The organism is Thalassobaculum sp. OXR-137, from assembly GCF_034377285.1.
GTDB lineage: Bacteria > Pseudomonadota > Alphaproteobacteria > Thalassobaculales > Thalassobaculaceae > Thalassobaculum.
This window is the reverse complement of record NZ_CP139715.1, coordinates 5,002,501-5,229,657: the sequence shown is the minus strand read 5'-3', so window position 1 is coordinate 5,229,657 and position 227,157 is coordinate 5,002,501. Positions and strand designations below refer to the sequence as shown.

The following is a 227,157-nucleotide window of genomic DNA, read 5'->3' as shown; positions in this document are numbered from 1 at the left end:
AGGTGATGGCGTCGGACAGCGCCGCGATGGAGGCGTCGATGATGTTCGGGCTGACGCCGACCGTGCGCCAGGTGATACCGGTCTCGTCTTCGCTTTCGATCATTACCCGGGTGGTGGCGTCGGTGCCGTCGCCGTCGCGGGCCGGCGGCAGGATGCGCACCTTGTAGTCGATCAGCCGCATGGTTTGGATCGCGGGAAACTTGGGCGTCAGTGCCTTGCGGATGGCGGTGTCCAGCGCGTTGACCGGCCCGTTGCCGACCGCGACCTCGTGATGGGCGGTGCCGCCGACGGTCAGCGTGGCCGTCGCCTCGGACTCGATCACCAGATCGCCGCGGGCGTTGAACCGGCGCTCGTCCATGACGCGCCAGCGCTCGATGGTGAAGAACTCCGGCACGCCCTCGATCAGCCGGCGGGCCAGCAGCTCGAAGCTGGCTTCCGCGCTGTCGTAGGAATAGCCGAGGAACTCCTTCTCCTTCACCTCGTCGACCAGCCGCTGCACCTTCGGGTGCTTGGGATCGACCTCGACGCCGATTTCGGCGAAGCGGGCCAGGATGTTGGAGCGTCCGGCCTGGTCGGACACCAGGATGTGACGCTGGTTGCCGACGGTGGACGGCTCCACGTGCTCGTAGGTCTTCGGGTCCTTCTGGACGGCCGAGACGTGCAGCCCGCCCTTATGGGCGAAGGCGGCGGCGCCGACATAGGCGCGGTGCGGGTCGCTCGCCCGGTTCAGGCGCTCGTCCAGCAGCCGGGAGACCGCCGTCAGGTGCTTCAGCTTGCCGGTGCCCACATTGGTCGTCATCCCCATTTTCACCACGAGGTTCGGGATGATCGCCATCATGTCGGCATTGCCGCAGCGCTCGCCCAGGCCGTTGATCGTGCCCTGGACCTGCCGCGCGCCGGCGCGCACCGCGGCCAGCGAGTTGGCGACCGCGTTGCCGGTGTCGTTGTGGCAGTGGATGCCGAGATGGGTGCCGGGGACCCGCTCGGCGACCTTGGCGACGATCTCCTCGATCTCGTGGGGCAGCGTCCCGCCGTTGGTGTCGCACAGGACGACCCAGCGCGCGCCCGCCGTATAGGCCGCCTCGGCGCAGTCCAGCGCGTAGTCGGGATTGGCCTTGAAGCCGTCGAAGAAATGCTCGCAGTCGAACATCGCCTCGCGGCCGACGGCGACGGCCCGGGCAATGCTGTCGCGGACCATGGCCACGTTCTCGTCGCGCTCGATCTCCAGCGCCACGTCCACATGGAAGTCCCAGGTCTTGCCGACCAGGCAGACGGCCGGCACGCGGGCGTCGAGAATGCCGGCGAGACCGGGATCGTTGTCGGCGCTGCGGCCCGGGCGGCGGGTCATGCCGAAGGCGACGATCCGCGCGTTGTCCATCTTCGGCGGCTCGGCGAAGAACCGGTCGTCGGTCGGGTTGGCGCCCGGCCAGCCGCCTTCGATGTAGTCGATCCCAAGCTGATCCAGCGCGCGGGCGATCGCCGCCTTGTCGGCGACGGTGAAGTCGACGCCGCGGGTCTGCTGTCCGTCGCGCAGGGTGGTGTCGAACAGATAGACGCGGTCGGCGTCCGATGTGTCGATCGTGCTGTCGCTGGCCATGGCGCCTCTCCCCGCCCGCTCCGAGAGGGATCGTCAGGGAGGCGGGCGAATCGGTAATGGGAGAGGGTCTCTAGCAGCGCGGACGCCGGGCGGCAAGCGGCTGACTACCCCCGTAGGACAGGGAATTCCTCGCCGCGCAGCGGGTCTCCGTGGTTCAGCCGCACATCGGGGAAGGGTGGCGAGACCTCGCCCCTGCGCTTCACATAGACCACGTCGTCGCCGCAGAACCGGGCCGCGAAAGCACGCCGCCTGTTGCCGCCGGTGCCGGGATTGCCCGGCGCGCCATGCACCGTCAGGAACGAGAAGGCGATGGCGTCGCCCGGCTCCATGTCCCAGCCCAGGATCGTATGCTCGCCGCGCTCCAGTTCGATATCGGGCAGCGGCTCCAGCCCGTCGTCGCTGCGCTCGTAGGCTTCGCCCTTGAACTTGGTCGGCAGGAACCTCTTGCCCCAGCCGTGGGAGCCGGCGACGAACTCGACGCAGACCTCCCGCGGCACCGGATCCAGGGGAATCCACAGGGAGCAGGTCTGGGTGCCCTCGATGCAGTAGTAGGGCTGGTCGTGGTGCCAGGGGGTGCGTTCCTCGGTCCCCGGCTCTTTCACCAGCACGTGCTCATGGAACAGTACGACCTTCTGCGAGCCCATGAGCTGCCCGGCGAGATCCGCTGCCGGCGACTGCTCCAGGAAGCGCTGATACTCCGGGATCCGCTGCCAATTGCAGTAGTCGCCGAAGAAATACCCCGGCTTGCCTTCTGGTGTGTATTCCTTGGCGTAGAGCCCGGGCTCGCGCATGTTGCGGTCGATGCCCTCGCGCAGTGCGGCGACCCAGTCCTTGTCGAACACGCCGGAGAGCTTCACGGCTCCGTCGCGGCGAAACATCTCGACGGTGGTATCGGCAAGCGCGCTGGTCGTCATGGCGTCGTCTCCCGGGGGGTCCTTGGCATTCCTGTCCGTTAGCGTGCGAACTCGGCCGGCTTTCGTCAATCCGAACACTTGCCCCGGCGTGTGACAGAGCCCACATCGCGCCGCGTTGACGTCACATTATCTCTCTACCGTAGGCAACCGCTGGACGGTCACGGCGTTGGGAATGCATATGCCCAGCGCGTCTGGTAGGGTGGGACCGGGCTTCGGAGGGTATGAATTTGTTGCGTTGGCTGCTCGGAATCTTCGTTTTCTTCCTGATCGTCGCCATCGGCGGCGTGGGCGCCGTGCTGTACGCATTCCACCATTTCGGCCGGGGTCTGCCCGACTACGAGTATCTGGCGGATTACGAGCCGCCGGTGGTGACCCGGGTCCATGCGGGCGACGGCCGGCTGCTGGAGGAGTATGCGCGCAACAAGCGCATCTTCGTCGCCATAGAGGCGATCCCCAAGCGCGTGGTGAAGGCGTTCCTTTCCGCCGAAGACAAGAATTTCTACAACCACCCGGGCATCGATTTCGTCAGCCTCGCCTCCGCGGTGGTGCTGAACGTGAAGAACTACGGCACCGGCCGCCGCCCGGTGGGCGCATCGACGATCACCCAGCAGGTCGCCAAGAACTTCCTGCTGACCAACGAGGTGTCGATCGACCGCAAGGCCAAGGAAGCCATTCTGTCCTTCCGCATCGAGCGGGTCCTGAGCAAGGACCGGATCCTCGAGCTGTATCTGAACGAGATCTATCTCGGCTTCGGCTCCTACGGTGTGGCCGCGGCGGCCCTGAACTATTTCGACAAGCCGCTGGCCGAGCTGACCATCGGCGAGGCGGCCTATCTGGCGGCGCTGCCGAAGGCGCCGAACAACTATCATCCGACCCGCCGGCACGAGGCGGCCGTCGCCCGCCGCAACTGGGTGATCGGACAGATGGTGGAGAACGGCTTCATCACGCAGGCCGAAGCCCAGGCGGCGACGCAGGAGCCGCTGACCGTCTCGACCGCTTCCACCGGGGACGCGACCTCCGCCGACTACTTCGCCGAGGAGGTCCGCCGAGACCTGATCCAGCGCTACGGCGACGACGGCCTGTACGAAGGCGGCCTGTCGGTCCGCACGACTCTCGACCCGAAGATGCAGCGCATGGCTGACAAGGCCTTGCGTGAAGGCCTGATCGACTACGATCAGCGCCACGGCTGGCGCGGTCCGGTCGCGAAGATCGAGATCGTGCCCGGCTGGGGCGATGCGCTCGCCAAGGTCGAGCGGCCGGCCGGCCTGGGCGACTGGCGCCTGGGCGCGGTGGTCAAGGCGGATGCCAAGACGGCGACCATCGGCTTCCCCGACGGATCGCTCGCCACGCTTCCCTATGACGAGATGAAGTGGGCGCGGCAGTGGATGGAGGATCAGCGCTACGGGGGCACGCCGAAATCTGTGACCGACGTGCTCAGTTTGGGCGATGTCGTCCCGGTGGAGACCGTCGAGAAGGACGCCAAGGGCGAGGCCTATGGCGAAGCGACCGTCGCCCTGCGCCAGATCCCGGATGTCGGCGGCGGCCTGGTCGCCATGGACCCGCATACCGGCCGGGTGCTCGCCATGTCCGGCGGATTCAGCATGGAGATGAGCGAGTTCAACCGGGCGACCCAGGCGTGGCGCCAGCCGGGCTCCTCCTTCAAGCCCTTCGTCTATCTGGCCGCCCTCGACAGCGGCTATACGCCGGCGACGCAGATTCTCGACGCGCCCTTCGTGCTCGACCAGGGGCCGGGGCTGCCGAAATGGAAGCCGTCCAATTATTCCAACGAGTTCTACGGACCGACCCCGATGCGCGTCGGCATCGAGAAGTCGCGGAACCTGATGACCGTCCGTCTTGCCCAGACGATCGGCATGGACAAGGTCGTGAACTACGCCAAGCTGTTCGGCGTGGTCGACAAGATGCAGCCGCACCTGTCCTTCTCGCTCGGAGCGGCGGAGACGACGCTGCTGCGCATGACCACCGCCTATTCCATGCTGGTCAACGGCGGCAAGCGGGTCACTCCGTCGCTGTTCGACCGGGTGGTGGACCGTCACGGCAAGACCATCTACCGGCACGACGACCGGCCCTGCGACGGGTGCGCTGCGGCGTCCTGGAACGGCGGCCCGCCGCCGCAGATCCCCGACACGCGCGAGCAGATCGTCGATCCGGCTTCGGCCTACCAGATGGTGTCGATGCTGGAAGGCGTGGTTCTGCGCGGGACCGGGCGCCGCATCGCCGAGCTCGGCAAGACCCTGGGCGGCAAGACCGGCACGACCAACGAAAACATGGACACCTGGTTCGTCGGCTTCTCGCCGGACCTCGCCGTCGGCGTCTATGTCGGCTTCGACCAGCCGCGCACCCTGGGTCGTCATGATACCGGGTCCAGCGTTGCCGCCCCGATCTTCAAGTCCTTCATGGCCGACGCCCTGGATGGGGTGGTAACGCCGGACTTCCGCATTCCGCCGGGCGTCCGCATGGTCTGGGTCGATCTGGAGAGCGGTCAGCGGGCCAATCCCGGCGCGTCCGGCGCGGTCCTGGAGGCCTTCAAACCCGGCACGGAACCGACCGGCGAAAGCATGGTGATCGGCGGCGGCATGGGCCCCGCATCCTCCGACACGGAGCCGGCTTCGGCACCCGCCGCCGCGGCGCCTGTTGCGACCAGCGGATCCGGGCTCTATTAAGCGTCTGACTTGTCCCGATACCCATCGTCCCCGATATGGCGGACGTCACCTGAACGGAGGGCGCAATGCGCGCCGAGACCACCCAGACCCTCGATGAGATCAAGCAGTCGATCGAACTGCTGAGGAGGCATCTTTGACTGGGATGTCGCACTGACACGACTGTCCGAGCTCGATGCCCTGACCCAGGACCAGAGCCTGTGGGACGATCCTGAACGGGCCCAGAAGCTTATGCAGGAACGCACCCGGCTCGAGAAGCAGATCGAGGACGTGAAGGCGCTCGACCAGACGGTCGAGGACGCGGTCATGATGATCGAACTCGGCGAGGCCGAGGGCGATTCCGACACGGTCGCCGAGGCCGAGAAGGAACTCGAGGCGGTCCGCGTCAAAGCCGAGAAGATGCAGATCGAGAGCATGCTGTCCGGCGAGGCCGACGGGCTCGACTGCTATCTGGAAGTCCATGCCGGCGCCGGCGGTACCGAGGCCCAGGACTGGGCCGAGATGCTGCTGCGCATGTACACCCGCTGGTCCGAACGCCAGGGCTACAAGGTGGAATGGCTGGAGGAGAGTGCCGGCGAAGAAGCCGGTCTCAAGTCGGCGACCATCAAGATCTCCGGCCACAACGCCTATGGCTGGCTGAAGACCGAGAGCGGCGTGCACCGGCTGGTCCGCATCTCTCCCTACGACAGCCAGGCCCGGCGCCATACCAGCTTCTCCAGCGCCTGGGTCTATCCGGTGGTCGACGATTCGATCGACATCGTGATCGAGGACAAGGACCTGAAGGTCGATACCTACCGCGCGTCGGGTGCCGGCGGTCAGCACGTCAACCGGACGGACTCGGCCATCCGCATCACCCACATCCCGTCGGGAATCGTGGTGCAGTGTCAGAACGACCGCTCGCAGCACCGCAACCGGGCCACGGCCATGGACATGTTGCGCGCGCGCCTCTACGAGGCCGAGCTGCAGCGCCGCGAGGAAGAGGCGAACGCGACCGAGGCGTCCAAGTCGGATATCGGCTGGGGCCACCAGATCCGGTCCTACGTCCTGCAGCCGTACCAGATGGTGAAGGACCTGCGCACGGGCCACGAGAGTGGCAATCCGTCCGCGGTGCTGGACGGCGACATCGACGCCTTCCTGGAAGCCTCGCTCGCCGGCAAGGTGGGCATGAACCGCGACGGGGGCGACGCCGCCGCGGGCTGATCCGTCCCCGTTCGGGGATGATCCCGGGCCGGCCCTTCGACACGCCCCGGCTTGAGGCCGGGGCTGCTCAGGGCGAGGTCAAAGTTCTAATCTGATCCATTTTCGACCTCGCCCTGAGCAGCCCCCGGGCCGGACCCGGGGGCGTGTCGAAGGGCCGGGCCCGGGTCCTCTACGCCTGGAACCCGCTCATATCCGGCGCCTTGCCGGCGCCGAGAACCGTCTCCAGGGCCATTGAGATCGACAGCAGCCGGGCGTCCTCGCCCTGCGGGCACATCAGCTGTAATCCGACGGGCAGGGCTGCGCCGAACTGGTGGATCGGCAGGGACGCAGAGCACAGGCGGAAGATGTTTGCCGGCTGGGTATTGCGGGACGACAGGCTGCCCCTCGCCGCTTCCTCCGGATGCTTCAGGTTCTCCACCGGCATCGGTACGAACGGGCAGGTCGGCGAGATCCAGCCGTCGAGCCCGGCGAAGCGGGCGTCGGCGATCCGCTCCAGCTCCAGGCGCCGGTACTGCGCCGCCAGATGCTCCACCGCGGAGACCTTCAGCCCATGGGCCGCCCGGTCGGCGGTGACCGGGTCCATGTTCGGGCGGGCCTTCTCGAACGCCTCCGGCGTCAGCCGCGCGATCAGTTCCGGCGGGACGATTGCCGGGAAAAGGCGGGCGCGCTCCGCGGCTTCCGGGATCTCGATATCGACGATCTCCACGCCAGCCGCGCTGAGGGCGACGATGGCCGCTTCGACGGTGGCCGCCACCTGGTCGTCCAGATCCTCGAAGAAGAAATTGGTCGGCCGGCCGAGACGCAGACCCTCCAGCCGGGCCGGCATCGGCACCTCCGATCCGGTCACGACCGCGTGGATGAGCGCCGCATCGCCGGCGTTCCGGGTCAGCGGGCCGATGGAATCCAGGCTCGGACTGAGCGGGAACACGCCATCGGTCGGCCACAGGCCCACCGTGGTCTTATGGCCGAACAATCCGGTGAAGCAGGCGGGGATGCGCACCGAACCGCCGGTGTCCGTGCCGAGCGCGAAGCCGCAGAGCCCCGCCGCCGTCGCCACGGCGGAGCCGCTGGACGAGCCGCCAGGGATACGGTGGGTGTTGGCGTCCCACGGGTTCCAGGGCGTTCCCCGGGCCTCGTTGACGCCGGTGGCGCCCAGGGCGAACTCCACGGTCTTGGTCTTGCCGATGGGGATGCATCCGGCCGCCTTCAGCCGGTGCATGATCGTGCCCTCCGGCCCGGTCAGGTGCTCGCTCTTCATCTGCGAGCCGTTGGTCGTCGGCAGTCCCTCCAGGGCGATGATGTCCTTCACCCCGATCGGCACCCCCATGAGCGGGCCGAGATCGATCCCCGAGGCGAGCAGCGCGTCGATCGCCTTGGCCGCCTTCAGCGCCCGGTCGCCGTCGACCACCTGGAACGCGTCCAGCTTTGGGTACGCCTCGATACGCGCCAAGCAGGCTTTGACGGCGGCCACCGCGGTCACCCTGCCTTCTCGCAGATCCTGAGCATAGGCAGCGATGCCGTGTTCGAAATAATCCTTCAGGGTTTTCGCCATCGATTTCCTCCCGCGTGATGAATAACGGTGGCACGGCGCCGTGACGCGATCAAACCCACTTCTGCGCGCCGGGCCGGCCGGTCCCCTCTTTACCGATTACGTTTTCGGCGGGGCGTAGAGGTCGATGGTCGCGGCGTTGTCCGCGTCGCTCAGCCCGTGCTTGACCAGCAGCTTGTGGATCTCGGCGGCGAGGCCGGTCAGGGGCAGGGAGGTTCCGAGCTGGCGGGCGGTGTCCATGACCGTGTTGAGGTCCTTCACCATGATCGCTACCCGGCCCTGGACGTCCCGGTCACGGGCGGCCATGCGGGGCAGGAACTGCTGCAGGACCGGCGAGTCGGCCCGTCCGCCGGCCAGCGCTTCGGGCAGCTTGGCAGGGTCGATGCCGGCATCTTCGGCGAACTGGCAGCACTCGGCCATCAGGGCGAGGCCGGTGCCGACGATCATCTGGTTGATCAGTTTGGTCGACTGTCCGGTGCCGTTCGCACCCATCAGCGTGAAGCGGCCCGCCAGATGGGCGACCACCTCCCTCACCCGCTCGAAATCCGCCGCCTCGCCGCCGGCCATCACCGTCAGCGTGCCGTTCGTCGCCCCGGGCACGCCGCCGGAGACGGGGGCGTCGATCCACCCCATGCCGGTCTGCGCGCGCAGCCGGGCGGCGAACTCCTTCGCCATGTCGGGCCGCATGGAGGAGAAGTCGACCAGAACCTTGCCGGCGCTCCCGGCTTCGGCGATGCCGTCGGCGCCGAAGACCACCGCCTCGACCGCGTCCGTGTCGGTCAGGCAGGTAAAGACGATCTCGCTGGCTTCCGCGACAGCGCGGGGCGAGGTGGCCGACTGGGCGCCGGCATCGACCAGCGGGGCGAGCTTGTCCCGGGAGCGGTTCCAGACATGGAGCGGAAACCCGGCGGCCAGGAGCCGTTGCGCCATGGGGCCGCCCATCAGGCCGAGTCCTACATATCCCAGCGGGGTGCTTGTGCTGCTCACGATAGGTCTGTCCTCCCTGGACCGTTGTGTAGGGACGCCGACCGCGGTCCGACGGACGTCGTCTTTGCCGCCCGTTCCGGCGGATCGGCCTATTTGGGAACGAACGCGTTGCGCGAACAACCCCGCCTGTGGATGATCGGACGGGTGGAGGCGGAAGTTGTGTCACTCTGCCTCTGTTGTCCCAGCCTGGAGAGACCGTTATACCCACCGATATGTGGCCGAAGGCCATCCACGTGTCCCATTTTCCTCGCTTTCCAAGGGAATTCGATGATTAGCCACCACGCCGCCTTGATCTACGCCATGATTGTCGGCGCCGCTGCCGATGGCTCGCTCGCGGACAGCGAGCTCGAGACGATCCGTGGGATCGTTCAGCACCTGCCGATCTTCGCCGATTTCGAGCGGGGCAATCTGCCCCAGGTCGCCGCTGCCGCCACCGACATGCTCTCCGAGAGCGACGGTATCGAGACCGCGATCGGCCAGATCAAGGCCAACCTGCCGGAACGTCTGTGCCCGACCGCCTACGCCCTGGCCTGCGACGTCGTCGCCGCCGACGGCGAGGCCACCCAGGAAGAGCTGCGGTACCTGGAGATGCTGCGCCACGACCTGAACGTCGACCGGCTGACGGCCGCCGCCATCGAACGGGGCGCCGGCGCCCGTTACGCCCGCCTCTGAGCCGAGAGGGGCGACGTCGTGACTGAGCCCCATTCTCCGTCTCCGGAGACGCCGATGCCGACGGCCCTGGAGGGCTGGCGGATCGGTCTCGTCGGTCTGGGCCTGATGGGGGAACCCATGGCCCGGCGCCTGGCATCCGCCGGCGCGGCGCTGTCCCTGTGGAACCGCTCCATCGAGAAGGCAGAAGCCCTGGCCGGCGAGTTCGACAGGGTCACCGCCCAGCCGTCGCCCCGCCATGTGGCCGAGGCCTCGGACGTGGTCATCGTCATGGTGGCCGACGCCGAGGCGGTGCGCGACGTGGTGTTCGACCCGATCGACGACAGCTGGGGCGTGCTGCACGGCCTGGCCGAGGACGGGGTGCTGGTCGACATGGGCACGACCGGTCTGCCGGCCACCCGAGACTATGCCGGCCGGCTGCGCATGACCGGCGGCAACTGGGTCGATGCGCCGGTGTCCGGCGGCACGACCGCTGCCGCTGACGGCAGCCTGACCATCATGGTCGGTGCCAGCGACGCCGATTTCGCCCGGATCGAACCCATGCTGAGGGTCCTCGGCAGGCGAATCACCCATGTGGGCGCCGTCGGGTCGGGGCAGGTGGTGAAGACGGCCAATCAGATGATCGTCGGCATGACGATCGGGGCCGTGGCGGAGGCCATGGCGCTCGCCAGGCGCGCCGGCGTTGAGCCGGGGATCCTGCGCGAGGCCATCATGGGCGGATTCGCCCAGAGCCGGATCCTGGAGCTCCATGGCGCGCGTATGGCGACCGGCGATTTCCAGGCCAGGGCCAAGGCGACCATCCAGCGCAAGGACATGCGGGCGGCCGTCGCCCTGGCGGAGGAATCGGGCATCGACCTGCCGGGTCTCATGACCAACGCGTCCCTGTGGGAAGACATGGTCGAGGGCGGGTTCGGAGATCTCGATCATTCCGCCCTGATCCTGGCCATCGACCCGCCCGAGGAGGACTAGGGCAAGCCTCGATCGGATGTTTCGATCCGATCGCGGATTTGCTCCGCCCCCGAATCAGGTCCAGGGGCGTCCGGGATGACGGTTATTGGGAGAGGCTTTACAGGACCTCGCCCGGCGCGGATCCGCCTAGAGGACGGCGGTTCAGGCGGGCTTCTGCCATTCCATGATGTGAAAGAACGGGACGCGGCTGTTGCGGTCGGCCCAATCGGGCTCTCCGCCGGTCGGCGCCGGCTCGTCGAAATGCCGCAGCGCCAGTCCGTTGGACAGCAGGGCGGTCATGTAGCGGCAGAGCGGCCTGTGCCAGTTCCTGATCCGGATGCCGCGCCAGGCCGCCCAGTCGGCGCGCTCCTCCAGGTACCGGTCGAAGCAGAACCGGCGGCTGCCGTCCTGAAGCGTCTGCCACGCGCCGCCGACCTGGGCGGTTGCGAAACCGTTGAGGTTGGCGATGAGCAGGGTGCCGCCGGGCCACAATACCCGCACCATCTCCGAGATCGCCCGGTCCATGTCGGGAATGTCGATCAGGCTCAGATAGCTGACGGCGAGGTCGAAGCCGGCATCGGGCACCGGCAGGTCTTCCGCCACCGCCTGCCGATAATCCCCCTCGGGATCTAGGGCGCGGGCCCGCTCGAGCAGCCGGAGCGTCGGGTCGATCCCGACGGTGGCGATTCCAAGGTCACGCAGGACACGGCAGAAACGGCCCTCGCCGCAGCCGATATCGATCGCCGTCTGCGGGGCGAGACGCCGGACTCGCTCGATCATCGGCGCGTCGAGGACGAACCTGCGCGACAGGTCACCCGCGTCGCCCTGTTCGGCGATCCACGCTTCCGCGGACTCGGTCCAGCCGTCTGACATCGCACGCTCCCGGTGGTTGGGTCCCGGGTGGATAGCCGACGCGCCGACCTTCTCCAAGCCCCGGCTTCCGGCTTGCGCCTGCCACGCCGACGGCCTAAGTCGGCGAGATCGGGCGGGCGGTTCCGCCGCCGGGACGGACCCGGGACTGAGCCCGGACCTGGGTAAGGAGTAGGGTGACATGACCACCAGCGTCGACGCCGTCGTTTTCGATATCGGCAACGTGCTGATCCACTGGGATCCGCGGCTGCTCTACCGCAAGATCTTCACCCGGGTCGACATGACCGCGGATGAGCGCAAGGTCGACTGGTTCCTCGCCACGGTCTGCACCCAGGACTGGAACATCGAGCAGGACCGCGGTCGCTCCATCGCCGATGCGGAGGCCGAGGCGATCGGCCGGCATCCGGACTATGCGCCGCAGATCCGGGCGTTCTACGGCCGCTTTCAGGAGATGATCCCGGACGCGATTCCCGAGAGCGTGGCCGCGCTGCGCCGGGTGAAGGCTGCGGGGATGCCGGTGCACGGGCTGACCAACTTCGGTCGTGAGACCTTCCCCCAGACCGCTCGCCGCTTCGATTTCCTGCGCAGTTTCGACACGGTCGTGGTGTCCGGTGACGAGGGAGTCATCAAGCCCGATCCCGCGATCTTCCGCATCCTCATCGAGCGGACCGGCATCGACCCGGCGCGCACCGCCTTCATCGACGACAGTGCGCCCAATATCCAGAGCGCCCGGGACCTGGGGTTCGTGACGCACCACTTCACCGATCCGAAGCGCTTCTCCGCCTGGTGGACCGAAACCGGCTTGCCGTCGGCGTGATCCCGCCGGTCAGTCGACCGGCAGCGCGCGTCTCAGCGTCTCTTCTATCGAGGTGAGGAAGACCGACTGGAACGGCCCGTCCATGCGCAGATGCAGCACGGGCGTTGCGTGGTGGGGCAGGTCGGGCGCGATGAAGACATTGGCGAACAGCAGCATGTTCACCGGTGCCCCGTTGCCTTCGGCGAGCGGCAGGATCAGCCGCCGGATGGTGACGATGCGATCGGTCCCATAGTCGAAGACGGCTTCGCTCAGGATCGGTCGGCGCTGATCGATCGCAGCGGTGTACAGGTCGTTCAGGAAATCCCGGTACCGGTCGTGCCGCGCCTCGTCGAGGTATCGGCCCTGGTAGTTCTCGCCGAACATCGTCTGCATGTAAGACCCCACCAGCCGATACCGGTATCGGCGCGGCGGACCCTCGACGTCGACCAGACCGATATGCTGGAGCAGTTCCGGGATGTCGATGGGATCGATATCGGCGCGGGAGGGGAGGGCGCGATCACCCCGTCTGACGGCCCAGTAGGACAGCAGCGGGTCGATGATCGGATCTGCGGGGCCGCACGCCATCGAACTGGACGGGGGCGGGAAGCCGGGGGTGGTTTGAACGACTGCCGACATCGCTTTTCCCTCCGATGGGCGAAGGATATCGGAACGGCTGAAGGGCTGCCAGGAGTATCGAATTGGAATTAGGAGAATTACGTTTAAATCTGAAAGTAAAATTACGTATCAACTTTAAGGAGGGGTGATGTTTATCACGTTTTGCTTCGAAGATGCTTGAGGTGTTGATGTGCAGTGCAAAAAAGAAACGGGCCGGGGATCGCTCCCCGGCCCGTCGTGTTTGGCTATAGCGGCTGGCTTAGAAGCCCATGCCGCCCATGTCCGGGCCGCCAGCCGGCGCGGCCGACTTCGGCTCCGGGCGATCGGCGACCATGGCCTCGGTGGTGATCAGCAGGCCGGCGACCGACGCGGCGTTCTGCAGCGAGCTGCGGACAACCTTGGTCGGGTCGATGATGCCGGCCTTCACCAGGTCGGTGAAGCTGCCGCTCTGTGCATCGAAGCCCCAGCTGCTGTCCTTGGACTCCAGCAGCTTGCCGACGATGACCGAACCGTCGTGACCGGCGTTGGACGCGATCTGACGGGCCGGGGCCTCCAGGGCGCGGCGGATGATGTTCACACCCATGCGCTGGTCGTCGTTGGAGAACTTGACCTTCTCCAGCGCCTTGATGGCGTAGACGAGAGCGGCACCGCCGCCCGGCAGGATGCCTTCCTCGACCGCGGCGCGGGTCGCGTGCATCGCGTCGTCGACGCGATCCTTGCGCTCCTTCACCTCGATCTCGGTCGCACCGCCGACGCGGATCACGGCCACACCGCCGGCGAGCTTCGCCAGACGCTCCTGCAGCTTCTCGCGGTCGTAGTCGGAGGTGGTGTCCTCGACCTGAGCGCGGATCTGCGAGCAACGGCCCTCGATGTCCTTCTTCTTGCCGGCACCGTCGACGATGGTGGTCTCGTCCTTGGTGATGGCAACACGCTTGGCGGTGCCGAGCATGTCGAGGGTGACGCTGTCGAGGTTGATGCCGAGATCCTCGGACACGACGGTACCGCCGGTCAGGATCGCGATGTCCTCGAGCATGGCCTTACGGCGATCGCCGAAGCCCGGGGCCTTGACGGCCGCGACCTTCAGGCCGCCACGCAGCTTGTTGACCACGAGGGTGGCCAGGGCCTCGCCCTCGACGTCCTCGGCGATGATCAGCAGCGGCTTGCCCGACTGCACGACCTGCTCCAGGACCGGCAGCATGGCCTGCAGGTTGGACAGCTTCTTCTCGTGCAGCAGGATGTAGGGGTTATCCAGCTCGCAGATCATCTTGTCGGCGTTGGTCACGAAGTACGGCGACAGGTAGCCGCGGTCGAACTGCATGCCCTCGACGACGTCGAGCTCGGTGTGGAGCGACTTGGCCTCCTCGACGGTGATGACACCCTCGTTGCCGACCTTCTCCATGGCCTTGGCGATCATCTCGCCGATCTCGCGCTCGCCATTGGCGGAGATGGTGCCGACCTGGGCGACCTCGCCGGAGGTGGTGATCTTCTTCGAGCGCTTCTCGATGTCGGCGACGACGGCCTCGACGGCGCTGTCGATGCCGCGCTTCAGATCCATCGGGTTCATGCCGGCGGCAACGGCCTTCGCGCCCTCACGGACGATCGACTGCGCCAGCACGGTCGCGGTGGTGGTGCCGTCGCCGGCCACGTCGTTGGCCTTCGAAGCGACTTCGCGCACCATCTGCGCGCCCATGTTCTCGAACTTGTCGGACAGCTCGATTTCCTTGGCGACGGTCACGCCGTCCTTGGAAATGCGCGGAGCGCCGAACGACTTCTCCAGAACCACGTTGCGACCCTTCGGGCCCAGCGTGACCTTCACGGCGTCGGCCAGAATGTCCACGCCCTTCAACATCTTGTTGCGGGCGTCGATGCCGAACTTAACGTCCTTGGCAGCCATGGTGATACTCTCCTTGGATAGGTTTAGCCCTTGATACAAGCGGCTTCTTTCGAAGGCCCCTCGCTGAATGAGACAGCTTGTTAGGCGGCCTTCTTAGACGACTTCGCGGAGCCCTCGAGGACACCCATGATGTCGCTTTCCTTCATGATCAGCAGATCGTCACCGTCGATCTTCACCTCGGTGCCCGACCACTTGCCGAACAGGACGCGGTCACCCGGCTTCACATCGAGCGGGACAACCTTGCCGGCCTCGTCGCGGGCACCCGGACCCACGGCAAGGACTTCGCCCTCCATCGGCTTTTCCTTCGCCGTGTCGGGGATGATGATGCCGCCGGCGGTCTTCTGATCGGCGTCGATACGACGAACCACCACGCGGTCGTGGAGCGGCCGAAATTTCATGACCCTTCCTCCAATTTACACTCTGTTGAGACGTGCAGTTTGAGCAATGTCCCCGGGGAGATTCTAAGGTGTTAGCAGTCTGCCCCGGTGAGTGCTAGCGATGTAAGGAAGCGCGGGATTTCTGTCAAGATCGCTCGTCGGCAGACATTTCCAGATTGTGGGTTCTGCCGGCCCGGCCTGACTGGAATCAGCTATACGGCATATGAGGATGGGAGGAGGGCGGGTCAACGGGCCCGCAAAAATGCGCGCCCGATCAATCGCCTGGCCAATCGCGTTAGCGACCGAACGGGCCGGCCAGTGCTATGTCGGGAAACCCGTTCCCGATATCCATGAAATGCCGGACGACGGTGCGCTGCTCCAGGAGATAATGCTCGTCGCGGGTCTTCAGGTCGTCGAGCCTGATATAGTCGACCTGATAATAGAGCAGCCTCGCCTTGCCCTCGTCGTCGCGCATCGGCAGGCCGAAGGACTGCGACGCCCGTCCCTTGCCGTCGCCCGTCCTCACCGATTGCAGCACCAACTGCCCGCAGGGCTGTGTGGCGACGAGGGACATCATCGCCTGGGTGATCGGCCGCTCGTCGGGCGTGCGGAAGTCGAGATAGTTCATGCCGGTGATCTCGCGGCCGTAATGCTCGATCACCGTGGTTCCGGCCAGCCTGATCAGAAAATGGTCGGGGGCGACGATCTCGAAGATCATGAAGGTATCGAGGATACCGACCAACGCGGCCGGATCGAAGTCTCGGCGGTGCGGGATAAAGTCGGTACGGGGAAGGGAAAGCCAATAGTCGGCGAACTGTCGAGCCCGAGGCTTAAGTGGCGCGGTGGCAAGCGGAAAATTGGCCATGCATCCTAGTATGTCCAATTTGGGTCAAATGTCACCGTTATGTTCGTGGCCGAGGCGGGTTGCACCAGCGAGTACATGAACTTCGTGGGGCCGGTATAGCCGCATTGGCCGATCTCCGCGCCGGCGCGTTTGCGGAAGCGGACGTCCAGGCGGAAATGCCGGACGGCGATATCGATTTCGGCGTCGCGATAGGCTTCGACAACTTCCTGCGGCAGGTCGATCGACCGCGGCGGCGAATAGATGCCTTCGATGCAGAGCTCGTTGACGATGCAGGCGGCGAGGCCGGGGCCGTCGCCGGAAGCGATCCCGGGGCAGGTGCCGGTATCGGCGACGGCATCGGACGGCTGGCAGCAGACTCCGATGTTGGCTGCTAAAATACTGAAGTAAAAGATAATTCCTCTTGTCGGCGCGGCCGTTCTACCAGCAGAATTTTCAGCGTCAACTGCGTTCATGCGGAGGTTAGGCGCGATGCTGAATTCCGGAACCCGTCCGAGCGTCAACGACTTGTATCGATATCGGCTGACCACGGCGGAAATCCTCTATCGTCTTCCCGATTACCCCAAGCTTCTCCAAAGCTATCTGTGGCAGGAGATGGATATCACCCCCGATTTCCCCCGGCTGACTAAATTCCTGGATTATTGGGAACGGAATATCGAGGGTCGCCTGCATACCGTCCGGATTACGAACGCCGAACTGGTCAGACCGCAGGAGATCGCCTACGCCGCTCACGAGTTCGGGTATCACTGAGGCTCAGGGCAGCCGCTGACAAGGGATTGAAGGGCCGCTTAGGGCCCTTCGGTCTTTCAGGCTCACTCAGGCGCGAGCGTGACCTTCAAGCCGTCCAGGCTCTCGTCGAACAGGATCTGGCAGGACAGCCGAGAGTTCTCCTGAACCTCGAAGGCGAGATCGAGCATGTCGTTCTCTTCCTCGCCCCGTGGCTCCAGCCTGTCCCACCACTCGGGCGCGACATAGACATGGCACGTGGCGCAGGCGCAGGCGCCGCCGCACTCCGCGGTGATCGGCAGACCGGCCTCGCGGATGATCTCCATCACCCGCCAGCCCTTGGTCGCCTCGACCGCGTGCTCGCCGCCGTCGCGATCCGTCACAATGATTTTCATCGGGGTCCCCTCGACTTGCATGGCATTCGGACTTTTTCCGAGGTTTAGGGGAACGTTCGGGTTCGGTCCAGGGCTTTACGCGTCAGATCGGAAGTGCCAGGCGGTCGCCGATGAGGGTCAGCGCCGCTCCGTGCGGGTCGGTCCAGGCGACCGGCTTTCCGTTAACCGCCTGCATGAACATCCCGTTCGGCGGGGAGGCCGTGGCCTGCTCGGCGATCCAGGGCAGGACGCGGGTGGCCTCGTTGCAGATCCAGACGTCGCAGGCTGCCCGGATACGGTCGCAGACCTGCCGCCTCTGCTCCCCGTCGTCGATATAGGCCAGCACCGAGCTGTGGATCAGCACGCGGGTGGCTCCCGCGGGGGCGCCGTCGAACACGTCGTCCAACGGGTCGAGCAGGCTGCGCTTGCGGATCGCCACCGGGGCCTGCCGGGCGATCGCCAGGGCCTTGCCGAGCCGGTCGGCCCGGTCGGTCTGCTCCGGCCACACGAGGGTCTGCAGCCAAGCCACCTGTTCCGGATCGGTGGCGTCGAGCGGGTTGAGGTCGAGACCGCCGCGCCACGCGATGGTCGGGTAGTGGGACGGGACCAACGCCGCCGGCTCGACCGCGCAGGGGAAGACCGGCACGTTGTCGCCTGCTCCCTCGGGCATCAGGTGGACACCGCCGTAGTCGTAGCCGTATCGGTCCGGATAGAGGCAGAGACCGGCCGACGTCCCGATCTCGAACAAGGCGATCGGTTGCGGCAGACGGGCGAGAACCGGCATCAGCAGGGCGCAGCGGCCCGGCTCGTTGGTCTGGGTCGAGTGGGACAGCATGACCGCGCGGATCGCCTCGCCCTGGCTCCGGATTGCCGCGGTCAAGGCGGCGCCGTCGGCCGGCACACCGCAGACATGGCGGACCGCGGCGAGCAGCAGGTTCGGCTGCTGCTTCGGCGCCGGCAGCGTTGCGAGGAAGGCGAGGGTCTCCGGCGTCTCGGCCACCGCCAGGCCGAGCGCGACATAGATCGGCGACCGCCCGCGCACCTGCTCCTCGACAAAGTCCCGATAGCGTTTGGCGATCGCGGCCGTGTCGTCCATCGGGTGGCTTATCTGGCCATGGGCGCGAGGGTGACGTGCATGCCGTCCAACTCGTCGCGCATCAGGATCTGGCAGGAGAGGCGGGAGGTGTCGCGGACGTCGAATGCCTCGTCCAGCTTTTCCTCTTCCTCCTCGCTGCGCGGCGGCAGCCGGTCGAGCCACTCCGCGTCCACATACACATGGCATGTGGCGCAGGAGCATGCGCCGCCGCATTCAGCGAGGATCGGCAGTCCCCAGTCCCGGATGACCTCCATCACGCGCCACCCCGCCAGCGCTTCCAGCTCATGACGCTCGCCGTCGGGGGTGGTCACGTTGAGGATCATGCGACGCCGAGCTTGTTCTGCAGGTCGGTGGAGGAGGTCGTGTACTGGAATCGGATCTTGCGGTCCGGATAGACGATGCGGACGGCCGCCTGGCTCATCAGTGCCGCCTCGTGGAAGCCCGAGAGGATCAGCTTCAGCTTGCCGGGATAGGTGTTGATGTCGCCGATGGCGAAGATGCCGGGGGTGGAGGTTTCGAACCGCTCGGTGTCCACCGGGATCAGGTTCTGCTCCAGGTTCAGGCCGAACTCGGCGACGGGGCCGAGCTTCATGGTCAGGCCGTAGAACGGCAGCAGCATGTCGCAGGGCACCGACCACTCGCCGCGGTCCTTGTCCTTGAACACCACGTCGGTGAGCTGGCCGTTCTCGCCCTGAAGGCCGGAGATCTGGGCGATCTCCAGGGTCATTTTCTTCTCGGCCACGAGGGCGCGCATCTTGTTGACGCTGTCGGGCGCGGCCCGGAACTCGTCGCGCCGGTGGACCAGGGTGACGGACTCGGCCAGCGGCTGCAGGTTCAGGACCCAGTCCAGCGCGCTGTCGCCGCCGCCGGCGATGACCAGCTTCCTGTCGCGGAACTGCTCCATCTTGCGCACCGCGTAGAACACGCTGGTGCCCTCATAGGCGTCGATGCCCGGGATCGGCGGCTTCTTCGGCACGAACGATCCGCCGCCGGCGGCGATGACGATGACCTTGCTGTCGATCACCGTGCCGGTGTCGGTGGTCAGCCGCCAGGTGCCGTCCTCCAGCTTCTCCAGCTTCTCGGCCATCTGGCTGAGGTGGAAGACAGGACTGAACGGAGCGATCTGCTCCATCAGCCGGTCGGTCAGTTCCTGGCCGGTGCAGACCGGAACGGCCGGGATGTCGTAGATCGGCTTCTCCGGATACAGCTCGGCGCATTGCCCGCCCGGCCTGTCCAGAATGTCGATCAGGTGGCATTTCAGGTCGAGCAGCCCGAGCTCGAAGACCGCGAACAGGCCGCAGGGTCCGGCGCCGATGATGGTCACATCGGTCTGATGCGGGCCCGCACCCTCGGCGGTGGCGATGGAAGCGGCGGTGGCGGCGTCTGGGGACATGGGGCAGCTCGGGGCTCGAAGTGTGAGGTAACCGCGCCGAACATAGGCACCCGGCCGGTCCGGGCCAAGCACTCGATTGTCTTGGTATTGTTCGTATGCGAATGAAAATGACAAGAGATACTTGCTCGGGCTGCGGGACAAAGGGGGCAAACGGCATCGTGCCCCCGGGACGGATGTCCGCGGAGGCACGAGGATCGAGGATTTCGGAAGGGAGGATCAGAACCGGCCTTTGGGCACCGTTTGGATGAAAGGCGGAATGCCTGCCGGCTCCTGAGGGATCATCGGAATCACGGGGCGCACCGTCAGTTCCTTGTTCTTCGGCAGACTTCCTGAAGGAGCGAGGACGACGGCGCTTTCGGCGGTCCTGTCGCTCGCCGCCATGCGCAGACGCATCTCCTCCTGTTGAAGGTCCAGGTTCCTCATCTGGATCAGCTCCTGGTGTCTCTGGGCGTTGGAAAGCGCAGTGGACAGATACTCCTGGCAGGTTGCCGCGGCGCTCGATTGCGACGGAACCTGCTCCTCGAGAACCTGCAAGCAGCGGTCGATGGTGTCGTAGGATACCAGGGTCTGGAACACGATATCGCGAACTGCCGTCGAGATCGCGACCGCCGTATCCTTGTCGACATTGCTGTTGCCCGATTGGGCGGTCGTCCCGAACGTGCTTTCGGCTTCGGCAGTGGATTTGACGGCGAGGTCTAGCGACCGCTCGAGCTTGGAGATCAGCGACCGCTTCTCCTCCAACTTGTCCCGCGCATTGTTCCGTCGCTCGCGCTCCTGATCGACCTTGCTCTGCGCTTCTGCGAGGCGACGCTGCTCGGCCGACCCGGCGCCCTCTGCGGCCGCGGCGTCGCGGGCGGCGTCCCGCTCCTCCTCGGCCTTCGTGGCTTCCTCCTCCTGAAGCCGGACCTTCTCCTCGAGTTCCGACTCTTCCTCCCGGAGCCGCTCGGTCGTGTCCTGAAGCTCCTGGACGAGATTGAGTTTCTGGCTTGCCTCGGCGCTGGCCGCCGCCTTTCCGCCCTGCTGGGCGACCGTGGGCAGCGCGTAGCCGGTGAGCTGTTCGACTGCCAGGAGAGCCATCATCGTGTTCTGGGCCTGGAGATGCGCCCGCTGGAGGGCGAGCCCGGACATGGCTCCGTTATTGTAGGCCTCGCAGAGCCTGTACATGGAATCCCGCAGCATCTGGATGGTCTGCGTGCGCAGGCCGATGGACGATCCGGTTTCGTTGAAGGCGGCCGAGAGGGCCGCGGAGACCTGCTGCGGCGTCGACAGGCCGCCGCCGATCGCTGCCGAATAGACGGAGAACGCGTCGGGGCTCGGCTCGGCGCAGTACACAGGCTTATGACCGTCACGCTGGCCGACCGTAATAGCGCGCTGCTTGGCATCGATGAGGAGAACCTTCTCGCCCCCGATCTCGGGGCCGCGATAGATGGAATTCGCGTTGGCGCAACCGGCAAGGACTACCGCCAGACTTGCGATTTTCACTAGTGTTCGTGCTGTACTCATGGCCCGCTCCCATTAGACGTTCAGTTGTAGGCAGCCGAATGCTTAGCGGGTTCTGAAACAGGGCGATTACCCCATTTGGGGGATCCAGGCGAAGATTGCGGCACGCGCCCGGGCACCGCAGAGTGCGGCGCTTGGCCGCTTTGCCGGAAATTGACCGGGCCGGGGCGCTGGTCCATATCCCGATGCCATGAGCGACACGACGTACATGCCGTCCTCGGGGACGGGTTCGAGCAAGGCCGGACGCGCCCGTCCTGCGGTGGCGGCCTGGCTGTTCACCTCCGCCTTCATGGTGGCGGCGATGATTGTGATCGGCGGCATCACCCGGCTCACCGAGAGCGGCCTCTCCATGGTCGAGTGGCGTCCGCTGGTTGGCTGGATCCCGCCCTTGGGCGATGCCGAATGGCAGCGCGTGTTCGAGATGTACAAGGCGACGCCGGAATACAAGGCGGTCAACTTCTGGATGACGATCGATGACTTCAAGACGATCTTCTTCTGGGAGTACGTCCACCGGGTCTGGGGACGGCTGATCGGTCTCGTCTTCGCTCTTCCGTTCCTGTTCTTCCTGCTGACCGGCAGGATCGAGCGGTCGCTGGCGCCGCGGCTGGTGCTGCTGTTCGTGCTGGGCGGCATCCAGGGCGCCATCGGCTGGTGGATGGTGACGTCGGGTCTAGTGGACGAGGCGCGGGTCAGCCCCTACCGCCTGTCCGTCCATCTCTCCATGGCCTTCCTGATCCTCGGCCTGCTGCTCTGGACCGCGCTGGGTCTCGTCCAGAAGCCCTCGGGCGGTACCCGCAGCCAGCGGATCGGCGCCGGGCATGTGCTGGCCGCGGTGTCCATCACCGTGGTGCTGGGCGCCTTCGTCGCCGGGACGGATGCGGGCTATGCCTACAACACCTTTCCGCTGATGGACGGCCGCTTCGTGCCGGCGGAGTACTGGGACGCGGATCTGGGCTGGCGGTCGCTGATCGAGCATGTGCCTGCGGTGCAGTTCCACCACCGCTGGGTGGCGGTGCTTACGGCGCTCTTGACCGTGGTCTTCGTGCTGCGCAACCGGCCGCGCACCGAGGACACGGCGCAGCTTGCCCTGACCCTGCTAGGTGGGATGGTGCTGGTGCAGGTCGGGCTTGGCATCTCGGCCCTGCTGGCGGTTGTCCCGGTCTGGCTTGGCGCCCTGCATCAGGCCGGAGCCGTGGTGCTGTTCAGCCTCGCGGTGTGGACGCGCTTCGCCTTGCGCACGCCCTGATTCACGGCTCCACTACCGCCTCCCGGCTTGCGGGGGCGACTTGGGGCTGCGCATGAAGATCACCCGACGCGACTTCGACCTGGCGGTCGACCAGACCGGCCTGAGCGCCGAGCAGGGCAGTGACCTGTGGCGGCACATGGAAGCCTCGCGGCAGGGAGCCCCCTTCACCGCCGTCAATGTCCTGTTCTACGCCGGCGCCTTGATCGTCATCGCGGCGATGACCCTCTATGTCGGCCAGAGCTGGGAGACGTTCTCCGGCCTGTCGATCGCCGTGATCGGCTTCCTCTACGGTGCGGTGTTCCTGATCGCCGGCGACCTGCTGACCCGGCGGGCAGGCATGACGGTGCCCGGCGGTCTGTGCGTCACCGTCGCGCTGGCGATGGTGCCGATGATCGTCTACGGCGCCCAGGTGGAAGCCGGTCTCTGGCCGGATGCCGAGCCGGGCGAGTACGGCGATTTCACGCGCTACATCCAAGGCGGCTGGTTCGTGATGGAGGTCGCCACGCTGGCGGCCGGCGCGGTGCTGCTGCGGCTGTACCGCTTCCCCTTCCTGGTGTTCGTGATCGGCATGGTGCTGTGGTTCATGTCGATGGACATCGCGCCGCTGCTGGTCGAGGAGCGGTCGGACTATTTCGAGATCCGCCGCGCGGTGTCGATGGTCTTTGGCATTCCGGTCCTGCTCGTCGCCTACTGGGCCGATCTGTCGTTCCGCAAGGACTATGCGTTCTGGCTCTACCTGTTCGGCATGCTGGCGTTCTGGGGCGGCCTGTCGCTGTCGGAGGCCGAGACCGAGCTGGCGCGGCTGCTGTACTGCCTGCTCAATGTCGGGCTTATCGCGCTGTCGGTGTTCCTGCGCCGCCGGGTGTTCATGGTCTTCGGCGTGATCGGGGTGATGGGCTATCTGGGCTATCTCGCCTTCCGGCTGTTCGAGGACTCGGCCTGGTTCCCCTTCGCGCTCAGCGGGATCGGCATCCTGGTTCTGCTGGCAGGATATGCGGCGCTGAAGAACCGGGAGCGGCTGACGGGCCAGGTCGAGGCGGCGATCCCCCCGGGCCTGCGCCGTCTGCGTCCCGACCGCGCCTGATCAGTCGGCCTTGAGAAACTCCGTCGTCTCCGCGACCGCTTCCGCGAGGCCGCAGCGCTTCACCGGGACGTCCGGCGGGAAGGCGCCGAGCAGGCGGCTCGGCATGCTCGGGTCGAGCAGCACGAAGACCCCCTTGTCCCCCGCCCGGCGGATCAGCCGGCCGAAGGCCTGCTTCAGTCGCAGGCGGGTCAGCATGTCGGTATAGGCGTTGCCGCCGAAGGCCGAGCGGCGGGCGCGGTAGAGAATGTCCGGGCGCGGCCAGGGCACCCGGTCGAACACGATCAGCTTCAGGCTGTCCCCCGGCACGTCGACCCCGTCGCGCACCGCGTCGGTGCCGAGCAGGCAGCTCTCCGGCTCGGCCCGGAAGATGTCGATCAGGGTGGCGAGGTTCATGCCGTCCACATGCTGGGCGTAGAGCGGCAGCCCGGCCTGGTCCATGGCGGGGGCGATGCGGTGATGCACCTGGCGCAGCCGGCTGATGGCGGTGAACAGGCCCAGCGCCCCGCCGCCCGATGCCTGGAACAGGGTGCGGTAGGCGGCGGCCACCTGGTCGAAATCGTCCTTGCGGACGTCGCCGACGATGAAGACCCGGGTCCGGTTCGGATAGTCGAAGGGCGAAGCGACGGCGGTGCGGATCGCCGGCTTCGGCAGGTGTAGCGAGCCGGTGCGGGCCTCCGCCGCGTGCCAGTCCAGATCGTCGTTGCCGGTCCCGTCGCGCAGGGTGGCCGAGGTCACTACCAGACCGTGGGCGGTCTTCGCCACGGTTTCGGTGAAGGGGCGGGTCGGGTCGATCCAGTGGCGGTGCAGGCCGATATCGATGTCGCGGCCTTCGATCCGTTCCACCGCCATCCAGTCGACGAACTCCGCCGGGGTCTCTGCCTCCAGGCTGGACAGCATGGAGCGCCAGCCCTCAACCATGGACTCGCCGCGCCGGGACAGGGAGCGGGCGGCCGCCTCGATCCGCAGGCGGGTCGCCGTCTCCAGCTCCTCGGCCTGTTCGTCCAGCATGGCGAGCAGATCCTTGCGCAGGGCCAGCATCGGCTCCACCAGCCGGCGCAGCGCCTGCTCCAGCACGCGGGCGGCGGCGGCCAAACCCTCCACCGGCGGGCGGGTCTCGCATTCCAGCCCGTAGGGTGAGCGCGGGTCGGCCGATCGGGCATAGACCTGCTGGCGGACCATGACGAGGAAGGTCTCGGTCGGCCCCTTCGGCTGGGCGTCGGAGATCCGGTTCATCCAGCCGTCGCCGGGCAGGGCGCGGGCGGCCTCCTCGATCTCGTCCATCGCCTCCAGGGCGGTCGCCCGGTCGGCGATCAGTTCCTCCACCCGGCGGCGCAGGCCGCGCGCCCGGCCGCCGCGCCGCGTCTCGGCGCCCAGCAGCCAGCGGCGCAGCTCCACCGCCTCCAGGGCCGACAGGTTGGCCGAGAAGGCACTGTCGGCGGCGTCGAAGACGTGATGGCCCTCGTCGAAGACGTAGCGGGTCGGCACATGGGCGTCGTCGACCCCGCCCAATGCTGCCTGGATCATCACCAGCGCGTGGTTGGCGATGACGATCCGCGCGCGGCGGGCCCGGCGCACCGAGCGCTCGATGAAGCACTTGTTGTAATGCGGGCAGGCGGAATAGACGCATTCGCCCCGCCGGTCGGCGAGGCCGAGCGTACGGCCGCGGCCCAGAATGTCGGACAGCCAGGCGGGGAAGTCGCCGCCCTGCAGGTCGCCGTCCCGCGTCGCCCGCGCCCAGCGCGCCATCAGCCCGAGGGCGGTGGCGTATTGCGGCTGCAGGGTGAGGGTGCGGATCGCTTCTTCCAGGTTCAGCAGGCAGAGGTAGTTCTCGCGCCCCTTGCGCACGACCACCTTCAGCGCCTTGCCGACCGGGTCCGGGTAGAGCCGGTCGAGTTCGCCGTCGATCTGGTGCTGCAAGTTGCGGGTATAGGTGGAGATCCAGACCGCCCCCTCGTTCTTCTCCGCCCAGACCGAGGCGGGGGCGAGATAGCCCATGGTCTTGCCCACGCCGGTCCCGGCCTCGGCCAGGACGACCGTTGGCTCGTCCTCGCGCTCGCGCGGCCGGAAGGCGGCGGAGGTGGCGGCGGCATAGTCGGCCTGGGACGGGCGCGGCTCTGCCTTGTCGCCGAGCATGGAGGACAGGCGGACCCGGGCCTCGCTCTCGCCGACCGGCTCGTGGCCGGCGGGCGGCTGCGGGGCGTGTTCCGACCATTCCTGAAGTTCCCGCCAGACTTCCATCGTGGCCGGGCGGATGGGGCCCGGCGGTCCCGGATCGGGCTCGTCCAGGGCCAGGAGGATGAGTCGGCCCCAGCCCCAGCCTCCGTCATGCATCGCCTTGGCGATCGGCCGCGCCCAGCGGTCGCGCTGGCCCAGGGCCTGGCGCTCGGGGATTTCCGCCAGAAGGGCGTCCGCCGCGGCGAGCAGGGTGTCGGGCGCGTCGTCCAGCGTATGGGGGATCGGCAGGTCCATCGCCTCCGCCAGGCCGCGCGGCGTCGGCAGGCAGAACTGGGCCGGCCGCACGAAGGCGAAGAGCTCCAGCACATCCAGGGCGGCCATCTGCTCCACACCCAGCCGCCTGGCGATGGAGCGGGCGTGACAGACCACCGGCGGCGTCTCATGGGCCCGCAGGGCCGCCTGGGACGGTGTCGGATGTCCGATGGTGCCGTCGGGCAGCCGCCACGCCGTTCCCACGGGGGAAGCGTGCAGGGCGTGCATCTGGCTGATCTCGCGGGCGACGGGGGAACGCATGGGTTTCGTCTAGCAGGCTGCCGGAATGTTTGAAAGCGAGCGTCGGCGACGGGTAGATTTGCCGTCTCACACTGGCAGGACGGAACGGCGATGGCTGATAGGGAGGGCCGAGAGGCGGCCTTGCGCGCGCTGGAGGATCGGCTCGTGCAGTTCGCGCTGGTGCGCGCCGATGTCGAGACGATCGTGGCGGCGGCCAGTGAAGTGCTGACCGGTCTCGGCGTGGCCCTCGATGAGATCCGAGTCGGCGCCCGTACCCTGCACCCGGAGATCGATGCGATCGCGGTGACCTGGAAGGCCGACGAGGCGCTGAACAGCAGCGTCTTCCGTCACGCCGACGACGCCCGCGAGACGTGGCTGAAGAGCCCGCTCTATTACATGCTGCGTCGTGGCGAGCAGCGGATGCATCGGCCCCTGGCGCTGCCCGAGTGTCCGATGGATTTTGCCGTGTTCGAGGAGCTGCGGGACGAGGGCTTCACCGACTACCTCGCCCATCTGGTTCCCATCGGCACGCCGGGGCCGGAGCGCTCCGAAGGCTTCATCATCCGCTGGCTGTCGCGGGATCCGGCCGGATTCGCCGCGGCGGATCTGGCTCTACTGGATCGGCTCGTCTCGCGGATCGTGGCGGCGTGCGAGCCGGGGCGGGAACGGGCGATCGCCCGGGATCTCCTGGGCGCGTATCTCGGCCCGCGCTCCGGTGCCGCCGTGCTCAGCGGCGCTGTCCAGCCGGGCCATACCGAGTCGCTGGAGGCGGTGATCCTGGTCGCCGACCTGTCCGGCTTCACCGCGGCGAGCGACACCATGCCCGGCGCCCGATTGGTCGAGTTCCTCGACCGGCATTTCGACGCCATGATCCCGCCCATCGAGGCGGAAGGCGGCGAGATCCTTGCGTTTCTCGGGGACGGATATCTGGCGGCTTTCGACGCGGCGGGCAATCCAGCGGAGGCCTGTATCCGAGGTGCGGCAGCAGCCCGGGCGATCCAGGCGGGAATCGGCGCCTTCCGCGAGGAGGAGCCCGCGGCCCTGCCGGTCGATATCGCGCTGCATATGGGCACCGTGCGCTACGGCAATGTCGGGGCCGGCGGGCGCCAAGCGTTCACCGTGATCGGTCCGGCGGTCAACTTGGCCAGCCGGATCGAGGCGCTGTGCCGGCCCCTGAACTGCCCGATCCTGGCCTCGGCCGACGTGGCGGCGCACCTGCCGGCCGATGACATCCGCGAGATGGGCCTCCATCCGGTTCGGGGCATGACGATCGAGATCCCGTTGTTTTCCTTGAAATAGAGCAGAAGTCCGCTAATTATCCGGTCATGGACGATATAGACCGGAAAATTGTTGGACTTGTGCAGGTCTTCGGCCGGGCGACCAATGCAGAGATCGCCGGCGCCTGCGGCCTGTCCGTGTCGGCGGCGAACGACCGGCTCAAGCGGCTGCAGGAGCGCGGCGTGATCACCGGCTGGTCGGCCCGTGTCGATCCCGATGCGGTCGATCTCGGCCTGCTCGCCTTCATCTTCGTGGAAATCGAGCGCACAGAGCATAACGAGCGGTTCCTGGCCGCCGCCGCCCTGATGCCCGAGGTGCTGGAGCTGCACCACGTGACCGGCGAGTGGTCCTATCTGCTGAAGGTGCGGGCGCGGGACACCAAGGCGCTGGAGACGCTGATCACCGGCCGGCTCAAGGCCCTGCCCGGGGTCGCCCGCAGCCGCACCCATATCGCCTTGTCGTCAGCCAAGGAGAACGGGGCTCTTCCGATCGCGGAGCCGGAGGATGACTGACTGGGGGGTGGGGCCTTTCTCCCAGGGTTTCCTGTTCGGGCTCGCCCTGGCGATGCCGGTCGGCGCGATCGGCCTGCTCTGCATCCGCCGGTCCCTGGACCACGGGTTCGCCACCGGGTTCGCCACCGGCATGGGGGCAGCGGTCGCCGATGCGACCTATGGCGCGGTGGCGGCTTTCGGGCTGACGGCGGTCTCCGATTTCCTGCTGACCTGGCAGACGGTGCTGGCGCTGGCCGGCGGGGCGGCCCTCGTCTGGCTGGGCGTCCAGTCCTGGCGCAGCCGGGCGGCCGGACCCGCCCGCACCGCGCCGGTCGGCCCGCATCCGATGATGGCCTTCGTGCAGACGGTGGGCCTGACCCTCGCCAACCCGCAGACGATCCTGACCTTCGTCGCCCTGTTCGCCGGGCTCGGCGTGGTGCTGGGGGACGACGCGGGCTGGAGGCCGGCCCTGCTGCTGATCCTCGGCGTGTTTCTCGGCTCCGGGATCTGGTGGTTGATCCTGGCCGGCGCCGTCGACGGGTTCCTGCGGCGGCGCCTGAGCGAGGGGGCGATCGGCTGGATCAACCGCGGGGCCGGGGCGCTGATTATCGGCTTCGGCCTGCTGGCCATCGCCCGCGGACTGTCCCTGATCTAGCCGACATCTCAGTTCAGCCGGAAGACGACCGGGACCAGGGTCTCGCCGGCGACCGGCTGGCCGCCGCGCCGCGCCGGGCGGAAGACCCAGGTGGCGACGGTCTGATGGGCGGCGGTGTCGAGCACGCCGTGGCCGCTGCTTTCGGCGACGGCGATGCGCACCGGGTGGCCGGAACGATCGACCGCCACCCGCAGCACGACCCGCCCCTCCCAGCCGCGCTGGCGGGCCCGGAAAGGATAGTCGGGGGCCGGATTGCCGGCCGAGCCGACGGAGAACTCGGCCGGGCTGCTGCCGCCAGCCTCATCGTCTCGCAGTCCGCTCAATGCCGCCACGCTGGTCGGCGTGCTCGCCGGTCCGGCGCCTCGGGCGGGGGAGGCGGTCTCGGTGGATGCCGCAGCGGGTTTCGCGGCGCCCTCGCGTGACGCCACGGCGGCGGGAGGCGCGGCAGGGGGTGCCGCCGAGGGTGACGCAGGGCGGGCGACGGGACGCGGCGGCTCTGCGATCCGGGCCGGCACCGGCTCCGGCGTCTCGACCCGCTCGACAGCGGCCGCCTCGGGCCGCACTTCGGCGACCTGGACCGGCGCCGGGGCGGGTGCCGCCGGCATCGCCTTGGCCGGTAGGGGCGCCGGTACCGGGCGGGCGGGGCTGTCCGTTGCGGCCGGTGCGCTGAACGGCAGGGGGGCGGCGACCGCGGGAGCGGCGGCCTCGGCGACGGGCATGGTGACGGCCGGCGGTCCCGCGCGGTCGGCCGGCTGCGGTGCCGGACCGCCGGCGATGGCGGACCCCGGCGCGGCCGTCCGGTTCGGCTGGGTGAGGGTGACCATCACCACCTCGAACGGTTCCGGCGCCGTCGTCTGCGGACCGCCCCACCAGCCGATGGCGGCTGCCAGGGCAACGCCGTGCACCGCGACCGACGCGGCGACCGCCAGGGCCACCAGGAGGGGCCGGCCGGCCGGTTGCGGCGGCGCGGGACCGAGGATGCGGTCAGCGGCGGCCGGCATTCCGATCCTCCGACCCGTTCACTTGCACCGACCAGGGCACGATAAGGGCATTGTCGCCCTCGCCGATGCGCCGGGCCTCGACCTCGAAGGCCGCGGCGATGGTCGCCGCATCGAGGGCGCGAGCCGGCGGGCCCTCGGCGACCACCATTCCCTCGTGCAGCACATAGACCCGATGGCAGAACCGCGCGGCCAGGGTGAGGTCGTGCAGCACCACCAGGGTGCCGCGCCCATCCTGCGCCAGCCGGTCGAGCAGGATCATGGCTTCCAACTGGTGGCGCGGGTCCAGGCCCGTCACCGGCTCGTCCAGCAGCAGCAGGGTCGGCTCGCCCGCCAGCACCCGGGCCAGCATCACCCGCATCCGCTCTCCGCCGGACAGGGTCGTCACCGCGCGCTCGGCCAGATGGCTGGTGTCAGTCACGGCGAGGGCCTCGTCGACCGCCGTTCGGTCGGCCTCCGATATCCGGGACACCGGGGAGAGAAACGGCGTGCGCCCCAGCATGACGGTTTCGCGGGCCGAGATCGGCCACTCGCTGCGGGCGCTCTGGGGCAGATAGCCGAGGGTGCGGGCGGTGATCCTCCGGTCGAGCCCAACCATCGGCGCGTCGTCCAGGGTGACCGTGCCGCCGGTCGGCTCGGCAAGGCGGGCGAGGATCCGCAGCAGCGTGCTTTTGCCCGATCCGTTGGGACCGAGCAGACCGACAACCTCGCCCGGACGGACGTGGAGGCTGACCCGGTCGAGCAGCGCGCGGTTGCCGACATCCAGGCTGACGTCGCAGGCGCGGAGTCCGGTCGCCGAGGCGGTTGGGGAGGGATCGAGGGCGTTTCTCATGCGAGGCGGTCCGATCGCGATGGCGCATATCGCCACCGCTCGGGCCTCGGCCCTACCGTCGGAACACCCCGCCCGCCGGATGGTGACGCGTCGCGGTCGGTCTCCTGGCTCACGGCTCGGACGCGAACCCCCGTCCTTCCCGGCGCAAGTCCGGTGGCTATTCGGGGGTCGCTCGCCGTTTACAGTTGCGGGGGCAGCGCCGGTCTCTCACCGGCTTCCCTGATCGGATCTCCTGTCGGAGAGCGATCACCACGACGGCCGCAGTCTCCGGTCTCGGGGCCGGAGATGCAAGGAATTTCGCCGGAAATCGGCGGATATCCGGCCGTCAGTGGAGCATGGGGGAGGATTCCGGATGGGTGGCGATCCCCTCCAGCAACCGGATGTCGGGTGCCGACTTGCGGCGCACGGGCACCGTCATGTCGACCCCGGTCAGCGCCCGGCCGATGGTCGCGATGTCGTCATACGCCCGCAGCGCCGCCGATAGCGGGAGCCAGGACTGAACCACCGCCATCGCCTCCTCGCGCCGGCCGCGCTGGGACAGGGCGACCGCTTCCAGGATGTCGCGCTCGCCGTCCCCCAGGGTCGGGCACCGCAGGCAGCCCACGTCGCGCACCGTCGTCGCCTCGCGCAGGGTGACCATCAGCAGCCGGTCCACCGCGTCGCTCACGTCCTCCGCCTCGATCGTCGCGAAGCCGCAGCGCAGCAGGTCGCGCGGGTCGAGCCGGGCCTTCACCGACTGCACCCAGTGCCGGATCGCCCAGACGATCAGGGCCTCTCCGGTGGTCAGTCGGCAGATCGGAGTGCGCGACCCGGCGGTACTGCGCCGGGCGGGTCTGAGTTCTGAGGGTTGGGCCATTGCCGAAATCCCTTGTTGCGACTGGTTCTCATTTGTAGATACTGAAATTGAGAATGAGTTGCAACAAGAAGGCGCGCCTCATGTCGATTTCCCTGATCCTCAGCCTGACGACCCTCTCCCTGCTGTTGGCGACCGCCGGGTGCGGCATTGCCATCGCGGTTCTGGAGCGAAAATCGGCCGTGCCGCCGGTCGTGGAGCAGGTCTTCATGGGGCTGGCCGCAGCAGGGTCCACGGCGCTGGTCTCCTGTGTCGTTCTGCTGCACCCGGTGACCGGCGGTACGCCCGTGGCCCGCTTCGCCCTGCCATCGGTCACCAGCATCGCCATGGCCTCGGAGGTGGAGGCGGGCGACCTGCCTGCATGCGTTCCCTTGGAAGAGGGAGCCGCCTATGATCCCGGCCAAGCCCGGTTCGAAGGGCGCGGCGCAGAGGGAGATAGCGGCCATGAAGTTTCTGTATTTCGATCACCCGGACCTCGGTGACTGGCGGCTGGGCGTTCTGTCCGGCGACGGGGTGGTCGACGTCACCGATGCCGTCGCGCATCTGCCCCACCTGGACAACCGGGGCCTGATCAACGCGGTGATCGCGACCTACGAGGAGACCCGCGGCAAGATCGAGGCGGCCGTTTCCGCCGGCAAGCCGGTGGCCCTGGACGCCGTCACCATCCGGCCGCCGCTCCCGCTGCCGCGGCAGATCGACTGCATGGCCGTGAACTACATGGAAGACGGCACCCTGACCGAGAAGCCGCTGATCAACGGCTTCCACAAATCGCCCAGCGCGATCATCGGCACCGGCGGCACCATGGTCCTGCCGGACGTCCCGGCCGACGTCTTCGAGGGCGAGGCGGAGTTGGCGCTGGTGATCGGCAAGCGCTGCTCCAACGTCTCGGCCGACGAGGCGATGGACTATGTGTTCGGTTACATGAACTTCATCGACGGGTCGGCCCGCAACCTGCCGCCGGCCGGCAATCAGTTCTTCCAGGTGAAGTCGCGCGAGACCTTCGCGCCGATCGGCCCGTACCTGGTCACCAAGGACGAGGTGGTGGATCCGAACGACCTGGACGTCCGCCTGAGCGTCAACGGCGATGTCCGCCAGTCGTTCAACACCTCCGACATGGCGCACAAGATCCCGCGCTGCATCGAGTGGCTGAGCGCCATGCACACGCTGGAGCCGGGCGACATCGTCGCCACCGGGACCAACCACCGGGGCCTTAGCCCGTTCATGGACGGCGACCGGATCGAGCTGGAAGTGGCCGGGATGGGCGTGCTGAAAGTGTCGGTCAGCGATCCCCTGAAGCGTACCTGGGGGCGGGACAGCCGCCTGCAGCACAAGGAGAAGGGACTGTCCGGTCCCTATACACCGCAGCTCACCGGCAAATACGCGAAGTAGTTCGCACCTGCGATGCGCCGGTCCGGGCGGGAACCGTCCGGACCGGGCCGCGTTGTAAACAGCACCGATGGGTCTGTTTCCTCCGTCACCGTGGACGGGGTTTTCTTTCGCCCAATCCCTAAGCCTGTCGCACTGCAGCATACGCGTGGTGGCACTTTGCTGTGGACCGGATATGCTCGACACCGACGTCCGTTTGCCACCTGGAGGAGTCCGAATTGGAGATCCTGGCCGGCGACTATCACCGTCTTGGCGCCCATGTCGAAGACGGGGGCGTGAACTTCGCTGTCTTTTCCGAGAACGCCGCCCGCGTCGAACTTTGTCTGTTTGACGCCGAGGGCAATGAGGTCGAGAAGGTCGACCTGCCGGAGCGCAGCGGGCCGATCTGGCACGGCTTCGTGCCGGGGCTGGAAGCCGGATGCCGCTACGGCTACCGGGTCCATGGCGGATACGCGCCGGACCGGGGTCAGCGCTTCAACCCGAACAAGCTCCTGCTCGACCCCTATGCGCGGGCACTGGACGGCGCCTTCGTGCAGAGCGATGCCCTCTACGGCTTCGACGTGCGGGCGGCGGACGAGGACCTGTCCTTCGACGGCCGCGACAGCGCGCCCTTCGTGCTGAAATGCGTGGTGCTGGCCCCGTCGGGGACCGTCGATACCGGTCCGCGCCTGCGTACCCCATGGGCCGACAGCATCATCTACGAAGCCCATGTGAAGGGGCTGACCAAGCAGTTCGAGGCGGTGGACGAGCCGCTGCGCGGCACCTACGACGCGCTCGGTCATCCCAAGGTCATCGAACACCTGAAGACCTTGGGTGTGACCGCGGTCGAGCTGCTGCCGATCCAGGGCATCCTCGACGAGGGGTTCCTGGCCGACAAGGGGCTGGTGAATTACTGGGGCTACAGCCCGATCTCCTATTTCGTGCCGGATTCCCGCTATGCCGGGCCGTCCGGTCCGGAAGGGTTCCGCGATGCGGTGCGCCGTCTGCATGATGCCGGGATCGAGGTGCTGATGGACGTGGTCTACAACCACACCGGCGAGGCCGACCAGCGCGGCCCGACCGTGTCGTTCCGCGGCCTCGACAACGCCGCCTATTACCGCCTCCAGCGCGGCCGGCCGCGGTACTACGCCGACGACACCGGCTGCGGCCATACCCTCAACACCTCGCACCCCTTCGTCACCCGTCTGGTGCTCGACAGCCTGCGCTACTGGGTGGAGGAGATGGGGGTGGACGGGTTCCGCTTCGACCTCGCCACCGTGCTGGGCCGCGAGGAGAAGGGCTTCGAGGCGAGCGCCGGCCTGCTCGACGCGATGATTCAGGACCCGATCCTCTCCGGCGTGAAGCTGATCGCTGAGCCGTGGGATATCGGCCCGGGCGGCTACCGTCTCGGTGGCTTCCCGTTCCCCTTCGCGGAATGGAACGACCGCTACCGCGACGAGGTGCGGAAATTCTGGCGCGGCGACGAGCACGGTGCCCACGGGCTGGCCGCCCGGCTGCTGGGCTCGGCGGAGATGTTCGACGAGGGCGGGCGCCCGGCCTGGAGCTCGCTGAACCTGATCACCGCCCATGACGGCTTCACCCTGGCCGACGTCACCGCCTACAACGAGAAGCACAACGAGGCCAACGGCGAGGACAACCGCGACGGCCACGAGGGCAATTACAGCGACAATTGCGGGGCCGAAGGGCCGACAGAGGACCCGCAGATCCTGGCGCGCCGCGACCGCCGCCGCCGGAACATCCTGACCACGCTGTTCGTGTCCCAGGGCACGCCGATGCTGCTGGCCGGCGACGAGATCGCCAACAGCCAGGGCGGCAACAACAACGCCTACTGCCAGGACAACGAGATCGGCTGGATCGATTGGGCGAATGCCGATCGGGACCTGCTCGCCTTCGTCCAGCGGCTGACGGCATTGCGGAAATCCCATCCCGCCCTACGTCAGGGACGGTTCCTGCACGGCCGCGTCCGCGCCGAGGACGGCCAGCCCGACGTGATCTGGCGGTCGTTCGAGGGCGGCGGGGTCAACTGGCGCGATCCCGGCCTTGGGATCTTCTGCCTGCGGGTCCGGGGCTCGGCAGAAGCGGCCGATCCGTCGCTGATCGACGATGACGTGTTTCTCGCCTTCAATACGGCGAACCGGGATCGCCCGATTACGATGCCGGAGTCCCCGCAGGGGCGGTCGTGGATCCGCTGCCTCGACACATCGGCGCCGACCGAGGACGAACGGCCGGTGCGCGATGAGGAATCGGTCAGCGCGGAAAGCGTTGTCATCTTTGCCCTGAACCGAGACGGGACGACCGAATGACAGACACCGCCCTGGACGCTCTCGCCGCCCATGCCGGTATCTTCGACCGCTACCGCGATCTTGCCGCCGTCGAGCATGTCGCCTCCCCGGACACCAAGCGGGCGCTGCTCGCGGCGATGGGCCTGGATGCCGAGCGTCCGGTCGACACGCTGCGGCGGCTGGAGGCGGAGGCCGAGGTGCGGTCGCTTCCGGCTGCCGTCGTGGTCCGGGCGGGAGAACCGGCGGACCTACAGGTCCAGGGCTGGGACGTCGAATGGCGGCTGGCGCCCGATCCTCGTACGGAGGAGCGGCTGCGAGGCGGCCGCTCGGAGGAGGGCGTCATCGCGCTGCCGGCGCTGCCTGTCGGCCTGCATGTCGTCATCGTTCAGGAGCGCCCGACCCTGGTGGTGGCCGCTCCGGAAGCGGCGCCCGACCTGTCGACCTGGGGGCTTACCGCGCCCCGCTGGGGCGTGACGACGGCGCTGTACGGCCTGCGCTCCGAGGAGAACCTGGGGATCGGGACCTACCGGGATCTCGGGAAGGCGGCCGAGGCGCTCGGACGTCAGGGCGCCGATTTCCTCGGCATCAATCCGGTCCATGCGCTGGGTGCCGCATCCGGGACGATCAGCCCGTATTCGCCGACCCACAGAGGCTTCCTCAACACCACGCATATCGCCCCCCGGGGGGATGCGGAGAACGGCCAGACCCTGCGTGCCACGCCGCAGGTCGACTATCCCGGCGGCCGCCTGGCCCTGGACCGTCTGCTGCGCCAGGAGCATAGGCGGATGGACGCGGTGGAGGCGGAGGATTTCCGTGCCTTCCGCCAGCGTTCCGGATCGGCGCTTCAGGATTTCGCCACCTTCGAGGCCCTGTCCCTTGTCCATGGCGCCGATTGGCGCGTCTGGCCGGAGGCGCTGAAACATCCGACCGCCTCAGCCGTCCTGCGCTTCGCCGCCGAGAATGCGCAGGAGGTCGAGTATCACGCCTATCTGCAGTGGCTTGCGGACAGCCAGCTCGGCGATGCTCAGCGGACGGCCCGCTCGTCCGGCATGGCGCTCGGCCTGTACGTGGATCTCGCCATCGGCGTGCGCCCGGACGGGGCCGAGGTCTGGGGCGAGCCGAATTCCTTCGCCCGCGGCGTGTCGCTGGGCACCCCGCCGGATCAGTTCAATGCCAAGGGTCAGGTCTGGGGCCTGGCGCCCATGTCGCCCCTGGGACTGCGGAACGACCTGTTCCGCCCCTTCGTCGACACCATGCGCGCCGTCGTCGGCCATGCGGGGCTCGCCCGGATCGACCATGTGCTGGGCTTCATGCGCTGCTTCTGGGTGCCGGAGGACGGCACGCCGGGAGCCTATGTGCGCTATCCGACGGACCTGCTCCTGGCCATGACCAAGGTCGAGGCGTTCCACGCCAACTGCATCATGATCGGCGAGGATCTGGGCGTCCTGCCGGAAGGGCTGCGGGATCGGCTGGCCGAGTCGCATCTCTACGGCTGCTCAGTGGCCCAGTTCGAACGCGATCCGGACGGCGACCTCACTGACCCTTCGGATTACCGGGCCGGCACGCTGGCGAGTTTCTCCACCCACGACACCCCGACGGTCCGCGGGTTCTGGAAGGGATGGGAGATCGAGCGTCAGCAGAGCTTCGGCCAGTTGGACGATGCGATGGCTGCAGCCGCCCGGCAGCGCCGGGACTGGGACCGCCGCCGGCTCCACTGGCTGGTCGACGAGGCGTCCGACGAGCCGCCGGAGGACCTGGACGCGGGACGGATCGCGCGCATCCACGCCACGCTGGCGGAGGGGGCGTCGGACCTTATCGCTGTGCAGCTCGACGACGTGTTCGCCAGGGTCGAGCAGCCTAATTTTCCCGGGACGGTCGACGAATACCCGAACTGGCGCCTAAAATGCCCCGTTGGTGTCGGTGATCTGAACGACATCTCCGCGCTGGAACCCGTGCGGCGCTCGGTGGAAAATCGCCGGACGCGCGATAGATAAAAACACGGGCGGGGAAACGCAGCACAGCGTAGCGGGTACGGAATTCGTCGGTGAAGCGGCGGGGATCCGGATATTGCGGGTGATAGCAAAGGGATACTTCATATGCATGGATTGCAGGCCCTGGCTCGGGCGCGGACGGCGTCCGGGGATCTGGAAAGCGCCATCCACGACCACCTGCTCTATTCGATCGGCAAGACCACCGCGGCGGCGTCCCTGTCGGACTGGCGGCTGGCCCTGTCGCGCGCGGTGCGGGACCTTGTGGTCGACCCCTGGTTCGAGACCACGCGCCGCGTCTACGCCGAGGACCGAAAGCGGGTCTACTACCTCTCCATGGAGTTCCTGATCGGCCGTCTGCTCGAGGACGCCGTCCTGAATCTCGGGATCGAGGACCATGCCCGCCGGGCGATGTACCGGTTCGGCGTGAACTACGACGAGGTGGTCGACGACGAGCCGGACGCCGCGCTCGGCAATGGCGGCCTCGGCCGGCTGGCCGCCTGCTTCCTCGACAGCATGTCGACCGTCGGCGTCGCCGCCTACGGCTACGGCATCCGATACGAGCACGGGCTGTTCAAGCAGCGGTTCCGCGACGGGTGGCAGATCGAGCAGCCGGAGGAATGGCTGACCCAGGCCCACCCCTGGGAGTTCCAGCGCTCCGAGAGCGTCTATCCGATCGGCTTCGGCGGCGAGGTCCGCCAGAAGGAGGATGGACGCAAGGTTTGGGAGCCGGCCGAGACGGTCCTGGCGGCGGCCTACGACACCCCGGTCCCGGGCTGGCGCGGCCGCTGGGTGAACACCCTGCGCCTGTGGTCGGCCCAGGCGACCCAGGTCTACGATCTAGAGCCGTTTTCCCGCGGCGACTACCTGGCAGCGGCCGCCCCCGCGGTGCTGGCCGAGACCATCAGCCGGGTCCTGTATCCGGACGACAGCACGCCCCAGGGCAAGGAACTGCGCCTGAAGCAGGAGTTCTTCTTCACCGCCGCGTCCCTGCGCGACCTGGTGCGTCGCTTCCTGGCCCATCACAAGGACATCCGGAAACTGCCGGAGAAGGTCGCGGTGCAGCTCAACGACACCCACCCGGCCATCGCCGGCCCGGAGCTTGTCCGCATCCTGATCGACGAGCACGGCCTGGACTTCGACGAGGCCTTCCTGGTGGCCCGCGGCTGCCTGCACTATACCAACCACACGCTGATGCCCGAGGCGCTGGAGCGCTGGCCGGTCGACCTGATGCAGCGGGTCCTGCCGCGCCACATGCAGCTCATCGAGCGCATCGACGAGGCGCATGCCAACGCCACCCAGGCGGCCAACAAGCCGCGCCCCGACAGCGTCAAGATCGTCGAGGGCGGCAGCGTGCGGATGGGCGATCTGGCCTTCATCTCCGCGCGCAAGGTGAACGGCGTGTCGGCGCTGCATACCGACCTGATGAAGCGCACGGTGTTCCGCGACCTGCACCAGCTTCACCCCGACCGGATCGTGAACCAGACCAACGGCGTCACGCCGCGCCGCTGGCTCGCCGGCTGCAACCCGGCGCTGGCCGGTCTGCTGACCGAAGCGGTCGGCCATGGCTGGGAGACCGACCTGGAGCAGCTCAAGGTCATCGCGCCGCTGGCCGACGATGCGGGCTTCCGTGCCCGGTTCACCAAGGCGAAGCAGACCAACAAGGAGCTGCTGACCAAGTTCCTGAAGACCAAACTGGATATCACCGTCGATCCGACGGCGATGTTCGACATCCAGATCAAGCGCATCCACGAGTACAAGCGCCAGCTCATGAACATTCTCGAGGCGGCGGCCGCGTGGAACGAGATGAAGCGGAACCCGTCCGCCCCGTTCGCCCCGCGCGTCCGGATCTTCGGCGGCAAGGCCGCGCCGGGCTACGCCATGGCGAAGCTGATCATCAAGCTGATCAACGATATCGGCCGCACCGTGAATTCCGACGAGGAGACCAGGGACCGGCTCGCGATCGTTTACCCGCCGAACTACAACGTCTCCATGGCCGAGGTGCTGATCCCCGCCGCCGATCTCAGCGAGCAGATCTCCACCGCCGGGATGGAGGCGTCGGGGACGGGGAACATGAAGTTCGCCATGAACGGCGCGCTGACCATCGGCACGCTGGACGGCGCCAATGTCGAGATCCGCGAGCGGGTCGGCGACGAGAACATCTTCATCTTCGGCAAGACCGCCGACGAGGTGACCGCCGCCCGCGAGGACGGCTACAACCCCTCCGACGCCATCGCCGCGTCTCCCCGCCTCGCCGAGGTGGTGGACCAGATCGCCTCTGGCCTGTTCTCGCCCGAGGATCCCGATCGGTACCGCGCGCTGGTGGACAATCTGCGCGGCCACGACTGGTTCATGGTCTGCGCCGATTTCGATGCCTATTACGCGGCGCAGCGCGAGGTCGATGCGGCCTGGGCCGACAAGAACGCCTGGGCCAGAAGCGCCGTCCTCAATACCGCCCCAATGGGGTGGTTCTCTTCCGACCGCACAATCCGTGGTTACGCGAAGGATGTCTGGGAGGTGGACGCGCGGGTATAGCGCCCGCGGCGTCGACCGTCCGCCCGCTCCCGACCTCGGGAGCGGGGACATCGACCTGACAACAACCGGCAAAGCGGAGATCCATGACCGACGAGACACAGCTCATCGATCCGACGACCGCCGCCGATATCGCCCGGGGTATCTTCCCGGATCCGTTCTCGGTACTTGGCATTCATCCGCAGGGCGACGGCGTCGTCGTGCGGGCCTACATTCCCGGCGCCGAGCGCGTCGAGCTGATCCCCGGAAAATCCGGCAAACCGGTGGCGGAGCTGTCGCCGGCCAAGGCCGACGGGGTCTTCGCCGCCAGACTGGGCGCCGATCCCGGCGCCTATCGGCTGCGCGCCCATCGTGGGCAGGATACCTGGGACGTCGTCGATCCCTATGCGTTCGGTCCGGTCATCGGCGAGCAGGACGAGTACTACCTCTCCGAAGGCAGCCACCTGCGCCTGTGGCAGGTTCTCGGCGCCCATCCGATCACCCATGAGGGGGTGGAGGGTGTCCATTTCGCCGTCTGGGCGCCCAATGCCATGCGGGTGTCCGTCGTCGGCGAGTTCAATGCCTGGGACGGCCGCCGCCACGTGATGCGCCGCCGCGGCGCCACCGGCGTATGGGAGATCTTCCTGCCCGGCCTCGAAGCCGGCATGCAGTACAAATACGAGATCCGCGGGCCCGGGGGCATGCTGCTGCCGCTGAAGGCCGATCCGATCGGCTTCGGCTCCCAGCATCCGCCGGAAACCTCCTCCATCGTGCGCGACCTGCGCGGCTATGGCTGGCCGGACGACGCCTGGATGGCGTCGCGGGCCGAGCGCAATCGGATCGACGCACCGATCTCCATCTACGAGGTCCATCTCGGATCGTGGAAACGGCGCTGGGAAGAGGACGGCCGCATGCTGTCCTACAAGGAGCTCGCCGAGGAACTGGTGCCCTATGTGGCGGAAATGGGCTTCACCCATATCGAGGTCATGCCGATCTCGGAGTTCCCGTTCGACGGGTCCTGGGGCTATCAGCCGGTCGGGCTGTTCGCCCCGTCGATCCGTTTCGGCCGGCCGGAGGAGTTCCGCGATTTCGTGGCGGCCTGCCACGCGCACGGCCTCGGGCTGATCCTCGACTGGGTGCCGGGGCATTTCCCGAGCGATCCGCACGGCCTCGGCCAGTTCGACGGCACCGCGCTCTACGAACACGCCGACCCGCGCGAGGGATTCCACAAGGACTGGAACACCCTGATCTACAATTACGGCCGCCGCGAGGTGTCGAACTTCCTCATCGCCAACGCCCTGTACTGGCTGGAGGCACACCATGCCGACGGGCTGCGGGTCGATGCCGTCGCGTCGATGCTGTACCGCGATTACAGCCGGTCCGACGGCGAGTGGGTGCCGAACGTCCATGGCGGCCGTGAGAACCTGGAAGCCATCGCCCTGCTGAAGCGGATGAACGAGGTTGTCTACGGCGCCGACAGTTCGGTCATGACCATCGCCGAGGAATCGACGGCCTGGCCGGGCGTCACCCGGCCGACCAGCGAGGACGGACTCGGCTTCGGCTTCAAGTGGAACATGGGGTGGATGAACGACACCCTGGAATACATGAAGGAGGATCCGCTCCACCGGCGCTACCACCATTCCAAGATGACATTCGGCCTGCACTACGCGTTCACCGAAAACTTCATCCTGCCGCTGAGCCACGACGAGGTTGTGCACGGCAAGGGCTCGCTGCTGGGTCGGATGCCGGGCGACCGCTGGCAGAGCTTCGCCAACCTGCGGACCTACTACGCCTTCATGTGGACCCATCCGGGCAAAAAGCTGCTGTTCATGGGCGGCGAGCTGGCCCAGGCGAAGGAATGGAACCACGATTCCGAGCTGGACTGGGCGGCCCTGGACTCCGCCGATCATGCGGGCGTGAAGGCGCTGGTGCGCGACTTGAACCGGCTGTACCGGTCGCTGCCGGCATTGCACCGCCGCGACACGCGCGAGGACGGTTTCGGCTGGATCAACGGCGGGGCGGAGGCGGAATCCGTGATCGCCTGGGCCCGTTACGGGGAAGAGGGCGACGCCCCGGTGGCGGCGGCCTTCAATTTCACCCCGGTCCCGCGGCCGGGTTGGCGCTTCGGGGTGCCGGCCGACGGCACCTGGACCCTGCGGCTCAACACCGATGCCACCGCCTATGGCGGCAGCGGGGCGCCGATGCGCGAGACGCTCGAGAGCGAGACCATCCCCTGGGACGGATTCGCCCAATCGATCGTGGTCGATCTGCCGCCGCTCGCCGGCGTCGTGCTGGAGCATACGGGGTAGGATCAGGTCAGCGGTAGAACTGCATCACGCCGATGATGTGGCTCGCCCGCGGCCCCTGCGCGCCGAGCGGCAGAAGCAGCCGGCTGTAGGACCGGGTGTCGCCCAGAGAGGTCATGGCGTCCGTATGGGTGACCAGCACGGGACGCCGGTCCTGCGCGCACCGCCGATGCTCGTACAGGGTCTCGTCCAGGCTGGATCCGGCCATGAGCTGGGTGATCGTCTTGCCCTTGAGCCGGATGGCATAGCGGTTGGCGATCGTCTCTCCGACAAGGCGGAAGCGGAAGTCGCGTTCCTCCACGTCGAGCAGCACGATGTATTCCAGAAGTGCCGGGATATCCAACGGCTCGACATCGGCCCGTTCGGGGCAGATGCGGCCGCGGCACCACTTCTGCCAGGCACGAAACAGCGTCAGCGCCTTCGGATGGTCGGCCAGTTTGCCGACCGCGCTTTCAGGCTCGAGCACCTGCAGGCGTTCCTGGCGAAACCGCCCTACCAGATCTGATAACGGCTGGGACATCAGGCTTCCGTGGTCGGGGGCCAGCGTGAGCGGGGGCAAGGCGTCGTCTCCGGCAGATGGCGGACGCGTCCCTGAGTTCATACGGAACGGATCGGCGCTAAAGGCGAGCCGGCTTTTACTCGTCAAAGTATGAAGGTTATCATAATTTTCGCCAGCGCCTATTTCGGCGGCAGTCAGGCGATGTCCTTCAGGCGATATCCTTGACGTCGTCGGTCTCGGCAAGCGAGGCGTCGTTCGACAGGGCCTCCTCAAGGTCGCGAACCCGCGACCAGAGTGCCGACTTCGTCTCGATCGGCAAGCTTTCCAGGGCCTGTTGGCACAGGATCAGGCTGAGGTTGTCGTTGTTCTCGATGGCGCTGGCGAGATCCGTATAGGCGGTACTCTTCCGCCCCAGCACCTCGGCGATGGCCTTCAAGACGACGTTTTTTCTAGACATTCCTGGGCCCCCGCCCGGCGCCGAAAGCAGCGTTTCCGACTCTAGGTGATTCGAGATCCGGCCGTCCACAGGGTTGGCCGCCGTGTGAGATAGCTCACAGAATCCGTTTTCGGCAGTTGCCAACTGACGCCTGCATCCTAGCTCGTGTTTTAATAAAAATCGGTCATAGTGGTCTTTCTACCAGGAACGGACGGACCGGCATGAAAATCTTCCGGCTACCAGATCAGCCGCTTGCGGCGGGCGTGGCTGAACGACGGGAAGAGCGCCTCGGTTCGAAATCGAGCGTGCGTGTGGAGAACGCCGACCGCGACCTCAGCCCGCTGGCGGCGTCGCTGCTGGAGTACTGGCGGGCGGCCAGGCCGGAGACGGGCGTTCCCGACCGCACGGCCTTCGACCCCGCCCGGCTGGTGAAATGGCTCGGCTATCTCAGCGTCTACGAGCGGGTGGCGGAGCGGAACGACTTCCGGAACCGGCTGGAAGGGACCTATGTCGGCAACCTGACCGGCGAGAACTGGACCGATCGCTGGGCCTCCGAGGTGGACGCGCGGTTCGGGTCCACCTTTCTTCCCGACCTTCGGGAGGTCTGCGAGCTGGGCCAGCCGACCGTTCACCTGATCAAGATTTTCCAGAAGGACTACAGCATCGCGGAACGGCTTCTACTGCCTGTTTCGACGGTCAAGGGTGGGGCGATCGATCAGGTATTCGTCGCGATCTTCGCCAATGGGGTTCGGCCCGGCCGCAAAACCTGACCGGCCCTTCTCAGGCTTCGGCCTCGATCCCCGCCGCGCGCAAGCCGTCTCGCATCGGTCCGAGATGGGCCGCGTACCTTTTCCAGGATCCGACCGCCTGGGCGTGGATCGGACGGCGCACCTGCTCCACGCTGGCCGTGCGGACAATCCGCCGGGTATTGGCGAAATCCAGGCAGCGGTCGTCCCAAGGCAGACCGCAATAGTTCAGCAGCGCGCGGGCCACCGTCTCCGGGTCCTCCACCAGCCGCTCATAGGACAGGTCGAACAGGCGGTCCGGCCAGTGGGCCGACCAGTGGGCCATGAACCGGTCGTAGATCGCGTAGAGCGCCGCCACGTCCGTCTGGTCGTAGGCATAGTGCAGGCCCCAGCCGACGAAGTTGTGCCTGTAGATCGAGAAGCAGGTGTCCAGCGGATTGCGCCGGCAATGCACGATCCGTGCGCCCGGCAGTGCCCGCCAGATCGCCGGGACCATCTGGAAGTTGCCGGGGGTCTTGTTGACGGTCACCGGGCGGCCGCTCGGCTCCAGGGAGGTGATGTAGCCGTCGCCGACCCCCTGCCAGCCGGCCCTGTCCAGAAACGGCGCGCCGTCCGGAAACCCGCCGGTCGCGCCGCCGCGTTCGAACCCGCGCAGCATTTCCAGGCGGAGGTTCTGGATTTCTCCCGCGCCGTGGACCATCGGGTGGCTGGCCAGGATCTGCTCGACCAGGGTGGTCCCGGAACGCGGCAGTCCGACCACGAAGATCTGACCCGCGCCCGGGCCGTCGATAGGGCGAGGGTCTGCACCCTCGATCGAGTCGAATGCCGTCCGGATCCGCTCGAAATACCGCTGATCGGCTGCCGACGAATAGGAGATCTGGCTGCGCACCAGAGCATTCGCCCGGGCGAGGTGGTCGAAGGCCGCTTCCGTTCTGTCGAGGTCCTCGTAAACCTTGAACAGGGCGAAATGCGCATCCGCCCGCCGCCGGGGAGCAAGGTTGGACGCGTCTGCCAGGCGCCGCACCTCGCGGACATCCGCATCCTCGGCGGCATGCCGGGTGATGCGGGCGAGGCTGTATCTTGCGGCGGTATTGGCCGGAGTCTGCACGATCGCCTGCCGGAAGGCCCGGCGCGCCGGGTCGGTCCGGCCGGCCTCCAGCAGCCGGGTGCCCAGGCGCAGGCTCGCGGCCGAACTCGGGGCAAGCAGGCAGGCGCGCCGGCAGGCATCGACCGCTTCCTCCACCCGGTAGCGGTCGATCAGGACGTCGGAAAGGGCGAGCAGAGGGGCTGCGGTCGGCTCCAGGGTGATGGCGCGGCGCAGGGCGTCCTCCGCCCGCTCCAGGCGGCCCAGGTTGCGCATGCCCTGCGCAAAGGTCAGGAGGTCCCGCGGTGAGCGGCCCAGACGATGCGCCTCCTCGTAGGCCGTCTCGCTGGCGATCAGCCGGTCCGCATCGAACAGAAGCGAGGCACGGGCGAAAGCGATGTCCGTGCGTTCCGGGCTGGCGGCGTGAGCCTTGTCCAGCTGGGTCAACGCCTGGGGAACGGCTCCCAGCGCGGCCAGCACCATGCCTGAGCCGAACAGCGCCTCGGCATCGGTGGGTGCTTGTTTGAGAAGGGTTTCGTAGGCCGCCAACGCCGGTTTAAGGCGTCCGGCCCCGTGGTGCTCTCGGGCGATACGCAAAGCATCCGCGAACGCAGAGGCGTCAACCATGGGTCGTTCGCGCGCGGAGGCCGTCGTCCGGAAGCCGGGTCGGCGATGCTGGAAGTAACAGGATCTAGCTCTCTGGCCGTGGACAGCCATCGCGATGGCTGATTGTTACAGATTGAGATGGCCCGGCCAGGGCGCGGACGGAAGAGGTCCGCCCGCGTGTTTCAGGAATGTTTGTCGTTCCGTCCGAGAGCGAAATCGGCTGGCTGGGCGGGGCGGCGGTCGGCCCACCGCCCCGGCGTCCAGCGGACCCGCATCAGTCGGCCATGCAGTCGTGGAGGGTCTGGGCGATGCCGCGGATCAGATCCGGATAGAGGGCGGGCCCTTCCGCCAGGGCGCTGCCCAGCGGGTCGAGTGTGGCGATCTTGGCGTCGCTGCCCTCGACGATCACCTCGGCGATGGACGGGTCGAACTGCGGCTCGATGAAGACGCAGGCGAAGCCTTCCTCTTCGATCTCCTCGCGCAGTTCGGCGATCCGCTTGGCACCCGGCTTGATCTCCGGATTGACCACGATCGCCTCGCCCTTGGTGAGCCCGTAGCGTGCGTTGAAGTGGCCGAGCGCGTCGTGGAACGTGAGGAACGGTTTGACCGAGACCGGCGCCAAGATCGCGGTGACCTCGTCCCCCAGCTTCGTCAGCTGGGCGGTCATCCGGGCGGCATTGGCGGCAAAGGCATCGCCATGCTCCGGCATCGCGTCGCTGAGCGTCGCGGCGATCGCGGCGAGCATGGCCTCGGCATTCTTCGGATCCAGCCAGACATGCGGATCGTGCGTTCCGTGGTGGTGATGCCCGTGCTCTTCTGCTTCCTTGTGGCCGTCCTTGTCGTGGTCGTGGTCCTTGTGAGCAGCGTCCTTGTGATCGTCGTCCTTGTGCTCTGCGTCCTTATGGTCGGCGTCATGCCCGTGGTCGTGATCGTGACCTTCGGGAAACCCGCGCTGGGTGATGCCCGGGGCGTTCATCAGCGTCTCGACCGTTGCTTTGGCGGCCAGGGTCTCCAGCGGATGCTCCAGGGCGGTCTCGAGATCCGGGCCGATCCAGAACACGACCCGCGCATCCTCCAGCTTGCGGGCGTCGGACGGCTTCAGGGTGAAGGTATGCGGCGATGTCGTCCCCGGGATCAGCAGGGTGGGGGTGCCGACACCTTCCATCACGCCGGCGACCAGGGAATGCAGCGGCTTGATGGTGGCGACGACCGACGTCTCGGCCAGGGCGGGACCGGTCAGGCCGGTCAGGAGGGCGGCAAGGATCGGGGCGGCGGTGAGGGGGTTCCGCATCGGACTCTCCGGCATTGGTGTCTTTAAATGTTATATTATAACGTTGCGGTCAGTCGTAACCGCTGTCATATCTCCGCGCAAGAGGGAAGAAAGAGGTTCACCCATGGCCACTGCCGAGATATTGCCGGATCCGGCGCGCGCGCCGGATGACGTGCTGGTCCGCCTGTCCGGGGTGGGCGTGCAGCGGGCCGGGCGCTGGCTGACCCGCAACGTCGATCTCGACGTGCGCCCGGGCGAGATCGTTACGCTGATCGGCCCCAACGGCTCCGGCAAGACGACGACCGCCAAGGTGGCGGCGGGGGTGATCCGGGCCGACGAAGGCCGGGCGGAGAGCCGCCGCGACTTGCGGGTCGGCTATGTGCCGCAGAAAATCCAGATCGACTGGACCCTGCCGATCACCGTGCGGCGGCTGATGACGCTGACCTCCCGCCATTCCCCTGCGCAGATCTCCCAGGCGCTGGAGGCGGTCGGCATTCCCCATCTGGCCGAGGCGGAGGTGCAGTCCCTGTCCGGCGGCGAATTCCAGCGCGCCCTGCTGGCCCGCGCCATGGTGCGCCGCCCCAACCTGCTGATCCTGGACGAGCCGGTGCAGGGGGTGGATTTCACCGGCGAGGTCACGCTGTACGGCCTGATCAAGCGGATCCGCGACGAGACCGGCTGCGGCATCCTGCTGATCTCCCACGACCTGCATGTGGTGATGGCGCAGACCGACACCGTGGTTTGCCTCAACGGCCATGTCTGCTGCCGCGGGACCCCGCAGACGGTGGCGGAGAACCCGGAATACCTGCGCCTGTTCGGCGGAAGGGCCGCGGGCGCGCTGGCGGTCTACCGGCACCAGCACGACCATACCCATCTGCCGGACGGCCGGATCCGCAATGCCGACGGTTCGATCACCGACGGCCATGCCCATGACCATGACGGGCACGACCACGGGCATTCCCATTCCCATTCCGGCGGGCAGCACGGCCATCCCCATGCTTGACGACTTCTTCGTACGCGCCCTGCTGGCCGGGATCGGGGTGGCGCTGACGGCCGGGCCGCTCGGCTGCTTCGTGGTGTGGCGGCGTATGGCCTATTTCGGCGACACCATGGCCCATGCCGGCCTGCTCGGGGTGGCGCTCTCCCTGGTGTTGCAGATCGCGCCGGTATTCGGCGTCTTCGCGGTGGCGGCGACGATCGCCGGTCTCCTGCTGCTGCTCGACCGGCGGCGTGCCTTGTCGACCGACGCGCTGCTCGGTCTGCTGTCCCACGGGACCCTGGCGGTAGGCCTGGTCCTGGTCGCGCTGATGACCTGGGTACGGATCGACCTGACGGCCCTGCTGTTCGGTGACGTTCTGGCGGTCGGCGTGACGGATGTGGCGCTGATCTGGGCGGGCGGTGCGGTCGTGCTGGCCGGGCTGTTCTGGTTCTGGCGGCCCCTGCTCGCCGATACGGTGCACCCTGACCTGGCGGCGGCCGAGGGCATGCGGCCGGAGCGGGCCCGGGCGGTGCTGATGCTGCTGATGGCGCTGGTGATTGCCGTCGCGATGAAGGTGGTCGGCGTGTTGCTGATCACCTCGCTCCTGATCATCCCGGCCGCCGCCGCCCGCCGTCTGGCGGCTACGCCGGAAGCGATGGCGGTTCTGGCGGCGCTGACCGGGGCGCTGGCGGTGGCGCTCGGCCTGTTCGCCTCGCTGCAATGGGACACGCCCTCCGGCCCGTCGATCGTGGTGGCGGCGATCCTGCTGTTCTGCGCGGGCCTGGCACTACCGGCACTACGGGTGGGGCGGTAGGGCCTCGGCCGTCACGACACGAAACACCCTTCCAGCCGGCCGGTATCGGCTTCGCTGTTGTCGTCGAAGAAGCCCTCGCGGGTGGCCTCGCCCCGGGCAGAGGTGAAGCGGGCGCGGATGACGCCCTCGGCGATCTCGTCGGTGGAGACGACGGTCGGCGCGAAGCCCGCGGTGTCGTCCAGGTCGATGGTGAAGCCGAAGGTGTCGCCCGGCGCGAAGCGGCTGAACCGGAGCGTGAGCAGCGTGTCGCCGTCGGTCACCTCGCTGCGGTTGGCGATGACCGCCGTCCCGGTCGCTTCCTCGAACGGTTGATAGACGCTGAGCCCGGCGCCGCGCTCGGTGACGTCGAAGATCACCCGCCCGCGCGACGGGCCGAGATCGATCTCAACCTCGGTGACCGACCATCCGGGATCGCTGGTGTTGGTGAGGGTGAACCGGTCGGCCGGCGCGCCTTCGCTGAAGGTCGCCACCAGACGCGGGCCGCAGGCATCGGCATGGGCGACAGCGGGCGCAAACATCAGACAGAGACTGAAGAACAGGCGCATCAGATCCTCGCAAGCCGACACGGTGTTAGGGAGATGGATCGATGCCAAACCGTTGCAACCCGAAACCGGGTTGCGGTAGTGCCGATCGTTCCGGGACCGGCACTACCGTGTTTCTCAGGCGCCCAGCGCCTTGACCATCACTTCCGAGAACCGGCGGGTGAAGGCCTTCGGATCGCTGACCGGCTCGCCTTCCAGGATACGGGCCTGTTCGAACAGCAGGAAGGCGGCGTCGTCGATGCCGTCCGTCTTGCCGTCCTTGACTAGCTTGGCCAGGCCCTTGATCAGCGCGTGGTCGGCGTTGATCTCCAGCACCCGCGGGGCGGCATGGTCGAGCTGCTTATGCTGGCGCAGCATCCGCTCCAGGTTCATGTCCATGTCGGTCTCGTCGGCGACGAGGCAGACCGGGCTTTCCGACAGACGGTCGGTGGTCCGCACGTCCTTCACGGTCGATCCGAGCGCCAGCTTCACCGAGGCGATCAGATTGTCGACCGACCCGCTGTCCTTCGGCTCGTCGTCCTTCTTGTCGGCGCTCTCGTCCTTGTCGGTCTCGCCGGACTTGATGGAGGCGAGATCGGCGCCGCCGCGGGTGATGGACTTCAGCGGCTTGCCCTTCACCCCGTCGAACATGGTCTGGACCCAGAACTCGTCGATCGGGTCGGTGAGGAACAGGACCTCCACGCCCTTCTTCAGGAAGCCCTCCAACTGCGGCGAGGCCTTGGCGGCGGCCTCGTCCTCGGCGGCGATGTAGTAGATCGCCTCCTGGCCTTCCTTCATGCGCTCGATATAGCCGTCCAGGCTCGCCAGCTCGTCGCCGGCGGTCGACTTGAACCGCACCAGGTCGAGCAGTGCCTCCTTGTGCTCGCCGCCATCGGCGTAGAGGCCCTCCTTCAGCACCGCGCCGAAGTTGCGCCAGAACTCGGCATAGGCCTCCGGCTCCTTCTTCGCCTTCTTGGCCAGGTCGCCCAGCACGCGCTTGGTCAGTGCCTTCGAGATCGTGGTGACCACCGGGTTGTGCTGCAGCATCTCGCGGCTGACGTTCAGCGGCAGGTCCTCGCAATCGACCACGCCCTTCAGGAACCGCAGCCAGGAGGGGACCAGGCCCTCGATCTCATCGGTGATGAAGACCCGCTTCACGTAGAGCTTCACGTGATGGCGCCGCTCCGGGTGGAACAGGTCGAACGGGCGCTGCGACGGCACGAACAGCAGGCCGTGATACTCGATGCGGCCTTCGGCCTTCCAGTGGACGGTCATCCACGGGTCGTCGAAGGCGTGGCCGACGTGGTGGTAGAATTCCTTGTAGTCCTCGTCGGAGATCTCGCTCTTCGACCGGGTCCACAGGGCCGAGGCCTGGTTCAGCGTGTCCTCGTCCTCGCCCTCCACGAATACGACGGGGAAGGGGATGTGGTCGGAATAGGTGCGGACGATGGTCTGAATCCGCTGCTTCTCCAGGAACTCCTTGGCGTCCTTCTTGAGATGCAGGGTAATGACCGTGCCGCGGGTGGCCTTCTCGGCCGGCGCGACCGTGTATTCGCCGAGCCCGTCGGAGGTCCACAGCCAGCCCGTGCTCTCGCCGGCCTTGCGGGTCAGGACCTCGACCTTGTCCGCAACCATGAAGGCGGAATAGAAGCCGACGCCGAACTGGCCGATCAGGCTGGTGTCCTTCTTGGCATCGCCGCTCATCTCGTCGACGAAGGCCGAGGTGCCGGAGCGGGCGATGGTGCCGAGATTGTCGTGCAGCTCGGCTTCGGTCATGCCCACCCCGTTATCGGAGAGGGTCAGCGTCTTCGCCTTGTCGTCGGCGGAGATGCGGATCTTGAAGGCGCTGTCGTCGGCGGTCAGATCCGGATTGGAGATCGCCAGGAATCGCAGCTTGTCGCAGGCGTCGGCGGCGTTCGAGATCAGCTCTCTCAGGAACACCTCACGTTCGCTGTAAAGCGCGTTCGCGACGATGTGCAGAAGTTTCGAGACTTCGGCTTGGAAAGATCTTGTTTCGGCAGCCATGGCAGTTGGTCCGTTGTTGCTATTGTCGACTGTCAGGACGGGTCGGAGATATGGCCGACGAGTGACGTCTGCAAGTCCTTCTCTCCGCCGCCGTCCATATGTGTTATGCCGAGAACCGGATTGAATGGAGCCGGTCGCAGATCTCCCCCATGGTTCTCGCATCGCATGCCGCGTCGGTCCTGGCCGTCCTCGGCCCGACCAACACCGGCAAGACCCACCTTGCGATCGAGCGGATGCTCGGTCACCGCAACGGCGTGATCGGATTTCCGCTGCGGCTGCTGGCGCGCGAGAACTACGACAAGATCGTCGCCCGCAAGGGATATCGCGCGGTTGCGCTGGTCACGGGCGAGGAGAAGATCATCCCGCCCGATGCCAAGTACTTCGTCTGCACCGTCGAGTCGATGCCGCTGGACAAATCTTTCGACTTTCTGGCGGTCGACGAGGTCCAGCTTGCCGGCGATCCGGAGCGCGGTCACGTCTTCACCGACCGCCTGCTGCACGCCCGCGGCCTCGACGAGACCATGTTCCTCGGCTCGGAGACGATCCGCCCGCTGCTGCGCCGGCTGGTGCCGGAGGCCCGGTTCGAGACCCGGCCGCGCCTGTCGGAGTTGAGCTATTCCGGCCTGTGCAAGATGACCCGCCTGCCGCGCCGCAGCGCGGTGGTCGCGTTCTCCGCCGCCGATGTCTACGCCATCGCCGAGGTCGTGCGGCGCCAGCGCGGCGGCGTGGCGGTGGTAATGGGGGCGCTCAGTCCGCGCACCCGCAACGCCCAGGTGCAGATGTATCAGGAGGGCGAGGTCGACTATCTGGTGGCCACCGACGCGATCGGCATGGGCCTGAACATGGATATCGACCATGTGTTCTTCGCCTCCGACCGCAAGTTCGACGGCCGCTTCCCGCGCCGCCTGAGGGCCGCGGAGCTGGCGCAGATCGCCGGCCGCGCCGGCCGCCACATGAACGACGGCACCTTCGGGGTGACCGGCAACTGCCCGCCGCTGGACGACGAGGCGGTGATGGCGATCGAGACCCATACCTTCGACGCGCTGAAACAGCTTTCCTGGCGCAACACCCGGCTCGACTTTGCGACCATGCGCGACCTGAAGCGCTCGCTGGAGGTCTGGCCGGAGCACGATTTCCTGTCGCGCAAGCGCGACGGCGAGGATCAGGAGGCACTGGAGACCCTCTCCCGGATGGAGGAGGTGGCCAAGCGCGCCAACGGTCCGGTCCGCATCCGGCTGCTGTGGGACGTGTGCCAGATCCCGGACTTTCAGAAACACCTTACGGAAAGTCATGCGCGTCTCCTCGCACAGGTGTATCTTTACCTGACCGACGCTGAGGAGAAGCTGCCAAGCGACTGGGTCGACGGCCAGATGAGCCGCTTCGACAGGACCGAGGGCGATATCGATACCCTGATGGGACGTATCGCGCATATTCGCACTTGGACCTACATTACACACCGAGGGGACTGGATTGACGACGCCGGTCACTGGCAGTCTAGGGCGCGCGCGATCGAGGACCGATTATCGGACGCGTTGCATCAGCAGCTCACTCTAAGGTTCGTCGATCGGCGGTCGGCGACCCTGTCGCGGAAGCTGAAGGGTGGTAAGGAGGATATATTGGCGGGCGTATCCGGCGACGGGACGGTAACGGTCGAGGGGCATCGTGTCGGGCATTTGGAAGGGTTCTCCTTCCAGCCCGACGCCGCGAATACCGAAGAAGAGAAACAGGTGATGACGGCGGCGCGGCGCGTCCTTCCGGACGAGATCGCACGTCGTGTGTCCCGTCTGGAAAGCGACCTCGACGAGGTGTTCCGCCTGGATGGTCATGGCGTGTTCTACTGGCGGGGCAACCCGGTGGCCGATCTGGTCGCCGGCGACGTGCCCTGGCGGCCGGACGTGCGCGTGCGCGAGAGCGACATGCTCGAACCGCCGCAGCGCGACCGGGTGCAGAAGCGCCTGAAGACCTGGCTGGACGTGCATCTCGAGGCGGTGATCCCGCAGTTGCTGCAGCTTGCCCGCTCGGACCTGTCCGGCGGCGCGCGCGGCATCGTGTTCCAGGTCCTCGAGGGACTGGGCAACGCGCCGGCCGAAGGGCTGCGTGCGATGGTCAAGGAACTCGACGAGCAGGGCCGCAAGGATCTGGCCCGGGTCGGGATCCGGCTCGGCACCGAGAACCTGTACATCCCCCAGCTCCTGAAGCCGAAGCCGGTCGCCATGCGCGGCCTGCTCTGGTCGGTGTTCCACGGCCGTTTCCCCGAAGAGGGGCTGCCGCCGGAGGGCCGGGTGCAGGTGGTACGCCGGCCGGAGACGCCGACGGAATACGACATCGCCCTGGGTTACCAGCGGCTCGGCGGCCGGGCGATCCGCATCGACATGGTCGAGCGCATCGCCGCGCTGATCCGTCAGGCGGCCCGCAACGGCCCGTTCGCGATCAATCCGGACATGCTGTCGCTGGCCGGTGTCGATCACGAGACCTTTGCCGCCATCCTGAACGACCTCGGCTACCGCAAGGTGGGCGAGCGTCCGGCCGACCAGCCCGCCGCCGCCCAGCCGGCGCAGGCCGGCGACGACGCTGGGGCGGCGCCGACGACGGAGGACGCTGCGGCTCCGGCGGATGCGGCCGCGGTTGAGCCGACCCCGGGCGAGGCTTCCGAGGAAGCGCCGGCTGAGGACACGCCGGCCGAGGACACGGTCAGCCCGGCCGAGGCGGCCGATGCGTCCGTGCCGGAAAGCGTCGGCGCGCCGTCACCCGAGGAGGCGCCCGCGGACACCGCTGCGAGCGACGTGCCGGAGGCGGACAGCTTGGCGTCGGCCGAAGCACAGCCCGACGCTCCGGCGGAGACCGCCGAGACGACCCCGGCGACCGACGATGCCCCGGCCGAAGCCGCAATCGACCCGGCTGGCGAAGAGGCCAAACCGGATGACGGCGAGACGGCCCCGACGGGAGAGGCCGAGCCGGTGGTCATGGTGCCGCTGTTCGCGCGCCGCCGCAGCGAGGAAGGGCGCCGTCCGCGTCCCAACCGCAACAAGCAGCGACAGGGCGGCAACCGGCCGAACGCGGCCGAGGGCGCGCCCGCCGGCGAGGCCCGGGCCGACGGCAGACCGGCCCAGGATCGCCAGGGTCAGGAGCGGCAGGGTCAAGATCGCCAGGGTCAGGACAGGCAGGGCAAGCGGTCCGACAACCGCCCGTCCCAGGGCAAGCCGCAGCATGGCAAGTCGAGCCAGGCTCGACAGGGCGAGGGCGACGGCCAGCGCGGCGACCGTCGCCGGGGTGGCGGCGGCAAGGGTCCGAACCGGCGCGACGGCGATCGTCGTGGGCGGGACGACCGGCCCCGGGTGCATACCGCCGAGCCGGAACGCCGCGGCGAGATCGATCCGGATTCGCCCTTCGCGGCCCTGGCCGGCCTGCGCGACGCGCTGCGCAAGAAGGACGGATGAGCGGAGGCGGCGTCCCCGCCCCCGACGGTGCCGACAGCCAGCGTCTGGACAAATGGCTCTGGTGCGCGCGGTTTTTCAAATCGCGCGCCCTGGCCAATGCCCTGTTGGCTGCCAACCGGCTGCGGATGGACGGAACCGTCGTCGCCAAGGCCCATCAGAAGGTGAAGGTCGGCGCCGTGCTGACCTTTCCCCAGGGACCGCATGTGCGGGTCGTCAAGGTTCTGTCCCTGGCCACCCGGCGCGGCCCGGCGCCCGAAGCCCGACTGCTGTACGAGGACCTGGCGCCCATTCCTGAGCGCAGTTCCGAAGCCAAGTCGGTCGATCTCGACGAGCCCACCGCGCCGAGCCGTGACAAGGGTGCGGGCCGGCCGACCAAGCGCGACCGGCGGGCCATCGACCGGATGTTGGACGACAGCGGTCTCGACGGGTAAGGCGCGATCGGGTCGGATCCACTCGATCTGAACCGTGAATCGCCGTCTAACCTATTCAAGATAGAGCAAATTCACACGGCCAGATGTTTCCATCTGGTTGTGATTTGCTCTAGCCTCCCCGCCAGCACGCGCAAGGGAGGGTCAGGATGTCCACGAAATCAACGCCTATCGATGTCGAGCGGGCCCGGCACGAGACCCGGGGCTGCGCGGGGATCGTCCACCTGAACCACGCCGGTTCCTCGCTGATGCCGATCCCGGTCGCCGACGCGCTGATCGGCTGGCAGCGCGAGGAGGAGTTCCGCGGCGGCTACGAGACCGCCGACCGGCACCAGGACAAGCTGGAGAACTTCTACGACGCCACCGCCCGGCTGCTGAACTGCAGCCGCGACGAGGTCGCCTTCGTGGAGAACGCCACCCGGGCCTGGGACATGGCGTTTTATGCGCTGGATCTGGGCAAGGGCGACCGCATCTTGACGACGGAGTCCGAATACGGCTCGAACATGATCGCCTATCTGCACAGGGCCAAGCATACCGGCTGCGAGGTGGCGATCGTGCCGAACGACAACCACGGCCAGATCGACGTGGCCGCCCTGGACCGCATGGTGGACGACCGGGTGAAGCTGATCTCGATCAGCCATGTGCCCACCGGTGGCGGCCTGGTCAATCCGGCGGCCGAGGTCGGCAGGGTGGCCGGCAAGCACGGCGTGCCCTATCTGCTGGATGCCTGCCAGTCGGCCGGACAGATCCCCTTGGATGTGGCCGAGATCGGCTGCGATTTTCTGTCGGCAACCGGGCGGAAGTACCTGCGCGGCCCACGCGGCACCGGGTTTCTCTACGTGCGCGGCGACTGGATCGAGCGTCTGGATCCGCCGCTGTTGGACCAGCACGCGGCCGAACTGGTCAACGAGCGGGAATACGTGGTCCGCGCCGACGCCCGGCGGTTCGAGAACTGGGAGTGCCATTTCGCCGGCAAGGCGGCCCTGGGCGTGGCCATCGACTACGCGCTGGGTTGGGGGCTGGAGGCGATCCGCGACCGGGTCCAGCCGCTAGCCCAGCAGCTCCGCGACCGTCTATCCGGCCTCGACGGCGTGGAGGTACTGGACGAGGGTGCCGAGAAATGCGGCATCGTCACCTTCCGCAAGCGCGGCGAGGAGGCGGACGCCATCAAGCGCCGCCTCAAGGACCACGGCATCAACGTCAGCGTCTCCGGCGACAGCGGCGCGCGGGTGGGATACGACCGCCGCGGGATCGCCACGGCGGTTCGGGCCAGCGTCCATTACATCACGCTGGAGCGGGAGATCGACGCCCTGGTGCGCGTGGTGGGCGAGGGCGCCTGACCGCCGTCAGGCGGCCTGGGACGCGCCGCGCTTCCGTTCCGCCTTGCGGAAGGTGATGGTCAACGACCGGGCGCCCCCAGCGGCGTTGCCGACCTGAACCGTCGCGCCGGCGCCGGCGGCCAGCGAGTTCACCAGGGACAGCCGCAGGGCGGCCGGGGTCGAGGAGGGGAAGTCCTCCGGCCCGGCACCGTCGTCCAATTCGGGCGGCACGTCTCCCAGGGTCCAGGGTAGATCGCTGACGACCGTCAGGCTGGCGTGGTCGATCGTCTCGGCAACCGAAACGTCGATCCGCGTGGCGGTCGGACTGGTGCCAAGCGCCACCTGCAGCGCGTGCAGGACGATCTGCTTCAAGGAGCGTTCCGAGGTCACCACGGCCGCGTCGGCGTTGCTGGGAACGGTCATGTGGATGACGGTTCCGCAGCGTTCCGCGTGGAAATGGGTCAGCCGTACCGCCTGATCCACCGCGCCTGCCAGGTCGACGCCCGCCGGGTCCAGGTCGCGGGAGTCCGGATCGGCTTCGTGCGCGCTCAGGTCCAGAATGGTCTGCAGGGTGGTCAGCAGATCTTCGCCACTGTCGCGGATGCCGCTGGCATAGTCGCGGTAGCGGTGGCTGCCGAGCGGGCCGAGGGCTTCGGTCGTCATCACCTCGGCGAAGCCGATCACATGGTTCAGCGGCGTGCGCAGGTCGTGGCTCATTCCGGCCAGAACCTGGAATTTGCTGCGGTGGCCGCGGACCGCTTCCTCGCGCTGGGCGCGCGCGGTGTCCAGGGCCATGTCGAGCCGGGTCACCGTCTCCTGCACATTGGCGAGCAGGATGCCGGCTTCGTCGTCGTAGCGCGTCGGCAGCGACGGGATCTTGCGCTCATTCAGGTAGGCGCGCAGGGCGGTGGCCGCACGGGTGATCGGCGCGAGCAGAAGGTAGAGCATCGCCATGGTGGCGACGGTTCCCAGCACGGTGGCGATCAGTAGGGCGATCAGAACGCCCATCGTGTCGGAGAGGGCGATGTCGGCGGAGAGCAGGATGTAAGTAACCGCACCAATCATGGGGATATGAACCCCGATGAAACTGACCACCAGAATCTTCACAAGATAGTTGCGCGGCAGAGGAAGCCGGCTCATCCAGTCATAGAATTTCATTTCGATTGTCGCTTCGTTTACCAGGGTAGGGCTCTAATTCTGGTCGTAGACCGGTTCAACCAAGTCAATATCTTTCGCTGACGTATGCGCGAGTCGATCAGGGTCGCCAGGGATTTCAACGACCTGTGCGGGTGCCCGTGGGGCGCACCGATTATTTGTCCCGGCCTTTTGAATGGATTACGCGGCCAACCGCGGATCGGATCAGTTCCGCAGCACGACGCAAAGGTTGTTCGCCGGCATCGTGTGCACGGCGGCCAGCTTCAGGCCGCACGCCGCCGCCAAGGGCAGGACCTCGCGTTCCAGGTCCCGGATGCCCCAGTCCGGGTCCTGACGCCGCAGGTCGGCGTCGAACGCGGTGTTGCCGGGGCTCATGGACCGGCCGTCGCGATGGAACGGTCCGTAGAGAACCAGCGGCGCGCCCGGTCTCAGCCAGCGCGCCGCGCCCGCCAGGAGGCCGCGAGCCACGGCCCAGGGCGCGATGTGGATCACGTTGACGCTCACCATGCCGTCGAACGGCGCGCAGTCCGCCACCGGCCATTCCTCGGCCGAGAGCGAGGCGTCGAGTGCGCGGGGTGCCAGCGGGCGCGGGCCGTCGGCGGGCAGGAAGGCGCTCCAGGCCTCGATACTCGCCCGCCGCTCCGGGGTGTTTTCGGTCGGCAGCCAACGCACCGGATGCAGGTCGCGCGCGAAGGCGGCGGCATGGTGTCCGGTGCCCGATCCGACCTCGAGCACCGTCCCCGTCGCGGGAAGTTCCTGGCGCAGCACGTCGAACAGCGGCCTGGCGTTGCGGCGGGCGGCGGGGGCGTCCATCGCCCCGGCGGGCGCCTCGACAGCCATCAGGGCATCGAACCCGGCAGGGGCGGTGGAGGGAGAGGGGGCTGACGTATCCATGATAGCGACCTATGTACTCACGGTCCGGCGCCACTGGCTGCCGGCGCCGGGAAAGATGACCCGCACAGACTCCAGGAACCGGAACGGAACTCGACCATGCTAGCGCGCCTGAAGGCCTTCATGAACAGTATCGACGCCGGAGGCACGCCCTCCGCCGCGCCGAAAGATGCCCTGGCCACCGCCGTGGCGGTTCTTCTGGCCCGGGCGGCAACGCTGGACGGCAGCTTCGAGGCCGAGGAGCGCGCTGTGGTGGCGGAGCATCTGTGCAATCGGTTCAACGTGTCGCGGGACGAGATCGACCGCACCCTGGACGAGGCCGCCACCTCCGCCGATCAGATGGTCGACCTCTACGGCCTGACCCGGACCGTGAAGGACCGGCTGGACGAGGAAGGGCGCATCGAGCTGATGGAAGCGCTGTGGGAGGTGGTCTACGCCGACGGCGAGCTGCATGACTACGAAAGCCAGCTGATGCGGCGGCTTTCGGGCCTGCTGTACATTACCGACCGCGAAAGCGGAGAGGCGCGAAAACGGGCTCTTGCGAAGCTCGGTCTTGAAGTCGGTTGACCGGCTACGCTAAAGAGCGACGTCAACCGCGCGCCGGAGACCCGCATGACCTACATCGTCAACGAGAAGTGCATTAAGTGTAAGTACACTGACTGTGTCGAGGTCTGCCCCGTAGACTGCTTCTACGAGGGCGAGAACATGCTGGTCATCCATCCGGATGAATGCATCGACTGCGGCGTCTGCGAGCCCGAGTGTCCGCCCGAGGCGATCCTGCCCGATACCGAGCCGGCCGCGGAGAAGTGGCTCGCGCTCAATGCGGAGTACGCCGAGATCTGGCCGAACATCACGCGCAAGGTCGATCCGATGCCGGATGCCGACAAGCTTCAGGACGAGGCGGGCAAATACGACAAGTATTTCTCGGCCAATCCCGGCGACGGAAGCTGATCGATCGCAGCTTCCACGGCGACTTTCTGCCGCGACATTAAGATTCCGGTCACAAATATCTGATCTAATGACTCAGTCGGCTGGGCTGCCGCCCTGCGCTCGCATTCCTGCGTGTAAGCTACCATTCGCCGCGATTTTGTGATAAGGTTCACAACATCGCGCTGGTCAAAAGCCGACGAGGATCAGTGCACCCCCGCAAAACGTGGGACCATCGACGAAACGACCAAATGTTTCGGCCGTCTCTCGTGTTGATAGCGTGGTTCTCGGCTTATGGGGACGTCGGTCCTTCGGACCGACGGTGGTTAGTTTTCTTTGTGTGGTGGGAGCGTTTTGGTGGTCGAAGAGGGCGGAATGGCAGAGGACGTGGAAAAATCACCCATGACAAAAAAGAACGAGTTCAACACTGGTGACTTTGTCGTGTACCCGACGCACGGTGTGGGCCTGATCAAGGGGACTGAGACCCAGACCATCGCCGGGACTGAGCTGGAACTTCTGGTGATCGACTTCGAGCAGGATCGGATGACCCTGCGCATTCCGCTCACCAAAGCCAAGACCAGCGGCCTGCGGCGCCTGAGCAGCCGCAAGCAGATGGATGCCGCGATCGCCAAGCTGAAGGGCCGCGCCCGCGTCCGTCGCACCATGTGGAGCCGTCGCGCCCAGGAATACGAGGCGAAGATCAATTCCGGCGATCCGGTGTCGATCGCCGAAGTGGTTCGCGACCTGCGCCGGTCGAGCAATCAGGCCGAGCAGTCCTACAGCGAACGCCAGATGTACCAGGCGGCCATCGACCGGCTCGCCCGGGAATTCGCGAAGATCGAGAAGATCGACGAGGAAGCGGCGATCGACCGTCTCGAGAAGCTGATGGACGCTGCCTGATCGACCTGATTCGGCGCGAATCGGCCAATTTTGTGCAACGGGCGGCCTTTGGGTCGCCCGTTCTCATGTCCGGGTGAGACCTATAGTATGCGAATGGTGCCGGCGCCCACTCTGCGAGCGATATCCGGCACTTAGCTAGAATATCGAGAATCGGATGCGGCGACTCGGCGGGACCGCTTGCGGGCGGTGCGTTGACGCGCGACTCGGAAGTGGTATTGGGGTGGGATGACTCGTTCACCCGAGCGCGAGGCCCCCCCGGCCGTGACACCGACCTGCCTGAACGCTTCCGATCGCCATGTCGACCTGTCCGGCGCACGCCGCATCTGGGCGGTGGGAGCGGTTTTCGGCGAGGCCGACCTTCTCAGCGACCTGCACGACCAGATCGGTGCCCGCTTCGCACCGGGCGACCGGATCGTGTATCTGGGCAACGTGCTCGGCGGCGGCGACGTCCGCGCCACGCTGCGCGAGCTCATGCGGTTCCGCGCGCTCGTGATGGCCCAGCCGCCCCTGTACCTGCCGGACGACATCGTCTGCCTGCGCGGCGCCCAGGAGGAGATGTGGCACAAGCTGCTGCAGATCCACTTCGCGCCGAAGCCGGCCGAGCTGCTGACCTGGATGCTGGAGCGCGGCGTCGGCGCAGCGCTGGCGGCCTATGGCGGCGATGCCGACCAGGGCTTCGCCGCGGCCGAGGAGGGCATGGTGGCGCTGACCCGCTGGACCAGCCGGCTCAAGGCGGGTGTGCATGCCTCTCCCGGCCATCAGCAGTGGTTCAGCCAGATCCGCCGGTTCGCCTGCACCGGGTCCGACGGCGTGCTGTTCGTGAATACCGGCATCGATCCGTCGCGCACGCTGAACGACCAGCGCGACGCCTTCTGGTGGGCGTCGAAGGGGTTCGAGCGTGCCGATACCGCAGGGTTCGAGGGCTTCCGCAAGCTGGTCCGGGGCTACGACCCCGAGGGCGGCGGACCCAAGGAAACCGAGCGGACGCTCTGCATCGATAGCGGCTGCGGCCGCGGCGGGGCGCTGAGTGCTGCCTGTCTGGCGACCGACGGCCGACTGCTGGATTGGGTCGACGCCGTTCCCAGTGAGACGGTCGTCCCCCTGCGCGCCGCCCGATAGGACCGGCCAGGCGCTTCTGCCGGCCGGCTGCGGCCCCATCTCCATCACGTTTGGTTGAACCGACGGCGATCCTTGTGCGCCGCAACAATATTTTCGTGTCAATCGGGTCCGGGATATGATCCGATTTATTTGGAAATGCGTACGTAAGGCTAAAAAGAACCGCAGCACGGGTGTCAGACACCAGCGGATGCCAACCACACAGGGGGCGGCAATGGCCTATATCGACGACCCGGAGACCCAGCGCGCCAACATCGCCTTCATCAAGGCCTCGATGAAGGAACCGCTGCTCGAGCGCGACCATGAATTCGACCTGGCGCGCCGCTGGCGCGAGGAGGGGGACGAGCGGGCGCTGCACGAGCTTGTGCGCTCCTACACCCGTTTGGTGGTGTCCACCGCCAGCAAGTTCCGCAATTACGGCCTGCCCATGGGCGACCTCGTCCAGGAAGGCAATGTCGGCCTGATGCAGGCGGCTGCCCGGTTCGAGCCGGAGCGGGAGGTGCGGTTCTCCACCTATGCCGGCTGGTGGATCCGCTCTGCCATCCAGGACTACATCCTGCGCAACTGGTCGATCGTGCGGACCGGCACGACGGCGGCGCAGAAGTCGCTGTTCTTCAACCTCCGTCGCCTGCGCGCCAAGATCAGCAGTTCGGTGAACGGCGGCATGACCGAGGAAGGGCGCATGTACGTCGCCACGCAGCTCAAGGTCGACCGCCGCGAGGTGGAGGCGATGGAGATGCGGCTGTCCGGCCACGATCAGTCGCTGAACGCCCCGATCTCCGAGGCGGGCGAAGATGACTGGCAGGACTTCCTGGCGGACGAACGGCCGAGCCCAGAGGCGGTGGTCACCGGCATGCGCGATGCCTCCACCCGGTCCAAGTGGCTGGCGGAGGCGCTGGCGGAACTGTCGCCGCGCGAACGCACGATCATCGATCAGCGCCGCCTGAGCGAAGAAGGCGCGACCCTGGAGGAGCTGGGCCGGGAGCTCGGCGTCTCCAAGGAACGGGTCCGCCAGCTCGAGCATCGGGCGCTCATGAAGCTCCGCGACCGGCTGGTCCACCGGGTCGAGCGCACCGGCGATCTGCTGCTGGAGGCCTGAATCTTCCTCCCGCGAGGTGTACCGAAACGAAAAGGGCGTCCCGTCGGGACGCCCTTTGTCGTTCCAGGTCGGTGAAGACGTCCTATTCGGTGACGATCTTCACCAGCATTCCCGGCTGAAGCTGGGCGTTGGTGTCGATGTCGTTCAGCACCTGGAACCGGGCGCGCTTCTCGGTCCCGTCCGGCATCCGGGCGGCGAGGCTGTCGACGGTATCGCCGGCCTGCACCTGGACCACCTGAAGACGGTAGGGCCGGTAGGAGCCGGCTTCGGCTTCGCTGAGCTTCTGGAAGCTGTAGGTGGTGCGTCTCATCTCCTCTTCGTTCGCCGCGAGCGTGCTGGCGCTGCCCAGGAAGATGAACCGGTAGATCATGCCGTCGGTGCCGCGGATGGCGATCAGCCGGTAGTTCTGCTGCCCCTGCTGGGTCTGGACCACGGCGGCGGTTGTCGCGGCGTTCATGCCGTTGACGGTGAACTCCTGCAGCCCCGAAAGACGGGCGTTCTTGCCCCATTGCTGAAGGTACTGGGACATCGACAGGCCGGACGTCGCCCGCACCGCATCGAAGACCATGGCCATCTCGTTGCCGCGGCGTCCTTCGACCCGGTCGGAGGAATTCATCAACACGAAGCCCGGCGGTGCGACGAAACGGAAGCGCAGGGTCGGATGGATGAAGGTCCGGTCGCGGATGAAGCCTTCGTTGGGATCGTCGCCGTAGAGCATGCCGTCGATCTGGCGCAGATACGCCTCCCGTTCGACCCGGCCCGGCGCCAGGGAGCCGGTGGCCTGCTGCGCCTCGCGGACCCGGTCGATGGTGCGCGGGTGGGTGGCCAGGAGGTTGAAGTCGTTGGGGTTGCTCTCGGAGCCCCTCAGGCGGGCTTCCAGCTCGGTCTGCTTGCCGAGGCTGGCGAGGAACTGGGCGACGGCGCTGGGCTCGTATCCGGAGGCCGTCATATAGCGCAGGCCGAGGGAGTCGGCTTCGAACTCGTTCTCGCGGCTGTAGCTCTTCAGGTACAGGCCGCCCCCGAGATTGGCGAGGTCGGAGAGGGCGCGCTGACCGGTGACCGCACCTAGCAGCCCCGCGCCAAGGCTGACCGCGACCGAGCGACTGTAGCGCTCGGCGCTGTGCCGTGCGGTGACGTGGCCGATCTCGTGGCCGAGGACGCCGGCGAGCTCCGCTTCGTTGTCGGCGAGCGCCAGCAGTCCCCTGCTCACGTAAACGTATCCGCCGGGCAGCGCGAAGGCGTTGACCACGGGGCTGTCGAGAATGGTGAAGGTGAAGTTCAGGTCCGGACGCTCGGACACCGCCGCCATCCGCGCGCCGATGCTGGCCACGTAGGCGCCGAGCTGCGGATCCTCATAGGCGCCGCCGAACTCCTCCAGGATCTGCGGGTGCTGCTCCGCACCGATCCGTTTCTCGTCCTGCGGCGACATGAAGGCCGTGAAGCTCTGTTCGCCGGTCGCGGGGTTGGTGGAGCAGGCCCCCAGCGTGACGAGCGCCAGGCAGGCGAGAAGCGGGAATGTGCGTTTGAACAGCGGAGCCATCATGCGTTTCTACCCTGTGACTGGTCGTGGCGACGATATGGCAGGCGGCAGCCATCTCCAAGATCGCTCTGGGTGTCTATTCGGGAGGCAACGTCTCAGGCTGCGCCCCGGTTCCGGAACCGGGGCGGATGAGCCGCCTAGTCCTCCAGGACTTCGAGCTGGGCCGGATGCGTGAGGTCGATCATCGGCCCGTTCATCGGGTAGACCCAGCCGCGCCCCCGAACGCGCCGGCCGGTGAGATCCTGCAGATCCATCCCCGCCGATTTGAACGCGCGTCGGGCGTCGCTCTCGATCCGGAAGGTGAAGTCGTTCCGCCAATCCAGGCCGAAATTGAGGTAGGCGGTCCCGCGCACCAGCGCCGCGTCGGCCACCCGGCCCTCGACGATCTGCCAGCTGTCCAGGTCGCCCCAGGTCTCGCCCGGATTGCGGATCCGATAGAAGCGGTCGGCCCAGATGCCGCGCCGGTTGGCCCGGGCGGTGCGTTCCAGGTCGAGCATGGTGCGCGCGCCGATCGCCGTGCGGGGCCAGGTATATACCCGGGCCAGGCCGCGCTGCAGCAGATGACCCTGCACCCAGGTGCCATCGTCCAAGGTCAGATGGGCCAGGGCGCGCTGCCACCGGTCGCGGCGGTCGTCTGCGTAGAACAGCGTGACGGCCTGCCCGAGGCATAGGGCGCCGGTTTCGGCGGCGGCTTCGACGGAGAGCGGCCAGGCCGGCCGGCCGTCATGGTCGGGGGCCGGTCCCTGTACGCCGGCCAACCGGACGCGCAGCCCGTCTTCCAGGTCGAGGGTGTCGCCGGCAAGAATGGCGGCGACCCGGCCGGTCTCGCCGCGGGTCAGGGCGGCAGGCAGGGCCGGGCCGGGGCGGGCCGGTTTCGCCGCCGACAGCATCACCGCCCCGCCCGCCGCGAGGGCGGTTCGGAGCAGCGCGCGTCGGGTCGGCCGTGGAGCCATGGAGCCTCCGATCAGGCCTTCAGGCTGCGAAGCATCCAGGCATGCTTGTCATGGGTGGTCAGGCGGCCGGTCAGCATGTCGGCCGTTGCCGGATCGCCGGCCTTCTCGGCGACGGAAATGCCCTCGCGCAGCGTCTCGCCCATCGTCTCGTGGCTCGCGACGAGGTCGGAGACCATGGTCTGCGCATCGGCATTCTGCTTCGCGTCGGCGATCTTGGTGGCGTCCATGAAGGCCTGGAAGCTGCCCGGCGCCGGGGCGCCCAGCGCCCGGATGCGCTCGGCCAGCTCGTCCACTGCGCCGTGGGCGTCGTTGTACTGCTCCTCGAACAGGTTGTGCAGCCCGTAGAAGGTCGGTCCCTCGACGTTCCAATGGTAGTTCTGGGTCTTCAGCGCGAGCGCATAGGTATCGGCCAGCGCCTGTTCCAGAGCGGCAATCACGGGTTTGCTATTCGCGGACATAGAGGGTCCCTCCTTATCTCTCGTCGGAATGAAGCATCGGAGCCCGGAAGCGGGCTTGCAAATGATATGGGGTGGCCGATGCTATCTGCTAATCGATAAATCGCACGGTTATGATAGTTTAATCCTATGAGTACGGCTGGACTGAGCTTGCGGGAACTGGAGTATCTGGTCGCGGTGTCCGAACACGGTCATTTCGGTCGCGCGGCGGAGGCCTGTCATGTCAGCCAGCCGTCATTGTCCGCCGGCGTGCGCAAAGTCGAGGAACTGCTCGGCTTTCGGGTCTTCGAGCGCACCAGCCGGACGGTTCTGCTGACCCGCCGGGGGGCGGTGGCAGTGGATCGGGCGCGCCAGGTCCTGGCCGCCGCGGATCAGTTTCTCGTCTCCGAGCCGGTCGGCGGCGATCCGCTCTCCGGACGCCTCGTGCTCGGCGCGATCGCGACGATCGGTCCCTATCTCTTCCGGCACATTCTCGGACCGATCCGACGGGATCATCCGGATCTCGACCTTATCATCGAGGAAGGGCTCACGGGCCACCTGATCGATCGGCTGCGCGAAGGTGCGCTCGACGCCGTGATCCTGTCGCCGCCGGTGGCCGACGAGGGACTGGTGATCGAGCCGGTCTACCGCGAACGGTTTCGCCTGGCCGAGGCGAGCAGCGGCCAGGAGAGCGCCGGACCTGCCGAACTGGACGCGCTGGATATGCAGGAGGCCGTCCTGCTGGAGGAGGGCCACTGCCTGCGCGATCAGACCCTGTCGATCTGCGCCTCCGCCGGCATCCGGCCGCGGCAGACCGCCATGAGCCTGGAGACCCTGAAGGCCATCGTCGCCGCGGGGACCGGCTTCAGCCTGATCCCGCTGACGGCGACCGACGACACCCTGGGCGGGCTGATCCGCTACCGGCCGTTCAACGACCCCCGGATCGGCCGCACGGTTGCACTGGCGTGGCGCCGCAGCCGGGTGGAAGATGCCGATGTCCGCGCGCTTCTCGCCCTGCTGCGTCGGACCTGTCCGCCGGGCGCGAGCGCTATCGACGGTAGGGTCTCCGAGAGTTTTGACAACGACAGGGTGGAGGTGGATAACCGGGCAGTCCCGAATGGAGGAAGGCCGTGATCCGCGACGAACTGTTTCCGGAAATCGCCAGTCGGCGCAACGGCAACCTCGAGGTCGGCGACGGCCACACCCTCTACTGGGAAGAGAGCGGCGCGCGCGACGGTATTCCGGTGGTGTTCCTCCATGGCGGACCCGGATCCGGTGTCTCTCCCACCCAGCGCCGGTTCTTCGATCCCCGGGCCTATCGCATCGTTCTGTTCGACCAGCGCGGCGCCGGCCGGTCGACGCCCCGCGCCGGCGTGGAGGCGAACACCACACCGCACCTGATCGCGGATATGGAGCGCCTGCGCCGCCACCTCGATATCGACGCCTGGCTGGTCTTCGGCGGATCCTGGGGATCGACTCTGGCCCTCGCCTACGGACAGGCGCATCCCGACCGGTGCCTCGCCTTCATTCTGCGGGGCGTCTTCCTGGGGCGCCCCCGGGAGATCGACTGGTTCATGACCGGGATGCGCGGCTTCTTTCCGGAAGTCTGGCGCAGCTTCGCCGAGTTCATCCCCGAGGCCGAGCGCGGCGACCTGTTGGGCGCCTATCACCGGCGGCTGACCGATCCCGATCCGCAGCGGCATCTGCCGGCGGCCCGACATTGGGCGCGGTACGAGAAGGCCTGCTCCTCCCTGCTGCCAGAACCGGACCAGATCTGGTCGGCGGAGGATCCGCATCACGCCCTGAACCTCGCCCGGATCGAGGCGCATTACTTCGTCAACGGTCTGTTCCTGCCGGAAGGCGGGCTGCTGGGCGGCATGGATAGGATCCGGCACCTGCCCGCCACGATCGTGCAGGGCCGCTACGACGTCATCTGCCCGCCGGAGAGCGCCCATGCCCTGGCGCGGTCCTGGCCGGGAGCGGAGCTGGTGTTCGTGCCGGATGCCGGGCACGCGGCCATGGAGCCGGGCGTCCGCCGGGCGCTGGTTCGGGCGACCGAGCGGTTTAAGACATCCCTGCGCCAGCACGCGCGCGTGGGATGAACCGTGATCGCCGCTTGATGCGTCGAACGGTGCCTCTATGATGCCGATATCCAATGGAAATTTTCCGCCGCGCGCGGATTTCTAGCTGCCGGGAGACGATCGTTGCGCCAGCCCCTTGCCACTGCCCTGATCCTCGCCGTCGCCCTGCTGTTCGGCGCCGCCGGCCAGGCCCGCGCGGAAGAGCCCGACTTCCTGACCTTCGGCGCCGGTTACTACGACCTGTTCGACGATCAGGCGGCGGCCGAGGCCCGGTTCGAATACCGGTTCTCTGAGAAGAACAAGCTGCTGTGGTTCACCCCGTTCGTCGGCCTGACCGCCACATCGGATGCGGCGACCTACGGCTATGCCGGTATCGCGCTCGACATCTTCTTCGGCAACCGCTGGGTCGCCACGCCGACCTTCGCCGCCGGGCTTTACGGCAACGGCGACGGCAAGGACCTGGGTAACGCGATCGAGTTCCGGTCCGGCCTGGAGGTCGCCTACCGGTTCGACGACTATTCCCGCCTCGGCCTGTCCTTCACCCACATCTCCAATGCCGGCATCGGCGAGCGGAATCCGGGTGTCGAGTCGCTTGTCCTGTTCTATTCGGTGCCGTTCGACTCTCTGTTCGGGAAATAGGGCACGGCGGAGCCGATGCCGGATCCGATCCCCTTCCGGCCAAGGCCGCAGACCCCGCCCGAACCGGCGCCACGGCCGCCGGTCGCAACGGTCCTTCTCAGCGCGGCGCTCTGTGGCGTCTATATCTGGCAGGCCGGCCTGGATGCCTATGGCGACATGGCGGTCATTCACGGCTTCGCCCTGATCCCCGCCGAACTGTTCGGGTTGCGGGCGCGCGCGGTGCCGATCGATGGCGTGCCGTCCGTCGCCACGCTGGTCACCGCCCAGTTCCTGCATGGCGGCCTCATGCACCTGATTGGCAATGTCGTGGCGGTCCTGCTCGCCGGCATCCTGGTCGAGCGCAAGGCTGGCGCGATCCGGCTGCTCGGCGTCTTCCTGCTCTCCGGGATCGCGGGGCTGGCGGTGGAGGCGGCGGCGGGGCCCGGCTCGACGGCCCCCATTCTCGGCGCCAGCGCCGGTGCGGCCGGTCTGATGGGCGGGGTCCTCCGCCTCGACCCGCGCGGCCAAATCAGAATCCCCTGGCCGGGCGGCGGCCGGCCCCGGCTGCGATCGTTTCCGGCCGTGCCGCTGATCGGGGTGTGGCTGATCGCCCAGGTGGCTGGGCTCGCCTTCGCCGCCGGCGAGCCGATCGCCTTCCTGGCCCACGGCACGGGCTTCGTCATGGGCGCCCTGCTGGCCGGCGGACGGAGCCCTTCCGCCTGAGGGCGGCTACATGATGGTGGACGGGGCGGAGTGCTCCAGTTTGAGCAGCTTCTCCAATCCGGGTGCGAGGTCCGACTGAACGAACTCCGCCCGCTTGTGCGGGCTGCCGGTATGGTGCGGGAACTTGCTCTCCCAGGCGTCCAGCTTCACCGTCAGGCCGCAGAGCACGCCGCCGATGGTCTCGTGATGGCTGGTGATCAGGGCGTGCAGCTTCTGGAAGCTCTCCATGGAGATGTTGTCCCAGAACGTCTGGGAGTTCCGGTCGAAGGACTCGAACCGGCCGGTGACGGAGCCGAGCAGCTCGTTGAGGCCACTGCGCACGACTTCGCATTTGTCCATGAGCGGCTGGTTCTCGCGTAGCATGGTGCCGCGCATCTCGTCCATCCAGTCCGTGAGCTGGTCGAACTTCGGGACGATCTCGTCCAGGCAGCGCCGGAAATAGGAGAGCGAGAGATAGATGTCTCCGTATTTCTCCAGGAAGTCCGGGATGTCGGCGACCGTGATGTTCATCATCGCGGCGATCTTCTGCATGTTCTTCAACGCGACCTTGCGGTCGACATTGGTGAACATCTCGATGATCTGGCCGGAATTGCTGACATTGTCCGTGCTGGCGCCGAAGACGTTGACCACCAGCGGCCGGGTGAACGCCTTCATGTATTCGGTGAGGCGCGCCTCCATGCCGGGGGACAGGGTCAGGTCGGTGGTATGGCGGACGTCGATCTTCAGGTCGCGCAGGGAGTTGCGCAGGGAGAAGACGTCGAAACTGTTCAGCTCCGCCAACTCGTACAGCACCGCCATGTCGGCCTTGAGGTCTTCCTCGTCGGCGCCGATGAAGTCGGGCAGGGCCTTGATCTGGATGAGACCGGCACCCGTGCTGTTGTCGTGAAACAGCTCGAGTTCGGAGTTCAGCTGCGCGGATTTGATCAGCCGGGCGCGCGCCAGCCCCGGCAGTCGCAGAGGGACGATGCGCAGGGGCATGATGTGCAGGGAGTCCCGGTCGAGATCTGAGAGGTCGTCGAGAATGTCACTGCCCTGGGGTTCCGCTTCGGCGGACAAACCATGATGCGCGACCTGCAAATGCTCAAGCCGAAATCGCAGGCGGGTTTATTGAAGCGAAGCCGAAATGCGGTTTTCCCTCCGAATTGGCGGTCTAACCGGAGTTCCACGGTGGGAGCGTATGGGCGGCCGGGGATCTTGCCCCGGTGGATTATCGGTTTATGTAGGGTTTCGCCTTTAATCGCCGCGAGCCGTCGGCCGGGCCTCCGGGCCCCGGCTCTTGCCCTCGGGTCGGCATTGGCCAAATATGTCAGTCGTGAAGTGAACCTTTCCCAGAATCGGGCAGAACCATGAAGATCGTTGAGCCCAAATTTCCGATCGGCGCCGTCGTCAAGCACCGCCACTTCGATTTTCGCGGTGTGGTGTTCGATATCGATCCGGAATTTTCGAACACAGAGGAATGGTACAATTCCATCCCGGAGGATCGCCGGCCGAAGCGCGATCAGCCCTTCTATCACCTGTTCGCGGAAAATCCGCAGAGCTACTACATCGCCTATGTGTCCGAGCAGAACCTGGTCGACGATGCGTCGAACGGCCCGGTCGACCATCCGCAGATCGGCGAGATGTTCAGCACCAGCGGCGACGGCCGCTACGTGATGCGCCAGATCAACGCCTGACGGCGATTAGGACAATCCGTACATAGCAGCGCCGGCGACCGGAAGATCGGCGGCCAGGATCGAGCCGGTCTCGCTCTCGGTGATGAACAGCGTGCGGCGATTCGGTCCGCCGAACGCGACATTCGTCGTGCCGAGACCGAGCGGCGAGCGGATGCGGTGGAGCGGTTCGCCCAAAGGCGAGAAGTGCCAGACCGATCCGAGGCCGAAATGGCAGACCACCAGCCCGCCGGTCTCGTCGATCGCGAGCCCGTCGGGGCCGTGTCCGCCGGAGAGCTGGATGAACTGGCCGACCTTGGAGACATGGCCGTCCGGCATCAGCGGCAGGCGCCAGATCGCGTTGGCCCGCGTCATCGCGACGTAAAGCCAGTTCTCCCGCGGCGTCAGCACCAGGCCATTGGGGGAGGGACCGTTGTCGAGCAGCTTGTCGACCCGGCCGTCCGGCTTCAACCGGAACACCCGCCCCCGGGGATCGTGCAGGCCGGTCTGGCCCTGATCGGTGAAGTAGAGGTCGCCGTTCGAGGCGAAGTGCAGGTCGTTCACCCCGAGCAGGCCCTCGGAATAGCGGTCGCCCACGACTGTCTCGACTGTGCCCGTCTTCGGATCGAGCACCAGCACGCCGCGCCGGTAGTCGGCGATGAAGGCACGGCCGTCGGCATGGAACTTCAGGCCGTTGGGCCACCCGTCATAGTCGGTCACCACATCCCAGTCCTTGCCGTCGGCGGACAGGCGCAGGATGCGTCCGTTGGGGATGTCGACCAGCCAGAGATTGCCCTCCCGGTCGAAGCTCGGCCCTTCGAGAAAGCTCTCGGTGACCATTCCCGGCCGGTTTCCCTTGGACCAGCTCGATCCGGAATCCTTGCGCAGGCGGTCGGGGAGGCGGGCGAAAACGCGGGCTTCGATATCGGCGGGGGGTGCGAACAGGCTCATACCGGTACGCTACCGGCTGGGAGGCCGCGGTCAATCCCGGAAAGCGGCCCAGGCCCGGACATGCCGGGCGGTCGCCGATCGGTCAGATCTTCAGATTCTGCGGAATGACCGGCTTTTCTTCGGTCTCTTCGTTGGGATCGTAGTGTTTCGCGCGATCCTTCACCTTCGGCGCGGTGTCCAGCGGTTTGGCCTTGGTCGGCCCCTTGGCCTTCACCCCGCCGCTGAAGGTGGCGACCTCCAGCATCCGCTCGCACTGGCGCTTGAAGTCGGGCGGGGCCTTGTACTTCACGGCTCCGGCCAGGAACTCGCGCGCCTTCTTGATGTTCTCGCTGCGCTTCTCGATGTCGTCAATCATCCCGGCGTCGATGGCCCTTTTGCAGGCCAGCGCCGTCGCCTTCATGTAGGCGTGCAGTAGGAAGGCATCGACCGCATTGCGGCGATCCTTGGTATAGGGCGGCGGCAGTTTCGGGTTCTTGAGGGATTCAACGAGCCGTTTGGCAGCCGCTTCGCTGCGTTCGGTGTTGCCCGCTTCGGCGTGATGGCGCAGGTGATCGAAACCGGAGTCTATCGAAACCATGGTGGCTTCGATGCGCTTCCGCTCGGCCTCTTCCTTTTCGGCTCCGCCGTCTTTCTTACCCATGCCGAACACGGCCAGGTTTCCTCCTCATCACCCCGTCCGGTTCGAATGCCGGTTTTCGGGCGCACAGTGGTCACACTGCTGCTTTAGACTGAAGGATACCCATTAATATTCCATTAGCATTAAGAAAAATGACGGCGATCTGAAACAAAGCGGTCAACTAAATCGACGATAACTGCGCGAATTTTCAAACAATTTTACTAAAGAATAAGGGGAAGGCGTGATGCCTTCCCCCGTCTGTTCGATGCCTGCCGTAGCGTCTTAGCTGCAGCCGCTGGTCCCGCCGCAGGTGTCGCATTTCAGGCAGGTGCCGTTGCGCACCAGGGTGAAGTTGCCGCACTCGCCGCAGCTCTCGCCCTCGTAGCCCTTGATCCGCGCTTCACGGATCGCCGACAGCTTGGCGTCGACCGCGCTCTTGACCGCACTGCTGACGGCGGAGGTGCGGGTCGTGGTCCGCTCGGCCACGGCTACGCCGCCGCCCGACATCGGCGCGGAGGCAACGCTCGACGTCGTCTGCGTCACGGAGGCCTGGGCGACCGGTGCCTGGGTCGCGGCGATCGGGTCGGTCCCCGTCGCCCGCAGCTCGTTCAGGCCGCCGGTGATGACCTCCAGGTTGGCCCGCACGTCGGTCCGGGCGAAGCCGCGGCTGGCGAAGCCGGAGACCTTCTCCAGGATGGCGGTGGCGGCCTCGGCAGATCGCTCCTCGCCCTGGCCGTCGCCGACCGTGTCGGGCATCAGATCCTCATGCTCGACATGGGCCAGGTCGTGGCGGTCGAGATAGGAGATCGCCAGTTCGCGGAACAGGTAGTCGAGGATCGACGTCGCCATCTTGATGGTGTCGTTGCCCTGGACCAGTCCCTGCGGCTCGAAGCGGGTGAAGGTGAAGGCGTCGACATACTCCTCCAGCGGCACGCCATACTGCAGGCCGATGGACACCGCGATGGCGAAGTTGTTCATCAGCGAGCGGAAGGCGGCACCCTCCTTGTGCATGTCGATGAAGATCTCGCCGAGCTTGCCGTCGTCATACTCGCCGGTGCGCAGGTAGACCTTGTGGCCGCCGACGACCGCCTTCTGGGTGTAACCCTTGCGGCGACCGGGCAGGCGATCGCGCTCGGCCCGCTTCTCGACGATCTTCTCGACCACCTTCTCGATGACCCGCTCGGCGACCACCTCGACCTTCTGGGCGGTCGGCTGGGCGGCGAACTCCTCGGCCTCGTCCTCGTCCTCGAAGTCGAAGACCGCAGCGGAGAGCGGCTGGCTCAGCTTGGAGCCGTCGCGGTACAGGGCGTTTGCCTTCAGACCGAGGCGCCAGGACAACATGTAGGCGTCCTTGCAGTCCTCGACCGTCGCGCCGTTCGGCATGTTGATGGTCTTGGAGATGGCGCCCGAGATGAACGGCTGAGCGGCCGCCATCATGCGGATGTGGCTCTCCGCCGACAGGTAGCGCTTGCCGATGCGGCCGCACGGGTTGGCGCAGTCGAACACCGGCAGGTGCTCGTCCTTCAGGTGCGGCGCACCCTCCAGAGTCATCGCCCCGCAGACATAGGTGTTGGCCGCCTCGATCTCGGACTTCGAGAAGCCCAGCTCCGACAGCATGTCGAAGGAGATGTCGTTGAGCTGGGCGTCGCTGAAGCCAAGCACGTCGCGGCAGAAGGCCTCGCCCAGGGTCCACTTGTTGAAGGCGAACTTGATGTCGAAGGCCGAGACGACGGCCTGCTCCAGGGCGCCGATCTGCTCGGCCCCGAAGCCCTTCTCGGTGAGCGCGGCGTGGCCGAGGGCCGGCGCGCCCTTCAGGGTGCCGTGGCCGACCGCGTAGCGCACGATGTCCTCGATCTGGCCGTCGCCGTAGCCCAGCGTACGCAGGGCCTCCGGCACGACGCGGTTGATGATCTTGAAGTAGCCGCCGCCGGCCAGCTTCTTGAACTTCACGATCGCGAAGTCGGGCTCGATGCCGGTGGTGTCGCAGTCCATCACCAGGCCGATCGTGCCGGTCGGCGCGATGACCGTGGACTGGGCGTTGCGGAAGCCGTTCTTCTCGCCGAGCGCCAGGGCGTCGGTCCAGGCCGCCTGGGCCGCGGTGACCAGATCGGCCTGCGGGCAGTTGGCGACGTCGAGCGGCACCGGCGCGATGGACAGGGTCTCGTAGCCGGCCGCCTCGCCGAAGGCCGCGCGGCGGTGGTTGCGGATCACCCGCAGCATGTTGTCGGCGTTCGCCGTGTATTCCGGGAAGGCGCCGAGCTCGCCGGCCATCTCCGCGGAGGTGGCGTAGGACACACCGGTCATCAGGGCGGTGATCGCGCCGCACAGGGCGCGGCCGGTATCGCTGTCATACGGCAGGCCCATGCCCATCAGCAGACCGCCGATATTGGCGTAGCCGAGGCCGAGGGTGCGGTAGTCGTAGGAGAGCTGGGCAATCTCCTTGGAGGGGAACTGCGCCATCAGCACCGAGATTTCCAGGGTGATGGTCCACAGCCGCGAGGCATGGGTGAAGTTGGCGACGTTGAAGCTGCCGTCTTCGTTCTGGAACTGCATCAGGTTCATCGACGCCAGATTGCAGGCGGTGTCGTCGAGGAACATGTACTCCGAGCACGGGTTGGACGCGTTGATGCGACCGCCGGCCGGGCAGGTGTGCCAGTCGTTGATGGTGGTGTCGTACTGCAGGCCCGGATCCGCACTCTGCCAGGCGGCCTCGGCGATCTTCTCCCACAGGTCCTTGGCGCGCAGGGTGGCGCTGATCTTGCCGTCGGTGCGGCGGATCAGGTTCCAGTCGTCATCGGCCTCCACGGCGCGCAGGAAGTCGTCGCTGACCCGCACCGAGTTGTTGGAGTTCTGGCCGGAGACGGTGAGATAGGCCTCGCTGTCCCAGTCGGTGTCGTAGGTGCGGAAGTCGATCTCGGTGAAGCCCTGGCGCGCGAACTGAATGACGCGCTGCACGTAGCTCAGCGGGATCATCGCGTTCTTGGCGGCCTTGATCGCGGCCTTCAGCTCCGGATTCTTGGTCGCCTCGAAGGCGTCGTCGCCAAGGGTCTCCTGACCGTCGACGCAGGCGGCCATGATCGCCTTCATGGTCTTGGCGGCCAGCTTCGAACCGGCGACCAGGGCGGCGACCTTCTGCTCCTCGATCGCCTTCCATTCGATGTACTGGACGATGTCCGGATGATCGATGTCGACGGTGACCATCTTGGCGGCCCGGCGGGTGGTGCCGCCCGACTTGATGGCGCCGGCGGCCCGATCGCCGATCTTCAGGAAGCTCATCAGGCCCGAGGACTTGCCGCCGCCGGCCAGGGGCTCGCTCTCGCCGCGCAGGCGGGAGAAGTTGGAGCCGGTGCCGGAGCCGTACTTGAACAGCCGCGCCTCGCGGACCCACAGGTCCATGATGCCGCCGTCGTTCACCAGATCGTCCTGGACGCCCTGGATGAAGCAGGCATGGGGCTGCGGATGTTCGTAGGCGGACTTCGAGCGGGTCAGCTTGCCGGTCTTGAAGTCGACATAGTGGTGGCCCTGGGCCGGGCCGTCGATACCGTAGGCCCAGTGCAGGCCGGTGTTGAACCATTGCGGCGAGTTCGGCGCGGCCATCTGGCGGGCCAGCATCGCGCACATCTCGTCGTAGTAGGCGCGGGCGTCCTCTTCGGTATCGAAGTAGCCGCCCTTCCAGCCCCAATAGGTCCAGGTGCCGGCGAGACGGTTGAACACCTGCTTGGCGCTGTTTTCACCGGTGGTGCGCTCGTCCTTCGGCAGGGCGGCGAGCTTCTCCTCGTCCGGCGTCTCGCGCCACAGCCAGGCGGGAACGTCCTTTTCCTTCACCTTCTTGCGCACGGCCGGGATGCCGGCCTTGCGGAAATACTTCTGGGCCAGGATGTCGCTGGCGACCTGGGACCAGTCGCTCGGCACTTCCATGTCGTCGCGGCGAAACACGACGGAGCCGTCCGGATTCCGGATCTCGCTGGTCGTCATCCGGAAATCGATGCCGTCGAAGGCGTCCTTGCCCGCCGTCGTGAAGCGCCGTTCGATCCTCATGCCTTAGCTCCTGCCTTGGGTGTTGTCCTGCCGGATTGTCTCGCCGGGCCCCATATACGCGTCAGAGCGTCCCCCGCCCGTGTCGACCAATATCTTGTGTGCCGACGACGCAAAACCTACTCGATATAGCGGGCTCCCAGCAACGGGAAATTTCACGATTTGATGAGTAAGTTTAGTGTGTTGCTGCGCTGCAACAAGTAATGACGAAGTTAAAGCGCTTCGTACGAAAGTCTTCGTGAGACTTTCGCTGCAACGATCCCGCGATGTCTTTAAGAGACGACGTCCGTGCCGATGTCGTCTCCGGTCGGCAGGAAGGTCCGAGTCTCCGTCAGCAGACCCCCGCGCCAAAACAAAGGATGCGGGAGGGGGGGCGGCGGTGCAATAGATTTTGTGTGAAACATTATTGCAAAATCTAGATGTGGTGGGCGGCGCCAAGTTATCCACAGAGGCGTCCGGCCCGCGGAATCCCTGGCTTCCCGAGCCGCGGGACCCCCCGGTAGGATGCCTGACACCCGCCCGTAACAATATGTCGGAGGAAACCATGGCGATCCTGCGCCGTGCGCTGAACTACACCCCCCTGGATGCCGCAACGCTGGAGCGCTGGCGCGCCGTGCCACCGGCCGTGGCGGGGGACAACATGAACCGCGACCGCTGCATGGACGCCTCGGTGTCTCCGATTGGCGATGGCTACACCATGGTGGGGCATGCCCGCACGATCTCGGTCATGGCCGGCGACAACGGCGCGGTGCATGCAGCCCTGCCGCTGATCCAGCCGGGCGAGATCCTGGTGGTGACGGCGGGCGGCGCCGGCGAGGTGGCGATCATCGGCGAGATCATCGCCGAATGCGCCAAGGCACGGGGCTGCGCCGGGATCGTGCTGGACGGCGCGGTGCGCGACGTGGCCAGCCTGCGCAAGCTCGGCATTCCGGTCTACGCGGCGGGCGCTACCCCGCGCGGCCCGCACAAGGGCTTCGGCGGCGAGATCGACACGCCGATCGCCTGCGGCGGCGTGGTGGTCGCACCGGGCGACCTGGTCCTGGGCGACGACGACGGCATCTGCGTGGTGCCGCGGGCGCTCTGCGACGAGGTGCTGGTGAAGGGCGAGGCCCATGTGGCCAAGGAGGCCGACATGATCGCCAAGGTGCGCTCCGGCATCACGACGGCGGAGATCATCGGCGTCGCCGTGCCCGAGCCGACCGACGCGGCGGGGTGAGGGGCGTTCGAGTGGCTGGGTCCCGGTCCGGCCCCGGATCAATCCCGGATTAAATCCGGGACGGGTCCGCCCGGGATGACGGACGCTATTTAGAAAACTTCATCGTCATCCCGGCCGATCCCGTCCCGGATTTGATCCGGGATTGATCCGGGAGCGGGCCGGGACCGGGCTTCGCCGTCCTACGTCTTGGCCTGGCGTATCCGTTCCATCTGCATCAGCACGATCCCGCCGAGCACGACCAGCGCGCCCAGCATCTGCCAGGGGCCCATCACCTGTCCGAGCAGCAGGGCGGCGGTCACCACACTAATCACCGGCTCCATGTTGCCGACGACCGCCACCCGAACCGAGCCGAGCAGGGCGATCGCTCCGTAGAGCGAGGACAGCCCGACCACATAGCACAGCACGTTCACCATGAACCCGACCCAGGCAAGCTGACCGGACGGCAGTCTCAGCCCTTCGACCGCCGTCGCGACGGTGAAGATCGCCAGACAGCCGGTGGTGACGATCGCGGTGATGTGCAGCGTTCCGAGACTCCCCGAGATCTGCCGGGTGAGCAGGAAGCTGATCGCCACGCAGGTGCCGGCGCCGAAGGCCATGGCCACCCCGATCGGGTCGGCATCCTTCAGATCGGCGCCCAGCAGCAGGGCGAGACCGGCGAAGCCGACCGCCAGCGCGACCAGACGCAGGGGCGTCATCCGTTCATGTCCCGCCAGATGCGACAGCGGCCCGACCATGAGGGGAAAGGCGAAGAAGGTCAGGCTCGCCAGCGGAACCGGGATCAGGGTGACGCTTGTCATGTAGCCGAAAGAAGCGAGCGCGGTCGTGGTGATCAGCGCCGCCAGCAGCCCCCAAACACGCCGCGGCACCGGCCGGGCGATCCCCCGTATGTGGACGATCGTCCACAGAACGCCGACCGCCAGAACGAACCGACCGAGTTGCAACGTGACCGGGCCCGCACCGCCGTCGAAGGCGAGCTTGCCGAAGCTCGGCGCGATGCCGAAGAACACCGCCACCAGGACGATCAGGATGTAGCCGGTGGCGAGGGACTCGCCGGAGGACGCGGAAGCGTTCGTCATGCCCGGCTGATACGCCCGGCCGGGGCGCGACGCAACTGCGCAGAGAGGCCGCTCCCGCGGCGGCGACGGCCCCTTTACCGGCGCGCGCGGCGGTCCGGTCGGCGGCGCGCGCTCCCGACTGGACGATCCGGGTCTCCGATGACATAGTCGCCCGCGATTCAGCAGACTCTTCGAGGTCGGAGAATGGACGTCGGAACGAAGATCTTTACCTGGATGAACGGCAAGCTCGTCGGCGAGGACGCCTACGGGAACAAGTACTATGTCCATCGTCGGGGCGTCCTGCGGGACGGCCACGAGATGCGGTGGTGCATGTACAAGGGCCTTGCCGAAGCCTCCAAGGTTCCGCCGGAGTGGCACCACTGGCTGCACCACGGCACCGACGCCGTGCCGACCGGCGAGGATCCGCGCCAATACGCCTGGCAGAAAGAGCATCAGCCCAATCTGACCGGGACGCCCTATGCCTACCGTCCGCCGGGTCACGTCCTGGAAGGCGGCAAGCGCGACAAGGCGACGGGTGACTACGAACCCTGGACGCCGGCGTGATCCGGAACGACGGGGGTTCCCTTGAGTAGAGGTGTCATCGAGACGTTGATGGGAGCGGTGGTCCTGGCTGTGGCCGGGCTGTTCCTGTTCTACGCCTACGCGTCGTCCGAATTCAGCACCGGCGGCGGTTACGAGGTGATCGCCCGCTTCACCACGGTCGGCGGATTGAAGCCGGGCAGCGACGTGCGCATGTCCGGCATCAAGGTCGGCACGGTGTCGAAGCAGGTTCTGGATCCGAATACCTATCTGGCCGAAGTCACCCTGAGCATCGACGAGTCGATCAAGCTGCCGATCGATTCCAGTGCGGCGGTCTCCAGCGAAGGGCTGCTCGGCGGCAACTTCGTCGATCTGGTGCCGGGCGCCGACGAGAAGATGCTGCAGCCGGGCGAGCGGATCGAGCTGACCCAGGACGCGGTCGATTTCGTGCAGATGCTGAGCCGCTTCATGTTCCAGGCCGGCAGTTCCGGGTCCAGCTCGGGCTCGGGCGCTTCCGGGTCGACGGCTCCGGCTCCCGGATTGAATTGAGCCGGCGCCGCCGTCTGGCGGACATATTTTCCTGACATCCTGGAAATCTCTGAAATCTGCGATGGCCTCGGATATGGACCGGTCGACCTTCCTGAATACTGTTGCGAGCGCGGTCCTAGCCGGCGGGCTCGCGGTCGTCGCCGGAGCGGCCGCCGCCCAGACGGCGGCGCCGGAGGACTGGCGCCAGCACGACGTCGTGGTCCTGCAGGGGCTCGACAAGGTGACGGCGCGGATCTCGCGCTTCGAGGTGGCGGTCGGCCAGACCGTCCGCTTCGGCACCTTCAATATCCGGGTGGAGACCTGCCAGGATCTGCCGCCCACCTTGCCGCCGGAGAGCGCCGCCTTACTGCATGTCGAGGATCAGCCGCCGGACGAGCAGCCGCGTGAGATCTTCAGCGGCTGGATGTTCGCCTCGAGCCCCGGCCTGCATGCCGTCGAGCACCCGGTCTACGACGTCTGGGTCGCCTCGTGCAAAAGCGCTTCCACCGACGGCCAGTCGTCCGCCCCCGGATCGAACTGAACCGGTGCTGCGATGGCCGATGCCAGCCGGTCGCGATAGTCGTCGCGCGGAATCTCAAGCGCGCCGAAACGGCTGAGATGATCGGTGATGAACTGGGTGTCGAGCAGCGTGAAGCCGCTGGCCTTCAGCTTTGCCACCAGATGGACCAGCGCCACCTTTGAGGCGTCGGTCGCCCGACTGAACATGCTCTCGCCAAAGAATGCGCCGCCCAGGCGCACCCCATAGAGGCCGCCGACCAGCCGGCCGTCCCTCCAGGATTCCACCGAATGGGCATGCCCGCGCGCGTGAAGCGCCAGATAGAGACGCCGGATTTCCGGATTGATCCAGGTGTCCGGCCGGCGCTGGGTGGCCTCCGCGCAGCCGTCCAGAGTGGCTTCGAAATCCCGGTCCCAGACCACCTCGAAACTCCGACGCCGCACCGTCTTGCGTAGGCTTCTGGAGACGTGGAAGCCGTCGAACGGCAGGACGCCCCGGTTGTCGGGGTCGACGAAGAACAGGCGCGGATCGTTGCGTCCCTCGGCCATCGGAAACACGCCGACGGCATAGGCCTGTAGCAGCAGTTCCGGTTGCAGCTCGGACATCCGATCCATCCCGGTTGCTCGGTATTCGGGAATCCTAACATTGCCGACGCCGTCGGCAACGGCTTCCGTCAGGACTTCAGATACTCGGTTTCCAGCCAGCGGATATGGTAGTCGCCGCTTCGGAAGGCCGGCGCGCGCATCAGCTCGGCATGCAGGGGAATCGTGGTCGGAATGCCGCCGATCACGTACTCGCCCAGCGCCCGTTCTGCCCGCATCACGCATTCTTCGCGGTTGCGGCCGTGCACGACGAGCTTCGCCACCAGACTGTCGTAGTGCGGCGGCACGCTGTAGCCGGCATACAGGGCGCTGTCCACGCGCACCCCTAGGCCACCCGGCTGGTGGTAGTCGTCGATCCGGCCCGGACGCGGCTGGAAGGTGCGCGGATCCTCGGCGGTGATCCGGCACTCGATGGCGTGGCCGGTGAAGGTCACATCCTTCTGTTCCATGTCGAGCGGCCGGCCGGCGGCGATCTCGATCTGCATGCGGACCAGGTCAACGCCGGTGATCGCCTCGGTGATCGGGTGTTCGACCTGCAGGCGGGTGTTCATCTCGATGAAGAAGAACTCGCCGTTCTCGTACAGGAACTCCAGGGTGCCGAGGCTGCGGTAGCCCATCTTCTTGATCGCATCCACCGCCCGGGCGCCGATCGCCTCGCGCTCGGCCTGGGTCAACGCGGGCGAGGGCGCCTCCTCGATGACCTTCTGATGGCGGCGCTGGATCGAGCAGTCGCGCTCGCCCAGATGGATGACGTTGCCGTGGCTGTCGGCGGCGATCTGGATCTCGATATGCCGCGGGCGACCCAGATAGCGCTCCATGTAGACGGAGTCGTTGCCGAACGCGGCGGCGCTCTCGCGCCGGGCCATGGTGTAGGCCTCTTCAAGATTGTCCGGCGTCTCGGCGACCTTCATACCGCGCCCGCCACCGCCGGCGGCGGCCTTGATCAGCACCGGGTAGCCGATCCGCGCGGCTTCGGCGCGGGCGGCCTCCACCCCTTCTACCGGCCCTTCGGAGCCTGGGACGCAGGGGATGCCGAGCTCGATCATCGTCCGCTTGGCGGTGATCTTGTCGCCCATCGACTGGATATGGCTTGGCGAGGGGCCGATGAAGGTGATGCCGTGGGCCTCGACGATCTCGGCGAAGGCGGCATTCTCCGACAGGAAGCCCACACCCGGGTGGATCGCGTCGGCATGGGTGACGGCGGCGGCCGACAGGATGGCGGGGATGTTGAGATAGCTGTCGCGCGCCGGCGGCGGGCCGATGCACACGCTCTCGTCGGCCAGCCGCACATGCATCGCGTCGGCGTCGGCGGTGGAGTGCACCGCCACCGTCTTGATGCCCATCTCGCGGCAGGCGCGGTGGATGCGGAGGGCGACATCGCCGCGATTGGCGATCAGGACCTTATTGAACACGCTGGACCTCTCTTCGCGCCGTTGGGCGGATTATTCGAGGACCAGCAGGGGCTGGCCAAACTCCACGGGCTGCCCGTTCTCCACGTGAACGGCCTTGATCTTGCCGTCGCGCGGAGCAGGGATCGGGTTCATGGTCTTCATGGCCTCGACGATCATGATCGTCTGGCCCTTGCGCACGTTGGAGCCGACCGGCGCAAAGGCGGCGGCCCCCGGCTCCGGCGCGACATAGGCGGTGCCGACCATGGGGGAGGGTACGACCTCGCCGCTCTCCTCGACCGCGGCGGCTGGCGCGGCAGCCGCTACGGCGGCGGGCGCGGCCGCGGGGGCCGGGGCGGCATAGGTCGCGTTGATCGTCGGCTTGGCGATGCGGATCCGCAGATCGCCTGTGGCGTACTCGATCTCGCCCAGTCCGGTTTCTTCCAACAGGCCGGCCAGTTTACGGACCAGCGCTTCGTCCAGATCCTTGCTCACGGCAATTCTTCCTTATTCGTCGGCTCCGACCAGGCCCGCCATGGCTTCGAGCGCCAGGACATAGCCCCGGGCCCCGAAGCCGGCGATGATTCCGTCCACCACGCCCGACAGATAGGAGTGATGGCGGAACTCTTCGCGCCGGTAGGTGTTCGACAGGTGAAGCTCGATCGCGGGCAGTTCCGCCACGGAAAGCGCATCGCGGATGGCGACCGAGGTATGGGTATAGGCGCCGGCGTTCAGAATGATCCCGTCGTGACTGTCGCGGGCCTGCTGAATCATCGTGACCAGCTCGCCTTCGAAATTGGACTGCCTGAAATCGATGCCGAGGCCGAGGGCCTCGCCGCGTTCCTGGCACATCGCTTCGATATCGGCCAGCGTGTCGCGTCCATAGATCGTGGGCTCGCGCACGCCGAGCATGTTCAGGTTCGGCCCGTTAAGGACCAGGATGTCGGGCTGGTCAGCCACCGAAAACGCCTCTCGTTTGCTCGGGCCGGGTTATACCATGGTGCTAACCCAACGCAACGGTAGCACCGTCGCCGCCGCCAAAACCCCGCCGCGTCCCCGCGGAACCCCCGACACAGACACCGTAAGGCCATGACCCGCGTCACCCTCGATACCGTCCGAGCCCTCGATGCCGCAGATCCCCTGGCCGGATTTCGCGACCGATTCGTCCTGCCGGAGGGGCTGATCTATCTCGACGGCAACTCCCTGGGCGCCCTGCCCAAGGCGGTGCCGGAGCGGGTGTCGGCCATGCTGCACGAGGAATGGGGGCAGCATCTGATCGGCGGCTGGCTGAAGGACGGATGGATGGAGAAGCCGCTGGTCCTGGGCGACCGGCTGGCCAAGCTGGTCGGTGCGGCACCGGGCGAGGTGGCGGTGGTCGATACCACGTCTATCAACGTCTTCAAGCTGCTGTCGGCGGCGCGCGCCATGCGGCCGGATCGCAAGGTGATCCTGTCCAACACCGAGAATTTCCCCACCGATCTCTACATGGCCCAGGGCCTGATCCGACAGCTCGGCACCGACCATGAGCTGCGGCTGGTGCCGGAAACCGCGATCGAGGACGCCATCGACGAGACCGTCGCGGTGGTCATGCTGACCGAAACCAACTTCAAGACCGGTGCGGTCTTCGACATGGGCGCGATCACCCGGGCGGCCCATGCGGCGGGCGCTCTGACCCTGTGGGATCTGGCCCATTCCGCCGGGGCCTTCCCGGTGGACCTGAACGGGGCGGCGGCCGATTTCGCCGTGGGCTGTTCGTACAAGTACCTGAACGCCGGACCGGGCGGCCCCGCCTGGATGTTCGTCGCCACGCGGCACCAGGAGGCGGCCCACCAGCCGTTGACCGGTTGGCTCGGCCATGACCGGCCCTTCGATTTCGACCTGGAGTACCGCCCGGCAGACGGCATCCGCCGCCATGTCTGCTCCTCGCCGGGTGTCCTCGGGCTGGTCGCCTTCGAGGCGGCCCTCGACGTTATGCTGGAGGCCGACATGACGGCGCTCCGGGCGAAGTCGGTGGCGCTGTGCGATCTGTTCATCGACCTGGTCGAGCAGGAATGCGGCGATGCCGGCTTCCGACTGATCTCGCCGCGCGAGGCCGGTCTGGCGGCACCCTGGATCCGGGGCAGCCAGGTCTCCTTCGCCCATCCGGACGGCTACGGCATCGTCCAGGCGCTGATCGCCCGCGGGGTGGTCGGCGACTTCCGCGACCCGGACGTCATGCGCTTCGGCTTCGCGCCGCTCTACCAGCGGTACGCGGATGTCTGGCACGCCGTCGCCCATCTGCGGGCCGTGCTGGATGGCGGCGAACACCTGGCGGAGGTCTATCGCGAGCGCGCCTCGGTGACCTGAGCGTGCAGCCCCTGATCGAGGGGCGGGGCGGCTAAAGCCCCGCGCGGGCCAGCACCCGGTACATGCTGCGCAGGACCGGCTTCTCGATCAGCTTGCCGTCGATCACCACCAGACCGCTGTCGCCCTGCTCGAACGCCTCCACGATGCGCTTGGCATGGGCGATCTCGGCCTCGCTGGGGCTGAAGATCTCGTTGAGCACCGGCACCTGCTTGGGGTGGATGGAGCCCTTGCCGCAGAAGCCGAGCGCGCGGGCGGCCTGGGCCTCGCGCTTCATGCCCTCCATGTCGTTCAGGTCGAGGAACGGCACGTCGATCACGTCGACCCCGGCCCCGGCGGCGGCATGCACGACCCGGGAGCGGGCGTAGAGCAGCGCCTCCCAGGTGTATTCGCAGCGCAGATCGGCGGCCATATCGACGCCGCCGAAGAAGATCGCGTCGATCCGCGTGGAGCAGCGGGCGATCTCCCAGGCCGCTTCCAGCGCCTCGTTGGTCTCGATGATGACCTGCAGGCGGGAGGCGATCTTGAACTCGTCGAACAGCTCGTCCAGCGCGATCACCTCGGCCGGCGACTTCACCTTGGCCAGCATCAGCGAGGGCGGCGCCTTGGCGGAGTCGAGGATCGCCTGGACGTCCTTCATGCCGTCCGGCGTGCGCGGCGGGTTGATCCGCACCATGCATTCCACCGAGTCGTCCAACTCGGCGGTGGCGAACCAGTCGAGGGTGGCGGCGCGCGCCTGCTCCTTGTGCTGGGGGGCGATCGCGTCCTCAAGGTCGATGCACATGATGTCCGCCCCGGTCGCCATCGCCTTGGGGAACATGTCGGGCTTGTTGCCGGGCGCGAAGATGAAGCTGCGGCGCGGGCGGATCGTGGTCATCGGGAAGCCTCCGGGTGCGGGTCGGCGGGCAGACTACGACGCTTCAGCACGAAGTTCATCACCAGGGCGGCGATGACGATGGCGCCGCCGACGAGCGCGTTCCGGCTCGGCTCCTCGCCCATGACCAGCCAGACCCAGAGCGGGCCGAGCACCGTCTCCAGCAGCACCACCAGCCCGACCTCGGCCGCCGAGAGGTAGATCGGCGCCAGGGTCAGCAGGCCGAAGGACACCGGCAGGATCAGCAGGCCGAGCAGCGCCATCCAGCCGAACTGGACGGGCGTGAGGGTCAGGCTGTCGGCGGCGATCAGCGCGACGGCGGCGACCAGCAGGCCGGACAGGCCGACCGCCGGCATCATGTCCACCGGTCTGGCGGCGCGGACCAGCACGAAATGTCCGCCAAGCGCGATGGCGGCGGCGAGGGCGATGAGGTCGCCGATCCAGGTGCCGACCGAGAGACCGTCGCCGACGATCAGGGCGATTCCCGCGATGGCGACGAGGATTGCCATCCAGGTCCGCATCGGCGGACGCTCCCCCAGCACCATCCGCCCGATCAGGGCGGCGAAGAGCGGCGCCGCCGCCATGATCACGAGGGTGTTGGCGACCGTGGTCGTTGCGACGGCGACGACGAACAGGATCGTGTTGAGCGCGAAGAGCGCGGTCACCAGCGCACCGTGCGTGCCCATCGCGGCGACCGCCGCCGGCAACCCCAGGCGATAGCGCAGCACCAGCAGCCCGACATAACCGACTGTCATTAGGACCCCGCGCCAGAATAGAATGGTCCACGCATCCGCGCCGACCATCCGCATCAGAACGGTGTCCGGGGTAAGGATCAGTATGCCGAGCACGGCGAAGGTGAGACCCTTCACCGGATCGGCTGCGGAATCGGTCGACATGGATTATTTGTTCCGGTGCGGCGGTTCTGATCATCATGGCCGATCACTCAGAATCCAGCCGTATCCTGCGACCGTGAGCGAGGCAAGGACCATCACCGTTCCATGGCACATACGGATCAAGGCCTGGTGGGAAGGCTACGACCCGGAGGAGTATGTCGAGTGGCGCGAGCGCGGCCACGAGGACGGGGAGCCATCGGACCTTCCGGCGTCGATCGCCCTGCCGAAGATGATGAGCTTCGACGATCTGATGGCGGATCACAGCGCGTCCGGCGAGGTCGACGACAGCGAGCTCGAGTTCCTGGAGGAGGCCGCGCCCGACCCCGTCTGGCCCCGGGCCAAGGTGGAAGTCACGCAGCGTCTGTTCGGCCGGGGGTTCACCGGTCCGGGCGGCCCCGAGCATGTGATCGAACTGGTGAAATCGGTCGGCCTCGACCCGGTGCAGTCGGTGCTGGACCTGTCCATGGGGCTGGGCGGGCCGGACGCCGCCATCGCGGACAAGTACGGGGTCTGGGTCACCGGGTACGAGCGCAATCCGGCGCTGTTCGACATCGCCGGGACGGTCCTGCGCACCATCAAGTCCGGCGACCGGGTCCGGCTGAACTTCTTCGATCCCGAGACCGTGGAGCTGCCGCGCAAGAAATTCGACGTGGTCCTGTCGAGCGAGACCATGCATTGCGTCCAGGACCGGATCGCGCTGATCGCCAAGATCTACGACTCCCTGAAGGACTGGGGGCAGTTCATGATGAGCGACTTCGTGCTGCCGAACGAGAACCCGCCGTCGGAACGGCTGATGAAGTGGCTGGAGAATCGCGGCGAGCCGGTGACCCTGTGGACCCGGGACCAGTACGAGGTCGCCCTGTCGAACCAGAAATTCGACGTGCGTTTCATGAAGGACGAGTCCGACGACTACGTGCATCTGATCCGTCACGACTTCGCCGGGTTCGTGGAAACCCTGAACGCCGACAAGGTCGTCACCGACACGCCGCTGGGCCGGGCGGCGCTGGTGGATGTGGCCGAGGATTGGTCGCGTCTCGCCAGCCTGCTGCAGAAGGGCGAACTGCAGCTTGTGCGGTTCCTCGCCATGAAGCCGGAAGAGACCTGAAACCCGCCGCATATCGCGGTTGACAGCCTCCGGGCTTCTCAGTAGGTTCCGCGCTCTTTTAAATCTGCCGACCACCGGAGACGACCAATGCGCGTCGCGAACTCGCTGAAGACGCTGAAGAAGCGCCACAAGGCCTGCCGGGTTATCCGCCGCAAGGGCCGTGTCTACGTGATCAACAAGACCAACCCGCGCTTCAAGGCGCGCCAGGGTTGATCCTGTTGGGCTGAGCCTGTGTGGCTGAGCCCATCGGTCTGATCACTTTGGTCTGAGGATCGCACGTCACAGCTGCGGTCCCCGCATACCCGCTTTCAGGCGGTCGACGGAAACGTCGAGCCGCCTTTTCGCGTTTCAGCGCGCGGTTCGCCGCGCCGGCGGTGCCATGGCTTGAATTTCTCCCCGGTTCCGGCAAGTTAAGCGCCGAAGAGAAGCGCCAAGACCTGATCAACAGGCGGGGAGCCTTGCCATGCAGATGCCGGAGCCGGACCAGGAGGTCCTGGCGCGCCGCCCGGAGATCGTCGACGCCCTGCGCGCGATCGTGCCGGGCGAGGGGGTGATCGCCGAAGAGCGCGAGATGCGGCCCTACGAGAGCGACGGCCTGACCGCCTACCGCACCCTGCCGATGATCGTGGTGCTGCCGGAGACGGTGGAGCAGGTCGCGGCGGTGCTGAAATACTGCCACGAGAACGGCATCAAGGTGGTGCCGCGCGGGTCGGGCACGTCGCTGTCCGGCGGCGCGCTGCCGCTGGCCGACGGCGTGCTGCTGGGCCTGGGCAAGTTCAACCGCATCCTCGACATCGATTTTGACAACCGCACCGTCACCGCCCAGCCGGGCGTGACCAATCTCGGCATCACCACCGCCGTCCAGCACGCGGGCTTCTACTACGCCCCGGACCCGTCCTCGCAGATCGCCTGCTCCATCGGCGGCAATGTGGCGGAGAATTCCGGCGGGGTGCACTGCCTGAAATACGGGTTGACCACCAACAACATCCTCGGCCTCGAGATGGTCACGGTGGAAGGCGAGATCATGCACCTGGGCGGCAAGCATCTCGATTCCGAGGGCTACGACCTGATGGGACTGATGACCGGCTCCGAAGGGCTGCTCGCCGTGGTGACCGAGGTCACCGTGCGCATCCTGAAGAAGCCGGCCTCCCTACGCGCCCTGTTGCTGGGTTTCCCGACCAGCGAGCAGGCGGGGGCCTGCGTGGCCGCCATCATCGGCGCCGGCATCATCCCCGGCGGCATGGAGATGATGGACAACCCGGCGATCAACGCGGCCGAGGATTTCGTGCATGCCGGCTATCCGCGCGAGGCCGGCGCCCTGCTGATCGTCGAACTGGACGGCCCCGAGGTCGAGGTCGACACACTGATCGAGCGGGTGCGCGAGATTGCTGAGGCGAACGGCTCGACCACCCTGCGGGTGTCGCAGAGCGAGGAGGAGCGCAATGCCTTCTGGGCCGGGCGCAAGGCGGCCTTCCCGGCGGTGGGGCGGATCTCGCCGGACTATATGTGCATGGACGGTACCATCCCGCGCCGCCAGCTCCCCGAGATCCTTACCCGCATGACGAGGATGAGCGAGAAATACGGGCTGCGGGTCGCCAACGTGTTCCATGCGGGCGACGGCAACCTACACCCGCTGATCCTGTTCGACGCCAACGAGCCGGGGGAACTGGACCGGGCCGAGGCGTTCGGCGCCGACATTCTGAAGGCCTGTGTAGAGCTTGGCGGCGTGCTCACCGGCGAGCATGGGGTCGGGGTGGAAAAGCGCGACCTGATGCCGGAGATGTTCAGCGAGACCGACCTGAACCAGCAGATGCGGGTGAAATGCGCCTGGGACCCCAAGGGCCTGCTGAACCCGGGCAAGGTGTTCCCCACCCTCCACCGTTGCGCCGAGCTGGGCCGCATGCACATCCACCGGGGGCAGATGCCGTTCCCGGACATCCCGCGGTTCTGAGAGGGCGTCTGATGTCCAGCCACCTCCGTCACCCCGGGACGCCCCTGGACCCGATCCAGGGGCGGAACCGGGACCGTGCCGTCATCGCCGTCCCCTGGGTCCCGGCCCGCCCCCGGATCGGGTCCGGTGTCGTCCGGGATGACGACAGTATTTCAAGCTATTCCCCACCCCCGTCATCCCGGCGAGGCCCGGGCTCGACCCGGGGCTCGGCCGGGACCCTGGAAAGGCGCCGGACACGGTGCGCCAGGTCTTGGATCGCCCCTTCAGGGCGTCCAGGACGTCGGGCGTGGTTTGGTGGGGGGCTCATTCTCTCTACCCGACTTCCTGGAAGCCGTCGGCCGCAGCCCGGGGGCTGTCCAGGACCCATGACGTTACCGCCCGCGCCGGAGCGTGCCGATGCCTGACACCTTCAAGCCCGACACGCCGAAGCAGGTGCGCGAGGCGATCGCCTGGGCGGTCTCCGAGGAGAGCCCGCTGGAGATCGTCGCCCGAGCCACCAAGCGCACGATCGGCCGGCCGATGCAGATCGCCAACACCCTCGACCTGTCCGGCCTCAGCGGCATCGGGCTGTACGAGGCGGAGGAGCTGATCTGCCAGGCCGGGCCCGGCACGCCGCTGGCCGAGATCGAGGAAACCCTGACCGCCCACAACCAGCGCCTGGCTTTCGAGCCGATGGATCTGGGCGTGCTGCTCGGCGGCGGCGAGGGGCGGCAGTCCATCGCCGGGGTCTTCGCCTGCAACCTGGCCGGCCCGCGCCGGATCAAGGACGGGGCGGCGCGCGACCACCTGCTGGGCTTCACCGCCGTCACCGGCCGGGGCGAGATCGTGAAATCCGGCGGACGGGTGGTGAAGAACGTCACCGGCTACGACCTGTCCAAGCTGGTCTGCGGCTCCTGGGGCACGCTGGCCGCACTCACCGACCTGACCTTCAAGGTCCTGCCCATGCCGGAGACCGAAACCACCCTGCTGCTGCACGGGCTGGACGAGCTGACGGCGGTGACCGCCATGAGTGCGGCCATGGGCTCGGCCCATGACGTGTCCTCGGCCGCGCACCTGCCGGACGGGATTGCTGCCGGCGGGGTGAGCGGCGTGGCGACCGCGCTGCGGGTGGAAGGCTTCGCGCCGTCCGTGGTCGCCCGAGTGGCGGCGCTGACGGACGAACTGGCCCGCTTCGGTGTCGAGATCACCGCGCTCGAGGGCGAGGCGTCCCACGCCCTGTGGCGCGACTTGCGCGACGCCCGGCCGCTGGCGGAACCGCGGGAGCGGGCGGTGTGGAAGCTCTCTGTCGCCCCGATGGCGGGCCCGCGCGTGGTGGCGGCGATCCGGCCGCTGGTGGCGGAGTGCGCGTATTTCTACGACTGGGCCGGCGGCCTGATCTGGCTCGCCGTGCCGCCGCGGGGCGACGCCCAGGCGGATGTGGTGCGCGGGGCGGTGGACGCGATGGGCGGCCACGCGACCCTGATCCGGGCCGCCCCGGAGGTCAGGGCCTCGGTGGCCAGCTTCCACCCGCAGCCGGCCCCACTGGCGGCCCTGTCGAAGCGGGTGAAGGAGAGTTTCGATCCGAAAGCCGTGCTCAATCCGGGCCGCATGACGGCGGGGGTATAGGGACAAATGCAGACCAACTTCACCCTGGCCCAGCTTGCCGATCCGGAGATCTCGGTCGCCAACGAGATCCTGCGTAAATGCGTCCATTGCGGGTTCTGCACGGCGACCTGTCCGACCTATGTCCTGCTGGGCGACGAGCTCGATAGCCCGCGCGGCCGGATCTACCTGATCAAGGACATGCTGGAGAACGACCGGCCGGCCGGGGAGGAGGAGGTCAAGCATATCGACCGGTGCCTCTCCTGCCTGTCCTGCATGACCACCTGTCCCTCCGGCGTGCACTACATGCACCTGGTCGACCACGCCCGCACCCATATCGAGCGCACCTATACCCGCGCGCCGCTGGACCGCTGGATGCGCTCGCTGCTGGCCAATCTGATCCCCTATCCGAACCGGTTCCGCCTGGCCCTGGCCGGCGCCTGGTTCGCCCGGCCGTTCGCGCCGCTGGCCGGCAACCTGTTCGGCGGGCGGCTGCGGGCGATGCTGGAGCTGGCGCCCAAGGCGATCCCGCCGCGCTCCTCCATGGACAGGCCGGGTGTGTATCCGGCCCAGGGCGAGAAGCGGGGCCGGGTCGCCCTGCTGCTCGGCTGCGCACAGCGGGTGCTGGAGCCGGAGATCAACGACGCCACCATCCGCCTGCTCACCCGTCACGGGGTGGAGGTGGTGGTGCCGCCGAGTGCCGGCTGCTGCGGCTCGCTCACCCACCATATGGGCCGCGAGGACGAGGCCCATGCCAGCGTGAAGGCCAATGTGGACGCCTGGTGGGCAGAGACGGCAGAGGGCGGCGGGGAGGGGCTGGACGCGGTGGTGATCAACGCATCCGGCTGCGGCACCACGGTGAAGGATTACGGCTTCATGCTACGCGAGGATGCGGCCTATGCCGACAAGGCGGCGGCGGTCTCGGCGATGACCCGCGACGTGACGGAGTATTTGGCGGAGCTGGGCCTGCCGGCGGGCGCGGACTCGGGCCTGACGGTGGCGTATCACTCCGCCTGTTCGATGCAGCACGGCCAGAAGATCAAGACCCTGCCGGCGGAGCTGCTGACCAAGGCGGGCTTCGCGGTGAAGGCCGTCCCGGAGGGGCATCTGTGCTGCGGGTCGGCCGGCACCTACAACATGATGCAGCCGCAGATCGCGCGGACGCTGCGCGACCGCAAGGTGGCGAATATCGAGAGCACCCGGCCGGACGTGATCGCGACCGGCAATATCGGCTGCATGACCCAGATCGGCGGCGGCACGTCGATCCCGGTGGTGCACACGGTGCAGCTCCTCGACTGGGCGACGGGCGGCCCGGTCCCGCCGGCGCTTCGGGCCTCGCCGTCGTCCTGACGAAAGTCAGGGCCAAGCCCCTGTCGCCGGTGCGCCGCAGATCCTGATTGTCATCAGGATGACGGGTGAGGGTGATCGGTGCTCGGCCAACCGTCGTCCTGACGAAAATCAGGGCCAAGCGCCTGTCGCCGGTGCACCGCAGATCCTGATGTGCATCAGGATGACGGGCGGGGTGATCGGTGCTCCCGAACCGTCGTCGTGACGAAAGTCAGGACCAAGCCCCCGGCGTCGGTGGACCGCAGATCCTGATTGGCATCAGGATGACGGGTGAGGGTGATCGGTGCTCCCCCGACCGTCGTCCTGACGAAAGTCAGGACCAAGCCCCCGGCGCCGGTACACCGCAGATCCTGACTGTGACGGGGGAAGTTTGCTGTTAGCCCTTTTCTATTCGTCATCCCGAACTTGATTCGGGACCTTATCCACCGATCCGTCTGGAGGTCCCGAAACAAGTTCGGGATGACGAAAGGGTAGTTGGTCGGAGGGCACAGCACCCGCCGCCTCACCTCACCCCCCGGGCTCGCCTCACCCCGGCTCACCTCACCCCCGCAGCGCCATCTCCCCGCCCTCGCCGAACACCTCCTCGAACGCGCCTTTGAGCGCCGCGTCGACCTCGGTCATGCCGACGAGCACGCCGAGATCCACCAGGCTGGTCACCCCGTGGCCGGCGATGCCGCAGGGCACGATGCCGTCGAAATGGGACAGGTCCGGCTCCACGTTCAGCGCGATGCCGTGGAAGGTCACCCAGCGGCGCACCCGGACGCCGATGGCGGCCACCTTGTCCTCGCGCAGGGGCTCGCCCCGGTCGGTGCGGCGCACCCAGATGCCGACCCGGCCGTCGCGCCGCTCGCCCTCGACGCCGAGCCGGTCGAGCGCCCGGATCAGCCATTCCTCCAGCGCATGCACATAGGCGCGCACGTCCTGGCGGCGGCGCTTCAGGTCGAGCATGACATAGGCCACCCGCTGGCCCGGCCCGTGATAGGTGAACTCGCCGCCGCGCCCGGTGCGGTGGACCGGGAAGCGGTCCGGCTCCAGCAGGTCGGCGGTCTCGGCACTTGTGCCCGCCGTGTAGAGCGGCGGATGCTCCAGCAGCCAGACGGTCTCCGGCGCCTCGCCCAGATGAATCGCGCCAGCCAGCCGCTCCATCTCGGCGACGGCGGCCTCGTAGGGCACCAGCGCGTCGTCATGGCGCCAGTCCACGCTGCTCTGAAACACGCTGCCGGCCTGATCGGAGAGGGTGGCGAGTGACATATATCGGTGTCCGTTTCCGGTTCCGTGCTAGAACCCGCGATCTCAGCTTGATTGGGCGGGCGGCTTTTGCTAATCCCTCACCCTCGCTGCGGGCCGGGAGCTTGCAGCCAAGATAGTGCGGTCGTGGCGGAATTGGTAGACGCGCAGCGTTGAGGTCGCTGTCCGGTAACACGGGTGGAAGTTCGAGTCTTCTCGACCGCACCACATCTCTCTCCCAGACATCCGATAGAGTGCGATGACCTCCCCCTGAGGGGATGGTACGTCGATGCGCGCCAAATGGTCCGTGCTTGGTCGCGCACTGGCTCTTGGGCGCGCCCGGTCCGCCGTGTAAGGTCGGCGCCGACATACGGGCCTGCTGGAGCTGGGAATGGCGGAAGATCTGAAAGAAGCGGCGCTTTACTATCACGAGACGCCGGTGCCCGGGAAAATGGCCGTGGTGCCGACCAAGCCCATGGCGACGCAGCGCGATCTCTCGCTCGCCTATTCCCCCGGCGTCGCCTATGCCTGCATGGCCATCGTCGAGGATCCCAGCACCGCCGCCCGCTATACCGGCCGCCAGAATCTGGTCGGGGTGGTGACCAACGGCACCGCCGTGCTCGGTCTCGGCAATATCGGCCCGCTCGCCTCCAAGCCGGTGATGGAGGGCAAGGCCGCCCTGTTCAAGAAATTCGCCGATATCGACGTCTTCGACATCGAGGTGGCGGAGCTGGATGTCGACCGTTTCGTCGACGTGGTCGCGGCGATGGAGCCGACCTTCGGCGGCATCAATCTGGAAGACATCAAGGCGCCGGAATGCTTCGAGATCGAACGCAAGCTGCGCCAGCGCATGAACATCCCGGTCTTCCACGACGACCAGCACGGCACTGCGATCTGCGTCGCCGCGGCGATCTTCAACGCGCTGCGTCTCGTTGAGAAGCCGCTGGAGACGGTCCGGCTCGTCACCTCGGGCGCGGGCGCGGCGGCGATGGCCTGCGTCGACCTGCTGGTGGCGATGGGGCTGAAGATCGAGAACGTGATCCTCACCGACATCGACGGGGTGGTCTATACCGGCCGCAACCAGATGAACCCGGTGATCGCCCGCTATGCGACCGACACGCCGATGCGGACCCTGGCCGAGGCGGTGGACGGGGCGGACATCTTCCTCGGGCTTTCGGCCCCCGGCGTGCTGAAGCCGGAGATGGTCAGGACGATGGCGGCCAAGCCGATCATCATGGCGCTGGCCAATCCGACGCCGGAGATCATGCCGGAGGAGGCCAAGGCGGTGCGCGACGACGCGATCATCGCCACCGGCCGCTCGGACTATCCGAACCAGGTGAACAACGTCCTGTGCTTCCCCTTCATCTTCCGCGGCGCACTCGACGTAGGCGCGACGACGATCAACGAGGAGATGAAGATCGCCGCGGTGACGGCCATCGCCGACCTGGCGATGCAGGAGGCCTCCGACATCGTCGCCACCGCCTATAGCGGCCAGGAGCTCTCCTTCGGGCCGGAATACCTGATCCCGAAGCCGTTCGACCCGCGCCTGATCATGGAGATCGCCCCCCGCGTCGCCCAGGCGGCGATGGACAGCGGCGTGGCCGTCCGGCCGATCGAGGATTTCGACGCCTACCGCCAGAAGCTGTCGCAGTTCGTCTACCGCTCCGGCCAGGTGATGCGGCCGATCTTCTTCAAGGCGCGCGAGGAGCCGAAGCGGGTCGTCTTCGCCGAGGGCGAAGAGGAACGGGTGCTGCGGGCGGTCCAGTCGGTGCTGGACGAGAAGCTGGCCAAGCCGATCCTGATCGGCCGACCGGACGTGATCGAGCGGCGCCTCGACCGGTTCGGCCTGCGCCTCAAGGTCGGTCGCGACGTGGAGGTGGTCGATCCCAACAATGACGACCGATACGAGCTGTACTGGCGCACCTATCACGGCCTCCTGGAGCGCCGCGGCGTGTCGCCCGACCGCGCTCGCGAGGTGGTGCGCACCAACGACACGGTGATCGCCGCCCTGATGATGCAGCTCGGCGATGCCGACGCGGCGATCTGCGGCACGGTGGGGCGCTACTGGGACCACCTGAAGCATGTGCGTCAGGTCATCGGACCGCGGCGCGGGGTGAAGGAACTGTCCGCGGTCAGCCTGCTGATCCTGCCCCAGGGCTCCTACTTCATGGTCGACACCCATGTGACCCCGGATCCCAGCGCCGACGCGCTGGTGGAGATGGTGGAACTGGCGGCGATCGAGGTGAAGGCGTTCGGTCTGGAGCCGAAGGTGGCGTTTGTCTCCCACTCGCATTTCGGATCCTCCGACGAGGCGTCGGCGCTAAAGATGCGCGAGGCCGTCGCCAAGCTGGCGGCGAAGCATCCAGGGCTCGAGGTCGAGGGCGAAATGCACGCCGACAGCGCCATCTCCGAAGTAGTGCGGAACCGGACCTTTCCGAACTCCCGTCTGCAGGGCGCGGCGAACCTTTTGGTCATGCCGACGTTAGACTCAGCGAACGTGGCGTTTAATCTGCTCAAATCGACGGGGCAGGGACTTTCGGTGGGCCCGATGCTGGTCGGAAGCGCGAAGCCGATGCATATCCTTACCCAGTCGGTGACTGTGCGTGGCATCATCAACATGACCGCCGTCGCCGTCGTCGACGCCCAGGCCCATGAAGTGGCGCGCCGCAAGCCGGCCCGCTGAAACGCGGTGATGCATGACCCCAGACGATCGTCCGGACGAGACTGACGCGCCCGAAGCGAAGATTGGGGAGCAGCATGGCACCAAGAGAAAACCGAAGGTCAAGAAGCGGGAACTGAAGGCCAAGATCCGGGCGCTTGAAGCGGAGATCGCCGAGACTCGCGAGAGCGTGCCGGACGAGCCTCTCTACGGCCTCACCCCGCGGCTTGAGGCCGCCGTCATCCGGGCGCTCGACCAGGAGCGCCTGCCGATCATTCCGCGTCTGCTGCGCCCGCTTCACCCGGCCGACCAGGCCGACCTGATCGAGCGGCTGACCCCGGAGCAGCGGCTGACGCTGATCGCCGCGATGGGCGCGACCTTCGACGCCGATATTCTCGCCTATCTGGATGTCACGGTGCGCGACGAGCTGGTCGCCACCCTGGGCGAGGAGGATCTGACCCGGTTCCTGTCGGCGCTGGATTCCGACGATGCCGTCGATCTGTTCGGCGAGCTGGAGGAGGAGGACCAGGCCCGTATCCTCGCCGCCCTGCCGGCGAAGGACCGGATCTTCCTGGAGGAAGGCCTGAACTTCCCGGAGGATTCCGCCGGCCGTCTGATGCAGCGCGAGATGGTCGTGGTGCCGTCCCACTGGACGGTGGGCCAGACCATCGATTTCCTGCGGACCGTCCGCGACCTGCCCGACGATTTCTACGACATCTTCGTGGTCGACCCCGGCCACCGGCCGGTCGGCGAACTGGCCCTGTCGCATCTGCTGCGCTCCAAGCGGCCGGTGCGGGTATCCGACATCATGCGCAAGGATTTCCGCAAGATCCGCGCAGAGATGGACCAGGAAGAGGTGGCGCTGCTGTTCCGGCAATACGGTCTGGTCGCCGCCCCGGTGGTGAGCGAGGACGAGCGGCTGCTCGGCGTGATCACGGTCGACGACGTGGTGGACGTCATCGACGAAGAGGCGGAGGAGGATCTGATGCGCCTCGCCGGTCTGGGCGAGAGCGACCTCTACGGCTCCCTGTGGGACACCACCAAGACCCGGTTCCCCTGGCTGGTGATGAACCTGCTGACCGCCATCGCCGCCTCCCTGGTGATCGGGATGTTCGAGGCGACCATCGAGAAGGTGGTGGCGCTGGCGGTGCTGATGCCGATCGTCGCCTCCATGGGAGGCAATGCCGGCACCCAGACCCTGACGGTCGCGGTGCGCGCGCTCGCCATGCGCGACATCGACACCCGCAACGCCATGAAGTTCATCTTGAAGGAGACGGTGGTCGGGTCGCTGAACGGGATCGCGTTTGCGGTCCTGGTGGCGGGCGCGTCGATCGCCTGGTTCGGCGATTTTGAGATCGCCTGGATCATCGCCGTGGCGATGGTGCTGAACCTGGTTGTGGCCGGGCTGGCGGGGACGCTGATTCCGCTGGGCCTGCAGCGCTTCAACATCGACCCTGCGGTGGCGAGCGGCGTGTTCCTGACCACCGTGACCGATGTGGTCGGGTTCTTCGCGTTCCTCGGGCTGGCGACGCTGTTCTTGTTGTGATGGTGCGATAGGGCCGCGAAACACCCCATCATTGTCATCCCGAACTTGTTTCGGGACCTCATCTTGGCCGTCGGTCGTAAGGTCCCGAAACGAGTTCGGGATGACGGAGTGTGAGAGAGCGTGGGGCGCCAGGACTGGTATGCCCCGGCGCCCCGAGCCGTCAGCTCGTCAGCACCACGCGGCCGGTGATGCGGCCGGCCTTGAGGTCCTGCAGGGTGTCGTAGGCGGTTTCCAGCGGCCGGGTCTCCATCGGGATCGGCTTGACCTTGCCGGTCTTCACCAGCTCCATCAACTCCTTCAGCTCGCCCAGCGAGCCCACATAGGAGCCCATGATCGACAGCGCCCGCATCGGGAGGGTCGGCAGGGACACTGTCATCTCGCCGCCATACAGGCCGACGATGACGTAGCGCCCGCCCTTGCGCACCGCGCCGATGCCGACGCTGGAGGTGGCCTCGCCGCCGACCGTGTCGACCACCGCCCGCAGCTCGCCGCCGGCGATCTTCTGCAGCTCGGCGATGGCGTTCTCGGCGGTCTTGGAGTTCAGCACCGCATCGGCGCCGGTCTTCTTGGCGGCTTCCAGCTTCTCATCGTCGATATCGACCGAGATGACGTTCTTCACGCCCATGCCCTTGGCGATGGCGACGGCCGACAGACCCAGGCCGCCGGCGCCGAAGATCGCCAGCCATTCGGTGTCGAGCACCGGCATCGCCTTCTTCAGCGCCGAATAGACGGTCACGCCGGAGCAGGAATAGGGGGTGGCGACGGTCGGATCGACATCGCCGATATCGACCAGATACTTCGGATGCGGCACCAGGCAGTGGGTGGCGTAGCCGCCGTCGCGGAAGATGCCGATGGAACGCATGGTCGGGCAGTGGTTCTCCTGCTCCGCCTTGCAGGCCGAGCACTCGCCGCAGCCGAGCCAGGGGTGGACCAGCATGGTCTTGCCGATCAGCGCGTCCTTGGCGTCGGGACCGGCGGCGATGACCTCGCCAAGGATCTCGTGGCCGAGGGTCACCGGCAGGCGCTGGCCGCGGGCGATGATGTCGAGCTTCTTGCCGCCGCCCAGGTCGAAATAGCCGTCGGAGATGTGGATGTCCGAATGGCACACGCCGGCATGGGTCACGCGGACCAGCACCTCGGTCCCGGTCGGCGTGGGATCCTCGCGCTCGACTTCCTCGAACGGTTTGCCGGGCTGGACCAGTTGGTAGCTACGCATCGTCGTCTCGCTCCCTTGGGGCTTCTTGCTGAGATGATTTTTTGGTCGGTCTGGGAACCCGGCGCCGGGCCGGCTCCATCCCTGTGATCGCTCGGATTTAAGCCCATTGGCGGGCCTGCGCGCAAACCCTGGATTTGACGCAGGTATCCCGTCGACGCACAAACGTCATTAAGAGTTTGCTAAGAATTAGTCATCTACTTTAGATTGATAGCAGGATGATGTACTTGATGGGTGGTGTATCATGCGGGGTTATCAGAAGCATCCGCGGATGTCTCAAAACAAATTGATTACAATTGTCTGCTTTTTGCTCGGTGCCGTGTGCTTTCGAGGCGGGATGGTTGACGTCGATTTCTTGTATGTCGTTTTAAATTCCAGCGTATTTAAGATAATGTTCGGAATATACGTGTTCTCGGGCGGGTTCATGGTTCTGGTATCGAACCTCTACCTGATATTCAGTGGGTACGGGCTGGTGCCGTCCCGAGGGGATCTGCACAAGGCGCCGGCGCTCGTGCAGGTCTCGTACCGGTACTTTTACCGGCCGATCCTCGGCTTCATGATGTTCCTGGCCGGTGGGGCGCTGGCGAACGCGTTGTTCTAGAGCGGTTTCTTGGCCGCTACGGCGCGCACCCGCTCGCGCCACCACACATAGAGCCCGCTGGCGACGATGATGCCGGCGCCGATCACGGTCCACAGGTCCGGCAGGTCGTCGAACACGATGAATCCGATCGCGGTCGCCCAGACCAGCAAGGTATAGTTGAACGGTTGAAGCACGCTGGCGGGGGCGACTTCGAGCGCCTTGATCACCGTGGCGTGGCCGATCGACCCGAGCAGTCCCGCCAGCACCAGCAGCGCCCAGCCCTCCGCGTCCGGCCATTTCCAGTCGAACGGACCGAACAGGCTCATGGCGAGGAAGCCGACCCAGCCGGTGTAGAGCAGGATCGTGACCATCCCGTCCGTGCGCGAGAGCAGCTTGGTCATCACCTGATAGACAGCGAACATGATGGCGCCCGCCAGCGGCAGCAGGGCGGCCAGTTCGAACACGGCCAGGCCGGGCCGCAGGATGACCAGCATCCCGATGAAGCCGATGCCGACGGCGGTCCAGCGCCGCAGGCCGACCTGCTCGCCCAGAAACAGCGCCGACAGCGCGGTGATCACCAGTGGGAAGACGGCGCCGATGGAGTGGGATTCGGCAAGCTGCAGATAGCGGAAGCCGAGAATGAAGCAGCCGATCTCCGCCACCAGCAGCAGGGCGCGGGCGGTCTGGAACACCGGCCGGCTCGTGCGGAAGTGAGGCATGATCCCGCCGCCGCGCCGCCAGGCGAGGAAGGTGGCGAAGGCGGCGAAGAAGCCGAAGCGGACCCAGAGGATCTGCGCCACGGAATACTCCATGGTCAGTGTCTTCGACACCGCGTCCATCCCGGCGAAGCCGAAATTGGCCAGCAGGATGAGCAGGATGCCCCGCGCGGCGGTAGACATGGGAACCCGGCTCACGATGCCTTCACCTGACGCTCGCGCCACCAGGCATACAGGCCGCTGGCCACGATGACCGCAGCGCCGGCCAGGGTGATCTCGTCCGGCAGGTGGCCGAACACCACCAGCCCGGCGATCGTCGCCCAGACCACCTGCAGATAGGTGAAAGGCTGCAGCGTGCTGGCCGGGGCGCGGGAGAAGGCGACGATGATCAGCGAATGTCCGATGGTTCCGACCGCGGCCACCAGAACCAGCAGCACGCCCTGTTCCAGGGTGGGCGTGCGCCAGTCGAAGGGCAGGGCGATGGAGAAGACGGCTAACCCGATCCAGGCGGTGGTCAGCGCGATCCCGTCGTTTCGGTCGGTCCGGCTGAGCAGCCGGGTCAGGACCAGGTACAGCGCATAGACCGCACCGGCGAACAGCGCCACGAAGGCGGCCGGGTCGAACACGTCGGTGCCCGGCCGCACCACGATCAGCACCCCGACGAAGCCGATGCCGACCGCCGTCCAGCGGCGCGGCCCCACATGCTCGCCCAGGATCGGCACCGACAGGGCGGTGACGATCAGCGGGAAGGTGCAGACCACCGTCGTTACCGTGGCGATCGGCAGCAGGTTCAGAGCCAGCACCATGGCCGCCATATTGACCGGCAGCAGCAGGGCGCGGGTGACATGCAGCACCGGCCGCCGGGTCCGCAGGACGCTGCGCAGCGTGCCGTTGCGGGCGGCATCCACCGTCGTCGTCACGGCGAAGGCGGCGAAGAAGCCCCAGACGATCTGCGCCGCGCCGAAATCGTCGGACAGCAGCTTCACCATGGTGTCCATGGCGGTGAACACGATCTGGGCCGTGACCATGCAGGCGATGGCCAGCGCCAGCGATTCCTGCGCGGGCTGTGGGGCGGCGGCGACGGGTGCGGACATCTTGACCTCGGGTTGCGGCGCTTCGCTATCACGCGGCCGGCCGCTGCGGTAGAGGGCTTGGCGGGTGTGGTCTTGCGCCGGCCCGCGCCACCCGCGACAATCGCCGTCCGACCAAACAAGCGCCGCCCGGCCAAGAGGCGGCATATCCGGGATGGAGGAAGCGATGGCGGGACGGTGGGTGAACCGGCCTGAGGGCTCGAATTGGGGCGATTTCGGCCCGGACGATCAGCGCGGCAGGCTCAACCTCCTGACCCCCGAGCGGGTGGTCGAGGCGGTGAAGGAAGTGAAGACCGGAGAGCGGTTCTGCCTCGCCCTGCCGATGGACCTCCCCGGTGGCCGCGACCTGAACCCGCGCCGGTTTCCGCCGCGCCTCTTCGCCACCGAGCGCAACAACCTGGCGAACTACAACTTCGCCATGGAGCAGGTGAACCCGGAGCTGACCGACGTGGTCTGCGACGACGCCGCCCTGATCTGCCTGCAGTACTCCTCCCAGTGGGACAGCTTGACCCATGTGGGGTCCATGTTCGATGCCAACGGGGACGGCGTGCCGGAGGTCGTCTATTACAACGGCTGGAGCGGGCTCGAGCACAAGCTCGCCGGCGACCCGAACGACAAGGCCGACCCGCTGATGCGCTTCGAGGGCGTGCGGGCCAAGGCCCTGGGCATCGAGAACATGGCCAAGGCATGCGTGCAGGGCCGCGGCGTGATGATCGATCTGTACCGCCATCTCGGCGACGGCCGCACCGTGGTCGACTTCAAGACCCTGAAGAAGATCATGGATGCCGACGGCGTGGTCGTGGAAGAAGGCGACATGGTCTGCCTGCACACCGGCTTCTCCCAGAAGCTGGTCGACATGGCGGGCAAGCCCGACCCTGACGTGCTGCACGGCGCCTGCGCCGCGCTCGACGGTAGCGACCCGGAGCTGCAGAACTGGGTGCGCGACAGCGGGCTGTCGGTGCTCATCGCCGACAACTACGCGGTCGAGCAGGTCGGATCGGTCGATCCGGCCGGCGGGGCGAAGCGGGAGATGCTGCCGCTGCACCAGCTCTGCCTGTTCAAGCTCGGCGTGCACCTGGGCGAGATCTGGTACCTGACGGAGCTGGCGAACTGGCTGCACGAGAACGGGCGCAGCCGCTTCCTGCTCACGGCCCCGCCGCTGAACCTGCCCGGCGCGGTCGGTTCGCCGGCCAACGCCATCGCCACCGTCTGATCGCAGGCATCCGCATGACCAAGGACAGACCCGACGTCAGCACGCTGACGCCGCTCATCGCGCCGCGATCCATCGCCGTCATCGGCGCGTCCGACGATCCCAAGCGGATCGGCGGGCGGCCGTTGGGCTACATGATCCGGGGCGGTTTCTCAGGCCCGATCTGGCCTGTGAACCCGAAACGCGACACCGTGCAGGGCCTGCAGGCCTATACCGACGTCGCCGCTCTGCCCGGCACCCCGGACGCCGCGATCGTCGCGGTGCCGGCGCCGATGGTGGCCGACACCCTGGAAGCGCTGGCCGACAAGGGCTGCAAGGGCGCGGTCGTCTTCTCCTCCGGCTTCGCCGAGATGGGGGAGGAGGGCGCAAAGCTCCAGGACCGGGTGCGCTCGGTGGCGCGGGCCGGCGGCATCCGGGTGCTCGGGCCGAACTGCCTGGGCATCTTCAACGCCCGCTGCAACTGGCTCGCCACCTTCTCCTCCTCCGTCGACCACCTGCTGCCGAAACCGGGGCCGGTGTCGATCGCCAGCCAGTCCGGCGCCTATGGCAGCCACGTCTTCCACCTGATGCGCCAGAAAGGGGTGGAGACCGGGATCTGGATCACCACCGGCAACGAGGCCGATGTGGATGTGGCCGACGCCATCGCCTATCTGGCGGCCGACGAGGAGACCAAGGCCATCGTCGCCTATGCCGAGGGCATCCGCGACGGCGACGCCACCCGCGCAGCTTTGGAGTCGGCGGCGAAGGCCGGCAAGCCGGTGATCTTCCAGAAGGTCGGCCGCTCCGAAATCGGGGCCGCCGCTGCGGCCTCCCATACCGCGGCGCTGGCCGGGTCCGACCGGGTCTACGACGCGCTGTTCGCCCAGTACGGGGTGATGCGGGTCGACACCACCGACCAGATGCTGGATGCCGCCTATATCTGCTCGCGCGGCGCCTATCCCAACGGCAACGCCGTTGGCCTGATGACCATCTCCGGCGGCGTCGGCGTGCAGATGGCGGATGCGGCCATCGACTACGGCCTCGACGTGAAGGAGATGCCGGCCGACACCCAGAAGGCGCTGAAGGAACTGCTGCCCTTCGCCGCTGTCCGCAACCCGGTCGACATCACCGCCCAGGCGTTCAACGACCTGTCGCTGATCACCACCAACATGCGGATGATGCTGGACGAGGGCGGCTACGACGTGGTGGTCGCGTTCTTCACCATGATCGCCGCCTCGCGCTACATCGCCGACGACCTGATCAAGACCTTGCAGGAAACGCGGGAACGGTTCCCCGACAAGTCGATCATCCTGTCCCTCATCGCGCCGCCGGAGATCGTGCGACACTACGAGGAGGGCGGCTATCCGGTCTTCGAGGACCCGACCCGGGCGGTCGCCGCGGCGGCGGTGATCAGCCGCTTCGGCCGGTTCTTCGCCCGCCCCCAAGAAGCGGCCCCTCCGGCGGCCCCGTCGGGCGCGCAGGCGGTCCCGGCCCGGCAGTTGGGCGAGCACGAGGCTTCCGACCTGCTGGAAAGCTGGGGCGTGCCGTTCGTCCCGCGCCGGCTGGCCACCAGCGCCCACGAGGCGGAAGAGGCGGTGAAGGCGCTCGGCGGCAAGGCGGTGCTGAAGATCGCCTCGGCCGACATCCTGCACAAGACCGAGGTCGGTGGGGTGATCGTCGGGGTCACCCAGAGCAACGCAGCCGCCGCCTATGACGGTCTGGTCACGCGGGTCGCCCAGGCGGCGCCAAAGGCGAAGATCGATGGCGTTCTGGTCGCCGCCATGGCACCGGAGGGTGTCGAGACGGTGATCGGCGTGCAGAACGATCCGACCTTCGGACCGGTGGTCATGGTCGGCCTCGGCGGCATCCTGGTGGAGGTGCTGGAGGACGTGTCCTTCCGTCTGGCGCCATTCGGCGTGGAGGAGGCCAAGCGCATGATCGCGGAGCTCAAGGGCGCGAAGATCTATGGCGGGGTGCGAGGCGCGCCGCCGGCCGATGTGGACGCGCTCGCCGAGCTTCTGGCCAAGGTCTCGGTCTTCGCCGCCAGCGAGGGCGCGCGGATCGAAAGCGTCGACCTGAACCCGGTGCGGGTGCTACCAAAGGGCGAGGGATGCGTGGCGCTCGATGCCCTGATCGTGCCCCGCTGATCACGCCGGAATAGGGAGCGGCAGCCATGCGACCGCAGCGTTTCAAGACCCGCATCACCGAGCTGTTCGGCATCGACCATCCGATCGTCGCCGGCGGCCTGATGTGGCTGTCGGATGCGGCCTATGTGGCGGCGGTGGTCAATGCCGGCGGCATGGGCTTCATCACCGCCAAGACCTTCCCCGGCCCCGGCGAGTTCGAGGCCGAGTTGGACAAGGCCAAGCGGCTCACCGGCGGCAAGCCGTTCGGCGTGAACCTCTACCTCTCGGTCCATACCGACCACAACAAGGACCTGCCGGCCCAGTTGGAGGTCGCACTGGACAAGGGCGTGCGCCATTTCGAGACGGCGGGGCTGCCGCCGCTCGATTTCGTGGAGCGGATCAAGGATGCCGGCGGCGTGGTGTTCCACAAGGTCGCCACGGTGAAGCATGCGGTCTCCGCCGCCTCCAAGCTGCCGGTCGACGCGATCGCCGTGGTCGGGGCCGAGTGCGGGGGCCATCCGGGGCTGAACCTGGTCGGCTCCATCGTCCAGGCGCCGCTGGCGGTGCAGCGGGTCGACAAACCGGTCCTGATCGGCGGCGGGATCGGCACCGGGGCGCAGGTCGCGGCCGTGCTAGCCATGGGCGCGGAGGCGGCGCTGATCGGCACCCGCTTCCTGGTGGCCAGCGAGATCTGGAGCCACGACGCCATCAAGCAGCGGGTGGTCGACGCCCAGGAGACGGACACCACCCTGGTGCTCGCCTCCATGCGCAACACCTTCCGCGGCATCGACAACGCCACCACCCGCGCCATCGCCGAGCTGGAGCGCCAGGGCGTGACCGATTTCGAGGCCTACCGCCCCTATGTGATGGGGCTCGCCCAGAAGCAGGCCTATACCGAGGGCGACCCGGAGAAGGGCATCCTGTCCATGGGCCAGGCCTGCGTCTTCGCCGACCGGATCGAGCCGGTGGAGGCGATCATGGACCGACTGATCGACGAGGCCGCCGCCGCCGCCGGACGTTTGGGCGGACTGACCGCCGGCGGGACCGCCGCCGCCGCCGAGTGACGGCGGAACCGACCCTCTACTTCATCACCCACGCCGACGTGGTGATCGACCCGTCGGTGGCGATCACCGACTGGCCGCTGACGGAGCGGGGCCGCAAGCGTATGGCCGCACTCGCCGCATCGGCCTGGCTGTGGCGGCTGACCGCCCTCTACAGCAGCACCGAGCGTAAGGCGCTGGACGGCGCGGCGGTGCTGGCCGGGTTGACGGGACTGGCTCCGGTCGCCCGCGCGGATCTGGGCGAGAACGACCGTTCGGCGACCGGCTATCTTCCCCCGGACGCGTTCCAGACGGCCGCCGATGCCTTCTTCGCAGATCCCACGCAGAGCGTCCGCGGCTGGGCCCGGGCGGTGGACGAACAGGCCCGGATCGTCGCCGCCCTGGAGGCGTTGATGGCGGAAGCCGCCGGGGATGCGGCCGTGGTCAGCCATGGGGCGGTCGGCGCCCTGGCCCTGGCGCATTATTCGGGGGAGCCGATCTCCCGCGCGCTCGACCAGCCGGGAGCGGCCGGCGGCAACTACTTCGCGCTCTCCATTCCACGGCGGCAGGTGCTGCACGGCTGGCGACCGGTCGATCCGTCCTGACGGCTGGGTTCGTTGCTTGGTCCTGACTTTCGTCAGGATGACGGCTGCCCTTTTGATCCCTCCCTCCGTCATCCTGATGCAAATCAGGATCCAGCCGCTTGCCTCGGCTAACGAATATGTTATCAATGTACCAAGATAACAAATCGAGAGCGATCCATGCCGACCTCCAAACCCATCGACCGTGTGCAGACCGGCGTGCGGATCGAACGCCGGCTGCTGAAGGTCATGAAGGGCGTGGCCGAACTGCACGACATGAGCCTCGGCGACCTGATCGAGGGGGTCATGCTTCACGCCTTCGAGGGCAAGCAGCCGTTCGGCGAGGAGACCCTGAAGCGGGCCGCCCAACTCCGCGAGGTCTACGGCCTCGACCTGACCGCGGCCGACAGTCATAAGCTGACGGAGGCGTGAGGTGACCCACAACGATTTCGCCGCCGCCTTCGAGGCGCTGACCCTGCCGCCGTCCGAGTTCCGTCATGCCGGGCATGTGCGGCTCGCCTGGATCTATCTGACGCGGATGTCCCTTCCGGACGCCATGACCCGGTATGCGTCGAGCCTGCGGGCCTTCGCCGGCCATGTGGGCAAGCCCGGCCTGTTCCACGAGACGATCACCTACGCCTTCCTCATGGTCATCAACGAGCGGATCGCCGACGGACCGGACGCGGAGAGCTGGGAGGATTTCCAGGCGCGCAACCCGGATGTGATGGCGGGGGTGACGGCGGCGCTGGGCCGGTACTACAGCGACGAACGCCTCGGCAGCGACCGTGCCCGGGCGGGATTCGTCATGCCGGATCGGCTGGCGGGGTGAGGGGGCACACCGTGTCCGGGTCCCGGCCTTGCCCCGGATCACGTCCGGCGGCAAGCCGGGATGACGATGAAATTTACACGACCAAATCCGTCATCCCGGTCTGACCCGGACTTGATCCGGGGCAGGACCGGGACCGTTACTCACACGGCGGCAAACGCTCCGGCGACGACCCTCACGTCCCCGCCAGGATCCCCTCGATCTTCTGCTGCACGCTGAACGCGTCGTCCAGCGTGGCGAGCTTCGACGGGCGGCCGCTGAGCAGGTCGTCAAGCGCACTGAGCTGGGCGCCGAGGCTGATCTTGCGCGGGTCGGCCGGCGGGTCGAGGATTTCCTTCCACGCGCCACCGTCGGACTGGAACAGCCGGTAGAACTCGGCGACCAGGAAGCCGGTCTTCTCGAAGTTCAGATAGACTTCCTGGCGGTCCGGCTGCACGCCGCCGACCGAGCCGAGGATGGACACCGGCACGCCGGCCTCGTTCTCCAGCCGGGCGAGCACCTGGGTCTCGCACAGGGCCGGATCGGACGGGTAGGACGGCTTCGCCCAGACCAGCTTGGTGCGGCCCAGGATGCGCTCCGACAGGAAGACGAAATGGGAGATCACCTCGCGGGTGTAGCCGCCCTCGTCCTTGAAGCGCAGCCAGTCGGCATCGACCTGCCAGGCGCGCGGCCAGGCCGGGTAGGTGACGATGATGTTGATGTTGCTGAGCGCGCCGGTGGCACCGGAGGCGACGGCCTCCTGCACGGTGGCCAGCGCCTTGCCGGCGGCCTGGGTGAAGTTGACGGCGGCGGGCACGCCGGACGCCTTCAGCTTCTCCACCAGATCGCGGCTCTCCTCGATATCGACGCCGAGCGGCTTCTCCAGGAACACCGCCTTGCCGCAAGCGGCGGCCTCCAGGGCATAGGCCTTGCGCGGTACCGGCGGGCAGGCGAGGTAGACCACGTCGGCGGCGGCGATGGCGGCCGCAGCACTATCGACGATCGGCACGCCGGGGGCTTCCTCGGCGGCCTTCTTGCAGGCGGCCTCGGACGGATCCCACAGGGCGACCGGCTCGAAAGCGGCGTGCTCCAGGATACGGCCGAGCAGCCGCCGGCCCATGATGCCGAGGCCGATGATCGCGATCTTATGGGCCATGGCAGGCTCCCCCCTCTGAATACGCTCACTCCCCGGATCTAGTCCGGGGCCTACCCCTCCGCGGATCGGATGCCGGACGCTCCTTTAACTGCGACCGAGCAACCGATCCGTGGGTCCCGGCACGGGGCCGGGAGGTGTTCTTCGTTTATCTGCCCCCGAGGGATCAGTACCCCAGCGCGCAGCCGTCCTTGCGGGGATCGGAGCCGGCGACGAGGACGCCGTTCTTCTCGTCGATCAGCACAGCCTGGCCGCCGCCGATCGGCTTCGGCATGCGGGTCAGGCTGTGGCCCTTCTTCTCCAGCGCCGCATAGGTCTCCGGCGCGAAGGTGCTCTCCACTTGCAGGGTGCCCTCGGTGGCGAAGCTGCGGCTGTCGTCCAGGGCCTCCTGCGGGTCCATGCCGCGCATCAGCAGGTTGGACAGGAAGGTGGCGTGGCCGGTCGACTGGTACTGGCCGCCCATGACGCCGAACGGGGCGACGGCGCGGCCGTCCTTGACCAGCATGCCCGGGATGATCGTGTGCATCGGCCGCTTGTTCGGCGCGATGGCGTTCGGGTGGCCCTCCACGAGATGGAACGACTTGCCGCGGTTGTGCAGCATGACGCCCGTGTTCTCGCTCATGATGCAGCTTCCGAAATCGGAGAAAATCGAGTTGATGAAGCTGATCGCGGTGCCGTCCTTGTCGACGCAGGACAGGTAGATCGTGTCCTTATGCACCGGGAAGTCGCTCGGCTCGAACGCGCCGGCCTTGTTCGGGTCGATCATCGCGTCCAGCGCGGAGATGTGGGCGTCGGACAGCAGCCAGTCCACCGGCACGTCGACCTGGCGCGGATCGGCCACGTAGCGGTCGCGCTGGGCGTAGGCGAGCTTGGTGGCCTCGGCGATCAGGTGGACCCGGTCGGCCTGGCTCAGGCTGGCGACGTCGTGGCGGTCGAGGATCGACAGGATCATCAGCGCGCACACGCCCTGGCCGTTCGGCGGGCACTCGAAGACGTCATGACCGGCGAATTTGGCCTTGATCGGCTCGACCCATTCCGGGGCGGCGTTGGCGAAATCCTCCAGGCTGTGCAGACCGCCCAGCTTGTTCAGGCTGGCGACCATGTCCTCGGCCACAGCGCCGGTATAGAAGCCGTCGCGGCCCTTCTCGGCGAGGACCTTGAAGGTGGCGGCCAGCTTCGGCTGGCTGTGGCGGGTGCCGATGGCCGGCGCCTTGCCGCCGGGCAGCATGGCGGCCTTGGCCGCGGCGTTCTTCGACAGCTTCTCCACCGCGTCCTGCCAGTCGCTGCCGACGCGGGAACTGACCGGGTAGCCTTCTTCGGCGTACTTGATCGCCGGCTGCAGCAGCTCGCCCAGGGACTTGGTGCCGAACCGCTCCAGCAGGGCGGTCCAGGCACCGATGGCGCCGGGGACGGTGACCGTGTGCGGGTCGTTGGAGGCGCCAAGTTCGGTGATGCCCTTTTCCTGGAACCAGGACAGCTCGGCCTTGCCCGGCGCGCGGCCGGAACCGTTCATGGCGACGATGTCGCCGCTGCCCTTCGGCGCGATCAGGGCGAAGCAGTCGCCGCCGATTCCGGTCATGTGCGGCTCGACCACGCAGAGCACGGCGCAGGCGGCGATGGCCGCGTCCACGGCGGTGCCGCCGGATTTGAGAACGTCGAGGCCGACCTGGCTTGCCAACGGGTGGGACGTGGCGATGGCGGCATTGGGGGCATACACCGGGGAACGTCCGGGAAGGTGCAGATCGCGCATGGTCGGGTGTTTCCTCGCTTCGTTCGATTTGCAGCGGTTTAGCCGGTGTATACAAACTCGGCAAGCTGCGTGGACGACCGCGGACGCGGAACCTATAGTCCCGCCCACGATTTTGGATGACGCAAAAGCAACCGTGCCGATCAGGCATGACGATTATTGGAGGAAGCCGTGGCGCTCGACCAGGAGACGCTCAACCAGTTCGTGGACACCGTCCGCCGCTATGTGACCGAACGCCTGATCCCGTTGGAGGAACAGGTCAGCCGGGAGGACGCGATCCCCGAGGAGGTCTCCCAGGAGATGGCCGAGATGGGCCTCTACGGCCTGTCGATCCCCGAGGAATACGGCGGACTCGGCCTGTCCATGTCGGAGGAGGTGGTGATCGGCTATGAGCTGGGTCACACGGCACCCTGCTTCCGCTCGCTGATCGGCACCAATGTCGGCATCGGCAGCCAGGCCATCGTGATGGACGGCACCGAGGAGCAGAAGCGGGACTATCTGCCGCGTCTGGCCACCGGTGAGCTGGTCGGCTCGTTCTGTCTGACCGAGCCCGACAGCGGCTCCGACGCCGCCTCGGTGCGGACCTCCGCGAAGAAGGACGGCAACGGCTACATCCTGAACGGCACCAAGCGCTACATCACTAACTCGACCAAGGCGGGCGTGTTCACGGTGATGGCCCGCACCGACCCCGACAACAAGGGCGCGGGCGGCATCTCCGCCTTCCTGGTCGACGCCAAGTCGCCGGGCATCTCCACCGGCAAGCCGTACAAGAAGATGGGCCAGCAGGGCACCCACGTGGCCGACGTGATCTTCGAGGATGTGAGGGTCCCGGCCGACGCCATCATCGGCGGCGTTGAGGGTCAGGGCTTTAAGACGGCGATGAAGGTGCTGGACCGCGGCCGTCTGCACCTGTCCTCGGTCTGCATCGGCATGGCCGACCGGCTGATCACGGAGTGCCTGAACTACGCCACCGAGCGCAAGCAGTTCGGCCAGCCGCTCTCCGACTTCCAGCTCATCCAGGCGATGCTGGCCGACAGTAAGACCGAGGCCTATGCGGCCGAGGCGATGGTGAAGGACGCGGCCGCCAAGTTCGATGCCGGCGAGAACACCGCCATGGTCGCCGCCTGCGCGAAGTACTACGCCTCGGAAATGGTCGGCCGGGTGGCGGACCGGGCGGTGCAGATCCATGGCGGCGCCGGCTATATCAACGAATACGCGGTCGAGCGATTCTATCGCGACGTCCGGCTGTTCCGGATCTACGAGGGTACTTCGCAGATCCAGCAGATCGTGATCGCCCGCAACATGCTGCGCGCCCACGCGGCCTCCCGCTGATCCGGAGCCCTCGATGACGGATACCTGGGACGGCTCGCGCCCGGCGAAGGACATCTTTGCGTCGATCGCCGATCCGGTGGCCTGGTGGGCCGAGCGGTTTCCCGCGACCCCGGCCCTGGCCGAGGGCGACAGGGTGATGACCTACGGCGAGGCGGACGCCCGGTCGACCCGGCTGGCCGCCACCCTGGCGGCGCGCGGGCTGGCGGCCGGCGACCGGTTCTACATCGTCGGCGAGAACGGCTTCGCCACCGCCCTGTCGGTCCTGGCGGCGGCCAAGCTGGGCGCCTGGGCCATCCCGATCAACGCGCGGCTGTCCTCCGGCGAGATCGACGCGATCCGCGACCATGCCCGGCCGACGCTGGCGCTCTATACGGAGTCGGTCTCCGACGAGGCGAAGAGCCATGGCGCCCGTCACGGGGCGGGCCCGGTGGCCGATCTGGAGGACCTGGGCGCCACCCTGGCGGCGTTCGACGATGCCGATCCGGCGGTGAACGAGAGCGGCGACGAGCCGGCCGACCGGGTGGCGGTGATGATCTACACCTCCGGCACCACTGGGAAGCCGAAGGGCGTGATGCTGACCCACCGCAACCTGCTGTTCATCGGCGCGCGCTCGGGGGAATCCAGGCGGGTGACGCCGGGCGACCGGATCTACGGCGTGTTGCCGATCAGTCACGTGTTCGGGCTGGCATCGGTGTATCTGGGCAACATGTACATGGGCGGCCGGGTCGACCTGATTCCCCGGTTTTCGGCCGAGCATGCCCTGGCGTCGATCGAGAGCGGGGCGATCAGCCTGTTCAACGGAGTCCCCCAGATGTACGCGCGACTCCTTGAGTTGACCACCATCCGTGGCCGCGCCCTCGATCCGGGCCGGATCCGATATCTGTCCTCCGGCGGCGCGCCGCTGGACCTCGGATTGAAGAAACGGGTGGAGGCGGCGTTCGGCGTGCCGTTGCATAACGGCTACGGAATGACCGAGACGGCGCCGACGATTTCGGTGACCGATATCGACCGTCCGCGCGACGACGATACGGCCGGCGAGATCATCCCCGACGTCCAGGTGCGCATCGTCGCCGATGACGGCGAGATCCTGCCGCCCGATACGGTGGGAGAGATCCAGGTCTCCGGCCCGCTGGTCATGAAGGGCTACTACAAGGCGCCGGAGGAGACCGCCGCGGTGCATGACGGGCTGTGGTTCAGGACCGGCGATCTCGGCCGCCTGACCGCCGACCGCCTGCTCTACGTCGTCGGCCGGCGCAAGGAGCTGATCATCCGCTCCGGCTTCAACGTCTATCCGCCCGAGGTCGAGGCGGCGATCCTGCTGCATCCCGACGTCGCCCTGTGCGCGGTCGTCGGCCGGCCGGCGAAGGACGGCAACGAGGAGGTCGTGGCCTTCGTGCAGCCGGTGCAGGGCCGGCATCCCAGTGCCGACGATCTGGCCCGCTTCGTCACGGACAAGCTGTCGGCCTACAAGCGGCCCGGCCGCTGGGAGTTCCGCGACAACCTTCCGGCGACTGCTGCGGGCAAGATCCTGAAGCACAAGCTCGACGCCTGACGGCCCGGTCCGGCCAGGGCCGGATCGCCGCAACCGGGACGGGTGCCCGGCGGCGCGGATGACTCGTGTCGCATTCAGGACAGTTCAAGGTCGGTGCGTCGATTTGTGACCAAACGGCATTTCAGGTTAGGGTAGCGTTTCGTCAATGCGACACCGATGCGCGGTGTCGTCCAACAGCCGGGGCAACCGGCGGCGAACCAGGGAGATGGGATCGCGGCCATCGTCGGTCGACTGCGCGCCGGCCTTCGGAGCGTCGATCTTTCATCTCCGCCGGAACCATCCGTCCCTAATCGGGTTCGGACTTGGTGAGGCCGGGACCAAGGGGGGCTCGCTGAGCGCTGTAAAACCGAAACGAGAGGGAACCATATGTCCGACCACGCCGTGAAGCCGCCCGACGGGCCGGCGGATCTGATTGATACCGATTACGAGATCGGCCAGGACAACATCAAAACCAATCTGGGGCCGTTCGGCCTCGACATCCACAACCCGGTCTTCATGATCTCCGGCCTGGTGATCGTCGCGTTCGTCGTGCTGACCCTGGCGTTGCAGGAGCAGGCGGAGCAGGCGTTCGGCGCCCTGCGCGAGATGCTGACATCGACCTTCGACTGGTTCTTCATCGGCGCCGCCAACATCTTCGTGATCCTGTGCCTGGTGCTGATCGTCACGCCGCTGGGCAAGGTCCGGCTTGGCGGTCGCGATGCCCGGCCCGAATACTCCTACAGCGGCTGGTTCGCGATGCTGTTCGCCGCCGGCATGGGCATCGGGCTGATGTTCTACGGTGTCTCCGAGCCCATCTCTCATTTCAGCGCATCGCTGGCCGAGGGTGCCGGGTCGCCCGAAAGTTGGGCGCCGCTGGCCGGTGCCGCGGGCGACGTCGAAGCCGCCAAGGCGCTCGGCATGGCCGCGACGATCTTCCACTGGGGTCTTCATCCCTGGGCGATCTATGCCATCGTGGCGCTGGCCCTGGCCCTGTTCTCCTACAACAAGGGCCTGCCGCTGACGATCCGCAGCGCCTTCCACCCGATCTTCGGCGATGCGGTATGGGGGTGGACCGGACACGTCATCGACATCCTGGCGGTGTTCGCGACCCTGTTCGGGCTCGCCACCTCGCTCGGTCTCGGCGCGTCCCAGGCCAATGCGGGGCTCGAGTTCCTGTTCGGAATCCCGGTGAGCGAGGTCTCCCAGGTGCTGCTGATCTGCGGCATCACGGCCATTGCGCTGGTGTCGGTCCTGGCCGGATTGGACGCCGGCGTGAAGCGGCTGTCCGAGATCAACATGGTCCTGGCCTTTCTGCTGCTGGTGTTCGTCATCGTGGTCGGGCCGACCATGGCGATCATCACGGGGTTCTTCTCCAACCTCCTGGCCTATCTGGAGTATCTGCCGGCCCTGTCGAACCCGATCGGGCGGACGGACGCGAACTTCGCCCAGGGCTGGACATCGTTCTACTGGGCGTGGTGGATCTCCTGGTCGCCGTTCGTCGGCATGTTCATCGCCCGGGTCTCCCGCGGCCGGACGGTGCGCGAGTTCATCACCTGCGTGCTGCTGATCCCGTCGCTGGTCTCGGTACTGTGGATGACGGCCTTCGGCGGCACGGCGATCGACTTCGTGCAGTCGGGTGTGTCGGCCATCGCCGAGGCCGGTCTGCCGGTGAAGCTGTTCGTCATGCTGGAGCAGATGCCGATCGCGGAGATCACCTCCTTCATCGGCATCGTGCTGGTGATCGTGTTCTTCGTGACCTCCTCGGATTCCGGCTCGCTGGTGATCGACACCATCACCGCCGGCGGCAAGACCAACGCCCCGGTGCCGCAGCGCGTCTTCTGGGCCTGCTTCGAGGGGCTGGTGGCGATCGCCCTGCTGCTCGGCGGCGGGTTGCAGGCGCTTCAGGCCATGGCCGTGTCGACCGGCCTGCCGTTCACGGCGGTCCTGCTGCTGGCATGCTACGCCATCGTGAAGGGGCTGATGAGCGAACCGCGGTCGGACACCGCCTGACGCGTCCACATGCACCAACGAAAAGGGGAGGCTTTCGCCTCCCCTTTTTGTGGTCGATGGCGCAGCCCGCCGTCAGCCTGGTACCGGCTTTCGGGTCAGCAGGCCGAGGCCCAGGCCGATCCCCGCGATGACGACACCGGCGAACACCGCGTCCCAATGGCCGACACCGAGATCGTCGCTGCCGGGGAAGGCGAAGAGCAGCCCCCCAAAGAAGACGATCGACCGTACCAGCATCGACATCGGGCCGTCGCCGAAGCTGCCGTAGCCCAGAAGATAGCCCTGGGTCGACGACGCGATCAGCAGGACACCCGCCAGGGCGCTGGCCAGGACGATGACGATGTCCATGGGCGCCCCGTTCAGGATCAGGGCCGGTTCCAGCACGAAGAAGAACGGGATGAAGTAGATGATCGAGCCCAGCCGCATTGCGGCGAACCCGGCCCGCATCGGCGTCGCCCCGGAGATCGTCGCCGCCGCGAAGGCGCCGAGTGCCACCGGCGGGGTGATGAACGACAACATGCCCCAGTACAGGATGAACATGTGCACGGCCATCGGATCGAGACCGGAGGTCACCAGGGACGGGGCCAGCACGATGGCCAGGAACACGTAGGCCGCCGTGACGGTCATCCCCATGCCGAGGACGAAGCTGGTCGCCGCCCCCATCAGCAGCAGGGCGTAGACGTTGCCGCCGGCCAGCAGCACCAGATCCGTGGCGATCGAGCCGACCAGGCCGGTGATCGACAGGGCGCCGATGATCAGGCCGATGGCACCGAGAATGGCCACCAGTTCCGCCAGGACCTGTCCGGTCTCGTACAGGAAATGCTTCACGTCGCCCCAGCCCAGCCGCTTACCGAAGATCTGGTTGGTGATCAGCAGCACGGCGGTGGCGTAGTAGGGCGCGAGCGCCTCCTGCTTCAGATAGAGCAGCAGGTAGACCAGCAGGAACAGGGCGAACAGGTAGTGCCAGCCGTCCCGGAACACCGCGCCGAGCTTCGGCAGATCCTCCCGCGGCAGGCCCTTCAGGTTCTTGCGGGCGGCATAGGCGTCGATCTGCAGGAACAGGCCGAGATAGTAGAGCAGGGACGGGATCACGGCGGCGACCGCGATCTCAATGTAGGGCACGTTCAGGAACGAGGCCATGACGAAGGCGGTCGCGCCCATCACCGGCGGCATCAGCACGCCGCCCGTCGACGCGCAGGCTTCCACGGCCGCGGCGGTCTCCTTGCCGAAGCCGGTGCGGCGCATGGCCGGGATCGTCAGCCGGCCGGTGGTCAGCACGTTGGTGATGACCGAACCGCTCATCGAGCCCAGCAGGCCCGAGGAGAAGATCGCCACCTTGGCACCGCCGCCGCGCACATGGCCCAGCAGCGCGAAGGCGAGGTCGATGAAGAACCGTCCGGCGCCGGTATGCTGCAGGGCCACGCCGAAGATCACGAAGCCGATCACCAGCTTGCCGAAGGCGCGCATGGGAATGCCGAAGATCGCCTCGGAGGAGAACAGATAGTACTGGCTTACCTCCCACAGCGACTGCTGGGCCCCCTGGAGCGGTCCCGGCATCAGGTCGGCGATCGGGGGATAGAACGAGAAGAGGACGACGATGGCCGTCAGGGCCAGCCCGCCGGTGCGGCGCACCGCCTCGACCATCAGCGCCCACATGAGGAAGCCGAGGATGCGGGCATAATCGGGGGCGAAATACTCCCATCCGCCCTCGACCGCCGGCACGGCGAGCCAGGCCAGTATGCAGCCGAGCGCGAAGGCGCCGATGAACAGCGCGATGTCGTAGATCGGCGGCGAGCGCCGGTCCTTGTCGGCGGCACGCATCGGAAAGACCAGGAACACGATCGGCAGCAGCAGCGCGACGATCAGGCCGAGATAGGACAGGTCGAGCATGACCCAGCCGATCATCGAGCCGATGTTGAACAGCTGATAGATCGACAGCAGGACGGCGATCGCCGTCATCACCATGATCAACGCCGTCCAGCCGGGTGCGAGAACGCGGTGACGGATGGTCTCCGTCACCGCGTCATTGGCAGTGGTCCCGCTCATGGGCGCGACTTCTCTATGCGTTGCACGGGGATCAGCGGATCACCGGATTGAGACCGGCGGCTTCCAGGGCGGCGATACGCGCCTCGGCCCACGCCGTCACGAAGGCCTCCTCGTCGGAGGGGGCGTTCTTGGTGAAGGCGGCCCAGGCGTCGATCAGGACCTTCTGACGGGCGACCAGCTTGTCGTTATGGGCCTGCATCGCGTCGGTCCACACGCCGACATCCTTGAAGGCGGCAATGGCCCCGTCATGATACGGAACCGCCCACTCGAAGGTCTGGTTCTCCAGCGCCCAGCCGGCGGCACCCGGGGCACCGTCCTTGTAGAGGTCGTAGGACTCGATCAGGGCCGTGGTCATCGCATGCGCCAGTTCACTGGTCATGTCCTCGCGCACGGTCAGGATCGGATAGGGATAGGCCTGACCCTGGATGCCTTCCTTGGGGACGTTGGTCCCGGCGGTGACCTTGTTCTTCGTGTAGTACGGGGCGACCGCCATCATGCGGTCCCAGCCGGCCTTGTCGGCGAAGGGCAGGCCCGGCCAGAGCAGGCCGCGCGGGCTGGCGGCGACCGCCTTGGTGCTGCCGGAGACGGTGATCGCGAAGGCGGCATCGACCTGGTTGTTGGTCATGCCTTCCCAGGAAGCGCCGAAGCCGGCGAACTCGACCTTCTCGACGTCGTTCCAGGTCAGTCCGGCGAAGGCCAGGATCGCGGTGACGTTGTGGTTCAGCGCCGGCGCGCTCTTCACCCAGGCCACGCGTTTACCGCGCAGGTCCTTGACTTCCTTGACGCCGGTATCCTCGGCGACACCGACCATCAGGCCGGCGCTGCCCTTGGAGGACATGATCAGCCGCACCGCCTGCGGACCCCATTCCGGCTTGGCGAACTCGAAGACACCTTCCTGAGCGAAATAGGTGCCGACGCCGTTGGAGACGGCATCGACCTTGCCGACCCGCAGCGGCGTCAGCCGCGCGATGTCGTTGGCGCCCGGCAGGACGCGGACGTTGACTCCGTACTTCTCCTTGAACGCCTTGCCGATGGCGACCGACTGGGCATGGCCCGAGGAGCCGGTGTCGTAGGCCGACCATACGAGGGTGTCGGGCAGCTTGACCTCGGCCGACGCAGCGCCGGTGAAGGTGAGGGCGGCGGCGCAAGACATCGCGGCCACCGCGCAGGCGCGCAGTGTCATTTTCATCGAATCCTCCATCTGTTCTGCTCAAGGCCGGGTTGTGTCCCGACTCCATGTAAGGGGAGTATGCCGATTGAGAGATGGTATACAAGCGCGCGTATAAGCGGCGGCGGAATGGGAGGAAGACCTTGAACGAGAAGACCGTAATCACCTGCGCCCTGACGGGCGGTTTCGACACGGTGGACAAGAATCCCGCCGTCCCGGTCAGTCCGGAGCAGATCGCCACCTCCGCCCTGGAGGCCGAGCGGGCCGGCGCCGCCATCGCCCATATTCATGTGCGCGATCCCGCCACCGGCAAGCCGTCGATGGACCCGGCGCTCTACCGCGAGACGGTGGAGCGGATCCGCGAGGCGGGCTCGAAGCTGGTGCTCAACCTGACCACCGGCCCCGGCGCCCGCTACATCCCGGGCACCCAGGATCCGATGGTGCCGGCTCCCGGCACCACCCTGAAGTCGCCGCAGGAGCGCGTCGACCATGTGGACGAGCTGCGGCCGGAAGTGTGCACGCTGGACATCGCGACGATGAATTTCGGCGAGCATGTGTTCATGAACACCCCAGCCCATCTGCGCGAGATGGCGGCGCGGATCCGCGACAGCGGCGTGAAGCCGGAGCTGGAGGTGTTCGACGCCGGCCACGCCCGGCTGGCGGCCCAGCTGGTCAAGGAGGGGCTGGTCGACGCGCCGCCGATGTTCCAGCTCTGCCTCGGCATTCCCTGGGGGGCGCCGGCGACGGCGGAGACCATGACCTACCTCGCCAGCCTGCTGCCGGACGGCGCGATCTGGTCCGGCTTCGGCATCAGCCGGATGCAGTTCCCGATGGCCGCCCAGGCGGTGATCCTGGGCGGTCACGTGCGGGTCGGGCTGGAGGACAATCTGTATCTCGACCGCGGGGTGCTGGCCCCGTCCAACGCCGCGCTGGTGGAGCGGGCGGTGACCATCGTCGAGGCGCTCGGCTCCAAGGTCGCGACACCGGACGAGGCGCGGGAGATCTTTTCCATCAAGGGACGCTAGTTCAGGCGGCGTTGGGCAGCCGGGCCACGACCTTGATCTCGAAGTCGAAGCCGGCCAGCCAGGTGACGCCGACCGCTGTCCAGCTTGGGAAGGGGGCTTCGGGGAAGACGCGGTTCTTCGCTTCGATGACGGCGTCGAACTGGGTTTCCGGATCGGTGTGGAAGCTGGTCACGTCGATGACGTCGTCGAACGATGCGCCAGCGGCCTTCAGGACGGCGGCGAGATTATCGAACGCCTGCTGCAGCTGCCGTTTGAAATCCGGTTCGGGCGAGCCGTCGTCGCGGCTGCCGACCTGTCCCGAGACGAAGAGCAGGTCGCCTGAACGGATGGCGGCGGAGTATCCGTGCTTCTCGTAGAGAGCGTGGCGGTTCGGATTGGCGGGGAAGATTGCGTCGGGGGGCATGATTGAGACCTTTGCAGGTTGGTGGATGGCGTTCCCACACACTTGGAGTTTGGGATACGCTTCGTATGTGAAGTGGTGGCATACGGTTCGTATGTCAAATTGAAATACGAAGCGTATGTGAAATCGGGGGCTGACTGCGTGGCCAAGCGGATCGAGACGATGGAGAAGAACCGGGCGGCGCTGATAGCGGCCGCGCGCAAGGCCTTTGCCGAGAAGGGATTCGCTGCCGCGTCGATGGATGAGCTGACGGCTGCCGCCGGCCTGACGCGGGGGGCGCTGTATCATAATTTCGGCGACAAGCGCGGCCTGTTGGCCGCCGTGGTCGGTCAGATCGACACCGAAATGGCGAGCCGAGCGAAGGAGATCGGCGCCAGGCAGGCGACGGGTTGGGACGCCCTCCTCGCCGAGGCCGAGGCCTATATCGAGATGGCGCTGAACCCGGAAGTCCGCCGAATCGTTCTGCTCGACGGTCCGGCCGTCCTGGGCGATCCGGCCCAATGGCCGAGCCAGGACAGTTGCCTGCAAGTCACGCTTAAGGCGGTGAAGCAGCTCATCGCCGAAGGCGTGATGAAGCCGGTCGACCCCGAGGCGGCGGCCCGGTTGCTGAGCGGGGTCGCCCTGAACGCGGCCCTGTGGATCGCAGCCAGCGAGGACCCGGCGACTGTCCTGCCCCGTGCGGTTGACACCTTCCGGCACCTCGCCTCGGGTCTGCTGGCGGAGAACGGCTGACGGCGAGGGTGCGTTGACGGCCGGCGGGTGAATGCTGAATGCTCGCGCCGAAGCTGCTCCGGCGGCCTCCTTTCCACCAAGGGATACGGATCATGAAAGCCTGGCAGATCGTTTCAGACGGCGGCATCGACGCCCTCAATCTCGCCGAAATCGCCACGCCGGAACCCGGTCCGGGCGAGGTTCGGGTGAAGATCGCGGCATCGTCGATCAACTTCCGCGACCTGATGACGATCAAGGATCCCAAGGCCCGCAACCTGCCCTATCCGCGCATCCCGAATTCCGACGGTGCCGGCACGATCGCCGCGGTCGGTCCCGGCGTGACCGGGCTGAAGGTGGGCGACCGGGTCGCCTCCTGCTTCTTCCAGGACTGGCCGGCCGGGCCGTGCTCGGTGGACGTGATGAACAGCGCGCTCGGCGGCGCCCTGGATGGCGTGCTGGCAGAGGAGGTGGTGCTGAAGGCCGGCGGCTTGATCCCGATCCCGGACCACTTCTCCCTGGAGCAGGCCGCGACGCTGCCCTGTGCGGCGCTGACCGCCTGGCATGCCCTGGCCGAGGTTGCCAAGGTCAAGGCGGGCCAGACGGTCCTGCTGCTCGGCACCGGCGGCGTCTCCATCTTCGCCCTGCAGTTCGCCAAGGTCATGGGCGCGCGGGTGATCCTGACGTCCTCCAGCGACGAGAAGCTGGAGCGGGCCAGGGCCATGGGCGCCGACGAGACGGTGAACTACCGCACGACGCCGGACTGGCAGGACGCGGTGATGGACCTGACTGGCGGGGTCGGCGCCGACACCACGGTGGAGGTCGGCGGTGCCGGCACCCTGGCGCGCTCGATTGCGGCGACCCGGGTCGGCGGCTCCATCGGCCTGATCGGCGTGCTGACCGGCGGCGAGATCAACCCGACGCTGATCATGCGCAAGTCGCTGATGGTGCAGGGGATCTATGTCGGCTCCCGCAAGATGTTCGCCGACATGAACGCCGCGATCTCGCTGCACAAGCTGGAGCCGGTAATCGACCAGACCTTCGCCTTCGACGACGCCAAGGCGGCCTATCGCGCCATGGAGGCGGCCGGCCATTTCGGCAAGATCGTCATCACCGCCTGACATCCGGGTCGATTGACCCTCCCAACCCTGCATGGCACATCAGATGCCGAAAAAAGACCCGCTTCCGGAGGAAACCATGACCGAGGCCTTCATCTGCGACGCTGTCCGCACCCCGATCGGACGGTACGGCGGCGCGCTCGCCCAGGTGCGCACCGACGACCTGGCGACCGTCCCGCTGAAGGCGCTGATGGAGCGCAACCCGTCGGCCGACTGGGAAGCGCTGGACGAGGTGTTCTACGGCTGCGTCAACCAGGCCGGCGAGGATAACCGCAACATCGCCCGCATGGCCCTGCTGCTGGCCGGCATCCCGGCCAGCGTTCCGGGCGTCACGGTGAACCGGCTCTGCGCCTCGGGCATGATGGCGGTCGCCGACGCGGCCCGTCAGATCAAGACCGGGGAGGGCGACTTCGCCATCGCCGGCGGGGTGGAGAGCATGACCCGCTCGCCCTTCGTCATGGCCAAGGCCGGCACCGCCTTTGCCCGCACCGCCGAGATGCACGACACCACCATCGGCTGGCGCTTCGTCAATCCGGAGATGGAGAAGCGCTTCGGCACCGACAGCATGCCGGAGACCGGCGAAAACGTGGCCGAGAAGTACCAGATCCGCCGCGAGGACCAGGACCTGTTCGCCTATAACTCCCAGCGCAAGGCCGGCGAGGCCATGGCACGTGGCCGTCTGGCGAAGGAGATCGTCCCGGTCGAGATCAAGGGCCGCAAGGGCGACGTGATCGTGGTCGATACCGACGAGCATCCGCGCCCGGATACCACCCTGGAGAAGCTGGCCAAGCTGCCGACCCCGTTCCGCAAGGACGGCGGCTCGGTCACCGCCGGCAATGCCAGCGGGGTCAACGACGGCTCGGCCGCCATGCTTATCGCCAGCGAGTCCGCCGCCAAGAAGCACGGTCTGACCCCGCGCGCCCGGATCATCGCCGCCGCCGCGGCCGGCGTTGAGCCGCGCATCATGGGCATCGGCCCGGCCCCGGCGTCGCAGAAGGCGCTGCGCATCGCCGGCCTCTCCATCGACGACATGGACGTGATGGAGTTCAACGAGGCCTTCGCCAGCCAGGTGCTCGCCAGCATGCGCGAGCTCGGCCTGAAGGACGACGATCCCCGGGTGAACGTGAACGGCGGCGCCATCGCCCTCGGCCATCCGCTGGGCGCCAGCGGCACCCGGCTGATCCAGACCGCGACCGAGACGCTGGTGGAGACCGGCGGCCGCTACGCGCTGTGCACCATGTGCGTCGGCGTCGGCCAGGGCATGGCCGTCATCATCGAGAGGGTCTGAGCGATGGTGGATGCGAACTCCCCCGACCTCGTCATCGGCGTCGTCGGATGCGGCGCCATGGGCCAGGGCATCATCCAGGTGGCGCTGCAGGGCGGCATGAAGGTGGTCGCCCATGACGCCATGGACGGCGGGGCCAAGGCCGGCGCCGAGAAGGTGGTCGGCCGGCTCGACCGTTTGGTGGAGAAGGGCACGCTGGAGGCGGATGCCGCCGCCGCTATGAAGGACAAGCTGGTCGTCGCCAAGGGTGTCGAGGACCTGGCCCCCTGCGGCGTGGTCGTGGAGGCCGTGTTCGAGGATATCGAGGTCAAGCGCGCGCTCTTCACCGCCATCGAGGGCGTGGTCGCCGAGGACGCGATCATCGCGTCGAACACCTCGTCCCTGCCGATCGGTTCCATCGCCCGGGTCTGCAAGAATCCGGGCCGCATTGCCGGCCTGCACTTCTTCAACCCGGTGCCGCTGATGCGGCTGGTGGAGATCATCCAGGGGCCGGCGACCGACGACGCGGTGATCGAGAAGCTGGTCACCGTCGGCAAGCGCTTCGGCCGCACCCCGGTGGTGGTCAAGGACAGCCCAGGCTTCCTGGTCAATCTCGGCGGCCGGGCCTTCACCACCGAAGGCCTGCATCTCGACCACGAGGCGGTGGCTACGCCGGCCCAGGTCGACGCGGTGATGCGGGACTGCGGCCATTTCCGCATGGGTCCGTTCCAGCTCATGGACCTGACCGGGATCGACGTGAACTACCCGGTCTCGATGATCGTGTTCGAGCAGTTCCTCAACGACCCGCGCCTGCGCACCACGCCGCTGCACCGCGCACTGGCCGAGGCCGGACGGTTCGGCCGCAAGACCGGCCAGGGCCACTTCCGCTACGACGACAAGGGCCAGGTGATCGACCCGCCGAGCCCCGACCACGTCACCGACGCGGCCCCGGCTAGCACCGTCGCCGTCGCGACCGACGGGGACGAGGCGCTGGCCGAGCTGCTGGAGCGGGCCGGGCTGAGCGTCCGCAACGACGACGGCCAGCTGCCCATCGTCGCCGCCCTGTACGGTGAGGACGCGACCGGCTTCGCGGCGCGCACCGGCACCGACCACACCCGCCTGGTGGCGGTCGATACGACCGGCGATACGTCGAAGCGCGTCACCCTGATGACCGCACCGGCGGCCGATCCGGCCCATCGCGATGCGGTGGCGGCGGCCTTCGCCAAGGCCGGCATCGCACCGACGGTGATCCAGGACAGCCCCGGCTTCATCCTGCAACGGATGCGGGCGATGATCGCCAATCTCGGCTGCGAGATGGCGCAGATCGCCCTGGCCACGCCGTCGGATATCGACACGGCGATGAAGCTCGGCCTGAACTATCCGAAGGGCCCGCTGGAGATCGCCGAGGAGATGGGGGTGAAGCGGACCTACGAGATCCTCTCCGCGATCCATGACGCCACCCAGGATCCGCGCTACCGCCCGTCGCTCTGGCTGCGCCGCCGGGCCCTGCTTGGGCTGGGGGCGCATCAGGTGGCCTGATTGAATCCATAATTTGCGCGGGGCTATTTAACCCCGCTAGTTTTTATGGTAATCCTCCCAGCTCCCCAGAAAGGGGAGTCTTTGTCGGTCAGAACGGGCGACTGGGATGGCGGTAAAAAATTCCATCAGGACAAATGTGAGCGCGTTCTCCGCGCTCCATACTCTCAATCTCATCAATCGCACCACCGAGGCCGTGCAGCGGCAGGTCTCGACGGGTCTGCGTGTGAGCGGTGCTCTTGAGGACGCCTCCAATTTCGCGATCGCCCAGGGCATCCGGGCGGAGATCGAGGCATATCATGCGGTCAATCAGGGGCTGAGAACCGCACTCGGGCTCGTGAAGGTCGGCATCGCCGGTGCGACCGTCCTGTCGGACCTCCTGACCGATATGCGGGAGAAATCGATTGCCGGGCGCAATCCCGGGCTTACCGATCAGCAGCGTCAGATCCTGACCAACGACTTCCATGATCTGCGCGACCAGTTCGATCAGCTTGTTATCGATGCCAGCTTCAATGGCACAAACCTGATCAACACCGTGTCCACCCCGATCACCGTCCTGACGAACATCCAGGGTGGCACCTATATGATCGACAGTTATCGCCTTCAGGCGGTCGACCTGGAGTTCGGCCGCCCGGATGCGAATCTGGATGATCTCGTCAATGCCGAGGCTGCCGACGGTTATGTGGTCGATGCCATTCAAACTGTCGGTATCGCCTTGGGCGGGCTGGGAGCGTCGGCGCGGTTCATCGAAACCCAGATCGGCTTCAACGAATCGCTCCAGGACGCGGCCGAGGTCGGGCTCGGCAATATCGTCGATGCCGATCTCGCGCGTGCTTCCGCCGAACTGACGGCCCAGCAGGTGCGCCAGCAGCTTTCCATAGAGACCGTCGGCATCGCCAACCGGCGACCCGGCGCGCTGCTCGCTTTGTTCGCCTAGAGCGGATCGTGTGAATTAAATATATTTTTTAATAGGTTAGAGCATGATCCGATCACACTCTAGCTGCCGCCGAACACCCGGATGCCGGCCGCATGGCCGCGGACGGACACCTCGCCCAGATCCCGAAGGCCGCCGGCACCCCCTGCGGCCTTCGCCGTTTCCGCGCTGATCATCAGCCGGGTGCCGTGCTCCTTGTTGAGCTGCTCCAGGCGGGCGGCCACGTTCACCGTGTCGCCGTACACCGTGTAGGTCTGGCGCTCGCGGCTGCCGGCGAGCCCGGCGACGACCTCGCCGGTATGGATGCCGACGCGCACGGCGATGCGTTCGCCGTTGAACGTCTCGGCTTCGATGGCGGTCAGCACCTCCGTGGCCGTCTCCAGCGCCGCGGCGGCGTGGTTCGGCACGTCGGCCGGGGCATTGAAGGCGATCAGCAGGCCGTCCCCGTGGAGATTGACGATCACCCCGCCGCGTTGGGCGGCAATGGCGCCGACCCGCTCGAAATAGGCGTTCAGCAGGGCGAGAACCACGTCCGGCGTCCGGGTCTCCGACAGGCTGGTAAACCCTTCGATGTCGGTGAACAGCACCGTCGCCTGGCGCTTGGTCGGTTCCAGATTGGCCCCGTCCTCGGCCAGTTGCGAGACGATCTCCGGCGGCGCGAAGCGGCCGAACAGGCCGGTGATCCGCTGTCGCCCGGTTTCCGAGCGGATCCACAGCGCTACCACCCGGCGGGCCCGATGCACCGCGAAGGCGATCAGCGCCGTCAGGATGAGGATCGCCAGGCATTCCTCGATCCGACCGCCCGAATTGACGAAGTCCGGGTGCAGGATCAGGTCGCGGTAGCTGTAGGGCTCGCCGAGGTCGCTCCACCGGAGCGGATGCTCCATCGACGCGGTGATCCACGAGAAGGTCGCCGCCCAGGTGGCCACGATGACGCTGCCGCACCACAGGATCAGGCCCGGCGAGAGCGCCAGGGCGGCGGCCCCGAGGATCGGCAGGAAATAATGGATGCCGTAGGCCCGGAAGGCGAAATGCTGCGGCACCTCCTCGCTGACGCTGAGCGGCAGCACGGCGAAGATCGCGCCGACGAGCAGGATGTCGGCGGTGAAAATGACGTAGCGGTAGATCGGATGGTCGTATTCCGAGCCGACGATCCGGCGATAGCCGAGCCCGGCAAGGGCCGACAGGGCGATCAGCACGCTCACCAGGATGGCGGATGTGGAGAAGATCAGCGGCCATAGGGCCGCCACCCCGAGGGCGATCCCGCGGCCGAGCAGGGCCACGCGCAAGCCCTGATTGGCCGCCTGGCGCAGCCGTTCGCCGCCCACTCCCTCGTCGCGTGCTCTCATATCCCTGAGCCTATAACGCCTAAACCGCAAACCAGCATGGCGAATTTGACGGCTTCCCCACCCGATCCGGGGCGCTAGGCTCGGGAGCGGGAGGACTCCTCATGCCAATCTGGGCGATCATCGCCGCCTTAGCCGCCTTTGCGCAGACGGCTCGCAATGCCGGGCAGAAGCATCTGGCGGGGTCTATGTCGGCCTGGAGTGCCGGCTGGGTCCGGTTCCTGTTCGGAGTCCCTTTCGCGTTCGGCTACATGGCCTATGCGCTCCACCTGCGGGGCACGCCGGCGCCGGACATCCATCCGGTCTTCTTCCTGTGGTGTGCGGGTACGGCCGTGGCACAGATCCTGGCGACGGTGCTGCTGGTCAAGCTGTTCGGTCTGCGCAACTTCGCCGTCGGCTCTTCCTACGCCCGCACCGAGACGATCCCCACGGCGATCCTGGGCGCCACCCTGTTCGGCGAGTCGATCGATGCCGCCGGCTGGACCGCCATCCTGGTGAGCGGCGCCGGCGTGATGCTGATCAGCCTGGCGCGCCAGGGGGTGGGGATGACGTCGCTCCTCGCATCGGCCTTCAATCGGGCGGCCGGGATCGGCCTGCTCTCCGGCCTGTTCTTCGCGCTCGCTTCCCTGTTCCTGCGGCAGGCGAGCCTGTCGTTCGGCGACCCGGACGTGATGACCACCGCCTCGATCACCTTCGTCACGGTGGTGGTGATGCAGGCGGTCGGTCTCGGCGTCTATGTGGTGGCCAGCCGGCCCTGGGAGGTTCGCGCCATCGGCCGGGCCTGGAAGGCCGCCATCTTCGTCGGCTTCACCAGCGCGCTCGGTTCCGCCGGCTGGTTCACCGCCATGACGATCGAGCGGGCGTCCTACGTGAAGGCGGTGGGCCAGATCGAGTTCGTGCTGGCCATCACGGTGTCGATCCTGGTGTTCAAGGAACGCCCCAGTCTGCGCGAGATGATCGGCATGAGTATGGTCGCCGTCGGCATCGTCGTGCTGCTGGTCTTTGCCAGATGATGAATGCCGATTAGAGTGCGCCCATGAGCGACGCACAGAACAACGACATTCCGCCCCCGACCTTCTGGCAAAGGCCCGTGGTCCGAGGGATCGCCAACGGCATCGTCTTCGCCGGCCTGCTGCTGGTGATGCAGCTCAACGGCGTCTTCCAGCCGCCCCGCCCGCTGAGCGAGGAGCTGATCACCCAGGACCTTTTCGCGGGGGTGATCTTCGGCTTCCTGATGTACGTGATCGAACTCTGGAAGCGGCAGCGACGGATCAAGGCGGAGACCGTCGCCCGGGAGACGGTCGAACGGCGTCTGGCGCGCGAAGCGGATGACGACGAGGACGACGACCGTCCCTCACGATGACCGGCGGTCCGGCGGACCCGATACCCGCCCTTGAACCGCGCGGTCCGGGGCATCGCTTCGTCATCTACGGGGATGCCTGCGCCGGCGAACCCGGAGGTCGGCACGAGGCGACCTTCGCCCGAGTGAATTCGGTGGTGCGGCGCTTCTCGCCCGCCCCCGAGTTCATCGTCTTTCCCGGCGACGAGATCATCGGCCTGACCCGGGACGAGGCCGCCCTGCGGGCGCAATGGCGGCACTGGTTCGAGGTGGAGATGGCCTGGCTCGACCGGGACCGCATCCCGATGTTCCACAACACCGCGAACCACACGACCTACGACCCCATGAGCGAGCGCGTCTTCGCCGAGGTCATGGGGCATCTGCCGCGCAACGGGCCGCCGGGGCAGGAGGGCCTGTCGTATTTCATCCGGCGCGGCGACCTGCTGATGGTGTTCGTGCACACGCTCTCCGGCGCCCTGGGCGGGGAGGGGCATGTGGAGACCGACTGGCTGGACGCCACCCTGGCCGCCCATGCCGACGCCCGCCACAAGCTCGTGGTCGGCCATCACCCGGTCTTTCCGGTCAACGGTTTCGAGGGACCCTTCCAGCGCGAGATCGGCCCGCCCCATGCGGACACGTTCTGGGCCATCCTCGTGCGCCACGGCGTGCTCGCCTATCTGTGCAGCCACATCCTGGCCTTCGACGTTCAGGTCCATGCCGGCGTGCTTCAGGTCACCACTGCCGGGGCCGGCACCGCCCACCGCATGCCGGAAGGGGTGGAGTACCTCCACGCCGTACAGGCGGCCCTGGACGCGGAGGGCTTGCGGTTCCGGGTGGTCGACGACGCTGGGTCGGTGCGCGAGGCGCTGGCCTGGCCGCCGGTCCTGCCCCCGGCCGCCGACTGGCCGCAGATGGCGGCCGGCGCGGTGGGCGAGACCCGGGTCGCCGCCGGACCGCTGGATGCCTCGGTGCGGGCGTGGCGGATCATGGGCCGAACGGCACCCGAGGCCACGGCGGCGCAGACCCTGGTGGAAGGCAGTTCGGACGACGATGCCGTGCCGCCGCTCTGGATCGGTCTCGCGGGACCGGACCAGCGGCTGCTCGTGGTGCTGGGCTCCGCGCCGGGTCGCAGCCCCCATACCTGGTACGGTCCGTCGCTGGCGCTGGGAGGGGCCTTCCACATTCAGATCGCCCTGCACGGGGCGATGGGGCCGGGCGGGCTGCTCTGGCGATGGGACGAGGCCTCGCCCTGGTCCTCCCTGCGCGGCGCGTCGGCCCAGGGGGTGGAGCGCGCCGCCCCGGTCACCCGGTGGACTCTCGGCCATACGGCGGTCTCCGCCACCGACCGCCCGTTTCTCGGCTCAGAACTTCGGGTCTGGACGGCCCATGCCCCGCAGGGTGAAATCTAGGCAGCGGCCGAAGAGCCGACCTTAGCGGAGGAAATGAAATGATCAGCGAGGCGGATGCCGCGTTCTATCGCGAGAACGGCTACCTGGTGGTCGAGAACGTCTACGCCCCCGAAGAGGTCAAGGCGATGCGCGACGCGCTGGCCGGCCTGATCGACAAGGCGCGCGGCCTGACCGACCACGACAGCATCTACGACCTGGAACCGGGCCACACGCCCGAGCGGCCGCGGGTCCGGCGGATCAAGAAGCCGTTCGAGGCCGATCCGGTGTTCCGCGACATGGTCGAGCATCCGAACCTGATCTCGATCCTGTCCAAGATCGTCTCGCCCGACCTGCGGCTGCATGGCGGCAAGATCAACATCAAGGCGGCCGAGTACGGCTCGCCGGTGGAGTGGCACCAGGACTGGGCATTCTATCCGCATACCAACGACGACGTTCTGGCGGTCGGCGTGCTGCTGGACGACACTTCCGAAGAGAACGGACCGCTGATGGTCATGCCGGGCAGCCACAAGGGCCCGACCTACGACCATCATGTGGACGGCCATTTCGCTGGGGCGATGGACCCGGGCGCCTGCGATCTCGACTTCTCCAAGGCGGTGGCGCTGACCGGCAAGGCCGGTGCCTGCACCTTCCACCATGTGCGGACGGTGCACGGTTCTGCCCAGAACACGTCGGGCCGCGACCGGCAACTGCTGCTGTACCAGATCGCCGCCGCCGATGCCTGGGACCTGCGCGGCGTGCCGGCGGGCTGGGAGGAGAACGAGAGCCGGATGATCGCCGGCACCTCGACCCTCACGCCTCGGGTGGTCGACTGCCCGGTGCGGCTGCCCTTTCCCAAGGCGAAGCGGGAAGGCTCGATCTACGAGAACCAGACCGCGCTGCGGAACCGCTACTTCGCCTTCGACCCCAAGGTCGGCACGGCCGCCGAGTAAGGCGACTCTGGCGGCAGTGACACATCGGGAGGCCGGGAACGCTCCGTCGCGCCCGGCGTTATCCGTCGGCGTCGAGGGTTCGTCGGCGCGTTCTCGCCGGAGCTTCCGTGTCCAGAAAGATCGCCATCATCGGGTCGGGCCCCACGGCCGCGTATACCCTGAAATATCTGATCGGGTCCGCTGAACGGCTCGAGATCCGGATCTTCGAATCCGGGCGCCGCGCGGGGCCGGGCATGCCCTACAGCCGGCGGTTCAACACGCCCCAGGTTCTGGCCAATATAGCGTCGATCGAGATCCCACCCCTGACCCGGACGCTGGTGGACTGGCTGGACTCCCTGTCCGACAGCCGTCTCGACACCCTGCGGATTGCGCGCGCCGATATCGCCGAGCGTGGTTTCTATCCCCGTGTCGTGCTGGGCGACTACTTCGCCGACGAGTTCGAGGCGCTGTGCCGCCGGGCCGAATGGGCGGGCCACGGTGTCTCCGTCCTGACGGAACACCGGGTGGCCGATATCGTCCCGCTGAAGACCGGTTTCCGGATCGTCTCGCAGTCGCCTCAGGGCGGCAGCCGGTGGCGGGCCGACGCGGTGGTGGTTGCCACCGGCCATCGGCAGAAGGCGACCCAGGAAGCACCCTATCTCTACCGCTCGCCCTATCCGTTGAAGAAACTGGCGCTCGGAGAGGTGCGGTCGGCCGCCATCATCGGCTCGTCCCTGAGCGGCATCGACGCCGCCCTCACGCTCGCTGCGCGCTATGGGCGGTTCGAGGACAGCGGAAGCCGGATGACCTACGCCCCGCTCTCCGACCGCCCGCTGCGCATCGTCCTGACGTCGCGCAAGGGGCTGCTGCCGGAGGCGGATTTTTACTACCCCATCCCAGAGGAGCCGCTGGACATCTTCAGCGAGGCGGCGATCGAGAAGCTGGTGGCGGCGGGCAAGACCGGTCTGCTGTCGCGCGCCATGCGGCTGTTCCGGGCGCAGCTTCTGCAGGACGACCCCGCCTTCTTCGCCGAGCTGGGCCTGACACGGTTCACGCCGGAGGGTCTGCACCGCGCCTATTTCGCCCGGCGGGAGCGCAGCGACCTGTTCGTCGCCACCCAGGCCAACCTGGCCGAGGCGCGGCGCAACCATCGGGCCCGCCGGACGGTGATGTGGCGCTACACCCTGATGCGCGCCCACGAGATGTTCTCGCTGGTCCTGCCCTACCTCACCGACAAGGATCTGCGCCGGTTCCACGAGACGCTGAAGCCGGTTTTCGCCGACGCCTACGGCTGCGTGCCGCATGCGTCCATCGCCAAGCTGCTGGCGCTGCGCCGCTCGGGTGTGCTCGCGGTGGTGGCGCTGGGCGACCGGGGACGGCTGGTGCGCCGGGACGGAGCGTTCTGTCTTGAAGGGTTGGGCAAGGAAGAGCGTTTCGAGACCCTGATCGACGCGCGCGGCCAGCAGGCCATGACCCTGCACGACCTCGGTTTCGCCAGCCTTGCCGAGGCGGTGGAAGACGGCGACCCGTATCGCCAGAGCCCGCGCAGTCGGTCCGACGGCGATTTCAGGCTGAATCTGAAGCCCGGGCTCTCCGGGCAGATCTACTGCGTGTCCCTGCCGCTGCTGTTGCGGCGGCACCCCTTCGCCCAGGGCCTGGTGTCGTCGGACAGTTTCGGCAAGGCCGTCGCCGAGGGGCTGCTCCGCTCCGGCTCCTCCGTCCGGCTCGGACCGCGCGGCCGCAGCAGGATGGCACAGGAGAGCCGGATACCGGCGTGATCGGTCGGCTTCGGCACGATTGCCGTTCCGATGCGGGGCGCCGAGACGGTCTTTTCAATCTTCCGGGCGGCGACTACGTTCTGATGCCACCCCGCCCCAGGAGAGACCGTGATCCATATTTCGAGCCAGTTCGACGGTGGCAACATCGAAGTTGTCGACGCGACCGATCCCAGCGACATCCGCCTGACCATCCGCAAGGACGGGAATTCGGACTTCTTCCAGTGGTTCTACTTCCGCGTCTCCGGCGCCAGGGGCGTTCCGCTGACCATGACCATCGAGAATGCCGGCGGGTCCAGCTATCCCAAGGGATGGGAGGATTATCGGGCCGTGGTGTCGGAGGACCGGGCGAACTGGTGGCGCACCGAGACCCGGTATGACGGCGGCAAGCTGATCATCTCGCACACGCCGGAGACCGATTTCGCCTGGTTCGCCTATCTCGCTCCCTACACCCTGGAGCAGCACGCCGACCTGGTCGCCTTCGCCCAGGCCAGCGGTGCGGCGCGGGCCGAGCGGCTGGGATCGACGCTGGACGGCCGGGACATGGACCTGCTGACCTTCGGGTCGGGTCCCAAGCCGCTCTGGATCATCGCCCGCCAGCATCCGGGCGAGAGCATGGCCGGCTGGTTCGTCGAGGGTGTGGTGGAGAAGCTCTGCGACGCCCAGGACCCGGTCGCCCGCGCCCTGCTGTCCAAGGCCACCATCCATCTGGTGCCGAACATGAACCCGGACGGTGTCTATCGCGGCAACCTGCGCGTCAACGCCGCCGGCACCAACCTGAACCGGGAATGGCGCGAGCCGAGCCTGGAGAAGAGCCCCGAGGTCTATCACGTCGTCCGCAAGATGCAGGAGACCGGCGTCCAGATGTGCCTCGACGTGCACGGGGACGAGGGGCTGCCGTACAACTTCATCGCCGGCTACGAGGGCGTGCCCGACGTGACCGAGGCCCATCTGGCGCCGCTGAACCGGTTCCGCACCGAACTCGCGCGCCTGACCCCCGATTTCCAGACCGAGCACGGCTACCCCAAGGCGCCGCCGGGCAAGGGCAACTTGACTACCTCCACCGGCCATATCGCGCATACCTTCCGCTGCCCGGCGATGACGCTGGAGATGCCGTTCAAGGATACCGCGAACAACCCGATGCCGGAGGTCGGCTGGTCGCCGGACCGCTGCAAGCACCTCGCCGGGAAGTGCCTGGACGCCATGCTGCTGATGATCGACGACTGGGGGAGTGGGCTTTGATCACCGTCTGGGGACTGAAGAACTGCGATACCTGCAAGAAGGCCCGCACCTGGCTCGAGGGCAAGGGGGCGACCTTCGCGTTCAAGGACGTGCGGGCCGACGGGCTGACCGCCGATCGGATTACCGAATGGCTCGCCGCGGTCGGCCGGGAGACGCTGATCAACAAGCGCGGGACCACCTGGCGCGGCCTGCCGCCGGAAGTTCAGGCGGCGGCCGAGGACGACGACAGCGCCATCGCCCTGATGCAGGCGAACCCAGCCCTGATCAAACGGCCGATCTTCGAGATGGCCGATGGGGAGATCGTCGTCGGCTTCGCCAAGAAGCAGCAGGACGCGGTGGAGGCGGGGCTGTGAGGTCGCGCCGATGAGCGACGTCGCCGTCATCGGCGGCGGGCTGGTCGGCTCCGCCGTCGCCTGGGGTCTGGCCCGCGCCGGCGCCAAGGTCACCGTGCTGGACGAGGGCGACGACGCCTTCCGGGCAAGCCGGGGCAATTTCGGCCTGGTCTGGGTCCAGGGCAAGGGCGACGGGATGCACGAATATGCGGCCTGGTCCCGTCGCAGCGCCGAGGTCTGGCCGGATCTCGCCGCCGCCATCGCCGCCGAGGAAGGGGTGGATGTCGGCCTGCGCCAGCCCGGCGGCATCGAGGCCTGCCTGGATGAGGAGGAATACGCCGAGGCCGAGCTTTCGCTGAAGCGGATGCACAACCAGCCGGGCGTCGGCGCCAACGACGTGCGGATGATCTCCGCCGCAGAGGCCCGCGACCTGGAGCCGGCGCTGAGCCCGGATATCGCCGGCGCGAGCTTCTGTCCCCATGACGGCCATGTCAGCCCGCTCTACCTGCTGCGCGGCCTGCATGCGGGGCTGGCGCGGCACAAGGTCGACCACCGCCTGGATCACAAGGTCGAGCGGATCAGCCCCTCCGGCGAGGGCTTCGCCCTGGAGACGGCGCGCGGCACCGTCAATGCCGACAAGGTCGTGCTGGCGGCCGGCCTGGGCAACGGGCGGCTCGCCCCGATGGTCGGGCTCGACGTGCCGACCGCGCCGGACCGGGGGCAGATCCTGGTCACCCAGCGGATGCCCAAGCTCTTCAGCCACCCGATCGGCCGGCTGCGCCAGACCGAGGAGGGCTCGGTGATGATCGGCGCCAGCCACGCGCGGGTGGGGTACAGCACCGACCTGGACATCGCCACCTCGGCCCGGCTGGCCGACCGCGCCCGCCGCCTCGTGCCGGCGCTGGGCAAGGCCCGGATCGTGCGGACCTGGTCGGCTTTGCGGATCATGTCGCCCGACGGCTTCCCGATCTATGCGGAGAGCGAGACCTGCCCTGGTGCTTTCGTCGTGACCTGCCACAGCGGCGTGACCCTGGCCGGCGCCCATGCGCTGGAACTGGCGCCGACGATCCTCGACGGGTCGTTCTCCGAGCGGTTCGACCCCTTCCATTTTCGCCGTTTCGCCACCTGAGGAGCCGGAGATGCCGTCGCTCGACACCTTGGTCGTCTTCACCGTGGCGGCCGTGCTGCTGAACCTGTCGCCGGGGCCGTCCAACCTCTACATCATGGCCCGCAGCGTCAGTCAGGGCCCGCGTGCCGGCGTGGTGGCGGCGGCCGGCCTGTTCACCGGCTCCTTCGCCCATGTGGCGGCGGCGACCCTCGGCGTCTCGGCGATCGTGCTGGCTTCGGCGGAGGCATTCACGGTGCTGAAATGGGCCGGGGCGGCCTATCTCGTCTGGCTCGGCATCCAGCATTTCAGGGAGTCCGGCGGCTTCGTCGTGCCGGTGGGGCGGGTGCCGGCGAAATCCATGGGGAAGATCTACCGCGAGAGCATCATGGTGGAGGTGTTGAACCCCAAGACGGCACTTTTCTTCCTCGCCCTGCTGCCGCAGTTCGTCGATCCGGCCGCCGGCTCGGTGACGCTGCAGAGCCTTATCCTGGGCCTGATCGTCGTCTTCACCGCCATTCCCTCGGATGTCCTGATCGCCTTCGCGTTGGGCGGTGTGGCCCGCAAGCTGTCCGCCAATCCCTGGTTCGCCCGCTGGATGGACAGGGTGTCGGGGGCGATCCTGATCGGCCTCGGCGCGCTGGTCGCCACCGGCGAGGCCCCCGAGGCCGCCCGATGAGCTTTGCCCGACTTCCCGGCCCGACCAAGGCCGCCACGATCACGCTGACCGTCGACGGCGACCGGATCGCCGCCCGCGACGGGGATACCGTGGCCTCCGCCCTGCTGGCGTCGGGCCGGCGGGCGATCCGCCGCGCCGCCGTGACGGGCGAGCCGCGGGCGCCGTACTGCCAGATGGGCGTGTGCTTCGAATGCCTGGTCGAGATCGACGGCGTCGCCGACCGCCAGGCCTGCCTCGTGCCGGTGCGTAACGGCATGGTCGTCACCACCGAGCGGGGGGAGGGGTGATGCGCGACCTGGTCATCATCGGCGCCGGGCCCGCCGGGCTGAGTGCGGCCGCGACCGCCCATGCGCTCGGTCTCGATGCCCTGATCCTGGACGAGCAGCCGACGGCCGGCGGCCAGATCTACCGCAACGTGGAGCGGGTGACCGAACAGCGGACGGCCGACCTCTCCTATCTCGGCCGCGACTATGCCCATGGCCGGACCCTGGCGCGAGCCGCCTCGGCGGTCGAGCGGCGCCAGGGGGCGACGGTCTGGCATATCGGGCCGATGACGAAAGCCGAGGGGCGCCAAGTGGTCTGGTCGGAAGCCGGTCGGGCGCAGAAGGTCCACGCCCGGGCGGTGCTGCTCGCCACCGGCGCGATGGAGCGTCCGGTGCCGATCCCCGGCTGGACCCTCCCCGGCGTGACCACGGTCGGTGCGCTGCAGACTGTACTGAAACAGTCCGGCATCTATCCGACCGGCCGCGTCGTCCTGGCCGGCAGCGGGCCGCTGCTGATGCTGCTCGCTACCCAGTATGCGGCGGCGGGCGTGCCGATCGAGGCGATCCTCGATACGACTCCGCCGGGTGGGTTGAACCGGGCGATGCCCTGGCTGCCGCTGGCGATGGTCGGCGCGCGCCGCACCATGCTCAAGGGCCGCCGGTTGCGCGCCGCCTACGGCCGGGCCGCCCGCCAGGTCTGGCATGGCGTGACCGGCCTTCGGGCGGACGGCGAGGGCGCGCTGCGGGTGGTCCGCTTCACCGACGCCGGCGGTATCGCCCGCGAGATCGCAGCCGATACCCTGGCGCTGCACGAAGGGGTGATCCCCAATCCGCAGCTTCCGCGGCTGGTCGAGGCAGACCATGCGTGGGATCCGCGCCAACGATGCTTCCGGCCGGTGCTCGACGCCTATGGGTCGAGTTCGGCGGCGGGCGTCTACGTGGCCGGCGACGGCGGCGGCATCCTGGGCGCCGACGCGGCGGAAGCCTCCGGACGCGTTGCCGCGGCGACGGTGGCCCTGGCACTCGGCCGGATCGCCGAGGCGGAACGGGACCTGCGGGTGGCCCCGGACCTCGACCGGCTCACGGGCCAGCGCTGGCTGCGGCGGTTCCTCGACGCCATGTTCCCGCCGCCGGACTGGATCGGCCGGGTGGCGGGCGAGACCGTCGTCTGCCGCTGCGAGGAAGTGCGGGCAGCGGATCTGCGCAAGGTGGCCTCCCACGCCCAGGGGCCGAACCAGCTCAAGGCCTATACCCGCGCCGGCATGGGGCCGTGCCAGGGCCGGATGTGCGGGCATACGGTGACGGAGGTGCTGGCGACGGCCAAGGCGATGGCGCCGGCAGACGTCGGCTACTACCACGTCCGCCCGCCCGCAAAGCCGGTGACGGTGGAGGAACTGGCGGCGCTCGCGGACTAGGGTCCGACTAGAGCTCCACGGGCATCCTCCGCCGGAACAGGTGAACGCTGGACAGGGACCGCGGCTTCCCGTGCAATAGACCGCATGACCCGCATCCTGCTCCTTCTCGCGATGCTGTGTGCCGGCGCTCAGGCGAAGGCGCAGGAGGCGGTGGATCTGGAACTGGTGCTGGCGGTGGACGTCTCCGGCTCCATCGACACCTCCGAAGCCATGCTCCAGCGCGAGGGTTACGTCTCCGCCCTGTCGAGCGAGGAGGTCATTGCCGCCATCACCTCGGGGCCGCTGGGCCGGATCGCGCTCGCCTATGTGGAATGGGCCGGGTTGGGCACGGCGCGGACGGTGGTCGACTGGCGGGTGATCGACGGTCCCGCCGCGGCCGCCGCCTTCGTGGAGACTCTGCAGGGCCGGTGGCCCTATCCCGGTCGCCGGACCTCCATCAGCGGGGTGATCGAGCACGTGCTGCCGATGTTCGAGACCAACGGCTATGACGGTGCCCGGCGCATCATCGACATTTCCGGAGACGGGCCGAACAACCACGGCATGCCGATCCTGACGGCCCGCGGCCGGGCGGCGGAACGGGGCGTGGGGATCAACGGGCTGGTGATCCTCAACTACGATCCGGGCCCGCTCGGCTTTCCGGTCCTGGAGGACCTCGACATCTATTTCGAGGAATGCGTCATCACCGGCCAGGCAGCCTTCGTCCTGGCGGCCGACGGGTTCGCCGATTTCGGCCGGGCCATCCGCCGCAAACTGGTGCTCGAGATCGCCGGCCTGCTGCCGCCCCGCCCGCTCCTGCAACGGGCCCAGGGCTACGACTGCCTGATCGGCGAGAAACAGCTGCGTGAGTGGCTGCGCAAGTACCCGTTCGACCCGTGAGTCCCAGGGAAGTTCCTACAGGCGGACGTCCCTACTGCATGAAGCCGCAGCGATAGAGCTGAACGTGGAAGTCGCGCAAGACGCGCTCCTTCTCCGGGCCCGGTACCTGCGCCACCAGCTCGTTCTCGAAATCCTTGCGCCGCAGGTGCTTCACCACAATCGAGCGGGCGAGTTTCGAGGCCTGACCCTCCGGCAGCATGTCGGGGCTGCACATGGACAGCAGCATGAAGGCCCGCACATGCAGCGGCCGGTTCGGGTCGTCGACCTTGTCGAGAATCTTGTCCTCGGTGATGTAACGCGCCAACAGCTCGTCGAGCCGGTTGACGATCCGCGCCTTCAGCGTCGCGTCCAGCGAGGAGTCCTGGAACTTACGGAAGACCGCGGTCACGGTCTGCATCTTCTTGTTGGGCGGTCGGTTGTCCCGCACGATCTGCTTGACCGAGTCCGGACGCACGAACAGCCCGTCGAGCTGCATGTCGATCTCGTCCCTGATGGTCTCGGCCAGCGTGCTTTCCGAGAGGGCGATCAGATAGGCGGCCTTGCGGACCGGATCGCCGAAAGTCGGCAGCAGGCGGCCGGTTGCCTCCCGCAGGCCGTTGACGCCGCCCCGATTGATGATGCGCGACTGGCGATGGGTCAGCGCTTCCGCCATCGGACCGCCGCCCAGAAGCACGTCCTCCGGCATCAGGTTGTCGATCAGCCCCTTCAGCGCCTCGTCTTCGTCCGATCCGCCCTCGTGGGAGAGCGGCAGCTTGCCCTCGACCTGACGGCGGATGCGGTCGACCAGCACGACCCGGCTCTCTGGCAGGGCGCCCGACGCGAACAGGCCGGTCAGCCGGCCCGTGGTGGCTTCCGGCGCGTCGTCCGGCTTGCCCTCGGCGTGGGCATCGAAGGACCCGTGGGCCAGTTCGATGAGCGCGCCCAGGGCAGCGGCGAGGTTTTCGCGGGTACCCAGCAGATCCTGCAGGGTCTGGCTGTTGCACAGGGTGTCGGAGATGTAGATGTCGGCCGCCTGGCGCCCGATCGGGATCTCGCAGGGGGCAACCCACGTCACGGTCTGGCTGAGCTTGGCGAAATAGGAGCGTTGCTGGACCAGCTCTCGGGCGATGGCGAGGCGGACGAAATAGCTGCAATCCGCATCGCCGGACTGGGCGGCGATCTTCTCGACGGTCGCCTCGAACCCGTCCTTGGCGATGGTCGGCAGGGTCTTGGCGGCGGCCTCCCGTGCCCGGTCGGACAGCTCGTTCAGGAACCCGAACAAGGCATCGCGCCGGGCGGTGACGTCGCCCGTCCCGGGATAGGCCTTGGCTTGAAGTGCGGCGACCTTGCCCACGCCGGACATGATCAGCGTGTCGGCGTCCATCAGGCGCCGCAGCTCGCGGAACTCGTGCATCACCTCGCTGGCGGTGACGCCGTTCTTGTCGAGATAGCTGCGGAACAGGCGGTTGAGGATCTGCCGGCCGTCGGTGCCGAACAGGGCGTCTGCGTTCTCGCACAGCGGCGCGGCGTCGACCTCACCGATCAGGATCTTGTCGCTGCTTCCGGAACTCTTGAGCTTTTCGAAGACGACCTGCTCGCGGGCGGTTTCTCCGCGCGTGGTCTCCTTGATGACCCGAACCCCGGTCACCCCCTGTCGGTTCAGAACCTTCTTGGCAAGTTCTTCGGCTTCGGACTGGCTGTGCGCGCTCGAGTCGATGCGCCACTGGCCTTCCCGCTGAAGATGGACCTCGAATATCTCGCTCTTGCTTACCATTCCCCACTCCGCGGTTCCCGCGGACGTCCTATGCAAAGCTTACGCCAAGATTGAAAAATTGCAATTGTCTGATTTTGTTCGCATTTTAAGAAATTACAGGGCGATTGCCGGGGATTGCGCGGCTCTCATTGACCTGCGCGCAGGAATTGCCATCTATCCCTCATGCAAGATTTGCCGATGACTTCCACTGAAATTGGCGGTTTGCCGTTCGACCCATCGACGGCGCGCTCCGTCGTCGACGACGCGATCACGCGCTATATCGACAGCCGCCGCGCGCGGGCGAAGGAGTTCATCGACCTCCATTACGGCTGGAAGGGGTCGGCCCGGCTGCATCGCAATGCGTTCGGCCTCGATCTGCTGCGCGCGCCGGTGAACGTCGCGCTGGTGCCGCCGCAGCTCGCGATCAATGTCTCGGGCATGGTGGCGGAGCGGTTCGGCGCGCGCCGGGCCGGTCACTGGATGAAGACCCGGCGTCTGCTGATGCGCACCTCGGTGGACCGCGAGATCGAGTGGCGGCTCTGGACCGAGTTCCTGGAGCTGCCCTATACCGACGGCGACCGGATCTCGACCCGCGATGCCCTCGCCGAGGCCATGTTCGCCGATCCGCGGCTGCATCACGCGCTGGGCGAGCCGCTGGCCGAGATCGCCCGCCATGCGCAGGACCCCGACGTGCGCCGCCGGGTGGAGGAGACGCTGGCCGCCTATACCGGCACCCGCGCCGCCGCCTCCGACCTGGTGGGCGCGATGGTGTCCACCGGGATCGGCTATGCCGCTGCCCATCAGCTCACGCCGAGTGTGTGGACCCTCGGGCCGGTGCTGGCCGGCATGCTGGCGCAGCATATGGCGATTACCAGCTTCCCCCTGGGGGCGACCCTGGGCGGTGCGTGGTACGGCGCCTTTCCGGCGGCGGCGAGTTCGATGATGGTCGGCACGACGATCGCCTCGCTCGCGGCGGTGGGTGCCATTGTCGCCGCCTTCGCGGGCGTCCTGGCCGATCCGCTCCAGCGCTCTTTCGGCATGCACCGCCGCCGGCTCAACCGCATGCTGGACACGATCGAGAAAAATTTCCGCGGCGAGGGACCGGCCGCGTTCTCGCCCCGCGACCACTACGTCGCCCGCCTGGTGGACGCGGTGGACGTTGTCCGCATCGCGCACCGTATCGCCACTGGATCCTGACCTGCGGTTTGCGGCTGGCGCTGCGCGCATGACGGGTGTGTACTGACGGTCGGCGTCGTCGACCGGAGGTGTGCCATGGGTGCGGGTGCGTTGGCGGAAGTTCAGGTTTCCGAGGATCTCAAGGGGCGGGAGGTCGCGTTCGACAGCATCCCCGTCATCGATATCGCCGCCCTGGTGGATGGCAGCGACGAGGCCGGCGTGGCGGCCAAGCTGCGCGACGCGGCGGAACGGGTGGGCTTCCTCTACGTGAAGGGCCACGGCATTCCCCAGGCCATGATCGACGGCATGTTCGCCGAGGCGCGGGCCTTCTTCGACCGGCCCTTGGAGGAGAAGATGGCGGTGCATATCGGCAAATGGCCGGTGCATCGCGGCTATTTCCCGCTGTTCGAGGAGAATACCGATCCGGCGATGACGGCGGATCTGAAGGAGGGGTTCGATCTCGGCCGCGATCTGGGCGCCGACGACCCGGAGGTGCTGGCCGGTCTGCCGCTGCACGGCGCCAACCAGTGGCCGCAGGGCGATCCGTCCTTCCGGGCAGCCGCCGACGGGTATTTCAACGCGCTCTGCCGGCTCGGCGAGCGGCTCATGCGCGGCTTCGCCATCGCCCTCGACCTGGAGCCGGATTTCTTCGCCGACAAGATCGACCGGCCGCTGGCCCAGCTCCGGCTGCTGCACTATCCGCCGCAGACCGGACATGTGGAGGCGCGGACCATCGGCTGCGGCGCCCATACCGATTACGGCTGCCTGACCATCCTGGCGCAGGATCCCAACGGCGGGCTGCAGGTCTGCAATACCGCGGGCGAGTGGATCGCCGCCCCGCCGGTGCCGGGGGCCTTCGTCGTCAACCTGGGCGACCAGATGGCGCGCTGGACCAATGGCCGGTTCCAGGCCACACCCCACCGTGTGATCAATGTCTCGGGCAAGGAGCGGTATTCGATGCCGTTCTTCTTCGACCCGAACTGGGAGGCGGAGATCGCCTGTCTGCCGAGCTGCGAGATCCCGGGCGAGGCGCCGAAATTCGCGCCGGTTCTGGCCGGGCCCTACCTGCAGTCCCGGTTCGACGCGACCTTCACCTGCCGTCAGGAGAAGCCGGCGGGCTGACCCGCCGCTTGCGCTCGGCGTGCTGCTTCAGCCGGTGCGGCCCAGCTTGAGCAGCGCCAGCATCGCGCCGCCGGCGAGCAGCCCCCAGAACGCCGCACCGATGCCCAGGATCGACAGGCCCGAGGCTGTGGTCACGAAGGTGACGATGGCAGGCACATGCTCGTCCGGCTTCGACAGGGCGGACGCGGCCGCGCCGGCGAGACTGGCCAGCAGGGCGAGGCCGGCCACGGTCTGGATCAGCAGCGGCGGCGATGCCGTGGCGAAGGCCGCGGCGATGCCGGCCAGCAGGGCAATGACGATGTAGGAGCCGCCGGCCGTCAGCGAGGCGATGTACCGCTTCCTGGGATCGGGATGCGCATCTGGACCCGCGCACAGGGCCGCGGTGATGGCTGCGAGATTCAGCATGTGCCCGCCGAAGAAGGCGGTGACCATGCTGGCCGCACCGGTCGTGACGAACAGCGGCGAGGCGGCGGGCCGGTATCCGTTGGCGTTCAGCACGGCGAGGCCGGGAATGTTCTGCGAGGCCATGGTGACCAGGAACAGGGGCAGGGAAATGCCGATGATCGAGTCCAGGCTGAAGGCAGGCAGCACCAGCTCCGGCACGGGCCAGGCAGTATCGAAGACCCCCTCCGGCAACGGGGTGGAAAGCGGGATCACGATGGCCGCAACGACCACCGCCGCCAACACGGCATAGAGCCTGGCGAACCGCAGGGTGACTGCCCACACGACGATGATCGCCGCCGTCTGCCAGGGAAATTCCCGTATCGCTTCGATCGGCGCCAGGCACAGGTTCAGCAGCACACCGGCCAGCATGGCGCTGGCGAGACTGGCCGGGATCGCCTCCACGGCGCGCCCGAACCGGCGCCACAACCCGGCGATCACGATCAGCGCCGCTGCCACCAGGAAGGCGCCGACCGCTTCCGAAAAGCCGCCCTGTGGCATGCCCGTGGATACCAACAGGGCGGCACCGGGCGTCGACCAGGCGAAGCTGAGCGGCAGTCTGCTGCGCCAGGCCAGCACGATCATGAGCAGACCCTGGCCGGCCGACAGCGCGATCAGTCCGGACGCCGCCTGATCCGGTGTGGCGCCCACGGCCTGCAACCCGGCCAGCACGACCGCGAAGGAACTGGCGAAGCCGACGATGGCGGTGAGCAGACCGGCCGAGATCGGCACGGCGGCGGAGGCGTGGGGCGGATCGGTGCGGGCGTCTGACATGCGGCATCCCCGGAACAGGTAGGGCACGGGATTTGACTTCGATCCGGGAGAGGGTAGGCTTAAGATTGGATCCAATCAACAAGTGGATAAGTCTTGATGAATTCCGACGACGGGTTCGACTTCACCACTCTGGCGTCCCGGGAGGCCGACCGGCCGCGCACCGCCTCCGAATTCGTTCAGCGGGTGCTGCGCGAGGCGATCCTGGACGGCCGGATTCCGCCGGGGACGCCGCTGCGCCAGGAAGCGCTGGCCGCCGCGTTCGATGTCAGCCGGATGCCCGTACGCGAAGCGCTGCGTCAGCTCGAGGCGCAGGCGCTGCTGGAGTTCACGCCGCACAAGGGGGCGGTGGTGTCCGAGATTTCGGCCCAGGACCAGGCGGACACCTATCTCATCCGCCGGGCGTTGGAGCCGGTGGCTTTCGCGCAATCGATTCCGCATCTGACCCGCGAGGATCTCGACCGCGCCGAGGATCTGATCGCCGATATGGACCGCGAACCGGACCACGGCCGTCTGGGCGAACTGAACCGGCGTTTCCATCTCTCGCTCTATGCCCGAGCGGGAAGTCCCAAGCTCCTGCGGCTGATCGAGCGGCTGCTGACGGAACATGACCGCTACCTTCGGTTTCACCTGGCGATGATGGGGCGGGACCGGATGTCCCAGGCCGACCACCGCGCCATGGTCGCCGCCGCCGCGGTGCAGGACATCGAGACGGCCACCACCGTGCTGCAGCGCCACATCGACGTGGCGGCAGCCGACAGCGCGCGCTTCCTAGTTCGATGAAATCACTGGCTTGACGTTATTTTACAGGTGGGTGTTCAATTTTTTGCAGTGCGACATTTCCGCTCTCGACTGAGGTAATCATCCACGTTAGACACGTTCCAATCTGGTAATGGGCCGCATTACCTGCCCAGCTGACGATCCAATGGAGGGATATATGATCGGCCGTAAGGTTCCGTCCGTGACGTTCCGGACCCGCGTGCGTGACGAGTCCATCGAGGGCCCGAATCCGTATCGCTGGCAGGACGTGACGAGCGACGACTACTTCAAGGGCAAGCGCGTCGTCCTGTTCTCGCTGCCGGGCGCCTTCACCCCGACCTGCTCGACCTACCAGCTTCCGGATTTCGAGAAGCTGTACGACGACTTCAAGGCCGCCGGCATCGACGCGATCTACTGCCTGTCGGTCAACGACGCCTTCGTCATGAACGCCTGGGGCAAGTCCCAGGGCGTCGAGAAGGTCGGCCTGATCCCCGACGGCTCCGGCGAGTTCACCCGCAAGATGGGCATGCTGGTCGCCAAGGACAATCTGGGCTTCGGCATGCGCTCCTGGCGCTACGGCGCGGTGGTCAACGACGGCGTCGTCGAGATGTGGTTCGAGGAGCCGGGTCACTCCGACCTGTGCGACACCGATCCGTATGGCGAGAGCTCGCCGCAGACCATCCTGAAGGCGGTTCAGGAAAAGGCCGCCGCCGCCTGATCGGCGCGGATCGACCGGCTCAAGATCGACGGGGGCGCTTCGGCGCCCCCGTTTGCGTTTTCGGCTCCGGGCTCAGGGGTCCAGCAGCTCGGCCAGACGCGTGACGATGCGGTCCGGCTTCGCCTCGCTGCCCTCGGGCAGGCCCTTGCCGATGGGATCCCGCCAGATCGCGTAGAAGCCGAGGCGCTGGGGGACGACGACCTCCCAGTCCAGGTTGTCGCCGATGATCCAGGTCTCCTCCACCGAGGTGCCCAGCTTGTCCAGCGCATGGGCATAGGCCTGTTCCTCGGGCTTGCCGAAGCCGACCTCCCCCTCGATCTGAATATGGTGGAAGTGCCGGGCCAGTTCGAAGCGGTCGACCTTGGCGCGCTGTTCGATGGCATTGCCGTTGGTGATCAATCCCAGGCGCACCCCGCGCTGGGCCAGGCCGTCCAGGGTCTCGACCGCGTCCGGAAACAGCTTGGTGTCGTTGGTGCGCTGCTCGGTGAAATGCCGGCCGAGCCGGTCGATGAAGTCGTCGTCCTGGGCCCAGCCGATTTCCGTGAACGCTCGGGTCAGGATCGTCTTGCGGGCGGTCAGGATGTCCAGCCGCCCGATCCGGTGACGCTCGGCATCCGACCAGTACCATTTGGCCGATGTGTGGATCGCCACCGCGGCCTCTTCCGCCGTCGGATCTCCCGGCAGTCCGCCCACCGTCTGCAGCGCCTTGGTCCAGGCCTTGCGCGGGTGCAGATGGGCGGAGATCAGGGTGTCGTCCAGATCGAACAGAATGGCGGTGGGCAGGCCCATGGAGGCTCCTTCGTCATGGGTCGGTCAGGCGAACAGCGACTCCGTATCGCCCGCGGCACCGGCCTGGAGCTCGGCGACAGGCAGTGGCGGCAGGACGGGGGTCGCCTTGAAGGCGAGGCGGCCCTGGATGCCGGTGCGGTCCAGGGTTCCGTCGAACAGCGCCTTGATGTCATGGCGTACCAGGCCGGGCAACGGTTTCGTCGTGCGGATCCACAGGTCGACCAGGTCGTTGCGCACCAGCCCGTCCAGGCGGAACGGACCGAGTTGCGAGAGTTCCAGATCTACCAGGAAGGCGGTGCCGTCATCCGCCGGATTGCCGTCCTTGTCCCGCTTGCCCTGGCCACGGCCGCGAGTCAGCACACGGATCGGCCGCTTCTCCTCGCCCAGAACCGGGATGAGAAAGGCGCGCCAGCCGTTGTCGCCGGGCTCGATCGCCCGCTGCAGCGTCTGGAAATCCTCCGCCAGGGTCGAGAGCAGCCCGCCGCGACCGGCGCTCTCCAGAGCACGGGCCGCGTCGTTGCCGAACCAGGACCGCATGTCGCCGACCTTCAGCGCGTTCATGAAGAACAGCATGGCGGCGGACATCTGCGGTGAGGGGCGGACCATGGCCTGGGTGATTTGCGCCGCGGCCTGCGGGCCGAGCGCCTCCTGCAGCACCCGCATGGCGCCTTCCAGGGCGGGCCATTCGCGGGCGAGAACCGAGAGCGGTGCCGGGCGTTCGGCGGTGGGCATCTCGCCGACCCGGCTCGCAAGGACGTCCAGCGCGACCCGGTCGCCGATCCTGAGGTCGCTGGTGGCGTTGATCGCCAGATGGCCGAACGGGGTGGCGACCACCGGCCGGCCGGATTGGGTCACGCCCGACACCGTGCCGCTCAGCACGGTCGACGGGCCGCCGCCCTTGGCAGTGGGCGTATCGGAGCGGGCGCCGAGAAACCGGGCGGCCTCCTCGCCGGTGGCGAGAACCCGCACCGTCACCACGGCCCCGACCGGGAGCTGAGACCCGCCGGCGGCGCCGGGAGCGGAGGCCGCTGCCAGTCCCCCACCCGAGGCGGCTCCCGCCGGCGCACCGGCGGGGGCGGTCTGCGTCGTGGGGACGGGCGGCGCCTGATCGGCCCGGCCGGTCAGGCCGAGGGCGTTGCGATAGGCGGACTGGACCGCGAGCGCGTTCGGCGCCGGCGCTGTCGGCAGAGCCGGCTGGCCGGCCGGCAGGGGAGCCCCTCGGGGCGTGGCGGCCTGGCCGGGGATCTGCGGGGACGGCTGTCCGGGCGCCGGCGGCGCGCTCTGTCCGGGGAGCGGCGTAGCCCCCTGGGCAGCGGGAGCGGCAGGCGGCGGCGCCGGAATCGGCGATCCGACGGGAACCGCGCCAGCGGCAGGCGCCCCGCCTGGGATGACGGGGGCGGTCGAGGGGCCAGGCACGGTCACCGCCTGGAGGATGCGGCCGATCGCCAGGGGTACCGTCGGCGCAGGCGTGCTGGCGCCGGTGCTCACGGCGGGCTGGGTGACGCCGCCCGGCCGGATGGTGACCACCAGTTGCGGCGGCGCCGCGCCGGGGTTGCGAAGCTCAACGGTCACGCGGGTTCCGGTCTTCAGCAGCTCCGCCACCTGCGATCGCGCAAGGTCGGCGCGGATGTCGCCCTGGGCGGTGCGCAGGGTGACGCTTCCGTCGGCGTTGCGGGCAACCGCCTCGGCCTCGATCACCGTGCCGGGCTGAGCGCGGGCGAGATCCGGCGGAAGGGGTTGCTGGGACTGGGCGCTGCTGCTCGCCGGCTGCTGGGCGGTCGTCTGGCCCTGGGCTGGGGCGGCCTGGCTGTTTGGCGACTGGCCGGCGGCCGGTTGTCCCTGGGAAGAGGGAGTCTGGGTGGACGGGCCTTGTGTGGACGAGCTTTGGGCGGGCGTACTTGTCGGCGCCGGTGTCGAGCCGGAGCCCGGCGGGAGGGGAGGGGGCGCGGATGCCCCGTCGGTCATGACACCGGGCTCATGGCTGCGGGATCAATCGTTGTCGTTGCCGTGGATCAGGCCGTCGGCGATGCGCTCCACGTCGCTCCCGGCATCGGAGGTCGGGGCGCGGGTGAGCAGCGGCGTCTGGGCGCGGATCGCATCGGACACCTTGCGGTCACGGCGGATCACCCCGGCCAGGGGCGGCGTCACGTGCAGGAAGTTCTGACAGGCCTTGCGCAGGGTCTCGTAGGTCTTCAGGCCCTCGCCGCGGGTCTCTGCGGTGTTCACGACGAGCCGTACATCGGCGGTGCTGTCGGCGCCGATGGCGACCTTCACGAAGGCATAGGCGTCGGTCAGAGAGGTCGGCTCCGGCGTGGTGACGACCAGACAGGTGCCGGCCCGGGCGGCCAGCATCCGGACCGTGCGGTCGAGGCCGGCGCCGAGATCCATCACGACGGTGTCGTAGCCGGTGCACAGCTGCACCAGCTCGGTGCCGAGGCTCGCGAGCTTAGCGGAGGGAAGCTGGGCCAGATTTCCGGAGCCGGAGCGGCCGGCGATGATGTCGAACTTGCCGTCGTCGTAGCGCACCTTGGATTGCGCCAGGGTGAGGCGGCCGGACAGCACGCCGCCCAGGTCGCGCTGCGGCATCAGCCCGAGCTGGATATCGACGTTGGCGAGGCCCAGATCGGCATCGAACAGCAGGACCTTGCGCCCCATGCGCGCCATGGCGTGACACAGCGTGACCGAGAACCAGGTTTTCCCGACGCCGCCCTTTCCGGACGCCACCGCGATCAGGTTCGCCGCCTTCTGAAGCTTGCCACCCGTTGCGGCGGGGGCGTCACTGGGAACCATTACAGGTCCTTTCCTAACAGTCATTCTGCCGCTTCCTCGTGAGCCGAGTGCTCGTTGGGAAGCAAGAGTCGCGCCAACGAGACCGGATTGAGCGGTCCCAACCCGTCGGCGACCCCGGAACCGATGCCGACCTCGGCGAAGGCAAGACGTCCGGCATCGGCCGCCGCGAGGACCGAGCCCAGGCGCCGGGCGATGTCGAGTCTGGTTGCGATCAGCCGTCGAGCTCCGATGCGGGCATAGGCGCGGGCCTGGTCGATGGCGTCCAGCGGGTCGGTACCCGCGGCCATCACCAGAACCATTTCCGCGTCCAGCCCCTCAACTAGACGGCGCTGATGCTCCAAATCTTCCCGGTCGAACGGATTTCCGCCGGCACAATCCACCAGGGTCAGGGTACCCGGTGCTGCGGCGGCGACGGCATCGCTCAACTCGTCGCAGGTCCCCGCGGTCAGCAGATCGATCTTCAGCAGCCGGGTGAAGGCCTCCAACTGGTCGTAGCCGCCGGCCCGCACCATGTCGGTGGTGATCACGTTGACCGGCTTCTTCCGCATGATCTGGCGGGTCGCGAGCTTCGCGGTGGTCACCGTCTTGCCGGCCCCCGGCAGGCCGACCAGGACGATGGGCCGGGTCCCGGCGACGGGCAGGGGCTGGAACTTGAAATGCTGGTCCAGAGCACCGGCCAGGGCCAGCTTGGCGTCGTCGGCGTCGAGCGAGCCTGCGATGCGGGTCAACTTCTCCGACAGCTCGGCATTGACGTTGTGATGGGTCAGCGCCTCGACGATCTCGTCGATCGGATCGACCTGATCTTCGTCGTAATCCCAGGCATCCTCCTCCTCCGGCGCCTCGATGGCCGCGGTCAGGCGCACGCCGATCCCGCCTTCGCCCTTCTGGGTCGACACGATGATCGCGTCCGGTCCTAGATGGGTTTTGACGAGCTGCATGGCCTCGTTCATCGAGGCTGCGGTGAAGGTTTTCAGACGCATGCGTTAGTCTTGGCCCCGCTTATTCCTTGGTTCGTCCGCTTATGCCGCGGCTCTCGGTCTTGCTACGCAGTCGGGCGATTTCAGATCTGTCCCAGGGTCCGGATCTTCGCCTTCGGGTGAATTTCGTTCTGCGATATTATCACGGTCTGCGGTCGGAACCGCTCGACGATCGAGCGGACATACGGCCGGATCGCCGGCGATGTCAAAAGCGCCGGCTGTTCTCCCATCGCGGTGTACTTGTCGAACTGGTGGCGGATCGTGGTGATGAACTGCTGCAGGCGGCTGGGCGCCATGGAGAGCTGACGCTCGTCGCCCTGTCCGACCATGGATTCCGCGAAGGCCTGCTCCCACTCGGGCGACAGGGAGACCAGCGGGATCACCCCGTCCTCGCCCGCCTGGGATTCGCTGATCTGCCGGGCCAGGCGCGAGCGCACGTGCTCGGTGATGGTGGAGACGTTGCGGCTGTAGCCGGCGGCCTCGCCCACGCCTTCCAGGATCGTCGGCAGGTCGCGGATCGACACGCGCTCGTTCAAAAGGCTTTGCAGCACCCGTTGTAGGCCGCCGAGCGAGATCTGCCCCGGAATGATGTCGGCCACCAGCTTCTGGTGCTCCGGCGCCAGCTCGTCGAGCAGCTTCTGGGTCTCGCCGTAGGAGAGCAGCTCCGACATGTGGTCGCGGATGGTCTCGGTCAGGTGGGTGGTGATGACCGTCGACGGGTCGACCACGGTATAGCCCTTGAACAGGGCCTCCTCCCGGTTCTCCGGCGCCACCCACATGGCCGGAAGGCCGAAGGTCGGCTCCCGCGTGGCGGTGCCGGGCAGGTCGATCTGGCCGCCGCTCGGATCCATGACCAGCAGCCGGTTCGGGCGCAGCTCGCCGGTCCCGACCTCGATCTCCTTGATCCGGATCACATAGGCGTTGGCGCCGAGCTGCAGGTTATCCTGGATGCGGACCTGCGGCATGATGAACCCGCTCTCTACCGCCAGCTGCCGTCGCAGCGCCTTGATCTGGTCGGTCAGCCGCTGGCCTTCCGTCGCCTCGTTGATCAGCGGCAGCAGGCCGTAGCCGAGCTCGAGGCGGATCAGGTCGATATGCAGGGCGGAGCTGATCGGCTCCTCCGCCGGCGGGGCGGAGGCTTCCACATCGGCCGCCGCCTGCTCCTTGTCGGCGGCGTCCTGGGTCTGGCGCCACAGGTAGTAGGCCGTCCCGCCCGTCGCCGCGGCGATCAGCAGGAACGGGAACATCGGAATACCGGGCAGGGTCGACATGATGACCATCAGCCCGGCGCTCATCCACAGCGCCTTGGGATAGCCGCCGAGCTGTCCGAACACCGCCTTGTCGGCCGAGCCCTCGGTGCCGGCCTTGGTGACCAGCATACCGGCGGCGGTCGACACGATCAGGGCCGGGATCTGGCTGACCAGCCCGTCGCCGACGGTCAGGACGGTGTAGGTGTTGGCCGCGTCGGCGAAGGACAGGTCGTTCTGCGCCATGCCGATGATCATGCCGCCGAGCACGTTGATGAACGTGATCAGCAGGCCGGCGATGGCGTCGCCGCGCACGAATTTCGACGCACCGTCCATGGAGCCGTAGAAGCTGCTCTCCGAGGTCAGCTCCTCGCGCCGGGCGCGGGCCTGGTCCTCGTTGATCAGGCCGCTCGACAGGTCGGCGTCGATCGCCATCTGCTTGCCGGGCATGGCGTCCAGGCTGAAGCGCGCCGACACTTCGGCGATACGCCCGGAGCCCTTGGTGATGACGATGAAGTTCACCAGCACCAGGATGGCGAACACGATCACGCCGATCACCGGGTTGCCGGACATCATGAAATTGCCGAAGGCCTCGATGACCTGACCGGCCGCGTCGGGTCCGGTATGCCCCTCTCCAAGGATGAGGCGAGTGGAGGCCAGGTTCAGCGACAGCCGCAGCATGGTGGCGATCAGCAGGATCGTCGGGAAGGAGCTGAACTGCAGCGGCTTCTCGATGAACATGACCGTCATCAGGATCAGCACGGAGAAGACGAGGCTGATCGCCAGGCTGAAATCCAGCAGCCAGGTCGGCATCGGCAGGATCAGCACCGACAGGATGGCGATCACGCCGCCGGCCAGCAGGATGTCGCCCCGCTTGGAGAAGCTCTCCAGGCTCAGGGACGGCATCGAGAAGCCGCCGCCTCCGCCGCCGCCCTGGTTGCCGCCACCCGACTGGTTCGAGGTATCCGCCATGGTCTAGCCGATCATCCCAAGGGTTCGGGCGAGCACGTGCCCCATGCCGCGACGGTCACTCTTCGACCACGTGTCGGAGAGCCGCTGGTAACGACGTGGGGTGCGGGTGGCTCGCATCATCGGCGGCCTTAGCCCGCGACCCGGTCGCCGTCGCCCGGCGACGGCACCTCGAAGCCTTCGTCGGTGTACTGCTTGACCTTGTTGCGCAGGGTGCGGATCGAGATGCCGAGAATGTTCGCGGCATGGGTCCGGTTGCCCAGGCAATGGGACAGGGTGTCGATGATCAGGTGGCGCTCCACATCGGCGACCGTGCGCCCGACCAGCCCGCCGGTGTCGGTGACCGGCGCGGCCGGCTCGGAGGCCGGAGCCGAAGGCGCGGGGGCCGCCGAAGAGGGGGCGGCAGACGGAGCCGCCGCTTCGGTCCTGGGCGCGCTGGAGAAGGCCGGGGTGGGCGAGGCGGGGGTCATACCCTCGCCGGTCAGCATGATCGCCTCCAACCCGATCTCGTCGCCATGGGCCAGCAGGACGGCGCGGTGCAGGGTGTTCTCCAGCTCGCGCACGTTGCCGCGCCAGGTATGCGTCTCCAGGCGGGCGAGGGCGGCTTCGCTCAGCGCGCGCTCCGGCATCCCGTTGGCCTCGGCGTATTTCTTGGCGAAATGGGCCGCCAAAGCGCGGATGTCGCCCGGCCGGTCGCGCAGGGCCGGAAGCTGGAGGTTGAAGACGTTGAGGCGGAAATACAGATCCTCGCGGAAGTGTCCGTTCTGGACGTGGCGTTCCAGGTCGCGGTTCGACGTCGCGATCAGGCGGATGTCCACCTTCACGGGCGAACTGCCGCCGACCCGGTCGATCTCGCGTTCCTGGATCGCGCGCAGCAACTTGGCCTGCAGGCGGATGTCCATCTCGCTGATTTCGTCCAGCAGAAGGGTGCCGCCATGGGCTTCCTCGAACTTGCCGATGCGCTTGGCGACGGCGCCGGTGAAGGCTCCCTTCTCGTGGCCGAACAGCTCGGATTCCAGCAGGTTGTCCGGGATCGCGGCACAGTTCACCGAGACGAACTTCTCGTTCGAACGGCGCGACTTGGTGTGGACGTAGCGGGCCAGGACTTCCTTACCGGTCCCGGATTCGCCGGTGATCAGCACGCTGGCGTCCGACGGCGCGATCTGGTCGGCGAGCTTGAGCACGCCCGCCATGATCGGGTCGCGGAAGATGACGGCGGTCTGCTCCTCGGCCACGGCGGCCAGGATGGCGGCGATCAGCTCGGCATTCGGCGGCAGGGGCATGTATTCCTTGGCGCCGGCGCGGATCGCGGCGACGGCGGCATCCGGATCGGACTGCACGCCGCAGGCCACGACCGGGCAGTTGATCCGCTCCTGCTTCATCTGCTTGAGCATCTTGGCGACGGGCTGGCGGATATCGACCATGGTCAGGTCCGCGCCCGGCCCCTCGCGCAGGATCTTCAGTCCGGCTTCGATGCCGTCCACATGGCTGACCTTCGCACCGCGCTGCAACGCGATTTGGCCGGCCGCGCTGATATGGCCTTCCAGGGTTCCGACGATCAACAGACGCATCTACGAGCCTCCGACGGGCTTTAGGGTCAGGTGTAAAAGGTCAGCCGCTGCGAGGGCGGCAGGACCGTGTTGAGCATGGTTTCGAGCTGACGCGGGTTCTCCTGACGGGCGATGGAGGTCGCGCAGACCATGTAGACCTGCTGGATCATCCGCTCGTCGGCCGCGTTGCGGTCCACCTTCGCCGCGATCGGCGCGAACACCATGTAGGCCATGACCGCGCCGTAGAACGTCGTCAGCAGCGCCACCGCCATGGCCGGGCCGATGGTGTTCGGGTCGTCCAGGGTCGACAGCATCTGGATCAGGCCGACCAGGGTGCCGATCAGCCCCATGGCCGGCGCGACTTCGGCGGCGCGACGCAGGACGTTGGCCGAGCGGGTCATCCGTTCCGTCGTGGCCTCGATCTCGGTCGTCAGCACCTCCTCGATCTGGTCGGCATTGGCGCCGTCCACCGCCATGGCAACGGCGCGCTGGAGAAACGGCTCGTTGTCGAGCTGCGGCAGGATCGCGTCGAGGGCGAGGACGCCGGCCCGCCGGCCGATCTCGGCCAGGTTCATCGCCCGCTCGCAGGCCCGGCGGCTGTCGCGCTGCGGCGGGAAGATCGTGCGCAGCACCAGCGGAACGGCGCCGAACGCCTCGCCGATGGAGAAGGACACCATCGTGACCGCCATGGTGCCCAGCAGCACGATCAGGACGCTGGGCAGGTTCCAGAACGACACGAGGGACCCGCTCCACATCATTGCCGCGATCACCAGCGCGAAGGCGGTGATCAGGCCGATGAGCAGGGCGCCGTCCACCGTGGTGCCGGTGGAGGGCACGTCATAGGACACCGTTCCCCCGCCGGTCTGGGGGGCAGCGCGGGAAGGTATGTAATCCGCATCCGCCATGCGTCGTTCTCCATCCTCCGGCACGGTGTCACCCTCTCCGGCGTGTCACGACCGACGGCCCGCCCTCAGGCCGGCCGGTCGGACTTGATGATTTCCGTCATGGTGACGCCGAGACGCTCGTCCACGATCACCACTTCGCCGCGGGCGACGAGACGGTTGTTGACGTAGATGTCGATGGCCTCGCCCACCTTGCGGTCCAGTTCCACCACGGCGCCGCGACCGAGCTTCAGAAGCTGGCTGACCTGCATGCTGGTCTTGCCGAGCACCGCGGAGACCTGGACCGGGATGTCGTAGACCGCTTCCAGTTCGCGCGCGGTGATCTGGCCCTTGCCGTCGTCGCCGAACACCTCTTCCGGCTCGTTGGCATCCTGCTGGGCCATGGCTGCCGCCATGTCGTCGTCGTCCAGGTCGTCGAGATTGAGATCGTCGTCGGACATGGCGTCCTCCTGTTAGGCGGGAATGGATTGCGGGTCGGTCTCGCCCGTCTCGTCGGTCATGTCGGCCGCCTCGTCCTCCGCGCTATCGACCGGCGGCATGGCGGCGGCCGGCGCCGCCTCGGCGGCTTCGGTCTTTTTGCGTTTCGGCGCGCCGGCGAGCACGCGTTCGGTGATCTGCTCGATCTGGCCCCAGACGTCGTCGAGCGAACGCTCCACCGCTCCGGCCTGCCAGGAGATGCGGCAGTCGTCCACCGGCAGCTCCGGGTCGCCGACGAGCACGACCTGGCCTTCGTAGCCGACGCGCGAGGCCATCAGCTCGACCTTGCCGGACAGCGACTCCTCGAGATCCTTGGCGACGCGGATCATCACCTTGGGCTGTTCGGTCAGGAAGCCGAAGGCGTCACGGATGACGGCCTCCACTTCCGGCAGTTCGCGGTCGCGCACCAGTTCCGGCGCCAGACGGCCGATCACGGCGATGCCGAGCCGGGCGGCGTCCGTCTCCATCTCCTTCGTCCACTCCGCGTGCTGCTGGAACACCTTGGAGATTCGGGAGAACACCGCATCCAGGGTGCGGGCGATCTGCTGCTCGATGCCGGCCATCGCGTCGTCCATGCCGTCCTGCCGGCCGCGCGCATAGGCTTCCGCTTTCGCCGCTTCCAGTTCTTCGACCGTGAAGGTCGGCGGCTTGTTCGCCTCAGCTTCCTCCGCCGCCCGGCGGGCGGCCCGCTCGGCGGCCAGACGTGCCTCGTCGGCCCCGTCGTCGAAGCTGTAGTCGAACATGAACGGCTTTGGCTTTTGCCTAGGCTTGGCCATGCACAGTCGCTCCCCACTCAAGCGGCACGGTCGCCGCCATCAACGCGCCCACCCTATCAGCCGTCCCCCGCCCGCGGCGACCCGCGCCCGTCCGGGGGCCGATCGGACCGTCCCGCGACCGGAACCGGTCAGGTCTGGGCCCCCTCCTGGTACATCCAGTTCCGGATGATGGCCACGGCCTCTTCCGGATGCTTGTCGACGATTTCGCCGATCTTGCGTAGGGAGGAGGCGCGGACACGGCCCTCGACCTGGTTGATGTCGATCATCTGGTCGAGCAGGCTCTCCTCCGCGTCCTCCTCGCCGTCCAGCAGCTCGGCCATGTCGGCCGTGGCGCCGGGGCCGGCGAGCTGGGCCAGTTCGCCGCCCGCCATCAGGCTGCCCGCGCCGCCGGCACCGCCGGCCAGCGTCGTCGGCATGCTCTCGAACAGGCGGGTGAGGACCGGACGCACCACCAGCAGGATCACCAGGAGGCCGACCACCGCCAGCACCAGCACCTCGGCGAGCTGCAGCAGCTCCTCCTTGGAGATGCCGAACAGCAGCGACCCGTCGTCCAGATCGCCCGGCTCGAGCTTCACGAACTCCATGTTGACCACTTCGACGACGTCGTTGCGGTCCGAATTGAAGCCGATGGCCGACTTCACCAGGGTCTCGATCGCGGCGAGCTGATCGGCGCTGCGCGGCTCGTAGACCCGGTCGCCGTCATCGTTGCGCGTGTAATTGCCGTCCACCAGCACGGCGACCGAGAGCCGCTCGACCTCGCCGCCTTCCTTCACCCGCTCGGTGACGGTGCGCGAGATCTCGAAGTTGGTGGTCTCCTCGGTGCGGCTCTGCTGGCGGTTCGAGGTGTTGGTGTTGCCCCCGCCGTTGACGCCGGCCTCCGGCAGGTTGTTCTGAACCGTGACCGTATCCTCGCCGGCGCGCTCGGATTCCTGGTTGTTCTCCTCGACCGCCTGGGTGGAGCGGGCGACCACTTCGTCCGGGTTGAAGCGCTCGCGGCTTTCGGTCAGCCGGTCGTAGTTGATTTGGGCCGTGACCTCGGCGCGGACCCGGCCGCGGCCGACGGTCTGCTCGACCAGCTCCTCGATCTGCTGGCGCAGCCGGTTCTCGAAGGCGGTGCGCATTTCCTCGGCGTTCTGCAACGCCAGGGCGGCGGAGCCTTCCTCGCCGAAGCCGCGGGCGAGAAGCTGGCCGCGGTCGTCCAGGATCGACACGCCTTCCGGCGTGAGCTGGGGAACGGCGGCGGCGACGAGATGCTGGATCGCCAGGATCTCTTCCTTACCCGGCCGCATGGTGCCGTTGGTCTGCAGCACGACCGACGCGCTCGGCTCCTGCTGCTGGCGCGAGAACAGCTCGCGGCGCGGCAGCACCAGATGGACGCGGGCGGCGCGGACGTTGCGGATCGAGGAAATCGTGCGGCCGAGTTCGCCTTCCAGCGCGCGCACCAGGTTGACGTTCTGCACGAAGCTGGTGGTGCCGAGGCCCTGGCTCTCGTCGAAGATCTCGTAGCCCATGCCGCCGCCGCCGGGGATGCCCTGTTCGGCAAGGGTGACGCGCAGGGTCAGCATCTGATCGGAGGGCACGAAGACCTGGGTACCGCCGGCCTTGAGCTGATAGGGGATGCTCCGGCTCTCCAGCTCGCGCACGATGGCGCCGCTATCGGCCGGATCGAGGTCCGAATAGAGCAGCGACATGCTGCCGCTCGACAGCCGCGAGACCAGGAAGATGAAGAAACCGACGACGGCCAGTGCCGTGCCGACCAGTGCCGCGAGGCGCACCGGACCGAGGTTGCGGACGAGATCGGCAAACGGATTCATGATCGGTCACTTCCCCCAAAGCGGGTCCGAAGCCGGACCTCGAGACGGGCGCTGGCGCGAGCGGCATATCCGCCGGGCCGGTTGGCATTCCCGATGTTGAACGACACGGAAGCTGTCGCTCATTTCTGTAAAATTTTATACAAAACCACTGCACCATTGTCCATGGCTATGTGGGCAAAAATTTCCTACCCAAGCTATCATTGTCTTCTGTAAAAGTTAACAGATAATTAGAGGCGATCGTTTGAGTGCCGACTTAACGGAATGGCACCGAAAGGCGGGGAGGTCGACATGGCGCGAGGCGCAAAGACGCCCGGATCGGGGCAGCCGCCGCGGTGGGCTGATCCGCGCAATCCCCTGGCCGCCCAGCAAGCGGCGCTGATCCGGGCCGGGATCGCAGCCTACGAGGCCGGGGATGTCGACGCGGCCCGCGCCCGGTTCCGGGCGGTGCTCGATCAGGATATCGAGCATCCGGACGCCCTGATGGGCATGGGGATCGTCGCCCGGGCGATGGGCCAGCACCAGACCGCCGCCGAACTGCTGCGCCGGTCGGTTGCGGTGAACCCGCGCTCGGCGACGGCCTGGTCGAATCTGGGCAACGCCTTGCAGGACCTCGACCTTTGGGACGACGCGGTGCGCGCCAATGAAGAGGCGGCGAAGCTGGACCCGGCGCATCCGGGCATTCGCCAGAACCTGGGCAGCGTACTCAATTCCATTGACCGCCCGTATCAGGCCTTGCCGCATTTCCGGGAGGCACTGAAGGCGACGGGAAGTCCCATCGATGCGGTCATCAACTATGCCACGGTCCTGTCGCGGGTCGGCGAATACGGCGCGGCGGACCGGAACTTCAAACGCGCCCTCAAAGACGCTCCGAGCAGTCCGGTCGCCAATTTTCACTACGGCATGAACCAGCTCTGGCAGGGCAACTGGGAAGAGGGGTGGCCGCTGCACGAGTGGCGCTTCCTGTCGGCGACCTATGCGGGCTCCCTGCGCCAGATTTCAATCACCAACCCGCTGCCGGAGAGTTTCGAGGGCAAGCGCGTCTTCCTGTTCCGCGAACAGGGCATCGGCGATGAGCTGCGTTTCGCCACCATGGTGCCGGACATCGCGGCGCGTGGCGGGGATATCACCCTGGAATGCTCGGCCAAGCTGATGCCGCTCTTGGCGCGGAGTTTCCCCGAACTTCACCTTGTTGAGGCGCGCCATCTCGCCGTAGATCGCGGCGAGGAGGTCTTCGACATTGCCCTGCCGACCGGCAGTCTCGGGCAGTATGTCAGGCGCAGCCGAGAGGCGTTTCCCCGAAACCGGACACTGCTGAGGACCGACGGCGCTCGGGTTGCCGGGTTCGCCGAGCGCCTGCAGACGCTGGGCCCCGGCCCGAAGGTGGGCCTGTCCTGGCGCAGCGGCCTGCGCGGCCGTCTGCGCTCCGACATGTATGCCTCAGTCGAGGATCTGGTCCCGCTGTTCCGCGTGAAGGGCGTGACCTTCGTGAACCTTCAATATGACGACGCCCGCGCGGAGCTGGCGCAGGTCAAGGACCGCTTCGGCGTCACGGTCCACGCGTTCGACGATCTGAATCTGTTCGACGATCTGGACGGCTCAGCGGCTCTGACCCGGGCGCTGGATTTCGTGGTGACGGCGAATACCTCGGTGGCGACGATCGCGGGCGGCGTTTCCACGCAGGGGGTCGAGTTCTTCGGTCGACCTATCCCAAAGGGGTATCCGATCGATGGTCGCGATCCCTGGTTCCCCTCGATCCGACCGATGGGAAAACGGCCGAGCGAGCCGTGGAGCGGCCTGATGCGAGAGATCGCGAAGGTCTTGGAGCAGGTGACGCGGCGAGGGACCGTCCCCGACCCGGCCGGCGATGCATGATCGAGGCCGGCCGGATCGAAAGGAACGGGCGCAATCACCCGGTCTTGCGCCGGTACTGCTGAATCCGGGTTGCGCGCAGACCGCGCACGCCGTGGCGGTCGATCAGGCGCTGCCAGGAGGCGAATTCTTCCTCGCTCAGGTTCCAGCGTTCGCACGCCTCCGTCACCGTGAGCATCCGACCGCGAACGGCGGCCACCACTTCTGCCTTCCGCCGCATGACCCATCGCTGGGTGTCCTGCGGCGGAAGATCCTCGAGGCTGAGGAGGTTTCCGTCCGGTCCCACGACCTCGGTGGCCCGGTCTTCCGAGGCAATATCCGAGTTGGCGGGTGAGTATTGAAAAGTCGAATGTGCGGTCATGATCCGGTACGTATGTTGGTATCGGGTGACCTGAAGATGCCATCGTCGGCTTAACAAAAGGCTAAGCCCGGACGGCGTCGTGGAAACTTGTCGGTGACCAAGCCGAAACGTCGCCGCCGGCAGGGTCGGGGCGTTCCAAAAAATCAAAATCGATAGCTTTGTCCGGTGTTTACCGGGAAAAAGGGCCCCGGCCCGAAGGCCGGGGCTAAGGAAAGCGGTATCGTTAGCGGGGGCTGCGATTACCGCTTAACGCGGATGATTTCGTCGAGCAGTTCGTCACCGGTGGTAATGACCCGGGTGGCGGCCGAATAGGCGCGCTGGGTGACGATCAGATCGGTGAACTCGGCCGAGATGTCGACCGTCGAGCGTTCCAGCGCTTCCGATTCGACGAAGCCCAGTCCCTGGGTTCCAGGTCGGGCCAGCACCAGTTCGCCGGAGTCGTTGGACAGGGCGTAGGCGTTACCGGTCTCCTGCCGCAGCTCGGTGGCGGCGGGAACGGAGGCGAGGGCGAGCTGGTACAGGGCCCGCGATTCGCCATTACGGAACTGGCCGGTCACCAGGCCGTCGTCGCTGATATCGACCTGCAGCAGGTCGGATGGGCCGGAGCCGTCCTGGTTCAGGAGGGTGGCCTCATAGATATCGTCGAACTGGCCGAGGCCGGTGGAGCTGTCAAACGTACCCCACACGATATTCGGCGCGGAGGCATTGGCGCCGGTCGAGAAGAGGTTCGCCGGGATGGTCAGCGCGGTGAAGGCAGAGGCACCGGAGGCGCCCGCGGTGCCGTCGACGCTTTCCAGTGTGCCGTCGCCGTTGAACAGAATGGTGCCGCCGGCACTGACCTGGTTGGTGTTGCCGTTGGAGTTCGTGAGGTCGACGGTGTAGGTCCAGGTATTGGCGACCGCCGACTTGGTCCAGTTTACGGTCAGCAGGTGGTCGGTACCCAGCGAGTCGAAGATCGTCAGGTTCGTGGTCGCCGTGGTACCCGTGGCCGAAGCGGCCGGCAGGTTGGCGGCGATGTTCATCCGCGTGGTCGGGTTCGCGACCGCGCTGAACCCGGTGAGGTTCACCGTCTCCAGGCTGGTCAGCAGGTCCTGGGTCGTCGCGTTGACGATGTTGCCCGAGGTGTCGGTCCGCCAGCCCTGCAGGTAGTAACCGGCGGTGTTCTTCAGGTTCCCGTCCTCGTCCTGGGTGAAGGAACCGGCGCGGGTGAACAGGAACTCACCGTCGGAACCGTCGTTCTGGTTCACCACGAAGAAGCCTTCGCCGATCAGCGCCAGGTCGGTGTCCGACGTGGTGCCCTGGATCTGGCCCTGCTTCTGGGGGTCGGTGAAGGGACGGGCGATGACGCCGCCCGGCGCGAACTGGGTGTCGCTGGCCGACTCGGTCACCAGGGTCTGAAAGCGAACCCGGGTTTCCTTGTAGCCGACCGTATTCACGTTCGCGATGTTGTCGGAAATAGCCGCGAAGGCAGTGGACTGGGCGCTGATCGCCGCCACGCCCGCGAACAAGCCGCCGTAGATACCGCTCATTTTTTTATCCTCCATGGGATGCGCGCGGGTTGTGCCGCTGTCCGCATCGGGAAGCTTGATCTGGCGCCTTCTGGCTAGGGGGACCGGCCGCCTTCTGGGGCCGGATGGTCATGTCAGGCGGTGCCGGCCCCTCGGACCGACATCACCTCGCTCAGTGAGTATTCCGCCTCGCCGATCTGCAGCGTCGGGCCGCTGTCGGAGGTTCCCGTGCCGGTCACCCGGCCGGTGATGTCGACAGACCCGTGGACCGTTTTGCCTTCGGAGTCTTCGGCGGCGATGGCGAAGTAGTAGAGGCCAGGCTCGACCTGATCGCCGTTCACGTCGGTGCCGTCCCAGGTGACCGTATGCCGTGAGGAGCTGGTGTTGCCCTCGAACTCTTGGACCACCTTGCCTTCGCTGTTGTAGATCTTGACGGTGAGTTCCTCGGTGTCCTTCGGCGGCTTGTAGCCAAAGGTGATCGGGTTCTCGCCGTCGTAATGGGTGATGTCGCCTTCGACCTGCACGTCCTTGCCGATATAGGACAGGGCGGCGGCATCGGCGCTCGAGTTCAGCAGCCCGATCAGCGACTCAAGATTGTCGTTCTGCTTGATCTGCTGTTCGACCGACGCGAAGTTGACCAGCTGGTTGACCATGTCCTTGTTGTCCATGGGATTCAGCGGATCCTGGTTCTGCAGCTGGGTCGTCAGCAGGGTCAGGAACTGATCGTACTGATCCGCCAGGCCGACCATAGAGGTGGAGGGGCTGGACCCGCTGGAGCTGGTGCCGGTGGTGCTGGAGACATCCATGTCTTTAACTCCTAAGCGACGAGGTCGAGGCTGCCGTCGGCTTTGACGCTGCCGGACCCTCCATCGCCCTGTTGGTCGTCGGCGACCGCGTCGCCCTCACTGGTGTGGGAAGCGACGGCTCCCCCGGCCGGGCCTTGGTTGCCGGCCTCCTCCTTGGTGTCGCCGGCGTACTGCCCGCCATCACCACGCAAATCGAATTCCAGGGAGTCGCCGTCGGTCTGGAGGCCGGCATCCTGAAGGACCCGCTCCAATCCCTTCGCATCCCGCTGGAGAAGCTCCAGGGTCTCGGGCCGCTCGACGGCAACCACCGCCCGGACCAGTCCTTCCTTGGAGATCTCAATCCTGATGTCGACCTTGCCCAGTTCTTCCGGGGTCAGTCGGATCGTAACCTTGCCGCCGCCATCCTTGGCGGTAGCGGACATCTTCATCGCGACCTGGTCGGCCGGGGTGCCCAGATTGGCACCCGGCCGGCCATGAGCGGTTGCAGCCGCCCGATCGACCGGAGAAGCGGAGGTATGCGTGCTCTGGGGTCCGCCAACCCCGGCCATGGTCATGGGTGTCGATGAAGAGGATGAGGACGCGCCCACCGGGCGTGCCATCTCGCCGCCGGCCGCGGAAGCGGATTGGGCCCGCGCGGTTCGGGTGGCGAGAATTTCCTGGAACTGGGCGCGCGAGGCCTCGCCGCCGAACCCGCGCTGGCCGATGGTCGCGCCGAAGCTGATACCGACCTGCTGCGGATTGGGGTGTCCGCCCTGTCCCTGATTCTGTCCTTGCGCATTGGCGCCGCCGTTCTGGGCGCCGGCATCCTTGCCGGCCGCGCCCTGCCCACCGGCCGCGTTGGCGGCATTGGCGTCGGCACCGACGAAGGTCGGCTGATTGCCGCCGACATGCAGGGTGCCCGCGCCGCCATTGGCGTTGGACGCCTGGACGGGGCCACTGGCAGCGGCCTGCTGCGCCTGCACCAGGACCGCCGAGGAGACGCCCTGCGACCGGGCGACAGGGACGGGGGCCTCGATCGAGACCTTGGCGCCCATGAGGGAGTCGGCACGACCGGAGGCGCTTTCGGCCTTCACGGCATCGCCGGAATTCTGTGCGGCAGCCGATTTGGCGGCCGGATCGACCTGGTCGCGCTGCGCCGCCGTCTGGCGGGCGGCAAGAGTCACGTCGTCCACCGGGATCTGGGCGGCGGCGGGTTTCGCGTCCGTCGGCTGGGCCGACCCGGCCTGCGGCTGCTGCGCCGCGGCCTGCGCTGGCGCCGGTTCGGTTGCGGAGGTGCCGGTGGCGGGCACCGCTGCCTGGCCGCCGGTCGTTCCGTCGAGATCGCCGGCGATCGCTTCTCCGTCCGACACGGCCGGCACCGCCTCGGTGCCGTCGGTCACGGGGGCGGCCGTCGCGGCAGCGAGCTCGGGGAGGCCGAGCAGGGCGCTGTCGACCGGTTGCTCGCCGGGTGTGCCCTTCGCCGACGTGGTCGGCTCGGTCTCCGCGGTCTCTTCCCTGCGGTCGGACTTATCCTTGCGCTCGGTCTTGTCCTTCCGCTCGGCGCGGTGGTCGCGCTCCGCTTCGTCGGTACGCGACGGGCGCTCGGATGCGCTGCGCTCCCGGACCTGGTGCTCGGTCCGGTTCTCGTCAATCTGAGCCATCATCTGCATGACGCCCTGAAAGACGCCAGTGCCCTGCGACTTCGTTTTGCGGCTCTCCGCCGCTTGGGACGTTGCCCTTGGATCGATCGAGTTGAGGTCCATGATCCCACCTGCCTGACCATTGTCGCCAATCGCTGTGCAAGCGTCGGGCCAACTGGAGAAGGGCGGCAGTCCTGAGGTTTTCCTCGAAGGGTTCCCGGAAAATTTCCGTGGCGCCGCCGCTGACCAGGGGCAGGCGGAAGATCTTGCCGGGCGCCGCCGGTCTGGGCGGCAAGGCTTGCCGCCTGCGGTTCTGGGCGCGCCGTTCGGGGCCTGCCGGTGCCGGAGATGCCTCGCCACGAGCCCCCGAAGCGAAGGATTTTCCGACCTCGGCATGAAAAGTGCGTGGAGAACCCGCGATTAGGTGAGCGGACATTATATAAAATACATCTTTTTTTTATCTAAAATGCTTGACACTAAGATCGGGAATGTGATTTAAGAGACCACGAGGCGGAGTGATCCGTTTTCTGTCCGGCAAAAAGCCGGTCAACCCATCCTTAGAACGAGGACAGAACCATGGCTGTGCAGAACTCCATCAACACCAACCCGGGCTCTTTCGTGGCTCTTCGCAACCTCAACTCCGTCAACCGGACCCTCGACACGATCCAGAATCGCGTGTCGACCGGCTTGAAGGTCACCGGTGCTCTCGACGACGCGTCGAACTTCGCGATCGCTCAGGGTATCCGCGGTGAGCTCAAGGCGATCGGGGCGGTGACGCAGGGCCTGAACAACGCGAAGGGTATCGGAAAGGTCGCTATCGCCGGCGCAACCGGCATCTCTGATCTGCTCTCCGACGTGCGCAAGAAGCTGACCGAGCTCTCGAACGAAGGCATCACGACGCAGCAGCGTCAGATCCTGACGAGCGACTTCAACCAGCTTCTGTCTCAGGCAGCGAACTTCATCGACAACGCGGTGTTCAACGGCGTCAACCTGCTGGATACGGCCGCCGCTTCGCCTGATGTCGCTACGCTGTCGAACCTGAACGGCGGCACCTTGACCCTGACCGGTCAGGATCTGCGCACGCTGACCCAGTCTCTGGCGGCGGGTGCGGTGACCTCGGCCACCAACGCCCAGGGCGTGATCGCCAACCAGTACGCCAACCTGGAGTCGGTGGTTAACGCCGCTCTCGGTTCGCTCGGCGCGGAGGTTCGGGCTCTCGAGCTGCAGACCTCCTTCCTGGAGCAGATTTCGGATGCCACCGAAGAAGGCCTGGGCAACATCGTGGACGCCGATCTGGCCCGCGAGTCGGCCCGCCTGACCTCGAAGCAGGTGCAGCAGCAGCTGTCGATCCAGACGCTCGGCATTGCCAACCAGCGTCCGCAGACCCTGCTGGGCCTGTTCGGATAAGCGTCCGGACCGCGAAAGCGACACCATCATGTGGGGTGGAGCCACCGGCTCCACCCCCACCCCGAAAAAAAGTTTAGGAGAGCGAGAAGACGGGATAGTTCGAGAATTTCAAAAGAATCCATTCTGTTAGCAGCTTTTCAGCCCAACCCGATGTGGCCTCCGCCCCTGCGGCGTCGTCGTCGACCGAAGAATCCGGTTGACTGGACGATGCGCGCGGGGCAAACGTGTTGGTGCTCTGGGGTCTGTCGACCCCCTTTCGGACAAAATGTCCGTGTCCTTAGAACGAGGAGGCCACAATGGCTGTTCAGAACTCCATCAATACCAACGCTTCCGCCTTCACCGCCCTCCGGACCCTGAATTCGGTCAACCGGAGCCTCGACACCGTGCAGAACCGCGTGTCGACCGGCCTGAAGGTTTCGGGCGCTCTCGACGACGCTTCCAACTTCTCCATCGCCCAGGGTATCCGCGGCGAATTGAAGGGTCTGGCCGCCGTCACGCAGGGCCTGAACAACGCGAAGGGTATCGGCAAGGTGGCCGTCGCCGGCGCTACCGGCGTGTCCAACCTGCTGACCGATGTCCGGCAGAAGCTGACCGAGCTGTCGAACGAAGGCATCACCACCGCTCAGCGCGAGATCCTGACGAGCGACTTCAACCAGCTGCTCTCCCAGGCCGCCAACTTCATCGACAACTCGGTGTTCAACGGCGTCAACCTGCTCGATACCGCGGGCGCGTCGGTCGACATCAACACCCTGTCGAACCTGAACGGCGGCACGCTGACCCTGTCGGCTCAGGACCTGCGTACGCAGATCGCTTCCCTGGCAGGTGGTTCGGTGGCGGATGCCGCGAGCGCTCAGGGCGTCATCGCCAACCAGTTCTCCAACCTTGAGTCGGTCGTTAACTCCGCTCTGGGTTCGCTGGGTGCCGAGGTTCGCGCTCTGAACCTGCAGACCACCTTCATCGAAGAAATCTCCGATGCGACGGAGGAAGGTCTCGGCAACATCGTCGACGCCGACCTGGCGCGCGAATCCGCGGCTCTGACGTCTCTGCAGGTGCAGCAGCAGTTGTCGATCCAGACCCTCGGCATCGCCAACCAGCGGCCGCAGTCCCTGCTGGGCCTGTTCCGTTAATCGGACCGTCGATCAACAAATCAGGGCCGGACGAAAAGTCCGGCCCTTTTTTTATGCGTCGCCGCGGTCATGCGCCGTGGCGGGCGAGCTTTGCTTCCAAGATGCGGGCGACGGCCGCCATGGTCTCGCGCCAGGGTGTTTGCGGTGGGCGATAGACCCGCGTGACACTCGGAAACCAGGGGTGCCGGGACTGGCCCAGGCCGACCCACCCGGGATGCAGCGAAAACGCCACCGCCGGTCTGCCGAGCGCCCCGGTCAGCGCCAGAACCGCCGTGTCAGCGCTCGTCACCATATCGAGCGCGCTTATCAGCGCCGCGACCCCGTCCTGGTCGTCGCGCCGATTCAGGTCGGGGGGGATGACGATCTCGGAGCCGGTGGCGACCTCGACGCCGTCGATCTCGGACTGGCAGTCGTCGTATTGCAGAATCACGAAGAGAGTGTGCTTCAGGTCAAGCAGCGGGGCGCACTCCCCGAGGGGCGGATAGTGCCGCCGGCGGTGTCCTCCCAGGCTACTCGATCGCCAGCATAGGCCGATCGTCGGACGTCCGCGTGCCGTCTCCGCGAGCCAGGCCTTCCAGGCGGCTGATCTGGACGCGTCGACAGACAATCCGGGCCTGAAGTCCCCGAAATCCGCCACGGTTGGACGCAGATACTCCATGAGGTCGGCGGCCAGGCACCAATGGCTGACCGGCTCGCCGGCGGGGTCGTCCTGGAACCGTCGGCGCCAGGAGACATTGTGTAGCGTTCTGGCGCAGAGGGGGATGAGCCTGGCATCGGCCTCGATGGTCACCGAGCCGAGGCACCCGGCTTCGACGCGGCGGTCCAGATCGTGCCAGAGCGTGGAAAACAGGAGCTCGTCGCCCAATCCCTGCTCGGCCAGCACCAGCAGACGGGCGCCGCTTTCTCCCTGCCAGCGCGGCAGTTCTGGGGCCTTCGCCCTCCGGCGAGTCGGCCGGTATCGTAGCAGCGGCCATCCGACGGCAAGATCCCCCGTGGCGAGCCGGTAGGCGGCCAGATTGGCCAAGATGTCCGGATCGGAGGGGGCCGCGATCCGGGCGCGATCTCCGCTCCGCACCGCGGCCGCATACTCGGCGAGCCGATACAGGGCCTCGGCCCGGTTGGCCCAGGCCAGGGCAAGCCCTGGAGCGAGGACGGCGGCACGGCGGGAGTCGGCGAGCGACTCGGAGACCGCGTCCAACTCCACTTCGGCGGCGGCCCGCACCGCCAGGCCGCGCGGATCATTGGGGCGACACGCCAGGCTCCGGTTGGCGTAACCGAGCGACTTTTCCGAACGGGAAGCCCGTCGTTCCGCGTCGGCGAGATCGAGCAGGAGGGAGGGATCTCGGGCCGAAAGGCAATGGGCACGGCGCAGGGCCCGGAGCGCCCGGGTCGGGTCGGACTGGGTATACGTATGGCCGACCCGGATCCAGGCCGTCGGATCTCCCGGTGCCAGGGTCATCAGCCAATCCAGGACCGCCGACACATCACCGCCATTGCGCACCAGGACGTCCACCGCCTCCTGAGCCTGTGGCAGGAGGAGCAGGGCGCGCCGGGCCGCATTCGCTGGAGGCTGGCCGAGCTGATCCAGGCAGATCGCCAGGTGCATCCAGGCATTGGCGTTGCCCGGTGCGATTCTGACCGCGTGTCGCAGGTCGCCGAGCGCCTCTTCTGCCTGCTCAGATTGCAGGAGCGCGAACCCGCGCAGGTGGCGGGCGGTCGGCTGATCGGGGGCCATGTCGAGGACGGCACCGTAGATGGCGATCGCTTTATCGAGCCTGCCGGCGCGATGCGCCTGCAATGCGACATCCAGCGCTGCGGTTATCTGGGCGCTCATCGAGCCGGGCGATTCGGAAATGACCTGATTCGCGATTCCCAGGCACGGTGGCCGGGAACGGCCGGACGGCGGCCTGTGCGAAAATTCGCATGGGGGCCGTAGGGGCACGGGCGTTTCATTCGTCGATTCCCAGCTTAACTTGACAGTCGGTAAATGAATGCGACATTTAAGGCATGCCGCTAAAGGTCAACATCAAGCCTGGGGAAAAGTTCGTCGTCAACGGCGCCGTCATGGTCGCCGGCAACAAGGGTGCGTCCCTGGTGTTGCAGAACGAGGCGACGATTCTGCTGGGCAAGGACATCATGCAGGAGCATGAGGCCGACACCCCGGCCAAGCGCATCTATTTCACGATCCTGCTGATGTATCTCGATGAGGCGGGTCGGAACGACTACTACCCGACCTTCATGCGGCTCATCGAGGACTTCATGGAGGCGACGACGTTCAACGAAGTGCGCAAGACCCTGCTGCACATCGTTCAGGACGCCGACGCGGCCCGCTACTACAGAGCGTTAAAGACTTGTAAAGCATTGATCGCTTATGAAGAACAGGTGCTGGCATTTGGGCGTGGGGAGACGACCGAACGGCCGAGTATCGCACTGGAAACGCCTTGATTGGACGGTGAAGTCCGTATGTCCAGCTACGATGCCTACAACCGAGCGATCAAGAGCACTGCCGCACCGCGCGACGTCGAATACCGCCTGCTGGGGCAGGTAACGTCTGCTTTGATGAAGGCGCAGGCCCAGATCGAGGACGCCCGCAACAAGCCGACGGTCATGGCCGAGGTCATGGACGCGCTGAACTGGAACAATCAGGTCTGGGACACCTTCGTCGAGGATGTCGGTACCGAGGGCAATCTGCTGCCCCGGGAGCTGCGCGCGGCGATCGTCAGCCTCGGGATCTGGGTTTCCCGCGAGACCGGGCTGGTGTCGGCCGGCGAGGGCGATATCGAGGCGCTGATCTCGGTGAATAAGGCGATCATGCGCGGTCTTAATCCGTCGCGTTCGGAGCAGGAGGAGAAGTCGGGGTCTGCCCCGTCCGCCGCTCCCACTCCCGGCCTTTCGGCGTCTCTCGACTCCTTCTGATCGGACCCGGTCGATGACCGGGGCTTCGCTGACGGCAGATCGCCTCGAGACACTGACGACCCTCTTCCATCGGGCGGTCCGCCTTCATTCGGACGGACACGTGCGGGCGGCCGCGCAGGCTTACGACCGTATTCTCCGCGACCTCCCCGATCATCCGGACGCCCTCGATCTGTACGGCACCGCGTTGTTCCAACTCGGCGCCCCGGAGGCGGGGCGTCTCCATGTCTTGGCCTCGCTGAGGCATCGGCTGCTGCATGGCCCCGCCTGGAACCATCTGGGCGCCATCGACCGGGCATTGCAGGACCAAGCGGCGGCACAGAGGGCTTTCCTGCGCTCCATCCTCGTCGCCCCGCAGAGGGCCGAAGCGTGGATCAATCTCGCGGCGGTTCTCGGTGATGTCGGCGAGGCCGTGCGCGGCCTGCGGGTGAACCGGTGCGCCCTCCTCATTTCCCCCCGATCCGCCGACGCCGATCTTCGCCAGCGGATCCTTCTGGCTCGCGCCGAGGCCCCTGCGGAGGCCATTCCGATTCTGGACGCGGCCTGGGCGCGGCATCCGGGGAACGGCGAAGTGGCCCAGGCCCTGGCGCGGGCGCAGATCGCGCTGGGCCGGCTCGCCGAGGCGCGGCGGGTCGTCATGGCCGCCATCGTTCTGGTGCCGGAAACCCACGAATTCTACGGCTCATTGGCGTTGACCCACGATCCGGGGCACGCGACCGAGCGGGACATCGCCTGGGCACGGGCCGCGACCCGGTTGCGGCCGCTCGATCCCCGGAGCTGGATCAATCTCTGTGCCGAGACCTATCGCGACGGCCGGAACGAAGACGCCTTGATGGCCTCGCGCCGGGCTCTGCTGTTGGATCCCGCATCGCCCATGGGCCTGCATAATCTGGCGGCGGCCGAGATCGGTCAAAATCGGACGGCGGTGTGCCGCAGGATCTGCGGCCACGCCCTGTGTGTCCGGCCCGGCGATGCCGAGGTCCTGTACACACTGGCAGAGGTCGAGTTCCGGATCGGCGATGCGCGCACCGCCTGGAGGCTGCACGAGGCGCGGTTGTGCCGCGCGGCGCATCGGCCGCGCCTCAACCTGCCGCCGCCCTGGCGAGGGCCTGGGACCGAGACCGGTCCGTTGCTGGTGGCGTCGGAGCAGGGGGTCGGAGACGAGGTTACCTTCCTCTCCTGTTTGGCCGAGATCTGGGAGGAGATCCGCCAGCCGGTGGTGATCGAGGTCGATTCCCGTCTGACGTCTCTCATAGCGCGGACCTTCCGGTCTGCCACGGTCGTTCCCCGGCAATCGGCTCCCAGCGACGGGTTGGGCGGAACGGTCGACTATGCGCCCCTGACCAAGCGTTTCGGCCTGCGCCACCACATCATGTCCGGCAGTCTTCCTTATATACTGAACAGGGGGCGAGACCGGTCGTTGGCGCGGGTCGGTTATCTGCGGACGGATCCGGACCGCGTGACCCATTGGCGCCGGTGGCTATCCTCCCTGGGCGGCGGAACCAAGGTTGGGGTGGTCTGGAGGACGGTCCATCTGACCCGCCTGCGCGCTCGCAGCCATTGTTCGATCGAGGATGTATTGCCCGTCTTCGCTACGCCGGATTGCCGGTTCGTCAACCTGATGGCCGGCGACACCGACGACGAAGTCGCAAGGGTGAGGGCCGTCACCGGGGTCGATCTCGTGACGCCGCCGGACCTGGATATCTGGGACGGGCTCGACGATCTGGCGGCGCTGATGCAGGCTCTGGACGTGGTGGTCGCCGCGCGCACGGCGAATTGTGCCTTTGCCGGGGCGGTGGGAACGCCGACGATCCGGTTGGCACAGGGGTTCATGCGGATATCGAACGATCGTGAGTTCTTCTTTCCCAATGTTTATCCGGTCTTCGATCGCGACGAGGCTTTCAACGGCGCCGAAGCGGGCCGGAGGGCGGCGGCGATGCTGAGGAAGCATGCGCCCCGGGCGCCGAGACGCGCCGTCTGATGGCGCCCCGGGATCCGATCGCGCAGCAGGCGCTGCGCCGCGGCCTTGCCGAACGTGCCGCCCAGCGTGCCGCCGATGCGCAGGCCTGGTTCCAGGCGGCGATCTGTGCCGCCCCTGACGATTTCCGCGTCGTCACCCTGGCGATAGGCGGGGATGCACGGTCCCAGGCCAAGTGGTGCGGACGCGCCCTATGCATCGACCCGCAGCAGCCCCAGGTCCTGGAACTTGCCGGGCAGGCGCTGGCGGAGATCGGGGCCGGCACCCGGTCGGTGGCGTTCCTGCGCCGCGCCCTGCTGGCCGATCCCGCCGGCCCGCGCCGGGCCGCCTTCGCCATGGCCGACCACCTGGCGCGGTCGGGCCGCATCGCCGCCGCCGTTCCCTTTGCCTGGTGGGCGGCGATCTCCGACCCCTCGCAGCCCATTGCCCAGGTCCGGCTTGCCACGATCGCCGGCCAGACCGAGCGCTGGACCATGGCGGCGGATGCGGCGTTGCGGGCGTCCCGGCTGCTGCCCCTGGTCACGGGCCTGTCGGTCACGGCGGTGCTGGCGGCCAGGCGGCTTCGACGCAACCGGGAAGCCTGGGATGCCGCCCGGCGGGCCGCCATCGCCGCCCCAGACAGTGCCGACGCTATCTTCCTGCTGAGCGAGGAGGCGGACCGGCCGGTCGGCATGGCCTCGGCCCGCCGGTGGGCGCGCCGGGCCGTCCTGCTGTCTCCCCTGTCCCCGAAAGCCTGGGAGCATCAGGCGATGGCCGATCGGGGGGAGGGCGATTTTGCCGCCTCTTTCGCCTCCGGACGTCGGGGATTGCTGGCGGCACCGCACGATCTCGGCTCCACCTGGGCCATCGGGCAGGCGGCGATCCTTCTGGCCCGGTTCGATCTGGCCGGCCGCGTGGCGCACACCGGCTTGATGGCATATCCGGGGGACAGTGAGCTCTCCTATCTCTGGTCCCAGGTCGAGAAGGTGGTCGGCGACCTGGGGCGCGGCTGGGATCTCGAGGCGTCCCGTGCCGCTGGCCCGCGATTCCACCGGACCGTCGGTCTGCCCCCCCGGGTCGCCGGGCCGGATCTGCCGAAAGAGGGTTTGCTGGTCGCGGCGGAGCAGGGCATCGGGGACGAATTGCTGTTTCTCTCCTGCCTGCCGGATCTGCTCGCCGAGTGTCCCACCGCCGTGGTGGAGGTCGACCCGCGCCTTCGCCCTCTTTTTGCCCGCTCCTTCCCCGGCTTGAGGCTGATCGACCGGCAGGTGCGGGCCGAGGGCCTGCGCGCGGTCTACGATTACAGGAAGATCGTCCCCGCCCTGGGGCTGACCGCCCATCTCCATGCCGGCGATCTTCCCGGCCGTTATCTGCGCGACCGGTCACGTCCATCGGAGTGCCGGGGATATCTGACCGCCGATCCGGCAAGGGTCGCCGGCTGGAGGGAACGGCTTGCCGGGCTGGAGGGCGAGGGGCCAGTGATCGGCCTGTGCTGGCGCAGCATGCTCCGCAGCGGGGTGCGCGCCGCCCACTATGCCGAGCTGCCGCAGATGCTCCCGATCCTGCGGATGCCGGGCTATCGCTTCGTCAGCCTCCAATATGACGAGAGCGGCGCCGAGCTCGACGCCCTGCGCCGGGACCACGGTATCGCGCTGTGGCGGCCGGACGATCTCGATCAGATGGAGGACCTGGATGGCGTGGCGGCGCTGATCTCGGCCCTGGACGGGGTGGTCTCCACCGCCACCAGCGTCTGCGCCATGGCGCCGGCCGTCGGCTGCCCGACGATCCGGTTGGGAGCCTCCTTCTACGGGATCCTCGACGACCGTGACTTGTTCTTCTCGAACATGACCCCGACCCTGCGGGGCGACGAAGTCATGAACATCTCGCGTGCCATCGACCGGGCCGTCGAGCTGCTCCGGGCGCGCCGCTGACCCTCCGAACGACCGTTCTTACCGGGACGTTTTTTCCCGATCTGCCGGTGAGAATCTGCCGCTGCCCCCGGTTTCGCCCGGCATGCAGTTTTTGCTCTTTCGGCTAACTATATAAAATTAAAAGGAAAAACTGTTCCGGATCGTTTTGGCCCGTCCCTTGCGGAGGTGGGAACGGAACGACCCAACTCGGCAGGTGTCGAGGATCGTGGCGGGGAGCCAGAGATCAGGGGTCAGCAGAATGTTGACGAAGGAACAGAACGATGGCTAGCAACTCGATCCTGACGAACCCTGAGGCCCTGGTCGCGCTTCGTAACCTCGAGCGGACCAACAATCTCCTCGCAACCACGCAGAATCGCGTCTCCACCGGCCTGAAGGTCACCGGAGCGATCGACGATGCCTCCAACTTCGCGATTGCCCAGGGCATCCGCGGCGACATCAAGGCGCTTGGCGCGATCAGCCAGGGCCTGAACAACTCCAAGGGTATCGCCAACGTGGCGATCGCCGGTGCCACCAGCATCTCGGACCTGCTGCAGACGGTGCGGCAGAAGCTGACGGAGCTGTCGAACGAAGGCATCACCACGACCCAGCGTCAGATCCTGACCAACGACTTCACCGAACTGCTCTCGCAGGCAGCCAACTTCATCGACAACGCGGTGTTCAACGGCGTCAACCTGCTCGACACGGCGGGTGCTGCGCCCAGCATCAACACCCTGTCGAACCTGGCCGGCGGTACGCTGACCCTGACCAACGCGAACCTGCGGACCCAGGTCCTGTCCCTGGCGGCCGTCGGGCTCGGCACCGCGAACGCGGCGCAGGGCGTCATCGCGAACCAGTACTCCAACCTGGAATCGGTGGTGAACGCGGCGCTCGGCTCGCTCGGTGCGGAAGCCCGCGCCCTCGATCTGCAGACCTCCTTCCTGGATCAGATCACGGACGCGACCGAAGAAGGTCTCGGCAACATCGTCGATGCCGACATGGCCCGCGAAAGCGCCCGACTGACCGCTCTGCAGGTCCGCCAGCAGCTCGGCGTCCAGGTTCTCGGCATCGCGAACCAGTCGCCGCAGATCCTGCTCGGCCTGTTCCAGTAATCGGTGCCGGACCGACCGGCACCTCTGGACCGCTTTTCGCCGCCGGATAGGGCGGGACGCAAGACGGTCGAGACGGAGGACTAAGAATGCGGGGATACGGTGCATACAAGAGCGCCCAAGGGGCCACCGCCGTTCAGAACGGCCGCGACCTGGAGTATCGGCTCCTGGCGCAGGTCACCGGCGGTCTTATGAAAGCCCGGGACGGTCGGGCGACCCTGCAGGAGAAGTACAACTGGATCCTGCAGAACGAAAAGGTCTGGGGCGTCTTCCTGGCCGACGTGAACGATCCGGACAACTCCCTGCCGCGTCAGCTCAAGGGGGGGATCGCCAGCCTGGCGCTCTGGGTCATGAAGGAAACCAAGCTGGTGATGTCGGACGACACCGCTCCCTTGGACGATCTGATCGAGATCAACCGCCAGATCATGGCGGGTCTGAAACCCGAGCCCCAGTCGATGGCCGGATAACCGGGGGTCGATACCGCGACGGCACAGTTCTTGCTTGTCTTTGCCGGTATCCATCTTGAGGTAGCGTGATGAGTCTCCTATCAGCCCTTACCACCGCGACCAGCGGTCTGAATGCGGCCCAGGCGGGGATCGACATCGCATCGCGCAACATCACGAATGCGAATGTCGAAGGCTACACCAAGAAGACCCAGACCCAGTCCACCCGGATCATCGACGGGCAGAGCAGCACCGTTCGCCTGGACCAGATCACCCGGCTGGTGAATTCCCAGCTTCAGTCCGACGTGCGGAACCAGACCTCCACCGTGGAGGGATTGACCGTCATCGACGACTTTCTGGGGCGCCTTGAGCTGCAGTTCGGCCGCCCGGAAGACAGCGCGTCGATCTCGGCAAAGATTACCGACCTGAAGAAGTCGTTCCAGGTCTTGGCGACCAACCCGGATTCGGGCACCGCCCAGAGCGACGTGCTGCGCGCTGCGACCGCGGTCGCCGAATCCTTCCAGTCCCTGTCCGGCGCGATCCAGGATCTGCGCGCGGAGGCGGATACCCGCATCGAAGAGTCGGTCGCCAACGCCAACGAGGCGCTCTCCAACATCGAGAAGCTGAACGGCGAGATCGGCGCCCGCCGCGCGGTCGGCGAGTCGACGGCGGATCTGGAGGACGAGCGGGACCGGTGGGTCACCAAGCTCGCCGAAGAGATGGACATCAAGACGTTCAACCGGCCCGACGGCACCATTGCCATCATGACCGGGTCGAGCGACTTCCTGCTCGACCAGACCGCGGTGACGCTGACCTTCACGCCGACCAACACGGTGGGTCCGGACGTCGCCCTGAACGGCATCTTCCTGGACAACGGGTTCAACGCGCCGTTCTCGATCAACAACAGCATAAACGGCGGCAAGATCGGCGGCCTGCTGGAGCTGCGCGACACCATCCTTCCGCTCGCTCAGGACCAGCTCGACTCGCTGGCCTTCGAGCTTGCCCAGCAGTTCGACACCATCGCCGTGGGCGGCAATACGGCGAACATCGACCTGTTCGTGGACGCCGGCAACGCGATCCCGGGCGGCGATCAGGGCTTTTCCGCCCAGATCCAGGTGAACCCGACGGTCACCGCGACGCCGACCATCCTGCGCGACGGCAACGGCGGCACCTTCACGGCCAGCGGCGTGAGCGACAACTCGCTGGCCCTGGCAATCATCGACATGTTCGACACCGCCCAGACCTTCGTCGCGGTCAACGGCCTGAACGGGGCCGCGACGATCGAAGAGTTCGCGGCGGATCTGGTCTCCTATCAGGCGAACCAGAAGGCCGACTACGAGAGTCAGCTCGGCTTCCAGAGCCAGGTTCGCACCCTTCTGGACGAGCGGCTGCGCGACGAGAGCGGCGTCAATGTCGACGAGGAACTCGCCAGCCTCATCCAGCTCGAAAGTGCGTTTGCGGCTTCCGCACGGGTGCTGTCGTCGGTGCAGGACGCGCTCGACGAGCTCCTGGCCGTCATTCGATAACCGCGGAGAGGGCTAGACCATGCGAATTTCAACCCTGAGCCAGAACCTGCGGATCGACAATTCGATCACGTCGACTCAGCGCCGGATCGCCGATGCCCAGCAGCAGATCGCGACGGGCAAACGCAGTCAGATTTACAGCGGCCTCAAAGGACAGGACACCCGCCTGCTCATCACGTTGAAGGAGCAGCGGACCTCGATGGAGTCCTATATCAACTCCATCAACAACACCAAGGTGAAGACCGAGACGATCGACGCGAGCCTGCAGCAGATGACGACGGTCGCCGAGGATCTGCGCAAGCAGCTCTACGAGCAGGTCGAGGGTCTCTTCGAGCAGTCCTCCCTGGCCCTTTCGACCTTCGCCACTGCCGCGATCAACCAGTTCTCGAACCTGCTGAACCAGACGACCGACGGCAAGTATCTGTTCAACGGAACCGACACCGACACCCAGCCGATCATCGATCCGGCGACCACGCAGGGTGCCTATGCCCAGCCGGCGCTGGCCGGCGGCGCCGCCGGCATCATCGCGGCGGCGGAAGCCTTCTTCGACGTGGACGCCAACTGGACCAACGTGACGACGCCGGCCCCGGGATCCCTGTCCGTGCGGGTCGATCAGGGCGTGGATCTGACCTACGGGGAACTGGCGAACGACAGTGCGACCTTCGAGGAAGTCTTCGACGTCCTCTACGCATTCTCCAACACGACGTTTGCCGCGGGCGACGACGCCGAGTATCGGAACCTGGTCAACTGGGGGCTCGGCAAGGTCGAGGCCGCGCTCGACCTGATGAACGACATGGTCGGCCAGAACGGCGTTGTCGGCAGCGAAATGCTCAACCGGTCGAACGCCCACAAGGAAAGCATCCTGCTGCTGGAAACCCAGATCGGCAATATCGAGGATGTCGATCCCTACGAGGCGGTCGCCGAGTTCCAGACGCTGCAGGCGCAGCTTGAAGCGTCGTTCCAGACCACGGCCGTGCTGCGGAACCTGACCCTTACGAAGTTCATCTGATCGACTCTTCCACCCACGGACTAACACCGATCGTGACTCGGGCTATTTTCGGCTGGCATGCGTGCGGCTTGCAGGACGTCAGGGAATTATTATATCCTGTATGACTGTAGGAAGTATGGCATCGCTCCAGAACGGAGGAGCCCGTGGACATACGAAGCGTAACAGGATCACCCCGCGCGGCCGCGGAGCCGCGGTCGGGGGCGTTTGACTCCGCTTCGGCCACGGCGCGCAGTTCGGTAGCCGATCAAGCCCAGACTACTCAATCCCAGTCAGTTCAAGCCCAGGCTGCCGCTTCCGGTGGCGCCGCCGCGGAAACAGTGCAGACGACGGCCTCCGGCCAGTTCTATGTCAGCCCTTTCCTGACCTTCGACTCCCGCTCTCTCACGGTGATCTTCCAGGTTCGCGATACCGAGTCCGGCGACGTCACCCAGCAGTTTCCGGCCGAGTCCGTGGTGGAACGGTATCGCCGCGACCCATCTGCCCGTCCCTTCGTGCTGCCGGAACCGGCTCCCGCCGGCGACGACCAGGCGATTGAGGAACCGTCGGGCCCGCCCGCCCCGACGATCGGCGGCCCGGTCACCCAGGCCATCCGCGATGCCGAGGCGTCGGCCTCCGACAACACGCAGACCGAAGCGACCTCCGCCGACGGCGCCGCTTCCAGCATTACCGGCACGCCATCCCAACCGCCTGCGGGCCGCGTGTCGATCGACCTGGTCGCCTGATATCGCCGAACAGCGTTTTCCCCATCAAATCGTTGGTTTTCATCGCGTGCCCGGCGTTCACAATATGTGGTACGTTGACGGAAACTGGTATCCATCCGTGGCGGAGTAGTCCTGCATGACCGTTGTCGATGACCTGCAGCCGAAACTCGTCGCCGCAGTCCGCCACCATGAGATGGGCGAGTTCGAGCAGGCCCGGGACCTCTATGTCGAAATTCTCAACGCCGATCCGCAACACGAACGCGCTCTGCATCTCGCCGGGCTGCTCTGCCTGCAATGCGGCGAGTTCGAGGGCGCGAAGGGGTTGCTGCAGGTCGCCGCGGAAATCGACCCCGCCAACGCGGCCTATCCGAACCATATCGGGACGGCCGAACTGAAGCTCGGCGATCTCGATGCGGCCGAAAACCAGTTCGGCAAGGCTCTGTCTCTCGATCCCGAGTATCTGGAAGCGCATTTCAACTTGGCCCTGACCCAACGCGGCCGGGACAATCTGGCGGGCGCGGCGGCAAGCCTCGATCGGGCGATAGAGATCGATCCGAACGCGTCGGAGATCCTGGTCTGGCGCGGTATCGTGGGACGGGAACTCGGCGAAGGCGTCGATGCCGTCCAGTTTCTGGTCAAGGCGGTCGAAGCCAATCCCGACAACGTCAACGGCCTGTATCAGCTCGGCGAGGCCTTCGTGGATCTGGGCGAACTGGATCAGGCCGAGGAGTGTTTCCGCGCAGCGATCGAACGGGCCCCGCAGGTGACCGCCTTCCGCGGGAAACTGGCGAACTGCCTGGGCCAGATGGGCAAGGTCCAGGAAGCGCAGGCCGAGTTCGAGCGGGCGCTGGCCGGCAATCCGGACGATCCGGCCCTGCTGGGCGGGCTCGCCTGGCTGAAGGCGCAGAACGGCAACCTGGACGACGCCCGCAAGGCCGCCCTGCGGTCGGTGGAGATCGATCCCCAGAGCATCGACGGGCACTTCGCCATGGCGAAGATCCACGAGTTGTCCGGGGAGGCAGATCTTGCCGAGCTGTCGCGCGCGCGGGTGCGCGAGCTTGCGCCCGACAACGCGCGCTATCTCTCTGAGCTTTAATCGGATCTAGGCCCGCACCGGGCACCGAGATCGGAGACGAACGGGCCGGGCAGATATTGCCGGCCCGCGTGCCTGAGACGGTTTCCTACAGAGTGCGGCTCATGAGCTGGCCGGACCCGCCGGCCGTGGCATAGGCGCCGTACCCGCGCTTGATGGCGCCCTTGCGACCGGTCTGCACGGGTGCCGCGTCGGGCAGGCCCCGGGCCTTTCGCACGCCGCTGATGATCAGGTTGACCATCTTGTCGGTGGCGTCCTGGGCGGCCTTCAGGGCCAGCATGTTCTCCGAGAGCGTCTCGCGGAACACCTGGTACAGCGAGCGGAGCTCGGAGCGCTCCTCGCTGGACAGGGTCTCGACCGCGCTCAGGTTCTGCTTGATCGCCCGCTGGTGGATCTCGAAGGCCTGGCTCAGCTTGATCTTGTGCCGCTGGATCTTCTCCACCTGATCGTACCGCTTGTTGCGGACCAGGTCGGTCTCCTGACGCATCAGCGCCATGAGCTGGGTCATCGATTCCACGAAATGCTGGATCAGTTCGCGAGGGTCCATCACACGGCCTCCTGCAGCTGCAGCAGCTGCTTCTCGATTGTGTCCGCGAGGCCGATACCGCCCCGCGTGGCAAAGGTCTTGGTGACTTCTTCGACATAAAAGTCGCGCCACATTTCTTCGGCGTGCCCGCCGCCCATGACGCTGTCGCCGGTGATGCCCTTGAACATGTGACCCATCATCTGGGACAGGAACTGGGCCTCGAACTTCTCGGCGGTGGCGCGCACGGCCTGCTTGTCCTTGGCGCGGGCGGCGGCCTGGATCTCGGCGGCGGTGTTCGCCGTGGCGCTCCGGCCGCGGGCCATCGCCAGGTCGGCGGTGCCCAGATTGGCCATGGAAAGGGTCGCGGTCATCGGTCGGTCCTCCCTCAGAGCACTTCGAGTTCGGCTTGCAGGGCGCCGGAAGCCTTGATCGCCTGCAGGATCGAGATCATGTCGCGGGGGCCCACGCCGAGGGCGTTCAGGCCGTCGACCAGTTCCTGCAGGGTGACCGTGGTCGGCAGCACCGTGAGCCGGTTGTCGCTGTCGTCGTCGATCTCGATCTGGGTGCGCGGCACTTCCACCGTCTCGCCGGTCTGGCTGAACGGCTGGGGCTGGCTGACCTGCGGGGTCTCGGTGATGCGGATCGTCAGGTTGCCCTGGGCGATGGCGACGGTGTTGATGCGGACATTCTCGCCCATCACGATCACGCCGGTCTGCTCGTCGATCACCACCTTGGCGATGTTGTCCGGGGTGACGCGGAGCTGCTCGATGTCGGTGATCAGCGCGACCGCGTTGTTGCGGTAGGCGTCGGGCACCAGCATCCGCACCGTGCCGCTGTCCACGGACTGGGCGATCGGGCCGCCGACGAAGGCGTTGATCGCCTGGGCGATGCGCCGGGAGGTGGTGAAATCCGGGTTCCGCAGGGCGATCCGGACCGTCTCCATCATGTTCAGCTTGAAGTCGATCTCGCGCTCGACGATGGCGCCGTTGGCGATGCGACCGCCCGTGGGCACGCCGCGGCTGACCGAGGCGGCGGCACCCTGGGCGGAGAAGGCGCCGGTGGCGACCGGCCCCTGGGCGACGGCATAGACCTCGCCGTCGGCACCGACCAGCGGCGTCACCAGAAGGGTACCGCCGAGCAGGTCGTCGGCATCGCCGATCGCCGAGATGGTGACGTCGATCCGGGTGCCCTGGGTGGAGAAGGGCGGCAAGGTGGCGGTGACCATGACCGCGGCCACGTTGTCGGTCTTCAGGCTGGCGTCGCGGGCGTTCACGCCGAGACGCTCGAGCATGCCGACCAGGCTCTCGCGGGTAAAGATTGCCGAGCTCAGGGAGTCGCCGCTGCCGTTCAGGCCGACCACGAGGCCGTAGCCGATCAGCATGTTCTCGCGAACGCCTTCGAAATCGACGATGTCCTTGATTCGCGTCTGCGCACCCGCGGCGGTGGCCGTGAGGACCAGGGCTGCAAGCCCGGTCGCGATGCCTTTCAGGAAGCGTGTCAGCGTCATCGTCTCTATCCCCGCGTTTCGCGCGTCTTGGCTCGAGTACCATTTCTGCCGGGTTCTCCGGCTTGTCATAGCCTATGCGAGTTTCGTGCCAACCGGGAGACGGGGCCTCCGATCCCCGGAATGACGCCGGTTCGTCTGGCGGCCGTGGTCGTGATATAAGGGAGGCGATCGGTGGTGATGCGGTCCGCCAGTCGGCTGCGACACCCGTATTTGCTCTGACGGGGAAAGAATTGCAGGATATGGGCCAGGGCTGCGTCGCGACCGCCAAGGCAATTGAGGCTTTTCATGAAGGTTGATCCCACCAAGGTCGGCGGCGTTTCCCAGGCGAAGCGCACGAAGAAGTCGTCATCGACCGGTGGCGCGGCTTTCGCCGACATGATCTCGGAGACCGACGGGCCGGAGCGGGCCAGCGGTCCGGCGCCGACGTCCTCGGTCGATTCCGTCTTTGCCCTGCAGTCGGTCGGCGACCGCGAGGGCAATGCGCGCAAGGCCAAGGAACGGGCCGAGCTCATGCTGTCGCGCCTGGAGGATCTGCGCGACGGTTTGCTGATGGGAATGGTCCCGACCGACCGTCTCCACGACCTCGCGATGGCGGCGCGCCAGCAGCGCGAGGAGATTGACGATCCCCGCCTTTCCGAAATCCTCGACGACATCGAACTCCGCGCACGAGTCGAGCTTGCGAAACTGGGTCGAAGCGTGTAACCCGACGCGCGTCGCTGTCGGCGGTACCGGCGCATAGGCACCGGCCATCGGCGATATCTGCTGGTTCCGGAAGGAGATGCCCCGTTCGACGGGCTCTTTCGGAAGGGCCGGCCGCGATCGCAGACGCGTGGAGGATTTCGGATGAGCGTTACCTTGCCGCCGGACTATCAGCCGTCGGATGAAGAGGAGTTCATGAATCCGAAGCAGCTTGAGTATTTCCGCCAAAAGCTGCTGCGTTGGAAAGCCGACCTCGTGAAGGAGGCCGGTGAAACCCTGAGCAACCTGACAGAACAGAACCTGCAGCAGCCGGACATGGCGGACCGGGCCTCGCTGGAGACTGAGCACTCGATCGAACTCCGGACCCGAGATCGCGAGCGCAAACTGATCAGCAAGATCGAAGCGGCGTTGAAGCGGATCGAGGACGGTACCTACGGGTACTGCGAGGAGACCGACGAGCCGATCAGCCTGCGCCGGCTGGAGGCACGGCCGATCGCAACGCTGAGCCTTGAGGCGCAGGAGCGCCACGAACGCATGGAGCGGACCCACCGCGACGACTAAACGGGATCGCCTTGGCGGATTCCGATGCGTACGACAAAGAAGGCCGCCCTTCGGGGCGGCCTTCTGCGTTCGGGCCCGGCGGCCGTCGCCGCCGGCGGATATCGTTCGGGATCAGAACGGCATGATGATGTCGAGCACCTGGCTGCCGTAGCGCGGCTGCTGGACGTCGGTGAGCTGGCCGCGGCCGCCGTAGGCGATACGGGCCTCCGCCATCTGGTCGTAGCTGATCGTGTTCCTGGAGGTGATGTCGGCCGCGCGGATCACGCCGCCCACCACGATCTCGCGCACTTCGAAGTTCACGCGCACTTCCTGCCGGCCGTAGAGGACAAGATTGCCGTTCGGCAGTTTCTGCGTGATCACCGCGGCGATGCGGATATTGATCTCTTCCTCGCGGTCGACCTCGCCGCTGCCGACATTGCTGGAGTTGGAGCCGAGATCGACGAGGTTCTCGCCGGTCACCGCCTCGGGGAAGACCTGGCCGAGGGAGCCCTCATAGCCGAACAGGCCGCCCAGGCTGGCGCCCTCGCTGTTGGCGCGGGTCCGGGTCGTGGTGTTCGTGACCGCGGCCTCGTCGTTGATCTGGACCACGACGGTGATGATGTCGCCGATATCGCTGGCGCGCTGATCCTTGAAGAAGGCGCGGCTGCCTTCCTGCCAAAGGGAGTTGGCCTGTCGGGTGGCCACAACCGGTGCCGGCATCGGCATGCTGATCGGCTGGTAGCCCGCCGACTGGGTCGGATCCTGGATCCGCGACATTTCCGGTGCCTGGCCCAGGTTGGACAGGCGGTCGATCGCGTTGCAGCCGGACAGCAGGACCGCGGCGGCGGCGATGCCGAGCAGCGGACGGATCCGGATGGGCGAGGACAGGCGGGTCATTTCTTCATCCTCCAAGGGGCGCTTCTGCACCCGGGTATCAAAAGCCGTGCCAAACACGGTCTGGTTCGCGGCGCCGCGGCTCAGCCGTTCAGCGCGGCGAGATTGTTGAGCGAGGCCGGCTCGACGACCGCCATGTCCGGACCGATGATGCGGGCCTCGACCACCTTCTGGCTCTGGGTGTTGGTCACCCGGATGACGGCGCCCCGCGTGCCGGATTCCATCGCCTTGCCGCGGGCGGTCAGGGTCATCGTGCCGGTCCGCACGGTCAGGGTGATCAGATCGCCCTTGGTGACCATGAGGTTCGGCTTCAGGTCGGTGAGGCGCACCGGGACCCCGGCGGTCAGCGGACGGCGCGCGGTCTGGCCGATGATGTCTTCCTGCCGGGTCACGGTGGTGACGCTGGCCTGTCTGGCCGCCACCCGCTCCCAGGACACCATCTCCTCGGTGATCACCTGACCCGGCATGGCGTGGCGCCGAAGGACCGGGATCTGCACCATCGCCACGACCTTGCCGCTGATCTGGGTCATGCGGCCGTCATTGGCGCTGACCGTCGCGTCGAAGCGCTTGCTGCGCGGATCGTAGCTGAGCGAGCGGATGTCGATCTGCATCGGCTCGCTGGCGGCGATGAAAATGTTGGAGGCGCGGCTGAACATGTCGAGATCGAACTCGTCCTCCACATGTTCGGCGGCGAGCCGCTGGGCGATGGTGTCGGCGATCGCCTCCATCGGGACTTCCAGGCTGGCCCGGGTCACGACGATGGCGATCTTCGAACGCTCCGGCCGCCAGTTCAGACCGAAGGCCTGGGCGTACTGCCAGATCTGCCGGGCGCCGAGGACCATGCGTTCGCCGGGGGCGGGTGCCTCGGAGATCCGCTGGTCGATGCCCTCCGGCAGGTTGGCGAAGATGTCGGAGAGCATCAGCTCGTCATGATCCAGGGTGATCCGGTCGTTCAGGATCAGCGGCAGGTTCTGCCCACCCTGCAGGGCCTGCCCAGTCTGGCCGCCCTGGTTGCCGGCGGCGTTGCCGACGACCGGCAGGCCGAGGCCGAGACCGGCCGCCAGCGTGGCGGCGAGGGTCAGGTGGGTGAGGGCGTAGCGCATCCGGATCATGGGGTTTCTCCCGTCGTCCCGGTCTCCGTCGTTTGGAGACCGCATGCTCAAAGAGGGGCGTCAGACGTCGTTAGCGGACGTTGTTGACCGTCGACATCATCTGGTCGGAGGTCTCGATGACCTTGGAGTTCAGCTCGTAGGCGCGCTGGGCGGTGATCAGGTTGGTGATCTCCTGCACCGGATCGACGTTCGAGGATTCCAGGAAGCCCTGCTGCAGGCGGCCGAAGCCGGCGGCGCCCGGCGCGCCGGCGCCCGGGGCGCCCGAGGCGGCGGTCTCGAGCAGCAGGTTGCCGCCGATGTTTTCCAGACCGGCGGGGTTCTGGAAGATGGCGAGCTGGAGCTGGCCGACATTCTGCTCGGCGACCTGGCCGTCGATCTGGGCGAAAACCTGGCCGGACTCGTTGATCGTCACGTTCAGGGCGTCGGCCGGAATGGTGATACCCGGCTGCACGGTATAGCCGTCCGGTGTGACCAGCGTGCCGTTCTGGTCGAGCTGGAACGACCCGGCCCGGGTAAAGGCGGTGTTGCCGTTCGGCATGGTGATCTGGAAGTAGCCTTCGCCGCGGATCGACAGGTCGAACTGGTTGTCCGTGAGGATCAGCGCGCCCTGCTCGTTCACCCGGTAGGTGGCGGCGGTCTTCACGCCGAGACCGAGCTGAATGCCCGAGGGAACCACCGTGCCGGCGTCGGAGGAGGCCGTACCCACCCGGCGCTGATCCTGGTAGATCAGGTCCTGGAACTCCACGCGCTGGCGTTTGAAGCCGGTGGTGTTCATGTTCGAGATGTTGTTCGAGATGACCTCGACGTTCATCTGCTGCGCGTTCATGCCGGTAGCGGCGATATTCAGCGACTGCATAACTCTACTCCCTGGATGACCGCGTCGGGTCCTGTCTCGTCTGGTGCGGGGCGGCGCCTGACGCGGCCGATCACCCCTCAATTCGGTTAGGCGCTACCTTGCACAGGGCGTGCCAAACGCTGGATCGCCTGCTGTTCGCGGTCGCTTTCGGTCGAGATCAGGTTCTTGACCGCCTCGTACATGCGGCTGACCTCGATCATGGTCGTCAGCTCGGCGATCGGGTTCACGTTGGAGGATTCGATCAGGCCCTGCTGGACGTCGCTGTTGTCCGCCGGTCGCGGCAGCTCGTCGGTCTTGAACAGGGTGTCGCGGACCTTCTTCAGCGCGATCGGATTGTCGAACTCGACGACGGCGATCCGGCCGTAGACTTCGTCGCCCAGCTTCACGCTGCCGTCGGTCTCGATGATGATCTTCTCGTCCGAACGGGGGACGAAGATCGGCTCGCCGGCGGCGTTCAGCACCAGATGGCCCTGGTTGGTGACCAACTGGTTGAACTCGTCCAGGGCGAAGGTGCCGTTGCGGGTGTAGTAGGTGCCGGTGCCGTCATCGACCTGGAAATAGCCCGGACCGTCGATCGCCAGATCGAAGGTATTGCCGGTCTTCCGCATCGGGCCCGGCTGGTGGTCGGTCGCCGTGCCCTTGTCGATCACGAAGTCGTTGGTCTGGGCGAACGGGATCTTCTCCTCGTAGGCCTGATAGATCATCAGCTCGCGCTTGAAGCCGGTGGTGTTCATGTTCGCGATGTTGTTCGCGACCTGGCTCATCTGCCGGCGCAGCGCCGCCTGGCGGGACAGGCCGATATAGATCGAGTTCTCCATCACACTCTCCTTCAGTTCGCAGGCCCGTTTCGGGCTCTTGTCTGCTGGCCGGAAGGTCATGCCTCCCGATCTCGGAAACCGTCTATGCAGGCTCCGTGCCAACCGCCGGGACCCGGGTCGGACCCTCCGGCTCGACTCGTTGGAGGGCCGGAATGCACCGGCCTTTAACCCGGGCCGTCAATTCTGTAGAATCAGGGTGAGTCGGCATTGTGCTTGCACAGGCCGGTCGGGCGGGCGATGTCGCGGCACGGTGTGTGTGGCGGCAGGATATGCCGGTCCCCCCGGCGAATGTCGGCGGGGCCGGCGAGGACCAGGGCCCGACGGATCGGCCCGAGGGAGTGTCTGATGGCTGAAGAAGCCCTCGACGATATGGACGGTGCCGGCGACGGCCCGGAAAAGAAGCGCGTCAGCGGCAAGCGATTGATCATCTTCGCGGCGGTGATCGTTCTGTTCCTGGTCGGCGGCGGTGTCGGTGCGGCGTTCATGCTGGGACTGTTCGGGGGGAGCGAGCCCCCGCCGGCCGAGGCGGCTGTCGAGGGCGAGGCGGCGCCCGCCGCTCCTCCGCCGCCACAGGAGACCCGGGCGTTCTTCTTCGAGGTTCCGGACCTGATCGTGAACCTGAACACGAACGGCCGGAAATCCACCTTCCTGAAGATCAAGATCGCGCTGGAGCTGGAAGGTCCGCAGGATACCGACCGCATCAACGAGGTGCTGCCGCGCATCGTCGACAACTTCCAGGTCTATCTGCGCGAATTGCGGGTGGACGATCTGAACGGATCGGCCGGCATGTACCGGCTGCGCGAGGAACTGTTGCGGCGGGTCAATCTCGCCGCCCGTCCCGTGCGGGTACGCGACGTGCTGTTTAAGGAAATGCTTGTCCAGTAGGGCGGAGCGCACCCCCCGGTCCCGAGGGGTTTTCTCCGGGATCGGCAAGAGGCAGACGAGCCGGAAAGAGATGAGGCTGGGCTGATGGCAACCGATGACGATCTCGCCGCCGAATGGGAGGCGATGGGCGATGAAGACGACGAGGATGTCGGTGCTGCGCGTGTCCTAAACCAGGACGAAATCGACAGCCTTCTCGGCTTCGACGAGACCGCCGGCGGCGAAAGCGACACGTCGGGCATTCATGCCATCGTCAACTCGGCCCTCGTTTCCTACGAACGCCTGCCGATGCTCGAGGTCGTGTTCGACCGCCTCGTGCGCATGATGTCGACCAGCCTGCGAAACTTCACCTCCGACAACGTCGAAGTCTCGCTCGACAACATCACCTCCATCCGGTTCGGCGACTATCTGAACTCGATCCCGTTGCCGGCCATGCTCTCGGTCTTCAAGGCCGAGGAATGGGACAACTACGGTCTGCTGGTGGTCGACAGCGCGCTGATCTACTCGATCGTCGACGTGCTGCTCGGCGGTCGGCGCGGCACCGCGGCGATGCGTATCGAGGGCCGGCCGTACACCACGATCGAACGCAATCTGGTCGAGCGGATGGTGAACGTGGTCCTGAGCGACCTGTCCGCCGCCTTCGACCCGCTGAGCCCGGTCACTTTCCGTTTCGACCGGCTGGAGACCAACCCGCGCTTCGCGACCATCGCCCGACCCGCCAACGCGGCGGTGCTGGCGCGACTGCGCATCGACATGGAAGACCGCGGCGGGCGCCTGGAACTGATGCTGCCCTATGCGACGCTGGAGCCGGTGCGCGAACTGCTGCTGCAGATGTTCATGGGCGAAAAGTTCGGCCGTGACTCGATCTGGGAAACTCACCTGGCGAACGAACTCTGGAATACCGATGTCGAGCTGGACGCCGTGCTCGACGAGATCGTCATGCCGCTGAACGACGTGCTGAATCTGAAGCCGGGGAGCCGGATCCTGCTGAACGCGATGCCGAATTCGACCATCGACATGCGATGCGGGAATGTCTCGCTGTTCAATGGTAAGATGGGGCGCAAGGGCGGCAACATCGCGGTGCGGATCAGCCATCGACTGCGCAAGATGTGAGGCGGGCCGGCACGGTAGCGTCGCCGCGTTCCGGCCGGCCGGAGGATAGAGGACTGATGACGGGAACACGAGATGAGGGGGCGTAAATGAACTTGGCGCTGATCCTCGATATCTTGCTCATCTTTCTTCTTCTGGCGACCATCGTCTACGCCATGGTCCTGCATCGGCGACTGGCCATGCTCCGATCCGAAAAGGAAGGTCTGGAGACCTTTCTGGATCGAATGAGCCAGGCGACGGCCAAGGCCGATGCCAGCCTGAAGGGCATTCGGCAGACCGCCGAGCAGGCCCAGGCGATGCTCAACGATCCGATGATCAAGGCGCAGGCGCTGCGCGACGAGCTCCTGTTCCTGATCGAGCGGGCGGACGGATCCGCCGAACGGCTCGCCGGGGCGACCAGCGGCAAGGTGCGCGAGGAGGCTCCGGCCACCCCGGGGCCCGTCCGCAAGCCGGCCAGACGCGCCGCACCGGCGCCGGCTCCGCAGCCCGAGGCGGCCCCGGACGACGGCGCGCGCTCCCAGGCGGAGCGCGATCTGATGAACGCTTTGAGGAATGTACGCTGAGATGAGCTACGACCGGATGGGACGACGGGCGGCTCCGCCCCCGCAGGACGACGAAGCCAAACTCGGCCGGACCCACGCCCCGGTGGCCGCCCGTGCGGCGACCCCGAACGCCGAGCGGCTGGCACGCGGCCGCGCTGCGGCGGCGGCCATACGCGCCGCACAGCAGCAACAGCAGCAGCGGGACGGGCAGGGTGGGAAACCCGGCCCGGACGCCAAGCCGGCAAAGGCGGCGAAACGGGGCGGCGCCGCGCTGCGGATCCTGCCGCTGACCGCGTTCGCCGCGGCGCTCGTGCTGTCGGTCAAGGTTGCCGATCTGTGGGAGCGGCGGGACACGCTGGTGAAATCCATCACCATCGGAACCGTCGCCAGCGCCGCCGCGCCGGAGGCCCAGGGTCCGATCGACGCGCCGACAGGACCGGTGGTGACCGCCGACTCGCCCGAGGCGTCGCGTCCGATCATGCAGCTTGCCCAGGCCGACTCCACCGGCTCCGGAGAGAAGGTCGACCCGTTCAACCTCGGAAAATCGCAGATCGAGCTGCTGCAGAGCCTGGCCGATCGCCGGCAGGAGTTGGAGGCGCGCGAGCAGACGATCGTTCAGCGCGAAGGGCTGCTCGCCGCGGCTGAACACCGCATCGATCAGAAGATCGGAGAACTGAACGGCATCAAGGCCGAAATCGAAGACCTGATCCGCAAGTACGACAAGCAGGAAGAAGAACAGCTTGCCAGTCTCGTAAAGATCTATGAGACAATGAAGGCGAAGGACGCGGCGAAGATTTTCGATGCTCTCGACATGGATATCCTGCTGCAGGTAATCGAGCGGATGAAGGCGTCGAAGACAGCGCCGGTACTGGCGGCGATGACGCCGGAGCGGGCGAAAGAGGTGACGGCGCGCATCGCGGAGCGACGAAAGATGCCGGATATCAACTGAATCGGCGAGTGGGCTTCGGCGCCACCGCCTCCACAGGTGTCGGTGTCTAAATTACGGCGGCTAAATCACTAATCTCGTTTACAAGGTTTTAACCCCCCTGGCATACGTTGTGCCGAATTCGGCGGCGCCCGCGCATCTTTGGGCGGGCATCAGTGACTTGAGGAGACGGGTTATGGCGGTTGATATGAACATGTCGATTCTCATCGTCGACGACTACAAGACGATGTTGAGGATCATTCGAAATTTGCTGCGCCAACTGGGTTTCGCGAATGTCGATGAAGCGTCCGATGGGGCGACGGCCCTGCAGAAGCTGCGTCGCGGCGATTTCGGTCTGGTCATCTCCGACTGGAATATGGAACCGATGACCGGCCTACAGCTCCTCAAGGAAGTGCGTACCGACGCCAAGCTGAAGTCCACGCCGTTCATCATGGTCACCGCCGAAAGCAAGACCGAGAACGTGATCGCCGCCAAGAAGGCGGGCGTGAACAACTACATCGTGAAGCCGTTCAACGCCGCCACGCTCAAGACCAAGATGACCGCGGTCATCGGCGAGTTCTGAGTATGCGACCGGGCGGGGCGGGGTGAAGTCCGGGGTCGAAGCCGACAGCGCGTTGGCACGCGCTCTGTCGGAGATCGCGGCCGCCGACGGCGAGCTTCAGGACGCGTTCGACCGGGTACTGGAAGCCGCGGAAATGCTGATGGACACCGGTGAATCCGCCGGCGGTGCCGTCGGCGAGGCTATTTTCGCCGCCACCGGATCCATCTTCGAGGCGTCCGCGATGCGCGACATTGTGGGGCAGCGTCTCAGCGCGATCCGCGAGGCCGTGACCCTGCTCGACTCCTCGACTGCACCTGCGCTCGAAACAAAACGTGACAAAGCGCGGGAAATAGACGAAAAAAGAGGGAACGGGTCGGCTTCGGAGAGCGGGTTGCTCAACGGTCCACAGTTGCCGGGAGCGGCCACGAGCCAAGCGGAGGTCGACGCGCTGTTCGATAACCTCGATTAGGCGCGAATGACATTCAGCCGGGCAGAGCGACGGGACCCCGACAAGGGCAGCAGCCAGCCGCTGTTCCTCAGCCTGTTTCTGTTGCTGCTGGCCTTCTTCATCATGCTCAATGCCATTTCCACGGTCGAGGAAGGGCGCAGCGACCGGGTCATGGAGAGCGTGAAGCGCGCTTTCCCGTCGGCCGTACGCTCGGACATCGCCGAGGATCTGCTGGACGCCGAGCCCGGCAGGGTGATCGGCGAATCCGTTCGCTCCGCGTTGGGCACCGTCTTCCGGGAGGTGCTGCCGGCCGTCGAAGTCCAGGTCGAAGCCGACGGCAATCCGATTTTCGTCTCGATCCCGGCCCGGCAGGTCTACGCCCCGGCCGCAGGCGGCGTGACTCCGGTGATGGAGCGGCTCGCCGGCCGTCTGGCCCCGATTCTGAACAATCCGCCGGCGGGCAGCGTTCTGGAGCTGCAGATTCTCTACGGCGCGTCGGAATCGGCGCCGCAGCGCGACCGGGATCAGCTCGTCTTCCGCGCCAGCGAGACTGTCCGCGTCTTCGCCGATCATGAGGTCGATCCGGCGATCCTGTCCGCCGGGCTGGAGCCGTTCGATCCGGAGGTCGTGCGCCTGATCTTCCGCACGCGGCCGGCAGGCGCGTACGGACCGGAGCTCGGGGGCGGGGCATCGTGACCGTCGAGCTGTCCCATGTCCGGACGATGGTCCGCCGCGGCGAGCGCAAGCTCGGCCGCCGGGCAGGACGCAAATACGGCGGCGGCGCGAGCTGGATGGTGACGCTGGTCGATCTGGTGTCGCTGATGCTGGCGTTCTTCGTGCTGCGCTTCGCCATGACGACGGTCGACACGCCCAGCTTCGAAAATGCCGCCGGCGCCATGGCTCTCGTGCTCGGCCGCGAGGTGTCGGCGGTGAAGGAAACGCCGCCGGTGGAACTCAGCGTGTCGGCGGAACGGACCCGTCGCGGCTTCTCGCTCGGCTATCTGGAACCGGTTCTCGAGGCAAAGATGGCGGCGGACCCGGTGCTGAGCCAGGCCATGATCGCCCGCGCCGGGGATCAACTGGTCATCGCCCTGCCGGCGGACCTGCTCTTCGCCGTCGGCGCCGCCGAGCTGACACGGGACGCCCGCAGTGCCGTGGGCATTCTGTCGACCGCACTGGCCACCCTGCCAAACCGGATCGACGTGGTCGGCCATGCCGATCCGCAGCCGATGACCGGCGGCGGGCGCTATGCCTCGAATTGGGAGATTTCCCTGGCCCGCGCGGATGCAGTGGCGACCCGGCTGATGCAGACCGGGTATCCCCGCCAGCCGACGGTCGAGGGACGCGGCGCCAGCCGGTTCAGCGACGTGGCGCCGACCCTGGAGATGGCCCGCCGCTACGCGCTGGCCCGCCGGGTCGACGTGGTGATCTTTCCGGAGCGCGCGCCATGACCCGCGCCGTTCTCCGCACCGTCTCTCTGCTCGCCGTCCTGCTGCTGTGGCTGGCCGGCCCCGCCCTGGCGGTGCCGGTGCAGGTCAGCGGCGGTTCCACGCCGACATCGGAGCGGCTGGTGTTCGACTGGCCGCGCTCGGTCGACTATTCCGCCGAACGATTCGGCGATTCCCTGGTGATCCGGTTCTCGCAGCCGATCGAAGGGGACATCGCCGCCGCGGCCGGCGGGCTTGGCCGGTTCATCTCCGGCGGAAGGATCGGCAGCGACGGCCGCAGCGCGGTGATCGAACTGACCGGCAACCACCGTCTGCGCACCACCCGCGACGGCAACCGGATCGTCATCGATCTGTCCGACCGGACCAGCGCGCCGGCCCCCCTGGCGCCCAGTCAACCCGCGCCGGCCGCCCCTCAACAGGCGGCACCGCCGCCGGCCCCGGCCGCCGCCCCGCCGCCAGCCCAGGCCGCGGCCCCTGCGCCTCAAGCCCCTGCGGCCCAGGCCCCTGCGCCCCAGCCCCCTGCCGCCGAAGCCGGTCCGCTGATTCCGACGCGCACCGGACAGCATCCCAACTACGACCGCATCGTCTTCGATTGGCCGGCGCCGGTGGATTTCGAGGTCGAGCCGCAGGCCGGCGCAGCCCGCATCCTGTTCGCCCGCCCGGGGCGGATCGACGACGACGCCCTGCGTCGCCGGCTGCCCGAGCCGCTGCGGGGCGTGGCGAGCATGCCGTCGAGCACCGGCCTCGCCGTCACGCTGCCCGTGCCCGATGGCCGCTCGATCAAGGCCTTCCAGTCCGGGCCGAAGGTCGTCGTGGATGTGATGCGCGACGGGAGCGGGATCACGGTCCCCCCGGCGGGTTCCCAGCCGGCCCCGGTTCCTGCCCCGACTGCCGAGGCTCAGCGGGCGCCCTCGGCCGACGGTGTGCCGGCCGCGCGCGGATCGGCCCAGGCGGAAATTCCGGCAGCCCAGGGCGCCAATCCCGGCGAGGCGCCGGCTCCGGCCGCGGCACCCGTCCCGGCCACGCCCGAGATCGCATCCCAGAACAACGTCCGCAGCGCGACGGCCCCGCCGCCGGAAGGCTCCCTGAGCTCCGAGCCGACTGGCGCCGTCACCAATCTTCCGGATGTCCGCTCGACGGTTCCGGCTGCCCAGGCCGGGAACGAGACCGCCCTGGACGACGCGACGCGCCTGGACATGGCGCCCGCGGCGGCGATGCCCCCGATCGCCGGCCCGCCGCTGGCCATCACCCGGCTGAACAATGCCGATGCCATTTCCCTGCGCTTCGCGTTCGAAGACGAGACCGCCGCCGTCGTATTTCCGCGGGCGGGGTATGTCTGGGTCGGGTTCGACCGCGCCGTTACCATCGATACGAGCCAGCTGGCCGGGCTGACGAACGAGATCGTGGGGGAACCGCAGCAGGTCCCCGCCTCGACCGGATCGGTGGTTCGGATTCCGGTCGTCGAGGGCGTCAATCCGCGGGTGTGGCGCGATGGGAGCGCCTGGGTGCTCGACCTGCAGCCGCAGCTTTCCCGGCCGGACGTCCCGCTCCGCATCGACGCCCAGATGGTCAGCCCCCAGGGGCCGCGGCTGTTCATCCCGGTCGAGGGCGTGGGCGATCCGATGGTGGTCAACGATCCCGAGGTGGGCGACAGCCTCTTCCTGATCCCGATCACCCCGCTGTCCCGCGGTATCGACGGCAATCGCCGGTATCCCGACATGGAGATCCTCGGATCGCTGCAGGGCGTGGTGGTGCGGCCGAACCGGTCGGACATCGCGGTCCGCGTGCTGCCCGACGGGATCGCCATCACCCGCGAGGCCGGCATGGTTCTGTCCGGCCCGGCGCCGCGTTCGGCCGACGACGTCTACACCGGCGGGCGGTTCGAGGGGCTCACCGCCGGTCTGCCGCCGGGACGGATCTTCGACATGGCGAACTGGCGCCTGGGCTCGGACGCCGATTTCCTGAACCAGCGCCAGGCGCTCCAACTCCGCATTTCCGAGGCGACCAGCATCTCGCGCAACGGGCCTCGGCTGGAGCTCGCCCAGTTCTACTTCGCCCGCGGGCTGGCGGCGGAAGCCATCGGCCTGCTGCGGACCATCGCCCAGTCGGACGAGGATCTGGCGAACCGTCCGGATGTTAAGGCGCTGCGCGGGGCCGCCAGCTTCATGCTCGGCCGCAACGCCGAGGCCGAGGAATATCTGGACGACGCGGCCCTGAACGGCTTCTCCGAGGCCGAGCTCTGGCGCGGTGCCGCGACTGCCGGCCAGGGCAAGTGGGACGAGGCGGTCGAGCATATCGCGCGGGCCGGCGAAATCCCGGGCGGCTATCCGCGGAACTACACCACCGAACTCGCGATGCAGGCGGCCGAGGCGGCGATCCGGGCCGGCGACTTCCGCGGCGCCGGCGCCTTCCTCGATGTGATCGCCGAGGGCGATCCGACGCCGGGCGAGCGGGCGCGGCTCGACTTTCTGCGCGGCCGCGTGCTCTACGCTTTCGGCGACCTCGAGGCCGCCCTGGATATATGGAACCGGCTCGCCGACGGCGAGGACCGCTGGGCGCGGGTGCGTTCCGAGCGCGCGCTGATCCAGCACCGGCTGGAGGACGGCCGCATCACGCCGAAGCAGGCGGCCGACCGGTTGGACGAGCTGCGCTATGCCTGGCGCGGCGACAGGGTGGAGTTCGAGCTGCTGCGCGATCTCGGACGGCTGCGCCTGGAGGAGAATGAGTTCGAGGAGGGGCTGGACGCGCTGCGCCAGGCGGTGACGTTCTTCCCCGATAATCCTGATACCCGCGACCTGGCCTTCGAGCTGACCGAGGCGTTCAGCGACATCTTCACCAGCGGCGTGGCCGAGGCGATGACGCCGCTGCAGGCGCTGGCGCTGTATGACCAGTTCCGCGAGCTCACGCCCGTGGGCGCGGCCGGCGACAAGATCATCGAATCCCTGGCCGACCGGCTGGTGAAGGTCGATCTGCTCGACCGGGCGGCCCGGCTGCTCGACCGGCAGGTGAAGTTCCGCCTCCAGGGCACCGAGAAGGCGCGGGTCGGGGCACGTCTGGCGCTGATCCTGCTGCTCGACCGCCAGCCCGAGAGCGCCATCGCCGCGCTGGACGAGAGTGTGGCGCCCGGGCTCGGCTCGGCACTGGCGGGCGAACGCAGCCGCCTGCGCGCCCGGGCGATCTTCGATCTGGGCGATGCCCAGGGTGCGCTGAAGCTGCTGGCGAACGACCGCAGCCGGGAGGCCGAGCTGCTGCGGGCCGACATCTACTGGCGGACCCAGGAATGGGTCGAGGCGGCGAAGACCTTCCGCACCCTGGTGGGCGAGGCCGGTCGCGACGGCCGCCGCCTGACGCCGGAGCAGGCGAACTTCATCGTCAATTGGGCGGTCTCTCTGGCGCTCAGCGACAACGACAACGGCCTGAACCGGCTGCGCCAGATCTACGGCACGCAGATGGACGACACGCCGTTCCGCGAGGCCTTCCGCCTGATCACCAACAATACCGACAGCGGGCCGGACGAGTTCCTGCGCCTATCGGAGCGGTTCGAGGAAATCGGCCGGTTCCAGGCCTTCCTGTCGAGCTACCGCGACAAGCTGAAACAGGGCCCGCTCAGCGCCACGAACTGAGGGCGTCTCTTCTTACTGCCGGGAGGCCGGGAAGGTGGGAAGCGGCGGTAAGCCGCCCCTATGTCGCGAAGCTGCGGACCAGCGTGCCGGCGACCATGTACCAACCGTCCACCAGCACGAAGAAGATCAGCTTGAACGGCAGCGAGATCGTCACCGGCGGCACCATCATCATGCCCATGGACATCAAGACCGAGGCGATGACCATGTCAATGATCACGAAGGGCAGGTAGAGCAGGAACCCGATCTCGAAGGCACGCCGCAGCTCGCTGATCATGAAGGCCGGGACCAGCACCTGGAGCGGGGCGTTGAGCCCGGTCTCGGCGGGTCCCACCTCGGCGATGTCCTCGAAGAGTTGAAGATCCTTCTCGCGCACCTGGGCGAGCATGAAGACCCGGAAGGGCGCGGTGGTCTCGCGGAACGCCTCCTCCTCGTCGATCTGCTCCTCGATCAACGGTCGAACGCCGTTCTGCCAGGCGGTCTGGAAGGTGTCGGCCATGATGAAGGCGGTCATGAACATCGCCAGGCTGATGGCGACGATGTTCGGCGGGGCCTGCTGGGTGCCGAGCGCCGAGCGCAGCAGCGAGAACACCACGATGATGCGGGTGAAGGAGGTCACCATCATCAGGATGCCCGGCGCCAGCGACAGCACCGTGACCAGGGCGACGAGCTGGATGATCCGCGCGGTGGTCGACCCGCCCGGCTCGCCGACGTCGAGGGTCAGCGACTGGGCGAGGGCCGGGGCGGCATAGAGTGCCCCGGCGAGACCGGCCAGGACCGCTAGATGGCAGAGAAACCGCCGCGCGGTCATCGCGCCGCCCCCTCGTCAGAGATCGCCGCGACGTCCGGCGCCGGCAGCGGCGGGGCCGGAATGCCGGTCTCCACCACCATGTCGCTCTCTCCGCCGATCACCAACAGATGCTCCACATCGTCACGCCGCACCAGAACCAGCCGTCGTCGCCCGTCGAGCACCCGGCTCTCGACGATCCGCAGGCGCGGGGTCTTGCCGAGATTCATCGCCAGTCCGAACCGCTCGACCGCGTACCGCCGCACCAGCCAATAGCATATGCCGATCAGCCCCAGAACGAAGCCGAAGGCAAGAATGAAGCGCAGGTAGTCGAACAGACCCATGGCGCATTGTCTGCGGCGCGCGTGGCCCTGCCAAGGCCGGTGCGCCGGTGCGCCGGAGGGCGCTCTCAGAAGCCACGTCGGCGGCGGTTCTGTCCGGCGCCATAGGCGGCGGCGGCGGATCGGGCCGAGCGGGCGGGCGCCGGCGAATCGCCGTCGCCTCCACGCTGCTGGATCACCGTGGCGGCGGCATCGAGCCGCGCGATGAGCTGCTCCAGCACCGGCAGGAAGGTTTTCGCCTCGCCCGGCGGGCGCGCCAGAACCGCGTCGCACAGGTCCGAGACACGGGCTTCGAGGGCGGCACGGTCCGCGGCACCGGCGGCCAGGCCGTCGATCTGCGCGGCGACGGCGTCGATCTCCGCCTGAAGCTCCGCCGAGGCGGCGGGGTTATCGGTCATCGCCGGTCTCCTCGGTCCGTCGGTCGTCCTTCAGGCGGTCGTTGGCCCGGTACACATAGGTCAGGATCTCGGCCACGGCGGCGAAGGCCTCCATCGGGATCTCGCAGTCGACCTCCACCACCTCCAGGATCTGGGCAAGGTCCGGGTCGGTGCGCACCTTCACGTTGTTCTGGAACGCGAGATCCAGAATCTTCTCCGCCATGTCGCCATAGCCCTTGGCGACCACGGTCGGCGCGGTATTGCCGTCGATGTCGTGGCTGAGCGCAATGGCGATCTGCCGCTTCGGGGCGGTGCTGTGGCGGGTCGCTGGGGTATCGGATCGCCTCGTCATGGCCGCAGTATAGCGATCCGCAGGCCGTCCTGCATCCGGCCCGGAGCCCACCGGCAACCCATCGGCTCGACCATTCTGGCACGGTGCTTGCTTATCCCTTTGCGACGCTCTCCGGCGGCCTCGGCGGTCGAAGCGCGGAACCGAAAGAAGCAAGGCCTTGGTTGCTTGCTCAGAAGGGGACGAGAGATGCAGATGTCGGACATGAGCCTGTTTCGGATGGCTCGGCAGCAGATGAACTGGCTCGGCGACCGTCAGACCGTGCTGGCGCAGAACATCGCCAATGCGGATACCCCGAACTACCGCGCCAAGGATCTGAAGGCGGTCAATTTCGAGCGGGAACTCCGCGACATCCAGCCGGTGAAGATGCAGGCGACCAGCGGCACCCACCTGCAGGGCACCGTGCGCAAGCCCGACCACCGGGTCGAGGAACTGCGCCCCCGCGAGGTCTACGAGACCAACCCGAACGACAACGGCATCGCCCTGGAAGAGCAGATGATGAAGGTGTCCGACACCCAGATGAAGTACCAGCTGGCGTCGAACATCTATAACAAGAACATGATGATGCTGCGGACGGCCGTCGGCCGCAGCGGCCAGTAAGCGGAGAGGATCGACCCATGGAACTCATCAACGCCATCAAGATCTCCGCCTCCGGCATGAAGGCCCAGGGCACCCGCCTGCGGGTCGTGGCCGAGAACGTCGCCAACGCCGACTCGATGGGCAACAAGCCGGGCGACGATCCCTATCGCCGCAAGACCATCACCTTCCAGGACCAACTCGACCGCACGCTGAACGCGGATCTGGTGTCGGTGAAGAAGATCGGCCGCGACATGGGCGATTTCGAGCTGGCCTACGAGCCGTACCATCCGCTGGCCGACGAGAACGGCTACGTGAAGAAGCCGAACGTCAACGCGCTGATCGAGCTGACGGACATGAAGGAAGCCCAGCGCGGCTACGAAGCCAACCTGAGCGTGATCGACAGCTCCAAGGCGATGATCCAGCGCACCATCGAACTGCTGCGCTGATCGGCGCAGTGACCGACCTGGACGGCGCTGTTTCGCGCGCCGGCCCCATCGCGTAGAATGGCACCCATGGAGGTACCGTCATGGTGACACGTATCGGAGATATCACGCCCCCCGTTCCGGGACTGGGCGCGGGCGGCGCGGACAAGGCGGTCAGCGGCAAGGACTTCGCGAGTTTCGTGAAGGACGCGGCCGAGACCTCGATCGACACGATGTACAAGGGCGAGACGCTGTCGAAGGCAGGAATTGCCGGGACGGCCGATCTGACCGATGTCGTGGCCGCGGTCAACGATGCCGAACTCACCCTCCAGACCGTGACCGCTCTGAGGGACAAGCTTGTCTCAGCCTATCAGGAGATCATCCGCATGCCGATCTGAGGTGGCCGCCGCCGATCGCGCGGCCATCCGGAACGACAGGACGGCAGAAAGGGACCCGGCAGGATTTGCCGGGCATTTGGCGTTGGGGACGCGCGCATGACCGAGGCCGATGCCATCGACGTCACCCGGGAGGCGGTTCTGGTGCTCCTCACCATGAGCATCCCCATCATGCTGATCGCCCTCGGGGTCGGCCTCGTCATCGCCCTGTTTCAGGCGCTCACCCAGCTTCAGGAAATGACCCTGGTGTTCGTGCCGAAGATCCTCGTGGTTTTCGCCTCGCTGATTATCCTGCTGCCGTTCATGCTGGCGACGATCACCACGTTCTTCAACGGTTTGGCCGACAAGATCATCGGTCTCTCTTAGGAGCGCGGCCGATGCCGCTGCAGGAATATCTCCCCGTCCAGGCCTACGCCCTGATGCTCGTCATCGCCCGGCTGGGGGCGCTGGTCTTTCTGCTGCCGGGCATCGGCGAGACCTTCGTGTCCTCGCGGATCCGCGTGATGTTCCTGTTGGCGATGTCCGTGGCCGTCGCGCCGACGGTCATGACCTATCTGCCGACCGTGCCGCAATCGATCCCGGAACTGTTCCTTCTGATCTTCATCGAGGTGATGGTTGGGATCTTCTTCGGCCTGGTGGGGCGCACGCTGCTGCTGACCCTGGCGTCTGCCGGCATGATCATCTCGTTCTCCACCGGCCTGGCCAATGCCCAGGTGTTCAACCCGTCGCTCCAGGAACAGGGCACGTCGATCAGCCTGCTGCTGAGTACCTTGGCGATCATGGTCGTGCTGGCGACGGACCTGCACCACATGCTCATCCTGGCGCTGATCGACAGCTACACGATGTTTCCGCCCGGCGCGCCGCTGCCGATCGACGACATGTCCCTGGCCTTTACCCGACTGGTGGCGGATTCCTTCGAGATGGCCATCCAGCTCTCGGCGCCGTTCATCCTGTTTTCGCTGATCTTCTTCGTCGCTCTGGGCGTGGTGTCCCGGCTGATGCCGCAGCTCCAGATCTTCTTCATCGGTCTGCCGATCCAGATCCTGATGGGCTTCACCATCATCATCGCCATTATTGGAACCATGATGGAGGTGTTTCTCAGTTATTATGAGGACGGGATCGCCTCCTATCTGGTGCCCGGCTAAGGCATATCCCGATCGCATGGAAACATCTGGTCGTGCGGATTTGCTTTATCTTTAATAGGTCGACGACCGAATGACGGCTCGGATCGCTTCGCTCCGAACCGATCCTGCTCTTACCGCGGCAAGGCGACAGCGCACCCATGTCGGATCAGGACCAATCCGAAAAGACGGAAGAGCCGACCCCGAAAAAACTGTCGGAGGCGCGCAAGAAGGGCCAGATCGCCACCAGCAAGGAAGTGAACAGCTTCGCCGTGCTGCTGGGGGCGGCCCTGATCATCGGCATCGCCGGTCCCTTCGTCGCATTGCGGGTCTACAGTCCGCTCGCCGGCCTGGTGGAGAAGGCCGGCACCATGGCGGTCGACCAGGGCAGCTCCGGCGACATCCTGTTCGAGGTGTTCGGATCGGTGATCATCGCCATGGCGCCGGTCTTCGTCGTGTTCATCGTCCTGGCGCTGGCCGCGAGCATGGGCCAGTCCGGCATCCTTTTCACCACCGAGCCGATCTCCCCGAAGCTGGATAAGATCTCGCCGATCAAGGGTTTCGGGCGCCTGTTTGCGGTGCGCTCCCTGGTCGAGTTCCTCAAGGGCATCGCGAAGATGGGGGTCGTCGGCGCCGTCGCGGTCATTCTGGTGATGCCCGAGCTGGACCGGCTGGAAACCATCGTGCAGATGGACGTGCGCCAGCTTCTGGAGGAGATCCAGACCCTCCTGATGCGCCTGCTGATCGGCGTCACCTCGATCATGGCGATCATCGCCGTCGCCGATTACATCTATCAGAAATACGAACACACCAAGCAGCTCAAGATGAGCCGCCAGGAGATCCGCGACGAGCACAAGCAGTCGGAAGGCGATCCGCACGTGAAGGCGCGGCTGCGTCAGATCCGGCACGAGCGGGCCCGCCAGCGCATGATGGCGGCGGTGCCCCAGGCCGATGTGATCGTCACCAACCCGACCCACTTCGCCGTCGCCCTGAAATACGACACGGCGGTGATGGCGGCGCCGACCGTGGTGGCCAAGGGGGTGGACAACGTCGCCTTCCGTATCCGCGAGGTCGCCGAAGAGCATAATGTGCCGATCGTGGAGAACCCGCCCCTGGCCCGGGCGCTGTTCGGCGGCGTCGAACTGGACCAGCAGATCCCGGAAGAGCACTATCAGGCCGTGGCGCAGATCATCTCCTACGTCTACCGCCTGAAGGGTAACCGCGCGTCGGCATAGGGTGCCGGCGGATGTCGGATCGGGGAGCAAGCGGAGGGAACGCAGATTTCAGGACTGGGGTTGAAGGGATCGTCCGTCTGGCGGGCCGTGACCGGCATCTGGTCGAGCTCGCAAGGCCAGGAGGAGCCGGCCGACGGCGGAAGCGGCAACGGAGAGCTGGTCGAGCGCGGGTGCGTGCGCCTGGGCGGCGACGGCCGCTTTCTGGAAGCCGATGCCGGCGCGGTGGCGCTGCTGGGGGACGGTGCGGCGACGGGCGAAGGCAAGGCCGTCGCGCGGCTCCGCCTCATGGTCCTCAAGCGCGACCCGGCGGAGGCCGAGAGCACCGATAGCTTCGACCACGAGGGGCGCCAGGTGGCGGTCACCCTGACCGCCCAGCCCGAGGACGTCGTCCAGGCCGACCTGTCCGCCGCCCGCAAGCCGGCGGAACAGCCGCCGGAAACCAAGCTGGAACTGGTGGTCGACGCGCTGGAATATGCGCCGATCGGCGCCCTGCGGATCGACGAGGACGATCGGATCGTCGGTCACAACCGGTTCCTGTCGGAGTGGCTCGGCCCGGGCGGACGCAACGCCATGCTCGGTTCGGAATTCCTGCCGCTGGTGGCCGAGCAGGACCGCGCCCGGGTCCGCCAGGTGATTGCCGACGCCGATCCGACCGGCGAGACGTCGCCGCCAATCGACGTGACCGTCGGCGCCGAGGAGCGCGAGCGCGTCGCCTCCATGTTCGTGCGGCGGCCGCGCGGCAACCCTACCCAGCGGGTCATCTATCTGATCGACGTCAGCGACCAGCGCTCCCTGGAGATGCAGTTCGCCCAGTCGCAGAAGATGCAGGCGGTTGGCCAGCTCGCCGGCGGTGTGGCCCATGATTTCAACAACCTGCTCACGGCGATGACCGGCTATTGCGATCTGCTGTTGCAGCGCCACCGGGCCGGCGACCAGTCCTTCGCCGACGTCATGCAGATCAAGCAGAATGCCAACCGGGCGGCCAATCTGGGCCGCCAGCTGCTGGCCTTCTCGCGGCAGCAGACCCTGATTCCTAGGGTCGTGGACCTGACCGAGATCCTGTCCGACCTGTCCCATCTGCTGCGCCGGCTGATCGGCGAGACCGTCGTCCTCGAGCTGGAACACGGCCGCGACCTGCGCCCGGTGCGCGTCGATCCCGGTCAGCTGGAGCAGGTCATCATCAACCTGGTGGTCAATGCCCGCGATGCGATGCCGGGCGGCGGACGGATCTCTATGCGCACTGGCCTGACCGAGACCGTGCGGCCGCTGCGCCAGGGCGACGAGGTCATGCCGCCGGGCGAATACGTTCTCATCGAGGTGATCGACACCGGCACCGGGATGCCGCCGGACGTCCAGAAGCGGATCTTCGAGCCGTTCTTCACCACCAAGGATCTGGGGCAGGGGACCGGGCTCGGTTTGTCGACGGCCTTCGGTATCATCAAGCAGTTCGGCGGCTACATGTTCGTCGACAGCACGCTGGAGGTCGGAACGACCTTCTCGATCTACCTGCCGGCCTGGAACGGGGCGGTGGAGGTGAACGCTGCCGACGGACCCCGCCGGCTCGACACCGATCTGTCGGGCACCGGCACCGTGCTGCTGGTGGAGGACGAGGACCCGGTGCGCCTGTTCGCCGCCCGGGCGCTGCGCGGCAAGGGCTACACCGTGCTGGAAGCGCGGTCCGGCGAGGCGGCGCTCGAGCTCCTGAACGGCGAGAATCCTCAGGTCGACCTGATGGTGACCGACGTGATGATGCCGGGGATCGACGGCCCGACCCTGATCCGCGAGGTCCGCAAGGGGCGGCCGAAGCTGCCGGTGGTCTGCATTTCCGGCTATTCCGAGGATGCCCTGCGGCAGCGGATCGCGGACGCCGAATCGGTGGCCTTCCTGCCCAAACCGTTCTCCCTGAAGCAGCTCGCCCAGGCGGTGAAGCATGCCTCCCAACCGGTCGACCCCGGATCTTGAGGCCAAATCTTCGGCGAACACCTAGATTTGGATGAGAACAAAAGTAGAAAATGCGCTTGCGAACGAGAACAAAATAGGTACAATCCGTCTTCAGAGATCTTTCACCCCGCACCGGCTCTGACGACAGGACCGACGGACCGCGTCCGTTGCCCCCGACCCGGCGCGCACGATAGAAGGAGGCGGATTATGAGCGCTGCACTCAAGCTTGTTGAGAAGGACGGCATGGACAAGTCGAAAGCGTTGGAAGCCGCACTCAGTCAGATCGAGCGTGCGTTCGGCAAGGGCTCCGTCATGAAGCTCGGTGCGCGCGAGGCGGGCGTCGAGATCGACGCGGTGTCGACCGGGTCGCTCGGGCTGGATATCGGCCTCGGCATCGGCGGCCTGCCGCGGGGCCGTATCGTCGAGATCTACGGACCGGAAAGCTCGGGCAAGACGACCCTGGCCCTGCACGTGGTCGCCGAGGCCCAGAAGAACGGCGGCACCTGTGCCTTCGTCGATGCCGAGCATGCGCTCGATCCGATCTATGCCCGCAAGCTGGGCGTCGATGTGGACGAGCTGCTGATCTCCCAGCCGGATGCCGGCGAACAGGCGCTGGAGATCGCCGACACGCTGGTGCGCTCCGGCGCCATCGACGTGCTGGTGGTCGACTCCGTCGCCGCCCTGGTGCCCCGGGCCGAGCTCGAGGGCGAGATGGGCGACACCCATGTGGGCCTGCAGGCGCGGCTGATGAGCCAGGCGCTGCGCAAGCTGACCGGGTCGATCTCCAAGTCGCGCTGCATGGTGATCTTCATCAACCAGATCCGCCAGAAGATCGGCGTGATGTTCGGCAACCCGGAGACCACCACCGGCGGTAACGCGCTGAAGTTCTACGCCTCCGTCCGTCTCGACATCCGTCGCATCGGCGCGATCAAGGACCGCGACGAGGTGGTCGGCAACCAGACCCGGGTGAAGGTGGTCAAGAACAAGCTGGCCCCGCCGTTCCGGGTCATCGAGTTCGACATCATGTACGGCGAGGGCATCTCCAAGCTCGGTGAGCTGCTGGATCTCGGCGTGAATGCCGGCATCGTGGAGAAGTCGGGCGCCTGGTTCTCCTGCGACGGCCAGCGCATCGGCCAGGGCCGCGAGAACGCCAAGCAGTTCCTGAAGGCCAATCCGGACATCGCCAACGGTATCGAGCGGCGGATCCGCGAGAATGCTGGGCTGGTGGCCGAGGCCATGCTGGTCGGCGATCCGGAAAGCGGGCCCGAGGACGCGGCGGGCGACGACGCCTGATCGGCGCCTGATCGGCATCTGACAGACTGCAGGGAAGCGGCCGCCCGTCGGCCGCTTCCGTCTTAGGGGCGGGACATCCCCCGCCGGCCGGGCCCGCGACACCGATCGCGGGACGGCGGCCCGAGCACTCCGGCGGGCATCCGCTGGACAGCGCCGGGTGGCCTCGATAAAACCGGGGACTTTTGACGGGGCCGTTTGCGCGCGAGGGGTGCGCCGACGGCGCCCAAGTCGCCGGAGACAGGGCCATGGCCACGACGAACGACATCCGCCGCGCTTTCCTCGACTATTTCTCGGCCCGCGGGCATGCAGAGATCGCCTCGAGCCCGCTGGTGCCGCGCAACGATCCGACGTTGATGTTCACCAACGCCGGCATGGTGCAGTTCAAGAACGTCTTCACCGGCCAGGAAACCCGCGACTACAACCGGGCCGTCACTTCGCAGAAATGCGTGCGCGCCGGCGGCAAGCACAACGACCTCGACAATGTCGGCTACACCGCCCGCCACCACACCTTCTTCGAGATGCTGGGGAACTTCTCCTTCGGCGACTATTTCAAGGCCGAGGCGATCGAGTTCGCCTGGACGCTGATCACCGGCGAGTTCGGCCTACCCAAGGACAAACTCCTCGCCACCGTCTATGCCGAGGATGACGAGGCCGCGGCGCTCTGGAAGAAGATCGCCGGCCTGCCGGAGGAGCGGATTATCCGCATCCCCACCTCCGACAATTTCTGGGCGATGGGCGATACCGGGCCCTGCGGTCCCTGCTCGGAGATCTTCTTCGACCACGGCCCGTCGATCCCCGGCGGCCCTCCGGGCAGCCCGGACGAGGACGGCGACCGGTTCATCGAGATCTGGAACCTCGTGTTCATGCAGTACGAGCAGGTCACGCCCGACGAGCGGGTCAGCCTGCCGCGGCCGTCGATCGACACCGGCATGGGCCTGGAGCGCATCGCCGCCGTGCTCCAGGGCAAGCACGACAACTACGACATCGACACCATGCGCCGGATCATCGAGGCTTCGGCCGAGGCGGCGGGCGTGGCGGCCGACGGCGAGTTCAAGATGTCCCACCGGGTTGTCGCCGACCACCTGCGCGCCAGCACCTTCCTGATCGCCGACGGTGTGCTGCCGTCGAACGAGGGTCGCGGCTACGTGCTGCGCCGGATCATGCGCCGCGCCATGCGCCACGCCCATATCATGGGCTGCACCGACCCGCTGCTGTACCGTCTGGTGCCGACCCTGGTGCGCGAGATGGGCGAGGCCTTCCCGGAACTCGGCCGTGCCCAGGCCCTGGCGACCGAGACCCTCAAGCTGGAGGAGACCCGGTTCAAGGAGACCCTGGACCGTGGCCTGCGCATCCTGTCGGACGAGACCGACAAGCTGGGCGAGGGTCAGGCCCTGGACGGCGAGGTCGCCTTCAAGCTCTACGACACCTACGGCTTCCCGGTCGACCTGACCGCCGACATCCTGCGCGGTCAGGGCCGGGCGCTCGATCAGGCCGGATTCGACACGGCCATGGAGCGTCAGCGCGCCGCCGCCCGCAAGTCCTGGTCCGGCTCCGGCGAGGCGGCGACCGACCGCACCTGGTTCGAGGTCCGCGACAAGGTCGGCGCCACCGAATTCCTGGGCTACGACACCGTCTCGGCCGAGGGCGTGGTCCGCTCCCTGATCGTCGACGGCAAGCAGGTCGACACCGCTCAGTCCGGCGGCGAGGTCCTGGTGGTCGTCAACCAAACCCCGTTCTACGGCGAAAGCGGCGGCCAGATGGGCGATACCGGCACCATCCGGACCGCCGGCGGCGCCACCCTGACCGTCACCGACACCCAGAAGAAGCTGGGCGACGTCTTCGTCCACGTCGCCACCCTGGAGAGCGGATCGATCAAGATCGGCGAGCCGGTGGAACTGCTGGTCGATGCCGACCGCCGCGACCGGCTGCGGGCCAACCACTCCGCCACCCATCTGCTGCACGAGGCCTTGCGCCGCCGGCTCGGCGACCATGTGGCCCAAAAGGGCTCCCTGGTGGCGCCGGAGCGTCTGCGCTTCGACTTCAGCCAGCCCACCGCCATCGCGCGGGAAGATCTGGCCTGGGTCGAGAGCGAGGTGAACCGACGGGTGCGCCAGAACTCCCCCGTCACCACCCGCCTGATGACCCCGGACGCGGCCATCGGTGAGGGGGCCATGGCCCTGTTCGGCGAGAAATACGGCGACGAGGTCCGCGTCGTCTCCATGGGCGGCGACATCGAGGCCGGCGGCAAGTCCGCCTGGTCGGTCGAGCTCTGCGGCGGCACCCATGTGGGCCGCACCGGCGATATCGGTCTGGTGAAGATAGTCTCCGAGGGGGCCGTCGCTGCCGGCGTGCGCCGCGTGGAAGCGGTCACCGGCATCGGCGCGCTGGACTGGCTGAACGCCCGCGAGAGCGCCCTGGCCGAAGCCTCGGCCGAGCTGAAGACCACGCCGGAGGATCTGCCGGCCCGCGTCCACGCCCTGATCGAGGAGCGCCGCCGGCTTGAGCGCGAGCTGGTGGAGACCCGCAAGAAACTGGCCGCCGGCGGGTCCGGCGGCGGCTCGACCAAGACCGTCTCCGGCATCACCTTCGCCGGCCGCTCGCTGGACGGCGTCCCCGCCCGCGAGCTGAAGGGCGTGGCCGACGGGCTGAAGCAGGAGATCGGCTCCGGCGTCGTCGCGGTGGTGAGCAACGACGACGGCAAGGCCTCCCTGGTGGTCGGGGTGACCGACGACCTGATCGGCCGGTTCAGCGCGGTCGACCTGGTGCGTGCCGGCTCCGAGGCCCTGGGCGGCAATGGCGGCGGCGGGCGTCCCGACATGGCCCAGGCCGGCGGCCCCGACGGCACGGCCGGCGAGAAGGCCTTGGCCGCCATCGAAGCGGCCTTGGCCTCTGCCCCTACCGCCGCGTAAGGTCGGGAGCTGCGACATGGAAGCCGGGGCGGCAATGCCCTGCCCCGGTTTGGTCGCAGTTTCGACCCACGGTACGTTCCCGTGAGGTACAGGCGCACAACCCACCCGGCATGAAGCCGTCTGGCGAGGTGAGATGAACGATATGCAGCAAGCCACCCGCTTCGAAGGCAGCGACAGCTATGTCGCGACCGCCGACCTGCGCGTGGCCGTGAACGCCGCCGTGCAGCTGGCCCGCCCGCTCCTGGTGAAGGGCGAGCCGGGCACCGGCAAGACGGTGCTGGCCCGTGAAGTGGCCGAGGCGCTGGGCAAGCCGCTGATCGAGTGGCACGTCAAGTCGACCACCAAGGCGCAGCACGGCCTGTACGAATACGACGCGGTCGCCCGCCTGCGCGACGGCCAGCTCGGCGACGCCCGGGTGCAGGACATCTCCAACTACATCCGCCGCGGCAAGCTGTGGGAGGCGTTCACCGCGCCGGAACAAGCGGTGCTGCTGATCGACGAGATCGACAAGGCGGATATCGAGTTCCCGAACGACCTGCTGCTGGAACTCGACCGCATGGAGTTCCACGTCTACGAGACCGGCGAGACGGTGAAGGCGGTGAACCGCCCGATCGTCATCATCACCTCGAACAACGAGAAGGAGCTGCCGGACGCCTTTCTGCGCCGCTGCTTCTTCCACTACATCCGCTTCCCCGATCCGGAGACCATGGCGGCGATCGTCGAGGTGCATTTCCCGAAGCTGAAGCAGGAAATGCTGCGCGCCGCCCTGAACGCGTTCTTCGAGATTCGCGAGGTTCCGGGGCTGAAGAAGAAGCCCTCCACCTCGGAACTGCTGGACTGGCTGAAGCTGCTGCTGATCGAGGACATTCCGCCCGAGGCGCTGAAGGTCACCGACAAGAAGGACCTGATCCCGCCGCTCTACGGCGCCCTGCTGAAGAACGAGCAGGATGTGCATCTGTTCGAACGCCTGGCTTTCCTGGCCCGGCGCGAGGGGAGGGCGTGATGCGCGCGCTCTATCTCGCCGCCGCCCTGGCGCTGGCCGCCACCCCGGCCCTCGCCGGCAAGCTGCTGGAAGCGGCCCCCGAGGCGATGAAGAACTACGCCGAGCAGGCCGGCTATATTCTCAGTTCGATTTCCGTCTGCGGCGGCGATGCGGAGGAGGAGGCCTATTTCCGCTCCCTCGCCCGCGACAATCTCGTGCAGCTCGGCGCCGACGATGAGGATCTGGGCTTCTTCGAATACAACATGGAAGCCGCCGCCCAGGCCGCCACGCCGCGCAAGCGCGACTGCCGCGAGGATGGCGCCGTTCCCGTCGCCTCCGATCTGTACATGCACCGGAACAGTATCGAGAAGGCGCTGAAAGGCGGCTGATGTTCACCCGCTTCTTCACCGAGCTGCGCGACGCCAAGCTGCCGGTCTCGATCACCGAGTACCTGACGCTGCTGCGGGCCGTGCGGGACGGGGTGGCCGGCGGGTCGGTGGACGACTTCTACCATCTCTCCCGCGCGACTCTGGTGAAGGACGAGCGCCACCTGGACCGGTTCGACCGGGTGTTCGGCCATGTCTTCCAGGGCATGGAGGCGCTGGACGAGCTGTTCGGCGCCGAGATCCCCGACGAGTGGCTGCAGAAGCTGGCCGAGCTGAATCTTTCGGACGAGGAGAAGCGCCAGATCGAGGCCATGGGCGGTTGGGACAAGCTGATGGAGACCCTGCGCCAGCGCCTGGAGGAGCAGAAGGGCCGGCACCAGGGCGGCAGCAAATGGGTCGGCACGGCGGGCACCTCGCCTTACGGCGCCTACGGCTACAATCCCGAAGGCGTGCGCATCGGCCAGGACGGCAACCGCAACTTCCGGGCGGTGAAGGTCTGGGACAAGCGCGAGTTCCGCAATCTCGACGACAGCGTGGAGATCGGTACCCGCAATCTGAAGGTCGCCCTGCGCAAGCTGCGCCGCTTCGCGCGCCAGGGCCGGGCCGACGAGCTGGATCTGGACGGCACGATCCGCCAGACCGCGAAGAACGGCGGCTGGCTCGACCTGCAGATGCGGGCCGAGCGGCAGAACGTGGTCAACGTCATCCTGTTCTTCGATGTCGGCGGTTCCATGGACCCCTATGTGAAGGTCTGCGAGGAGCTGTTCTCCGCCGCCCGCAGCGAGTTCAAGCATCTGGAGTTCTTCTACTTCCACAACTGCCCCTACGAGCGGCTGTGGAAGGACAACCGGCGCCGCCATGTGGAGCGGATCGACACCGCCGAGGTGCTGCGGACCTACGGGCCGGAATACAAGGCGGTGTTCATCGGCGACGCGTCCATGAGCCCCTACGAGATCGCGGTGGCCGGCGGCAGCGTGGAGCACATGAACCCGGAAGCCGGCGGCATGTGGATCAGGCGCATGACCGAGCATTTCCACCGCTCGGTCTGGCTCAACCCGGTGCAGGAGCGGTTCTGGCAGTACACCCAGTCGGTCGCCATGGTGAAGGAGCTGCTGGAAGACCGGATGTACCCGCTGTCCCTGGACGGGCTCGACCGGGCGATCAAGGAGCTGAATTCGTGACCGCCGCCGAGACCGAGCGGCTCGACCCGCGGGTGAACGCCTATCGCACGGACCTGGCCGACGCGCGGCTGGAAGGCCGGGTCAACGCGGCTCTGTTCGTGGAGGGCGAGCCGGCGCGGATCGCCACCGGCACGGCGTCGATGCGCGAGGCCCCGTTCGAGGAGGCGCGCCAGGGCTCCGAACTGCTCTATGGCGAGCGCGTCGCGGTGTTCGAGCGCAAGCGCGGCTGGGCCTGGGTGCGCAACGAGACCGACGGGTATGTGGGCTATGTCCGCGAGGAAAGCCTGGGCGCCGCTGAAGAGACGGCGACGAGCCACCGGGTGATCGCTCTGCGCAGCTATCTGTTCGACGCCCCGGACCTGAAGACGATCCCGCGGGCCGTCGTGCATCTGACCAGCCAGGTGACGGTGACCGACCGGCACGGAGACTGGGCCCGGGTGGCCGATGACGGCTGGCTCTGGGCGATGCACCTGGCGCCGCTGGGCGAGGTCGAGCGCGATCCGGTGGCGGTCGCCCGGCGCTTCATGGGTGCGCCCTATGCCTGGGGCGGGCGGTCGACCACGGGGCTGGATTGCTCGGCGCTGGTGCAGTTGGCGCTGGCGGCGTGCGGGATCGAGTGTCCGCGCGACAGCGACATGCAGGAGGCGGGACTCGGGGCCGTGGTGCCCTCGCTGGAGGAAGCGCGGCCCGGCGACCTGTTCTACTGGCCGGGTCATGTGGCCTTCCTGGTGGAAGGGGACCGCATCCTCCACGCCAACGGTCACCACATGGCGGTGGCCGAGGAACCCCATGCCGACTTCCGAGCGCGGAACCTGGCCAAGATCGGCGATGTCAGGACGGTCCGGCGACCGCTCGGATAATCTGGCGCAGCCGGCCCTTCGACACGCCCCCAGTCAATCTGCTCCCCCCTCGTCATCCCGAACTTGTTTCGGGACCTCCCGCGCCTCGGTCTTGATGAGGTCCCGAAACAAGTTCGGGATGACGAGGGGGGAGCCTTACGCCCCCACCTTGATATCCAGCCAGCGCCGCGGCGTGCAGGTCGCCACGTCGCCGTCGCGCAGCAGGACCGTCGTCGTGCTCGCCTCCACGATGGCCGGGCCCGACACCTCCTGGCCCGGGGCCAGGTCGTCGAAGCCGTAGATCGGCGCGTCGAGCCAGCCGTCGAGATAGACCGGCCGTGTCCCGGTCGGCGCTGCCGGCGCGCCGGCCTGGGCTTCCGGCTCCTGCGGCGGGGCGGGGAGCTGGCCGATGGCGGCGACCTTGGCGTTCACCAGCACCGGCGCCCGATCCGGCAGGCTGTAGGTGTAGAGCGCCTCGTGCCGGGCCTCGAACATCGCCTTCAGCCGGTCCAGAAGGTCCGGCGCGTCCAGGTCCAGATCGTCCAGCGGCACGTCGATCTCATAGACCTGCTCGCCATAGCGCATGTCGGCGGAGCGCGAGGTGGTCACCTCCCCGTCGAACCAGGAGGACAGGTAGTTGCGGCCTTCCTCCTCCATGCCCCGGAACAGGGCGCGCACCGCGTCGGCCTGAAGCCCCTCGGTGTCGCCGATATGGGTGCGGATGGTCTCGTAGCGCAGGTCGGTGGTCAGCATGCCCCAGGCCGACAGGACAGAGGCGACCCGCGGGACGATCACGCGCTGCAGGTCGAGCATCCGGGCGAGGCCGGTCACATGCAGACCCGCCGCCCCACCGAAGCCGAACAGGGCGAAGCGGCGCGGATCGACGCCGCGGCGCACGGTGGCAAGGCGGATGCCCTCGGCCATCTGGGTGTTCACGACCCGGTGCACGCCGGCGGCGGCCTCCACCATCGACACGCCCAGCTTCTCGCCGAGCCGGGTGAGGGCGGCTTCCGCGCCAGAGCGGTCGAGCCTGTCGGCGCCGCCGAGGAAGCCCGAGGGGTCGAGATAGCCCAGCACCACGTTGCTGTCGGTCACCGTCGGCTCGGTGCCGCCACGGCCGTAGCAGACCGGGCCTGGGATGGCGCCGGCGCTGTGCGGTCCGACCTGAAGCAGGCCGGCGCCGTCGACGCGGGCGATGGACCCGCCGCCGGCGCCCAGCGTGACGATGTCCAGGCTCGGCAGGGCGATGCGCTCGCCGGCGATGGCCCGGTCGGAGGCGAGCGCGATCTCGCCCGCATCGACCAGGGAGATGTCCGACGACGTCCCGCCCATGTCGAACGGGATCAGGTTCTCCACCCCGGTCAGCTCGGCCGCGTGGCGGGCGCCGGCGAGGCCGCCGGCCGGGCCGGACAGCACGGTGGCGACGGCGGAGCGGATGGCTTCTGAGATCGGCGCCACGCCGCCATGGGACAGCACGATCAGGGTGGCGTTCCTGTAGCCCGCCTCGTCCAGCCGGCTCTCCAGCCGCCGAAGATAGCGTTGCAGCGCCGGGCCGACATAGCCGTTCACCACGGTGGTGGAGACCCGCTCGTACTCCTTGATCTGCGGCAGCACGTCGGCCGACACGCAGACATAGGCGTCGGGGAGTGCGGCGCGAATCGCGTCGGCGGTCGCCCGCTCATGGGCGTCATTGGCATAGCTGTGCAGGTAGCAGACGGCGACCGACTCGACCTTCTCCGCCTTCAGCGTCTCGATCGCCGCGGCCAGCGAGGCTTCGTCCAGCGGGGTCTCCACCGAGCCGTCATGGCGCATGCGTTCGGTCACGCCGAGGCGCAGATGGCGCGGCACCAAAGCCTCCTGGCGCGGCAGACGCAGGTTGTAGCGGTCGGGCTTCAGCCCCTCGCGCATCTCCAGCACGTCGCGGTGGCCCTCGGTGGTCAGCAGGGCGAGCTTCGCCCCCTTGCGCTCCAGCAGGGCGTTGGTGGCGACGGTCATGCCGTGGACGATGCGTTCGGTCTTCGCCAGCAGATCGGCGCGCGACAGGTCGAGCATGCCAGCCAGCTTCTCCAGCCCGTTCAGCAGGCCGATGGACTGGTCCTCCGGCGTCGACGGGGTCTTGGCGAAGGTGACGGTGCCGGCATCGTCGACCGCGACGAGGTCGGTGAAGGTGCCGCCGATATCGATGCCGATGCGATAGGTCATGGTGTCCTGAGTGCTCATGTCTGTGCGGTCCCTCAGCGCTGGGCGAGGGGAGGGAGGCCGGCGCGCTGGTCGGCGGCGCGGTCCTCGTCGGTGCGTTTGGCGGGATCGCCCCAGCCGCCGCCGCCGGCGGACTGGACGTGGAAGACCGAGCCGGCCGGAACCGGCAGGCCCTCGCGCTTGGTCTTCAGGACGACCGGCTCTCCCTTGGGCGGGTGCATGGTGTAGAGGTGGACAGCCCCGTCCTCGCCGCCGGCACGGCCCTTGGACGGGACCCTGGCACCTTCGCCGGCGGTGTTCACCACCGCGTCCTTCTCGGTCTCCAGGCGCAGGCGCAGCTCGCCGCCGGCCCCACCGACATACTGGCCGTCGCCGCCGGAATCCGGCCGGAACTCGTGGGTCTCGAAGAACAGCGGGAAGCGGGCCTCGGCCACTTCCACCGAGCCGAATTTCAGGCCGCCGGCCGAGTGCCACTCGCCCGAGTTGTGCCAGCCGTCGCCGCCCGGCGAGGCCCCCGCACCCGGACGGGCGTGGAACATGTGCCAGATGAACGGCCGGTCGGAGCCGGGATAGGTGCCCTTGATGGCAAGGCGGAAGCGCTTGCCCCAGCCGGCCATGGCCCGGTCGGGACAGGCCGGCGCGATGGCGTCGACGATCGCTTCCACGATCTCCTGGCTGCAATGGGAGGTGCAGAGGGTGACCGGCGCGCCTGGCCGGGCCCAGACCACCGTGCCTTCCTTGGCGATGACCTTGATCGGCCGCATGGAGCCCTCGTTCTTCGGGATCTCCTTGTCGAGCAGGAAGGCGATGGCCATGGCGACGCCGGAGCGCATGTTGGCGAAGGAGGAGTTGATGAAGGAGGTGACCTGCGGTGACGACTCGGTCAGATCGACGGTGAGGCCGCCCTCCTCGATGGTCACGGTGGCGCGCACGACCACGTCGGTATTGCCGCGCCCGTCATCGTCCAGGGGCGCCTCGCCGCGATAGGTGCCGTCCTTCCAGGTGGAGATGACGGCGCGGGCCTGGCGTTCGGAGCCGTCGAGGATCTGGGACACGGCGGCCAGCACGGTATCGGCGCCGAATTCCCCGATCAGCGCCTGCAGCCGCCGCTCGCCCAGATGGACCGAGCCGGTCTGCGCCGCCAGGTCGCCCAGGAAGTCGCGCGGGTGGCGCACATTGATCGACAGCATGTGCAGCAGGTCCTCTCGGGTCTTGCCCTTGTCGGTCAGGCGGATCGGCGGGATGCGGATGCCCTCCTGCCAGATCTCGGTCGCCGCCGCGTTGTAGGCGCCGTGGGTGGCGCCGCCGATATCGGAATGGTGGGCGCGGTTCACGGTCCAGAACACCAGTCGGTCGCCGGCGAAGACCGGGACGAAGGCGGTGACGTCCGGCAGGTGGCTGCCGCCGAAATACGGGTCGTTCAGCAGGAACACGTCGCCCGGGTGCACGTCCGTCCCGAAATACTCGACCACCGCGCGGGTCGCCCAGGGCATCGCGCCGACATGGACCGGGATGTGTTCCGCCTGGGCCACCAGATCGCCGTCGGCCGCGCAGATCGCCATGGAGAAGTCGCGGCTGGAATTCAGGATCTGGGAATAGGAGGTGCGGAGCATCGCTTCGCCCATCTCCTCCACGATGCCGACCAGCCGGTGCTGGACGACGGAGGTGGTGATGGGATCGATGTCGGCTCGGGGTTCGGTCATCGCGGCGATCCGTTGGGAGAGCAGGGAAGGGAGGGTCCGAAGCTTAGGACCCTTGCTGCGGTGCGTCATCCCGCGAAAGTGACCGAACGAACCCGATTGACGTTCGCGTCAAGCTGTTGGACGCTTGCGCCATGGCCGACCGCTACACCATGACCCAACTCGTGCGCTCCCTGGGGCTGACCAGCCGGGCGATCCGGTTCTACGAGCAGCAGGGGCTGATCTTTCCCGGGCGCAACGGCCGCTCCCGCGTGTTCTCCGGCAGCGACCGGACCCGGCTGATCCTGATCCAGCGCGGACGGCGGCTCGGCTTCTCCATCGCCGAGATCCGCGAGATCCTGGACCTCTACGACCCGGCGCAGGGCGACCGGGCCCAGCTCGTCCACCTGCTGCGCAAGATCCGCGACCGGCGTGCCCAGCTCGAAGCCCAGCGCCGCGACATCGAGGCGATCGAGGCCGAGCTGGCGGTGCTGGAGAATACCTGCCTGGACCGGCTGTCGGAGGATGCGGCGTGAACGACCGGAGTGACGCGAACGTCAAGGTCAGGATCGCCAACCCGGCCTATGCCGAACGGGTTCGGGCCTCCTTCGGGCGCCAGGCCTTCATGGATTTCATCGGCGCCGAGATCGCCGAGGTGGCGCCGGGAGCCGTCGAGATCCGCTTGCCCTATCGCGCGGAGCTTGCGCAGCAGCACGGGTTCTTCCACGGTGGCATTGTCGGCACCCTGGCGGACAATGCCTGCGGCTATGCCAGCTTCTCGCTGGCCGCCGCCGACGCCTCGGTGCTGACGGTGGAGTACAATTTGAACCTGATGGCGCCGGCATCCGGCGATCTGCTGATCGCGCGCGGCCGGGTGCTGCGGCCGGGCCGCACCCTGGTCGTGGCCCAGGCCGATGTCTTCGCGGTTCGCGACGGCCGCGAGAAACAGGTGGCGACCGCACTCGCCACCCTCATGTTGATGGCCGGCATGGCCGACGAACCGCATGAACACAAGTCCCCTGGAATGGACGGAACCCCATGATCCCCAACGACTATCCGAGCCTGAACTTCGATCTCGGCGAGACCGCCGACATGATGCGCGACAGCGTGCGCAGCTTCTCCGCCGACGAGATCGCCCCGCGCGCCGCCGAGATCGACCGCGACAACACCTTCCCGCACGACCTGTGGCGCAAGATGGGCGAGGTCGGCGTGCTCGGCGTCACCGTGGGCGAGGAGTACGGCGGTGCGGGCATGGGCTATCTGGAGCATTGCGTGGCGATGGAGGAGATCAGCCGCGCCTCGGGCTCGGTGGGGCTGAGCTACGGCGCCCATTCCAACCTCTGCGTCAACCAGATCAACCTGAACGGCACCGAGGACCAGAAGCAGCGCTACCTGCCGAAGCTGATCAGCGGCGAATATGTCGGCGCGCTGGCCATGAGCGAGCCGGGGGCCGGCTCCGACGTGGTGTCGATGAAGCTGCGGGCGGAGAAGAAGGGCGACCGCTACGTCCTGAACGGCTCCAAGATGTGGATCACCAACGGCCCGACCGCCGACGTGATCGTCGTCTACGCCAAGACCGATCCGGAGAAGCACCAGCACGGCATCACCGCCTTCCTGGTCGACACCAAGGCCAAGGGGTTCTCCGTCGCCCAGAAGCTGGACAAGCTCGGCATGCGCGGTTCCGACACCGGCGAGCTGGTGTTCGACAATGTGGAGGTACCCGAGGAGAACGTGCTCGGCCAGATCAACGGCGGGGTCCGGGTGCTGATGAGCGGCCTCGACTACGAGCGCGCGGTGCTCGCCGCCGGGCCGACCGGGCTGATGCAGGCGGCCATGGACGTGGTCATCCCCTACGTCCACGAGCGCGAGCAGTTCGGAAAGCCGATCGGCACCTTCCAGATCATGCAGGCCAAGATCGCCGACATGTACGTGATCATGAACGCGGCCAAGTCCTACGTGTACACCGTGGCCAAGGCCTGCGACCGGGGCGAGGTGACCCGCAAGGATGCCGCCGGCGCGATCCTCTACGCGGCGGAGAAGGCGACCTGGATGGCGCTGGAAGCGATCCAGTGCCTGGGCGGCAATGGATACACGAACGACTACCCGACCGGCCGCATCCTGCGCGACGCCAAGCTCTACGAGATCGGCGCCGGCACCAGCGAGGTCCGCCGCATGCTGATCGGCCGGGAGCTGTTCAAGGAGACGGCGTAGCACCGGCTCTTTCCTCTCTCGCCCGTCATCCCGGACGACCCCGGTCCCGAGCCGGGGGCGGGCCGGGACCCTGTGATTGACGGTGGAGTAACGGTCCCGGATCAGGTCCGGGACGACGGGTTATTCTGTTCCCATCCCATCGTCATCCTGACGCAAGTCAGGATCAAGCTGCAGACGCCCACCCTACGGTCCCGGCCCGTCCCCGGGTCAAGCCCGGGCGCGTCCGGGATGACGGGTACGTCCGGGATGACGGGTGTGATTATAACTCCGCCCGGATCCGCTCCGCGATCTCGCGGTAGGTCTCGTCCGGCAGCAGCGGCAGCTTGGTCTCCGGCATCGGCGGCGGGCCGCCCCAGTACCCGTCGTCGTGGTAGCGCGGAATGAGCTGCCAGTGCACATGCGGCTCCACATTGCCGAAATTGGAGTAGTTGATCCGGTCCGGCCGGAACGCCGCGCGCACCGCCCGGCCAAGCCGCCGCAGATCGTCGTTCAGGGCGGCATGCACGTCGTCGGGCACCTCAAGAACGTCCAGATAATGCGGCTTCAGCACCAGGATGCAGCGCCCCCGGAACGCCTGCTGGAAATGCACCACGGCGACCGAGTGCTCGAACTCCGCGATCCGGTTGGCGGCATCGGCACCGGTGCGGACGACATCGCAGAACAGGCAGTCGGTCATGTTTTGTTCTCCTCTTGGGCGCGGTGATATGCTAGCACCGGATGCCAGATGTTCACGATCGCTCGGCCGGAGATCTTCCGATGGCACTCGACGACACCACGCCCCGCTGCACCTGGCCGGGCGAGCATGCCGATTACATCGCCTATCACGACGACGAGTGGGGCCGGCCGGTACGCGACGATATTCGGCTGTTCGAGAAGATCTGCCTGGAGGGGTTCCAGTCCGGCCTGTCCTGGCTGACCATCCTGCGCAAGCGCGAGGCGTTCCGCGCCGGCTTCGCCGGGTTCGACTTCCACAAGGTCGCCACGTTCGGCGAGGCGGATGTGGAGCGGTTGCTGGCCGACGCGGGAATCGTCCGCCACCAGGGCAAGATCCGCTCCACCATCAACAACGCCCAGCGGGCGGTGGAACTGGTGGAGGAGGCCGGATCGCTGGCCGCCTTCATCTGGAGCTTCGAGCCCAAGCCGGTGGACCGACCGAACCGCTTCGACCGGGAGACCCTGAACACCATCACGATGTCGGACGCGTCGAAGGCCTTGTCCAAGGCACTGAAGAAGCGCGGTTGGAGCTTCGTCGGACCGACCACCATGTACGCCTTCATGCAGTCGGTCGGCATCGTGAACGACCATCTCGACACCTGCGCCTTCCGGGCGGCCTGCGAGCAGGACCGGGCGGAGTTCGAGCGCCCCACCCTGTGAGACGGGAGACAAATCCATGATCGGCACCCGCATCTATTCCGGCGCCCCGTTCGAGGAGATGGCCGGCTATGCCCGGGCTGTGGTCGATCCGCCCTATGTCTTCGTGTCCGGCACCACCGGATTCGATCCGGACACGCTGGAGTTCCCCGCCGATGTGGAGAGCCAGTGCGAAAACTGCTTCCGAATCATCGAGCGGGCGCTGACCCAGGCCGGGTCGCGCATGGACCACATGATCCGGGTGCGGATCTTCGTGGCAAGCCGCGAGGAGTTCGAGCGCATCAAGCCGATCATCAAGCGCCACTGCGATGCGGCCCGCCCGGCGAACACGACGATCCTGGCCGAGCTCGCCGAGCCCTACATGCGGGTAGAGGTCGAGGTGACGGCGAAACTTGAGGACAACCGGCGCTGATCGGCGCGCCGGCCGGCGGCGGCAGCCAACCCGTCTAGCCTCGGCCCCCCACGGCTTGTTAGGCTTCGCCGTCCAACCAGGGGGCTGACGACATGAGCGACGGAAAGACGACCATTCCCGCCCGCAAGGGCAAGGCCTGTCGGCTGGCGGCCGGTCAGTCCGTCAAAGTGATCAACACCCCCGGCTCCCAGGTGGTCGATACCTGGGCCTTCGTCGACACCGACATGACAGAGTTCATGTCGATGGAGCACAGCCGGGCCTATATGAACCGGCTGACGCCGAAGATCGGCGACACCCTGGTCACCAATCACCGCCGCCCCATCCTCATGCTGGTGGAAGATACCTCCGGCGAGGTCCACGACACTTTCATCGCCGCCTGCGACCGCTGGCGCTACGAGGGGCTGGGCGTGGAAGGGTTCCACGACAGTTGCCAGGACAACCTGCACAACGCGCTGAAGGAGATCGGCCTGGAGGCGGCCGAGACCCCGAGCCCGCTGAACCTGTTCATGAACATCCCCTGGGATCTGGAAGGAAAGATCGACTGGAAGCCGCCGGTCAGCGAGCCGGGAAGCTATGTGATGCTGAAGGCGCTGGTCGACTGTGTCGTCGCCTTTTCTTCCTGCCCCCAGGACATCATCCCGATCAACGGGATCAACTGCACGCCGCAGGATGCGCATTTCGTCGTCACCGACGGCGCCGCATTCTGAGCCTGAACGCGAGAGGGAGACACCATGCCAACAGTCCTGATCACCGGCGCCAATCGAGGCATCGGCCTCGAGCTTGCCCGGCAGTATGCGGCCGACGGCTGGCGGGTCATCGCGACCTGCCGCAATCCGGGCGCGGCCGACGAGCTCAACGAGGTCGAGGGCGACATAGACGTCTATCCGCTGGACGTGGACGACATCTCGACCCTCGATGCGCTGGTCACCAGCCTCAAGGGCCAGCAGATCGACGTGCTGTTCAACAATGCGGGCATCAACATCAACAAGGTGCCGTCGATCGGCGACATCGACTACGACGCCTGGGCCAAGACCATGGAGACCAACGTCTTCGCGCCGATCCGGGTGGCGTGGGCGTTCAAGGACAACGTTCTCAACTCGTCGATGAAGGTGATGGCCTTCACCAGTTCGCTGATGGCCTCGATCGAGCGCAACGGCGGCGGCAACGCCGTGTATCGCTCGTCCAAGACCGCGCTGAACATGGCGGCGAGCTGCCTGGCGAAGGAACTGGCGGATCAGGGCGCGATCGTCGCGCTGCTGCATCCGGGCCATGTGCGCACCGACATGGGCGGGCCGAGCGCGCCGGTGACCGCGGTGGACAGCGCCGCCGGTATGCGCAATGTGATCGCCAACCTGACGCCGGAAGACAATGGCTGCTTCCGCAATTACGACGGCACCGCGTTCCCCTGGTAGGGACGCGGGCCGCATCTGGGAGGATCTGACATGACCGAGGCCGACACGCCGGAGGACGAGCCTAAGGCGCCGATCGACTTCTATTTCGATTTCTCGTCGCCCTACGGCTACCTAGCCGCCCATAAGATCGACGAGATGGCCGGGCTGTACGACCGCGAGGTCGACTGGAAGCCGGTCCTGCTCGGCGTGATCTTCAAGACGACGGGTGCCCAGCCGCTGCTCGATATTCCGATCAAGGGCGTCTACGCCCGGCGCGACATGGAGCGCACGGCACGGATGATGGGCCTGCCCTTCACCCTGCCGGAGGTCATGCCCTTCCCGTCGATCTCGGCTGCGCGGGCGGTCTACTGGGTCAAGGACCAGGACCCGGCCAAGGCTGTGGCCCTGGTCAAGGCGCTGTACGACGAGGCCTTCGCAAAGGGCGGCGACATTCGGGACGCCCAGGCGGTGATCCGGGTCGCCGGCGAGACCGGCATCGACGCCGACGCGCTCGCCAAGGCGCTAACCGAGCCGGCGGTGAAGGAGCGGCTGAAGACCGAGATCGAGGCGGCGATGCAGGCGGGCGTCTGCGGCTCGCCCTTCTTCGTGGTCGACGGTGAGCCGTTCTGGGGCGCCGACCGACTGGATCATGTCGAGCGCTGGCTCGCGACCGGAGGCTGGTAGGTCCGTGGCCGTCATCCGCTCCGCCGTCGACACCCGTTCCGACGGCTTCCGGCAGAATGCCGAACGCACCGCCGCCCTGGTGGAGGAGCTGCGCGAGAAGGTCCGTGCCGTCAATCTCGGCGGCGGCGACCGGGCGCGTGAGCGGCACCTGTCCCGCGGCAAGCTGCTGCCCCGCGACCGGGTGCGGACGCTGCTCGATCCGGGAGCGCCCTTCCTGGAGTTCAGCCAGCTCGCGGCCGAGGGCATGTATGGCGGAGAGGTTCCGGGAGCCGGCATCGTCACCGGCATCGGCAGGGTCGGCGGGCGCGAATGCGTTGTGGTCTGCAACGACGCCACGGTGAAGGGCGGCACCTACTACCCGATCACCGTGAAAAAGCACCTGCGGGCCCAGGACATCGCCCGGGAGAACAACCTGCCCTGCGTCTATCTGGTGGACAGCGGCGGCGCGAACCTGCCAAACCAGGACGAGGTCTTCCCCGACCGCGACCATTTCGGCCGGATCTTCTACAATCAGGCCCAGATGTCGGCGGAAGGCATCCCGCAGATCGCCGTGGTGATGGGAAGCTGCACGGCGGGCGGCGCCTATGTGCCGGCCATGGCCGACGAAAGCATCATCGTGAAGGGGCAGGGGACGATCTTCCTCGGCGGCCCGCCGCTAGTGAAGGCCGCCACCGGCGAGGTGGTGTCGGCGGAGGATCTCGGCGGCGCCGACGTCCATTCCCGGATCTCCGGCGTCACCGATCACATGGCGCAGAACGATCCCCATGCGCTCAGTCTGGCGCGGCGGATCGTGGAGAACCTGAACCGGCGCAAGCCGGCCAATGTGGAGATGCGCGACCCGGAGCCGCCGGCCTACGACCCGGCCGAGCTCTACGGCATCATGCCGGACGACCTGCGCAAGCCGATCGAGATCCGCGAGGTCATCGCGCGCCTCGTCGACGGCAGCGAGCTGGACGAGTTCAAGCCACTCTACGGCACCTCGCTGGTCACGGGCTTCGCCCGGATCCACGGCTATCCGATCGGGATCGTCGCCAATAACGGCATCCTGTTCTCGGAATCGGCCCAGAAGGGCGCGCATTTCATCGAGCTTTGCGCCCAGCGCGGCATTCCGCTGCTGTTCCTGCAGAACATCACCGGCTTCATGGTCGGCCGCAAATACGAGGCCGGGGGCATCGCCAAGGACGGGGCCAAGCTGGTGACGGCGGTGGCGACGGCGGCGGTGCCGAAGTTCACCGTGATCGTCGGCGGCTCCTTCGGCGCTGGGAACTACGGCATGTGCGGCCGGGCCTTCGGACCGCGGATGCTCTACACGTGGCCGACGGCTCGGATCTCCGTCATGGGCGGCGAGCAGGCGGCCAATGTGCTGGGCCAGGTCCGGCGCGACGGGCTGGAGGCGCGCGGCGAAAGCTGGAGTGCGGCGGACGAGGAGGCCTTCAAGGCACCGATCCGCGAGCAGTACGAGACCCAGGGGCATCCCTACTACGCGACGGCCCGGCTGTGGGACGACGGCATTCTCGACCCGGCGGAAACCCGAACGGTGCTCGCCCTGTCGCTTTCCGCCGCCCTGAACCGCGAGATCGGCCAGACGAAGTTCGGCCTGTTCCGGATGTAACCGGGCGGCCGACCCCAACCCATGTGTCATTCCCGGAGCGCGAAGCGCGGCCCGGGACCCGGCTCCGGTGTCCGGATCACGGTCCCGGCCTTGCCGAGGGCAAGCCGGGATGACAAGTGTGGGTAGGAATAGAAGATCGCAAAGGACACGCCCCATGCTTCGCCACGACATTCAGCGCCCGGACACCATCCTGCTCGAGCACGACGACCGGGGAGTGGTGCGCCTGACCCTGAACCGGCCGGATATCCGCAACGCCTTCGACGACGTGCTGATCCAGGACCTGACGGAGACCCTGGAGCGCCTCGCCGGCGACAGTTCGGTGCGCGCGCTGGTGATCACCGGCGCCGGGGCGGCGTTCTCCGCCGGTGCGGAGATCGGCTGGATGAAGAAGGCCGGCGGTCAGGGAGATCATGACAACTTCCAGGACGCCATGAAGCTGGCGGGCCTGATGAAGCGGCTCGACAGGATGCCGATGCCGACCATCGCCCGGGTTAACGGTGCGGCCCTGGGCGGTGGCGTGGGACTGACGGTGACCTGCGACATGGCCGTGGCGGTCAGCGGGGCGATCTTCGCCTTCAGCGAGGTGAAGCTCGGCATCATCCCGGGCGCCATCAGCCCGTATTCCCTGCGCGCAATCGGCGAGCGGGCGGCACGGCGCTATTTCCTGACCGGCGAACGGTTCGATGCCGAGGAGGCGTTGCGCATCGGCCTGGTCCACCAGGTGGTCGCAGACGAGGCGGCACTGGACGCGGCGGTGGACAGTTTGCTCGCGCACATTACCGGCTCCGGCCCGACCGCGGTGCGGGCGTCAAAGAACCTGATCGCCCATGTGGCGGCCAAGCCGATCGACGACCTGCTGGTGCGCGACACCGCCCAGCGGATCGCCCATCAGCGGGCGACCGAGGAGGCCAAGGAAGGTCTCAGCGCCTTCCTGGAGAAGCGCAAGCCGAGCTGGTGACCGGCGGCGTCACTCCGACGCCGCACCCGCCGGCTTGGTCGTGGCCGGCGGCGCGACCTCGTTCGTATTGGACTTCTCGAGTTCGCCCAGAGTCTCCTTGATCGAATCGATCTTCTCGGAGAACAGGTCGGTCTCGGTGTCCAGGTTCTCGGCCTGCAGGTATTTCGCCAGCCCCGCCCGGTTGTCGCCGGTGGCGATCAGGGCATCGCCCCAGCTGGCCATGAACTCAGGTGTCTCCATGTCCAGCATGGACGCCGTTTCGTAGCGCTCGACCGCCAGCGGGTAATTGCCGGCCGCCGCCAAGCCGTCGGCGAACTCGGCGAACTGCTTGCCGACCTCGCTGTCCAGCGCCAGCGCCTCGTCGTAGCGCTTGCGCGCCCCTTCGTCTTCGCCCAGCCGCCGCAGACCGTCGCCGAGGAAGGCGGTGGCCACGGCGTCCTTGCCGTAGAGCTCATTGGCCTTCTGCAGGTCCTCGAAGGCGGCGCGAATGTCGCCGCTGTTCAGATTGGCGAGACCTCGGATGGTGTGGCCCACGCGGATATTCGACGGTGTACACACGAACGTCGGCTCATCGGCGCAGCCGCGCAGCAGAGCGGAGGTGGTGGCGATGGTCTGGGAATAGTCGCCCAGCCGGGAATCCGCCACCAGATCGTAGGCCGCGCCCTCGAAGGGGGAGAGGAACGAGATCGTGTGATGCGCCAGGGACTCGAAGAGTTGTTCGGTGCTCTCCAGGTCGAGCTTGCCGGTTTCGACGGTCGGCCCGAAGAGGGCATGGGTGCCGCGGACCCGCCAGTGGGCGGTCTTGTCGCGCTGGATCACCTCCAGCTCGATGCGCGGCGGCGCCAGGCCGAAACTGGCCTGGCCGGCGCGGATCAGTTCGTTCACGCCGAAATAGCTGGCGACTTCCTCGGCCGGGGTGACCTTGCCGGAGGTCACAACCTCGGCCTGGGACTGCGACGCGGTTTCGAGGCGGATGGTCTCGATCCTGTCGATGACGTGATTGACGAAGATCTTCGTCGTGTAGCCCTGGTCGGCCAGATAGGGCGGCATCGCATCGGCCTCGATCTCCCACAGCCCGAAATAAGCGTAGGTGCTGAGCGCCAAGATGCCGGCATAGACCGAGACGCCATAGGCGATGAGCGAGAAGTCCATGAGATCCCCCTTCGTATCCCGGTCGAACCCGCGCCCTGCCGGTGTGTCCTCAATGCAAGAAGGCAACGCGAGAGCCGGACGGCGGTTGCGATGCGGCGACAGTCTAGCAGATCCCCGCGGCGCAGATACGGGCGGCGTTAGGCGATTCGCCGAAACCGTAGGGACAGGCACGACATGCCGCCGTCGACCTTGGCGGCTTCCGAGTTCGGCAGCGCCACCACCGCGTAGCCTGCTGTCCGCAGCAAGTCGGCAGTGCGCGGAAAGCCGGCGGGCAGCAGCACCACGTCGTTGATCCGCACGGCGTTCGCCGCCGCTTCCTCGCCGTCCGGTACATGGATCAGCCGGTAGTCGCCCAGATGACCGCCCGCGGCCAGACGCCGGGTTGTCAGGATCGTCTCCCCGTCGAGCAGCCCGCAATCGGTCTTGAAGTGCAGGATCTCCGGCGGTGTCGCGAGCTCCCGCACCCGGTAGCCCCAGTCCCGGACGACCTCCCGCAATGCCTCGATCCCGGCGCCGTTCGTCCGGGCCGAGCGGCCGACAAGGATCTCCCGGTCGGTGACCAGAACGTCGCCGCCCTCGATCCGTCCGTGCCCGTGATCGCCGAGGGCGGGCAGGTGCCGGACCTTCTCGAAGGCCTCCAGCAGCGCCGGTTCGATCATCACCGCCTCGCCGAGCCGGGTCGGGGCGCCGGGCCGCAGCACCACCGCCCCCTCCGGAAGGCAGAGGGCGGCGTCCTCCACGAAGACGCTGTCGGGAAACTCCTCCAGCGGCGCCAGCACGGTGGTCGCCAGCCCGGCCGCCTCCAGCGCATCGCGATAGGCCGCGTGCTGGGCCCTGAACAACGCCGCGTCCGGGCTCCCCGTATCGATCGCGCGCAGGCCGTCGACGATGCTGCCGGCCGGGGCGCGCAGGATGGCGTGTGTGAAGCGGAAGGACTGTCCTGGGATGGGCATGGTACCGCTCGCGATCCGGTGGAGACCGTTTCATATGGGCGAGTCGTGGCACCCGCGTCCAGCCTCCGCGTGCCGGGCGGGAGCGGGCGAAGTGCCGGGCGATCCTCGCTCGCGCAGCCGGCCCCATACTCGGCTTTGAATTCCCGGCCCCGGCTTCCTATGCTCACCGTCCCGAGATCCTGGGACTTGAGCCGATGTTCTCCAGCCTGCTGATCGCCAACCGGGGCGAGATCGCCGTGCGGATCGCCCGCACCGCCCGCGCCATGGGTCTGCGCACGATCGCCGTGTTCTCCGAAGCCGACCGGGATGCGCCGCATGTCCGGGCCTGCGACGAGGCCTGGCCGATCGGCCCGGCCCCCGCGGCGGAGAGCTATCTGGTCGCCGAGCGCATCCTCGACGTCGCCCGCCGCGCCGGCGCCGACGCGGTTCATCCGGGGTACGGGTTCCTGTCCGAAAACGCCGCCTTCGCCGAAGCCTGCGCGGCGGCCGGCATCGCCTTCGTCGGCCCGCCGGCCAGCGCCATCGAAGCGATGGGCTCCAAGGCGGGAGCCAAGGGGTTGATGGAGAAGGCCGGCGTGCCGCTGGTCCCGGGCTATCACGGCGCCGACCAGTCGACCGAACGCCTGTCGGCCGCGGCCCGCGAGATCGGATTCCCGGTGCTGCTCAAGGCCTCGGCCGGCGGGGGCGGCAAGGGCATGCGCGTCGTGCGCGGCGAGGACGAGTTGAAGGCCGGAATCGAGGGCGCGCAGCGCGAAGGCAAGGCCTCCTTCGGCGACGACCGTCTGATCGTGGAGAAATACCTGGAGCGGCCCCGCCACGTGGAGGTCCAGGTCTTCGCCGACCGCCACGGCAACACCGTTCACCTGTTCGAGCGCGACTGCTCGGCCCAGCGCCGCCACCAGAAGATTCTGGAGGAGGCGCCCGCCCCCGATCTCGCCCCCGGCCTGCGCGCGGAAATGGGCGCGGCCGCGGTCGCCGCCGCGCAGGCGGTCGGCTATGTCGGCGCCGGGACGGTCGAGTTCATCATGGATGCGCCTGAAAATGGTACGGGCGGCGCGTTCCACTTCATGGAGATGAACACCCGACTTCAGGTCGAGCATCCGGTGACCGAGCTGATCACCGGCCTGGACCTGGTGGCGTTGCAGCTCCGGGTCGCCGCCGGCGAGGCGCTGCCCTTCGGCCAGGACGACCTGACCATCACCGGCCATGCGGTGGAGGTCCGGCTTTATGCCGAGGATCCGGCCCGGGACTTCATGCCCCAGACCGGGCGTCTGGTGCACCTTCGCCTGCCGGAGGGCAACGGCGTTCGGGTCGATTCCGGCGTGGAGCAGGGCGGCACGGTCAGTGTCCACTACGATCCGATGATCGCAAAGGTGATCGCCCACGGACCCGACCGACCGGAAGCGCTGGCCCGGCTCGCCGCCGCCCTCGGCCGCTGCGAGGTGGTGGGGGTGACCACCAACCGCGATTTCCTGAAAACCCTGGTCGAGCATCCCGAGGTGGTGGCCGGCCCCATCGACACCGGGTTCGTCGGCCGCGAGATCGACCGCCTCGCCCCGCCGCCGGCCGCCGCGCCGGATTGGGTGCTGGCGCTGGCCGGCGTCGCCGAGATGCGGCGCCTCGACGGCGCGTCCAGGCGGCGGGCGGCGGCGACCGGCGATCCGCACTCGCCCTGGGCCCGGGCCGATGCCTGGCGGCTGAACGACAGTGCCCATCACCCGATCCGCTTCCGCCAGGGCGAGGACGAGACCGATCTGGACATGCATGCCGAGGGCGCCGGCTGGCGGGCGACCGTGGCCGGGCGGACCGTGTCCCTGGAGGTGGCGGAGGAGCCGGACGGCGCGCTGCTGGCGACCGTTGACGGCGTGCGCCGGCCTGTCCGCGTGATCGCCGACCGGGACCGCCGCACGGTCCTGGCGCAGGGCCGATCCTGGACGGTTGCCGTGATCGATCCGCTCGCCGGGCTCGACGACGCGTCGGAGGCCGGAGGGCGGCTGGTGGCGCCGATGCCGGCCAAGGTGGTTGCCGTCGCCGTCTCCGAGGGCGACAGCGTGAAGAAGGGGGCGACCCTGATCGTGCTGGAAGCGATGAAGATGGAGCACACGATCTCGGCGCCGGCCGACGGCGTGGTCGCCGGCCTGCCGGTCGCCGCCGGCGATCTGGTGGAGGAGGGGGCCGACCTGGTGGTGTTCGAGGCCGACGGCGACGCCCCGGAGGCAAGCGCGTGACCGCGTCCCCCCGGCATATCCTCACCACCCTGATCCTGGCGGCGCTGTCCTGTACCCTGTGGTTCATGCCGGTACCCGAGGGTGCTTCGCCGGAGATCATGCGGGCCGCCGCCCTGGTGGTGCTGGCGATCGGCGCCTGGGCCTCGGTCCTGCTGCCGGAGCATCTGGTGGCGGTGGCCTTCTTCCTCGCCGCCATGATCCTGCATGTATCGACCCCGCCGGTGATCTTCTCCGGTTTCGCCAGCCCGGCCTTCTGGCTGGTCTTCGGCGGGCTGATCATCGGCGCGGCGGTGGACCGCACCGGCCTCGGCGGGCGCATCGCCCGCACGTTGGTGCGGCGCTTCACCGGCGGGTATCTCGCGACCGTGGCCGGCGTGGTGACGGTCTGTCTGGCGCTCGGCTTCCTGATGCCATCGACCATGGGCCGGCTGGTGCTGCTGCTGCCCATCGTCCTGGCCCTGGCCGACCGGCTCGGCTACCTGGCCGGCTCGCGCGGGCGTACCGGGCTGGTGATCGCCACGGGCTTCGGATCCTATCTTGGGCCGGTCGGGATCCTGCCGGCCAACGTGCCGAACAACGTGCTGCTCGGCGCGGCCCAGACCTTCCACGGCATCCAGATCCAGTATTTCGACTGGATGCTCATCCATTTCCCGGTCCTGGGCCTGCTGAAATCCGTGCTGCTCGTCCTCGTCGTCTGGCGCCTGTTCGACGACACGCCGGTCGCCACCGAGGAGAAGGCCGACGACACGCCCGAGCCCTCCTATTGGAGCCGGGACGAGCGCCGGCTCGCCCTGTTGCTGGCCGTGGCCCTGGCCCTGTGGGCGACCGATGCGGTGCATGGCGTCTCGCCGGCCTGGATCAGTCTGGCCGCCGGCCTGATATGTCTGCTGCCGATGGTGGGTCTGGTGCCGCCGCAGACCTTCCGCGACAAGGTGCCGATCAATCCGCTGATCTACGTGGCCGGCATCCTGGGGGTCGGCGCCCTCGTGGCCCATAGCGGCCTCGGCGAGGCGCTGGCCCATGTGGTCCTGGACAACGTCTCCATGGACGGCGCGCACCCGGCCAAGGCCTTCTTCGCCCTGTCCCTGATGACGACGCTGCTCGGCACCGTGTCCACCATGCCCGGCATTCCGGCGATTCTGACGCCGATCGCCGGCGATCTCGCCACCGCCTCCGGCCTGCCGCTGAAGACGGTGCTGATGACCTTCGTCAACGGCTTCTCCACGGTACTGTTTCCCTATCAGGTCCCGCCGCTGATCGTGCTGCTGCAGCTCGGCAACATCCCGGCCTCCGCGGCGGTCCGCACGGCGCTCGTCACCGCGTTCTTCACCATCGTGTTCCTGCTGCCGCTGAACTATGTCTGGTGGCGGATCATCGGTCTGCTGCCGTGACCGCGGCGCCGAGGACGGCCGCC

The 227,157-nt window shown here is 67.3% G+C and carries 210 protein-coding genes, 1 tRNA gene and 1 riboswitch (1 of these 212 only partly in view); of the genes, 127 read left to right on the top strand and 84 right to left on the bottom strand.

What is annotated here, in order from left to right; genetic code table 11:
- Together cimA and T8K17_RS24210 are read right to left on the bottom strand one after the other, a co-directional pair.
- Nucleotides 1–1,597, bottom strand: the 5' portion of a protein-coding gene (gene cimA / locus T8K17_RS24215; RefSeq protein WP_322332286.1) for a citramalate synthase. The gene continues 47 nt to the left of window position 1, outside the view; the window shows 1,597 of its 1,644 coding nt (coding positions 1–1,597); its start codon is at nt 1,595–1,597; the stop codon falls past the left edge of the window.
- 104 nt (nt 1,598–1,701) lie between these two features.
- Nucleotides 1,702–2,511 (bottom strand): phytanoyl-CoA dioxygenase family protein, encoded by an 810-nt coding sequence (locus T8K17_RS24210; RefSeq protein WP_322332285.1) that lies wholly within the window; start codon nt 2,509–2,511, stop codon nt 1,702–1,704.
- Nucleotides 2,512–2,732: 221 nt separating this feature from the next.
- Here T8K17_RS24210 and T8K17_RS24205 point away from each other — a divergent pair, with 221 nt between their 5' ends.
- Nucleotides 2,733–5,192 carry a penicillin-binding protein 1A gene (locus T8K17_RS24205; RefSeq protein ID WP_322332284.1) on the top strand — a complete coding sequence of 820 codons (2,460 nt, stop codon included), beginning with the start codon at nt 2,733–2,735 and terminating at the stop codon, nt 5,190–5,192.
- 65 nt (nt 5,193–5,257) lie between these two features.
- Nucleotides 5,258–6,389 (top strand): peptide chain release factor 2 gene (prfB, locus tag T8K17_RS24200; RefSeq protein WP_322332283.1). Its coding sequence is split into 2 segments (ribosomal slippage): nt 5,258–5,326 and nt 5,328–6,389, totalling 1,131 coding nucleotides; the frame shifts between segments, so codons are not numbered across the junction.
- A gap of 169 nt (nt 6,390–6,558) precedes the next feature.
- Here prfB and T8K17_RS24195 read toward each other — a convergent pair.
- Together T8K17_RS24195 and T8K17_RS24190 are read right to left on the bottom strand one after the other, a co-directional pair.
- Nucleotides 6,559–7,941, bottom strand: a complete 1,383-nt coding sequence (locus T8K17_RS24195) for an amidase (protein ID WP_322332282.1) — start codon at nt 7,939–7,941, stop codon at nt 6,559–6,561.
- A 96-nt stretch (nt 7,942–8,037) separates the two neighbouring features.
- Entirely contained in the window at nt 8,038–8,925 is an 888-nt protein-coding gene (locus T8K17_RS24190) for an NAD(P)-dependent oxidoreductase (RefSeq protein WP_322332281.1), read from the bottom strand.
- A 267-nt stretch (nt 8,926–9,192) separates the two neighbouring features.
- Between T8K17_RS24190 and T8K17_RS24185 the strand changes: the two genes are divergently transcribed.
- Both T8K17_RS24185 and T8K17_RS24180 read left to right on the top strand, forming a co-directional pair.
- A complete protein-coding gene (locus T8K17_RS24185) occupies nt 9,193–9,597 on the top strand; it encodes a tellurite resistance TerB family protein (protein WP_322332280.1) in 405 nt (134 codons plus the stop codon).
- A gap of 54 nt (nt 9,598–9,651) precedes the next feature.
- On the top strand, nt 9,652–10,563 hold the full coding sequence (locus tag T8K17_RS24180; protein ID WP_322332279.1) for an NAD(P)-dependent oxidoreductase: 912 nt from the start codon (nt 9,652–9,654) through the stop codon (nt 10,561–10,563).
- 141 nt (nt 10,564–10,704) lie between these two features.
- On the opposite strand, the gene T8K17_RS24175 is transcribed toward T8K17_RS24180, so the two are convergent.
- The gene (locus tag T8K17_RS24175) at nt 10,705–11,415 is read right to left on the bottom strand and encodes a class I SAM-dependent methyltransferase (protein ID WP_322332278.1); all 711 of its coding nucleotides are present in this window, start codon (nt 11,413–11,415) and stop codon (nt 10,705–10,707) included.
- 178 nt (nt 11,416–11,593) lie between these two features.
- Here T8K17_RS24175 and T8K17_RS24170 point away from each other — a divergent pair, with 178 nt between their 5' ends.
- Nucleotides 11,594–12,229 (top strand): HAD family phosphatase, encoded by a 636-nt coding sequence (locus T8K17_RS24170; RefSeq protein ID WP_322332277.1) that lies wholly within the window; start codon nt 11,594–11,596, stop codon nt 12,227–12,229.
- A 9-nt stretch (nt 12,230–12,238) separates the two neighbouring features.
- Here the strand turns inward: T8K17_RS24170 and T8K17_RS24165 are convergent, their stop codons facing one another.
- The 5 genes from T8K17_RS24165 to T8K17_RS24145 all read right to left on the bottom strand — a co-directional run bounded on the left by T8K17_RS24165 (nt 12,239) and on the right by T8K17_RS24145 (nt 16,411).
- Complete coding sequence (locus T8K17_RS24165) at nt 12,239–12,844, bottom strand: PAS domain-containing protein (RefSeq protein ID WP_322332276.1); 606 nt, start codon at nt 12,842–12,844, stop codon at nt 12,239–12,241.
- 238 nt (nt 12,845–13,082) lie between these two features.
- A complete protein-coding gene (gene groL, locus T8K17_RS24160; RefSeq protein WP_322332275.1) occupies nt 13,083–14,717 on the bottom strand; it encodes a chaperonin GroEL in 1,635 nt (544 codons plus the stop codon).
- An 80-nt stretch (nt 14,718–14,797) separates the two neighbouring features.
- A complete protein-coding gene (locus tag T8K17_RS24155; protein ID WP_322332274.1) occupies nt 14,798–15,115 on the bottom strand; it encodes a co-chaperone GroES in 318 nt (105 codons plus the stop codon).
- 274 nt (nt 15,116–15,389) lie between these two features.
- A complete protein-coding gene (locus tag T8K17_RS24150) occupies nt 15,390–15,959 on the bottom strand; it encodes a PAS domain-containing protein (protein ID WP_322332273.1) in 570 nt (189 codons plus the stop codon).
- 5 nt (nt 15,960–15,964) lie between these two features.
- Nucleotides 15,965–16,411: a hypothetical protein gene (locus T8K17_RS24145; RefSeq protein ID WP_322332272.1), complete on the bottom strand. Its 447-nt coding sequence runs from the start codon at nt 16,409–16,411 to the stop codon at nt 15,965–15,967.
- Nucleotides 16,412–16,427: 16 nt separating this feature from the next.
- Here T8K17_RS24145 and T8K17_RS24140 point away from each other — a divergent pair, with 16 nt between their 5' ends.
- A complete protein-coding gene (locus T8K17_RS24140) occupies nt 16,428–16,706 on the top strand; it encodes a Usg family protein (RefSeq protein WP_322332271.1) in 279 nt (92 codons plus the stop codon).
- A 62-nt stretch (nt 16,707–16,768) separates the two neighbouring features.
- Here the strand turns inward: T8K17_RS24140 and T8K17_RS24135 are convergent, their stop codons facing one another.
- The 5 genes from T8K17_RS24135 to T8K17_RS24115 form a co-directional block, all read right to left on the bottom strand.
- On the bottom strand, nt 16,769–17,077 hold the full coding sequence (locus T8K17_RS24135; RefSeq protein WP_322332270.1) for a 2Fe-2S iron-sulfur cluster-binding protein: 309 nt from the start codon (nt 17,075–17,077) through the stop codon (nt 16,769–16,771).
- An 82-nt stretch (nt 17,078–17,159) separates the two neighbouring features.
- The gene (locus tag T8K17_RS24130; RefSeq protein WP_322332269.1) at nt 17,160–18,152 is read right to left on the bottom strand and encodes a DUF2332 domain-containing protein; all 993 of its coding nucleotides are present in this window, start codon (nt 18,150–18,152) and stop codon (nt 17,160–17,162) included.
- Between the two features lie 8 nt (nt 18,153–18,160).
- Nucleotides 18,161–18,475, bottom strand: coding sequence for a 2Fe-2S iron-sulfur cluster-binding protein (locus T8K17_RS24125; RefSeq protein WP_322332268.1), 315 nt, complete (start codon nt 18,473–18,475; stop codon nt 18,161–18,163).
- On the bottom strand, nt 18,472–19,545 hold the full coding sequence (locus T8K17_RS24120; protein ID WP_322332267.1) for an NAD(P)/FAD-dependent oxidoreductase: 1,074 nt from the start codon (nt 19,543–19,545) through the stop codon (nt 18,472–18,474). The genes T8K17_RS24125 and T8K17_RS24120 overlap by 4 nt, the downstream gene beginning before the upstream one ends.
- 216 nt (nt 19,546–19,761) lie before the next feature.
- A complete protein-coding gene (locus T8K17_RS24115; protein ID WP_322332266.1) occupies nt 19,762–21,048 on the bottom strand; it encodes a hypothetical protein in 1,287 nt (428 codons plus the stop codon).
- Nucleotides 21,049–21,235: 187 nt separating this feature from the next.
- Between T8K17_RS24115 and T8K17_RS24110 the strand changes: the two genes are divergently transcribed.
- Entirely contained in the window at nt 21,236–22,291 is a 1,056-nt protein-coding gene (locus T8K17_RS24110) for a COX15/CtaA family protein (RefSeq protein WP_322332265.1), read from the top strand.
- Nucleotides 22,292–22,343: 52 nt separating this feature from the next.
- Nucleotides 22,344–23,375, top strand: coding sequence for a hypothetical protein (locus T8K17_RS24105; protein WP_322332264.1), 1,032 nt, complete (start codon nt 22,344–22,346; stop codon nt 23,373–23,375).
- Here T8K17_RS24105 and T8K17_RS24100 read toward each other — a convergent pair whose 3' ends face one another.
- Complete coding sequence (locus tag T8K17_RS24100; protein ID WP_322332263.1) at nt 23,376–26,123, bottom strand: ATP-dependent DNA helicase; 2,748 nt, start codon at nt 26,121–26,123, stop codon at nt 23,376–23,378.
- A 90-nt stretch (nt 26,124–26,213) separates the two neighbouring features.
- On the opposite strand from T8K17_RS24100, the gene T8K17_RS24095 reads away from it, so the two are divergent.
- From T8K17_RS24095 to T8K17_RS24085, 3 genes are read left to right on the top strand one after another with little or no spacing between them, the layout of a single operon-like run.
- On the top strand, nt 26,214–27,401 hold the full coding sequence (locus T8K17_RS24095; RefSeq protein ID WP_322332262.1) for an adenylate/guanylate cyclase domain-containing protein: 1,188 nt from the start codon (nt 26,214–26,216) through the stop codon (nt 27,399–27,401).
- A 26-nt stretch (nt 27,402–27,427) separates the two neighbouring features.
- A complete protein-coding gene (locus tag T8K17_RS24090) occupies nt 27,428–27,892 on the top strand; it encodes an Lrp/AsnC family transcriptional regulator (protein WP_322332261.1) in 465 nt (154 codons plus the stop codon).
- Nucleotides 27,885–28,526 (top strand): LysE family translocator, encoded by a 642-nt coding sequence (locus tag T8K17_RS24085; protein WP_322332260.1) that lies wholly within the window; start codon nt 27,885–27,887, stop codon nt 28,524–28,526. The genes T8K17_RS24090 and T8K17_RS24085 overlap by 8 nt, the downstream gene beginning before the upstream one ends.
- Before the next feature lie 8 nt (nt 28,527–28,534).
- On the opposite strand, the gene T8K17_RS24080 is transcribed toward T8K17_RS24085, so the two are convergent.
- The 3 genes from T8K17_RS24080 to T8K17_RS24070 all read right to left on the bottom strand — a co-directional run bounded on the left by T8K17_RS24080 (nt 28,535) and on the right by T8K17_RS24070 (nt 31,212).
- Nucleotides 28,535–29,527, bottom strand: coding sequence for a TonB family protein (locus tag T8K17_RS24080; protein ID WP_322332259.1), 993 nt, complete (start codon nt 29,525–29,527; stop codon nt 28,535–28,537).
- On the bottom strand, nt 29,511–30,356 hold the full coding sequence (locus tag T8K17_RS24075) for an ABC transporter ATP-binding protein (protein ID WP_322332258.1): 846 nt from the start codon (nt 30,354–30,356) through the stop codon (nt 29,511–29,513). The genes T8K17_RS24080 and T8K17_RS24075 overlap by 17 nt, the downstream gene beginning before the upstream one ends.
- 76 nt (nt 30,357–30,432) lie before the next feature.
- Nucleotides 30,433–30,625: riboswitch (cobalamin riboswitch) on the bottom strand.
- A gap of 56 nt (nt 30,626–30,681) precedes the next feature.
- On the bottom strand, nt 30,682–31,212 hold the full coding sequence (locus tag T8K17_RS24070; protein ID WP_322332257.1) for a hypothetical protein: 531 nt from the start codon (nt 31,210–31,212) through the stop codon (nt 30,682–30,684).
- 80 nt (nt 31,213–31,292) lie between these two features.
- Between T8K17_RS24070 and T8K17_RS24065 the strand changes: the two genes are divergently transcribed.
- The 6 genes from T8K17_RS24065 (at nt 31,293) to glgB (ending at nt 41,685) form a co-directional block, all read left to right on the top strand.
- The gene (locus T8K17_RS24065; RefSeq protein WP_322332256.1) at nt 31,293–31,691 is read left to right on the top strand and encodes a hypothetical protein; all 399 of its coding nucleotides are present in this window, start codon (nt 31,293–31,295) and stop codon (nt 31,689–31,691) included.
- Complete coding sequence (locus T8K17_RS24060; protein ID WP_322332255.1) at nt 31,654–32,598, top strand: fumarylacetoacetate hydrolase family protein; 945 nt, start codon at nt 31,654–31,656, stop codon at nt 32,596–32,598. Before T8K17_RS24065 ends, T8K17_RS24060 begins: the two co-directional genes overlap by 38 nt.
- A 215-nt stretch (nt 32,599–32,813) precedes the next feature.
- Nucleotides 32,814–34,898, top strand: coding sequence for a glycogen debranching protein GlgX (gene glgX / locus T8K17_RS24055; RefSeq protein ID WP_322332254.1), 2,085 nt, complete (start codon nt 32,814–32,816; stop codon nt 34,896–34,898).
- Nucleotides 34,895–36,871: a 4-alpha-glucanotransferase gene (gene malQ / locus T8K17_RS24050; protein WP_322332253.1), complete on the top strand. Its 1,977-nt coding sequence runs from the start codon at nt 34,895–34,897 to the stop codon at nt 36,869–36,871. The genes glgX and malQ overlap by 4 nt, the downstream gene beginning before the upstream one ends.
- 102 nt (nt 36,872–36,973) lie before the next feature.
- Nucleotides 36,974–39,400, top strand: coding sequence for a glycogen/starch/alpha-glucan phosphorylase (locus T8K17_RS24045; protein WP_322332252.1), 2,427 nt, complete (start codon nt 36,974–36,976; stop codon nt 39,398–39,400).
- Nucleotides 39,401–39,504: 104 nt separating this feature from the next.
- Nucleotides 39,505–41,685 carry a 1,4-alpha-glucan branching protein GlgB gene (gene glgB / locus T8K17_RS24040; RefSeq protein ID WP_416153203.1) on the top strand — a complete coding sequence of 727 codons (2,181 nt, stop codon included), beginning with the start codon at nt 39,505–39,507 and terminating at the stop codon, nt 41,683–41,685.
- A gap of 7 nt (nt 41,686–41,692) precedes the next feature.
- Here the strand turns inward: glgB and T8K17_RS24035 are convergent, their stop codons facing one another.
- Nucleotides 41,693–42,241, bottom strand: coding sequence for a PAS domain-containing protein (locus T8K17_RS24035; RefSeq protein WP_322332250.1), 549 nt, complete (start codon nt 42,239–42,241; stop codon nt 41,693–41,695).
- Nucleotides 42,242–42,389: 148 nt separating this feature from the next.
- Nucleotides 42,390–42,638, bottom strand: coding sequence for a hypothetical protein (locus T8K17_RS24030; protein ID WP_322332249.1), 249 nt, complete (start codon nt 42,636–42,638; stop codon nt 42,390–42,392).
- Between the two features lie 242 nt (nt 42,639–42,880).
- Between T8K17_RS24030 and T8K17_RS24025 the strand changes: the two genes are divergently transcribed.
- Nucleotides 42,881–43,387, top strand: coding sequence for a PAS domain-containing protein (locus tag T8K17_RS24025; protein ID WP_322332248.1), 507 nt, complete (start codon nt 42,881–42,883; stop codon nt 43,385–43,387).
- A 10-nt stretch (nt 43,388–43,397) separates the two neighbouring features.
- On the opposite strand, the gene T8K17_RS24020 is transcribed toward T8K17_RS24025, so the two are convergent.
- Together T8K17_RS24020 and T8K17_RS24015 are read right to left on the bottom strand one after the other, a co-directional pair.
- A complete protein-coding gene (locus tag T8K17_RS24020) occupies nt 43,398–45,074 on the bottom strand; it encodes a tetratricopeptide repeat-containing sulfotransferase family protein (RefSeq protein WP_416153157.1) in 1,677 nt (558 codons plus the stop codon).
- A 253-nt stretch (nt 45,075–45,327) separates the two neighbouring features.
- Nucleotides 45,328–46,344, bottom strand: coding sequence for a zinc ABC transporter substrate-binding protein (locus T8K17_RS24015; RefSeq protein ID WP_322332246.1), 1,017 nt, complete (start codon nt 46,342–46,344; stop codon nt 45,328–45,330).
- 103 nt (nt 46,345–46,447) lie between these two features.
- Here T8K17_RS24015 and T8K17_RS24010 point away from each other — a divergent pair, with 103 nt between their 5' ends.
- Nucleotides 46,448–47,326, top strand: a complete 879-nt coding sequence (locus T8K17_RS24010) for a metal ABC transporter ATP-binding protein (protein WP_322332245.1) — start codon at nt 46,448–46,450, stop codon at nt 47,324–47,326.
- Complete coding sequence (locus T8K17_RS24005; protein ID WP_322332244.1) at nt 47,319–48,116, top strand: metal ABC transporter permease; 798 nt, start codon at nt 47,319–47,321, stop codon at nt 48,114–48,116. The genes T8K17_RS24010 and T8K17_RS24005 overlap by 8 nt, the downstream gene beginning before the upstream one ends.
- A gap of 11 nt (nt 48,117–48,127) precedes the next feature.
- Here the strand turns inward: T8K17_RS24005 and T8K17_RS24000 are convergent, their stop codons facing one another.
- Together T8K17_RS24000 and htpG are read right to left on the bottom strand one after the other, a co-directional pair.
- A complete protein-coding gene (locus T8K17_RS24000; protein WP_322332243.1) occupies nt 48,128–48,661 on the bottom strand; it encodes a hypothetical protein in 534 nt (177 codons plus the stop codon).
- Between the two features lie 114 nt (nt 48,662–48,775).
- Nucleotides 48,776–50,662, bottom strand: coding sequence for a molecular chaperone HtpG (gene htpG / locus T8K17_RS23995; RefSeq protein ID WP_322332242.1), 1,887 nt, complete (start codon nt 50,660–50,662; stop codon nt 48,776–48,778).
- Nucleotides 50,663–50,811: 149 nt separating this feature from the next.
- Between htpG and T8K17_RS23990 the strand changes: the two genes are divergently transcribed.
- The 3 genes from T8K17_RS23990 (at nt 50,812) to T8K17_RS23980 (ending at nt 55,867) form a co-directional block, all read left to right on the top strand.
- Complete coding sequence (locus tag T8K17_RS23990; RefSeq protein ID WP_322332241.1) at nt 50,812–54,099, top strand: helicase-related protein; 3,288 nt, start codon at nt 50,812–50,814, stop codon at nt 54,097–54,099.
- Nucleotides 54,096–54,530, top strand: a complete 435-nt coding sequence (locus T8K17_RS23985) for an RNA-binding S4 domain-containing protein (protein WP_322332240.1) — start codon at nt 54,096–54,098, stop codon at nt 54,528–54,530. Before T8K17_RS23990 ends, T8K17_RS23985 begins: the two co-directional genes overlap by 4 nt.
- Nucleotides 54,531–54,676: 146 nt before the next feature.
- Entirely contained in the window at nt 54,677–55,867 is a 1,191-nt protein-coding gene (locus T8K17_RS23980; RefSeq protein ID WP_322332239.1) for an aminotransferase class V-fold PLP-dependent enzyme, read from the top strand.
- A 6-nt stretch (nt 55,868–55,873) separates the two neighbouring features.
- On the opposite strand, the gene T8K17_RS23975 is transcribed toward T8K17_RS23980, so the two are convergent.
- Nucleotides 55,874–57,004: a sensor histidine kinase gene (locus T8K17_RS23975; RefSeq protein WP_322332238.1), complete on the bottom strand. Its 1,131-nt coding sequence runs from the start codon at nt 57,002–57,004 to the stop codon at nt 55,874–55,876.
- Between the two features lie 201 nt (nt 57,005–57,205).
- Entirely contained in the window at nt 57,206–57,895 is a 690-nt protein-coding gene (locus tag T8K17_RS23970) for a DUF938 domain-containing protein (RefSeq protein ID WP_322332237.1), read from the bottom strand.
- A gap of 120 nt (nt 57,896–58,015) precedes the next feature.
- Between T8K17_RS23970 and T8K17_RS23965 the strand changes: the two genes are divergently transcribed.
- From T8K17_RS23965 to T8K17_RS23945, 5 genes are all read left to right on the top strand, one after another.
- Nucleotides 58,016–58,459 carry a TerB family tellurite resistance protein gene (locus T8K17_RS23965; RefSeq protein WP_322332236.1) on the top strand — a complete coding sequence of 148 codons (444 nt, stop codon included), beginning with the start codon at nt 58,016–58,018 and terminating at the stop codon, nt 58,457–58,459.
- A 45-nt stretch (nt 58,460–58,504) separates the two neighbouring features.
- Nucleotides 58,505–58,843 (top strand): ferredoxin FdxA, encoded by a 339-nt coding sequence (gene fdxA, locus T8K17_RS23960; protein ID WP_322332235.1) that lies wholly within the window; start codon nt 58,505–58,507, stop codon nt 58,841–58,843.
- Between the two features lie 378 nt (nt 58,844–59,221).
- A complete protein-coding gene (locus tag T8K17_RS23955) occupies nt 59,222–59,719 on the top strand; it encodes a CarD family transcriptional regulator (protein ID WP_028795112.1) in 498 nt (165 codons plus the stop codon).
- A gap of 261 nt (nt 59,720–59,980) precedes the next feature.
- A complete protein-coding gene (locus T8K17_RS23950) occupies nt 59,981–60,838 on the top strand; it encodes a hypothetical protein (RefSeq protein WP_322332234.1) in 858 nt (285 codons plus the stop codon).
- Between the two features lie 187 nt (nt 60,839–61,025).
- The gene (locus T8K17_RS23945; protein ID WP_416153156.1) at nt 61,026–61,934 is read left to right on the top strand and encodes an RNA polymerase factor sigma-32; all 909 of its coding nucleotides are present in this window, start codon (nt 61,026–61,028) and stop codon (nt 61,932–61,934) included.
- Between the two features lie 82 nt (nt 61,935–62,016).
- Here the strand turns inward: T8K17_RS23945 and T8K17_RS23940 are convergent, their stop codons facing one another.
- The 3 genes from T8K17_RS23940 to T8K17_RS23930 form a co-directional block, all read right to left on the bottom strand.
- Nucleotides 62,017–63,477: a M48 family metalloprotease gene (locus tag T8K17_RS23940; RefSeq protein ID WP_322332233.1), complete on the bottom strand. Its 1,461-nt coding sequence runs from the start codon at nt 63,475–63,477 to the stop codon at nt 62,017–62,019.
- A 134-nt stretch (nt 63,478–63,611) separates the two neighbouring features.
- Nucleotides 63,612–64,427, bottom strand: coding sequence for a thermonuclease family protein (locus T8K17_RS23935; RefSeq protein WP_322332232.1), 816 nt, complete (start codon nt 64,425–64,427; stop codon nt 63,612–63,614).
- Nucleotides 64,428–64,438: 11 nt separating this feature from the next.
- Nucleotides 64,439–64,885, bottom strand: a complete 447-nt coding sequence (locus T8K17_RS23930) for a DNA starvation/stationary phase protection protein (protein WP_322332231.1) — start codon at nt 64,883–64,885, stop codon at nt 64,439–64,441.
- Nucleotides 64,886–65,011: 126 nt separating this feature from the next.
- Here T8K17_RS23930 and T8K17_RS23925 point away from each other — a divergent pair, with 126 nt between their 5' ends.
- The 4 genes from T8K17_RS23925 to T8K17_RS23910 all read left to right on the top strand — a co-directional run bounded on the left by T8K17_RS23925 (nt 65,012) and on the right by T8K17_RS23910 (nt 68,283).
- Nucleotides 65,012–65,995 carry a LysR substrate-binding domain-containing protein gene (locus T8K17_RS23925; RefSeq protein WP_322332230.1) on the top strand — a complete coding sequence of 328 codons (984 nt, stop codon included), beginning with the start codon at nt 65,012–65,014 and terminating at the stop codon, nt 65,993–65,995.
- On the top strand, nt 65,992–66,963 hold the full coding sequence (pip, locus tag T8K17_RS23920) for a prolyl aminopeptidase (protein WP_322332229.1): 972 nt from the start codon (nt 65,992–65,994) through the stop codon (nt 66,961–66,963). Before T8K17_RS23925 ends, pip begins: the two co-directional genes overlap by 4 nt.
- 102 nt (nt 66,964–67,065) lie before the next feature.
- Nucleotides 67,066–67,581, top strand: coding sequence for an acyloxyacyl hydrolase (locus tag T8K17_RS23915; RefSeq protein ID WP_322332228.1), 516 nt, complete (start codon nt 67,066–67,068; stop codon nt 67,579–67,581).
- 15 nt (nt 67,582–67,596) lie between these two features.
- Nucleotides 67,597–68,283 (top strand): rhomboid family intramembrane serine protease, encoded by a 687-nt coding sequence (locus T8K17_RS23910; protein ID WP_322332227.1) that lies wholly within the window; start codon nt 67,597–67,599, stop codon nt 68,281–68,283.
- 6 nt (nt 68,284–68,289) lie between these two features.
- Here T8K17_RS23910 and T8K17_RS23905 read toward each other — a convergent pair whose 3' ends face one another.
- On the bottom strand, nt 68,290–69,339 hold the full coding sequence (locus T8K17_RS23905; protein ID WP_322332226.1) for a hypothetical protein: 1,050 nt from the start codon (nt 69,337–69,339) through the stop codon (nt 68,290–68,292).
- A 290-nt stretch (nt 69,340–69,629) separates the two neighbouring features.
- Here T8K17_RS23905 and hspQ point away from each other — a divergent pair, with 290 nt between their 5' ends.
- Complete coding sequence (gene hspQ, locus T8K17_RS23900; protein WP_322332225.1) at nt 69,630–69,956, top strand: heat shock protein HspQ; 327 nt, start codon at nt 69,630–69,632, stop codon at nt 69,954–69,956.
- A 6-nt stretch (nt 69,957–69,962) separates the two neighbouring features.
- Here hspQ and T8K17_RS23895 read toward each other — a convergent pair whose 3' ends face one another.
- From T8K17_RS23895 to T8K17_RS23885, 3 genes are all read right to left on the bottom strand, one after another.
- Nucleotides 69,963–70,883 (bottom strand): SMP-30/gluconolactonase/LRE family protein, encoded by a 921-nt coding sequence (locus T8K17_RS23895; protein WP_322332224.1) that lies wholly within the window; start codon nt 70,881–70,883, stop codon nt 69,963–69,965.
- Nucleotides 70,884–70,965: 82 nt separating this feature from the next.
- Nucleotides 70,966–71,532, bottom strand: coding sequence for a hypothetical protein (locus T8K17_RS23890; RefSeq protein WP_322332223.1), 567 nt, complete (start codon nt 71,530–71,532; stop codon nt 70,966–70,968).
- Between the two features lie 249 nt (nt 71,533–71,781).
- Nucleotides 71,782–75,537 (bottom strand): vitamin B12-dependent ribonucleotide reductase, encoded by a 3,756-nt coding sequence (locus T8K17_RS23885; RefSeq protein WP_322332222.1) that lies wholly within the window; start codon nt 75,535–75,537, stop codon nt 71,782–71,784.
- A 541-nt stretch (nt 75,538–76,078) separates the two neighbouring features.
- Between T8K17_RS23885 and T8K17_RS23880 the strand changes: the two genes are divergently transcribed.
- Entirely contained in the window at nt 76,079–76,750 is a 672-nt protein-coding gene (locus T8K17_RS23880) for an RraA family protein (RefSeq protein ID WP_322332221.1), read from the top strand.
- Nucleotides 76,751–76,929: 179 nt separating this feature from the next.
- Here the strand turns inward: T8K17_RS23880 and T8K17_RS23875 are convergent, their stop codons facing one another.
- On the bottom strand, nt 76,930–77,826 hold the full coding sequence (locus T8K17_RS23875; RefSeq protein WP_322332220.1) for a DMT family transporter: 897 nt from the start codon (nt 77,824–77,826) through the stop codon (nt 76,930–76,932).
- 183 nt (nt 77,827–78,009) lie between these two features.
- Here T8K17_RS23875 and T8K17_RS23870 point away from each other — a divergent pair, with 183 nt between their 5' ends.
- The 3 genes from T8K17_RS23870 to T8K17_RS23860 all read left to right on the top strand — a co-directional run bounded on the left by T8K17_RS23870 (nt 78,010) and on the right by T8K17_RS23860 (nt 79,414).
- Entirely contained in the window at nt 78,010–78,369 is a 360-nt protein-coding gene (locus tag T8K17_RS23870) for an NADH:ubiquinone oxidoreductase subunit NDUFA12 (protein ID WP_322332219.1), read from the top strand.
- Between the two features lie 21 nt (nt 78,370–78,390).
- A complete protein-coding gene (gene mlaD, locus T8K17_RS23865; RefSeq protein ID WP_322332218.1) occupies nt 78,391–78,894 on the top strand; it encodes an outer membrane lipid asymmetry maintenance protein MlaD in 504 nt (167 codons plus the stop codon).
- Nucleotides 78,895–78,955: 61 nt separating this feature from the next.
- On the top strand, nt 78,956–79,414 hold the full coding sequence (locus T8K17_RS23860; RefSeq protein WP_322332217.1) for a DUF2155 domain-containing protein: 459 nt from the start codon (nt 78,956–78,958) through the stop codon (nt 79,412–79,414).
- Here T8K17_RS23860 and aat read toward each other — a convergent pair.
- The 4 genes from aat to aroQ form a co-directional block, all read right to left on the bottom strand.
- Nucleotides 79,342–79,995 carry a leucyl/phenylalanyl-tRNA--protein transferase gene (aat, locus tag T8K17_RS23855; RefSeq protein ID WP_322332216.1) on the bottom strand — a complete coding sequence of 218 codons (654 nt, stop codon included), beginning with the start codon at nt 79,993–79,995 and terminating at the stop codon, nt 79,342–79,344. The genes T8K17_RS23860 and aat overlap by 73 nt on opposite strands.
- A 68-nt stretch (nt 79,996–80,063) precedes the next feature.
- On the bottom strand, nt 80,064–81,404 hold the full coding sequence (accC, locus tag T8K17_RS23850; RefSeq protein ID WP_322332215.1) for an acetyl-CoA carboxylase biotin carboxylase subunit: 1,341 nt from the start codon (nt 81,402–81,404) through the stop codon (nt 80,064–80,066).
- 30 nt (nt 81,405–81,434) lie between these two features.
- Nucleotides 81,435–81,875 carry an acetyl-CoA carboxylase biotin carboxyl carrier protein gene (accB, locus tag T8K17_RS23845; protein WP_322332214.1) on the bottom strand — a complete coding sequence of 147 codons (441 nt, stop codon included), beginning with the start codon at nt 81,873–81,875 and terminating at the stop codon, nt 81,435–81,437.
- Between the two features lie 12 nt (nt 81,876–81,887).
- Nucleotides 81,888–82,340 carry a type II 3-dehydroquinate dehydratase gene (gene aroQ, locus T8K17_RS23840; protein ID WP_322332213.1) on the bottom strand — a complete coding sequence of 151 codons (453 nt, stop codon included), beginning with the start codon at nt 82,338–82,340 and terminating at the stop codon, nt 81,888–81,890.
- 129 nt (nt 82,341–82,469) lie between these two features.
- Between aroQ and kynU the strand changes: the two genes are divergently transcribed.
- Complete coding sequence (gene kynU / locus T8K17_RS23835; protein WP_322332212.1) at nt 82,470–83,726, top strand: kynureninase; 1,257 nt, start codon at nt 82,470–82,472, stop codon at nt 83,724–83,726.
- A gap of 31 nt (nt 83,727–83,757) precedes the next feature.
- On the opposite strand, the gene T8K17_RS23830 is transcribed toward kynU, so the two are convergent.
- The gene (locus tag T8K17_RS23830) at nt 83,758–84,600 is read right to left on the bottom strand and encodes a CoA ester lyase (protein WP_322332211.1); all 843 of its coding nucleotides are present in this window, start codon (nt 84,598–84,600) and stop codon (nt 83,758–83,760) included.
- Nucleotides 84,597–85,493 carry a DMT family transporter gene (locus T8K17_RS23825; protein ID WP_322332210.1) on the bottom strand — a complete coding sequence of 299 codons (897 nt, stop codon included), beginning with the start codon at nt 85,491–85,493 and terminating at the stop codon, nt 84,597–84,599. The genes T8K17_RS23830 and T8K17_RS23825 overlap by 4 nt, the downstream gene beginning before the upstream one ends.
- A 73-nt stretch (nt 85,494–85,566) precedes the next feature.
- Here T8K17_RS23825 and T8K17_RS23820 point away from each other — a divergent pair, with 73 nt between their 5' ends.
- The 5 genes from T8K17_RS23820 (at nt 85,567) to glcF (ending at nt 91,477) form a co-directional block, all read left to right on the top strand.
- Nucleotides 85,567–86,595, top strand: a complete 1,029-nt coding sequence (locus tag T8K17_RS23820; protein WP_322332209.1) for a methyltransferase domain-containing protein — start codon at nt 85,567–85,569, stop codon at nt 86,593–86,595.
- Nucleotides 86,596–86,682: 87 nt separating this feature from the next.
- Nucleotides 86,683–86,808: a type B 50S ribosomal protein L36 gene (gene ykgO / locus T8K17_RS23815; protein ID WP_028795082.1), complete on the top strand. Its 126-nt coding sequence runs from the start codon at nt 86,683–86,685 to the stop codon at nt 86,806–86,808.
- Between the two features lie 250 nt (nt 86,809–87,058).
- Nucleotides 87,059–88,546 carry an FAD-linked oxidase C-terminal domain-containing protein gene (locus T8K17_RS23810; protein WP_322332208.1) on the top strand — a complete coding sequence of 496 codons (1,488 nt, stop codon included), beginning with the start codon at nt 87,059–87,061 and terminating at the stop codon, nt 88,544–88,546.
- A gap of 396 nt (nt 88,547–88,942) precedes the next feature.
- A complete protein-coding gene (locus T8K17_RS23805; protein ID WP_322332207.1) occupies nt 88,943–90,151 on the top strand; it encodes an FAD-binding protein in 1,209 nt (402 codons plus the stop codon).
- A gap of 6 nt (nt 90,152–90,157) precedes the next feature.
- The gene (gene glcF, locus T8K17_RS23800; RefSeq protein ID WP_322332206.1) at nt 90,158–91,477 is read left to right on the top strand and encodes a glycolate oxidase subunit GlcF; all 1,320 of its coding nucleotides are present in this window, start codon (nt 90,158–90,160) and stop codon (nt 91,475–91,477) included.
- 537 nt (nt 91,478–92,014) lie between these two features.
- Here glcF and lipB read toward each other — a convergent pair.
- The gene (gene lipB / locus T8K17_RS23795) at nt 92,015–92,725 is read right to left on the bottom strand and encodes a lipoyl(octanoyl) transferase LipB (RefSeq protein ID WP_322332205.1); all 711 of its coding nucleotides are present in this window, start codon (nt 92,723–92,725) and stop codon (nt 92,015–92,017) included.
- Nucleotides 92,726–92,842: 117 nt separating this feature from the next.
- Between lipB and T8K17_RS23790 the strand changes: the two genes are divergently transcribed.
- The 3 genes from T8K17_RS23790 (at nt 92,843) to mgtE (ending at nt 96,906) form a co-directional block, all read left to right on the top strand.
- Nucleotides 92,843–92,929 (top strand) — tRNA-Leu (locus tag T8K17_RS23790).
- 163 nt (nt 92,930–93,092) lie between these two features.
- A complete protein-coding gene (locus T8K17_RS23785; RefSeq protein ID WP_322332204.1) occupies nt 93,093–95,384 on the top strand; it encodes an NADP-dependent malic enzyme in 2,292 nt (763 codons plus the stop codon).
- A gap of 13 nt (nt 95,385–95,397) precedes the next feature.
- Nucleotides 95,398–96,906: a magnesium transporter gene (gene mgtE / locus T8K17_RS23780; protein WP_322332203.1), complete on the top strand. Its 1,509-nt coding sequence runs from the start codon at nt 95,398–95,400 to the stop codon at nt 96,904–96,906.
- 160 nt (nt 96,907–97,066) lie between these two features.
- Here the strand turns inward: mgtE and T8K17_RS23775 are convergent, their stop codons facing one another.
- On the bottom strand, nt 97,067–98,122 hold the full coding sequence (locus T8K17_RS23775) for an alcohol dehydrogenase (protein WP_322332202.1): 1,056 nt from the start codon (nt 98,120–98,122) through the stop codon (nt 97,067–97,069).
- Between the two features lie 421 nt (nt 98,123–98,543).
- Between T8K17_RS23775 and T8K17_RS23770 the strand changes: the two genes are divergently transcribed.
- Nucleotides 98,544–98,720, top strand: coding sequence for a hypothetical protein (locus T8K17_RS23770; protein WP_322332201.1), 177 nt, complete (start codon nt 98,544–98,546; stop codon nt 98,718–98,720).
- Here T8K17_RS23770 and T8K17_RS23765 read toward each other — a convergent pair.
- Complete coding sequence (locus T8K17_RS23765; RefSeq protein WP_322332200.1) at nt 98,717–99,598, bottom strand: DMT family transporter; 882 nt, start codon at nt 99,596–99,598, stop codon at nt 98,717–98,719. The two genes, T8K17_RS23770 and T8K17_RS23765, sit on opposite strands and share 4 nt — an antisense overlap.
- Before the next feature lie 11 nt (nt 99,599–99,609).
- On the bottom strand, nt 99,610–100,509 hold the full coding sequence (locus T8K17_RS23760; protein WP_322332199.1) for a DMT family transporter: 900 nt from the start codon (nt 100,507–100,509) through the stop codon (nt 99,610–99,612).
- 163 nt (nt 100,510–100,672) lie between these two features.
- Here T8K17_RS23760 and T8K17_RS23755 point away from each other — a divergent pair, with 163 nt between their 5' ends.
- The 6 genes from T8K17_RS23755 (at nt 100,673) to T8K17_RS23730 (ending at nt 106,271) form a co-directional block, all read left to right on the top strand.
- Nucleotides 100,673–101,719: a cyclase family protein gene (locus T8K17_RS23755; RefSeq protein ID WP_322332198.1), complete on the top strand. Its 1,047-nt coding sequence runs from the start codon at nt 100,673–100,675 to the stop codon at nt 101,717–101,719.
- 14 nt (nt 101,720–101,733) lie between these two features.
- Nucleotides 101,734–103,842, top strand: a complete 2,109-nt coding sequence (locus T8K17_RS23750; protein WP_322332197.1) for an acetate--CoA ligase family protein — start codon at nt 101,734–101,736, stop codon at nt 103,840–103,842.
- 26 nt (nt 103,843–103,868) lie between these two features.
- Nucleotides 103,869–104,885: a nitronate monooxygenase gene (locus T8K17_RS23745; RefSeq protein ID WP_322332196.1), complete on the top strand. Its 1,017-nt coding sequence runs from the start codon at nt 103,869–103,871 to the stop codon at nt 104,883–104,885.
- A complete protein-coding gene (locus T8K17_RS23740; RefSeq protein ID WP_322332195.1) occupies nt 104,882–105,466 on the top strand; it encodes a histidine phosphatase family protein in 585 nt (194 codons plus the stop codon). Before T8K17_RS23745 ends, T8K17_RS23740 begins: the two co-directional genes overlap by 4 nt.
- Nucleotides 105,467–105,622: 156 nt before the next feature.
- Nucleotides 105,623–105,874 carry a hypothetical protein gene (locus T8K17_RS23735; protein ID WP_322332194.1) on the top strand — a complete coding sequence of 84 codons (252 nt, stop codon included), beginning with the start codon at nt 105,623–105,625 and terminating at the stop codon, nt 105,872–105,874.
- Between the two features lies 1 nt (nt 105,875).
- Nucleotides 105,876–106,271: a hypothetical protein gene (locus T8K17_RS23730; protein WP_322332193.1), complete on the top strand. Its 396-nt coding sequence runs from the start codon at nt 105,876–105,878 to the stop codon at nt 106,269–106,271.
- A gap of 172 nt (nt 106,272–106,443) precedes the next feature.
- Here T8K17_RS23730 and T8K17_RS23725 read toward each other — a convergent pair whose 3' ends face one another.
- Both T8K17_RS23725 and ggt read right to left on the bottom strand, forming a co-directional pair.
- The gene (locus tag T8K17_RS23725; protein WP_322332192.1) at nt 106,444–107,403 is read right to left on the bottom strand and encodes a Gfo/Idh/MocA family protein; all 960 of its coding nucleotides are present in this window, start codon (nt 107,401–107,403) and stop codon (nt 106,444–106,446) included.
- Nucleotides 107,404–107,566: 163 nt separating this feature from the next.
- Nucleotides 107,567–109,150, bottom strand: a complete 1,584-nt coding sequence (ggt, locus tag T8K17_RS23720) for a gamma-glutamyltransferase (RefSeq protein ID WP_322332191.1) — start codon at nt 109,148–109,150, stop codon at nt 107,567–107,569.
- 168 nt (nt 109,151–109,318) lie between these two features.
- On the opposite strand from ggt, the gene T8K17_RS23715 reads away from it, so the two are divergent.
- The 3 genes from T8K17_RS23715 to T8K17_RS23705 all read left to right on the top strand — a co-directional run bounded on the left by T8K17_RS23715 (nt 109,319) and on the right by T8K17_RS23705 (nt 114,020).
- On the top strand, nt 109,319–110,479 hold the full coding sequence (locus tag T8K17_RS23715; protein ID WP_322332190.1) for an acyl-CoA dehydrogenase family protein: 1,161 nt from the start codon (nt 109,319–109,321) through the stop codon (nt 110,477–110,479).
- A gap of 13 nt (nt 110,480–110,492) precedes the next feature.
- Complete coding sequence (locus T8K17_RS23710) at nt 110,493–112,031, top strand: class I adenylate-forming enzyme family protein (protein ID WP_322332189.1); 1,539 nt, start codon at nt 110,493–110,495, stop codon at nt 112,029–112,031.
- 366 nt (nt 112,032–112,397) lie between these two features.
- Nucleotides 112,398–114,020, top strand: coding sequence for a BCCT family transporter (locus T8K17_RS23705; RefSeq protein WP_322332188.1), 1,623 nt, complete (start codon nt 112,398–112,400; stop codon nt 114,018–114,020).
- Nucleotides 114,021–114,092: 72 nt separating this feature from the next.
- Here T8K17_RS23705 and T8K17_RS23700 read toward each other — a convergent pair whose 3' ends face one another.
- Together T8K17_RS23700 and T8K17_RS23695 are read right to left on the bottom strand one after the other, a co-directional pair.
- Nucleotides 114,093–116,063, bottom strand: a complete 1,971-nt coding sequence (locus tag T8K17_RS23700) for a TRAP transporter fused permease subunit (protein WP_322332187.1) — start codon at nt 116,061–116,063, stop codon at nt 114,093–114,095.
- Nucleotides 116,064–116,094: 31 nt separating this feature from the next.
- Entirely contained in the window at nt 116,095–117,252 is a 1,158-nt protein-coding gene (locus T8K17_RS23695) for a TAXI family TRAP transporter solute-binding subunit (RefSeq protein WP_322332186.1), read from the bottom strand.
- A 122-nt stretch (nt 117,253–117,374) separates the two neighbouring features.
- Here T8K17_RS23695 and T8K17_RS23690 point away from each other — a divergent pair, with 122 nt between their 5' ends.
- The gene (locus T8K17_RS23690; protein WP_322332185.1) at nt 117,375–118,256 is read left to right on the top strand and encodes a 3-keto-5-aminohexanoate cleavage protein; all 882 of its coding nucleotides are present in this window, start codon (nt 117,375–117,377) and stop codon (nt 118,254–118,256) included.
- Nucleotide 118,257: 1 nt separating this feature from the next.
- Here T8K17_RS23690 and T8K17_RS23685 read toward each other — a convergent pair whose 3' ends face one another.
- Nucleotides 118,258–118,659, bottom strand: coding sequence for a RidA family protein (locus tag T8K17_RS23685; RefSeq protein WP_416153155.1), 402 nt, complete (start codon nt 118,657–118,659; stop codon nt 118,258–118,260).
- A gap of 138 nt (nt 118,660–118,797) precedes the next feature.
- On the opposite strand from T8K17_RS23685, the gene T8K17_RS23680 reads away from it, so the two are divergent.
- The 5 genes from T8K17_RS23680 (at nt 118,798) to T8K17_RS23660 (ending at nt 124,219) form a co-directional block, all read left to right on the top strand.
- Nucleotides 118,798–119,388 carry a TetR/AcrR family transcriptional regulator gene (locus tag T8K17_RS23680; protein ID WP_322332184.1) on the top strand — a complete coding sequence of 197 codons (591 nt, stop codon included), beginning with the start codon at nt 118,798–118,800 and terminating at the stop codon, nt 119,386–119,388.
- A gap of 92 nt (nt 119,389–119,480) precedes the next feature.
- Nucleotides 119,481–120,485: an NAD(P)-dependent alcohol dehydrogenase gene (locus T8K17_RS23675; protein WP_322332183.1), complete on the top strand. Its 1,005-nt coding sequence runs from the start codon at nt 119,481–119,483 to the stop codon at nt 120,483–120,485.
- Nucleotides 120,486–120,561: 76 nt separating this feature from the next.
- Nucleotides 120,562–121,770: a 3-oxoadipyl-CoA thiolase gene (gene pcaF, locus T8K17_RS23670; RefSeq protein WP_322332182.1), complete on the top strand. Its 1,209-nt coding sequence runs from the start codon at nt 120,562–120,564 to the stop codon at nt 121,768–121,770.
- Nucleotides 121,771–121,773: 3 nt separating this feature from the next.
- A complete protein-coding gene (locus tag T8K17_RS23665) occupies nt 121,774–123,285 on the top strand; it encodes a 3-hydroxyacyl-CoA dehydrogenase (protein WP_322332181.1) in 1,512 nt (503 codons plus the stop codon).
- 106 nt (nt 123,286–123,391) lie between these two features.
- Nucleotides 123,392–124,219, top strand: a complete 828-nt coding sequence (locus T8K17_RS23660; protein ID WP_322332180.1) for a flagellin — start codon at nt 123,392–123,394, stop codon at nt 124,217–124,219.
- A 59-nt stretch (nt 124,220–124,278) separates the two neighbouring features.
- On the opposite strand, the gene T8K17_RS23655 is transcribed toward T8K17_RS23660, so the two are convergent.
- Nucleotides 124,279–125,565, bottom strand: coding sequence for an adenylate/guanylate cyclase domain-containing protein (locus T8K17_RS23655; RefSeq protein ID WP_322332179.1), 1,287 nt, complete (start codon nt 125,563–125,565; stop codon nt 124,279–124,281).
- 101 nt (nt 125,566–125,666) lie between these two features.
- Between T8K17_RS23655 and T8K17_RS23650 the strand changes: the two genes are divergently transcribed.
- The 12 genes from T8K17_RS23650 to T8K17_RS23595 all read left to right on the top strand — a co-directional run bounded on the left by T8K17_RS23650 (nt 125,667) and on the right by T8K17_RS23595 (nt 136,905).
- The gene (locus T8K17_RS23650) at nt 125,667–126,575 is read left to right on the top strand and encodes a DMT family transporter (protein WP_322332178.1); all 909 of its coding nucleotides are present in this window, start codon (nt 125,667–125,669) and stop codon (nt 126,573–126,575) included.
- A 23-nt stretch (nt 126,576–126,598) separates the two neighbouring features.
- Entirely contained in the window at nt 126,599–126,925 is a 327-nt protein-coding gene (locus T8K17_RS23645; protein WP_322332177.1) for a hypothetical protein, read from the top strand.
- The gene (locus T8K17_RS23640; protein ID WP_322332176.1) at nt 126,922–128,310 is read left to right on the top strand and encodes a hypothetical protein; all 1,389 of its coding nucleotides are present in this window, start codon (nt 126,922–126,924) and stop codon (nt 128,308–128,310) included. The genes T8K17_RS23645 and T8K17_RS23640 overlap by 4 nt, the downstream gene beginning before the upstream one ends.
- A gap of 38 nt (nt 128,311–128,348) precedes the next feature.
- Entirely contained in the window at nt 128,349–129,239 is an 891-nt protein-coding gene (locus T8K17_RS23635; RefSeq protein WP_322332175.1) for a phytanoyl-CoA dioxygenase family protein, read from the top strand.
- Between the two features lie 107 nt (nt 129,240–129,346).
- Nucleotides 129,347–130,996: an FAD/NAD(P)-binding protein gene (locus T8K17_RS23630; RefSeq protein ID WP_322332174.1), complete on the top strand. Its 1,650-nt coding sequence runs from the start codon at nt 129,347–129,349 to the stop codon at nt 130,994–130,996.
- A gap of 108 nt (nt 130,997–131,104) precedes the next feature.
- Nucleotides 131,105–132,235: a M14-type cytosolic carboxypeptidase gene (locus T8K17_RS23625; RefSeq protein WP_322332173.1), complete on the top strand. Its 1,131-nt coding sequence runs from the start codon at nt 131,105–131,107 to the stop codon at nt 132,233–132,235.
- Nucleotides 132,232–132,588 (top strand): Spx/MgsR family RNA polymerase-binding regulatory protein, encoded by a 357-nt coding sequence (locus tag T8K17_RS23620; RefSeq protein ID WP_322332172.1) that lies wholly within the window; start codon nt 132,232–132,234, stop codon nt 132,586–132,588. The genes T8K17_RS23625 and T8K17_RS23620 overlap by 4 nt, the downstream gene beginning before the upstream one ends.
- Nucleotides 132,589–132,598: 10 nt before the next feature.
- Nucleotides 132,599–133,696 (top strand): FAD-dependent oxidoreductase, encoded by a 1,098-nt coding sequence (locus tag T8K17_RS23615; RefSeq protein WP_322332171.1) that lies wholly within the window; start codon nt 132,599–132,601, stop codon nt 133,694–133,696.
- A 10-nt stretch (nt 133,697–133,706) separates the two neighbouring features.
- Nucleotides 133,707–134,351, top strand: coding sequence for a LysE family translocator (locus T8K17_RS23610; RefSeq protein WP_322332170.1), 645 nt, complete (start codon nt 133,707–133,709; stop codon nt 134,349–134,351).
- Nucleotides 134,348–134,638: a (2Fe-2S)-binding protein gene (locus T8K17_RS23605; RefSeq protein ID WP_322332169.1), complete on the top strand. Its 291-nt coding sequence runs from the start codon at nt 134,348–134,350 to the stop codon at nt 134,636–134,638. Before T8K17_RS23610 ends, T8K17_RS23605 begins: the two co-directional genes overlap by 4 nt.
- Nucleotides 134,638–136,029: an FAD/NAD(P)-binding oxidoreductase gene (locus T8K17_RS23600; protein ID WP_322332168.1), complete on the top strand. Its 1,392-nt coding sequence runs from the start codon at nt 134,638–134,640 to the stop codon at nt 136,027–136,029. Before T8K17_RS23605 ends, T8K17_RS23600 begins: the two co-directional genes overlap by 1 nt.
- Before the next feature lie 84 nt (nt 136,030–136,113).
- Entirely contained in the window at nt 136,114–136,905 is a 792-nt protein-coding gene (locus T8K17_RS23595; protein ID WP_322332167.1) for a DUF1194 domain-containing protein, read from the top strand.
- Nucleotides 136,906–136,936: 31 nt separating this feature from the next.
- On the opposite strand, the gene T8K17_RS23590 is transcribed toward T8K17_RS23595, so the two are convergent.
- Complete coding sequence (locus T8K17_RS23590) at nt 136,937–138,658, bottom strand: hypothetical protein (RefSeq protein ID WP_322332166.1); 1,722 nt, start codon at nt 138,656–138,658, stop codon at nt 136,937–136,939.
- 177 nt (nt 138,659–138,835) lie between these two features.
- Between T8K17_RS23590 and T8K17_RS23585 the strand changes: the two genes are divergently transcribed.
- Both T8K17_RS23585 and T8K17_RS23580 read left to right on the top strand, forming a co-directional pair.
- Nucleotides 138,836–139,834 (top strand): DUF6635 family protein, encoded by a 999-nt coding sequence (locus T8K17_RS23585; protein ID WP_322332165.1) that lies wholly within the window; start codon nt 138,836–138,838, stop codon nt 139,832–139,834.
- Nucleotides 139,835–139,909: 75 nt separating this feature from the next.
- Nucleotides 139,910–140,935 carry an isopenicillin N synthase family dioxygenase gene (locus tag T8K17_RS23580; RefSeq protein ID WP_322332164.1) on the top strand — a complete coding sequence of 342 codons (1,026 nt, stop codon included), beginning with the start codon at nt 139,910–139,912 and terminating at the stop codon, nt 140,933–140,935.
- Nucleotides 140,936–140,962: 27 nt separating this feature from the next.
- Here the strand turns inward: T8K17_RS23580 and T8K17_RS23575 are convergent, their stop codons facing one another.
- A complete protein-coding gene (locus T8K17_RS23575; protein WP_322332163.1) occupies nt 140,963–142,150 on the bottom strand; it encodes a benzoate/H(+) symporter BenE family transporter in 1,188 nt (395 codons plus the stop codon).
- Between the two features lie 96 nt (nt 142,151–142,246).
- Here T8K17_RS23575 and T8K17_RS23570 point away from each other — a divergent pair, with 96 nt between their 5' ends.
- Nucleotides 142,247–142,930, top strand: a complete 684-nt coding sequence (locus T8K17_RS23570) for a GntR family transcriptional regulator (RefSeq protein WP_322332162.1) — start codon at nt 142,247–142,249, stop codon at nt 142,928–142,930.
- 154 nt (nt 142,931–143,084) lie between these two features.
- Nucleotides 143,085–143,624, top strand: coding sequence for a peroxiredoxin (locus T8K17_RS23565; protein WP_322332161.1), 540 nt, complete (start codon nt 143,085–143,087; stop codon nt 143,622–143,624).
- A gap of 72 nt (nt 143,625–143,696) precedes the next feature.
- On the opposite strand, the gene T8K17_RS23560 is transcribed toward T8K17_RS23565, so the two are convergent.
- From T8K17_RS23560 to fliF, 10 genes are all read right to left on the bottom strand, one after another.
- The gene (locus T8K17_RS23560) at nt 143,697–144,413 is read right to left on the bottom strand and encodes an HAD family hydrolase (protein WP_322332160.1); all 717 of its coding nucleotides are present in this window, start codon (nt 144,411–144,413) and stop codon (nt 143,697–143,699) included.
- Nucleotides 144,414–144,437: 24 nt separating this feature from the next.
- Nucleotides 144,438–146,378: a hypothetical protein gene (locus tag T8K17_RS23555; protein WP_322332159.1), complete on the bottom strand. Its 1,941-nt coding sequence runs from the start codon at nt 146,376–146,378 to the stop codon at nt 144,438–144,440.
- Nucleotides 146,379–146,402: 24 nt separating this feature from the next.
- Nucleotides 146,403–147,203, bottom strand: coding sequence for a MinD/ParA family protein (locus T8K17_RS23550; RefSeq protein WP_322332158.1), 801 nt, complete (start codon nt 147,201–147,203; stop codon nt 146,403–146,405).
- A 20-nt stretch (nt 147,204–147,223) separates the two neighbouring features.
- Nucleotides 147,224–148,183, bottom strand: coding sequence for a hypothetical protein (locus T8K17_RS23545; RefSeq protein WP_322332157.1), 960 nt, complete (start codon nt 148,181–148,183; stop codon nt 147,224–147,226).
- A gap of 80 nt (nt 148,184–148,263) precedes the next feature.
- On the bottom strand, nt 148,264–150,399 hold the full coding sequence (gene flhA / locus T8K17_RS23540) for a flagellar biosynthesis protein FlhA (protein ID WP_416153154.1): 2,136 nt from the start codon (nt 150,397–150,399) through the stop codon (nt 148,264–148,266).
- A gap of 128 nt (nt 150,400–150,527) precedes the next feature.
- On the bottom strand, nt 150,528–151,967 hold the full coding sequence (locus T8K17_RS23535) for a sigma-54 dependent transcriptional regulator (protein ID WP_322332156.1): 1,440 nt from the start codon (nt 151,965–151,967) through the stop codon (nt 150,528–150,530).
- A gap of 26 nt (nt 151,968–151,993) precedes the next feature.
- Complete coding sequence (locus T8K17_RS23530) at nt 151,994–152,851, bottom strand: motility protein A (protein WP_322332155.1); 858 nt, start codon at nt 152,849–152,851, stop codon at nt 151,994–151,996.
- Between the two features lie 65 nt (nt 152,852–152,916).
- The gene (gene fliN / locus T8K17_RS23525) at nt 152,917–153,288 is read right to left on the bottom strand and encodes a flagellar motor switch protein FliN (RefSeq protein WP_322332154.1); all 372 of its coding nucleotides are present in this window, start codon (nt 153,286–153,288) and stop codon (nt 152,917–152,919) included.
- Between the two features lie 12 nt (nt 153,289–153,300).
- Nucleotides 153,301–154,101 (bottom strand): hypothetical protein, encoded by an 801-nt coding sequence (locus T8K17_RS23520; RefSeq protein ID WP_322332153.1) that lies wholly within the window; start codon nt 154,099–154,101, stop codon nt 153,301–153,303.
- Between the two features lie 128 nt (nt 154,102–154,229).
- Nucleotides 154,230–155,915 (bottom strand): flagellar basal-body MS-ring/collar protein FliF, encoded by a 1,686-nt coding sequence (gene fliF, locus T8K17_RS23515; RefSeq protein ID WP_322332152.1) that lies wholly within the window; start codon nt 155,913–155,915, stop codon nt 154,230–154,232.
- A gap of 288 nt (nt 155,916–156,203) precedes the next feature.
- Here fliF and T8K17_RS23510 point away from each other — a divergent pair, with 288 nt between their 5' ends.
- Nucleotides 156,204–157,787, top strand: coding sequence for a tetratricopeptide repeat protein (locus tag T8K17_RS23510; RefSeq protein WP_322332151.1), 1,584 nt, complete (start codon nt 156,204–156,206; stop codon nt 157,785–157,787).
- Nucleotides 157,788–157,821: 34 nt separating this feature from the next.
- On the opposite strand, the gene T8K17_RS23505 is transcribed toward T8K17_RS23510, so the two are convergent.
- From T8K17_RS23505 to T8K17_RS23490, 4 genes are all read right to left on the bottom strand, one after another.
- Nucleotides 157,822–158,145, bottom strand: coding sequence for a DUF1153 domain-containing protein (locus T8K17_RS23505; protein ID WP_322332150.1), 324 nt, complete (start codon nt 158,143–158,145; stop codon nt 157,822–157,824).
- A 239-nt stretch (nt 158,146–158,384) separates the two neighbouring features.
- Nucleotides 158,385–159,674, bottom strand: coding sequence for a flagellar hook protein FlgE (locus T8K17_RS23500; protein WP_322332149.1), 1,290 nt, complete (start codon nt 159,672–159,674; stop codon nt 158,385–158,387).
- 113 nt (nt 159,675–159,787) lie between these two features.
- Nucleotides 159,788–160,459 (bottom strand): flagellar hook assembly protein FlgD, encoded by a 672-nt coding sequence (locus tag T8K17_RS23495; RefSeq protein WP_322332148.1) that lies wholly within the window; start codon nt 160,457–160,459, stop codon nt 159,788–159,790.
- An 11-nt stretch (nt 160,460–160,470) separates the two neighbouring features.
- Nucleotides 160,471–162,102: a flagellar hook-length control protein FliK gene (locus T8K17_RS23490; RefSeq protein WP_322332147.1), complete on the bottom strand. Its 1,632-nt coding sequence runs from the start codon at nt 162,100–162,102 to the stop codon at nt 160,471–160,473.
- A 552-nt stretch (nt 162,103–162,654) separates the two neighbouring features.
- On the opposite strand from T8K17_RS23490, the gene T8K17_RS23485 reads away from it, so the two are divergent.
- Entirely contained in the window at nt 162,655–163,485 is an 831-nt protein-coding gene (locus T8K17_RS23485; RefSeq protein WP_322332146.1) for a flagellin, read from the top strand.
- A gap of 296 nt (nt 163,486–163,781) precedes the next feature.
- Nucleotides 163,782–164,612, top strand: a complete 831-nt coding sequence (locus T8K17_RS23480; RefSeq protein WP_322332145.1) for a flagellin — start codon at nt 163,782–163,784, stop codon at nt 164,610–164,612.
- Between the two features lie 67 nt (nt 164,613–164,679).
- Here the strand turns inward: T8K17_RS23480 and T8K17_RS23475 are convergent, their stop codons facing one another.
- A complete protein-coding gene (locus tag T8K17_RS23475; protein ID WP_322332144.1) occupies nt 164,680–166,446 on the bottom strand; it encodes a tetratricopeptide repeat protein in 1,767 nt (588 codons plus the stop codon).
- Nucleotides 166,447–166,619: 173 nt separating this feature from the next.
- On the opposite strand from T8K17_RS23475, the gene flbT reads away from it, so the two are divergent.
- The 10 genes from flbT (at nt 166,620) to T8K17_RS23425 (ending at nt 177,270) form a co-directional block, all read left to right on the top strand.
- On the top strand, nt 166,620–167,057 hold the full coding sequence (flbT, locus tag T8K17_RS23470; RefSeq protein WP_322332143.1) for a flagellar biosynthesis repressor FlbT: 438 nt from the start codon (nt 166,620–166,622) through the stop codon (nt 167,055–167,057).
- 18 nt (nt 167,058–167,075) lie between these two features.
- The gene (flaF, locus tag T8K17_RS23465) at nt 167,076–167,528 is read left to right on the top strand and encodes a flagellar biosynthesis regulator FlaF (RefSeq protein WP_322332142.1); all 453 of its coding nucleotides are present in this window, start codon (nt 167,076–167,078) and stop codon (nt 167,526–167,528) included.
- Between the two features lie 13 nt (nt 167,529–167,541).
- Nucleotides 167,542–169,506, top strand: a complete 1,965-nt coding sequence (locus tag T8K17_RS23460; protein ID WP_322332141.1) for a tetratricopeptide repeat protein — start codon at nt 167,542–167,544, stop codon at nt 169,504–169,506.
- On the top strand, nt 169,506–171,413 hold the full coding sequence (locus T8K17_RS23455) for a hypothetical protein (protein WP_322332140.1): 1,908 nt from the start codon (nt 169,506–169,508) through the stop codon (nt 171,411–171,413). The genes T8K17_RS23460 and T8K17_RS23455 overlap by 1 nt, the downstream gene beginning before the upstream one ends.
- Nucleotides 171,414–171,673: 260 nt before the next feature.
- Entirely contained in the window at nt 171,674–172,501 is an 828-nt protein-coding gene (locus T8K17_RS23450) for a flagellin (protein WP_322332139.1), read from the top strand.
- Nucleotides 172,502–172,587: 86 nt separating this feature from the next.
- Nucleotides 172,588–172,965 carry a flagellar biosynthesis regulator FlaF gene (gene flaF / locus T8K17_RS23445; protein ID WP_322332138.1) on the top strand — a complete coding sequence of 126 codons (378 nt, stop codon included), beginning with the start codon at nt 172,588–172,590 and terminating at the stop codon, nt 172,963–172,965.
- Between the two features lie 68 nt (nt 172,966–173,033).
- On the top strand, nt 173,034–174,467 hold the full coding sequence (gene flgK, locus T8K17_RS23440; protein ID WP_322332137.1) for a flagellar hook-associated protein FlgK: 1,434 nt from the start codon (nt 173,034–173,036) through the stop codon (nt 174,465–174,467).
- Between the two features lie 19 nt (nt 174,468–174,486).
- Entirely contained in the window at nt 174,487–175,473 is a 987-nt protein-coding gene (locus T8K17_RS23435) for a flagellin (RefSeq protein WP_322332136.1), read from the top strand.
- A 317-nt stretch (nt 175,474–175,790) separates the two neighbouring features.
- A complete protein-coding gene (locus tag T8K17_RS23430) occupies nt 175,791–176,195 on the top strand; it encodes a hypothetical protein (protein WP_322332135.1) in 405 nt (134 codons plus the stop codon).
- 115 nt (nt 176,196–176,310) lie between these two features.
- Complete coding sequence (locus tag T8K17_RS23425) at nt 176,311–177,270, top strand: tetratricopeptide repeat protein (RefSeq protein WP_322332134.1); 960 nt, start codon at nt 176,311–176,313, stop codon at nt 177,268–177,270.
- An 85-nt stretch (nt 177,271–177,355) separates the two neighbouring features.
- Here the strand turns inward: T8K17_RS23425 and T8K17_RS23420 are convergent, their stop codons facing one another.
- Genes T8K17_RS23420 through T8K17_RS23410 form a run of 3 tightly spaced genes read right to left on the bottom strand, consistent with a single transcriptional unit; the run spans nt 177,356 to nt 179,300 of the window.
- Nucleotides 177,356–177,814 (bottom strand): hypothetical protein, encoded by a 459-nt coding sequence (locus T8K17_RS23420; RefSeq protein WP_322332133.1) that lies wholly within the window; start codon nt 177,812–177,814, stop codon nt 177,356–177,358.
- Nucleotides 177,814–178,164 (bottom strand): rod-binding protein, encoded by a 351-nt coding sequence (locus tag T8K17_RS23415; RefSeq protein ID WP_322332132.1) that lies wholly within the window; start codon nt 178,162–178,164, stop codon nt 177,814–177,816. Before T8K17_RS23415 ends, T8K17_RS23420 begins: the two co-directional genes overlap by 1 nt.
- Before the next feature lie 14 nt (nt 178,165–178,178).
- Nucleotides 178,179–179,300: a flagellar basal body P-ring protein FlgI gene (locus tag T8K17_RS23410; RefSeq protein ID WP_322332131.1), complete on the bottom strand. Its 1,122-nt coding sequence runs from the start codon at nt 179,298–179,300 to the stop codon at nt 178,179–178,181.
- A gap of 285 nt (nt 179,301–179,585) precedes the next feature.
- Between T8K17_RS23410 and T8K17_RS23405 the strand changes: the two genes are divergently transcribed.
- Entirely contained in the window at nt 179,586–180,002 is a 417-nt protein-coding gene (locus T8K17_RS23405; RefSeq protein ID WP_322332130.1) for a flagellar assembly protein FliX, read from the top strand.
- A 141-nt stretch (nt 180,003–180,143) separates the two neighbouring features.
- Nucleotides 180,144–180,560 (top strand): RNA polymerase-binding protein DksA, encoded by a 417-nt coding sequence (gene dksA / locus T8K17_RS23400; protein ID WP_028795007.1) that lies wholly within the window; start codon nt 180,144–180,146, stop codon nt 180,558–180,560.
- 111 nt (nt 180,561–180,671) lie between these two features.
- On the opposite strand, the gene flgH is transcribed toward dksA, so the two are convergent.
- The 4 genes from flgH to flgF all read right to left on the bottom strand — a co-directional run bounded on the left by flgH (nt 180,672) and on the right by flgF (nt 184,219).
- The gene (flgH, locus tag T8K17_RS23395) at nt 180,672–181,436 is read right to left on the bottom strand and encodes a flagellar basal body L-ring protein FlgH (protein ID WP_322332129.1); all 765 of its coding nucleotides are present in this window, start codon (nt 181,434–181,436) and stop codon (nt 180,672–180,674) included.
- An 80-nt stretch (nt 181,437–181,516) separates the two neighbouring features.
- Entirely contained in the window at nt 181,517–182,545 is a 1,029-nt protein-coding gene (gene flgA, locus T8K17_RS23390; RefSeq protein ID WP_322332128.1) for a flagellar basal body P-ring formation chaperone FlgA, read from the bottom strand.
- 70 nt (nt 182,546–182,615) lie between these two features.
- A complete protein-coding gene (gene flgG, locus T8K17_RS23385) occupies nt 182,616–183,401 on the bottom strand; it encodes a flagellar basal-body rod protein FlgG (protein ID WP_322332127.1) in 786 nt (261 codons plus the stop codon).
- A gap of 86 nt (nt 183,402–183,487) precedes the next feature.
- A complete protein-coding gene (gene flgF, locus T8K17_RS23380) occupies nt 183,488–184,219 on the bottom strand; it encodes a flagellar basal-body rod protein FlgF (protein ID WP_322332126.1) in 732 nt (243 codons plus the stop codon).
- A gap of 345 nt (nt 184,220–184,564) precedes the next feature.
- Between flgF and T8K17_RS23375 the strand changes: the two genes are divergently transcribed.
- The 9 genes from T8K17_RS23375 to T8K17_RS23335 all read left to right on the top strand — a co-directional run bounded on the left by T8K17_RS23375 (nt 184,565) and on the right by T8K17_RS23335 (nt 193,759).
- The gene (locus T8K17_RS23375; protein ID WP_322332125.1) at nt 184,565–185,104 is read left to right on the top strand and encodes a flagellar basal body-associated FliL family protein; all 540 of its coding nucleotides are present in this window, start codon (nt 184,565–184,567) and stop codon (nt 185,102–185,104) included.
- Nucleotides 185,105–185,188: 84 nt separating this feature from the next.
- Entirely contained in the window at nt 185,189–186,214 is a 1,026-nt protein-coding gene (gene fliM / locus T8K17_RS23370; RefSeq protein WP_416153153.1) for a flagellar motor switch protein FliM, read from the top strand.
- Nucleotides 186,215–186,300: 86 nt separating this feature from the next.
- The gene (locus tag T8K17_RS23365) at nt 186,301–186,774 is read left to right on the top strand and encodes a DUF6468 domain-containing protein (protein ID WP_322332124.1); all 474 of its coding nucleotides are present in this window, start codon (nt 186,301–186,303) and stop codon (nt 186,772–186,774) included.
- An 82-nt stretch (nt 186,775–186,856) separates the two neighbouring features.
- On the top strand, nt 186,857–187,702 hold the full coding sequence (locus T8K17_RS23360) for a MotE family protein (protein WP_322332123.1): 846 nt from the start codon (nt 186,857–186,859) through the stop codon (nt 187,700–187,702).
- A 172-nt stretch (nt 187,703–187,874) separates the two neighbouring features.
- On the top strand, nt 187,875–188,261 hold the full coding sequence (locus T8K17_RS23355; RefSeq protein ID WP_322332122.1) for a response regulator: 387 nt from the start codon (nt 187,875–187,877) through the stop codon (nt 188,259–188,261).
- A gap of 22 nt (nt 188,262–188,283) precedes the next feature.
- Nucleotides 188,284–188,709, top strand: a complete 426-nt coding sequence (locus T8K17_RS23350) for a hypothetical protein (RefSeq protein ID WP_322332121.1) — start codon at nt 188,284–188,286, stop codon at nt 188,707–188,709.
- 6 nt (nt 188,710–188,715) lie between these two features.
- The gene (locus T8K17_RS23345; RefSeq protein ID WP_322332120.1) at nt 188,716–189,384 is read left to right on the top strand and encodes a flagellar motor protein MotB; all 669 of its coding nucleotides are present in this window, start codon (nt 188,716–188,718) and stop codon (nt 189,382–189,384) included.
- Nucleotides 189,381–190,139, top strand: coding sequence for a flagellar motor protein MotB (locus T8K17_RS23340; RefSeq protein WP_322332119.1), 759 nt, complete (start codon nt 189,381–189,383; stop codon nt 190,137–190,139). Before T8K17_RS23345 ends, T8K17_RS23340 begins: the two co-directional genes overlap by 4 nt.
- Nucleotides 190,136–193,759, top strand: coding sequence for a tetratricopeptide repeat protein (locus T8K17_RS23335; protein ID WP_322332118.1), 3,624 nt, complete (start codon nt 190,136–190,138; stop codon nt 193,757–193,759). Before T8K17_RS23340 ends, T8K17_RS23335 begins: the two co-directional genes overlap by 4 nt.
- Before the next feature lie 58 nt (nt 193,760–193,817).
- On the opposite strand, the gene fliP is transcribed toward T8K17_RS23335, so the two are convergent.
- The 4 genes from fliP to T8K17_RS23315 form a co-directional block, all read right to left on the bottom strand.
- Nucleotides 193,818–194,567, bottom strand: a complete 750-nt coding sequence (fliP, locus tag T8K17_RS23330; protein WP_322332117.1) for a flagellar type III secretion system pore protein FliP — start codon at nt 194,565–194,567, stop codon at nt 193,818–193,820.
- Nucleotides 194,564–194,887 (bottom strand): flagellar biosynthetic protein FliO, encoded by a 324-nt coding sequence (locus tag T8K17_RS23325; RefSeq protein ID WP_322332116.1) that lies wholly within the window; start codon nt 194,885–194,887, stop codon nt 194,564–194,566. The genes fliP and T8K17_RS23325 overlap by 4 nt, the downstream gene beginning before the upstream one ends.
- A gap of 65 nt (nt 194,888–194,952) precedes the next feature.
- Complete coding sequence (locus tag T8K17_RS23320) at nt 194,953–195,282, bottom strand: hypothetical protein (protein ID WP_322332115.1); 330 nt, start codon at nt 195,280–195,282, stop codon at nt 194,953–194,955.
- Complete coding sequence (locus tag T8K17_RS23315; RefSeq protein ID WP_322332114.1) at nt 195,272–195,613, bottom strand: EscU/YscU/HrcU family type III secretion system export apparatus switch protein; 342 nt, start codon at nt 195,611–195,613, stop codon at nt 195,272–195,274. Before T8K17_RS23315 ends, T8K17_RS23320 begins: the two co-directional genes overlap by 11 nt.
- A gap of 201 nt (nt 195,614–195,814) precedes the next feature.
- Here T8K17_RS23315 and flgB point away from each other — a divergent pair, with 201 nt between their 5' ends.
- From flgB to T8K17_RS23250, 13 genes are all read left to right on the top strand, one after another.
- Nucleotides 195,815–196,210, top strand: coding sequence for a flagellar basal body rod protein FlgB (gene flgB / locus T8K17_RS23310; RefSeq protein WP_322332113.1), 396 nt, complete (start codon nt 195,815–195,817; stop codon nt 196,208–196,210).
- Between the two features lie 17 nt (nt 196,211–196,227).
- A complete protein-coding gene (gene flgC, locus T8K17_RS23305; protein ID WP_322332112.1) occupies nt 196,228–196,635 on the top strand; it encodes a flagellar basal body rod protein FlgC in 408 nt (135 codons plus the stop codon).
- Between the two features lie 80 nt (nt 196,636–196,715).
- On the top strand, nt 196,716–197,009 hold the full coding sequence (locus T8K17_RS23300; RefSeq protein WP_322332111.1) for a flagellar hook-basal body complex protein FliE: 294 nt from the start codon (nt 196,716–196,718) through the stop codon (nt 197,007–197,009).
- 96 nt (nt 197,010–197,105) lie between these two features.
- Nucleotides 197,106–197,372, top strand: coding sequence for a flagellar biosynthesis protein FliQ (gene fliQ, locus T8K17_RS23295; RefSeq protein ID WP_322332110.1), 267 nt, complete (start codon nt 197,106–197,108; stop codon nt 197,370–197,372).
- An 11-nt stretch (nt 197,373–197,383) separates the two neighbouring features.
- Nucleotides 197,384–198,151, top strand: coding sequence for a flagellar biosynthetic protein FliR (fliR, locus tag T8K17_RS23290; RefSeq protein WP_322332109.1), 768 nt, complete (start codon nt 197,384–197,386; stop codon nt 198,149–198,151).
- Nucleotides 198,152–198,288: 137 nt separating this feature from the next.
- The gene (flhB, locus tag T8K17_RS23285) at nt 198,289–199,362 is read left to right on the top strand and encodes a flagellar biosynthesis protein FlhB (RefSeq protein ID WP_322332108.1); all 1,074 of its coding nucleotides are present in this window, start codon (nt 198,289–198,291) and stop codon (nt 199,360–199,362) included.
- Nucleotides 199,363–199,422: 60 nt separating this feature from the next.
- Complete coding sequence (locus tag T8K17_RS23280; RefSeq protein ID WP_322332107.1) at nt 199,423–201,324, top strand: response regulator; 1,902 nt, start codon at nt 199,423–199,425, stop codon at nt 201,322–201,324.
- Between the two features lie 183 nt (nt 201,325–201,507).
- On the top strand, nt 201,508–202,596 hold the full coding sequence (gene recA, locus T8K17_RS23275; protein WP_416153202.1) for a recombinase RecA: 1,089 nt from the start codon (nt 201,508–201,510) through the stop codon (nt 202,594–202,596).
- Between the two features lie 245 nt (nt 202,597–202,841).
- Nucleotides 202,842–205,505, top strand: a complete 2,664-nt coding sequence (alaS, locus tag T8K17_RS23270) for an alanine--tRNA ligase (RefSeq protein ID WP_322332105.1) — start codon at nt 202,842–202,844, stop codon at nt 205,503–205,505.
- A gap of 133 nt (nt 205,506–205,638) precedes the next feature.
- Complete coding sequence (locus tag T8K17_RS23265) at nt 205,639–206,508, top strand: MoxR family ATPase (RefSeq protein WP_322332104.1); 870 nt, start codon at nt 205,639–205,641, stop codon at nt 206,506–206,508.
- Entirely contained in the window at nt 206,508–206,876 is a 369-nt protein-coding gene (locus T8K17_RS23260; RefSeq protein ID WP_322332103.1) for a hypothetical protein, read from the top strand. Before T8K17_RS23265 ends, T8K17_RS23260 begins: the two co-directional genes overlap by 1 nt.
- On the top strand, nt 206,876–208,054 hold the full coding sequence (locus tag T8K17_RS23255) for a vWA domain-containing protein (RefSeq protein ID WP_322332102.1): 1,179 nt from the start codon (nt 206,876–206,878) through the stop codon (nt 208,052–208,054). The genes T8K17_RS23260 and T8K17_RS23255 overlap by 1 nt, the downstream gene beginning before the upstream one ends.
- Complete coding sequence (locus tag T8K17_RS23250) at nt 208,051–208,914, top strand: C40 family peptidase (protein WP_322332101.1); 864 nt, start codon at nt 208,051–208,053, stop codon at nt 208,912–208,914. The genes T8K17_RS23255 and T8K17_RS23250 overlap by 4 nt, the downstream gene beginning before the upstream one ends.
- Nucleotides 208,915–209,049: 135 nt before the next feature.
- Here the strand turns inward: T8K17_RS23250 and T8K17_RS23245 are convergent, their stop codons facing one another.
- Both T8K17_RS23245 and T8K17_RS23240 read right to left on the bottom strand, forming a co-directional pair.
- Nucleotides 209,050–211,113, bottom strand: coding sequence for a hydantoinase/oxoprolinase family protein (locus tag T8K17_RS23245; RefSeq protein ID WP_322332100.1), 2,064 nt, complete (start codon nt 211,111–211,113; stop codon nt 209,050–209,052).
- 14 nt (nt 211,114–211,127) lie between these two features.
- On the bottom strand, nt 211,128–212,795 hold the full coding sequence (locus T8K17_RS23240) for a hydantoinase B/oxoprolinase family protein (protein ID WP_322332099.1): 1,668 nt from the start codon (nt 212,793–212,795) through the stop codon (nt 211,128–211,130).
- A 131-nt stretch (nt 212,796–212,926) separates the two neighbouring features.
- On the opposite strand from T8K17_RS23240, the gene T8K17_RS23235 reads away from it, so the two are divergent.
- The 3 genes from T8K17_RS23235 to T8K17_RS23225 are packed head-to-tail and all read left to right on the top strand — an operon-like array spanning nt 212,927 to nt 214,982.
- Nucleotides 212,927–213,307, top strand: coding sequence for a MerR family DNA-binding transcriptional regulator (locus T8K17_RS23235; RefSeq protein WP_322332098.1), 381 nt, complete (start codon nt 212,927–212,929; stop codon nt 213,305–213,307).
- Entirely contained in the window at nt 213,304–213,813 is a 510-nt protein-coding gene (locus T8K17_RS23230) for a PaaI family thioesterase (RefSeq protein ID WP_322332097.1), read from the top strand. The genes T8K17_RS23235 and T8K17_RS23230 overlap by 4 nt, the downstream gene beginning before the upstream one ends.
- Nucleotides 213,810–214,982, top strand: coding sequence for an isovaleryl-CoA dehydrogenase (locus tag T8K17_RS23225; RefSeq protein ID WP_322332096.1), 1,173 nt, complete (start codon nt 213,810–213,812; stop codon nt 214,980–214,982). The genes T8K17_RS23230 and T8K17_RS23225 overlap by 4 nt, the downstream gene beginning before the upstream one ends.
- Nucleotides 214,983–215,241: 259 nt before the next feature.
- Here T8K17_RS23225 and T8K17_RS23220 read toward each other — a convergent pair whose 3' ends face one another.
- Nucleotides 215,242–215,658 carry an HIT family protein gene (locus T8K17_RS23220; RefSeq protein ID WP_322332095.1) on the bottom strand — a complete coding sequence of 139 codons (417 nt, stop codon included), beginning with the start codon at nt 215,656–215,658 and terminating at the stop codon, nt 215,242–215,244.
- 80 nt (nt 215,659–215,738) lie between these two features.
- Here T8K17_RS23220 and T8K17_RS23215 point away from each other — a divergent pair, with 80 nt between their 5' ends.
- The 7 genes from T8K17_RS23215 (at nt 215,739) to T8K17_RS23185 (ending at nt 221,410) form a co-directional block, all read left to right on the top strand.
- Nucleotides 215,739–216,356 (top strand): DNA-3-methyladenine glycosylase I, encoded by a 618-nt coding sequence (locus T8K17_RS23215; protein WP_322332094.1) that lies wholly within the window; start codon nt 215,739–215,741, stop codon nt 216,354–216,356.
- A gap of 16 nt (nt 216,357–216,372) precedes the next feature.
- Nucleotides 216,373–216,765 (top strand): RidA family protein, encoded by a 393-nt coding sequence (locus T8K17_RS23210; protein WP_322332093.1) that lies wholly within the window; start codon nt 216,373–216,375, stop codon nt 216,763–216,765.
- Nucleotides 216,766–216,857: 92 nt separating this feature from the next.
- Nucleotides 216,858–217,472 carry an urea carboxylase-associated family protein gene (locus T8K17_RS23205; protein ID WP_322332092.1) on the top strand — a complete coding sequence of 205 codons (615 nt, stop codon included), beginning with the start codon at nt 216,858–216,860 and terminating at the stop codon, nt 217,470–217,472.
- Nucleotides 217,473–217,496: 24 nt separating this feature from the next.
- Nucleotides 217,497–218,177, top strand: coding sequence for an SDR family oxidoreductase (locus tag T8K17_RS23200; RefSeq protein ID WP_322332091.1), 681 nt, complete (start codon nt 217,497–217,499; stop codon nt 218,175–218,177).
- A gap of 30 nt (nt 218,178–218,207) precedes the next feature.
- Nucleotides 218,208–218,840, top strand: a complete 633-nt coding sequence (locus tag T8K17_RS23195; protein ID WP_322332090.1) for a 2-hydroxychromene-2-carboxylate isomerase — start codon at nt 218,208–218,210, stop codon at nt 218,838–218,840.
- A gap of 4 nt (nt 218,841–218,844) precedes the next feature.
- The gene (locus T8K17_RS23190) at nt 218,845–220,452 is read left to right on the top strand and encodes a carboxyl transferase domain-containing protein (RefSeq protein WP_322332089.1); all 1,608 of its coding nucleotides are present in this window, start codon (nt 218,845–218,847) and stop codon (nt 220,450–220,452) included.
- 154 nt (nt 220,453–220,606) lie between these two features.
- The gene (locus tag T8K17_RS23185; RefSeq protein ID WP_322332088.1) at nt 220,607–221,410 is read left to right on the top strand and encodes an enoyl-CoA hydratase-related protein; all 804 of its coding nucleotides are present in this window, start codon (nt 220,607–220,609) and stop codon (nt 221,408–221,410) included.
- A 9-nt stretch (nt 221,411–221,419) separates the two neighbouring features.
- On the opposite strand, the gene T8K17_RS23180 is transcribed toward T8K17_RS23185, so the two are convergent.
- A complete protein-coding gene (locus T8K17_RS23180; RefSeq protein WP_322332087.1) occupies nt 221,420–222,562 on the bottom strand; it encodes a hypothetical protein in 1,143 nt (380 codons plus the stop codon).
- Nucleotides 222,563–222,699: 137 nt separating this feature from the next.
- Nucleotides 222,700–223,515: a dimethylarginine dimethylaminohydrolase family protein gene (locus tag T8K17_RS23175; protein ID WP_322332086.1), complete on the bottom strand. Its 816-nt coding sequence runs from the start codon at nt 223,513–223,515 to the stop codon at nt 222,700–222,702.
- A 194-nt stretch (nt 223,516–223,709) separates the two neighbouring features.
- On the opposite strand from T8K17_RS23175, the gene T8K17_RS23170 reads away from it, so the two are divergent.
- On the top strand, nt 223,710–225,743 hold the full coding sequence (locus T8K17_RS23170) for an acetyl-CoA carboxylase biotin carboxylase subunit (RefSeq protein ID WP_322332085.1): 2,034 nt from the start codon (nt 223,710–223,712) through the stop codon (nt 225,741–225,743).
- Complete coding sequence (locus T8K17_RS23165) at nt 225,740–227,134, top strand: SLC13 family permease (RefSeq protein ID WP_322332084.1); 1,395 nt, start codon at nt 225,740–225,742, stop codon at nt 227,132–227,134. The genes T8K17_RS23170 and T8K17_RS23165 overlap by 4 nt, the downstream gene beginning before the upstream one ends.
- Nucleotides 227,135–227,157 lie beyond the last annotated feature (23 nt).

Excerpts from the sequence above, each read along its gene's own strand:
- T8K17_RS23195 (WP_322332090.1), top strand. The coding sequence starts at position 218,208 with ATGACCGAGGCCGACACGCCGGAGGACGAGCCTAAGGCGCCGATCGAC.
- T8K17_RS23435 (WP_322332136.1), top strand. The coding sequence starts at position 174,487 with ATGCGAATTTCAACCCTGAGCCAGAACCTGCGGATCGACAATTCGATC.
- T8K17_RS24180 (WP_322332279.1), top strand. The coding sequence starts at position 9,652 with ATGCCGACGGCCCTGGAGGGCTGGCGGATCGGTCTCGTCGGTCTGGGC.
- T8K17_RS23315 (WP_322332114.1), bottom strand. The coding sequence starts at position 195,613 with ATGACGAGGCGATCCGATACCCCAGCGACCCGCCACAGCACCGCCCCG.
- T8K17_RS23260 (WP_322332103.1), top strand. The coding sequence starts at position 206,508 with ATGCGCGCGCTCTATCTCGCCGCCGCCCTGGCGCTGGCCGCCACCCCG.
- T8K17_RS24070 (WP_322332257.1), bottom strand. The coding sequence starts at position 31,212 with ATGGCCCAACCCTCAGAACTCAGACCCGCCCGGCGCAGTACCGCCGGG.
- T8K17_RS23245 (WP_322332100.1), bottom strand. The coding sequence starts at position 211,113 with ATGAGCACTCAGGACACCATGACCTATCGCATCGGCATCGATATCGGC.
- T8K17_RS23555 (WP_322332159.1), bottom strand. The coding sequence starts at position 146,378 with ATGACCGACGGGGCATCCGCGCCCCCTCCCCTCCCGCCGGGCTCCGGC.
- T8K17_RS23545 (WP_322332157.1), bottom strand. The coding sequence starts at position 148,183 with ATGCGTCTGAAAACCTTCACCGCAGCCTCGATGAACGAGGCCATGCAG.
- kynU (WP_322332212.1), top strand. The coding sequence starts at position 82,470 with ATGACCCGCGTCACCCTCGATACCGTCCGAGCCCTCGATGCCGCAGAT.
- fliM (WP_416153153.1), top strand. The coding sequence starts at position 185,189 with ATGGCAACCGATGACGATCTCGCCGCCGAATGGGAGGCGATGGGCGAT.
- fliF (WP_322332152.1), bottom strand. The coding sequence starts at position 155,915 with ATGAATCCGTTTGCCGATCTCGTCCGCAACCTCGGTCCGGTGCGCCTC.
- T8K17_RS24185 (WP_322332280.1), top strand. The coding sequence starts at position 9,193 with ATGATTAGCCACCACGCCGCCTTGATCTACGCCATGATTGTCGGCGCC.
- T8K17_RS23980 (WP_322332239.1), top strand. The coding sequence starts at position 54,677 with ATGTCCACGAAATCAACGCCTATCGATGTCGAGCGGGCCCGGCACGAG.
- pcaF (WP_322332182.1), top strand. The coding sequence starts at position 120,562 with ATGACCGAGGCCTTCATCTGCGACGCTGTCCGCACCCCGATCGGACGG.
- T8K17_RS23325 (WP_322332116.1), bottom strand. The coding sequence starts at position 194,887 with ATGGGTCTGTTCGACTACCTGCGCTTCATTCTTGCCTTCGGCTTCGTT.
- T8K17_RS23825 (WP_322332210.1), bottom strand. The coding sequence starts at position 85,493 with ATGTCGACCGATTCCGCAGCCGATCCGGTGAAGGGTCTCACCTTCGCC.
- fliQ (WP_322332110.1), top strand. The coding sequence starts at position 197,106 with ATGACCGAGGCCGATGCCATCGACGTCACCCGGGAGGCGGTTCTGGTG.
- T8K17_RS23460 (WP_322332141.1), top strand. The coding sequence starts at position 167,542 with ATGACCGGGGCTTCGCTGACGGCAGATCGCCTCGAGACACTGACGACC.
- T8K17_RS24020 (WP_416153157.1), bottom strand. The coding sequence starts at position 45,074 with ATGGTTGACGCCTCTGCGTTCGCGGATGCTTTGCGTATCGCCCGAGAG.
- T8K17_RS23530 (WP_322332155.1), bottom strand. The coding sequence starts at position 152,851 with ATGGCGGATGCGGATTACATACCTTCCCGCGCTGCCCCCCAGACCGGC.
- T8K17_RS23735 (WP_322332194.1), top strand. The coding sequence starts at position 105,623 with ATGCCGACCTCCAAACCCATCGACCGTGTGCAGACCGGCGTGCGGATC.
- T8K17_RS23645 (WP_322332177.1), top strand. The coding sequence starts at position 126,599 with ATGAGCGACGCACAGAACAACGACATTCCGCCCCCGACCTTCTGGCAA.
- T8K17_RS23705 (WP_322332188.1), top strand. The coding sequence starts at position 112,398 with ATGTCCGACCACGCCGTGAAGCCGCCCGACGGGCCGGCGGATCTGATT.
- T8K17_RS23240 (WP_322332099.1), bottom strand. The coding sequence starts at position 212,795 with ATGACCGAACCCCGAGCCGACATCGATCCCATCACCACCTCCGTCGTC.
- T8K17_RS23335 (WP_322332118.1), top strand. The coding sequence starts at position 190,136 with ATGACCCGCGCCGTTCTCCGCACCGTCTCTCTGCTCGCCGTCCTGCTG.
- T8K17_RS23640 (WP_322332176.1), top strand. The coding sequence starts at position 126,922 with ATGACCGGCGGTCCGGCGGACCCGATACCCGCCCTTGAACCGCGCGGT.
- T8K17_RS24060 (WP_322332255.1), top strand. The coding sequence starts at position 31,654 with ATGAAGTTTCTGTATTTCGATCACCCGGACCTCGGTGACTGGCGGCTG.
- T8K17_RS23300 (WP_322332111.1), top strand. The coding sequence starts at position 196,716 with ATGGTGACACGTATCGGAGATATCACGCCCCCCGTTCCGGGACTGGGC.
- flhB (WP_322332108.1), top strand. The coding sequence starts at position 198,289 with ATGTCGGATCAGGACCAATCCGAAAAGACGGAAGAGCCGACCCCGAAA.
- T8K17_RS24075 (WP_322332258.1), bottom strand. The coding sequence starts at position 30,356 with ATGAGAAACGCCCTCGATCCCTCCCCAACCGCCTCGGCGACCGGACTC.
- groL (WP_322332275.1), bottom strand. The coding sequence starts at position 14,717 with ATGGCTGCCAAGGACGTTAAGTTCGGCATCGACGCCCGCAACAAGATG.
- T8K17_RS23345 (WP_322332120.1), top strand. The coding sequence starts at position 188,716 with ATGACATTCAGCCGGGCAGAGCGACGGGACCCCGACAAGGGCAGCAGC.
- flhA (WP_416153154.1), bottom strand. The coding sequence starts at position 150,399 with ATGGCGGATACCTCGAACCAGTCGGGTGGCGGCAACCAGGGCGGCGGC.
- T8K17_RS23570 (WP_322332162.1), top strand. The coding sequence starts at position 142,247 with ATGAATTCCGACGACGGGTTCGACTTCACCACTCTGGCGTCCCGGGAG.
- aat (WP_322332216.1), bottom strand. The coding sequence starts at position 79,995 with ATGTCCGAGCTGCAACCGGAACTGCTGCTACAGGCCTATGCCGTCGGC.
- T8K17_RS23420 (WP_322332133.1), bottom strand. The coding sequence starts at position 177,814 with ATGGACCCTCGCGAACTGATCCAGCATTTCGTGGAATCGATGACCCAG.
- T8K17_RS23520 (WP_322332153.1), bottom strand. The coding sequence starts at position 154,101 with ATGGCCAAGCCTAGGCAAAAGCCAAAGCCGTTCATGTTCGACTACAGC.
- T8K17_RS23940 (WP_322332233.1), bottom strand. The coding sequence starts at position 63,477 with ATGATGGCTCCGCTGTTCAAACGCACATTCCCGCTTCTCGCCTGCCTG.
- T8K17_RS24125 (WP_322332268.1), bottom strand. The coding sequence starts at position 18,475 with ATGATCCTCAACGTGACCACCCCCGACGGCGAGCGTCATGAGCTGGAA.
- T8K17_RS23805 (WP_322332207.1), top strand. The coding sequence starts at position 88,943 with ATGCCTGACACCTTCAAGCCCGACACGCCGAAGCAGGTGCGCGAGGCG.
- T8K17_RS24195 (WP_322332282.1), bottom strand. The coding sequence starts at position 7,941 with ATGGCGAAAACCCTGAAGGATTATTTCGAACACGGCATCGCTGCCTAT.
- T8K17_RS23495 (WP_322332148.1), bottom strand. The coding sequence starts at position 160,459 with ATGGATGTCTCCAGCACCACCGGCACCAGCTCCAGCGGGTCCAGCCCC.
- T8K17_RS23410 (WP_322332131.1), bottom strand. The coding sequence starts at position 179,300 with ATGACGCTGACACGCTTCCTGAAAGGCATCGCGACCGGGCTTGCAGCC.
- T8K17_RS23910 (WP_322332227.1), top strand. The coding sequence starts at position 67,597 with ATGCCGGATCCGATCCCCTTCCGGCCAAGGCCGCAGACCCCGCCCGAA.
- T8K17_RS24065 (WP_322332256.1), top strand. The coding sequence starts at position 31,293 with ATGTCGATTTCCCTGATCCTCAGCCTGACGACCCTCTCCCTGCTGTTG.
- T8K17_RS23985 (WP_322332240.1), top strand. The coding sequence starts at position 54,096 with ATGAGCGGAGGCGGCGTCCCCGCCCCCGACGGTGCCGACAGCCAGCGT.
- T8K17_RS23975 (WP_322332238.1), bottom strand. The coding sequence starts at position 57,004 with ATGAAATTCTATGACTGGATGAGCCGGCTTCCTCTGCCGCGCAACTAT.
- T8K17_RS24140 (WP_322332271.1), top strand. The coding sequence starts at position 16,428 with ATGCTGAATTCCGGAACCCGTCCGAGCGTCAACGACTTGTATCGATAT.
- T8K17_RS23925 (WP_322332230.1), top strand. The coding sequence starts at position 65,012 with ATGAGTACGGCTGGACTGAGCTTGCGGGAACTGGAGTATCTGGTCGCG.
- dksA (WP_028795007.1), top strand. The coding sequence starts at position 180,144 with ATGAGCGTTACCTTGCCGCCGGACTATCAGCCGTCGGATGAAGAGGAG.
- fliR (WP_322332109.1), top strand. The coding sequence starts at position 197,384 with ATGCCGCTGCAGGAATATCTCCCCGTCCAGGCCTACGCCCTGATGCTC.
- flgC (WP_322332112.1), top strand. The coding sequence starts at position 196,228 with ATGGAACTCATCAACGCCATCAAGATCTCCGCCTCCGGCATGAAGGCC.
- fdxA (WP_322332235.1), top strand. The coding sequence starts at position 58,505 with ATGACCTACATCGTCAACGAGAAGTGCATTAAGTGTAAGTACACTGAC.
- T8K17_RS23860 (WP_322332217.1), top strand. The coding sequence starts at position 78,956 with ATGGCCTCGGATATGGACCGGTCGACCTTCCTGAATACTGTTGCGAGC.
- T8K17_RS24155 (WP_322332274.1), bottom strand. The coding sequence starts at position 15,115 with ATGAAATTTCGGCCGCTCCACGACCGCGTGGTGGTTCGTCGTATCGAC.
- T8K17_RS23635 (WP_322332175.1), top strand. The coding sequence starts at position 128,349 with ATGATCAGCGAGGCGGATGCCGCGTTCTATCGCGAGAACGGCTACCTG.
- T8K17_RS24105 (WP_322332264.1), top strand. The coding sequence starts at position 22,344 with ATGAAGATCACCCGACGCGACTTCGACCTGGCGGTCGACCAGACCGGC.
- T8K17_RS24135 (WP_322332270.1), bottom strand. The coding sequence starts at position 17,077 with ATGAAAATCATTGTGACGGATCGCGACGGCGGCGAGCACGCGGTCGAG.
- T8K17_RS24000 (WP_322332243.1), bottom strand. The coding sequence starts at position 48,661 with ATGCGCCTGTTCTTCAGTCTCTGTCTGATGTTTGCGCCCGCTGTCGCC.
- T8K17_RS23745 (WP_322332196.1), top strand. The coding sequence starts at position 103,869 with ATGCGACCGCAGCGTTTCAAGACCCGCATCACCGAGCTGTTCGGCATC.
- T8K17_RS23235 (WP_322332098.1), top strand. The coding sequence starts at position 212,927 with ATGGCCGACCGCTACACCATGACCCAACTCGTGCGCTCCCTGGGGCTG.
- T8K17_RS23485 (WP_322332146.1), top strand. The coding sequence starts at position 162,655 with ATGGCTGTGCAGAACTCCATCAACACCAACCCGGGCTCTTTCGTGGCT.
- fliP (WP_322332117.1), bottom strand. The coding sequence starts at position 194,567 with ATGACCGCGCGGCGGTTTCTCTGCCATCTAGCGGTCCTGGCCGGTCTC.
- T8K17_RS23425 (WP_322332134.1), top strand. The coding sequence starts at position 176,311 with ATGACCGTTGTCGATGACCTGCAGCCGAAACTCGTCGCCGCAGTCCGC.
- T8K17_RS24145 (WP_322332272.1), bottom strand. The coding sequence starts at position 16,411 with ATGAACGCAGTTGACGCTGAAAATTCTGCTGGTAGAACGGCCGCGCCG.
- T8K17_RS23575 (WP_322332163.1), bottom strand. The coding sequence starts at position 142,150 with ATGTCAGACGCCCGCACCGATCCGCCCCACGCCTCCGCCGCCGTGCCG.
- T8K17_RS23510 (WP_322332151.1), top strand. The coding sequence starts at position 156,204 with ATGGCGCGAGGCGCAAAGACGCCCGGATCGGGGCAGCCGCCGCGGTGG.
- T8K17_RS23365 (WP_322332124.1), top strand. The coding sequence starts at position 186,301 with ATGAACTTGGCGCTGATCCTCGATATCTTGCTCATCTTTCTTCTTCTG.
- T8K17_RS23685 (WP_416153155.1), bottom strand. The coding sequence starts at position 118,659 with ATGCCCCCCGACGCAATCTTCCCCGCCAATCCGAACCGCCACGCTCTC.
- T8K17_RS24010 (WP_322332245.1), top strand. The coding sequence starts at position 46,448 with ATGGCCACTGCCGAGATATTGCCGGATCCGGCGCGCGCGCCGGATGAC.
- T8K17_RS23695 (WP_322332186.1), bottom strand. The coding sequence starts at position 117,252 with ATGAAAATGACACTGCGCGCCTGCGCGGTGGCCGCGATGTCTTGCGCC.
- T8K17_RS24165 (WP_322332276.1), bottom strand. The coding sequence starts at position 12,844 with ATGTCGGCAGTCGTTCAAACCACCCCCGGCTTCCCGCCCCCGTCCAGT.
- T8K17_RS23590 (WP_322332166.1), bottom strand. The coding sequence starts at position 138,658 with ATGGTAAGCAAGAGCGAGATATTCGAGGTCCATCTTCAGCGGGAAGGC.
- T8K17_RS23665 (WP_322332181.1), top strand. The coding sequence starts at position 121,774 with ATGGTGGATGCGAACTCCCCCGACCTCGTCATCGGCGTCGTCGGATGC.
- T8K17_RS24085 (WP_322332260.1), top strand. The coding sequence starts at position 27,885 with ATGACTGACTGGGGGGTGGGGCCTTTCTCCCAGGGTTTCCTGTTCGGG.
- T8K17_RS23175 (WP_322332086.1), bottom strand. The coding sequence starts at position 223,515 with ATGCCCATCCCAGGACAGTCCTTCCGCTTCACACACGCCATCCTGCGC.
- mgtE (WP_322332203.1), top strand. The coding sequence starts at position 95,398 with ATGACCCCAGACGATCGTCCGGACGAGACTGACGCGCCCGAAGCGAAG.
- T8K17_RS23185 (WP_322332088.1), top strand. The coding sequence starts at position 220,607 with ATGCTTCGCCACGACATTCAGCGCCCGGACACCATCCTGCTCGAGCAC.
- T8K17_RS23480 (WP_322332145.1), top strand. The coding sequence starts at position 163,782 with ATGGCTGTTCAGAACTCCATCAATACCAACGCTTCCGCCTTCACCGCC.
- T8K17_RS24130 (WP_322332269.1), bottom strand. The coding sequence starts at position 18,152 with ATGGACGACACGGCCGCGATCGCCAAACGCTATCGGGACTTTGTCGAG.
- T8K17_RS24120 (WP_322332267.1), bottom strand. The coding sequence starts at position 19,545 with ATGTCCCCAGACGCCGCCACCGCCGCTTCCATCGCCACCGCCGAGGGT.
- T8K17_RS23320 (WP_322332115.1), bottom strand. The coding sequence starts at position 195,282 with ATGACCGATAACCCCGCCGCCTCGGCGGAGCTTCAGGCGGAGATCGAC.
- htpG (WP_322332242.1), bottom strand. The coding sequence starts at position 50,662 with ATGGCTGCCGAAACAAGATCTTTCCAAGCCGAAGTCTCGAAACTTCTG.
- T8K17_RS24090 (WP_322332261.1), top strand. The coding sequence starts at position 27,428 with ATGGACGATATAGACCGGAAAATTGTTGGACTTGTGCAGGTCTTCGGC.
- T8K17_RS23450 (WP_322332139.1), top strand. The coding sequence starts at position 171,674 with ATGGCTAGCAACTCGATCCTGACGAACCCTGAGGCCCTGGTCGCGCTT.
- T8K17_RS23505 (WP_322332150.1), bottom strand. The coding sequence starts at position 158,145 with ATGACCGCACATTCGACTTTTCAATACTCACCCGCCAACTCGGATATT.
- T8K17_RS23770 (WP_322332201.1), top strand. The coding sequence starts at position 98,544 with ATGGTTCTGGTATCGAACCTCTACCTGATATTCAGTGGGTACGGGCTG.
- glcF (WP_322332206.1), top strand. The coding sequence starts at position 90,158 with ATGCAGACCAACTTCACCCTGGCCCAGCTTGCCGATCCGGAGATCTCG.
- T8K17_RS23225 (WP_322332096.1), top strand. The coding sequence starts at position 213,810 with ATGATCCCCAACGACTATCCGAGCCTGAACTTCGATCTCGGCGAGACC.
- flgB (WP_322332113.1), top strand. The coding sequence starts at position 195,815 with ATGAGCCTGTTTCGGATGGCTCGGCAGCAGATGAACTGGCTCGGCGAC.
- T8K17_RS23220 (WP_322332095.1), bottom strand. The coding sequence starts at position 215,658 with ATGACCGACTGCCTGTTCTGCGATGTCGTCCGCACCGGTGCCGATGCC.
- T8K17_RS23810 (WP_322332208.1), top strand. The coding sequence starts at position 87,059 with ATGCAGATGCCGGAGCCGGACCAGGAGGTCCTGGCGCGCCGCCCGGAG.
- T8K17_RS23405 (WP_322332130.1), top strand. The coding sequence starts at position 179,586 with ATGAAGGTTGATCCCACCAAGGTCGGCGGCGTTTCCCAGGCGAAGCGC.
- T8K17_RS23990 (WP_322332241.1), top strand. The coding sequence starts at position 50,812 with ATGGTTCTCGCATCGCATGCCGCGTCGGTCCTGGCCGTCCTCGGCCCG.
- T8K17_RS24015 (WP_322332246.1), bottom strand. The coding sequence starts at position 46,344 with ATGCGGAACCCCCTCACCGCCGCCCCGATCCTTGCCGCCCTCCTGACC.
- T8K17_RS23970 (WP_322332237.1), bottom strand. The coding sequence starts at position 57,895 with ATGGATACGTCAGCCCCCTCTCCCTCCACCGCCCCTGCCGGGTTCGAT.
- T8K17_RS23265 (WP_322332104.1), top strand. The coding sequence starts at position 205,639 with ATGAACGATATGCAGCAAGCCACCCGCTTCGAAGGCAGCGACAGCTAT.
- T8K17_RS24170 (WP_322332277.1), top strand. The coding sequence starts at position 11,594 with ATGACCACCAGCGTCGACGCCGTCGTTTTCGATATCGGCAACGTGCTG.
- T8K17_RS24175 (WP_322332278.1), bottom strand. The coding sequence starts at position 11,415 with ATGTCAGACGGCTGGACCGAGTCCGCGGAAGCGTGGATCGCCGAACAG.
- T8K17_RS24095 (WP_322332262.1), top strand. The coding sequence starts at position 26,214 with ATGGCTGATAGGGAGGGCCGAGAGGCGGCCTTGCGCGCGCTGGAGGAT.
- T8K17_RS24030 (WP_322332249.1), bottom strand. The coding sequence starts at position 42,638 with ATGTCTAGAAAAAACGTCGTCTTGAAGGCCATCGCCGAGGTGCTGGGG.
- T8K17_RS23455 (WP_322332140.1), top strand. The coding sequence starts at position 169,506 with ATGGCGCCCCGGGATCCGATCGCGCAGCAGGCGCTGCGCCGCGGCCTT.
- T8K17_RS23895 (WP_322332224.1), bottom strand. The coding sequence starts at position 70,883 with ATGAGCCTGTTCGCACCCCCCGCCGATATCGAAGCCCGCGTTTTCGCC.
- hspQ (WP_322332225.1), top strand. The coding sequence starts at position 69,630 with ATGAAGATCGTTGAGCCCAAATTTCCGATCGGCGCCGTCGTCAAGCAC.
- T8K17_RS23765 (WP_322332200.1), bottom strand. The coding sequence starts at position 99,598 with ATGTCTACCGCCGCGCGGGGCATCCTGCTCATCCTGCTGGCCAATTTC.
- T8K17_RS23210 (WP_322332093.1), top strand. The coding sequence starts at position 216,373 with ATGATCGGCACCCGCATCTATTCCGGCGCCCCGTTCGAGGAGATGGCC.
- T8K17_RS23955 (WP_028795112.1), top strand. The coding sequence starts at position 59,222 with ATGACAAAAAAGAACGAGTTCAACACTGGTGACTTTGTCGTGTACCCG.
- T8K17_RS23200 (WP_322332091.1), top strand. The coding sequence starts at position 217,497 with ATGCCAACAGTCCTGATCACCGGCGCCAATCGAGGCATCGGCCTCGAG.
- T8K17_RS23965 (WP_322332236.1), top strand. The coding sequence starts at position 58,016 with ATGAACAGTATCGACGCCGGAGGCACGCCCTCCGCCGCGCCGAAAGAT.
- T8K17_RS23930 (WP_322332231.1), bottom strand. The coding sequence starts at position 64,885 with ATGTCCGCGAATAGCAAACCCGTGATTGCCGCTCTGGAACAGGCGCTG.
- T8K17_RS23700 (WP_322332187.1), bottom strand. The coding sequence starts at position 116,063 with ATGAGCGGGACCACTGCCAATGACGCGGTGACGGAGACCATCCGTCAC.
- lipB (WP_322332205.1), bottom strand. The coding sequence starts at position 92,725 with ATGTCACTCGCCACCCTCTCCGATCAGGCCGGCAGCGTGTTTCAGAGC.
- flgG (WP_322332127.1), bottom strand. The coding sequence starts at position 183,401 with ATGCAGTCGCTGAATATCGCCGCTACCGGCATGAACGCGCAGCAGATG.
- T8K17_RS23585 (WP_322332165.1), top strand. The coding sequence starts at position 138,836 with ATGACTTCCACTGAAATTGGCGGTTTGCCGTTCGACCCATCGACGGCG.
- T8K17_RS23650 (WP_322332178.1), top strand. The coding sequence starts at position 125,667 with ATGCCAATCTGGGCGATCATCGCCGCCTTAGCCGCCTTTGCGCAGACG.
- T8K17_RS23475 (WP_322332144.1), bottom strand. The coding sequence starts at position 166,446 with ATGAGCGCCCAGATAACCGCAGCGCTGGATGTCGCATTGCAGGCGCAT.
- T8K17_RS23535 (WP_322332156.1), bottom strand. The coding sequence starts at position 151,967 with ATGCGTCTGTTGATCGTCGGAACCCTGGAAGGCCATATCAGCGCGGCC.
- T8K17_RS24005 (WP_322332244.1), top strand. The coding sequence starts at position 47,319 with ATGCTTGACGACTTCTTCGTACGCGCCCTGCTGGCCGGGATCGGGGTG.
- fliN (WP_322332154.1), bottom strand. The coding sequence starts at position 153,288 with ATGTCCGACGACGATCTCAATCTCGACGACCTGGACGACGACGACATG.
- T8K17_RS24100 (WP_322332263.1), bottom strand. The coding sequence starts at position 26,123 with ATGCGTTCCCCCGTCGCCCGCGAGATCAGCCAGATGCACGCCCTGCAC.
- T8K17_RS23875 (WP_322332220.1), bottom strand. The coding sequence starts at position 77,826 with ATGACGAACGCTTCCGCGTCCTCCGGCGAGTCCCTCGCCACCGGCTAC.
- ggt (WP_322332191.1), bottom strand. The coding sequence starts at position 109,150 with ATGCGCGATCTGCACCTTCCCGGACGTTCCCCGGTGTATGCCCCCAAT.
- T8K17_RS23490 (WP_322332147.1), bottom strand. The coding sequence starts at position 162,102 with ATGATGGCTCAGATTGACGAGAACCGGACCGAGCACCAGGTCCGGGAG.
- T8K17_RS23560 (WP_322332160.1), bottom strand. The coding sequence starts at position 144,413 with ATGGGCCTGCCCACCGCCATTCTGTTCGATCTGGACGACACCCTGATC.
- T8K17_RS23885 (WP_322332222.1), bottom strand. The coding sequence starts at position 75,537 with ATGAGGATCGAACGGCGCTTCACGACGGCGGGCAAGGACGCCTTCGAC.
- T8K17_RS23785 (WP_322332204.1), top strand. The coding sequence starts at position 93,093 with ATGGCGGAAGATCTGAAAGAAGCGGCGCTTTACTATCACGAGACGCCG.
- T8K17_RS23935 (WP_322332232.1), bottom strand. The coding sequence starts at position 64,427 with ATGGCTCCACGGCCGACCCGACGCGCGCTGCTCCGAACCGCCCTCGCG.
- T8K17_RS23725 (WP_322332192.1), bottom strand. The coding sequence starts at position 107,403 with ATGGCCCATAAGATCGCGATCATCGGCCTCGGCATCATGGGCCGGCGG.
- T8K17_RS24150 (WP_322332273.1), bottom strand. The coding sequence starts at position 15,959 with ATGGCCAATTTTCCGCTTGCCACCGCGCCACTTAAGCCTCGGGCTCGA.
- T8K17_RS23375 (WP_322332125.1), top strand. The coding sequence starts at position 184,565 with ATGGCTGAAGAAGCCCTCGACGATATGGACGGTGCCGGCGACGGCCCG.
- T8K17_RS24045 (WP_322332252.1), top strand. The coding sequence starts at position 36,974 with ATGCATGGATTGCAGGCCCTGGCTCGGGCGCGGACGGCGTCCGGGGAT.
- flbT (WP_322332143.1), top strand. The coding sequence starts at position 166,620 with ATGCCGCTAAAGGTCAACATCAAGCCTGGGGAAAAGTTCGTCGTCAAC.
- T8K17_RS23180 (WP_322332087.1), bottom strand. The coding sequence starts at position 222,562 with ATGGACTTCTCGCTCATCGCCTATGGCGTCTCGGTCTATGCCGGCATC.
- T8K17_RS23500 (WP_322332149.1), bottom strand. The coding sequence starts at position 159,674 with ATGAGCGGTATCTACGGCGGCTTGTTCGCGGGCGTGGCGGCGATCAGC.
- T8K17_RS23580 (WP_322332164.1), top strand. The coding sequence starts at position 139,910 with ATGGGTGCGGGTGCGTTGGCGGAAGTTCAGGTTTCCGAGGATCTCAAG.
- malQ (WP_322332253.1), top strand. The coding sequence starts at position 34,895 with ATGACAGACACCGCCCTGGACGCTCTCGCCGCCCATGCCGGTATCTTC.
- T8K17_RS23675 (WP_322332183.1), top strand. The coding sequence starts at position 119,481 with ATGAAAGCCTGGCAGATCGTTTCAGACGGCGGCATCGACGCCCTCAAT.
- T8K17_RS23775 (WP_322332202.1), bottom strand. The coding sequence starts at position 98,122 with ATGCGTAGCTACCAACTGGTCCAGCCCGGCAAACCGTTCGAGGAAGTC.
- T8K17_RS23830 (WP_322332211.1), bottom strand. The coding sequence starts at position 84,600 with ATGACCACGATCCGCCCGCGCCGCAGCTTCATCTTCGCGCCCGGCAAC.
- ykgO (WP_028795082.1), top strand. The coding sequence starts at position 86,683 with ATGCGCGTCGCGAACTCGCTGAAGACGCTGAAGAAGCGCCACAAGGCC.
- T8K17_RS23415 (WP_322332132.1), bottom strand. The coding sequence starts at position 178,164 with ATGACCGCGACCCTTTCCATGGCCAATCTGGGCACCGCCGACCTGGCG.
- T8K17_RS23595 (WP_322332167.1), top strand. The coding sequence starts at position 136,114 with ATGACCCGCATCCTGCTCCTTCTCGCGATGCTGTGTGCCGGCGCTCAG.
- T8K17_RS23615 (WP_322332171.1), top strand. The coding sequence starts at position 132,599 with ATGAGCGACGTCGCCGTCATCGGCGGCGGGCTGGTCGGCTCCGCCGTC.
- flgK (WP_322332137.1), top strand. The coding sequence starts at position 173,034 with ATGAGTCTCCTATCAGCCCTTACCACCGCGACCAGCGGTCTGAATGCG.
- T8K17_RS23710 (WP_322332189.1), top strand. The coding sequence starts at position 110,493 with ATGACGGATACCTGGGACGGCTCGCGCCCGGCGAAGGACATCTTTGCG.
- T8K17_RS23550 (WP_322332158.1), bottom strand. The coding sequence starts at position 147,203 with ATGGTTCCCAGTGACGCCCCCGCCGCAACGGGTGGCAAGCTTCAGAAG.
- flgA (WP_322332128.1), bottom strand. The coding sequence starts at position 182,545 with ATGATCCGGATGCGCTACGCCCTCACCCACCTGACCCTCGCCGCCACG.
- T8K17_RS23945 (WP_416153156.1), top strand. The coding sequence starts at position 61,026 with ATGCCAACCACACAGGGGGCGGCAATGGCCTATATCGACGACCCGGAG.
- T8K17_RS24115 (WP_322332266.1), bottom strand. The coding sequence starts at position 21,048 with ATGAGTACAGCACGAACACTAGTGAAAATCGCAAGTCTGGCGGTAGTC.
- T8K17_RS23355 (WP_322332122.1), top strand. The coding sequence starts at position 187,875 with ATGGCGGTTGATATGAACATGTCGATTCTCATCGTCGACGACTACAAG.
- flaF (WP_322332138.1), top strand. The coding sequence starts at position 172,588 with ATGCGGGGATACGGTGCATACAAGAGCGCCCAAGGGGCCACCGCCGTT.
- T8K17_RS23205 (WP_322332092.1), top strand. The coding sequence starts at position 216,858 with ATGAGCGACGGAAAGACGACCATTCCCGCCCGCAAGGGCAAGGCCTGT.
- T8K17_RS23755 (WP_322332198.1), top strand. The coding sequence starts at position 100,673 with ATGGCGGGACGGTGGGTGAACCGGCCTGAGGGCTCGAATTGGGGCGAT.
- flaF (WP_322332142.1), top strand. The coding sequence starts at position 167,076 with ATGTCCAGCTACGATGCCTACAACCGAGCGATCAAGAGCACTGCCGCA.
- T8K17_RS23565 (WP_322332161.1), top strand. The coding sequence starts at position 143,085 with ATGATCGGCCGTAAGGTTCCGTCCGTGACGTTCCGGACCCGCGTGCGT.
- alaS (WP_322332105.1), top strand. The coding sequence starts at position 202,842 with ATGGCCACGACGAACGACATCCGCCGCGCTTTCCTCGACTATTTCTCG.
- T8K17_RS23215 (WP_322332094.1), top strand. The coding sequence starts at position 215,739 with ATGGCACTCGACGACACCACGCCCCGCTGCACCTGGCCGGGCGAGCAT.
- T8K17_RS23660 (WP_322332180.1), top strand. The coding sequence starts at position 123,392 with ATGGCGGTAAAAAATTCCATCAGGACAAATGTGAGCGCGTTCTCCGCG.
- T8K17_RS23600 (WP_322332168.1), top strand. The coding sequence starts at position 134,638 with ATGCGCGACCTGGTCATCATCGGCGCCGGGCCCGCCGGGCTGAGTGCG.
- T8K17_RS24205 (WP_322332284.1), top strand. The coding sequence starts at position 2,733 with ATGAATTTGTTGCGTTGGCTGCTCGGAATCTTCGTTTTCTTCCTGATC.
- T8K17_RS23870 (WP_322332219.1), top strand. The coding sequence starts at position 78,010 with ATGGACGTCGGAACGAAGATCTTTACCTGGATGAACGGCAAGCTCGTC.
- T8K17_RS23255 (WP_322332102.1), top strand. The coding sequence starts at position 206,876 with ATGTTCACCCGCTTCTTCACCGAGCTGCGCGACGCCAAGCTGCCGGTC.
- flgF (WP_322332126.1), bottom strand. The coding sequence starts at position 184,219 with ATGGAGAACTCGATCTATATCGGCCTGTCCCGCCAGGCGGCGCTGCGC.
- T8K17_RS23655 (WP_322332179.1), bottom strand. The coding sequence starts at position 125,565 with ATGAGAGCACGCGACGAGGGAGTGGGCGGCGAACGGCTGCGCCAGGCG.
- T8K17_RS23170 (WP_322332085.1), top strand. The coding sequence starts at position 223,710 with ATGTTCTCCAGCCTGCTGATCGCCAACCGGGGCGAGATCGCCGTGCGG.
- T8K17_RS24110 (WP_322332265.1), top strand. The coding sequence starts at position 21,236 with ATGAGCGACACGACGTACATGCCGTCCTCGGGGACGGGTTCGAGCAAG.
- T8K17_RS24080 (WP_322332259.1), bottom strand. The coding sequence starts at position 29,527 with ATGCCGGCCGCCGCTGACCGCATCCTCGGTCCCGCGCCGCCGCAACCG.
- T8K17_RS23750 (WP_322332197.1), top strand. The coding sequence starts at position 101,734 with ATGACCAAGGACAGACCCGACGTCAGCACGCTGACGCCGCTCATCGCG.
- flgH (WP_322332129.1), bottom strand. The coding sequence starts at position 181,436 with ATGACCCGCCTGTCCTCGCCCATCCGGATCCGTCCGCTGCTCGGCATC.
- T8K17_RS24210 (WP_322332285.1), bottom strand. The coding sequence starts at position 2,511 with ATGACGACCAGCGCGCTTGCCGATACCACCGTCGAGATGTTTCGCCGC.
- T8K17_RS23605 (WP_322332169.1), top strand. The coding sequence starts at position 134,348 with ATGAGCTTTGCCCGACTTCCCGGCCCGACCAAGGCCGCCACGATCACG.
- T8K17_RS23610 (WP_322332170.1), top strand. The coding sequence starts at position 133,707 with ATGCCGTCGCTCGACACCTTGGTCGTCTTCACCGTGGCGGCCGTGCTG.
- T8K17_RS23760 (WP_322332199.1), bottom strand. The coding sequence starts at position 100,509 with ATGTCCGCACCCGTCGCCGCCGCCCCACAGCCCGCGCAGGAATCGCTG.
- T8K17_RS23880 (WP_322332221.1), top strand. The coding sequence starts at position 76,079 with ATGGCGATCCTGCGCCGTGCGCTGAACTACACCCCCCTGGATGCCGCA.